Origin of the sequence: Streptomyces humidus, from assembly GCF_014649655.1 — a bacterium.
GTDB lineage: Bacteria > Actinomycetota > Actinomycetes > Streptomycetales > Streptomycetaceae > Streptomyces > Streptomyces humidus.
In genome coordinates this window covers 57,221-261,531 of sequence record NZ_BMTL01000011.1, presented here as the reverse complement: position 1 = coordinate 261,531, position 204,311 = coordinate 57,221, and the positions used below count along the sequence as shown (strand labels likewise).

At 71.6% G+C, this 204,311-nt stretch carries 168 protein-coding genes, 1 tRNA gene, 8 pseudogenes and 1 riboswitch (1 of these 178 cut by a window edge); of the genes and pseudogenes, 96 read left to right on the top strand and 81 right to left on the bottom strand.

Going from position 1 to position 204,311, the window contains the following annotated elements; all coding sequences use genetic code 11:
• Positions 1 to 396: 396 nt before the first annotated feature.
• The 6 genes from IE239_RS15780 to IE239_RS15755 all read right to left on the bottom strand — a co-directional run bounded on the left by IE239_RS15780 (position 397) and on the right by IE239_RS15755 (position 10,910).
• The gene (locus IE239_RS15780) at positions 397 to 4,092 is read right to left on the bottom strand and encodes an RICIN domain-containing protein (protein ID WP_190149934.1); all 3,696 of its coding nucleotides are present in this window, start codon (positions 4,090 to 4,092) and stop codon (positions 397 to 399) included.
• Positions 4,093 to 4,201: 109 nt separating this feature from the next.
• Positions 4,202 to 4,624 (bottom strand): hypothetical protein, encoded by a 423-nt coding sequence (locus IE239_RS15775; protein ID WP_190149933.1) that lies wholly within the window; start codon positions 4,622 to 4,624, stop codon positions 4,202 to 4,204.
• Positions 4,625 to 4,850: 226 nt separating this feature from the next.
• Positions 4,851 to 8,057 carry an ATP-binding protein gene (locus IE239_RS15770; RefSeq protein ID WP_229878105.1) on the bottom strand — a complete coding sequence of 1,069 codons (3,207 nt, stop codon included), beginning with the start codon at positions 8,055 to 8,057 and terminating at the stop codon, positions 4,851 to 4,853.
• Between the two features lie 99 nt (positions 8,058 to 8,156).
• On the bottom strand, positions 8,157 to 8,303 hold the full coding sequence (locus IE239_RS15765) for a hypothetical protein (RefSeq protein WP_190149932.1): 147 nt from the start codon (positions 8,301 to 8,303) through the stop codon (positions 8,157 to 8,159).
• Positions 8,304 to 8,363: 60 nt separating this feature from the next.
• The gene (locus IE239_RS15760) at positions 8,364 to 9,017 is read right to left on the bottom strand and encodes a class I SAM-dependent methyltransferase (RefSeq protein WP_190149931.1); all 654 of its coding nucleotides are present in this window, start codon (positions 9,015 to 9,017) and stop codon (positions 8,364 to 8,366) included.
• A 150-nt stretch (positions 9,018 to 9,167) separates the two neighbouring features.
• Positions 9,168 to 10,910 carry an MFS transporter gene (locus IE239_RS15755; RefSeq protein ID WP_190149930.1) on the bottom strand — a complete coding sequence of 581 codons (1,743 nt, stop codon included), beginning with the start codon at positions 10,908 to 10,910 and terminating at the stop codon, positions 9,168 to 9,170.
• Positions 10,911 to 11,205: 295 nt separating this feature from the next.
• Between IE239_RS15755 and IE239_RS15750 the strand changes: the two genes are divergently transcribed.
• The 4 genes from IE239_RS15750 (at position 11,206) to IE239_RS15735 (ending at position 14,754) form a co-directional block, all read left to right on the top strand.
• A complete protein-coding gene (locus IE239_RS15750) occupies positions 11,206 to 12,225 on the top strand; it encodes an N-acetylmuramoyl-L-alanine amidase (RefSeq protein ID WP_373308104.1) in 1,020 nt (339 codons plus the stop codon).
• 173 nt (positions 12,226 to 12,398) lie between these two features.
• On the top strand, positions 12,399 to 13,217 hold the full coding sequence (locus IE239_RS15745; protein ID WP_190149929.1) for a DUF5336 domain-containing protein: 819 nt from the start codon (positions 12,399 to 12,401) through the stop codon (positions 13,215 to 13,217).
• 165 nt (positions 13,218 to 13,382) lie between these two features.
• Positions 13,383 to 14,393, top strand: a complete 1,011-nt coding sequence (locus IE239_RS15740) for an LLM class F420-dependent oxidoreductase (protein WP_190149928.1) — start codon at positions 13,383 to 13,385, stop codon at positions 14,391 to 14,393.
• 70 nt (positions 14,394 to 14,463) lie between these two features.
• Positions 14,464 to 14,754 carry a hypothetical protein gene (locus tag IE239_RS15735; RefSeq protein WP_190149927.1) on the top strand — a complete coding sequence of 97 codons (291 nt, stop codon included), beginning with the start codon at positions 14,464 to 14,466 and terminating at the stop codon, positions 14,752 to 14,754.
• 22 nt (positions 14,755 to 14,776) lie between these two features.
• Here the strand turns inward: IE239_RS15735 and IE239_RS15730 are convergent, their stop codons facing one another.
• From IE239_RS15730 to IE239_RS15720, 3 genes are read right to left on the bottom strand one after another with little or no spacing between them, the layout of a single operon-like run.
• Positions 14,777 to 15,847, bottom strand: coding sequence for a prenyltransferase/squalene oxidase repeat-containing protein (locus IE239_RS15730; RefSeq protein ID WP_190149926.1), 1,071 nt, complete (start codon positions 15,845 to 15,847; stop codon positions 14,777 to 14,779).
• Positions 15,844 to 16,587 (bottom strand): class I SAM-dependent methyltransferase, encoded by a 744-nt coding sequence (locus IE239_RS15725; protein WP_190149925.1) that lies wholly within the window; start codon positions 16,585 to 16,587, stop codon positions 15,844 to 15,846. Before IE239_RS15725 ends, IE239_RS15730 begins: the two co-directional genes overlap by 4 nt.
• Positions 16,581 to 18,155 carry a glycosyltransferase family 4 protein gene (locus IE239_RS15720; protein WP_190149924.1) on the bottom strand — a complete coding sequence of 525 codons (1,575 nt, stop codon included), beginning with the start codon at positions 18,153 to 18,155 and terminating at the stop codon, positions 16,581 to 16,583. Before IE239_RS15720 ends, IE239_RS15725 begins: the two co-directional genes overlap by 7 nt.
• Positions 18,156 to 18,385: 230 nt before the next feature.
• Here IE239_RS15720 and IE239_RS15715 point away from each other — a divergent pair, with 230 nt between their 5' ends.
• Positions 18,386 to 19,030, top strand: coding sequence for a TetR family transcriptional regulator (locus tag IE239_RS15715; protein ID WP_190149923.1), 645 nt, complete (start codon positions 18,386 to 18,388; stop codon positions 19,028 to 19,030).
• Between the two features lie 214 nt (positions 19,031 to 19,244).
• Here IE239_RS15715 and IE239_RS15710 read toward each other — a convergent pair whose 3' ends face one another.
• Both IE239_RS15710 and IE239_RS15705 read right to left on the bottom strand, forming a co-directional pair.
• On the bottom strand, positions 19,245 to 19,496 hold the full coding sequence (locus IE239_RS15710; protein ID WP_190149945.1) for a ferredoxin: 252 nt from the start codon (positions 19,494 to 19,496) through the stop codon (positions 19,245 to 19,247).
• 23 nt (positions 19,497 to 19,519) lie between these two features.
• Entirely contained in the window at positions 19,520 to 20,977 is a 1,458-nt protein-coding gene (locus IE239_RS15705) for an aldehyde dehydrogenase (protein ID WP_190149922.1), read from the bottom strand.
• Positions 20,978 to 21,063: 86 nt separating this feature from the next.
• Between IE239_RS15705 and IE239_RS15700 the strand changes: the two genes are divergently transcribed.
• From IE239_RS15700 to IE239_RS15665, 8 genes are all read left to right on the top strand, one after another.
• A complete protein-coding gene (locus IE239_RS15700; protein WP_190149921.1) occupies positions 21,064 to 22,089 on the top strand; it encodes a Strvi_7410 family MBL fold metallo-hydrolase in 1,026 nt (341 codons plus the stop codon).
• Positions 22,090 to 22,344: 255 nt separating this feature from the next.
• Positions 22,345 to 22,416, top strand: a riboswitch (adenosylcobalamin-variant (AdoCbl-variant) riboswitch).
• Positions 22,417 to 22,541: 125 nt separating this feature from the next.
• Positions 22,542 to 23,804: an SCO2321 family membrane protein gene (locus tag IE239_RS15695; RefSeq protein ID WP_190149920.1), complete on the top strand. Its 1,263-nt coding sequence runs from the start codon at positions 22,542 to 22,544 to the stop codon at positions 23,802 to 23,804.
• Between the two features lie 143 nt (positions 23,805 to 23,947).
• The gene (locus IE239_RS15690; protein WP_190149919.1) at positions 23,948 to 24,655 is read left to right on the top strand and encodes an SCO2322 family protein; all 708 of its coding nucleotides are present in this window, start codon (positions 23,948 to 23,950) and stop codon (positions 24,653 to 24,655) included.
• Complete coding sequence (locus IE239_RS15685; protein ID WP_190149918.1) at positions 24,648 to 25,721, top strand: energy-coupling factor transporter transmembrane component T; 1,074 nt, start codon at positions 24,648 to 24,650, stop codon at positions 25,719 to 25,721. Before IE239_RS15690 ends, IE239_RS15685 begins: the two co-directional genes overlap by 8 nt.
• Positions 25,718 to 27,343, top strand: a complete 1,626-nt coding sequence (locus IE239_RS15680) for an ABC transporter ATP-binding protein (RefSeq protein ID WP_190149917.1) — start codon at positions 25,718 to 25,720, stop codon at positions 27,341 to 27,343. Before IE239_RS15685 ends, IE239_RS15680 begins: the two co-directional genes overlap by 4 nt.
• Positions 27,340 to 28,200, top strand: a complete 861-nt coding sequence (locus tag IE239_RS15675; protein ID WP_190149916.1) for an ECF transporter S component — start codon at positions 27,340 to 27,342, stop codon at positions 28,198 to 28,200. The genes IE239_RS15680 and IE239_RS15675 overlap by 4 nt, the downstream gene beginning before the upstream one ends.
• Before the next feature lie 328 nt (positions 28,201 to 28,528).
• Positions 28,529 to 28,945, top strand: coding sequence for an aggregation-promoting factor C-terminal-like domain-containing protein (locus IE239_RS15670; RefSeq protein ID WP_190149915.1), 417 nt, complete (start codon positions 28,529 to 28,531; stop codon positions 28,943 to 28,945).
• Between the two features lie 156 nt (positions 28,946 to 29,101).
• Positions 29,102 to 29,803: a YoaK family protein gene (locus IE239_RS15665; RefSeq protein WP_190149914.1), complete on the top strand. Its 702-nt coding sequence runs from the start codon at positions 29,102 to 29,104 to the stop codon at positions 29,801 to 29,803.
• Positions 29,804 to 29,913: 110 nt separating this feature from the next.
• Here IE239_RS15665 and IE239_RS15660 read toward each other — a convergent pair whose 3' ends face one another.
• The gene (locus IE239_RS15660; protein WP_190149913.1) at positions 29,914 to 31,152 is read right to left on the bottom strand and encodes a cytochrome P450; all 1,239 of its coding nucleotides are present in this window, start codon (positions 31,150 to 31,152) and stop codon (positions 29,914 to 29,916) included.
• 174 nt (positions 31,153 to 31,326) lie between these two features.
• On the opposite strand from IE239_RS15660, the gene IE239_RS15655 reads away from it, so the two are divergent.
• Entirely contained in the window at positions 31,327 to 32,496 is a 1,170-nt protein-coding gene (locus IE239_RS15655) for a steroid 3-ketoacyl-CoA thiolase (protein WP_190149912.1), read from the top strand.
• Here IE239_RS15655 and IE239_RS15650 read toward each other — a convergent pair.
• The 5 genes and pseudogenes from IE239_RS15650 to IE239_RS15630 all read right to left on the bottom strand — a co-directional run bounded on the left by IE239_RS15650 (position 32,480) and on the right by IE239_RS15630 (position 34,636).
• Entirely contained in the window at positions 32,480 to 32,683 is a 204-nt protein-coding gene (locus IE239_RS15650; protein ID WP_190149911.1) for a DUF397 domain-containing protein, read from the bottom strand. The two genes, IE239_RS15655 and IE239_RS15650, sit on opposite strands and share 17 nt — an antisense overlap.
• Positions 32,643 to 33,491, bottom strand: coding sequence for a helix-turn-helix domain-containing protein (locus IE239_RS15645; protein ID WP_190149910.1), 849 nt, complete (start codon positions 33,489 to 33,491; stop codon positions 32,643 to 32,645). The genes IE239_RS15650 and IE239_RS15645 overlap by 41 nt, the downstream gene beginning before the upstream one ends.
• Positions 33,492 to 33,666: 175 nt before the next feature.
• Positions 33,667 to 33,882 (bottom strand): annotated as a pseudogene (locus tag IE239_RS15640) (helix-turn-helix domain-containing protein); the annotation flags it as partial.
• Positions 33,883 to 33,917: 35 nt separating this feature from the next.
• Complete coding sequence (locus tag IE239_RS15635; RefSeq protein ID WP_103815984.1) at positions 33,918 to 34,256, bottom strand: helix-turn-helix domain-containing protein; 339 nt, start codon at positions 34,254 to 34,256, stop codon at positions 33,918 to 33,920.
• Complete coding sequence (locus tag IE239_RS15630) at positions 34,253 to 34,636, bottom strand: type II toxin-antitoxin system RelE/ParE family toxin (protein WP_190149908.1); 384 nt, start codon at positions 34,634 to 34,636, stop codon at positions 34,253 to 34,255. The genes IE239_RS15635 and IE239_RS15630 overlap by 4 nt, the downstream gene beginning before the upstream one ends.
• Before the next feature lie 317 nt (positions 34,637 to 34,953).
• Here IE239_RS15630 and IE239_RS15625 point away from each other — a divergent pair.
• A pseudogene (locus IE239_RS15625) lies at positions 34,954 to 35,640 on the top strand (site-specific integrase); the annotation flags it as partial.
• Between the two features lie 147 nt (positions 35,641 to 35,787).
• On the opposite strand, the gene IE239_RS15620 reads toward IE239_RS15625, so the two are convergent.
• Positions 35,788 to 35,946, bottom strand: coding sequence for a hypothetical protein (locus tag IE239_RS15620; protein ID WP_190149907.1), 159 nt, complete (start codon positions 35,944 to 35,946; stop codon positions 35,788 to 35,790).
• 75 nt (positions 35,947 to 36,021) lie between these two features.
• On the bottom strand, positions 36,022 to 36,975 hold the full coding sequence (locus tag IE239_RS15615) for a polymorphic toxin-type HINT domain-containing protein (protein WP_190149906.1): 954 nt from the start codon (positions 36,973 to 36,975) through the stop codon (positions 36,022 to 36,024).
• A gap of 370 nt (positions 36,976 to 37,345) precedes the next feature.
• On the opposite strand from IE239_RS15615, the pseudogene IE239_RS15605 reads away from it, so the two are divergent.
• The 3 genes and pseudogenes from IE239_RS15605 (at position 37,346) to IE239_RS15595 (ending at position 40,245) form a co-directional block, all read left to right on the top strand.
• Positions 37,346 to 38,631, top strand: a pseudogene (locus tag IE239_RS15605) (IS256 family transposase).
• 75 nt (positions 38,632 to 38,706) lie between these two features.
• The gene (locus IE239_RS15600) at positions 38,707 to 39,033 is read left to right on the top strand and encodes an FG-GAP repeat protein (protein ID WP_190149905.1); all 327 of its coding nucleotides are present in this window, start codon (positions 38,707 to 38,709) and stop codon (positions 39,031 to 39,033) included.
• A gap of 84 nt (positions 39,034 to 39,117) precedes the next feature.
• A complete protein-coding gene (locus IE239_RS15595) occupies positions 39,118 to 40,245 on the top strand; it encodes an acyltransferase family protein (RefSeq protein ID WP_190149904.1) in 1,128 nt (375 codons plus the stop codon).
• A gap of 177 nt (positions 40,246 to 40,422) precedes the next feature.
• On the opposite strand, the gene IE239_RS15590 is transcribed toward IE239_RS15595, so the two are convergent.
• Positions 40,423 to 42,585: a bifunctional glycosyltransferase 87/phosphatase PAP2 family protein gene (locus IE239_RS15590; RefSeq protein ID WP_190149903.1), complete on the bottom strand. Its 2,163-nt coding sequence runs from the start codon at positions 42,583 to 42,585 to the stop codon at positions 40,423 to 40,425.
• Between the two features lie 471 nt (positions 42,586 to 43,056).
• On the opposite strand from IE239_RS15590, the gene IE239_RS15585 reads away from it, so the two are divergent.
• The gene (locus IE239_RS15585) at positions 43,057 to 43,728 is read left to right on the top strand and encodes an O-methyltransferase (protein WP_190149902.1); all 672 of its coding nucleotides are present in this window, start codon (positions 43,057 to 43,059) and stop codon (positions 43,726 to 43,728) included.
• Positions 43,729 to 43,801: 73 nt separating this feature from the next.
• Here the strand turns inward: IE239_RS15585 and IE239_RS15580 are convergent, their stop codons facing one another.
• On the bottom strand, positions 43,802 to 44,188 hold the full coding sequence (locus IE239_RS15580) for a hypothetical protein (RefSeq protein ID WP_190149901.1): 387 nt from the start codon (positions 44,186 to 44,188) through the stop codon (positions 43,802 to 43,804).
• A gap of 118 nt (positions 44,189 to 44,306) precedes the next feature.
• Here IE239_RS15580 and IE239_RS15575 point away from each other — a divergent pair, with 118 nt between their 5' ends.
• A complete protein-coding gene (locus IE239_RS15575) occupies positions 44,307 to 44,756 on the top strand; it encodes a DnaJ family domain-containing protein (RefSeq protein WP_190149900.1) in 450 nt (149 codons plus the stop codon).
• A gap of 70 nt (positions 44,757 to 44,826) precedes the next feature.
• On the opposite strand, the gene IE239_RS43255 is transcribed toward IE239_RS15575, so the two are convergent.
• On the bottom strand, positions 44,827 to 45,696 hold the full coding sequence (locus IE239_RS43255; RefSeq protein WP_190149899.1) for a hypothetical protein: 870 nt from the start codon (positions 45,694 to 45,696) through the stop codon (positions 44,827 to 44,829).
• A 14-nt stretch (positions 45,697 to 45,710) separates the two neighbouring features.
• Positions 45,711 to 46,436: a hypothetical protein gene (locus IE239_RS15565; RefSeq protein WP_190149898.1), complete on the bottom strand. Its 726-nt coding sequence runs from the start codon at positions 46,434 to 46,436 to the stop codon at positions 45,711 to 45,713.
• Positions 46,437 to 46,725: 289 nt separating this feature from the next.
• Here IE239_RS15565 and IE239_RS15560 point away from each other — a divergent pair, with 289 nt between their 5' ends.
• The gene (locus IE239_RS15560) at positions 46,726 to 47,217 is read left to right on the top strand and encodes a GNAT family N-acetyltransferase (RefSeq protein ID WP_190149897.1); all 492 of its coding nucleotides are present in this window, start codon (positions 46,726 to 46,728) and stop codon (positions 47,215 to 47,217) included.
• Positions 47,218 to 47,225: 8 nt separating this feature from the next.
• Here the strand turns inward: IE239_RS15560 and IE239_RS15555 are convergent, their stop codons facing one another.
• The gene (locus IE239_RS15555) at positions 47,226 to 49,271 is read right to left on the bottom strand and encodes an MDR family MFS transporter (RefSeq protein ID WP_190149896.1); all 2,046 of its coding nucleotides are present in this window, start codon (positions 49,269 to 49,271) and stop codon (positions 47,226 to 47,228) included.
• Between the two features lie 172 nt (positions 49,272 to 49,443).
• Between IE239_RS15555 and IE239_RS15550 the strand changes: the two genes are divergently transcribed.
• On the top strand, positions 49,444 to 50,697 hold the full coding sequence (locus tag IE239_RS15550) for a peptidoglycan-binding domain-containing protein (RefSeq protein ID WP_229878103.1): 1,254 nt from the start codon (positions 49,444 to 49,446) through the stop codon (positions 50,695 to 50,697).
• Between the two features lie 306 nt (positions 50,698 to 51,003).
• Here the strand turns inward: IE239_RS15550 and IE239_RS15545 are convergent, their stop codons facing one another.
• Together IE239_RS15545 and IE239_RS15540 are read right to left on the bottom strand one after the other, a co-directional pair.
• Positions 51,004 to 51,651, bottom strand: coding sequence for an HAD-IA family hydrolase (locus IE239_RS15545; RefSeq protein ID WP_190149894.1), 648 nt, complete (start codon positions 51,649 to 51,651; stop codon positions 51,004 to 51,006).
• A gap of 330 nt (positions 51,652 to 51,981) precedes the next feature.
• The gene (locus tag IE239_RS15540; RefSeq protein ID WP_190149893.1) at positions 51,982 to 52,563 is read right to left on the bottom strand and encodes a TMEM165/GDT1 family protein; all 582 of its coding nucleotides are present in this window, start codon (positions 52,561 to 52,563) and stop codon (positions 51,982 to 51,984) included.
• A gap of 398 nt (positions 52,564 to 52,961) precedes the next feature.
• On the opposite strand from IE239_RS15540, the gene IE239_RS15535 reads away from it, so the two are divergent.
• The 4 genes from IE239_RS15535 to IE239_RS15520 all read left to right on the top strand — a co-directional run bounded on the left by IE239_RS15535 (position 52,962) and on the right by IE239_RS15520 (position 57,146).
• Positions 52,962 to 53,606 carry an HNH endonuclease family protein gene (locus tag IE239_RS15535; protein ID WP_190149892.1) on the top strand — a complete coding sequence of 215 codons (645 nt, stop codon included), beginning with the start codon at positions 52,962 to 52,964 and terminating at the stop codon, positions 53,604 to 53,606.
• A 147-nt stretch (positions 53,607 to 53,753) separates the two neighbouring features.
• Positions 53,754 to 55,385, top strand: coding sequence for an alkaline phosphatase D family protein (locus IE239_RS15530; RefSeq protein ID WP_190149891.1), 1,632 nt, complete (start codon positions 53,754 to 53,756; stop codon positions 55,383 to 55,385).
• 355 nt (positions 55,386 to 55,740) lie between these two features.
• A complete protein-coding gene (locus tag IE239_RS15525; RefSeq protein WP_190149890.1) occupies positions 55,741 to 56,193 on the top strand; it encodes a DoxX family protein in 453 nt (150 codons plus the stop codon).
• Between the two features lie 341 nt (positions 56,194 to 56,534).
• On the top strand, positions 56,535 to 57,146 hold the full coding sequence (locus tag IE239_RS15520) for a DedA family protein (RefSeq protein ID WP_190149943.1): 612 nt from the start codon (positions 56,535 to 56,537) through the stop codon (positions 57,144 to 57,146).
• Positions 57,147 to 57,385: 239 nt separating this feature from the next.
• Here the strand turns inward: IE239_RS15520 and IE239_RS15515 are convergent, their stop codons facing one another.
• Entirely contained in the window at positions 57,386 to 57,616 is a 231-nt protein-coding gene (locus tag IE239_RS15515) for a DUF2277 domain-containing protein (RefSeq protein WP_190149889.1), read from the bottom strand.
• A 142-nt stretch (positions 57,617 to 57,758) separates the two neighbouring features.
• Positions 57,759 to 58,343 carry a GNAT family N-acetyltransferase gene (locus IE239_RS15510; protein WP_190149888.1) on the bottom strand — a complete coding sequence of 195 codons (585 nt, stop codon included), beginning with the start codon at positions 58,341 to 58,343 and terminating at the stop codon, positions 57,759 to 57,761.
• A 195-nt stretch (positions 58,344 to 58,538) separates the two neighbouring features.
• On the opposite strand from IE239_RS15510, the gene IE239_RS15505 reads away from it, so the two are divergent.
• The 3 genes from IE239_RS15505 to IE239_RS15495 all read left to right on the top strand — a co-directional run bounded on the left by IE239_RS15505 (position 58,539) and on the right by IE239_RS15495 (position 60,034).
• Positions 58,539 to 58,973 (top strand): thiol-disulfide oxidoreductase DCC family protein, encoded by a 435-nt coding sequence (locus IE239_RS15505; RefSeq protein WP_190149887.1) that lies wholly within the window; start codon positions 58,539 to 58,541, stop codon positions 58,971 to 58,973.
• Between the two features lie 78 nt (positions 58,974 to 59,051).
• The gene (locus IE239_RS15500) at positions 59,052 to 59,396 is read left to right on the top strand and encodes a DUF8825 domain-containing protein (protein ID WP_190149886.1); all 345 of its coding nucleotides are present in this window, start codon (positions 59,052 to 59,054) and stop codon (positions 59,394 to 59,396) included.
• A gap of 101 nt (positions 59,397 to 59,497) precedes the next feature.
• Entirely contained in the window at positions 59,498 to 60,034 is a 537-nt protein-coding gene (locus IE239_RS15495; RefSeq protein WP_190149885.1) for a hypothetical protein, read from the top strand.
• A gap of 133 nt (positions 60,035 to 60,167) precedes the next feature.
• On the opposite strand, the gene IE239_RS15490 is transcribed toward IE239_RS15495, so the two are convergent.
• A tRNA-Val gene (locus IE239_RS15490) sits at positions 60,168 to 60,239 on the bottom strand.
• Between the two features lie 157 nt (positions 60,240 to 60,396).
• Between IE239_RS15490 and IE239_RS15485 the strand changes: the two genes are divergently transcribed.
• From IE239_RS15485 to IE239_RS15475, 3 genes are all read left to right on the top strand, one after another.
• The gene (locus IE239_RS15485; protein WP_190149884.1) at positions 60,397 to 61,170 is read left to right on the top strand and encodes a DUF4097 family beta strand repeat-containing protein; all 774 of its coding nucleotides are present in this window, start codon (positions 60,397 to 60,399) and stop codon (positions 61,168 to 61,170) included.
• Between the two features lie 74 nt (positions 61,171 to 61,244).
• Positions 61,245 to 62,642, top strand: a complete 1,398-nt coding sequence (locus IE239_RS15480; protein WP_190149883.1) for a hypothetical protein — start codon at positions 61,245 to 61,247, stop codon at positions 62,640 to 62,642.
• Positions 62,643 to 62,843: 201 nt separating this feature from the next.
• Complete coding sequence (locus tag IE239_RS15475; protein ID WP_190149882.1) at positions 62,844 to 63,428, top strand: DUF4383 domain-containing protein; 585 nt, start codon at positions 62,844 to 62,846, stop codon at positions 63,426 to 63,428.
• On the opposite strand, the gene IE239_RS15470 is transcribed toward IE239_RS15475, so the two are convergent.
• The 3 genes from IE239_RS15470 to IE239_RS15460 all read right to left on the bottom strand — a co-directional run bounded on the left by IE239_RS15470 (position 63,416) and on the right by IE239_RS15460 (position 68,245).
• Entirely contained in the window at positions 63,416 to 64,585 is a 1,170-nt protein-coding gene (locus IE239_RS15470; protein WP_190149881.1) for an amidase domain-containing protein, read from the bottom strand. The two genes, IE239_RS15475 and IE239_RS15470, sit on opposite strands and share 13 nt — an antisense overlap.
• A gap of 122 nt (positions 64,586 to 64,707) precedes the next feature.
• Positions 64,708 to 65,991: a polysaccharide deacetylase family protein gene (locus IE239_RS15465; protein ID WP_190149880.1), complete on the bottom strand. Its 1,284-nt coding sequence runs from the start codon at positions 65,989 to 65,991 to the stop codon at positions 64,708 to 64,710.
• 49 nt (positions 65,992 to 66,040) lie between these two features.
• Entirely contained in the window at positions 66,041 to 68,245 is a 2,205-nt protein-coding gene (locus IE239_RS15460) for a transglycosylase domain-containing protein (RefSeq protein WP_229878108.1), read from the bottom strand.
• Between the two features lie 285 nt (positions 68,246 to 68,530).
• On the opposite strand from IE239_RS15460, the gene IE239_RS15455 reads away from it, so the two are divergent.
• Positions 68,531 to 68,755, top strand: a complete 225-nt coding sequence (locus IE239_RS15455) for an FmdB family zinc ribbon protein (protein WP_190149878.1) — start codon at positions 68,531 to 68,533, stop codon at positions 68,753 to 68,755.
• A 60-nt stretch (positions 68,756 to 68,815) separates the two neighbouring features.
• Here IE239_RS15455 and IE239_RS15450 read toward each other — a convergent pair whose 3' ends face one another.
• From IE239_RS15450 to IE239_RS15440, 3 genes are read right to left on the bottom strand one after another with little or no spacing between them, the layout of a single operon-like run.
• A complete protein-coding gene (locus IE239_RS15450; RefSeq protein ID WP_190149877.1) occupies positions 68,816 to 69,625 on the bottom strand; it encodes an HAD family hydrolase in 810 nt (269 codons plus the stop codon).
• Positions 69,625 to 72,210 carry a phosphoribosyltransferase gene (locus tag IE239_RS15445; RefSeq protein ID WP_190149876.1) on the bottom strand — a complete coding sequence of 862 codons (2,586 nt, stop codon included), beginning with the start codon at positions 72,208 to 72,210 and terminating at the stop codon, positions 69,625 to 69,627. The genes IE239_RS15450 and IE239_RS15445 overlap by 1 nt, the downstream gene beginning before the upstream one ends.
• 26 nt (positions 72,211 to 72,236) lie before the next feature.
• Positions 72,237 to 73,403 (bottom strand): HpcH/HpaI aldolase/citrate lyase family protein, encoded by a 1,167-nt coding sequence (locus IE239_RS15440; protein ID WP_190149875.1) that lies wholly within the window; start codon positions 73,401 to 73,403, stop codon positions 72,237 to 72,239.
• A 198-nt stretch (positions 73,404 to 73,601) separates the two neighbouring features.
• Between IE239_RS15440 and IE239_RS15435 the strand changes: the two genes are divergently transcribed.
• Entirely contained in the window at positions 73,602 to 74,357 is a 756-nt protein-coding gene (locus IE239_RS15435) for a TerD family protein (protein ID WP_190149874.1), read from the top strand.
• Positions 74,358 to 74,463: 106 nt separating this feature from the next.
• On the opposite strand, the gene IE239_RS15430 is transcribed toward IE239_RS15435, so the two are convergent.
• The 6 genes from IE239_RS15430 to IE239_RS15405 all read right to left on the bottom strand — a co-directional run bounded on the left by IE239_RS15430 (position 74,464) and on the right by IE239_RS15405 (position 79,124).
• On the bottom strand, positions 74,464 to 75,201 hold the full coding sequence (locus IE239_RS15430) for a TerD family protein (protein WP_190149873.1): 738 nt from the start codon (positions 75,199 to 75,201) through the stop codon (positions 74,464 to 74,466).
• A 117-nt stretch (positions 75,202 to 75,318) separates the two neighbouring features.
• Positions 75,319 to 76,467, bottom strand: a complete 1,149-nt coding sequence (locus IE239_RS15425; RefSeq protein ID WP_190149872.1) for a DUF475 domain-containing protein — start codon at positions 76,465 to 76,467, stop codon at positions 75,319 to 75,321.
• A 183-nt stretch (positions 76,468 to 76,650) separates the two neighbouring features.
• Positions 76,651 to 77,226 carry a TerD family protein gene (locus IE239_RS15420; protein WP_109001405.1) on the bottom strand — a complete coding sequence of 192 codons (576 nt, stop codon included), beginning with the start codon at positions 77,224 to 77,226 and terminating at the stop codon, positions 76,651 to 76,653.
• Positions 77,227 to 77,344: 118 nt separating this feature from the next.
• Positions 77,345 to 77,920 (bottom strand): calcium homeostasis/redox stress adaptation protein, encoded by a 576-nt coding sequence (locus IE239_RS15415; RefSeq protein WP_190149871.1) that lies wholly within the window; start codon positions 77,918 to 77,920, stop codon positions 77,345 to 77,347.
• A 172-nt stretch (positions 77,921 to 78,092) separates the two neighbouring features.
• A complete protein-coding gene (locus IE239_RS15410; RefSeq protein ID WP_190149870.1) occupies positions 78,093 to 78,551 on the bottom strand; it encodes a peroxiredoxin in 459 nt (152 codons plus the stop codon).
• A 135-nt stretch (positions 78,552 to 78,686) separates the two neighbouring features.
• Positions 78,687 to 79,124: a DUF3052 domain-containing protein gene (locus IE239_RS15405; protein WP_167467544.1), complete on the bottom strand. Its 438-nt coding sequence runs from the start codon at positions 79,122 to 79,124 to the stop codon at positions 78,687 to 78,689.
• A gap of 427 nt (positions 79,125 to 79,551) precedes the next feature.
• Between IE239_RS15405 and aceE the strand changes: the two genes are divergently transcribed.
• Together aceE and IE239_RS15395 are read left to right on the top strand one after the other, a co-directional pair.
• Positions 79,552 to 82,299, top strand: a complete 2,748-nt coding sequence (gene aceE / locus IE239_RS15400; protein ID WP_190149869.1) for a pyruvate dehydrogenase (acetyl-transferring), homodimeric type — start codon at positions 79,552 to 79,554, stop codon at positions 82,297 to 82,299.
• A gap of 74 nt (positions 82,300 to 82,373) precedes the next feature.
• Positions 82,374 to 83,150, top strand: coding sequence for a potassium channel family protein (locus IE239_RS15395; RefSeq protein WP_190149868.1), 777 nt, complete (start codon positions 82,374 to 82,376; stop codon positions 83,148 to 83,150).
• A 208-nt stretch (positions 83,151 to 83,358) separates the two neighbouring features.
• Here IE239_RS15395 and IE239_RS15390 read toward each other — a convergent pair whose 3' ends face one another.
• On the bottom strand, positions 83,359 to 83,664 hold the full coding sequence (locus IE239_RS15390; protein WP_190149867.1) for a small hydrophobic protein: 306 nt from the start codon (positions 83,662 to 83,664) through the stop codon (positions 83,359 to 83,361).
• A gap of 255 nt (positions 83,665 to 83,919) precedes the next feature.
• Positions 83,920 to 85,539, bottom strand: coding sequence for an MFS transporter (locus IE239_RS15385; protein ID WP_190149866.1), 1,620 nt, complete (start codon positions 85,537 to 85,539; stop codon positions 83,920 to 83,922).
• A gap of 66 nt (positions 85,540 to 85,605) precedes the next feature.
• Here IE239_RS15385 and IE239_RS15380 point away from each other — a divergent pair, with 66 nt between their 5' ends.
• The 3 genes from IE239_RS15380 to IE239_RS15370 all read left to right on the top strand — a co-directional run bounded on the left by IE239_RS15380 (position 85,606) and on the right by IE239_RS15370 (position 88,492).
• A complete protein-coding gene (locus IE239_RS15380; protein WP_190149865.1) occupies positions 85,606 to 86,268 on the top strand; it encodes a TetR family transcriptional regulator in 663 nt (220 codons plus the stop codon).
• A 92-nt stretch (positions 86,269 to 86,360) separates the two neighbouring features.
• A complete protein-coding gene (locus tag IE239_RS15375; protein WP_190149864.1) occupies positions 86,361 to 87,578 on the top strand; it encodes an alpha/beta hydrolase in 1,218 nt (405 codons plus the stop codon).
• A 68-nt stretch (positions 87,579 to 87,646) separates the two neighbouring features.
• A complete protein-coding gene (locus IE239_RS15370; protein WP_190149863.1) occupies positions 87,647 to 88,492 on the top strand; it encodes a DUF4429 domain-containing protein in 846 nt (281 codons plus the stop codon).
• Positions 88,493 to 88,565: 73 nt separating this feature from the next.
• On the opposite strand, the gene IE239_RS15365 is transcribed toward IE239_RS15370, so the two are convergent.
• Entirely contained in the window at positions 88,566 to 89,582 is a 1,017-nt protein-coding gene (locus IE239_RS15365) for an aldo/keto reductase (protein ID WP_190149862.1), read from the bottom strand.
• Complete coding sequence (locus tag IE239_RS15360; RefSeq protein WP_190149861.1) at positions 89,579 to 90,118, bottom strand: MerR family transcriptional regulator; 540 nt, start codon at positions 90,116 to 90,118, stop codon at positions 89,579 to 89,581. Before IE239_RS15360 ends, IE239_RS15365 begins: the two co-directional genes overlap by 4 nt.
• A 97-nt stretch (positions 90,119 to 90,215) precedes the next feature.
• Between IE239_RS15360 and IE239_RS15355 the strand changes: the two genes are divergently transcribed.
• From IE239_RS15355 to IE239_RS15340, 4 genes are all read left to right on the top strand, one after another.
• Positions 90,216 to 90,722, top strand: coding sequence for a GNAT family N-acetyltransferase (locus tag IE239_RS15355; protein ID WP_190149860.1), 507 nt, complete (start codon positions 90,216 to 90,218; stop codon positions 90,720 to 90,722).
• A gap of 33 nt (positions 90,723 to 90,755) precedes the next feature.
• Entirely contained in the window at positions 90,756 to 91,580 is an 825-nt protein-coding gene (locus IE239_RS15350; protein ID WP_190149859.1) for a serine hydrolase domain-containing protein, read from the top strand.
• 222 nt (positions 91,581 to 91,802) lie between these two features.
• Complete coding sequence (locus IE239_RS15345) at positions 91,803 to 92,252, top strand: helix-turn-helix domain-containing protein (protein ID WP_229878102.1); 450 nt, start codon at positions 91,803 to 91,805, stop codon at positions 92,250 to 92,252.
• Between the two features lie 104 nt (positions 92,253 to 92,356).
• On the top strand, positions 92,357 to 92,530 hold the full coding sequence (locus IE239_RS15340; protein WP_190149949.1) for a hypothetical protein: 174 nt from the start codon (positions 92,357 to 92,359) through the stop codon (positions 92,528 to 92,530).
• 37 nt (positions 92,531 to 92,567) lie between these two features.
• On the opposite strand, the gene IE239_RS15335 is transcribed toward IE239_RS15340, so the two are convergent.
• Positions 92,568 to 93,143 carry a TetR/AcrR family transcriptional regulator gene (locus IE239_RS15335; RefSeq protein WP_190149858.1) on the bottom strand — a complete coding sequence of 192 codons (576 nt, stop codon included), beginning with the start codon at positions 93,141 to 93,143 and terminating at the stop codon, positions 92,568 to 92,570.
• A 180-nt stretch (positions 93,144 to 93,323) separates the two neighbouring features.
• Here IE239_RS15335 and IE239_RS15330 point away from each other — a divergent pair, with 180 nt between their 5' ends.
• Positions 93,324 to 94,121, top strand: coding sequence for an SDR family NAD(P)-dependent oxidoreductase (locus IE239_RS15330; protein WP_190149857.1), 798 nt, complete (start codon positions 93,324 to 93,326; stop codon positions 94,119 to 94,121).
• A 249-nt stretch (positions 94,122 to 94,370) separates the two neighbouring features.
• Here the strand turns inward: IE239_RS15330 and IE239_RS42070 are convergent.
• Positions 94,371 to 94,469: pseudogene (locus IE239_RS42070) on the bottom strand (IS982 family transposase); the annotation flags it as partial.
• Between the two features lie 184 nt (positions 94,470 to 94,653).
• Positions 94,654 to 94,941, bottom strand: a pseudogene (locus tag IE239_RS15320) (helix-turn-helix domain-containing protein); the annotation flags it as partial.
• A gap of 8 nt (positions 94,942 to 94,949) precedes the next feature.
• Between IE239_RS15320 and IE239_RS15315 the strand changes: the two are divergent.
• Positions 94,950 to 95,375: pseudogene (locus tag IE239_RS15315) on the top strand (transposase); the annotation flags it as partial.
• 13 nt (positions 95,376 to 95,388) lie between these two features.
• On the opposite strand, the gene IE239_RS15310 reads toward IE239_RS15315, so the two are convergent.
• Positions 95,389 to 96,063, bottom strand: a complete 675-nt coding sequence (locus IE239_RS15310) for a pirin family protein (protein ID WP_190149855.1) — start codon at positions 96,061 to 96,063, stop codon at positions 95,389 to 95,391.
• A gap of 123 nt (positions 96,064 to 96,186) precedes the next feature.
• On the opposite strand from IE239_RS15310, the gene fasR reads away from it, so the two are divergent.
• The 5 genes from fasR (at position 96,187) to IE239_RS15285 (ending at position 101,092) form a co-directional block, all read left to right on the top strand.
• On the top strand, positions 96,187 to 97,389 hold the full coding sequence (gene fasR, locus IE239_RS15305) for a fatty acid biosynthesis transcriptional regulator FasR (RefSeq protein WP_190149854.1): 1,203 nt from the start codon (positions 96,187 to 96,189) through the stop codon (positions 97,387 to 97,389).
• An 89-nt stretch (positions 97,390 to 97,478) separates the two neighbouring features.
• Positions 97,479 to 98,396 (top strand): ACP S-malonyltransferase, encoded by a 918-nt coding sequence (locus IE239_RS15300; RefSeq protein ID WP_190149853.1) that lies wholly within the window; start codon positions 97,479 to 97,481, stop codon positions 98,394 to 98,396.
• Between the two features lie 9 nt (positions 98,397 to 98,405).
• Complete coding sequence (locus tag IE239_RS15295) at positions 98,406 to 99,401, top strand: ketoacyl-ACP synthase III (protein WP_190149852.1); 996 nt, start codon at positions 98,406 to 98,408, stop codon at positions 99,399 to 99,401.
• Positions 99,402 to 99,482: 81 nt separating this feature from the next.
• Positions 99,483 to 99,731 (top strand): acyl carrier protein, encoded by a 249-nt coding sequence (locus IE239_RS15290; RefSeq protein ID WP_019067091.1) that lies wholly within the window; start codon positions 99,483 to 99,485, stop codon positions 99,729 to 99,731.
• Between the two features lie 80 nt (positions 99,732 to 99,811).
• A complete protein-coding gene (locus IE239_RS15285; RefSeq protein ID WP_190149851.1) occupies positions 99,812 to 101,092 on the top strand; it encodes a beta-ketoacyl-[acyl-carrier-protein] synthase family protein in 1,281 nt (426 codons plus the stop codon).
• Between the two features lie 98 nt (positions 101,093 to 101,190).
• Here IE239_RS15285 and IE239_RS15280 read toward each other — a convergent pair whose 3' ends face one another.
• Positions 101,191 to 101,685, bottom strand: coding sequence for a DUF3145 domain-containing protein (locus IE239_RS15280; RefSeq protein WP_190149850.1), 495 nt, complete (start codon positions 101,683 to 101,685; stop codon positions 101,191 to 101,193).
• 266 nt (positions 101,686 to 101,951) lie between these two features.
• On the opposite strand from IE239_RS15280, the gene IE239_RS15275 reads away from it, so the two are divergent.
• Positions 101,952 to 102,854: an SGNH/GDSL hydrolase family protein gene (locus IE239_RS15275; RefSeq protein ID WP_190149849.1), complete on the top strand. Its 903-nt coding sequence runs from the start codon at positions 101,952 to 101,954 to the stop codon at positions 102,852 to 102,854.
• Between the two features lie 15 nt (positions 102,855 to 102,869).
• Positions 102,870 to 103,847: an aldose epimerase family protein gene (locus tag IE239_RS15270; RefSeq protein WP_190149848.1), complete on the top strand. Its 978-nt coding sequence runs from the start codon at positions 102,870 to 102,872 to the stop codon at positions 103,845 to 103,847.
• A gap of 126 nt (positions 103,848 to 103,973) precedes the next feature.
• Here IE239_RS15270 and IE239_RS15265 read toward each other — a convergent pair whose 3' ends face one another.
• A complete protein-coding gene (locus tag IE239_RS15265; RefSeq protein ID WP_229878101.1) occupies positions 103,974 to 106,634 on the bottom strand; it encodes a beta-glucosidase in 2,661 nt (886 codons plus the stop codon).
• Positions 106,635 to 106,739: 105 nt separating this feature from the next.
• Between IE239_RS15265 and IE239_RS15260 the strand changes: the two genes are divergently transcribed.
• Positions 106,740 to 107,321, top strand: coding sequence for a TetR/AcrR family transcriptional regulator (locus IE239_RS15260; RefSeq protein ID WP_190149847.1), 582 nt, complete (start codon positions 106,740 to 106,742; stop codon positions 107,319 to 107,321).
• A 3-nt stretch (positions 107,322 to 107,324) separates the two neighbouring features.
• Here the strand turns inward: IE239_RS15260 and IE239_RS15255 are convergent, their stop codons facing one another.
• Positions 107,325 to 107,642 (bottom strand): YrdB family protein, encoded by a 318-nt coding sequence (locus IE239_RS15255; protein ID WP_190149846.1) that lies wholly within the window; start codon positions 107,640 to 107,642, stop codon positions 107,325 to 107,327.
• Between IE239_RS15255 and IE239_RS15250 the strand changes: the two genes are divergently transcribed.
• Positions 107,629 to 107,850 (top strand): hypothetical protein, encoded by a 222-nt coding sequence (locus IE239_RS15250; RefSeq protein WP_190149845.1) that lies wholly within the window; start codon positions 107,629 to 107,631, stop codon positions 107,848 to 107,850. The genes IE239_RS15255 and IE239_RS15250 overlap by 14 nt on opposite strands.
• A gap of 134 nt (positions 107,851 to 107,984) precedes the next feature.
• Here the strand turns inward: IE239_RS15250 and IE239_RS15245 are convergent, their stop codons facing one another.
• A complete protein-coding gene (locus IE239_RS15245; protein WP_190149844.1) occupies positions 107,985 to 108,782 on the bottom strand; it encodes an EI24 domain-containing protein in 798 nt (265 codons plus the stop codon).
• Positions 108,783 to 109,217: 435 nt separating this feature from the next.
• On the opposite strand from IE239_RS15245, the gene IE239_RS15240 reads away from it, so the two are divergent.
• Positions 109,218 to 110,393, top strand: a complete 1,176-nt coding sequence (locus IE239_RS15240; protein ID WP_190149843.1) for a serine hydrolase domain-containing protein — start codon at positions 109,218 to 109,220, stop codon at positions 110,391 to 110,393.
• Positions 110,394 to 110,468: 75 nt separating this feature from the next.
• On the opposite strand, the gene IE239_RS15235 is transcribed toward IE239_RS15240, so the two are convergent.
• Positions 110,469 to 111,488 carry an NADP-dependent oxidoreductase gene (locus tag IE239_RS15235; protein WP_190149842.1) on the bottom strand — a complete coding sequence of 340 codons (1,020 nt, stop codon included), beginning with the start codon at positions 111,486 to 111,488 and terminating at the stop codon, positions 110,469 to 110,471.
• A gap of 99 nt (positions 111,489 to 111,587) precedes the next feature.
• Between IE239_RS15235 and IE239_RS15230 the strand changes: the two genes are divergently transcribed.
• Positions 111,588 to 112,073 carry a MarR family winged helix-turn-helix transcriptional regulator gene (locus IE239_RS15230; RefSeq protein WP_190149841.1) on the top strand — a complete coding sequence of 162 codons (486 nt, stop codon included), beginning with the start codon at positions 111,588 to 111,590 and terminating at the stop codon, positions 112,071 to 112,073.
• A 387-nt stretch (positions 112,074 to 112,460) separates the two neighbouring features.
• Here the strand turns inward: IE239_RS15230 and yjfF are convergent, their stop codons facing one another.
• The 6 genes from yjfF to IE239_RS15200 all read right to left on the bottom strand — a co-directional run bounded on the left by yjfF (position 112,461) and on the right by IE239_RS15200 (position 120,212).
• On the bottom strand, positions 112,461 to 113,489 hold the full coding sequence (gene yjfF, locus IE239_RS15225; protein ID WP_190149840.1) for a galactofuranose ABC transporter, permease protein YjfF: 1,029 nt from the start codon (positions 113,487 to 113,489) through the stop codon (positions 112,461 to 112,463).
• On the bottom strand, positions 113,489 to 114,610 hold the full coding sequence (locus IE239_RS15220) for an ABC transporter permease (protein ID WP_190149839.1): 1,122 nt from the start codon (positions 114,608 to 114,610) through the stop codon (positions 113,489 to 113,491). The genes yjfF and IE239_RS15220 overlap by 1 nt, the downstream gene beginning before the upstream one ends.
• Positions 114,607 to 116,139 (bottom strand): sugar ABC transporter ATP-binding protein, encoded by a 1,533-nt coding sequence (locus IE239_RS15215; protein ID WP_190149838.1) that lies wholly within the window; start codon positions 116,137 to 116,139, stop codon positions 114,607 to 114,609. The genes IE239_RS15220 and IE239_RS15215 overlap by 4 nt, the downstream gene beginning before the upstream one ends.
• A 238-nt stretch (positions 116,140 to 116,377) precedes the next feature.
• On the bottom strand, positions 116,378 to 117,385 hold the full coding sequence (locus tag IE239_RS15210) for an ABC transporter substrate-binding protein (protein WP_190149837.1): 1,008 nt from the start codon (positions 117,383 to 117,385) through the stop codon (positions 116,378 to 116,380).
• 134 nt (positions 117,386 to 117,519) lie between these two features.
• Complete coding sequence (locus tag IE239_RS15205; protein ID WP_190149836.1) at positions 117,520 to 118,566, bottom strand: LacI family DNA-binding transcriptional regulator; 1,047 nt, start codon at positions 118,564 to 118,566, stop codon at positions 117,520 to 117,522.
• Between the two features lie 722 nt (positions 118,567 to 119,288).
• The gene (locus tag IE239_RS15200; protein ID WP_190149835.1) at positions 119,289 to 120,212 is read right to left on the bottom strand and encodes an SCO2400 family protein; all 924 of its coding nucleotides are present in this window, start codon (positions 120,210 to 120,212) and stop codon (positions 119,289 to 119,291) included.
• Positions 120,213 to 120,466: 254 nt separating this feature from the next.
• Here IE239_RS15200 and IE239_RS15195 point away from each other — a divergent pair, with 254 nt between their 5' ends.
• The 11 genes from IE239_RS15195 to IE239_RS15145 all read left to right on the top strand — a co-directional run bounded on the left by IE239_RS15195 (position 120,467) and on the right by IE239_RS15145 (position 142,103).
• Complete coding sequence (locus IE239_RS15195) at positions 120,467 to 121,624, top strand: mandelate racemase/muconate lactonizing enzyme family protein (protein ID WP_190149834.1); 1,158 nt, start codon at positions 120,467 to 120,469, stop codon at positions 121,622 to 121,624.
• A complete protein-coding gene (locus IE239_RS15190; protein ID WP_190149833.1) occupies positions 121,621 to 122,625 on the top strand; it encodes a zinc-dependent alcohol dehydrogenase in 1,005 nt (334 codons plus the stop codon). Before IE239_RS15195 ends, IE239_RS15190 begins: the two co-directional genes overlap by 4 nt.
• A gap of 123 nt (positions 122,626 to 122,748) precedes the next feature.
• Positions 122,749 to 123,720 carry a hypothetical protein gene (locus IE239_RS15185; protein ID WP_190149832.1) on the top strand — a complete coding sequence of 324 codons (972 nt, stop codon included), beginning with the start codon at positions 122,749 to 122,751 and terminating at the stop codon, positions 123,718 to 123,720.
• Positions 123,721 to 123,862: 142 nt separating this feature from the next.
• On the top strand, positions 123,863 to 124,969 hold the full coding sequence (gene chvE / locus IE239_RS15180) for a multiple monosaccharide ABC transporter substrate-binding protein (protein WP_190149831.1): 1,107 nt from the start codon (positions 123,863 to 123,865) through the stop codon (positions 124,967 to 124,969).
• Positions 124,970 to 125,001: 32 nt separating this feature from the next.
• Entirely contained in the window at positions 125,002 to 126,552 is a 1,551-nt protein-coding gene (gene mmsA / locus IE239_RS15175) for a multiple monosaccharide ABC transporter ATP-binding protein (RefSeq protein ID WP_190149830.1), read from the top strand.
• On the top strand, positions 126,549 to 127,796 hold the full coding sequence (gene mmsB / locus IE239_RS15170; protein WP_190149829.1) for a multiple monosaccharide ABC transporter permease: 1,248 nt from the start codon (positions 126,549 to 126,551) through the stop codon (positions 127,794 to 127,796). Before mmsA ends, mmsB begins: the two co-directional genes overlap by 4 nt.
• 83 nt (positions 127,797 to 127,879) lie before the next feature.
• A complete protein-coding gene (locus IE239_RS15165; protein ID WP_190149828.1) occupies positions 127,880 to 128,926 on the top strand; it encodes an aldose epimerase family protein in 1,047 nt (348 codons plus the stop codon).
• Positions 128,927 to 129,108: 182 nt separating this feature from the next.
• Complete coding sequence (locus IE239_RS15160; protein WP_190149827.1) at positions 129,109 to 130,896, top strand: pyridoxal phosphate-dependent aminotransferase; 1,788 nt, start codon at positions 129,109 to 129,111, stop codon at positions 130,894 to 130,896.
• A 289-nt stretch (positions 130,897 to 131,185) separates the two neighbouring features.
• A complete protein-coding gene (locus tag IE239_RS15155; protein ID WP_190149826.1) occupies positions 131,186 to 134,878 on the top strand; it encodes a LamG domain-containing protein in 3,693 nt (1,230 codons plus the stop codon).
• A gap of 126 nt (positions 134,879 to 135,004) precedes the next feature.
• Positions 135,005 to 141,583, top strand: coding sequence for an RHS repeat-associated core domain-containing protein (locus IE239_RS15150; protein ID WP_373308103.1), 6,579 nt, complete (start codon positions 135,005 to 135,007; stop codon positions 141,581 to 141,583).
• A 109-nt stretch (positions 141,584 to 141,692) separates the two neighbouring features.
• Complete coding sequence (locus IE239_RS15145) at positions 141,693 to 142,103, top strand: hypothetical protein (protein ID WP_190149825.1); 411 nt, start codon at positions 141,693 to 141,695, stop codon at positions 142,101 to 142,103.
• 45 nt (positions 142,104 to 142,148) lie between these two features.
• Here the strand turns inward: IE239_RS15145 and IE239_RS15140 are convergent.
• Positions 142,149 to 142,623 (bottom strand): annotated as a pseudogene (locus IE239_RS15140) (integrase core domain-containing protein); the annotation flags it as partial.
• Between the two features lie 24 nt (positions 142,624 to 142,647).
• On the opposite strand from IE239_RS15140, the pseudogene IE239_RS15135 reads away from it, so the two are divergent.
• Positions 142,648 to 142,812, top strand: a pseudogene (locus IE239_RS15135) (IS110 family transposase); the annotation flags it as partial.
• Between the two features lie 223 nt (positions 142,813 to 143,035).
• On the opposite strand, the gene IE239_RS15130 reads toward IE239_RS15135, so the two are convergent.
• Together IE239_RS15130 and arfA are read right to left on the bottom strand one after the other, a co-directional pair.
• Positions 143,036 to 143,686: a DUF4360 domain-containing protein gene (locus IE239_RS15130; protein WP_190149824.1), complete on the bottom strand. Its 651-nt coding sequence runs from the start codon at positions 143,684 to 143,686 to the stop codon at positions 143,036 to 143,038.
• A 264-nt stretch (positions 143,687 to 143,950) separates the two neighbouring features.
• A complete protein-coding gene (gene arfA / locus IE239_RS15125; RefSeq protein WP_190149823.1) occupies positions 143,951 to 145,465 on the bottom strand; it encodes an arabinosylfuranosidase ArfA in 1,515 nt (504 codons plus the stop codon).
• 410 nt (positions 145,466 to 145,875) lie between these two features.
• Between arfA and IE239_RS15120 the strand changes: the two genes are divergently transcribed.
• Genes IE239_RS15120 through IE239_RS15110 form a run of 3 tightly spaced genes read left to right on the top strand, consistent with a single transcriptional unit; the run spans position 145,876 to position 149,304 of the window.
• Positions 145,876 to 146,514, top strand: a complete 639-nt coding sequence (locus IE239_RS15120; RefSeq protein WP_190149822.1) for a toxin-antitoxin system, toxin component family protein — start codon at positions 145,876 to 145,878, stop codon at positions 146,512 to 146,514.
• An 8-nt stretch (positions 146,515 to 146,522) separates the two neighbouring features.
• A complete protein-coding gene (locus tag IE239_RS15115; protein WP_190149941.1) occupies positions 146,523 to 147,866 on the top strand; it encodes an MAB_1171c family putative transporter in 1,344 nt (447 codons plus the stop codon).
• The gene (locus IE239_RS15110; RefSeq protein ID WP_190149821.1) at positions 147,859 to 149,304 is read left to right on the top strand and encodes an NAD(P)/FAD-dependent oxidoreductase; all 1,446 of its coding nucleotides are present in this window, start codon (positions 147,859 to 147,861) and stop codon (positions 149,302 to 149,304) included. Before IE239_RS15115 ends, IE239_RS15110 begins: the two co-directional genes overlap by 8 nt.
• Positions 149,305 to 149,329: 25 nt before the next feature.
• Here IE239_RS15110 and IE239_RS15105 read toward each other — a convergent pair whose 3' ends face one another.
• Together IE239_RS15105 and IE239_RS15100 are read right to left on the bottom strand one after the other, a co-directional pair.
• Positions 149,330 to 150,181 carry an SMP-30/gluconolactonase/LRE family protein gene (locus IE239_RS15105; protein ID WP_190149820.1) on the bottom strand — a complete coding sequence of 284 codons (852 nt, stop codon included), beginning with the start codon at positions 150,179 to 150,181 and terminating at the stop codon, positions 149,330 to 149,332.
• Entirely contained in the window at positions 150,178 to 150,951 is a 774-nt protein-coding gene (locus IE239_RS15100; RefSeq protein ID WP_190149819.1) for an IclR family transcriptional regulator, read from the bottom strand. Before IE239_RS15100 ends, IE239_RS15105 begins: the two co-directional genes overlap by 4 nt.
• A gap of 161 nt (positions 150,952 to 151,112) precedes the next feature.
• Here IE239_RS15100 and IE239_RS15095 point away from each other — a divergent pair, with 161 nt between their 5' ends.
• Positions 151,113 to 151,703, top strand: coding sequence for a hypothetical protein (locus tag IE239_RS15095; protein WP_190149818.1), 591 nt, complete (start codon positions 151,113 to 151,115; stop codon positions 151,701 to 151,703).
• Positions 151,704 to 151,850: 147 nt separating this feature from the next.
• On the opposite strand, the gene IE239_RS15090 is transcribed toward IE239_RS15095, so the two are convergent.
• Entirely contained in the window at positions 151,851 to 152,723 is an 873-nt protein-coding gene (locus IE239_RS15090; protein WP_190149817.1) for an ATP-grasp domain-containing protein, read from the bottom strand.
• A 157-nt stretch (positions 152,724 to 152,880) separates the two neighbouring features.
• On the opposite strand from IE239_RS15090, the gene IE239_RS15085 reads away from it, so the two are divergent.
• From IE239_RS15085 to IE239_RS15060, 6 genes are all read left to right on the top strand, one after another.
• Positions 152,881 to 154,356 (top strand): acyl-CoA synthetase, encoded by a 1,476-nt coding sequence (locus tag IE239_RS15085; RefSeq protein ID WP_190149816.1) that lies wholly within the window; start codon positions 152,881 to 152,883, stop codon positions 154,354 to 154,356.
• Entirely contained in the window at positions 154,353 to 156,029 is a 1,677-nt protein-coding gene (locus tag IE239_RS15080) for a carboxyl transferase domain-containing protein (protein WP_190149815.1), read from the top strand. Before IE239_RS15085 ends, IE239_RS15080 begins: the two co-directional genes overlap by 4 nt.
• Before the next feature lie 419 nt (positions 156,030 to 156,448).
• On the top strand, positions 156,449 to 157,927 hold the full coding sequence (locus tag IE239_RS15075; RefSeq protein ID WP_190149814.1) for an FAD-binding protein: 1,479 nt from the start codon (positions 156,449 to 156,451) through the stop codon (positions 157,925 to 157,927).
• 275 nt (positions 157,928 to 158,202) lie between these two features.
• Complete coding sequence (locus IE239_RS15070) at positions 158,203 to 159,240, top strand: rod shape-determining protein (RefSeq protein ID WP_190149813.1); 1,038 nt, start codon at positions 158,203 to 158,205, stop codon at positions 159,238 to 159,240.
• A gap of 236 nt (positions 159,241 to 159,476) precedes the next feature.
• Entirely contained in the window at positions 159,477 to 160,544 is a 1,068-nt protein-coding gene (locus IE239_RS15065) for a glycoside hydrolase family 5 protein (protein ID WP_190149812.1), read from the top strand.
• A 170-nt stretch (positions 160,545 to 160,714) separates the two neighbouring features.
• Positions 160,715 to 161,587, top strand: coding sequence for an LLM class flavin-dependent oxidoreductase (locus tag IE239_RS15060; protein ID WP_190149940.1), 873 nt, complete (start codon positions 160,715 to 160,717; stop codon positions 161,585 to 161,587).
• A 196-nt stretch (positions 161,588 to 161,783) separates the two neighbouring features.
• On the opposite strand, the gene IE239_RS15055 is transcribed toward IE239_RS15060, so the two are convergent.
• Positions 161,784 to 162,728: a LysR family transcriptional regulator gene (locus IE239_RS15055; RefSeq protein ID WP_190149811.1), complete on the bottom strand. Its 945-nt coding sequence runs from the start codon at positions 162,726 to 162,728 to the stop codon at positions 161,784 to 161,786.
• 214 nt (positions 162,729 to 162,942) lie between these two features.
• On the opposite strand from IE239_RS15055, the gene IE239_RS15050 reads away from it, so the two are divergent.
• The 7 genes from IE239_RS15050 (at position 162,943) to IE239_RS15020 (ending at position 172,363) form a co-directional block, all read left to right on the top strand.
• A complete protein-coding gene (locus IE239_RS15050; protein ID WP_190149810.1) occupies positions 162,943 to 164,199 on the top strand; it encodes an MFS transporter in 1,257 nt (418 codons plus the stop codon).
• Between the two features lie 135 nt (positions 164,200 to 164,334).
• Entirely contained in the window at positions 164,335 to 166,050 is a 1,716-nt protein-coding gene (locus IE239_RS15045; protein WP_190149809.1) for a trypsin-like peptidase domain-containing protein, read from the top strand.
• A gap of 7 nt (positions 166,051 to 166,057) precedes the next feature.
• A complete protein-coding gene (locus IE239_RS15040; RefSeq protein WP_190149808.1) occupies positions 166,058 to 168,202 on the top strand; it encodes a tetratricopeptide repeat protein in 2,145 nt (714 codons plus the stop codon).
• A 102-nt stretch (positions 168,203 to 168,304) separates the two neighbouring features.
• Positions 168,305 to 169,759, top strand: a complete 1,455-nt coding sequence (locus IE239_RS15035) for a vWA domain-containing protein (RefSeq protein ID WP_190149807.1) — start codon at positions 168,305 to 168,307, stop codon at positions 169,757 to 169,759.
• The gene (locus IE239_RS15030) at positions 169,756 to 170,613 is read left to right on the top strand and encodes a hypothetical protein (protein ID WP_190149806.1); all 858 of its coding nucleotides are present in this window, start codon (positions 169,756 to 169,758) and stop codon (positions 170,611 to 170,613) included. Before IE239_RS15035 ends, IE239_RS15030 begins: the two co-directional genes overlap by 4 nt.
• Entirely contained in the window at positions 170,610 to 171,935 is a 1,326-nt protein-coding gene (locus IE239_RS15025) for an ABC transporter substrate-binding protein (RefSeq protein WP_190149805.1), read from the top strand. The genes IE239_RS15030 and IE239_RS15025 overlap by 4 nt, the downstream gene beginning before the upstream one ends.
• Before the next feature lie 98 nt (positions 171,936 to 172,033).
• A complete protein-coding gene (locus IE239_RS15020; RefSeq protein ID WP_190149804.1) occupies positions 172,034 to 172,363 on the top strand; it encodes a CU044_2847 family protein in 330 nt (109 codons plus the stop codon).
• A 55-nt stretch (positions 172,364 to 172,418) separates the two neighbouring features.
• On the opposite strand, the gene IE239_RS15015 is transcribed toward IE239_RS15020, so the two are convergent.
• Positions 172,419 to 173,342, bottom strand: a complete 924-nt coding sequence (locus IE239_RS15015) for an SDR family oxidoreductase (protein ID WP_190149803.1) — start codon at positions 173,340 to 173,342, stop codon at positions 172,419 to 172,421.
• An 83-nt stretch (positions 173,343 to 173,425) separates the two neighbouring features.
• On the opposite strand from IE239_RS15015, the gene IE239_RS15010 reads away from it, so the two are divergent.
• Positions 173,426 to 174,067: a TetR/AcrR family transcriptional regulator gene (locus tag IE239_RS15010; protein ID WP_190149802.1), complete on the top strand. Its 642-nt coding sequence runs from the start codon at positions 173,426 to 173,428 to the stop codon at positions 174,065 to 174,067.
• A 135-nt stretch (positions 174,068 to 174,202) separates the two neighbouring features.
• Here IE239_RS15010 and IE239_RS15005 read toward each other — a convergent pair whose 3' ends face one another.
• The 3 genes from IE239_RS15005 to IE239_RS14995 form a co-directional block, all read right to left on the bottom strand.
• A complete protein-coding gene (locus IE239_RS15005) occupies positions 174,203 to 175,741 on the bottom strand; it encodes a DUF1254 domain-containing protein (protein WP_190149801.1) in 1,539 nt (512 codons plus the stop codon).
• A 234-nt stretch (positions 175,742 to 175,975) separates the two neighbouring features.
• Positions 175,976 to 177,631, bottom strand: coding sequence for a SulP family inorganic anion transporter (locus tag IE239_RS15000; protein ID WP_190149800.1), 1,656 nt, complete (start codon positions 177,629 to 177,631; stop codon positions 175,976 to 175,978).
• An 11-nt stretch (positions 177,632 to 177,642) separates the two neighbouring features.
• Positions 177,643 to 179,019, bottom strand: a complete 1,377-nt coding sequence (locus IE239_RS14995; protein WP_190149799.1) for a DUF1254 domain-containing protein — start codon at positions 179,017 to 179,019, stop codon at positions 177,643 to 177,645.
• A 472-nt stretch (positions 179,020 to 179,491) separates the two neighbouring features.
• Here IE239_RS14995 and IE239_RS14990 point away from each other — a divergent pair, with 472 nt between their 5' ends.
• The 3 genes from IE239_RS14990 (at position 179,492) to IE239_RS14980 (ending at position 183,826) form a co-directional block, all read left to right on the top strand.
• The gene (locus tag IE239_RS14990; protein WP_190149798.1) at positions 179,492 to 181,000 is read left to right on the top strand and encodes an MFS transporter; all 1,509 of its coding nucleotides are present in this window, start codon (positions 179,492 to 179,494) and stop codon (positions 180,998 to 181,000) included.
• Between the two features lie 147 nt (positions 181,001 to 181,147).
• Positions 181,148 to 181,579 carry an ester cyclase gene (locus IE239_RS14985; RefSeq protein ID WP_190149797.1) on the top strand — a complete coding sequence of 144 codons (432 nt, stop codon included), beginning with the start codon at positions 181,148 to 181,150 and terminating at the stop codon, positions 181,577 to 181,579.
• An 816-nt stretch (positions 181,580 to 182,395) separates the two neighbouring features.
• Positions 182,396 to 183,826, top strand: a complete 1,431-nt coding sequence (locus tag IE239_RS14980; RefSeq protein WP_190149796.1) for a glycoside hydrolase family 43 protein — start codon at positions 182,396 to 182,398, stop codon at positions 183,824 to 183,826.
• 106 nt (positions 183,827 to 183,932) lie between these two features.
• Here IE239_RS14980 and IE239_RS14975 read toward each other — a convergent pair whose 3' ends face one another.
• The 6 genes from IE239_RS14975 to IE239_RS14950 all read right to left on the bottom strand — a co-directional run bounded on the left by IE239_RS14975 (position 183,933) and on the right by IE239_RS14950 (position 191,634).
• Positions 183,933 to 184,760 carry an ABC transporter ATP-binding protein gene (locus IE239_RS14975; RefSeq protein WP_190149795.1) on the bottom strand — a complete coding sequence of 276 codons (828 nt, stop codon included), beginning with the start codon at positions 184,758 to 184,760 and terminating at the stop codon, positions 183,933 to 183,935.
• The gene (locus IE239_RS14970; protein WP_190149794.1) at positions 184,760 to 186,598 is read right to left on the bottom strand and encodes a dipeptide/oligopeptide/nickel ABC transporter permease/ATP-binding protein; all 1,839 of its coding nucleotides are present in this window, start codon (positions 186,596 to 186,598) and stop codon (positions 184,760 to 184,762) included. Before IE239_RS14970 ends, IE239_RS14975 begins: the two co-directional genes overlap by 1 nt.
• Positions 186,588 to 187,619 (bottom strand): ABC transporter permease, encoded by a 1,032-nt coding sequence (locus IE239_RS14965; RefSeq protein WP_190149793.1) that lies wholly within the window; start codon positions 187,617 to 187,619, stop codon positions 186,588 to 186,590. The genes IE239_RS14970 and IE239_RS14965 overlap by 11 nt, the downstream gene beginning before the upstream one ends.
• Positions 187,616 to 189,043, bottom strand: a complete 1,428-nt coding sequence (locus IE239_RS14960) for an amidase (protein WP_190149792.1) — start codon at positions 189,041 to 189,043, stop codon at positions 187,616 to 187,618. Before IE239_RS14960 ends, IE239_RS14965 begins: the two co-directional genes overlap by 4 nt.
• 118 nt (positions 189,044 to 189,161) lie before the next feature.
• The gene (locus tag IE239_RS14955) at positions 189,162 to 190,742 is read right to left on the bottom strand and encodes an ABC transporter substrate-binding protein (RefSeq protein WP_190149791.1); all 1,581 of its coding nucleotides are present in this window, start codon (positions 190,740 to 190,742) and stop codon (positions 189,162 to 189,164) included.
• A gap of 208 nt (positions 190,743 to 190,950) precedes the next feature.
• Positions 190,951 to 191,634, bottom strand: coding sequence for a TetR/AcrR family transcriptional regulator (locus tag IE239_RS14950; RefSeq protein ID WP_229878100.1), 684 nt, complete (start codon positions 191,632 to 191,634; stop codon positions 190,951 to 190,953).
• A gap of 225 nt (positions 191,635 to 191,859) precedes the next feature.
• Here IE239_RS14950 and IE239_RS14945 point away from each other — a divergent pair, with 225 nt between their 5' ends.
• Positions 191,860 to 192,141, top strand: coding sequence for a hypothetical protein (locus tag IE239_RS14945; protein ID WP_190149790.1), 282 nt, complete (start codon positions 191,860 to 191,862; stop codon positions 192,139 to 192,141).
• 360 nt (positions 192,142 to 192,501) lie between these two features.
• Here IE239_RS14945 and IE239_RS14940 read toward each other — a convergent pair whose 3' ends face one another.
• On the bottom strand, positions 192,502 to 193,068 hold the full coding sequence (locus IE239_RS14940; RefSeq protein ID WP_190149789.1) for a class I SAM-dependent methyltransferase: 567 nt from the start codon (positions 193,066 to 193,068) through the stop codon (positions 192,502 to 192,504).
• Positions 193,069 to 193,200: 132 nt separating this feature from the next.
• On the opposite strand from IE239_RS14940, the gene IE239_RS14935 reads away from it, so the two are divergent.
• Entirely contained in the window at positions 193,201 to 194,478 is a 1,278-nt protein-coding gene (locus IE239_RS14935) for a sensor histidine kinase (protein WP_190149788.1), read from the top strand.
• Complete coding sequence (locus IE239_RS14930) at positions 194,475 to 195,161, top strand: response regulator (RefSeq protein ID WP_190149787.1); 687 nt, start codon at positions 194,475 to 194,477, stop codon at positions 195,159 to 195,161. Before IE239_RS14935 ends, IE239_RS14930 begins: the two co-directional genes overlap by 4 nt.
• Here IE239_RS14930 and IE239_RS14925 read toward each other — a convergent pair.
• A complete protein-coding gene (locus tag IE239_RS14925; RefSeq protein ID WP_190149786.1) occupies positions 195,128 to 195,631 on the bottom strand; it encodes a hypothetical protein in 504 nt (167 codons plus the stop codon). The genes IE239_RS14930 and IE239_RS14925 overlap by 34 nt on opposite strands.
• Before the next feature lie 248 nt (positions 195,632 to 195,879).
• Between IE239_RS14925 and IE239_RS14920 the strand changes: the two genes are divergently transcribed.
• The 3 genes from IE239_RS14920 to IE239_RS14910 all read left to right on the top strand — a co-directional run bounded on the left by IE239_RS14920 (position 195,880) and on the right by IE239_RS14910 (position 199,938).
• Positions 195,880 to 197,907: an ATP-binding protein gene (locus IE239_RS14920; RefSeq protein WP_190149785.1), complete on the top strand. Its 2,028-nt coding sequence runs from the start codon at positions 195,880 to 195,882 to the stop codon at positions 197,905 to 197,907.
• Positions 197,892 to 198,551 carry a response regulator gene (locus IE239_RS14915; RefSeq protein WP_190149784.1) on the top strand — a complete coding sequence of 220 codons (660 nt, stop codon included), beginning with the start codon at positions 197,892 to 197,894 and terminating at the stop codon, positions 198,549 to 198,551. Before IE239_RS14920 ends, IE239_RS14915 begins: the two co-directional genes overlap by 16 nt.
• A 121-nt stretch (positions 198,552 to 198,672) precedes the next feature.
• Positions 198,673 to 199,938 (top strand): alpha/beta fold hydrolase, encoded by a 1,266-nt coding sequence (locus tag IE239_RS14910; RefSeq protein ID WP_190149783.1) that lies wholly within the window; start codon positions 198,673 to 198,675, stop codon positions 199,936 to 199,938.
• A gap of 165 nt (positions 199,939 to 200,103) precedes the next feature.
• On the opposite strand, the gene IE239_RS14905 is transcribed toward IE239_RS14910, so the two are convergent.
• Positions 200,104 to 201,567, bottom strand: a complete 1,464-nt coding sequence (locus tag IE239_RS14905) for an aldehyde dehydrogenase family protein (protein WP_190149782.1) — start codon at positions 201,565 to 201,567, stop codon at positions 200,104 to 200,106.
• Positions 201,568 to 201,703: 136 nt separating this feature from the next.
• Here IE239_RS14905 and IE239_RS14900 point away from each other — a divergent pair, with 136 nt between their 5' ends.
• Positions 201,704 to 204,196, top strand: coding sequence for a SpoIIE family protein phosphatase (locus IE239_RS14900; protein ID WP_190149781.1), 2,493 nt, complete (start codon positions 201,704 to 201,706; stop codon positions 204,194 to 204,196).
• Positions 204,197 to 204,263: 67 nt separating this feature from the next.
• Here the strand turns inward: IE239_RS14900 and IE239_RS14895 are convergent, their stop codons facing one another.
• On the bottom strand, positions 204,264 to 204,311 hold the 3' portion of the coding sequence (locus tag IE239_RS14895; RefSeq protein ID WP_190149780.1) for an amidase. Its footprint extends 1,386 nt past the window's final position; the window shows 48 of its 1,434 coding nt (coding positions 1,387–1,434); the start codon falls outside the window, past its right edge — the gene reads right to left on this strand; the stop codon is at positions 204,264 to 204,266.

Here is a 204,311-nt window from a genome sequence, read left to right as displayed (position 1 = left end):
CTGGGACAACCCGGTTGGACCCGATTTATCCGCTTGAGCGGTGCGACCTCGTGTCGCACCCTGAAGGCGTACCGGAGCTGCATGACGATCACACTAGGCAAGTCGAACCCACGTCGTCACCGGGAACATGTGGACGATCCGTCACCGTCACGAAGCAGGGTCCGGCTCCGCCGGAACGAGACCGCGACGCTCCGCGTCGCAGCCACAAGATTCGCTTCACCCCCGGCCTGAAGGCCGGAGCACTGCGAATGATGTCCGGTAGCGTTCCGCAGCCGCCGCACGCGCAGGAGGCCCCGTGGTGGACGGCCCGGCACCGGCGGCCGACCCGCTACGGGCCGGGCCGGGTCGGCCGCTGGAGCACGTGCCGACGGCGAACCGGCACGGGGTGCGCACGAGTCACCCGGTCGGTGTGAGTTCCCACAGGGGCACGGGGATACCGGGGGTGAGCGCTTCGACGGTCGCCGGGCCTCCCTCCTCGCCGGTCGTGAGGTACACGAACCCGTCATCGATGGTCGGGTTGCCCAGGAAGACCCCGTCCGTGCCGTGCGGCGCGGCACACCACAGGTAGCCGTCGTCGCCGGGCCGGAACGGGTCAAGGGTGACCCGGCTGCCGTCCCGGGGCTCGTAGGGGTGTTCCGACGTCGAGTTGACGTACCTCCCGCCGTAGGACAGGTAGTAACACTGGTCTCCGCCGATCCGGCCCGCGGGGATCGTGACGAACCGCTGGTCCGGGTCGTCGACGTCCAGTCGCGTACTGACCTGGCGGCCGTCTCCCGCCGGGTCGTGGTCACGGCCGAGCACCAGGGAGTCCGCCGTCGAGGACCGCAGGGCGACCTCGTCGACTCTCAGCGCCTCCTGCGGGCTCTGGAGGAACCAGCGCTGGCCGGCCGAGCCGTCGTAGTCGCGGGCGACGAGCGTCTGTCCGCCGCCGACGTCCGTGAGGTACTGCTGCGTGAAGTTGTTCCGCAGGATCCAGGTGCCGTCGCCCTGATCGACCGGTGCCCAGAGCTGGTCGGGTGACTGGTCGGGCCACAGCACGACACGCGCGTCACGACGGCCGCCCTCCTGGCCCAGGTAGCGGCGGTCCGCCTCGTGCAGCACGCGGTAGTAGTCGGGGTACTCGGGATCGCGTGCCAGCGCGAAGGTCTGCCCCGGCAGATTCGCCTGGTTGACCGGCTGGTCGCCGACCGTGGTGCTGCCGGAGGAGCCGGAAGGACCGGCCCCGTTGGTGGTGCCGGCGTTGCGCAGCACCCGCGAACCCACCAGGTCGTCGTCCACCGTCGACTGCGGAAGCGTCGGGGCCTGGGGCAGCTGGCCGAGGTTGACGGCCACCGGATAGTGGTCGGACGCCGTGACGCCGTCGATCCGGTCGACGTTCTCGAACGTGATGGCCTGGTTGGCCGGCGCGACCGCGTAGTCGAGTACGTGCGGTGTCGTGCCGCCCGTGGTCGGATGTGTGGGCCGGGTCGGTGGCGGGGCCCAAACGTGGAACCGGTTCGGGTAGTTCATCTGCAGCGCGGCGTTGAGGTTGCCCGGCAGCGGGTTGTTCGGGGCACGGTTGTAGTCGCCCAGCGCGACCCACGGCAGTTGCGCGGCGTTCATCCTGGTCCGGATGTTCTCCAACAGCCTGGGGTCGTCGTTGCCGCTCCCCGAGAGGCCGTGCAGAGTGAAGTAGACGACGCCGTCGACGTTCACGCCGAGTGCGGGCCGGGAGTTCCAGATGCCGGTTTGATCGTCGTAGAAGGCGGGATCGACGACGTGTACGTCCCGCGTGTCCGCTATGCGGTTGCGAGTCCAGATGGCCAGGTTCACCCTGCCGAGCGTCGCGTTGCCGGTGTACTCGGTCTGCAGCCAGTAGAGCCATCCCCCTGACCGGTTCGTACCCACGCGGTATTCGTAGATGTCGGGCCGCACCCCGTCGCGGAGCCAGAAGTCGGTCTGCGGGATGCGTCTCATGAGCGTGCCGGCCGGCGGGGCGCCGGCCTCCTGAAGGAGGACGACATCGGCCCTGGTGGGACTGGTGGCGGGCTGCACCATCTGGGGCAGGACGACGCTGTACTTGTTGTCGCCCCCGCTGTTGGCACCCTGCATGTTCCACGTGATCACCTTGCGGCGGTGGTTCTGCCGTGGGTCGAGTCCGCCGCCGGTGTCGCGCAGGAACAGCGAGGGCCGCTTGCCGACGTCGGTGCGCACCACTCCCTGCCCCGCGAAGTCCAGGGTCTCCCGGCCGGTCCAGTCCGAGATCGCCTGGCCGCCCTGGCTCAGCGGCCGGAACAGCTGCGGGGTCTCGTCGTCGGAGCCGAACTGGAAGGCGGTGCCGGCCTTCGAGCCGGCGCTGCCCGTCGAGTACGGGGCGTACGGCGTGAAGGACCCGCCCGGCGTGGTCTGCTTGATCAGGGTGTTGTCGTGGAAGACGTTCTGCGGGCCTGAGGACCCGGACCATTTCGCCGCCTTGGGACCGGCCGCCCACCAGATCGGGTACCAGGTCCCGTCGTCGATCTCGCCGCCCTCACCGCCGCAGTTGCTCTGGCAGTTGCCCGAGCGGTGCTCGTAGGGAACCCGCACCGTGTTCTGCTCGAACAGGTTGTGATGCTCCCAACCACCGTGCAGGTTCAGGTCCGAGTCGAGGTCGTTGCGGAAGGCCACGTTGCCGCTCGCCGACCACTGGAAGGTGAAGTGACGCAGGTTGCGGCTGAGGTTGTAGGCCCACAGCGAGTCCCACACCCGGCTGCCCCTCAGGTAGCCGTTGCCGCCCTTGCCCTTGTTCCAGGCGCCGTCGAAGCTGTTACGTTCGATCTGCAGGTTGCGGGCGTTCTCCGTGACGACGGGGTGTGAACCGGTCATCGTCGCCCTGAGACCGCGCACCCAGCTGTTGGCGGCCCACTTGAAGACGATGCCGTGCATCGCGTACTCGGGCGCCATGTTGCCGTAGTTGTTTCTGGCCTGCTCGGGAGTCAGCCGGTACGTCCCGCCGCCCGGCTTGGGCAGCCCGTCCATGTCCTGGGTGTAGGCGAAGTCCTCGAACCCGACGCCTTCGACGACCTTCAGCGGAGTGACCTTGCTGGCGTACGACGTGGCGCCGAGCGCGGCGGAGCCGTCCGAGGTCGAGTCGACCGGCAGGTCCCACTCCAGCGGGCGGTCCAGCGTGAGCGTCTTGGCGGCGGTGTCGAGCCTGCTGACCCGGAACATCTGCTGGCGCATGTGGAGGTTCTCCATCATGCTCCGGTCGGTGACGCCCTGCTTCTCGTAGAAGGCGACGCTGTTGGCCGCGCCCACCCATACGTAGCCACTGGCCGCGAACTTCGACATGTCGGCGTTCGACGCCAGCCGGACGACGTTGTCCCCCTGCCGGGCCGAGAACCCGGGGTCGTCGCCGCGTGCGGACAGCTTGATGCCGGAGACCCAGTGCTGGTTGACGCTGCCCTCGAACAGGTCCTTGCGGTTGGCCGGGGCCGCCGCGCGGTCGTCCACGTAACGGTCCGCCACCTCCCGGGTCTGCACCCGGAACATCCCCCGCCCGGGCCAGATCCAGCCGCCCGAGCCGATGTCGTTCCCGCTGCCCGCCTTCATGCTGTCCTGGTCCCAGCGGCCGTTGACCAGCGTGTCGTAACGGGTGTCGGCGTCCGGCCGGAACACCAGCCGCGTTCCGCCGTCGCCCGAACCCTGTCCGCGCAGGACCAGGAAGCCGGTGTCGACGGAGATCTGCCGGGTCACGTCGATACGCCCCGACGGCAGCGAGATGAGCGAGAGCCTGTCGAAGCCGGCGCTCGGCGAGCACCGGCTCCTGATGGCGTCGATCGCCTTCTGCAGCCCGGTGGTGTCGTCGGCGCCGTCGTCCGCGACGACCCCGAACTCTGCGGCGAGCCGTGCCGGGGCGATCCGACAGGAGGTGTCGCCGGTCAGGCTTCCGTCGCCGGGCAGGGGCGCGCCTCCCCGAAATCCCACGCGCGACCAGTCCGGCATGCCGGGGGGTGGGCCCGTACGGTTGGTGTAGCCGAGTTCCGGGCCGTCCGCCCCCGGACCGGCCGCCACCGAGGTGACCGGCGTCGAGACGACCGGCGTCGTGCCGGCTGCCCGTCCCTCCGAGTGCAACGCCGGCACGGAAAGTGCAAGCAACAGGCTGGCCAGAACGGCCGCTGGTCGAACCCGTCTCACGTGGTCCTCTCCTTTTTCAGCGTCAGGTGATGGCGGAGACGGCGGCTCAGTACCTGTAATAGTGAGCGGCCAGACCGTGGGACTCGGTGGTGCCCTCGGCGGCGAACCCGATTCCCTTGCCGTTGTAGAACGTCTCGTACTTGCGGTCCGGACCGATGACGGCGAACGTTCCGCCGGAGGTGTTGAAATGCCCCACCATGTCGATCAGCGCGTATTGCACGCCGGCCGGCATCGGGCCCCACCAGCAGTCGTCGCCCGGATTGAGAACCGGGGTGAGCTGCTGCGGCAGTCCGGTGACATCGTAAGTGAGGTGCACCCGGTAATTTCCCCAGGGGCAGAGTTGAATCCAGCCGTCCTTGATGGTGGACGCCGACGCGGGCGTCGCGGTGAGAGTGGAAATTCCGGCGACCAGAGCGAACGCGGCGAAAGGAGCCGCAATCCTCTTCGATATTTCCCTGACGTTGAACACGAGTACCTCGCTTCTCGGAAACGCTTCTTCTGCGATCCGCTTTCCTCGGATCCCGACTTCGACAGGTTACGGAGATCGAGTTGAAGACAAGTGAGAAACGTGTGCAACATCGATCAGCCGCGGGCCGAGAAGCAGGCGGACGCACTTGACGGCGAGTGGACACCCGCTGAACGCGTCACCGGCCGGCCGAGGACGGCCGTGGCGCGCTCCCCGGCCGGCGCACTCCTCAGAGCTCCGCGAGGAACTCTTCGGCGCGGCACGCGAACAGATGGGCCTCGCGCTCCAAGGAGAGCTCCCGGGCCTTCTCGGCGGCGGCCCGGACAACGGCGACCGGTTCCCCGCGGGCCTGCATGAGCCGCGCCCGCAACAGCAGGATCAGGCCCTCCGCGTAGCGCTGGCCGGAGGAGTCGAGGAACGAGTCGGCCCGGTCGAGCGCGTCGGCTGCCTCTCTCGTCGCCCCGCCCGCCAGCCACATCTCGCCGAGCAGTCCGTGCCACGTGGCGACACACGAACGGGACGGGTCGGTGAGGTTCGCCGTGACGAGCTGCTGCGCCTCCACCGCGGCGCCTGCCGGATCGTCGCCGGTCACGGCCCTCGCCCAGCACCGGGCCAGCCGCTGGTAGGTGCCGAGGAAGACGAAGGAGAAGCCGGGGGCCACGGTGATCCCCCGTTCCGCGCCGCGCAGCGCCTGGACCGGGTCGCCGATCATCGACGCGGTCCTCGCCGCGAACGTGGCCCACACGGTGATCATGTAGGGGTCCTCGCCCGCCACGTCCTCGAGCACGTCGAGCAGAGCCCGCGCCGCCGGGACGTCACCGTGCAGCGCGGTCACCTCCGCGAGCATCCCGGTCATCAGCAGCTGCAGGTCGTGCCGGACCGGACTGACCTCACGCCGGGGCAGGTCGAGGACCGTTGCCCTGGACCGGGCGAGGTACCGGAACGCGCCCCCGATGTTGCCGAGGTCCCACTGGTGGATGCCCCAGGCCTGCAGGCCGCACGCGCGGACGAACGGGTCGCGGGACATCTCGCCCTGCTGCAGCAGCCGGTGCGCGAGCGGACCGCTGCGCTCGAGCTCGACGGCCTGGGCGTGGGCGGCCCAGCGGGAGTAGAGGAAACCGGCGGCCTCCACCTCCCGGCCGAGGCCGCGGGCCAGGTGCTCGGCGCGTTCCAGCAGGTCGAGCGACGAGAAACCGTACATGGACCGCATCCCGACGACCGCGGTGAGCTGCGACAGCGCCGTCAGCTCCAGTTCCGCGAGGCCCGCTGTCCGCGCCAGGCGCGCGGCCGACCGCAGTTGGCGCTCGGCGTCGTCGAGCGCGGTCTTGCCCGCGGCACGGCGGCCGGCGCGCACCAGGGCGGCCGCGGTGCGGGCCGGGTCCGCCAGCGGGCCGGCGGACCACAGATGGTGGGCGAGACGCTCGGCGACCGACTCGTCGTCGGCGGCGGTGGCCTCCAGGGCGTCCGCGACGCGCAGATGCAACCGGCGCGCCGGCGATGGCAGCGTTGTCAGGGAGACGGACTCGCGGACCAGGTCGTGCGCGAACCGGAGGGAGAACGGGTCCCCCGGCGTCGGCTCGAGCATGCCGAGGGCTTCCACCGGCTCCAGACGTTCGAGGCAACGGTCGACGTCGAGACCTGCGACCCGGGCGAGCAGACCGAGCTCCACGTCACGGCCGAGGAGAGCGGCGATCTGCAGCAGAGCCCTGGCGTCGCCGTCGAGGCCGGCCATCCGGTCGAGCACGACGTCCCGCACGGTGGTCGGCACCCCGGCGCCGTCCGAGGCGTCGTCGGTGAGCGCGCCGCCGTCGGCGAACAGCCGGGACAGTTCCCGGACGAAGAAGGGGTTGCCGGCGGTACGCGTGTGGATGCGACGGGCAGTGCCGGGACCCGGTTCCCGGCCGGTTTCGCAGCGGACCAGTTCGGTCACGTCGTCCAGGTCGAGCGGACCGAGACGGAACCGGCGGTGCCCGGGCATCCGGCTGAGCGCGGCGAGCGCGCGGGACAGTTCCGTGCCGGGCGCCGGCGCACGGTCGCGCAGCGCGCCCAGCAGCACGGCGTGGGCCGGGAGTCGGGCCGCGACGTGCTCGAACAACCGCAGCGAGGCGCCGTCCGCCCACTGGAGATCGTCCATCACCAGCACCAACGGCCGCTGGGCCGCGGCCTGGTCGATGAGGGCGGCGACCTGCTCGAACAGGCGAAACCCCAATCCGCTGTCCGGCAGCACCGGGGCGGAGAGAACGTCACCGCGCGGCTGGACGAGACGTCCGAGCTCGCCGGCGAGCCACTTCTCCCGGGAGAGAGGGGACAGCCCGTCGAGGACGGCGTCGACGGCCTGCACCCACGGCCACATCGAGGGTGTCCCGTCACCTTCCGGGCAGCGGCCCCAGATGACGAGCGCCCCGCGCCGTTCCGCCCGCGCGGCGGTCTCCTCCAGCAGGCGGGTCTTGCCCACGCCCGGCTCGCCCTCGACGACGCCGATCGCCGTGCCGCCGGTGAGCGCCGCTCGAACGGTCTGCCACAGCACGGAGAGCTCCTCAGCCCTGCCGACCAGGCTGTCGGGCCCGCCGGCCCGGGTGCCGCCGCCCTGGCCGTCCGTGTCCGTCACCCTCGTCGACGGCGGTCCCTGAACCAGCACCCACTGGTGCGCGGCCTGCAACGCGGGGCCGGGATCGATACCGAGGTCTTCGGCGAGGAGGCGGCGGACCGAATCGAACACCGACAGTGCCTCGGCCTGCTGCCCGGCAGCGGCGAGGGCGCGGACGAGGTGGGCCTGGACGGTCTCGTGCAGAGGCGCCGTCGACGCGGCAAGACGCAACGCCGGGAGGACCGGCTCCGGTCGGCCCAGCGACATCGCGAGTTCGGCAGCGGCGGCGCATGCGTGGTGGAACTCGGCGTCCAGAGCGGCGAAGACCGGGACAGCGGCGGTTGCGTGGGGCAGGCCGCCGTTCGCGGGGCCGTGCCAGAGACCGAGCGCCTCCGCATAGTGGTCGAGTGCCGCTTCGTGACGCCCCTGCGCGAGGGCGGTTCCGGCCGTCGCCACACGTTCACGGAAGACCGCCAGGTCGAGCATCCCGGCTCCTGCGGTGAACAGGTAGCCGTCCCCGCGGCGATGGAGGTATGCCCCGGTGCGACGGGCGGGGAGTCCGGGTTCGAGAAGGCGGCGTAAGGCGCCGACGTACTTGTGGATGACGTTCACAGCGCTGGTGGGGGCGTCGTCGTCCCACATCAGGCGGACCAGTTCGGTGACGCTGACCGGCTGTCCCTCGCGGGCGAGGAGCAGGGAGAGCAGACGGGCCTGTTGCCGGGGACCCGCGACCAGTTCGACATCGTCCCGCCAGAGGCGCAGCGGACCGAGGATCCGCAGACGCAGGGCGGCGCCCTCAGCCGGCGGATCGTCACGACGCCACGGAACGGGACGACTTGGCACGGACACTTCACAGCTCCCGAGCGCCGGAACGGGTTGCTCGCTGCGCCGAGCATGGGCGCTCGCGGCATGCGCGCGTCACATTTTACACGCGTCAGTGACGGCCCGTCAGTCGTCGGCCCCCAGGCCCGGCGAGGTCTCGTGGTCCGGGACTTCCGGTCCGGTCCGGCCGGACTCGACGTCCGCTGGTGCGGCGCCGTCCTCTGCCGAGCCGTCCCAGGAGGGCCGGCTCTGCCCGGCTGCCGTCGTCGGCATGACGTCTTGCAAGGCGTCATGCAAGGCGTCGGGACGCCCGCCCGGCCGGGCGCCCGCCGGTCACCCGCGTCGCAGCACGCGCAGCGAGCCGGTGTCCGAGACCTCCTTGAAGGCCCCGGACTCCAGGGCGCGCAGGTAGACGCGGTAGGGGGCCTGGCCGGTGAACTCGTCGACCGGGTCCGGGAACACGTCGTGGATGACGAGGAGCCCGCCCTCGGCCACGTGCGGGGCCCAGCCCTCGTAGTCGGCGCTCGCGTGCTCGTCGGTGTGGCCGCCGTCCACGAAGACGAGCCCGAGGGGCGACTTCCAGAACGCGGCGATCTGCGGCGACCGCCCGACGAGCGCGACCACGTGCTCCTCCAGGCCCGCCCGGTGCAGCGTCCGGCGGAAGGTCGGCAGCGTGTCCATCAGGCCGGTCTCCGGGTCGACCGTCTCCGGGTCGTGGTAGTCCCAGCCCGGCTGCTGCTCCTCGCTCCCGCGGTGGTGGTCGAGGGTGAGGGCGCTCACCCCGGCCCGGCGGGCGGCGTCCGCGAGCAGGATCGTGGACCGTCCGCAGTAGGTGCCGACCTCCAGCAGCGGCAGCCCTAGCGCGCCCGCCTCGACGGCGGCCGCGTACAGCGCGAGCCCCTCGTCCAGGGGCATGAATCCCTTCGCCGCCTCGAACGCGGCCAGGATCTCGGGCGTGGGCGCCGCGGTCGTCGGGGTCGCGGTCATGGAAGTCCTTCCGGTGGTGCGCGGTGTGTGCGCACAAGCTGCCGCGCGCGGTCTGTGCGCACATGCTGCCGCACCCCCCGTCGGCGTCGCGACGGGGGGTGCGGACAGGGGTGCGCGGGGTGCGCGGGCCGGTCAGGCGGTGACCGTCGGTCAGGCGGTGACCGTCTCGCCGGGGAGTGCCAGGTCCAGGTCGACCGGTCGCTCGTCGCCCGCGTGGGTCGCGGAACTCGCGAGCGGCCCGTGACCGGCGGCCTTGGCGGCGAGGACGTACGCGCCCCGGGCCGGGACGACGAGGGCGTAACTGCCGTCCTCCTGCGACAGGGTGGCGCCGGCCTGGCGGCCGCGGCGGTCGATGAGGGTGACCTTGGCGCGGGCGACCGGCGCGCCGCCGGCGTCCAGGACCCTGCCGCGGAAGCCCCTCAGGACCTCCTCGGCGCGCGCCAGGTTGGCGTCCTCCTCGCTGCTGGCGCGCAGCTGCGGGCCGGTGGCCGGACGCTGCTGCCGGGGCAGGAAGAGGGCGAGGACCAGGCCCACCGCGACGGCGGCCGTGGCGATCAGGAACGACACGCGGAAGCCGTGCATGGTCGGGACGGCGACGCCGCCGACGTCGTTCGCGGTGTTGGCCAGCACCATGCCGATGACGGCGCTGGACACCGACGTGCCGATGGACCGCATCAGGGTGTTGAGGCCGTTGGCCGCGCCGGTCTCGGAGGCCGGGACCGCGCCCACGATCAGCGCGGGCAGCGAGGAGTAGGCGAGGCCGATGCCCGCGCCCAGGACGACCGCGATGACGAGGCTCTGCCAGGCCGCGCTCATCAGGCCGAGGCCCGCGCCGTACCCGATCGCGATGATCAGCATGCCCAGGATCAGGGTGAACTTGGGGCCGTACTTGGCGGACAGCCGGGCGTAGACGGGGGCGGTGACCATCATCGTCAGGCCGAGCGGCGCGACGAGCAGACCGGCGACGACCATCGACTGGCCGAGGCCGTAGCCGGTGGCCTTCGGGAGCTGGAGCAGCTGCGGCAGGACCAGGGAGACGACGTAGAAGGAGACGCCGACCATGATCGAGGCCAGGTTGGTGAAGAGGACGGCCGGGCGGGCCGTGGTGCGCAGGTCGACCAGCGGGGCCTTCACGCGCAGCTCCATCACGCCCCACAGGACGAGGACGACCGCGGCGGCGGCGAAGAGGCCGAGGGTGGTGCCGGAGGTCCAGCCCCAGTCGCTGCCCTTGGTGATCGGCAGCAGGAAGAGGACGAGACCGGTGGACAGGCCGATCGCGCCCAGGACGTCGAAGGTGCCCTCGGCGCGCGCGGGCGACTCCGGGACGACGAGAAGGGTGAGGACGATGGCGAGCGCGCCGAGGCCGGCCGCGCCGTAGAAGAGGGCGTGCCAGTCGGCGTGCTGGGCGATCAGGGCCGCGAGCGGCAGGGCGAGGCCGCCGCCGACGCCGATCGAGGAGCTCATCAGGGCCATCGCCGAGCCGAGCTTCTCGCGGGGCAGCATGTCCCGCATCAGGCCGATGCCGAGCGGGATCGCGCCCATGGCGAAGCCCTGGAGGGCACGGCCGGCGATCATGGTGAGCAGGTCGCTGGTGAGCGCGCTGACCAGGGCGCCGACCACCATCACGGCGAGGCTGGCTATCAGCATGCGGCGCTTGCCGAACAGGTCGCCGAGACGGCCCATGATCGGGGTGGCCACGGCTCCCGACAGCAGGGTCGAGGTCAGGACCCAGGTGGCGTTGCTGGGCGCGGTGCCCAGGAGCTGCGGGAGGTCCTTGATGACCGGGACGAGCAGGGTCTGCATCACCGCGACCACGATGCCCGCGAAGGCGAGGACCGGGACCACGGCTCCGCTCGCCTCGCGGGTGGGCCGGTCGGTGGTCGTGTGCGTCATGAGGGGGTGCCTCCGGGCGGTGGTTCGGTGATTACTGGGACCTGAACCTGTATGCACGGGCAACTATTCCGATGCTTCGGCGTACTAACGATTTCTTTGTCTTCTCTTGACGCAAACGGCGGTGCGCGGCCCCGGCGCTCCGCGGCGGCTCCCCTCCGGCCAGCCGACGAGCGACGCGCATCCGATGCCCGGCGGCGGCCCGCCCACCCGGCCTCCCGGCCACCCGGCCGCCGGGTACGTGTCGGCGGAGGTGACACGCCGGGGCCCGGCGGGGCCGCCCGTTAGGGTGGCAGGCGTGTCGTACTCAGGCCCGCACTCCGACCCGTTCGACCCGTTCGATCCCTTCGGTCCCTCCGATCCCCGCCGGCCGTCCGACTCGTCCGACGCCTGGGGCTCGGACCGGCCCCGCCGGTCCCGGCTGCGCCGTCCGCTGACCGTGGCGCTGGCCGCGCTCGTGCCCGGCGCGCTGCTGGGCTGGCTGGCGTACGAGGCGCTGGGCGGGACCGGGAGCGGCGGGAACGGCGGAGCGGGCGGGGCCCGGGCGGGGGCGGGCGTCTCCGCGAGCGCGCCGGGGACCGCCCCGGCCGGCGGCGACGACCGGCCGGGCACCCTCTCCGCCCCGCCGAGCGGGGCCGTCGCTCCGCTCACGGGCAAGGTCGTCGTCATCGACCCGGGGCACAACCCCGCCAACGTCCGGCACACCGCCGAGATCGGCCGCCAGGTGGACATCGGCACCAACCGCAAGGAGTGCGACACCACGGGAACGTCCACGAACTCCGGTTACAGCGAGGCGGAGTTCACGCTGGACGTGGCGCACCGGCTGCGCACGCTGCTGGAGGGGCAGGGCGCCACGGTGAAGCTGACGCAGGACGGGGACCGGCCGTTCGGGCCGTGCGTCGACGAGCGCGCCCGCATCGGGAACGCGGCGCACGCCGACGCGGTCGTCTCGATCCACGCCGACGGTTCGGCGGAAGGCGACCGCGGCTTCCACGTGATCCTGCCGGCCGCGGTGCACGCGGGCGCCGCGGACACCCGGGCCGTCGTCGGCCCGTCGAAGGAGCTCGGGAAGCTGATCGCGAACGACTTCGCCCGCTCCACGGGCACTTCGCCGTCCAACTACGTCGGAGACGGCACCGGTCTCGTCACGCGGCGGGACCTCGGCGGTCTCAATCTGTCAACGGTTCCCAAGGTGTTCATCGAGTGCGGCAACATGCGCGATAGCAATGACGCGGCGCTGCTGACCAGTGGCGCCTGGCGGCAGAAGGCGGCGCAAGGGATGTCCGAGGGAATCGTGAGTTTCCTGCACGGGTCGTGATCAGCGCGCGGATCCCGGCGGACAGCGCGATCGTACGGACGATAGTGTCGTCCGTACGATGAGGGGCCACCCCCGCGCTCACACCGGGCCCGACGGCGACACGGCGCCGGCGACGCCTCTTCCGACGCGTGTATGCGTGTGCCGATGACGAGACGACTGACGAAGGACCTGAAGTGAATATCCGCTCCCTCACTCGAGGCGACGGCGTGGTGATCGGAGCAGCGGTGTTGCTGTTCGTCGCGTCGTTCTTCGACAACTACTCGATCGACGGGATCCCTGACGGCTACGACCTGCCGAACCTCTGGAACAGCGGGCCCGTGCTGTTCGGCGTCGTCCTCGCGGGGATCGTCGGCGCCGCACTCGTGGTCGTCAGCCGGGGGCTGCCGCAGACGCCCAAGGTCGTCGGGCTCGACCTCGGTCAGTTCGGCGTGGCCTTCACGGTCTTCGCCGCGTGGAGCGCGCTCGGCAACGTCTTCGACCCGTCCGGCGGCTACGACAACGTCAGGGACAGCTCGAACGCGCCCGACGCCGGGGCGGGCCTGATCCTCGCCTTCATCGCCACGCTGCTGCTGGCCGGCGCCGCCGTGGCCACCCCGCTCGTCCCCGCCCTCCAGGCCGGTCTCGTCCCGGCGCCCAAGCCGCAGACTCCGCAGCCCTACGGCGCGCAGCCGCCCGCCGGTTACGGCTACCCGGGCGCGCCGCAGCCGTCGGCGTTCGGCGCTCAGCCGCAGCAGGGCCAGCCTGGCGGGCAGCCGTTCGGCGGTCAGCCGGGTCCGGCGCAGGCAGCGGCCGCGGACTTCTCGCCGTTCTGGTTCGCCGTGCCCGTGCCGCGTCCGCTGTTCGCGGAGGACGGCGCTCCGACGCCGATCGCCGAGCTGGCTCCGGGCACCTGGTACCTGGCAGTCGAGCAGGGCGCCCAGGGTCTGGTCGCACAGACCCAGGACGGCCGGCGCGGCGTCCTGCGGGACACCTCCGGCATCCAGCGCGGCTGATATGCAGCGCGGCTGATCGTCCGCCCGTAGGCGTCGTCAGCGTCGCACGGCGTCACTGGGCGGCAACGTTCCGAGCAGCGGCAAGCAGGCCCCTCGCCCTTCCGGGCGGGGGGCCGTTGTCGTACAGTCGCAGCCCCTGAACTGACGGACCGTCAGGAGGCTGTCATGCGGCTCGGTCTCGCGCTCGGCTACTGGGGTCGCGGCCCCTCCCCGGACCAGGTGGAGCTGGCCCGGGAGGCGGAGCGGCTCGGATACGACTCGGTGTGGACGGCGGAGTCCTGGGGGTCGGACGCCTTCACCCCGCTCACCTGGATCGCCGCAAGGACGTCGACGATCGGACTGGGCACGGCGGTCGCCCAGATGGCGGCCCGCTCCCCCACCACGACCGCGATGCACGCCCTCACCCTGGACCATCTCTCCGGGGGACGGATGATGCTCGGGCTCGGCCTGTCCGGACCGCAGGTCGTCGAGGGCTGGTACGGTCGTCCCTTCCCCGCGTCGCCGCTGACCGCGACCCGCGAGTACGTGGACGTCGTCCGGCAGGTGCTGCGGCGCGAGGCGCCGGTCGAGACGGACGGCCGGTTCCACCCCATCCCCTACCGGGGCCCCGACGGAACCGGCCTGGGCCGGGCGCTGAAGTCCATCACCCATCCCCTGCGGCCGGATCTGCCGGTGCTGCTCGGCGCCGAGGGCCCGAGGAACGTGGCGCAGACCGTGCGGATCGCCGACGGCTGGCTGCCGCTGTACTGGTCGCCGAGCCGGCCCGACGCGTACGGCCCCGGGGTCGCGGAGCTGCCGGAGGGCTTCCGGGTGGCTCCGATGGCACGGGTCAAGGTGTGCGACGACGTCTCCGAGGGGCTGCTGTCGGTCAAGGCCATGCTCGGCTTCTACATCGGCGGCATGGGCCACGCGACCCGCAACTTCCACGCCGACCTGATGGGGCGCATGGGCTACGCGGAGGAGGCCCGGCACATCCAGCGACTGTTCCTGGCGGGCCGTCGTGAGGAGGCCGTCCTCGCCGTGCCGGACGCCTTCGCCGACGAGATCTCCCTCGTCGGCCCCCGCGAACGCATCGCGGAGCGGCTGGAGTCGTGGCGCAAGGGCCCGGTGACGGACCTGCTGGCGGTGGCGCCGGACCGGACCTCGCTGCGGGTGCTGGCGGAGCTCAACTCCTGACCGGGCACTATGCCCAACCGGCCCTCCACGCCCGAGGTTTCATCCGGAATCGAACGGCAATCCGGAGGACATGTCTCGATATCGCAGTGGTTCCAACTCGGCAGGAACGGTCATAGCGGTCGTCGCGGACGTCATGGCCGTCATCCTCGGGCTCTGGATTCTCATGTATCTGCTGGACGCCAACCGGGGCAACGACCTGGTCCAGTTCGTCCAGCACGCGGCCGACTGGCTGGCCGGCTGGTCCCGTGACCTCTTCACCTTCGACGAGGCATGGGCCCGGGTCGTGGCCGGCTACGGCCTGGCCGCGGTGGTGTACCTGTTCATCGGTCACGCCATCGCGAACAGGGTCCACCGCCACTGACGCAGGCGACGTCCCCGGGCCGTCAGGCGCAGCAGTCCGCCTCCAGCCCGGAGGGCAGTTGCTCCCCGCCGAAGACGGCGCAGGTGGCCTCGTGACCGCCGAGCGCCGCGACGGCGAGGAGCAGCGAGCCCGCCGTCCAGGTGGTCAGCTCACGGGGCCAGATCGCCTCGTCCTCGAACACGAACCCGGTCCAGTACAGCCCCGACTCCGCGTCCCGGAGGTGCTGGATCGCCTGAAGGATCTCCAGCGCCCGGTCGGACTCCCCCATCGCCCACAGGGCCAGGGCGAGTTCGGCCGACTCGCCGCCCGTCACCCACGGGTTGGGCGCCACGCAGCGCACGCCCAGCCCCGGGACGACGAACCGCTCCCAGTCCGACTCGATGCGGGACTTGGCCTCCGCTCCGGTCAACGCGCCGCCCAGGACGGGGTAGTACCAGTCCATCGAGTAGCGGCCCTTGTCGAGGAACCGCTCCGGATGCCGCCGTATGGCGTGCCTCAGGGCACCGGCCGCCAACTCCCAGTCGGGCTGCGGCTCTTCGCGCTGTTCGGCGACGGCCAGCGCGCAGCGCAGCGCCTGGTGGATCGACGAGGAGCCGGTGAGCAGCGCGTCGGCGGTCGGCGTGCCGTCGTCCTCGCGGCGCCAGCCGATCTGCCCGCCCGGCTGCTGCAGCCGCAGCACGTACTCGACCGCGGCGTGGACGGTCGGCCACATACGGTCGAGGAAGGTGTCGTCGCCGGTGGACAGGTAGTGGTGCCAGACGCCGACGGCCACGTACGCGACGAAGTTCGTCTCGCGTCCCCGGTCGGTGACGGCGTCGAAGTCGCCGTCCTGGTAGGCCGCGAACCAGGAGCCGTCCTCGTTCTGGTGGCGGGCCAGCCAGTCGTAGGCGCGCTCGGCGGCCTCGTGCTCGCCGGCCGCGTCGAGCGCCATGGCGGCCTCGGTGTGGTCCCACGGATCGAGGTGGTGACCGCGGAACCACGGGACCGCGCCGTCCTCGCGCTGCACGGCGAGGATGCCGGCGACGGTCGCGGCGGCCTGCCCGGCGGTGAGGACCCCGGTCAGGACGAGGTGTTCCGTCCGGGGCGTCGTCACTTGGCGGCCGCCTCGGACATCGCGGGCAGGTGGGGTTTGGTCGCGTAGGCCACGAAGCTTTTGCCGATGAGCGGGTTCAGCGCCTGCTCGGCGACCCGGGTGGCCAGCGGCTTCTTCATGATGTCCCAGACCAGCAGCTTGTGGTAGGCGCGCACCGGCAGCGCCTTGTCGTTGTCGACGCCGAACGCGCACTTCAGCCACCAGTACGGCGAGTGCAGCGCGTGGGCGTGGTGGGTGCCGTACGGCTTCAGGCCGGCCTCACGGATCTTGCCGAGCAGTTCGTCCGCCCGGTAGATGCGGATGTGGCCGCCCTCGACCTCGTGGTAGGCGTCGGAGAGGGTCCAGCAGACCTTCTCGGGACCGTAACGCGGGACGGTGATCGCGATGCGGCCGCCCGGCTTCAGCACGCGCACCATCTCCGCGAGGACGCCCTTGTCGTCAGGTATGTGCTCCATGACCTCGGAGATGATGACGACGTCGAAGGACTCGTCGGGGAAGGGCAGGGCGAGCGCGTCGCCCTCCATGGCGGTCGCGGTCGCGGTCGCGGGGGCCTCCCCCGCCTCCTTCATCGCAGCGAACCACTTGGCGACCTCGCGGATCTCCTCGGCGTTCTGGTCGAGGGCCACGACCTGCGCGCCGCGCCGGTAGCACTCGAAGGCGTGCCGGCCGGCCCCGCAGCCGAGATCCAGGACCCGGTCGCCCGGAGCGAGCGGAAACCGGGAGAAGTCGACGGTCAGCACGTGGCCCTGCTTTCGCGATCGGATGCTTCGGATACGTCGGCGGCGGGAGCGCCGCCGGTGGCCCGGGCGTCGACGGCCTCGGGAGCGGAGGGGGCGGAGGGAGCGGAGGGAGCGGAGGGAGCGGAGGGAGCGGCGAGGGCCGCGGGCGCCGTGCGGGCAGCGGGGACCGTCGAGGCGGCCGTCGTCCCGGCAGGGGCCGTCGAGGCCGCCGTCGCCCCGGCGGAGGCCGTGCGCGGCGGGGAGTCCTCGGGGGCGCGGGTGCGGCCGGCGTCGGCCATCGCCTCCCGGTAGCGGGCCACGGTCCCCTCGGCGGCCCGCGCCCAGGTGAACCGTTCCAGCACGCGCTGCCGTCCGGCCGCTCCGAGCCGGGCCCGCAGTCCGGGGTCGCCGAGCAGCCGGTTCAGGCCCGCGGCGAGCGCGCCCGCGTCGCCGGGCGGCACGGCCAGGCAGGTCTCCCCGTCGCGCCCGGCGACCTCGGGGATCGCCCCGCCGGTCGTCGCGAGCAGCGGGGTGCCGGTGGCCATGGCCTCGGCGGCCGGCAGGGAGAAGCCCTCGTACAGCGACGGCACGCAGGCGACCTCCGCCGAGCGCACCAGGTCGACCAGTTCGGCGTCGGAGATGCCCTTGACGAACTCGACGGCCCCTTCGAGGCCGTACCGCTCGATCGACTGGGCGACCGGCCCCTCCTGCGGGCGCTTGCCGACGACGACCAGGTGCGCGTGGGGGTGCTCGGTGCGCGTCTTCGCCAGCGCTTCGACGAGGTGGACCAGGCCCTTGAGCGGAACGTCCGCGCTGGACGTCGTCACGATCCGGCCGGGTATCTGCGCCACGGCGGGATTCGGCGAGAACAGGTCGGTGTCGGCCCCGATGTGGACGACGTGGATGCGGTCGTCGCGGACGCCGAGGTGGTCGACGATCTCCTGTCGGGAGGTGCCGGAGACGGTGAGCACCGAAGGCAGCCGACGGGCGACGCGCTTCTGCATGGCGGTGAAGGCGTACCAGCGGCGCACGGAGTACCGCCGCCGCCGTCCCTCGGCGGCGTCCAGCTCCAACTGCCGGTCGACGGTGATGGGGTGGTGGATGGTGGTGACCAGGGGCGCGCCGACATCCCCCAACAGGCCGTAGCCCAGGGTCTGGTTGTCGTGCACGACGTCGAACTCACCGCGGCGGGCGCGCAGATGACGGCGGGCGCGCAGCGAGAAGGTCAGCGGCTCGGGGAACCCGCCGGTCCACATCGTCGCCACTTCGAGGGCGTCGATCCAGTCGCGGTACTCGCCCCGGCCGGGGGTGCGGAAAGGATCCGGCTGGCGGTAGAGGTCGAGGCTGGGCAGCTCGGTGAGGGAGAGCCGGTCCTCGTGCCCCGGGTCGAGCACCGGGTAGGGCTGCGAGCCGATGACCTCCACCCGGTGGCCCAGCCGGGCCAGTTCGCGGGAGAGATGCCGTACGTAGACGCCCTGGCCCCCGCAGAACGGGTTTCCCTTATAGGTGAGGAGCGCGATCTTGAGCGGTCGCCCGCCGTCAGCGGCAAGGTCATGCCGAGACCCTGCCTGGCCGGCCTCAGCGGTCACCCCGGGCCCCCTTCTGCCTGCATTGTCCCGCGAGACTACGTCGGGACGCTAATGTAGAACAAGTTTCAGACTTGATCGTTCGGGAGGCTCTGAATCTACCGGCAGGTACGCGCGCTGTGAGCGGTGGATCAGGTGATTCACGCCACCACCGATCACCCGTCGCGCCGTATGATCACCGCCCCTCACCGACTGTCACCACGACTGCCACGGAACGGACCGGAACGGGACCCATGCCTGCGGAAGCCAACCCCCAGCGCCCCGCGCACTCCGCCCTCACCGAGCGGCAGGAGGCGCGCCGCCGCCGCATCCTGCACGCGAGCGCGCAGTTGGCCAGCCGGGGCGGCTTCGACGCGGTGCAGATGCGGGAGGTCGCGGAGTCCTCGCAGGTCGCCCTCGGCACGCTGTACCGCTACTTCCCCTCCAAGGTGCATCTCCTGGTGGCCACCATGCAGGACCAGTTGGAGCACATGCACGGCACGCTGCGGAAGAAGCCGCCGACCGGCGAACGGGCGGCGGAGCGCGTCGCCGAGACCCTGATGCGCGCGTTCCGCGCCCTGCAGCGCGAGCCGCACCTGGCCGACGCGATGGTCCGCGCGCTGACCTTCGCCGACCGCAGCGTCTCGCCGGAGGTCGACCAGGTGTCCCGTCAGACGACGGCGATCATCCTGGACTCGATGGGCCTGAGCGACCCCACCCCCGAGCAGCTCTCCGCGGTCCGCGTCATCGAGCACACCTGGCACTCGGCGCTCATCACCTGGCTGTCGGGCCGCGCGTCCATCGCGCAGGTGCGGATCGACATCGAGACGGTGTGCCGGCTGATCGACGTGACCGACCCCGGGACCCCCGGGACGGGCGCGCCCCGCACGCACGCGTGAGACCTACGGGACGACGAGGGTAGTTCCGCCGGGTCCGGTCATCGCGACCCCGCGGTCCCTCGCTACGTCCGTCGACGTCGGCCTCGGCGGATGCCCTGACACTCGGCGTCTCGCAGAAGTCGGCTACTCCGGTCGCACTCCCTACAGTCGCCCCGTAGGCCACTTCCAGGATAGAACATCCAAACCTGGAGACAATACCCTAATCGGAAATTTCTCACTCATCGGGCGGGAAGACCGCCTCACCGCTCCCCGCCAGCGTGATCATGATCGCTTCCACCGGGCAGCTCTCCGCGGCCGTCAGCACCCGCTCGTTGGCGTCCGGGTCCGGGTCGGCCGGGTGGGACTGGCGGGCGGAGTCGAGCCGGAATCCGGCGGGGGCGTGGTGCACGCACTGGGCGGAGCCGATGCACAGGGACCGGTCGACCTCGACGTGCCACCGGTCCCCCGCGCCCGCGCGCTCCCGCACGCCGGACACGTCCGCCTCCTCCCTCACCCCTCCCACCCCGCGGGCAGATGGATCATCTTGTGCTCCAGGTACTCGCCGAAGCCCTCGGGCCCGAACTCCCGCCCCAGCCCCGAGTTCTTGTAGCCGCCGAACGGGCCGAGCATGTCCAGGCTGAAGGTGTTCACCGAGTACGTCCCCGTACGGACCTGCCGCGCGATGTCGATGCCGTGCCCGACGTCGGCCGTCCACACGCTGCCGCTGAGCCCGTAGTCCGAGTCGTTCGCGATCTTCACCGCCTCGGCCTCGTCGCCGTAGGGCAGCAGGCAGATCACCGGGCCGAAGATCTCCTCGCGGGCGATCCGCATGGAGTTGTCGACGTCGCCGAAGAGGGTCGGCTCCACGTACCAGCCGCGGTCCAGCCCCGCCGGACGGCCGCCGCCGGTCAGGATCTTCGCGCCCTCCTCCTGCCCGATGCGGATGTAGTCGAGGTTGCGGCGCTGCTGCCGCTCGGCCACCAGCGGACCGATCTGGGTCGCCGGGTCCAGCGGGTCGCCGACCACCAGCGCGTCCGCCGCCGCCGCGAAGGCGTCCGCGAACTCGTCGTAGCGGGAGCGCGGGACGAGGATCCGGGTCTGGGCGACGCAGGCCTGACCGTTGTTCATCCAGGCGGCCGAGGCGATCCCGGGGACGGCGGTGGCGAGGTCCGCGTCCGGCAGGACGACCGCCGCCGACTTCCCGCCCAGCTCCAGGGTCACCCGGGTGAGGTTGCGGGACGCCACCTCCATGACCCGCCTGCCGGCCGCGACCGAGCCCGTGAACGAGACCTTGTCCACGCCCGGGTGCCCGACCAGGTACTCGCTCACCTCGCGGTCCGCCGGCAGGATCGACAGCACGCCCTCCGGCAGCCCCGCCTCCCGCACGATGTCGGCGAGGACGTAGGCGTCCAGCGGCGACTCCGGGGACGGCTTGAGGATCACCGTGCAGCCGGCGAGCAGCGCGGGGGCGAGCTTGGCGGCGGCGACGAACTGCGGGACGTTCCAGGGGACGACCGCCGCGACCACCCCGACCGGCTCGCGCCGCACGAGGATCCTGCCGAGCGCACCGTCGCGCCGCTCCTCGTAGGTGAAGCCCCGGGCGACGGTGATCGCCGCGTCCCACACCATCATCGCGCCGAGGGCCTGCGCGAGGACGCTCCAGGAGTACGGGGAGCCGTTCTCGGAGGAGATCACCCGGGCGAGCTCCTCGTGACGAGCGAGGATCCCGTCCTTGATCCGGCCGACGACCTCGATCCGCTCTTCGAGCGCAAGGCGGGGCCAGGGCCCCTCGTCGAAGGCCCGCCGCGCCACGGCGACGGCCCGGTCGACATCGGCCGGCGAGGCGTGCGGCACCCGCCCGATGACCTCCTCGGTGTGCGGCGAGATCACCTCGATGACGTCGTCGCCCAACGGGTCGGTCAACTCTCCGCCGATGAACAGCTTTCCGTGTTCCACGAACTCTGCCATGGCCACTGCCTTCATTTTCTGACGGTGTTTCAGAAACTGATACCAGTTCTAGTTATAGTGGGCAATGGCCGTGGGACGGAGGGCAGATGACGAAGGTGTTCGATCATGGCGGGGGTGTGCGGTCCCTACGGGTGCCCATCCCTGACAACCCGCTCGGCCACACGCTCGTCTACGTCGTCGACACCGACCGCGGACCGGTGCTGGTCGACACCGGCTGGGACGACCCCGCCTCCTGGGACGCGCTCGTGGCGGGCCTCACGGACTGCGGAACGTCGGTCGCCGCGCTCCACGGCGTCGTCATCACCCACCACCACCCCGACCACCACGGCCTGTCCGCCCAGGTGCGGGAGGCGTCCGGGGCGTGGGTGGCGATGCACGCGGCGGACGCGTCGATCGTGCGGCGGACCCGGGAGACCCGGCCCGAGCGCTGGTACACGTACATGGCCGAGAAGCTGACCGCCGCGGGAGCCCCCGACGCGCACCTCGCCCCGCTGCGCTCGTCGCGCCGCCGCGCGCTGCCCGGCCTCTCCCCCGCCCTGCCCGACCGTGAGATCGTCCCCGGCGAGCTCCTCGACCTGCCCGGCCGCAGGCTGCGCGCCATCTGGACCCCGGGGCACACCCCCGGCCATGTCTGCCTGCATCTGGAGGAGGACCACCCGGCCGGACTGCCGGGCCGCGGCCGTCTGTTCTCCGGCGACCACGTGCTTCCCGGCATCACCCCGCACATCGGCCTCTACGAGGACCCCGACGACGCGACGGTGACCGACCCGCTGGGCGACTACCTCGCCTCTCTCGAACGCGTCGGCCGTCTCGCTCCCGCCGAGGTCCTCCCGGCCCACCAGCACGCCTTCACCGACGCCCCGTCCCGGGTACGGGAGTTGCTCGCTCACCACGAGGAGCGCCTCACCGGCCTCCTCTCCCTCCTCGCCTCCCCCCTCACCCCCTGGCAGCTCGCCGAGCGCATGGAGTGGAACCGGCCCTGGGAGGAGATCCCCTACGGGTCGAGGAACATCGCGGTCTCCGAGGCCGAGGCGCACCTGCGGCGCCTGGTGAAGCTGGGCCGGGCGGAGGCGGTGCCGGGAAGCGATCCGGTGACGTACGCGGCGGTGTGATCCCGGGGCGCCTCGCCGCGGCCCGGTGATCCGGTCACGTCCGGATGATCCGGTCGCGTCCCGGCGGCACTCGCCAGACCCGCACGTCCCCGCTTCCCTCGCGGCCCCGGCCGCGGCTCGGCAGCGTCCGGTCGACGTCCCGCCAGCGTCCCCGTCGGCCGCCCGCCCGGCTTCCGGCGCGGCGCCCACGCGCCGCCCAACCACCCCTCGGGCGCCGAATCGGCTGCCGGTAGAGTGACGCGGGTCGTCATCACGCCCGTACAGGGAGAAGCCGGTGCAAATCCGGCGCTGACCCGCAACCGTGACAGCCGGATCGCCCGGTACGGACCGTGACCGGCTCACGTGCGTCGGCAGGTCGGCCGGCGCACGGCACCGTCGAGGCATACGGAGCCGAGCCGCCGGGGTCGCCCCGTGCTGCCCGGCTCCCTCACAGGGAGAGGCACCCGCCCATCATGAACGTCCGCCGTAGCGCCGCGGCCCTGGCCGCCGCCACCGTCGTGCTGGGCGCCGCCGTCCCCGCCGTCGCCGCCACACCCTCCCCCACCCCCTCGACGGCGGTGCCGGACGGGTTGTACGGGACGGCCGACCCGACGTACGACGGTGTCTGGCGGCAGTCGCTGGCCCTGCTCGCGCAGCACACCGCGGGTGTCACCCCGGCCGCGAAGGCCGTGGCCTGGCTGGCCGGGCAGCAGTGCGCGAACGGCGCCTTCGCCGCGTTCCGCGCCGACACCGCCGAGCCGTGCGACGCGAAGCTGATGGTGGACACCAACAGCACGGCGGCGGCCGTCCAGGCGCTGGCGGCGCTGGGCGGTCACGGGACCGGGGCGCAGAAGGGGGTCGGCTGGCTGAAGTCCGTCCAGAACGCCGACGGCGGCTGGGGTTACTCCCCCGGCGGGGCCACTGACGCCAACTCGACGTCCGTCGTCGCGGGCGCGCTGGCGGCCGCCGGGCAGCGGCCCGCGGACGTGCGGAAGGCCGGGAAGTCGGCGTACGACGCCCTGGTGAAGCTCTCCCTGCCGTGCGGCAAGTCCGGCGGCGGCGCGTTCGCGTACCAGCCGGACAAGAAGGGCGACCTCGCGGCCAACGCGGACGCGACGGCGGCGGGCGTCCTGGGCGCGCTCGGCAAGGGGTTCGTGACGACGGCCGGCAAGGCGTCGCAGGGCGACCGCGCCTGCGGTGGCTCCTCCGCCCCGCCCACCCCGGACGAGCTCGCCCGCAACGGCGCGGCCTACCTCGCCGGAGCGGTCGCCCACGACGGCTTCCTGAAGTCCGTCCTGCCCGGCGCCGCGAACCAGCCCGACTACGGCAACACGGCCGACGCGGTGGTCGCCCTCGCCGCCCTCGGGTGGACCGAGCAGGCCGGCAAGCCCCTGGCCTGGCTGGAGCGCAACGCCGCGGGCTGGGCGAAGCAGAGCGGTCCCGCCGCTTACGCCCAGTTGGTCTTCGCGGCTCACTCGACGGGCGCCGATCCGCGCGCCTTCGGCGGCACGGACCTGGTGGCACAGCTCAACGCGACGGGTCCGGCCCCGCAGTCCGCCGCGAAGTCGGGCGGCTCGGCCGCCTCGGCGGCGGACGCGAAGAACACGGACGACTCCGCCGACTCCGGCAGCTCCGGCCCGAGTTACAGCCTCTGGCTGGTCATCGGGGTGTTCCTCGTGGTCGGCATCGGCATCGGCTTCCTGGTCAGCCGCCGTGGCGGGAAGCGGCAGCAGTGACACACCGGTCCGCCGCCGCCCGTACCCCCGCGCGCGTCCGCGGCCATGCCCCTGCCCCTACCTACGGCAGTGTCCGCACCCACGGTCGCGCCCAGGGCCGTATACGTGCCCGCACAGGTGCCCGCCCACGGGGCCGTCTCCGGATGCTTGCCGCGGTCGTCCTCGCCGCATCGGCGGTGGTGGCGACCGGCGCGGCGGGCCCGGCCCAGGCCGCCGGCTATCGCTACTGGTCCTTCTGGGACCGCACCGGCGACCACTGGACCTACGCCACCCAGGGCCCTTCCACCGCCCGCCCCGCCGACGGCGACGTCCAGGGGTTCCGGTTCGCGGTGAGCGCCGACTCGCAGGACGCGACGCGGCCTCGCGGCGCCGCCTCCTTCGCGGCGATCTGCGCCAGGACGCCCGCGCGGGACGGCACGAAGCGGGTGGCCCTGGTCATCGACTTCGGCACGGCGGCGGACGCCCCGGGCGGCGAGGCCCCGCCGTCGCCTTCCCCGCGCACCGCGTGCGCCCGGGTTCCCTCCGACGCGACGACGGCCGAGGCGCTCGCCGCGGTCGCGGGGCCGCTGCGCTACGACGCCAACGCCCTGCTGTGCGCGATCGCCGGCTATCCGGGGGCGGGGTGCGGCGAGCAGGTGTCGACGGACGGGAGGCGCGCCGGGCAGCCGACGGCGGCCGAGGAGACCGGAGGCGGCGACGGCAGCCGGAAGGCCGACAGCGACGGCAACGGGGCCGGACCCGGCGGCGGGAAGGGCGGGGGCCCGTCGGTGGGCCTGTTCGCGGGGGCGGGGGCGGTGGCCGTGCTGGGCGCGGCCGCGGTGTGGCAGGCGCGGCGGCGCCGGAATGGCTGACCGCCGCTCCCAGCCGCAACTGCACCCCGGCGCCTGGTGGTTGTGGGCCCTCGGACTCGGCGCCGCCGCCACCCGCACCACCAACCCGCTCCTGCTCGGCCTGCTGCTCACCGTCTCCGCGTACGTCGTCACCGTGTGCCGCCCCGACACCCCCTGGTCCCGTTCCTACTCCGCGTTCCTCAAGCTGGCCCTCGCCGTCCTCGTCGTCCGTCTCGTCTTCGTGGTCGTGCTCGGCTCGCCGATCCCCGGCACGCATGTGCTGGTCACGTTGCCCGAAGTCCCGCTGCCGCACTGGGCGCAGGGCATCCGGCTGGGCGGCGCGGTCACGGCGGAGGGCCTGCTCTTCGCGCTCTACGACGGTCTGCGGCTGGCCACGCTCCTCGTCTGCGTCGGCGCCGCGAACGCGCTGGCCTCCCCGTCGCGCCTGCTGAAGGCTCTCCCGGGCGCCCTGTACGAGACCGGGGTGGCGGTGGTCGTGGCGCTCACCTTCGCCCCGAACCTCATCGCGGACGTCCACCGGCTGCGCGCCGCCCGACGTCTGCGGGGCCGTCCGGACCGGGGGCTGCGCGGCCTGCTCCAGGTGGGCCTGCCGGTGCTGGAGGGCGCGTTGGAGCGTTCCGTCGCCCTGGCCGCCGCGATGGACGCGCGCGGCTACGGCCGCACCGCCGACGTGCCCGCTCCCGTCCGCCGCACGACCGCCGTCCTCACGCTGGGCGGCCTGCTCGGGGTCTGCGCGGGAACGTACGGCCTGCTCACCGCGGCCGGCGGCACGTACGGCCTGCCGGTGCTGCTCGCCGGGGCGGTCGCGGCCCTGGCCGGGCTGCGGCTGGGCGGCCGCCGCTCCGCGCGCACCCGCTACCGCCCGGACCGCTGGACCCCGCGGGCCTGTCTGACCGCCGCCTCCGGCGTCGCGGTCGCGGCCCTGCTCATCATGGCCGCGACCGCCGACCCGGCGGCCCTGAACCCCGGGGTGGTCCCGCTGACCGCGCCCGCCCTCCCGCTGTGGCCCGCGGCGGCCGTACTCGTCGCCCTGCTGCCCGCGTTCGTGCACAAGGAGCCGTCGTGATCCGCTTCGAGAACGTCTCGGTGACGTACGACGGCGTAGCCGAACCCACCCTCAGGGACGTCGACTTCACCGTCCCCGAGGGTGAACTCGTCCTGCTGGCGGGCCCGTCGGGGGTGGGCAAGTCGACGTTGCTCGGCGCGGTGAGCGGTCTCGTCCCGCACTTCACCGGCGGCGTCCTGCGCGGCCGCGTCACGGTCGCCGGCCGTGACACCCGCACCCACAAGCCGCGTGAACTGGCCGACGTCGTGGGGACGGTGGGCCAGGACCCCCTCTCGCACTTCGTGACGGACACGGTCGAGGACGAACTCGCCTACGGCATGGAGTCGTTGGGCCTGCCGCCGGCGGTGATGCGCCGCCGCGTCGAGGAGACCCTCGACCTGCTCGGCCTGGCCGGCCTGCGCGACCGCCCCCTGGCCACCCTCTCGGGCGGCCAGCAGCAGCGGGTCGCGATCGGCTCGGTCCTCACGCCGCATCCCCGGGTGCTCGTCCTGGACGAGCCGACGTCCGCGCTCGACCCGGCGGCCGCCGAGGAGGTCCTCGCCGTCCTCCTGCGGCTCGTCCACGACCTCGGCACGACGGTGCTGCTGGCCGAGCACCGTCTCGAACGCGTCCTGCAGTACGCCGACCAGGTCGCCCTGCTGCCCGCCGCCGGGGCGGCCCCGCTCCTCGGCGCGCCGGCGGACGTCATGGCCGTCTCCCCGGTGTTCCCGCCGGTGGTGGACCTGGGCCGGCTGGCGGGCTGGTCCCCGCTGCCGCTGACGGTCCGCGACGCCCGCCGACGGGCCGCCGACCTGCGAGAACGCCTGGCCGCGGTGGCCTCCTCCCCCTCTTCCCCCTCTGCCCCCTCTGCTTCCTCAGCGGCCTCCTCCGCATCGCCCGCCGAGGCCCGGTCGCTCGGCGTTCGCCGAGGCGGCGTCCAGGCACTGCGTGACGTCAGCCTCACCGTCGCGCCCGGCGAGACCATCGCCCTCATGGGCCGCAACGGCGCCGGGAAGTCGACGCTGCTCAACGCGTTCGTCGGCCTGGTCGTGCCGTCCGCCGGGACGGTGCGCGTCGGCGGCGCGGTCCCGCACCGCACCTCCCCCCGCGACCTGGTCCGCCGCGTGGGCCTGGTCCCGCAGGAGCCGCGCGACCTGCTCTACGCCGACACGGTCGCCGCCGAGTGCGCGGCCGCCGACCGGGACGCGCGGGCCACGCCCGGTGCCTGCCGCGCCCTGGTCTCGGAGCTCCTCCCCGGCATCGCGGACGACACCCACCCCCGCGATCTGTCCGAGGGCCAGCGGCTCACGCTCGCGCTGGCGGTCGTCCTCGCCGCCCGGCCGCCGCTCCTGCTGCTCGACGAGCCCACCCGCGGCCTGGACTACGCGGCGAAGGCCCGCCTGGTCGCCGTCCTGCGCGGGCTGGCCGCGGCCGGTCACGCGATCGTGCTGGCCACACACGACGTGGAACTGGCCGCGGAACTGGCCCACCGGGTGGTGCTGCTCGCGGAGGGCGAGGTGATCGCCGACGGTCCCACGGCGGAGGTGGTGGTCTCGTCCCCGTCCTTCGCCCCGCAGGTGACCAAGATCCTCGCACCGCAGGAGTGGCTCACGGTCGCGCAGGTGAGGCGGGCGCTGCGATGACGACACCCCGGCGGAGCCCCCGCCCCGTGCGGCTGGGCCCGCGCTCCCTGGTCGCGTTGACGCTGGTCAGCGCAGTGGGCGTGATCGCGTTCGGCTGGCCCTTCCTGGCCCCGCCGGGCTCCGCCCTGACCGCGCACGCGCAGGACGCGCCCTGGTTGTTCGCGGGCCTGCTGGTGCTGCTGGTCGCGGTCGTGGCGGCGACGATCTCGGAGTCCGGGCTGGGCGCGAAGGCGGTGGCGATGCTCGGCGTGCTGGCGGCGACGGGCGCGGCGCTGCGCCCGGTCGGCGCGGGGACGGCGGGCATCGAGCCCATGTTCTTCCTGATGGTGCTGAGCGGCCGGGTCCTGGGCCCGGGTTTCGGCTTCGTCCTCGGCTCGGTCACGATGTTCGCGTCCGCCCTGCTCACGGGCGGGGTGGGGCCGTGGATGCCGTTCCAGATGCTGGCGATGGGCTGGTTCACGACGGGGGCGGGCCTGCTGCCGGGACCGGAGCGGCTGCGCGGCCGGGCGGAGCTGGTGCTGCTGGCGGGTTACGGCTTCCTCGCCGCCTTCGCGTACGGCACGGCGATGAACATGGCGGGCTGGCCGTTCATGGGCGCGCTGGCGTCGGGGGTGGCCTTCGACCCGGACGGGACGGTCCCGGCGAACCTGGCCCGGTTCGCCGCTTACTGCGTGGCGACGTCGCTCGGCTGGGACCTGGGGCGGGCACTGGTGACGGTGCTGCTCACGCTCACCCTCGGTCCGGCCGTGCTCAAGGCGCTACGCAGAGCCACCCGAAGGGCGGCCTTCGAGACCGCGGTCACATTCGAGCCCCCCGGAGAGCCTTCGAGAGCGGCCCCGAAGGCCGTTGACCGGTGAACCACCCCACATGACCCACATCACCTACTACTTGCCCTAGTCGGGCAAATAGGACGCCATGCCCATGCCATTACGCACTCTGACCTGCACGTTGAGAGCCAGGTCACACCGGCGACCTTCACCCGGAGTACGGCCACAACTAGCAAAAGGGGTCTTTGCGGACAGCCCCGGATCCTGCTTCTCTGGATGACGTCGCAGGGCGCCGACGAGCCTCACGGCCTCGGCCCACGGCATGCAGCCACCCACCGCACCTCACGCGGTGCGGCCCACGCACCGCGTGACTCCGGCATGCAGGCGACCACCACGTCCCCGAAGGAAAAGGTTCTCCGTGTCCGTCTCCGTCATCCGTCGCATCGCTTCCCCGAAGAAGGCCCTCACCGGCATCGCCGTGGCCGCCGCCACCGCGGGCATGGCGCTGTCCGCCGCCCCCGCCCACGCCGCGACGGCCCCCTCCGCCTCCCAGGCCCAGGCGATCGCGCACAAGATGATCCCGAACGCGGCTCAGTACCAGGCCTTCTCCAACATCGTGAAGCACGAGAGCGGCTGGAACGTCAGCGCCACCAACGCCTCCTCCGGCGCCTACGGCCTCGTCCAGGCCCTGCCCGGCTCCAAGATGGCCTCGGCCGGCTCCGACTGGAAGAGCAACGCCAGGACCCAGATCAAGTGGGGTCTGGACTACATGAACTCCCGCTACGGCAGCCCGGTCGCCGCCTGGAACTTCTGGCAGGCGAACGGCTGGTACTGAGCCACCCCACCGCGCTGGACAAGCGCCCCCGTACCGTCGAAGGCGGCGGCCCCCGATCCCCGGGGCCGTCGCCTTCGGCGTCTCCACCCCAACGCCTGCGCCTCCCGAGACTTACCGTCCCCGGCGTCTCTCACCTTCGCGTGATCCACTGACCCGGTGACGACCGAGCCCACGCAGGACGCAGAGCCCACCAAGGACGCCGAATCGCGGGGCGTCCCGCTGGTCCCCGTCCTGCTCGCGCTGACGGTGGTCAGCGGCCTCATCGACGCGATCAGCTACCTGGGCCTCGGCCACGTCTTCACCGCCAACATGACCGGCAACGTCGTCGTGCTGGGCTTCGCGGCGGCCGGCGCCCCGGGCTTCTCGGTCCCGCACACGGCGACCTCGCTGGGCTGCTTCCTGGTGGGCGCGGCGGTGGGCGGTCGGGTCGCCCGCCGTGTCGGAACCGGCTCACGCCGCAGGTGGACGAGGATGACCCTGGCGGTGGAGGCCGCGCTGGTGGGCGTCTCGGCCGCCGTGGCCTTCGCCGCCCCGGACGACGCCCCCGTCACCGTCTACTCGGTCATCGCCCTGACCGCCTTCGCGATGGGCCTGCGCAACGCGACCGTACGCAAACTCGGCGTGGCCGACCTCACCACCACGGTCCTGACGATGACCCTCACCGGCCTGGCCTCCGACTCCCGGGCGGGCGGCGGCCCAGGCACCCACTCCCCACGGCGTACGGCGTCCGTGATCGCCATGGTCGTCGGCGCGGCACTCGGCGCCTGGCTGGTGCTCCACCACGGCATCGCCGTGCCGCTGCTGGTCGGGGCGGTGATCGTGGCGGTGCTGGCACTGACGGCGTCCGGCCGGGAGTGACGGAACGCGCGAAGGAGGCGGCGGCCCACGTCCTCCGGGGCCGCCGCACCTTTCACCCCGACCCGCTTCAGCGATTCAGGTCGAGCACGGGCACACCACGCCCTTCGTACTCATTCCTCGCTGACTCTCAGCTCCTTCACCCCGTTGATCCAGGCGGACCGCAGCCGGCGCGGGTCCTCGACCAGCCGCAGGTCGGGCATGGCGTCGGCGATGGCGTTGAAGATGAGGTTGATCTCCAGCACCGCGAGGGACTTGCCGAGGCAGAAGTGCGGACCGCCGCCGCCGAACCCGAGGTGCGGATTGGGATCGCGGGTGACGTCGAAGGAGTCCGGGGCGTCGAACACCTCGGGGTCACGGTTGGCGGAGGCGTAGAAGATCCCGACCCGGTCCCCCTTCCTGATCAGCTTGCCGCCGAGCTCGGTGTCCTGGGTGGCGGTCCGCTGGAAGGCGACGACGGGCGTGGCCCAGCGCACGATCTCCTCGGCGGCCGTGGCGGGCCGCTCACGTTTGTACAGCTCCCACTGCTCGGGATGGGTGAGGAAGGCGTGCATCCCGTGGGTGGTGGCGTTGCGGGTCGTCTCGTTCCCCGCGACGGCGAGCATCAGCACGAAGAACCCGAACTCGTCGGAGTTGAGGTTGCCCTCGTCCTCCGCGGCCACGAGCGTGGAGACGATGTCGTGGGCGGGACACCGCTTGCGCTCCGCGGCCATGTTCATCGCGTACGCGATCACCTCGGCGGCCGACTGCTGGCCCACCTCGGCGGTGATGGCGTACTCGGGGTCGTCGTACGCGATCATCTTGTTGGACCACTCGAAGATCTTCGCGCGGTCGTCCTGGGGTACGCCGATCAGCTCGGCGATGGCCTGCAGCGGCAGCTCCGAGGCGACGGACGTGACGAAGTCGAAGGAATCCCCGCCCTGCTCACGGGCGGCCGCGACGATGGCGGTGGCCCGCGCCCGCAGCCGCTCCTCGAGCCCGCGGATGGCCCGGGGCGTGAACCCGCGCTGCACGATCTGCCGTACGCGGGTGTGCTCGGGCGGGTCCATGTTGAGCAGGATGAACCGCTGGGCGTCGATCGAGGCGCGTTCGATGTGCTCGTTGAACCGGATGATCGCGGTGTTGAGGTAGGAGGAGAAGATCTCGGGGTGCGTGGACACGTATCGCACGTCCGCGTGCCGGGTCACGGCCCAGTATCCGTCGTCCTGGAAGCCGGCGGCATTGCCCGCCTGCGGGATCCAGCGGACCGGTTCGGCCTGTCGCAACGCGGCGAACTCCGGCAGGGGCACATGGTGTTGCAGCAGGTCGGGGTCGGTGAAGTCGAACCCGTCGGGAAGCGCTGGACAGGGCATCGGCGGCTCCAGCCATCTGGCTACGCGATCTGACGGTTCATCAGAAATAGATTGCCGTGAAGGTAGTTCAGGACCCTCGAGGCTGCAAGACCCTTGCGGTGACGCACGTCACGTAAGCAGACTGCACACAGCGAAGAACTAGAACACGTACTAGTTCCGAAGGGATCCGCACCCATGGCCGCCGAACCCGTGATCGTGGAAGCAGTCCGCACTCCCATCGGCAAGCGCGGCGGCGCGCTCGCCAACCTGCACCCCGCCTACCTCCTGGGCGAGACCTACCGCGAACTCCTCGGCCGCACCGGCATCCCCGCCGACGCGGTCGAACAGATCGTCGGCGGCACGGTGACCCACGCCGGCGAACAGTCCATGAACCCCGCCAGGACGGCCTGGCTGACGATGGGCCTCCCCTACGAGACGGCGGCGACGACGGTCGACTGCCAGTGCGGCTCCTCGCAGCAGGCCTCGCACATGACGGCCAACATGATCGCGGCAGGCGTGATCGACGTCGGCATCAGCTGCGGCGTCGAGGCGATGAGCCGTGTCCCCCTCGGCTCGGGCTCCAAGCACGGCCCGGGCAAACCGTTCCCGGACGAGTGGAACGTCGACCTCCCCAACCAGTTCGAGGCGGCGGAACGCATCGCCCGCAAGCGGGGGCTGAGCCGCGAGGACGTGGACGGACTGGGCCTGACGTCCCAGGAACGCGCGGCGACGGCCTGGGCGGAAGAGCGCTTCAAGCGCGAGACGTTCGCGGTCCAGGTCCCCACGACGGAGGACGAGCAGGCGGCGGGCCAGGGCATGTGGCGCCTGGTCGACCACGACGAGGGCCTGCGCGACACGTCCCTGGAAGCCCTGTCGGGCCTCAAGCCCGTGATGCCGACGGCGATCCACACGGCCGGCAACTCCTCGCAGATCAGCGACGGCGCGGCGGCGATCATGTGGGCGTCGAAACGGATGGCGAAGGCCCTGAAGCTGAGGCCGAGGGCGAGGATCGTGGCCCAGGCCCTGGTGGGAGCCGACCCGCACTTCCACCTGGACGGCCCCGTCGACGCGACGAAGGCCGTCCTGGGCAAGGCGGGCATGACCCTGAAGGACATCGACCTCGTCGAGATCAACGAGGCGTTCGCGTCGGTGGTGCTGAGCTGGGCGAAGGTCTTCGAGACGGACCTGTCCAAGGTCAACGTCAACGGCGGCGCGATCGCCCTCGGCCACCCGGTCGGCGCGACGGGGGCCCGCCTGATCACCACGGCCCTGCACGAACTGGAGCGCACCGACAAGGAGTTCGCCCTGATCACCATGTGCGCGGGCGGCGCACTGGCGACGGGGACGATCATTCAGCGGCTGTAGTCCAGTCCAGGAACCGGGAGAACGCGGCGGGCTCGATCCTGAGGATCGGGCCCGCCGGGGTCTTGGAGTCGCGGACGGCTACGGTGGCGGTGAGGGTCTCAGCGATCTCAACACAATCACCGCCCTGGTCACCGCTGTAGCTGGACTTACGCCACCGGATCCCCGTCAGAGTCACGTTGTTCCCCATAGCGTTCCTCCATCACTCGCCGGATCAGCTCTGCCGAATCCTTGAGGGAGAGAGCGGCAGCCCGGAGATGATCGTAACGGAGTGAACAGTCCTTGACGGTGTCCGGATTCGCGCTCGGATACCCGATGCCGTACCCCTCGGTATAGACGATGGCCGGGTCGCTGGCGAAGCGGTAGAGGTTGAACGAGCCTTGCGTCCCCGGGTGCGCCCCGGCGGAGAACGGCAGCACCTGGATGTTGATCCGAGGATTGCCCTCGAACGACAACAGGTGAGCGAGTTGTTCACGCATGACGACCCGCCCGCCGATCTCCTGCCACAGCGCCGCTTCACTCAGCACCAGCCAGAAGACGGGCGGCTCACCCTTCTCGAAGATGCGCTGGCGAGCGAGCCGGACGGCGGTGCGGTCGTCGAGGTTGTTCCGATCGAGCACGCCGAGCACGGCACGCGCGTAAGCGGGGGTCTGAAGCAGGCCATGCACCAGGTGGGTCTGAAAGGTGCAGATCTCGACGGCCCGCGCCTCCAGCTCGGCAACCTCCCTGAACCAGGACGGAAGTTGACTGCGCAGCACCAGTACGACGAGCCGCGAGAACAGCCCGCCGGTCCCCAGGGCGGCATCGACCCTCTCACTGAACTCGACGGTGGGCACCTTGCGGGCGGTCTCGACCTGTCCCACCAGCGAGCCGGTGTAATTGAGGATGTCCCCGAACTGCCGCTGCGTGAGCCCGGCGGCCTCCCGCATGCGCCGCAGCTCGAACCCGTAGTAGTCGAGCGGGGAGGCTCCGGGGTCAAGGATGTTCACATGGGTCACGCAGGGCACCTCTCTCACACACGGCCACTCTTTGCATTCGACCTGTAGCCCAGAGTAGTTGCATGAGGTCACCCTCATAGCGTGAACGGATACTTCCCCTCGATCTACGCCTCCCCCGTCCCCACGCTTCAGTGGTCTACACCGCCTGGGGAATTCCAGGAATTCCGAATGCGTGTCAAGCGGCTTTGTCGTGCGGGGTGAGGCTGATGGACAGATCGGCGCCGAGAGCCTGAGCCAGGCGGCGCAGGAGGGGAAGCGTGGGCACGGTCCCGCCGCCTTCGAAGCGGGAGATCTGCGGCTGCTTCATCCCGCACCGCTCGGCCAGCTCGGCCTGGGACAGCCCGAGCTCGATGCGCCGGTCGTGGACGAGTTGCCCGAGCTCACGGGCGAGCGCGGAAGGCGGGTCCTGCATGGTTCCTCCCCGCCTCAGGCCGCTGGGGCGACGATGGTGACGGTGGGCTCGTCTCCGCCGGCGAGGTGCACGTCCACCGTGAGGTCCAGTGCGCGGGCCAGGCGCATGATGACCGCGATGGGCGGCAGCTCGGTGGCCGTCTCGATGCCTTCGATGTCATCGACGTCGACGTGCATGCGCTCGGCGAGATCTGCCTCGCTCAGACCCAGCTGCTTACGCCGGTCGTAGACGGCCTTGCCCAACGTCATGGCGAGGCCGGCCTCTTCGTAGACCCGGTCGTACTCGGGGTCGGCGTCCAGGTGTTCGCCCAGCAGCTGGCGGTGGCGACGGGTCCTCCATTCGCTGTGGTTCATCGGTTCTCCTTGAGGTTGCGGCTGTAGAGGTCGTGCTCAGCGGCGGCTTCATGCTCTGCCTCGCACAATCGCTGTGCGGCGTGGGCGCGGTCCACTTCGGCCTGCTCGCGCATCTTGGTCTTGCGGAACACGGTGAGCAGCACGACACGTCGGCCGGGCGCCAGCCAGTAGGTGATCCGCTGATGGGCATCGCCCAGGCGGAAGCGCAGCTCGCGGAGCTTGCCGCCCAGGTGGCGGGAGTGCGGTTCGTCGAGCGTGGTGGGCTGCTCGGCGAGCAGGTCGGCGACGCGTTCGGCCTGCTTGTAGTGATGGGCGGGAAGGTTCTCCAGCCACAGCCGCACCTCCGGCTCGAGCTCGATCGAGTACCGCCCGCTGTCCATATCGCCGATGATATATGGCACGGGGTGCGAGAGCGCGACTTCGTAGCTCAGGTCGTGTGCCGTCGCCCCGATCGCAGCCACTCCAGCGTCGCACCCCCAATACTCCCCCCTTCGCCCTGATGCCACGGCGCCGCCCGCAAACCCGCGGCAACCTGCCGAGGCGGTGCAGGATCGGCTTCTTTCGGCAGGATCAGGCCCGAGCGGGAGAGGCAGCGCACGGCCGGGCTGGTGCATCGCCCACTCTGGCGGCGCGGGGCCGGGGCGGGAGTACCCGCATCCAGCTCGGCCGCTCGGCCGTCTACGACCTGCTCCGCTCACGCAACGTCGCCCGCAACGTCCACACCGGCACCCCACGGCCCCGACGTTTTGAACCCCTCACCGCCGACGAAGCCCAAGCCCGCCTGTTCCTCGCGGCCACCCGCGAACACCGGCTGCACGCGCTGTTTGAACTCGCCCTCCACACCGGACTCCGCAAGGGCGAACTCCTCGGCCTCCGCTGGGAAGACCTCGACCTCGACGCGGGCACCGCCGCGATCCGCCGAACCTTGCAGCGCACCAGCACAGGCGGGCTCACCACGTTGCCCACCAAGACCCGGGCCTCCGAACGCCGCATCGCCCTCCCCACCCGCTGTCTCCAGTCGCTGAAGCGTCACGACGAGCAGCAGCAGCGCGAGCGTGAGGCCGTAGGCACCACGTGGCAGCACAGCAGGCACGTACTCACCACCGCGCAAGGCGGACCAATCGACCCAACTACTCTCACCCACACCTTCACCACGCTCCTCCGCAAGGCTGATATTCGCCGCATCCGCTTCCACGACCTCCGCCACTCGACCGCCACCCTGCTCCTGGAACAGGGCGTCGAACTCGTCGTAATCAAGGAACTCCTCGGCCACGCCCACGTCCGACTCCGACTCCAGCGGGACGCCATCGATGCCCTGAGCCACGCTCTCGGCGGCCAGGACGACGACCCTGACAACCCACCAGCAGCAGCCGTCATCCGCTGACTTTGCCGTCAGTGTTGCCGTCAAACGACACAGAAGCCCCACCGGAATTTCTCGCGGTGAGGCTTCTGATATATCCAAGGACATTCCGCCTTGCACTTGCAGAAACAGACGGATCAGAGCAGAGCTCTATCCATCAGCCCAGTTGATTCAGTTCAGCACGGATTCTTTCTGCTTCGGCGCGGACAGCGGCCGCTTCGGCGGCAGCCCTCTGGCGATCTTCATGATAGATGAGAACGCCAGCCAGTAAATCCAAAGCGTCTGCAATCCTTTCCCGCCACGCGGCAAAAGATTCAGTTTCACGCTCACCCGGAGGTCTTTCGGATCGCACTTCTCTCAATCTTTGAAGTGCGGCGCGCAACTCTGGAGAGATGGGCATGAGACTCACCCACGTCCACCGATTAGAGGCAAGAACCGCTGACAGGCAAGGCATGGTGCGATCAGCTCGCCATGATTCTCAATTGGGAACGAATTTCCTCTACCGCCACCACCGATCATGACGGACTGGAATGTCGACCCTTCCAGCGGGATTTCAGCATTCTCAAACTGGATGACACACCCAACTTCCCCACATCCGCCATGGTGTCCAGAGTTGGCTACTGCCCTCGCTGTCTGCGGAGGCATTGTACCGCTACGCGTATCCATCGCATAGGCGAAACGGACATGCTCTCCATCCGCAGAAGTAATCTTCGTCGCAACATTGGGTCGCGATTCCGGGCTCATATTCAGCGCCTCGTCTGCAAAGTCGAGCAAGTCATCAGCGGCCTCACCACAGTTGTGAACGAGTACCGGCGTGGCCCCCGCCAGCACATAGTACGCGTGGATGTCCTCGATGGTGAGGTCGTGGGTGCGCTGGTGCTTCGTATAGTGACTGAGCGCGGTGATCTGGACGCGGGTGCCGGCACTCGTACGGAGCGTCTGGCCGAGTTGGAGGTCGCTAGCCTGCACCCACTTCTTCAGTTCGGGCACCCAGAACGGGTGGGGGTCCGTGGCCACGATGCTTGAGTACGCACCGTCCACGGCGATCGAGATTTCGGTGAAGTCCTTGTCGTCCTCCGTGGTAATCGTCTCAACAACCGGCTTCTCCGTCGTTTCGCCAGTTTCTGGGTCGGTCGTGATTACTACGTCGCCGACTTCTACGTCCTCAATGGCCTTCCTCGTACCATCGGCTAGGAGTACTCCTGTCCCCGGAAGGAAGCTGTGGCATTTAGCCAGTATTTTCGCGCCGACTTTTCCGAGGCCGTATCCCACCGCACCTGAAGCAGCACCCCAGATTGCCCCCTCCCCCATATCACTGAGCTGTCCCGAGATGCTGTGATCAGCGTCGTCCGACAGCATGTTCCCCACTGCGGAACTCGCGGCCCCGGCGACAGCCCCACAGCCCGCCGCGGCAGCGAAGCCGACACCCCCGGTTGCGAAACCTGCCCCCACCGCCGTGCCGACACACAACCCGCCGACCACAACTTCGGTAGCCACTTGGGCGATAACGACCTTGTGCTCTGAAACCCAACTCTTTGTGTCGCCCCAAGCCTTGCTCAACCCGCAGCCGGTGTACCACGAACAGCCACCTCCGCCGCCACCCCCGCTGCCTCCTCCTCCACCACCACTGCCGCCGCCGCTGCTCCCACCACCACCGCCGGAGCTCTTCTTCTTCGGGGCCGGGTCTGTACGGTGAGTGGTGTAACTCCCGAGCTGGAAGCGACAGTTGATGACTGACGTGACGAGTGACACCGAGGCCCTGCAAGCCCCTGTGAGTGGGACGAGCGCCGTGGATGACGGGCTGGTCGCCGAGTTGGTTGACCGGGCCCAGGCCGGTGGCGTGAAACTCACCGGGGAGGGCGGCCTGCTGCAGCAGCTGACCAAGCGGGTGCTGGAGTCCGCCCTGGAGGGCGAGCTCACTGATCATCTGGGGCACCAGCCTGGCGAGCGGGCCGAGGGCGGTCGGGACAACTACCGCAACGGGCACCGGTCCAAGACCGTGATCACCGAGTCGGGGCCGGTCGAGATCGCGGTGCCGCGGGACCGGGCCGGGTCCTTCGAGCCCCAGCTGGTCAAGAAGCGGCAGCGGCGTCTGGGCGGGGTGGATGAGATGGTCCTGTCGCTGTCGGCGAAAGGGCTGACGCATGGGGAGATCTCCGCGCATCTCGCCGAGGTGTATGGCACGGAAATCTCCAAGTCCACGATCTCCACGATCACCGACAGTGTGATGGCCGGCATGACGGAATGGCAGAACCGCCCGCTGGACAGCGTCTACCCGGTCGTCTTCATCGACTGTGTGAACGTAAAGGTCAGGGACGGGCAGGTCGCCAACCGGCCCGTCTACATGGCGGTGGCGGTCACCGCCGAGGGACACCGGGACATCCTGGGCCTGTGGATCGGCGACGGCGGGGGGGCGCAAAGTACTGGCTCCAGGTCCTGACCGAGATCAAGAACCGCGGCGCGGCCGATGTCCTGATGCTGGTCTGTGACGGCCTGACCGGCCTCCCGGACGCCGTGAATACCGTCTGGCCTGCGACGATCGTCCAGACCTGCGTCGTTCACCTGCTGCGGAACAGCTTCCGTTACGCGGCCCGGCAGGACTGGGAGAAGATCGCGAAGGCGCTCAGGCCCGTCTGCACCGCGCCGACCGAGGAGGCCGCGCTGGAGCGGTTCGTGGAGTTCACCGACGCCTGGGGCGGGAAGTATCCGGCGGTCGTCCGGCTCTGGGAAGCGGCCTGGGCGGAGTTCGTGCCCTTCCTCCAGTTCGACGTGGAGATCCGCAAGATCATCTGCACCACCAACGCAATCGAGAGCATCAACGCGCGGATCCGCAAGGCCGTCCGGGCCCGGGGGCACTTCCCCACCGACCAGGCCGCCCTCAAGTGCGTCTACTTGGCCGTCATGAGCCTGGACCCGACCGGGACCGGACGCAAACGCTGGACCATGCGCTGGAAGGCAGCACTCCAGGCTTTCGACATCACCTTCGACGGCCGGCTCACCGCCGTACGCCGCTGAACAAAACCGACCGAGTTCCACCGTTCGCTACACAGACCCGCTGGTGACTTCAACGGCGACGGACGCGACGACATCATGATCTGGTACGACTACGACGACGGCAGCGACCGTGTCTCCACCATGTTCGCCGAGTCCCTCAAGGACCAGTTCGGCTCCGCCAAGGTCACCCTGGACGGCAAGAAGAGCTGGGACATCAAGGCGACCCAGCTCGCCACCGGCGACTTCAACGGCGACGGATACGACGACCTGGCAGCCCTGCGCAAGCAGGACACCAGCATCCAGACCTGGACCTGGAACTGGTCCGGCGCGGACGCGGCCTTCAAGGGCGGCGTCGCGGGCTGGACCGCTCCCACCAGCACCTATCCCTACGAGCCCATGAAGCTCGTCACTCCCTACAACTGACCCTCGCCTGACCCGTGCGGGGCACGCGGCAGTGCCGCGTGCCCCGTACGCTGTCCCGAATGCCCTGACCACGAAGGGTCCGCCTTGCCCCCCATACCCGCCCCCCGCCGTGACCGCCTGCCCTCGCTCACCGGGTTGCGATTCTGGGCGGCGCTGCTTGTCGTGCTGTATCACCTGTCCCGGCAGGTGGGGACCGTGCCGTGGGTCAGTGACGCCGTCTGGTACGGGCGGAGCGGGGTCACGTTCTTCTTCGTGTTGTCGGGCGTCGTGCTCGCCTGGACCTACGACGGCGCGGGCGTGTCCGCGCGGGTGTTCCTGTGGCGGCGGTTCGCGCGGATCTGGCCGATGCTCGCCGTCAGTGTCGGGGTGTCCGTCGGGGTGTGGTGGGCGCTCATGGACCGGGCCGTGTCGGTCAGGGCGGTCGCGGCGACCCTGCTGCTCGTGCACGCGTGGTTCCCGCAGCCCGTCATCTTCACCGGGGGGAATCCCGCCGCCTGGTCGCTCAGTGACGAGGCCTGGTTCTACCTGACCTTCCCCGTGCTGCTGGCCGCGCTGGCGGGACGGCGGGGCAGGGTGTGGGCCTGGACGGCGGTCGGCGTCAGCTGCGCGGCGCTGCTGCTGTGGCCCGCCCTCGCCGGGGTGTCGCCCACCACCCGTACCTGGGCGCTGGACTATCTGCCGGCGACCCGGTTGCTCCAGTTCGTGCTGGGCGTGGCGGCCGGGCTGGCGCTCAGGCGCGGGTGGCGGCCTCCCGTGTCGCTGCCCGCGGCCGCGGGGCTGGTCGTCGCCTGGCATCTCGTACTGATCCCCTGGTCGAACGCGGTCCCGGACGCCGTCTGGTACAGCCCCTACTCCGCCTCCCAGTTGCTCTCCGCGCCGCTCTTCGCCGCCCTGATCTGCGCCGCCGCCCGTGCCGACCTCGACGGGCGGCGGACCGGGCTGGGCGGGGCCTGGATGATCCGGCTGGGGCACTGGTCGTTCGCCTGGTACCTCCTGCACGAGATCGTGATCCGGGTGGCCGTGTTCGCGTGGGGCAAACCCGCGCCCGGGAGCGCGACGTTCGCGTTCTGGGCGGGCGTGCTGGTCGTCAGCCAGGCTCTCGCCGCCATCGCCTACCACCGCGTCGAGCGTCCGGCCGAACGCCGGCTGCGGGGCCTGGTGGTCGCGCGCCCCGTGGACGGCTCGGTTCAGCGGAGCCGGACGGTCCTCTGAGCGGGCGCGGTGACGCTCGCGGTACCTGGCGAGCGTCACCGCGAGAACGAGGACCAGTCAGGTCACGCCGGTGATCAGGGAACCCGCGGCAAGGAATGCGAGAAGGACCAGTGCGGGGTTGAGCCTGGCGCCCCTCGCCCCTCCGCCTTGGTCTTCCGTCCTGGGATCCCCTTCCCGTCATTCTCTCTGCGAGCGGACCGGCTCGTCGATCAACTCGTCGAGCTGGGATGGAGGTTCGGGGTGTCGGCCTCTTACGGGCGACCGCTGCTCCGCCGTGGTCGCGGTGGCCGTCGGCTTCGGCGTCGGGGTCCGGGTCGTCCGCATCCGCGTCGGCGTCACCTTCGCCTGCGTGGTGGACCGCGCTCTCGGGCCCATCAGGACGTACGACAGCCCGAAGCCCGCGCAGACCACCGCCGCGCCGCCGGCCGCGTCCAGGACCCAGTGGTTGCCCGTGGCCACGATGGCCGAGAGCGTGAAGAGGGGGTGCAGCAGGCCCAGGGACTTCGTCCACCGGCTGCGCGCGACGATCGCGATGACCAGGCCGCACCACAGGGACCAGCCGAAGTGCAGCGACGGCATCGCCGCGTACTGGTTGGTCAGCGAGGTGAGCGTGCCGTAGTCCGGCCTGGAGAAGTCCTGGACGCCGTGGACCGTGTCGATGACGCCCAGGCCCGGCAGCAGGCGCGGCGGGGCCAGCGGGTAGAGCCAGAAGCCGACCAGCGCGAGCAGGGTCGCGAAGCCCAGGGACGAGCGGGCCCAGCGGTAGTCGGCCGGGCGGCGCCAGAACAGGACGCCGAGGATGGTCAGCGGGACCACGAAGTGGAGGGAGCTGTAGTAGAAGTCGAAGAAGTTCCTCAGCCGGGTGATTCCGGCCACCCAGTGGTTGACGGTGCGCTCGACGTCGATGTGCAGGAGGCGCTCGAGGCCGAGGACTTCATGGCCGTGCGCCTCAGCCCGGGCCCGTCCGCCGGAGTTGGTGCCGCCCGTCGCCGCCAGCCGCACCTCCTGGTACGCCGCGTACGTCACGCGCAGCAGCAGCAGCTCCAGCAGCAGGTTCGGGCGGGCCGGCACGCGCTTGAGGAACGGCAGCAGCGGGACGTGCCTCCAGCGCGCGGGGGCGGGCTCGGCGCGCGGCGGCGGGACCGGCGTCCGGTGGTGGGGGGACGTCCGCGGCAGGAACGGCACGGCGGTCGCCGCGGCGATGGCGAGGAGCAGCAGCGCGTTGTCGCGCAGCGGGTGGAGGAACGCCACGTTCGGCAGCAGCATCGTGGCGGGGAGGGTCGTCACCAGGATGACCGTCACCGGCCAGACGTAGCGGTCGGACGCGCGCTTGCCGACCCTGCCGACGACCGTCGGCAGGACCCACAGCAGCTGGTGCTGCCAGGTCGTGGGCGAGACGGCGATCGCCGCGCAGCCGGTCAGGGCGACCGCGAGCAGCAGTTGGCCGTCCCGGGCGTGACGGACGGCCCGGTTGACGCCGAGGGCGGCGACGGCCGCACCCAGCGACAGGAACAGGCCGGTCTCCAGCGGGCCGGAGAGGCCCAGGCGGAGCAGGGCGCCGTGCAGGGACTGGTTGGCGAGAGCGTCGGCCTCACCGCCGAGCCCGGCGCCCGCCAGGTGCTGCACCCAGTAGATGTACGAGTCGTGCGGCATCGCCGCCCAGGCCAGCGCCGTGGCGCCGACGAAGGTCGCGGCGGCGGCCGCCGCCGTCCGGCGGCGGCCGGTGAACCACAGCAGCGCGGTGAAGAGGAGCACCGTGGGCTGAAGGGCGGCGGCCACCCCGATCAGCACACCGGCGGCCCGCCGCTCCCGCACGACGAAGCAGCCGAGGAGCACGAGGAGGACGGGGATGATGCTGGTCTGGCCGAGCCAGAGTGTGTTGCGCACCGGCAGCGAGAGCATCAGCAGGCTGCTCGCGACGGGTGCCGCCAGCAGCGACGTCCGTCTGCCGACCGGTTGCGGCAGGGCGCGGGCCATGACCACGGCCAGGACGGCCACCAGTGACAGGGTGCCGAAGGTCCAGGCCCAGCCGAGGGCCTGTTCGGCCGCCCGGGTGAGGGGTTTGAGGAGCAGCCCGGTGAAGGGGGTGCCGGTGAACCGGGTCGACTCGTAGAGCGAACCGTTGACGTGCAGGACGCCGTCGGGCCCGGTCCAGGTGCCCAGGGCCGTCAGCCGTGCCGCGCGCGGGGTGCCGAGGACGACGGCCATCTGTCGGACGGCGAGGGCCGCCGCCACGAGCCAGAGGCCGAAGCGGGCCGCCAGCAGGCGCGCTCTCGTCGTGTCGACCGCCGTCTCCCCGAAGGTCTCCGCCACCCGCCCGCTGTGCTCCGCATTCGCCACGCCTCGTCGGCCTCCGCCCCGTTCGTGCCACGTCCGCCCCTCCATTTGTCCGGAAGACCATAGTCCGCACCGAGAGGGCCTCCTTGCCCGAAGGGCGGGATCTGCCCCACCACGCGAACGGAATTCGCCCCGCCGTCGCCCGCGCCGTCGCCGACGACCTGGACACCTCCCGCGCCGCCGGGACCGCCCTCTCCTCTTCCGGATCCGCCACGCCCGCTGGGCCGACCGGGTGAATTCCGCCCATGGAGACCGTGCCGTAGGACGGGAAGGAACTCGTGCGCCACGCGCGTCGTTGACGTGACTAGTTAGCATCCCTAACGAGAGAGGTCGGCAGGGGCGACGCCGGGCACGCCGGGCACGCCGGCACGACAGAGCCGATGAAACCGATGAGGCCCATCAGACCGATGAGGCTGATGAGCCGATGAGATCGATGAGATCGATGAGATCGACAGGACACGAGAGGCAGAGCACATGAGCGAGTCGCAGGCGTGGGACGCCGTCGACGCCTACTTCACCGACCACCTGGCCCCGGACGACGAGATCACGGCCGCCGCTCTGCGGGAGAGTGACGCCGCCGGGCTGCCGCGGATCAGCGTCACGGCGAACCAGGGCAAGCTGCTCCAGCTGCTCGCCGAGATCCAGGGGGCCCGGTCGATCCTGGAGATCGGCACGCTCGGCGGTTACAGCACCATCTGGCTGGCCCGCGCGCTGCCGGCCGACGGTCGTCTCGTCTCGCTGGAGTACGACCCCCGGCACGCGGAGGTCGCCACCCGCAACATCGCCCGCGCGGGTCTCGACAAGACGGTCGAGGTGCGGGTCGGCGCGGCCCTGGAGTCGCTTCCGCTGCTGGCCGACGAGAACCCGCCCCCGTTCGACCTCGTCTTCATCGACGCCGACAAGGCCAACAACGCCGCCTACCTGGAGTGGGCGCTGAAGCTCACGAGCGGGGGCAGTCTGATCGTCCTCGACAACGTCGTGCGGGGCGGCCGGGTGGTGGACGCGGACAGCGACGCGGAGGACGTGCTCGGCACCCGCGCCGCGATCGAGCTGATCGGCGCCCACCCGAGGCTGAGCGGCACCGCGATCCAGACCGTGGGGTCGAAGGGCTACGACGGTTTCGCGCTGGCGCGCGTCCTCGCGTAGCCCCGCCTCCGGATGTGTCCCGCCTCCGGCTGTGTCCGGCCGCTCAGGCTCCCCCGCGGGCCGCTCAGGGCGCTCAGGCCTCGAGGTAGAAGCCCACGTTGACGCTGCGCGGCCCGGTGCGGTCGTACACGATGATCTCGCCGGAGCCCGCCAGCGGCAGCGTCCCGCCGTACACGAGCGGCTGGGTGTACTGCCCGATCACCAGCCGCACCTCGGAGGACGGCTCGTCCTGCGAGCCGCGCAGCCACGAGACCTGCCAGGCGCCGTCGGGCCCGCACAGGAACTCCAGGTGCACGCGCGAGACGAACAGCCAGTCCTCGGGGGTGGCGAGACGGCACACGGACTTGTCCCTGCCCACCCGCAGCACGGCGCCCGGGTCGCTGGGCGAGTCGGCCATGAGCATGCCGGCCGTGGCGCCCTCTTCCGTCCCGGAGACGGTGGCCATGGTCAGTTCGAGCACGTGCGCTCCCCTTGAGGTTTCTTCGACATGCCTGTCGGCGTCCTGGGTCCCGAATGTGTTTTGTGCAGCGGCCGCATGATAAATCGCCCGGGCACATCACGTCCGGCACAATGAACGCATGACCGAGCGAAAGCCACCGGGCGTTCCGTTCGAATCCTGGGTCGACAAGCAGATCCGGGACGCGGAGCGGCGCGGCGAGTTCGATCAACTGCCCGGTGCGGGACGGCCGTTGCCTGCGGACATGGAAACGCCGTACGACGAACTGTGGTGGGTCAAGCGGAAGCTGGTCCGTGAGGGTCTGTCGGTCCTGCCCCCGACGCTCGCCCTGCGCAAAGAGGCGGAGGACGCGCTCGCGGCGGCGTACGCGGCGCCCTCGGAGCGCATCGTCCGGAAGATCGTCACGGACGTCAACGTCAAGCTGCGCGACATGATGTTCAAGCCGCCGCCCGGGCCCCCGCTGGGCATGAAGCCGTACGACGTGGAAGCGGTCGTACAGGAGTGGCGGGAGCGCCGGGCTGCGGCTGAGGGGAAGACGGCCGGGGAGAGGACCGACCGCGCCGACCCCTGAGGGCGGCGTCGAGGTCACGCCCGGCCGGCCGGAGGGCCGGGCTGCCAGAGGGCCGGACTGCCCGAAGGCTTCAGAGGTGCAGAAGGCGCTCCGTCAGTTCGCGGTAGTCCCGCAGGGCCAGGCGGAGCTGCTCGGTGTCGACGCCGGTCGCGGCCGACGCGGACCGGTCCTTCCCGCCCTCCTGCTGATGCCAGGACCCTCGCAGGCTGCGGCGGCGACGGTCCACGGCGTCGGTGAGGCGTGCGGCGAGTTCCTCCAGCACCTCGTCCGCCTCCGCCACCGCGTCCCGGGGCCCGTCGACGAACCCGACGACGGCGTGCCGCATACGCGCGGAGATCCGGTCGCACTCGTCCTCCGGGAGCAGGGACACGCCGAGCTCGCCCGCGCTGGAAGACACGGAGGCGGAGGACCCGGAGGCGGAGGACGCGGTGGGAGCGGCGGGCGTGATGGACGTGGCGGAGGCAGTCGGGGAGGACGGTCCGGTGGTGGGCGCGGTGATCGGGGGGACCGGGGACCCGGAGGCGGACGTCCTGGTCGGCTCAGGGCCCCTGGCGCCCACCGCGCCGGTGCCCGCACCCGCACCCATGCCCGCGCCGGTGACCGTGTCGGGGGTGAGCGGCCTGGGCTTCACACCGGACGGGCCGGACGCACCCTTCGTACCCGTCGCACCCGTCGCACCCGTCGCACCCGTCGCACCCGTCGCACCCGTCGCACCGACAGTGCCGGCGTCGCCGACGTTGCCGGCCGTGCTCCCGGCGCCCGCGGAATGATCGGCGGACGGCCGGTCCTTGCCGATCGGCAGAACGACCTCTCCGGGCAGGACGGCTCGGCCGGACCGGGCGGCCTTGGCGCGGTCGTCCGTCGGGCGGCGGTCGTCCGTCGGGCGGCGGTCGTCCGTCGGGCGGCGGTCGTCCCCGCTCACGCCCTTGTCAGGTGTCATGTCCGACATGGTGGTCAGCCCTCCTTCGTCTGGTGACGCTGGAATCCCAGCTGCGGGCGGTGGCCGGTGCGGCCCCGGGTCGCCGGCTCCTGCACACGGTGGCGGTCGGAGCCGCGGCCGTCCGGAGCGATCAGGTCGTCGAAGAGGGCGCGCGCCTCGACCATGGCGGACCGCATGTCCTCCGTGTCGGGCGTGCCGCCGTCGAGCCCGGAGGCACGGCCCCGGTCCGTGCCGTGGGCGTCGGACGCGCCCGCGTGCCGCGTGCCGAAGCCGCCGGCAGAGGTCTGGGCGACGCGGTGGACGCGCCGGTAGCCGTGGACGTGGTTCGCGTGGTGGACGGAGAGCGCGGCGAGCTGCTCCTCGTACTGGTCGCCGGCCGGGAAGCCGCGGGCGCCGGCCACCTCGGCGAGCAGGCGGTCCGCCTCGGTGACCGCCTCACGGGGCGAGTCGACGAACCGCTCCTGCGCGGCCGTCCAGCGGGCCTCGAACCGCTCGCGCTCGGCGGGCTCCAGCGGCCGCTCGCGCAGTCCTCCGTGCCGCTCGACAAGGGCGTCGAGCTCACGCTCGGCGGCCTTGACGTCTCCGTCGTGGCGGGCCACGGCCCGGTCGTACTCGGGTCCGAAGCGGCGCTTCAGACCGCGTCCGCCGTGTGAGCCGCGGGCCCTCGCGGCCAGGACGGCCGCGACGGCGACGATGGCCGCCACGACCACGATCAGAGCGATGATCACTCCTGTGGACATGCCTTGCCTTCCGGTGTGTCGGCCCCACGGGCCGGTTCCTCTGTCGGGTTGCCCGGACCTCCTCTCATAAACGGCGGGTGCGACGGCCCGTCAGAAGGCGTGCGGCCGGGGGGCCGGCAGCCCGGGAACGGGGGCGGCCGGCAGCCCGGGGCCGGGATGCGCGCCCGCCCGGAAGACAGCCGGGGAGGGGAGGCGGACGGGGCGGGGAGGCGGCCAGGGCCTGAGGGCTCGACGGACGTCGCGCATATTCTGTTGCGCGCCGGACATGCCGTCGCCGCAGAATGAGCGGATGAGCTGGACCGTCGCCCCGGAACCCTTCGACTCGCCCGTCGCCGCGGCGCTCTGGCGGGCCTACTACACCGAAGTCAGCGACCGCTGGTATCTGCTCCACGAGGGGCGCCGGACCGGTCCGGACGAGCTCGAGCGGGAGATCGCCGCCCAGACCTGGAACGAACTCGCTCCGCCCCGAGGGCAGTTGCTTCTGGGGTGGTACGACGGTGAGCCGGGCGGCTGCGTGGGCGTACGGCTGCTGTCCGCCGGGACCGCCGAACTGAAGCGGGTGTTCGTGCGGGAGGAGCTGCGCGGCAAGGGCGGCGGGGCGCTCCTCGTCCGGGCCGCCGAGGAGGCCGCCCGCGCGCTCGGCGCCACGCGGATGATCCTCGACACCCGCGGCGACCTGGTCGAGGCCCGTGCCCTGTACGCCCGGCTCGGCTATGCGGAGACCGGCGCGCACAACGACGACCCGTACGCGGACCACTGGTTCCGGAAGGATCTCGGCTGACGGGGTGTTCAGGGGAGCCGGTGGTCGGGCAGCACCCGCCCGCCGTACGGCTGCTCCCGCTCCGAGCCGCACAGCTCGGCGTTGAGTTCCTTGACCAGCTGGACGAGGTCGGTGGGCCGGTCCGGGCCCCACCAGTCGCCGAGCAGTTCGGTCAGTGACTCCTCGCGGGCCTCGCCGAGCCGCTCGGCGACCTCGCGGCCCTCGCCGGTCAGGACCATGTCGAGTCCGTCGCGCACGGCGAGCCGGCGCTCCTCGATCTGCCGCGCCGCGTCCATGATCGCCGGCAGTGGGACGGTGCTGCGCTCGGCCAGCGCCGACGGCTCGACGCTGCCGTACCGCCTGATCCGCAGCAGCAGCCAGCTCGCGGCCGGGTGGAGGTCGTAGCCGGCCCGCGCGGTGATCGTCCGGTAGATCTCGCGGCGGCCCTCGTGGGTGCCGAGGACCGACAGCGCCCGGCACACCTCGTCCAACGAGGAGCGCTCGACGGGGTTGCTGGCGAGGGTCTCGGTCACGTCGGGCGCGGTGACCGAGCCGCGCAGCGGGTCCTCCCGCAGGAACCAGGCCAGGACGAAGCCCAGGAGCGCGACGGGCGCCGCGTACAGGAAGACGTCGGTGATGGACGAGGCGTACGCATGCAGGACACGCGGGCGCAGATCGGACGGCAGGGCGGCGATGCCCCGCGGATCGGACTCCAGCGCGCCCGCCGAGACGCCGGGCGGGAGCCGGACGCCCCGGAAGGCGTCCGCGAGCTTGTCGCCGAGACGGCTCGCGAAGACGGTGCCGAAGACGGCGACGCCGAAAGAAGCCCCGATGGAGCGGAAGAACGTCGCGCCGGAGGTGGCGACGCCGAGGTCCTCGTACGCGACGGCGTTCTGCACGATGAGCACGAGCACCTGCATCACCAGGCCGAGGCCGAGGCCGAAGACGAAGAAGCAGAGGCTCATCTCGGCGGTGGAGCTGTGCTCGTCGAGCCGGTGCAGCAGGAGCAGGCCGGCGGTGGTGACGGCGGTGCCCGTGACCGGGAACACCTTCCAGCGGCCGGTGCGGCTGACGATCTGCCCGGAGCCCGTGGACGACAGCAGCATGCCCACCACCATGGGCAGCATGTGCACGCCGGACATGGTCGGCGAGACGCCCTGCACCACCTGGAGGAAGGTCGGCAGGTAGGTCATCGCCCCGAACATCGCGAAGCCGACGATGAAGCTGATGACGGCGGAGAGCGTGAAGGTGCGGATGCCGAACAGCTTGAGCGGGAGGACCGGTTCGGCAGCCCGCCGTTCGACGGCGACGAACGCCACGGCCAGCAGCACCCCGAGGACCGTCAGGCCGACGATCTGCGGCGAGCCCCAGTCCCAGGTGGTGCCGCCGAGGGAGGCCACCAGCACGAGGCAGGTGGCGACGGACGCGATGAGGAGGGTGCCGAGGTAGTCGATGACGTGCCTGGTCGCCCTGCGCGGGATGTGGAGCACGGCCGCGATGACGATGAGCGCGACGACGCCGACGGGCAGGTTGACGTAGAACACCCAACGCCAGCTCAGGTGTTCGGTGAACAGGCCGCCCAGCAGCGGGCCGAGGACGCTGGTGGCGCCGAACACCGCGCCGAACAGGCCCTGGTAGCGGCCTCGGTCGCGTGGCGGGACGATGTCGCCGACGATCGCCATCGACAGCACCATCAACCCGCCGCCGCCCAGGCCCTGGACGGCCCGGAAGCCGATCAGCTGCGGCATGTTCTGCGCCGTTCCGCACAGCGCCGAACCGATGAGGAAGAGGACGATCGCGATCTGGAAGAGCCTCTTGCGTCCGTACTGGTCGCCCAGTTTGCCCCACAGCGGGGTCGCGGCCGTCGACGCCAGCATGTACGCGGTGACCACCCAGGACAGATGCTCCATACCGCCGAGGTCGCTGACGATCGTCGGCAGGGCGGTCGACACGATCGTCTGGTCGAGGGCGGCGAGGAGCATGCCGAGCAGCAGGGCGCCGATAGAGACGAGAACGTTTCCGGACACGTGCTCCTGACGTGGATCCGCCGTCCTGCTGTGCGCGTCCAAGGCCATGGATGCCTCCTGGGGCTCTGGTGACCCTCTCCATCGTGATCGGTGTGACCCGTTATGGCCTCTTGTAGCCCTGTCGGATTCTGGCGGAATCCGGCATTCCGGGGGCCGCGGGCGATCGTTCGTGGAGAGGATCTGCATAATCTCTGGAGTTTGGATGGGGAGGGGCGAACGCGTGATCTATCCGACGGGGCGGCAGGGGCCGGCGGGGCGGCGGGGGCTGCCGTGCCCGGAGTGCGGAGCGCTCCGCGCGGCCGACAACACCCCCTCCTGCGCCTGCGCCCAGCGCGTCTCCGAGGCCCTGCGCGACACGCGCACGGCGGAGGCGGCAGCCGCGGAGGACTTCGATCCGTTGCGGATACGGCCGTACGTGGAACTGGAGGACTCCGGCACCAGCACCCGCACTCGCAGCGGCGCCGGCTCGGGCCAGGGGCCGGGCATCGGTGCGGCGGGCGCGGAAAGCGCGGCGGGCGGCGGGGCCGGCAGCCGAGGGGGCGGCGGGAGCAGGAGCGGGGCGGGGGCCGCCTTCGCCGCCGACGCGACCATGCCGCTGCGGGCGGTCCCCGGCGACGCGACCATGCCGCTGCGCGCCGTGGCCCACGGCGGTCCCGCACCGGACGCGACGACGGCGTCGCCCGCACCGCCGACCGCGCCCGTGTCCGAGCCCGAATCCGACGCCCGCGCCGGCGCCGGCGCCGGCGACCTGAGCCTGTTCGAGACGGTGGCCGTCCGGGCCCCGCACCACGACATCGACATCGACGGAGACAGAAGCGGAAAAGGAGACGGAGACAGAGACGGCGAGGAACCGCGCGGCTCACACCGTCGCCGCACGCTGCTGATCGCGACGACCGCGGCCGCCGTGGCCGTGGTGGCGGCGGCCGGGTTCGCGTCCGGACTGTTCTCCTACGACAAGCCGGCGCGCGACCGGGCCGCCCCGGAGGACGTGCGGGCCGCCGTGCCCGCCCCCTCCACCGACCCGACGTCCGGCTCGCCGACGGCGAGCCGCTCCGCCTCCCCGTCGGCCTCCGAGGCCTCGCCGTCCGCCTCCGAGAGCACAAGCCCGTCGCCCTCCCCGTCGGCGTCGAGCGCGTCGCCCTCCCCATCGGCGTCGGCCGAGTCGCCCCGCCCCACACCGACCGCTCGGGCGAGCGCCTCGCTGGCGCCCGGCAACGGAGCCGACGGCGGCCAGGGGGCACCGGCCGACGCGGTCATCCTGCGGCGCGGCGACAAGGGCGCCGAGGTGACCGAACTCCAGCTGCGACTGCAGCAGTTGTACTTCTATAGCGGCCAGGCCGACGGCACGTTCAGCACCGAGGTCGAGAACGCCGTGCGCAACTACCAGTGGTCCCGGGCGACGACCGCGGACGGCCTCGGCGTCTACGGCCCGGCCACCCGCACGGCCTTGGAGTCCGAGACGAGGAAACCATGACCCACCCCCCGCGGCCGGCCTCGGCCACGCCCGGGGAACCGGAACGGGGGGACTGACACACCGGACGCACCCGCCCCGCACCGCCGGAACGGCAGCCTCGGCGTCAGAGGCCGAGCGTCGAGGCCCGTTACCGGAAGCGGGAGCGGGTTCGGTGCGCAGCCGGGCTCGGAGTCGAGGCCCGGGAGCGAGAGCGAGTTCCAGGCGCAGCCGGGCTCGGAGTCGAGGCCCGGGCCTGATGCCCAGGGCCCGGAGGCCGGGCTCGGTGTCAGGGCTCGGTGTCCGAGCCGGGAGGCCGGGCCTCGGGGATCAGGGCGTGTGGATCCGGACGCCGTCCGGCAGGGTCTCCACGCGTACCTCGCGCAGATCGCGCACCAGCACGTCAGGAGCGTGCGCCGCGGCGCGCGGGCCGACTCCCACCACGCGCATTCCGGCGGCGCGGCCGGCCGCGATGCCCGCCCCCGAGTCCTCGAACACCACGCACTCCGCCGGGGCGGTCCCCAGCTCGGCGGCGCCCTTGAGGAAGCCCTCGGGGTCCGGCTTGCTCGCGCCGACCGACTCAGCGGTGACCCGCACGTCGGGCAGCGCGAGCCCGGCCGCGACCATCCGTGCCGTGGACAGCGGGACGTCCGCCGAGGTGACCAGCGCGTGCGGGACGCCCCGCAGCGAGGCGAGGAACTCCGGCGCGCCGGGCACCGGCACGACGCCCTCCATGTCGGCGGTCTCCTCGGCCAGCATCCGCGCGTTGTCCGCGTGGTTCAGGCGCACGGGGCGGCCGGGCAGCAGGACCGCCATCGAGGCGTGGCCCTGCCGGCCGTGGACGACCTGCATGACCTCGTCGCCGTCGAGCCCGTGCGCTTCGGCCCAGCGCCGCCAGATCCGTTCGACGACGGCGTCGGAGTTCACGAGCGTGCCGTCCATGTCGAGCAGGAGGGCGCGGGCGGTCAGGGCCGGCATCAGCAGCTCCAGATGCGTAGGGACGGGCTCCGGGTGCGCGGGGACAAGCTCCAGGTCCGTACATAGAGACCGCGTACGTAGAGACCGCGTACGTAGAGACCGCGTACGTAGAGACCGCGTACGTAGGGACCCTGTACGTAGGGACCCTGTACGTAGGGACCCTGTACGTAGGGACCGCATACTCAGGGAACAAGGCGGCCCCGCCCGCCGGTCAGGGAAAACGGGCGGGAGCCACTTTGTTTGCTCACGGTACAAAACAATGCGGTCCCGCCGCCACCCCCGCCGGCAGGACGCGGGAAAGGTCCGGGAGGCGTTCACCCGCCGTTCAGCTCAGCCGGCGATCGCCTCCCACAGGCTCCACACCCCGAGCGCCAGCATCAGCAGCGCCGCGATCCGCGTGATCAGCTTCAGCGGCACCCGCTTCATCAGCGCCTTTCCGCCGACGATGCCGAGTCCGGCCACCGCCCACAGCGCCAGCACCGCGCCGAGGCCGACGGAGAGCGGGTCGTCGTAGCGGGCGGCGAGGTTCGCCGTCATGATCTGGGTGAGATCGCCGAACTCGGCGACCAGGATCAGCATGAAGCCCGCGCCCGCGACCTTCCAGAACGACTGGCCCTCGGGCCCCCGGATCTCCTCCTCGCCGTCGTCCTTCTTCAGCAGCAGTACGGCCGCGCCGCCCAGGAAGAGGACGCCCGTCAGGGCGTGCACGAGTTGCTGCGGCAGCAGCGTGAGCACGCTGCCGGCCGCGACGGCGAGCGTGACGTGCAGCGCGAAGGCCGCGGCGACCCCGGCGAAGACGTACGAGGCGCGGTAGCGGGTGCCCAGGACGAGGCCGGCCAGGGCGGTCTTGTCCGGCAGCTCGGCCAGGAAGACGACGCCGAAGACGACCGCCGTCACGGTGATGCTGATCAAGGTTCCTCAATCGGTCGGGGGCCGCCCCGCCGAGAGTCCGCGCACTTCGAACCAGACACCTCGGCACGGCAGCGCACACGTCACCCGTGCCGTGCGGCACGGGTGTGCACTGCTTGCCGAAGGTCTCGCCGGCCGACCCGTACGACGGGCCTGCCTCCGGGCGCCGGCTCAGACGAGCTGAGCAGTATGTCGACGGTCCGGCGAAGAGCTACTCCCCTTCTGCGCTCCCCATTGTACGAGACGGCTCGCACAGCCGTTCGCGGAGATCGTTCCGCCGCACATCTTGTCATGTCATGTTCGCGTCATTAGCTTCTCATCCGGCGCACATCTCCCCGCAATGCGCGAGCGCGAGCATTCCCCCGCCCGCACTCCCACCCCGCCTCCCCGACGGAGTCCGCATGTCGAAGTTCTACGCGCGTGGACGGCTGAGCGTACTCGCCGCCCTCACCTGCCTCATAGCCTCGGTCGGACTGTTCACCTCCCCGACCGCCTCCGCAGCCCTGCCCACCCCGGTCAGCGCCGCCACCGCCCGGACCTACCTGGCCTCCCTCAGCGTGCAGACCGAGAACCGCACCGGCTACAGCCGCGACCTCTTCCCCACCTGGATCACCATCAGCGGCACCTGCAACACGCGCGAGTACGTCCTCAAGCGGGACGGCTCGAACGTCGTCACCAACTCCGCCTGCACCGCCACCAGCGGCTCCTGGTACTCCCCCTACGACGGAGCCACCTGGACCGCCGCCTCCGACCTCGACATCGACCACTTGGTCCCGCTCGCCGAGGCCTGGGACTCCGGGGCGAGCGCATGGACCACCGCCCGGCGGCAGGCCTTCGCCAACGACGTGACCCGCCCGCAGCTCCTGGCCGTCACGGACAACGTGAACCAGTCCAAGAGCGACCAGGACCCGGCCGAGTGGATGCCGTCCCTCACCTCGTACCGCTGCACCTACGTCCGCGCCTGGGTGCAGGTGAAGTACTACTACGACCTCTCGGTCGACTCCGCCGAGAAGAGCGCGCTGACGAGCCACCTCGCCAACTGCTGACCGGTCCCGGCCGAGCCCTGCCCGACCCGAATCAGCCCGACCGAACCCGAGCGAACATGAGCGAACCAGACCGAACCTGACTACCGGGATCTCCCCGCGGACCTCCGTCGTTCCGTACCGTACGGGGCGACGGAGGAGGGTGATCGCATGGCCGAACTGCGGCTGGGACCACTGCTGAGATACGCCGACGGCGCGACGGCGACCGTCTGGGTCGAGGCGAGCCGCCCGTGCACCGCCGAGGTGCGCTGCCCCGACGGCGCCGGCGGCACGGCCCCGACCTTCCAGGTGGCGGGCCACCACTACGCCCTGATCGAGGTCGGCGGCCTGACCCCGGGCACGGCGACGGCGTACGAGGTGCTCCTCGACGACGCCCCGGTCTGGCCGCCGCCCGGCTCCCGCTTCCCGCCCTCCCAGATCCGCACCCTCGCCGACGACGCCGCAGAGGTGCGCGTCGCGTTCGGCTCCTGCCGCTGGGCGGCGCCCCCCGCCGGGGGCAAGGACCCCGTCGGCCCCGACGCCCTGGACAGCCTGGCCACCCGGCTCGCCGCCGACCCGACGGCCGAACGGCCCGACGTGCTGCTGCTGTTGGGCGACCAGGTGTACGCCGACGAGGTCTCCGACGCGACCAAGGAGAAGATCGCCGCCCGCCGGGGCCTCGAGGACGCGCCCGGAGCCGAGGTCGCCGACTTCGAGGAGTACACCTGGCTCTATTACGAGTCCTGGCTCGACCCCGAGGTGCGCTGGCTGCTGTCCACCGTGCCCACCTGCATGGTCTTCGACGACCACGACGTCATCGACGACTGGAACACCTCCGCCTCCTGGCTGGCCGACATGCGGGCCACGCCCTGGTGGCACGAGCGGCTGCTGAGCGGCCTGATGTCGTACTGGGTGCACCAGCACCTCGGCAACCTCACCCCGGCCGAGCTGGCCGCCGACGCGCTCTACACGGCCGTGCGCGAGGCCGCCGACGGCACCGACCTCCTGCGTGACTTCGCCGGCCGCGCCGACACCGACCCCGCGTCCGTGCGGTGGAGCTACCGGCGCGACTTCGGGCGGGTGCGGCTGCTGATGGTCGACAGCCGGGCCGCCCGGGTGCTGGACGAGGACGAGCGCTCGATGCTCGACCCGGGCGAGCGGACCTGGCTGCGCGAACAGGCCCTGGACGACACCGGCTCCTACGACCACCTTTTGATCGGAACCTCCCTGCCCTGGCTGCTGCCGCACCTGGTGCACGACGCCGAGGAATGGGACGCGGCCCTGTGCCGGGGCGAGCGCGGCGAGCGCTGGGCCCGGTTCGGGGAGAAGCTGCGACGCGGGGCGGACCTGGAGCACTGGGCGGCCTTTCCGGAGTCGTTCACGGCGCTCGCGGACCTGATCGCCGAGGTCGGCACGGGGACACGGGCGCCGGCGAGCGTGCTGGTGCTGTCGGGAGACGTCCACCACGCGTACGCGGCGGAACCCCGCTGGCCCGACGGGACGGGCCCTGACGCGCGGGTGCTCCAGCTCACCTGCTCCCCCGTGCACAACTCCGTCCCACAGTCGATCCGGGTGGGCTTCCGTTTCGGGTGGAGCGGGGTGGCCCGTGCGCTCGGCCGCAGGCTCCGCCGGCACGGCCGCTGCCCCCGCCCGCCGGTCAGCTGGCGCAGGACGGGCGGACCGTGGTTCGGCAACCAGCTCATGTCCCTCACGCTGCGCGGCCGTTCGGCCCGGCTACGGCTGGAGCGGGCGCGCGGGGACGGACGTCTGGTGACCGTGACGGACTCCGACCTCACTGCGTGACGCGACGCCACCGGCCACCGAGAACTGAGCAAACGTCAGAAACACTTCCCGGCAAGGAGGTTGAACCAGAGGAGCTCGGGAGGGTGCGCACCGGACGACCGTCGTGCGCGCTCTCCCAGAGTTGGATTCGGTCACACTTTCGGACGTGGACGCAGGGGGCGAGAGGCACCCAACGTGCGGCGACCAGGAGATGAAGGCTTCCGACGAACCCCAGGTCATGGCCCAAAGTTGAACTTGTAAGCATCGTTCAGGCCCCCTTACCGTGAGTCGCTGATTCGGTACCGCCACCCCCACCGACCGGTCCTCTCCCCGCTCTCGGACCGGCCCGACCGACACCGAAGGAGCACTCCCCGCCATGTCCGCTCGCCTCAACTCCGCACAGCCGTACGTGGTCGGCCTCTTCCGCATCGTCGTGGGCCTGCTCTTCGCCTGCCATGGCGCCGCGGCCCTGTTCGGCGTCCTCGGCGGCGCCGCCGGCAAAGGCGGCACCGTCGATGCCGGCACCTGGCCCGGCTGGTACGCGGCCGTGATCCAGCTCGTCTGCGGCACCCTGGTCATGCTGGGCCTCGGCACCCGGGCCGCGGCGTTCCTGGCCTCGGGCTCCATGGCCTACGCCTACTTCGACGTGCACCAGCGCCACGCCCTGTGGCCGATGCAGAACGGCGGCGAGCCCTCCGCGATGTTCTGCTGGGCCTTCCTGCTGCTGGTCTTCACCGGTTCCGGCGCCCTCGGCCTGGACCGTTTCCTCCCGCGCCGTACGAGCCCGGAGCGGGAGCCGGCGACGCGGAAGGCCGCCGTCTCCGCCTGATCCGCAACCGGACACGCTTTCCGCGGCCCGGCCACCCCGGCCGCGACGCGCGCCACCCGGGCCCCTCGACGCCCGGGTGGCCGTGTGCGCGGGTTGCTGCGCGCGGACCGTCATGTGCGGGCCATCGCACGCGGACCGTCAAGTGCGGGCCGTCATGCAGGCGCTCGGTGGGACGGACGCCCCGCACGTGAACGTGCTGTGCCGAACACACGCGCCCCCGGTGAATCCGCTGTCACACTCCACGCGTACGCTGTATGGCTGTCATTGGCCGCATCTGCCGCTCCCCCGCGACACAGCGGCATGTCGGGTCGTCACGGGGGAGACACGGGGAGTACGCGGTGGTGTCGGAGAGTGTGGGGGCGCTGCTGGGCAGCCCATGGATCTACGCGTTGGTGGGCCTGTCGGTCCTCCTCGACGTGTTCCTTCCGGTACTGCCCAGCGGGGTGCTCGTCATCACGGCGGCGACGGCCGCGGCGGCGGGCTCGGGAGCGGCGACCGGCCAGGTCCCGCACGGGGTCCCGGACATCATGGTGCTGATCCTCTCCGCGACGACCGCCTCGGTGGCGGGCGACCTGGTCGCCTACCGGCTTGCCTGGCGCGGCGGTGAGCGCCTGGACCGTGCGATCGCACGCTCCCGCCGGCTGACCACCGCGCAGGAACGTCTCGGCGACGCGCTGGCCCGGGGCGGCGGCGCACTGGTCGTCCTGGCCCGGTTCGCCCCGGCCGGCCGCTCCGTCGTCTCCCTCATCGCGGGCGCCGCCCATCGTCGCCCGCGCGACTTCCTCCCCTGGTCCGCCCTCGCCGGTCTCTCCTGGGCTGGCTACAGCGTCGCCCTCGGCTACTTCGGCGCCCACTGGCTGGGCGCCACCTGGGTGGCCACGGGGGTCTCGGTGCTCGCCCTGTTCGGCGCGGGCGCGGGCGCGGCCTTCGTGATGCGCCGCCGGCCGGCGTGACGGACCGCCCCGACGAACGTCACCCCACTACGACCAACACCACGATCCCCGCGATCGCTGCGGTCCCCGTGCTCCCCGTGATCCGCGCGGAGACGCTCCCCGCCGACACGGGCACGGCGCTGCACCGCGGAAGCCGTATGCGGCGCCGCGCCTCTCGGGCACGCGGCAACGGGACGGGATCCCGAAGGCCGGTGGCCGACGGCGGGAAGCGGCGGGGGGCCGACAGCGGGAAGGAGCCGTCAGGCGGCCGTCGGGCGGTGCGACCCGCGCACTTCCAGCCCGTCCAGCAGATCCGCCGTGGCCGCGGCGACGGCCTCTACCGCTGTGTCGAACACCTCCCGGTTGTGCTCGGCCGGCGCCCGGAACCCGGACACCTTGCGCACGTACTGCAGGGCCGCGGCGCGGATCTCGTCCTCGGTCGCCTCCTCGGGCAACGCGGGCGGACGCAGCGTCTTGATACTCCGGCACATACTCCGAGTCTCCCTCCTGAACGCCTCGACCGCGCTCCCGTCACCGCGCGGGCGACGCGAGGCCCGGCCGAGGCTCACCCCTGGATCCGGCCGTCCTGACCGGTCGTCCCCAGCCGGTCATGGTCATCCCGGCCGGTCATGGTCATCCCGGCCGGTCGTGGTCGTCCTGGCCGGTCGTGGAATCCGTCGCGGAACCCGGGGTGGATCCCGTCACGGAACCGGTGCGCAGATCGACGAACCAGTCGTTGGATCTGATCCAGTTCCCCTTCGGGTACTCGAGGTCCGCCTGTCCGAGCAGCGTGAACCCCGCCTTGCGGCACACCCCGTTGGACGCGGGATGGTCCACGGCGGGGAACGCGTGCAACGCGTCGTGCCCGCCCGCCTGCCGGACGACGTCCACCAGCACCCGGGCCGCCGTGGCGGCGAGGCCTCTACCCTGGAACTCGGGCAGGATGCCCCAGCCCGTCTCCCACACCGTCCCGCCCCGCCACTCGCGCTCCCAGTAACCGATCGAGCCGACGCTCTCCCCGCCGTCCGCGAGCGTGATCCGGTACATGCGGCCGGCGAACGGTTCGACGTATCGCCGTTGCCGGTCGGCGAGCTTCTGCTCGCTCTCCGGTCCGCCCAGGTGCTCGGTCATCTCGGGGCTGTTGGCCCGCCGCAGCAGCCAGAAGTCGCCCTCCGACCAGGGGTTCAACCGCACCCGTTCCACACCCGATCCGTCCATGTCCCCACCCTAGGGCCAGGGTCTGACAGCGGCGTTCGACCGCAGTACGATCGCCGCCGAACGCACCGAGGCCGCCGTCGGGCGCCGCCCCGTCCCGGTCCTCGGCCGTGCGGGACGACGGCGCAGGGAGAACCCGTGGACGGACGAGACGTGAGCGGGCGAACCGTGGACGGGCGAGACGTGGACGGGCGAACCGTGAATGAACGGCGAGCCACCGCACCGGAGCCGGGCTCCGCGCCTCCCGTGCTCGCCTATGACGGGGACTGCGGCTTCTGCCAGTCCTCCGTCGACCGCGTCCGGTCCGTGGCCGCACCGACGCTGGAAGCGGTTCCGTGGCAGTTTCTGCCCGAGGAGTCGACCGCGCCGCATCGCGCGCGGCTGGACCGGGAGGTTCTGTTGCTGCGCGGCGCCACGGTCCTCGCGGGCGGGCCGGACGCCCTGGCCCGCTGGCTGGGCTCCTCGCCGTCCGCCGGGTACCGCGCGGTGTCGGCCGTCCTGCGGCTGCCCGGCGTCCGCGGCTGCGCCCGCATCGTCTACCGCTGGGTGTCCCGCAACCGTCACCGGCTGCCCGGCGGGACCCCCGCCTGCGCCGCGCCCCCGGCCGCCAGGCTCCCCGCGCTCGACGACTGACCTTCGATCGAACAGACGTTCACGCGAACACCCCGAAGAAGCTCGCGACTCAAATTCGAACAGGCGTACCATTGTCGTGTGGCTACGACCTATGACTTTCCCAGCGACCTGCGCGCCGGTCAGGAGGAGCTGCATCAGGTCCGGGCCGAGCTGTCGGCCCTGCTGAAGCGGCTCCCCTGGTCGGTCGAGCCCCTGGACGGTTTCAGCGACGCCGGGGGCTGGCGCAAGGCGGAGCGCCCCGCCTCCCCCGGCTGGACGGCCGACGAACAGGCCGAGGTGGAGAAGCTGCGCCGCCGGGAGCACGAGCTGGCGGTGTTCGTGACGTGCCACCGTTTCTGGTCCGAGGTCACCGTCGCCGACCGGGTCGACGCCCGGATGAACCTCAAGCACGCCCACGAGGCCCCGCTCCCGGACCACGGCTGACGTCGGGCACCCCGATCGGGTGAATGCCGCCCCCAGCGGCAACCGAGCGGCTCCTTCGCCCTGTTATTCACCTGGAAGTCACGTTCACCCCAGGGGGCACCATGAGCCAGCAGTACCCGCCGCAGCCACAGCCGCCGTACCCGCCCCAGGAGCCCAGGAAGCGAAGCGTCGGCAAGATCGCCGGTCTCGGGTGCGCCGGCATTCTGGTCCTCTTCGTCGTCATCGTCATCGCCGTGGCGGCGAGCGGAGGCGGCGGTTCGACCGACGACAGCAAGAAGGAGAAGGCCGTCGCCGGCGCGGAGAAAGGCTCTGCGAACGAAAGCTCCGCGCGGGAGAAGTCACCGGCCGAGCGCTCCCGGACCCGGGCCGAGGAGTTCCAGGCCTGCGTCGCCAAGAGCGGAACGCCCACCGAGAAGGCCGCGGTCAAGCACGTCACCAAGGTCACCGGCGCGGAGCAGCGGAACGACATCCTCGATGCTCCGGAGGTGTTCACGGACTTCTCCGGCGGACTGACGGGCCCTCATCAGGGCGAGGGCAAACTGATCGCCTCCGCGTTCGCCTCGTGCTACGAGTCCGACAACGGCCTGGTGACCGTCTACGGCAAGGACGGCGAGATCCTCGCCAACGCCAACTACTGACCGCCGGGCCGTCGGTGCAACCGTGCGGCCGCGCTCGGTGCGGCCGTGCCAGGTGCGAGTAGACGACCGCGGCCCTCCGGAGGATTCCGGAGGGCCGCGGTCGACGACGCCTGGCGTCGGGCGTCTTCCTCGGTGGGCGCGGACGGTTTCGAACCGCCGACATCCTGCTTGTAAGGCAGGCGCTCTACCCCTGAGCTACGCACCCGAGACGAGTCGACAGCCTACATCGCCCTGGGCGGTGCCCCGCAAACGCATGTGGGGGGTTAACCCCACCCCACGTCCGGGAGCGTGCCGGATCGTCCGGCGCGCCCGGTCTCCCTAGGGTCGTGAGCGCATCGTCACCAGCCCAGGGGGAGACCGCCATGGCCCGTACGACCCTTTCCGCCCGCGCGTTCCTCGTCCCCGCGGTCGTCGTGGCCCTCGCCGCCGGCGTCACCGGCTGCGGCGCCTCCGCCGACGATGACGAACACCCCGACCACCGTTCCTTCGCCCTGAAGGGCCCCACCCTGACGATCGACTCGGACGACTCGGCGCTGGAGATCGTCGCGTCGGACGCGGCGAAGACGGGCGCGGTCGCGGTCACCCGGTGGTTCGAGGGGTCCGTCACCGTCGGCGAGGGCCCGAAGGTGACCTGGTCGATGAAGGACGACCGGCTGACGCTGCGGGTGCACTGTTCGGGCGTGATCGCCGACTGCTCCGCCAAGCACCGCGTGGAGGTGCCCCGGGGCGTCGCCGTCAGGGTCGAGGACGACGACGGCAGCGTCCGCGCGCGGGGTTTCCGGGAGGCGCTGAGCGTGCACGCCCGGGACGGCGCCGTGCACGTCAGCGACTCCAGCGGGCCGCTGGACCTGCGCACCGAGGACGGCTCCGTGCGCGCCGAGGTCTCCTCGCGCTCGGTGCTCACGCGCACCGAGGACGGCTCGGTGCGTCTTGCCCTGAGCACCGTGCCGGACCGGGTGGACTCCGTCAGCAAGGACGGATCCGTGACGATCGCCCTGCCCGCGGCCGCCTACCGGGTGACCACGAAGACCGACGACGGCGGAGTGGACGTGTCCGTCCCCCGCGACGCCTCCAGCGCGCACGTGGTGAGCGCCCGCACCACCGACGGCAAAGTCACGGTGACGAAAGCGAACTGAAGGGCCCGTGTGTTCGTCTTCACCGGGTGGGAGAATGACACCTGGCAGGGCGGATCACAGCACGGGAGAGGGATGTGACGGCGACACCAGCGCAGCCGTATTCGCCGTCGAAGCCGCGCGCCCATGCCCGCGACCGTGCCCATGCCCCTGCCCGTGCTCTGGCAGATTCCCTGGCCCTCGTCGCCCTCCCCCTCGCGCTCGCCCTCGTGCTGCCCGCCGCGTTCGCCGGCGGCGGCACCCGGCGCTGGTTCGGCGGGCGGGCGGAGGGACAGCGGGCGGAGGCCCAGGCCGCGAAGGACGCGGCGGCGACCGCGTTCTACGAGCTGGACAGCGCCCAGCGCGACCTGCGGATCTCGATCGAGACGATCAGGGCGGTGGACGACACCCCGGCCGCCCGCCGCGCGGTGTCCGGCTTCGAGGCCGTCGGCAGGCGCATCGACGAGGCCAGCAGCCAGTACATCGACGCCGTCGACGCCGTCGATCTCGACCGGGACGACCTGGAGGCCGCCGCGGCCTCCCGGGCGCGCACCGAGCTGACCCGCGCCAAGGACGAGCTGGTGCGCGTCAAGCAGGAGCTGGACCGGTTCGCCGAGGGTCTGGGCCCGCTGCTCGGCAAGGCGGAGACCCAGCTGGCCCGCCTCGCGCCCGCCGTGGAGCGGGCCCGGCAGGCGTTGCTGGCGGCGTCGAACGCGCTGGACACCGCGCGGGAGAGCGGACTGCGGGCGGACGATCTCGCGGCGCGGCTGGCGGCGCTGGCGCCCGAGCTGACGAAACTGAACCAGGGTGCGGGCCGGCACGGGGTGCCGCTCACGCTGGAGCGGGCGGAGCGGGTCTCGCGGGAGGCCGAGGCGGTCCGGGCGGAGGCCCAGCGGCTGCCGGAACGGGCAGCCGAGACCGACCACCGGCTGGTCTCGCTGCGTACCCGCGCGCAGGCGCTGACGACCCGCTCGGAGCAGGTGGAGCCGATCCTGAGCGAGCTGCGGCGGCGCTTCTCGGCCGCGTGCTGGCAGGACCTCCAGCACGTGCCCGACCAGGCCGGGGAGCACATCCGGCAGGCCGAGGCCAGGCTGAGGGAGGCGCAGGCGGCACGCGACGCGCAGCGCTGGCCGGACGCCACGGCGCTGTTGTCGACGGCGCGGGCCCTGCTGAACACCACGGACGAGGCGGTCTCGGCCGCCGGGGACAGGCTGACCAGGCTGAACGCCGTCCAGAAGGATCCGCAGGCGGAGATCGACCGGACCAGGTTCGCGATCCGGGACGCCCAGCGGCTGGCCATGACGGGTCGCAGCACTCCCGACCCGCGGCACGCGCGTCCGCTGGACGACGCGGTGGCCCGGCTGGAGCGGGCGGTCGTCACGCTGGAGGGCCGGCACCCCGACTACTGGCACTTCCTGACCGAGACGGAGGCCGTCCGGCGGGCGGTGGCCGACGTGGTGGCCCGCATCCGCGAGGAGCGCGGCGCCGGGCGCTGACGCCCGGCCGAGGCCCTGCGTTGCCCGCGGCGCGGGGCGGGCGGATATTGAGATGGGCAGGACCCCACCGGCACGTCCCACGTCGGTACGCCGACGTCGTCGTGCCCGACGTCGGCGTGCCCCGCGTCGTGAAGCACCACGTCGGTTTGTTCCACGCCGGCTGGACCCACGCCGGCATGTCTCACCCTGCGGGAGGCGGAGATGGCCACACACTCGGTGCGATCCGAGTCCAGGCGGCGTGTCAGGTTCGACGACCATCTGCCGCTCGACCACCGGCTGAACCTGGTCTACCGGATCGGCGCCGGGCTCATGGGCCTGGGGCTGCTCGTGTTCGGGATCTTCGGTGTCATCGACAAGATCGGCTTCTTCGACACCGGCGGGGACCAGGTGTGGAGCCTCAACACCAACGGCGCGCTCAGCTGGCTGTCGGTGGGCGTGGGCCTGCTGCTCTTCGTGGGCATGGTGATCGGCGGGAACTTCGCGTCCACGCTGAACATGATCCTCGGCGTCCTGTTCATCCTCAGCGGGTTCCTGAACATGGCCCTGCTGGAGACGGACTACAACTTCCTGGCCTTCCGGATCCAGAACTGCATGCTCAGCTTCGTGATCGGGATCCTGCTGATGGTCTTCGGGATGTACGGCAGGGTGGGATCCGCCCTGCCGCACGACAACCCCTACTGGCGGTCCCGCCACCCCGACCTCGCGGAGGATGAGCAGGTCCGCCGACGGGAGCTCGGGGAGAACGGGCCTCCCTCGTCGCCCCCGTCGTCCGATCAGGTGCGGTAGGCGTAGAAGTACGCGGTCGGGTAGGACGAGACGAGGCTCGCCACCGACCTGCGCAGGGTGTTGTTCGAGTGGTACGTCACGTACGGGACGCCGTTGCTCTTGGCGGTGACGATCATCGTGTGGTCCTTGGACCCGTCGCGGTCGAAGTCCATCTGGAGGACGTCGCCGACCTCCAGCTGGTACACGTTGGCGAGCGGGGTGGTGCGCTTGGAGTTCTGCGCGAACCAGGACCACTCGTTGACGCCGATGAACGAGTCCGACTGGATGTCGGCGTTGCCGAACCACTTGGTGTAGTCGTACACGTAGCCCGGGACGTGCTTCCAGCCGCCGGCCTTCAGGGACTGGCTGACGAAGTTGGTGCAGTCGCCGCCCGCGGTGTGGTTGTTGAAGTCCGGGTAGTCCTTGTTGTAGGAGTACACGTACTTCTCGGCGTAGGCCGCCATCGCCTTGTAGTCGTAGGCGGTGCCGGTCTTCGGGACGGCGGGCGGGTTCCAGCTGGTCGCCGCGCGCTGGGCGTTCGGCATGGTGTCGTCGGCCTTGGCCGTCTTCACGGAGACCGGCTTCGACAGCGTGTTCACCGCGAGGCCACCCTGGTCGGTGTCCTTGATGGTGGTGAGCTGCCAGTTGCCCTGCCGGTCGGCCTTGAACGTCAGCTCGTGCTTGGCCTGGAACCCGGTGCTCTTCGGCGCGTTGCCGCGGGCCTGCGCGTAGGTCAGGGTCGTGGTCTCGGTGACGTCCGCCTTGGCCGTGCGGCCCGTCACGCGGGTGGCGTTCAGGGTGACGGTGGTGGTGGCCTTGCTGTACTTCTCGCCGGCCTTCGCCAGCTTGTCCTTGCGCTGCCCGAGGGAGGACAGCGTGGCGTCCTCGGTGCGGGCCGTGGCGGAGGACAGCTTGACGCCGCCGGAGAAGCCGTTGGTCAGCGGCTTGGCGCGGTCGCCCTGCGCGCCGGTGACCAGCGCGTCCGTGCGGTCGGTGAAGACCGCGTCGGCGAGCTGCTGGAAGGTGGCCTTGGTCCGCGCGTCGACCGTGGGGTCGTCGATGACCGCGGCGCCCGCGGACCAGTTGGGCAGCAGTGCGACTCCGGCGACGACCGAGGTCGCGGCTGCCCCGAGTATCGTGACGCGGCGGCGCGTGCCGCTCAATTTCCTTGACTTCACTGATGTTTCCCCTCTTGCCCCGGCGGTGGGATGCCGGGAGGGCATCCTTGCACGGAGTGTGTGGCTCTTGTGAAGGGGGGCGTGGTTGAGGTTTGGTTACGTCAACACCGCCCCCCGGCCGGTCACTTCACGACTGTCGACCAGTCGGGATTCTGGGCCGGATCCAGGCTGCGCAGCCGCTCCAGCGTCGCGGGGGACTGGACGTCCATCCAGTCGGACAGTTCCTTGAAGGACACGCACTTGACGCCCTTCTTGGTGCACACGTTCTTGATGACCTCGTCGACGGCCCTCATGTAGATGCCGCCGTTCCACTCCTCGAAGTGGTTGCCGATGAACAGCGGGGCCCGGCTGCCGTAGTAGACCCGGTTGAAGCCCGCCATGTAGGCGTCGAGCGTCTGCTGCTCCCACTGCGGGTACTTGGCGGGGTCGCCCTCGGGCTCGCCGTCGGACTGGTTGGCCAGGAAGTTGAAGTCCATGGACAGGCCCTGGTACTTGCCGCCGTCGTACGGGAGCGCCTGGAGCGGGAAGTCCCACAGGCCGTTCTTCTTCGCGGGCCAGATCTGGAAGTCGCCCGAGGAGCTGGCGTCATAGCGCCAGCCGTAGGTCTTGGCGGCCTTCAGGAGGTTGGCCTGGCCCTCCAGGCAGGGCGCCCGGCCGCCGGCGACCTCCTTCTTGAAGTCGAAGGGCAGCGGCGGGATGTCCGTGTAGCCGGTGTTGGTCTTCCAGTGCTCCACGAACTTGTAGAACTGGTCGATCTCGGACTTCCACTCGTCGACGCTCCAGAAGCCGCCGCCCTTGGCTCCGCAGAAGTGGCCGTTGAAGTGGGTGCCGATCTCGTTGCCTTCTTTCCACGCCTCGCCGAGCTGCTCCAGCGTGGTGCGGATGTGTTCGTCGGTCGGGAAGCTGATCGCGGACGACCCGACGGGGTGCTGCGGCGGGGAGTACAGGTCCTTCTTGCTCTTGGGCAGCAGGTAGATGCCCGTGAGGAAGAAGGTCATGTTCGCGTTGTACTCCTCGCCGAGCTTGCGGTAGTGCTCGAAGAGACCGTCGTCGCCCTGCAGTGCGCCGTCCCAGGAGAACACCACGAACTGCGGGGGCTTCTCGCCGGGCTTGAGCCGGACCGGCTTCAGCCGCCCCGTCTGCGGCCCGGTGTACGAGGTGGAACCGTCCCCGAGGACATGGGTCTTGCCGTCCCACGCCGGCTCCTTGGCGGCGTCCGCGGACGCCTTCTTGCTGTCCCCCGCGGACGCGGTCGGCTGGGTGTTGGAAGTCCGGTCGAGCACCAGGTAGCCGGCCACGAGGGACGCGACGACGAGGAGCGCGGCCAGCGTCAGGAACCCGGGATGGGTGGCAGCGGGGCGGTGCGTTGCCACGGCCTTGCGGCGGCGGCCCGACGGTGACTTCATGTGCGGATCATTCTCCGGGGTTCGGGGGCGCGGGTGCCCGGTTCGGTGGTCAGCCGAGCGGGCTCATGGCACCTGACCAGATGCGGTACGGAACGCTGTCGTCCGCCGTGCCGGCGATGCCCTTCAGGGGAAGCGGTTCGAGGCTCTTGCCGAGGTCGATGCGGTAGACGACGACCGCCGTGGACACGGTCTTGGCCGTGCCGACGTACCAGGCGGCGGTGTCGTTCTGGGTAGTGCCCGCCTTACCGGTGACCTGGCCGAGCGATCCGGTCCGGGAGGACTGCGCCTGCGAGGCGGGCACGTCGCCCGGGTGGGCGCTGCGGAAGGAGTCCGCGAGCGCGGAGTTGACCTCCTCGGCCACCTCGGCGCCGAACGCCCGGTTCGCGGTCGGCGTCTCCAGGGCGATCTTGGTGCCGTTCTTGGTGATCAGGCGCACCGAGTAGGGCTCGGTGTGCTTGCCGCCCGCGGCGAAGGTGGAGTAGCCGCTCGCCATGCGGATCGCGCTGGGCGTGACGCTGCCCGTGGACAGCGCGGGCACCTGGGCCCCGAAGCTGGAGGGCAGCAGCCCGGACCGCTCGGCGGTGGAGCGCACGACGTCCAGTCCGGTGTCCATGCCGAGCTGCATGAACGGCGTGTTCACCGACAGTTCCAGCGCGCGGTGCAGGGAGATCTGCCCGTAGGACTTGCCGCCGTCGTTCTTGGCGGCCGCCTTCTTGCCGCTGCGGTCCCAGTAGGGGCCCTCGGGCGTCGTGACGGGCACCAGGTTGTCGCCGTCGTACAGCGACTGCCCGGTGACCGTCTCGGTGTCCCCGCCGCGGGTCTTGTGGACGCCGTGCTCCAGACCGGCCGCGTACACGAACGGCTGGAAGGCCGATCCGGCGGGGACGGTCGTGGCGTTGGACTCGTTGTAGCCCTGCGTACGGTGGTCGGGGCCGCCGTAGACGGCGAGGATCCGTCCGTCGGAGGCCACCGAGGAGGCGCCGAAGTGCGCGTTCTCGGCGTTCTTCGGGTCGTCCTTCAGGGCCTTCTTGCGGGCCTTGGTGACGGCGTCGGTGAGCTGGGTCTCACGGTTCTTGTCGAACGTCGTGTAGATCTGGTAGCCGCCGAGGTCGTAGTCCTTGTCGGAGATGTTGCCGGCCTTCTTGGCGTACTGGGAGGCCAGCTCCACCAGGTAGTCGCTCTGCTCACCGGTGTCGTACAGCGGGTTGGACTTGAGCGGCTCGGGGAACTTGGTGTACTTCGCGCGCTCGGCCTTCGACAGCTTGCCGATGTCGACCATCCGGTCCAGGGTCCACGACCAGCGCTCGACGGCGCGGGCGCGGTTGGCCGGGCCGAGGGTGGGGTCGTAGAGGCCGGCTCCCTTGAGCAGGGAGGCGAGGAAGGCGGCCTCGCTGGCGTTGAGCTCGCTGACGTCCTTGCCGTAGTAGGCCTGGGCGGCGCGCTGGATGCCGTAGGTGCCGCGGCCGAACCAGCTGGTGTTGAGGTAGCCCTCGAGGATGTCGTCCTTGCTCATCTGGTTGTCGAGCTTGAGGGCGATCATCGCCTCGGTGAACTTGCGGCTGACCGTCTGGTTCTGGTTCAGGTAGACGTTCTTGACGTACTGCTGGGTGATCGTCGAGCCGCCCTGGGTGTCGCCCTGGCCGATGGTGCGGAACAGGGCGCGGCTGATGCCCTTGAAGGAGATGCCGGGGTCGCTGTAGAAGCTGGCGTTCTCGGCGGCGAGCACCGCCCAGCGGACGTCCTCGGGGATGTCCTTCAGCGGCATCGCCTGGCGCTGGACCCATCCGGTGCGGGCCATCGGCGTGCCGTCGGCCCAGAAGTACACGTTGTCCTGCTGGGTGGCGTAGGAGTTGAGGTTGTCCGGTATGTCGGTGGCCGCGTAGGCCACGACCAGGAGCATGCTGCTCAGTCCTATGGACGCGAGGACGCCGCCGAGCCACTGCCGCCAGGAGGGTATCCAGCGCCGCCAGTCGGTTCGGCCGGGGCGCGGATACAGCGGACGCAGCCTGCGGGCGTACGGCGTGACACGAGCCACATACGGCGTCAGAACAGCAAGGAGCGGAGCCAGCCGCGGGCCTATAGCGGCCCAGACGCGGACAAAGGGCGAGAGACGGGGCGCCTTTCGCCTGTTCTTCGAAGAACGCGCTTTCCCGTCGGCCTCCTCATCGGACATGTCCGGAACCGCCGGTATATCGGATACCCGCAGTTGCATGGTCTCGTCCGCCCTGAAAGAGGCGGGGACCTTCAACTGCATGGTCTCGTCCGGCTTTTGGGGCTCCTCCCCCTGCCCCGCCTGTGTCACGACGCGTCTCCCTCCGCATTCCGTATTGCTCGCGGGCAGACGTACAGACTGACGAGGGCCTGACATGGTTGCCGTTGACGCGGCCGCGATCCTCGAACCCGCACGACCTCGGGGTTGAACACGGCGCTCTCAAATTACCAGCGCTCTTCGCAAATTCTCCACACACGAGATCGACAGAAGTGAACAGGGGTCGAATTGCTGACGCCGCCACCGAGCATAGGGCCTTAGTCTGACGGCATGCCTCGCTACGAGTACCGCTGCCGGACCTGCGGCGACACCTTCGAACTGAGCCGTCCCATGGCGCAGTCCGCCGACCCCGCCGGCTGCCCCGCCGGCCACGACGACACAGTGAAGCTTCTCTCAACGGTCGCCGTGGGCGGCACGAAGTCCGCCCCCGCGCCCGGGTCCGGCGGCGGGGGCGGAGGCGGGGGCGGCTGCTGCGGCGGCGGCTGCTGCGGCTGACCGCGCCGACGGCACGCGGGCGCGCGGGCGCACCGGCCGGATCGGACAGCGCCCGGCCCGCTATCCGATCCGCGAGCCCTTCAGGAACTCCCGCAGGATGCGCTCGCCGGCCAGCACGCCCCGCTCTGGCAGGGCGGTGATCTGCGGGGCCGTCCAGGCCGCGTCGGCCAGTTCGCCGTGCCCCGGCCGCCAGCCCCGGTCCGCGGCCAGCAGCAGGTCGGCGTCGAGCAGCGAGTCGCCCGCCGCCAGCGTCAGGTCGGCGCCGGTGCGGCGGGCCACCTCGCGCACGGCCGCGCTCTTCGTCAGCGGCTTGGGCACGGCGTAGATCTTGCGGCCCTGCAAGGACACCGTCCAGCCGCGGTTCTCGGCCCAGACCGCGAGTTCCTTCACCCACTCCTCTGACAGCAGCTCACGCTCGACGACCAGGTAGGCGAAGAGGTCCTCGGCGATGCGCTGCTTGCGCAGCCAGAGCGGGTCGGCCGTCCTCGTCAGGTGGTCCTGCACCTCCGCGAGCGGCGCGCACTCCGCGCCCAGCCGGGCGAGCACGGACGCGTGCCAGTCCTGGTCGGTCGCCCCGTCGACGAGGAGGTGGCCGCCGTTGGCGCAGATCGCGTACTTCGGCGGCGGGCCCGGCAGGTTGATGCGCTGGTACTGCTTGCGCGTGCGGGTGGTCGTCGGCACGAAGACGGCCGTGTCGCCGAGGTCGGTCAGCAGCTGCGCGGACGTCTCCGTCATGAACGACAGCGGCCTCGCCTCGTGGACCTCCACGCACAGCAGCCGCGGCGCCCGGGCGTCCGGCATGGTCAGCGCCAGGGCGGCCGCCGAGTAGATGAGCGTCCGGTCGAGGTCGCTCGCCACCAGAACCGGCATCAGACCGCCACCGCCTTGCCGTCGGCGCCGGTCGCGCCGCGGGTGTACTGCGGGTGGATGAGCCCCACACAGGTGTACGGGAGGTCGCCGACCTCCTCGACGGGCACTCCTCGCTGCTCCGCGAGCAGGCGCACGTGGTCCAGGTCGGCGCCCGCCCCGGCCCGCGCCAGGATCTTCCACGGCACCCGGCGCAACAGCACCCGGGTGGTCTCGCCGACGCCCGGCTTGACCAGGTTCACGTCGTGGATGCCGTACTCCTCGCTGATCCGCTCGACCGCCGCCCAGCCCTCCCAGCTCGGGGTGCGGTCGCCGGCCAGCAGCTCCTTCACCGCGCCGTCGACCGCGTCGGCGACCTCCGGGAAGCGGGCGGCGATCGCGTCCAGGAAGGCCACCGAGACGTCCGTGCCGGCGAGCTCGCGGTAGAACTTCGCGCCGTGGAAGTCGTCCGGCCCGACCAGGTCGGCCCGCAGCACGGTCCGCGAGACGAGCCCCGACACGGTCGAGTTGAGGCAGGCGGACGGGATGAGGAAGTCGTCGCGGGTGCCGTACGTGCGCACGCACGAGCCCGGGTCGGCCAGCACCGCGATCTCCGCGTCGAAGCCGGCCGCGCCGCCGCCCGCCTCGAAGTCCTCGATCGCCGCGGCCAGTTCCCGGGTGATCGCACCCTTGCCGGTCCAGCCGTCCACGAAGACGACGTCCCGCGGGTCGTGATGCGCGGCCAGCCAGCGCAGCGCGTTGGCGTCGATGCCCCGGCCGCGCACGATCGACACGGCGTAGTGCGGCAGGTCGAGTCCGTGCCGGAACTGCGCCCAGCGGCGCATCAGCACGCCGACGGGGGTGCCGGCCCGGGCCAGCGAGACCAGGACGGGCCTCGGCGACCGCTCCGCGATCACAGCGTCCGTGACGACGCCCACGGCCTGCGCGATCCGCGCCGCCGAGGTCTCCAGGGCGGCGTGGAACAGCTCCTGGTACTGCTCGCTGGGCTGGTACTCGACGGGCAGCGACTCGGCGTAGTGCGCGCCGCCGCTCTGGATGGCCTCCTCCCGCTCCTCGGTCGGCGCCTCCAGCGTCACGTCCGAGAGGTCCTGGAGCAGCCAGCCGACCTCCTCGGGCGCGTACGAGGAGAAGGCGGGGCCGCGGAGGGGGTCGGGCAGCATGGCGGGTCTCTCTTCAGGCAGGGCGGCTGCGTACAGCGGCTCGGGGACGTACGAGGGGACGACCGCGAGGACCACGTGCGGCGTGTGCGCGGCGAGCCGGGACAGGAGGCCGTCCGGGGCGTGCAGCTCCCGGGTGTCGGCCACGGAGTCCACGACGGCGACGACGGCGTCGAAGCCCGCGCCGGCGACGTTGTAGGCATAGCGCTCGCCGGGGCCGTCGGCCGGGTCGTCGTGGGCCGGGAAGACGAGGCGGCTGCGTATCGCGTATCCCGGGTCGTCGACCGCGAGGACGGGCGAGCGGGTGGTGGTCGAGTAGCGGACGTCGGCGGCGACGGTCCGCTCCAGTTGCTGAGCGAGACGCAGGGGCGCGTACATCAGCTCCTCGAACCCGAGCACGAGGACGCGGGCGGCGTTCTCGGGTATCGCCTCGGCGAGGCGGGACGCCATGGCGGGGAGGGCCGCCTCCAGCCGGTCCCGGTGCGCCGGGGTGAACCCGTGCCGGCCGCCGTCGGGCAGCCCCCGGGGCCAGCCCACGTCCACGCGGGTCAGGTGGGACCGGGGGCCCGTCCGCGGGGTGCGGTCGCCGTCCGGGAGCGGGTGCGCCGGGGCCGGGGGCGTCGCCGCGGCGGAGCCGCGTGGGTCACCGCCCGAGGTCCGGGAGGAGGCGGCCCCGGAGCCGGCTCCGAGGTCGGCGCCCCCGGCCTCGTACCGCGCCACCAGCTCCTGCCCCTTGTGCAGCACTCCCTCGGGGAGCCGCACCGTGCCGGAGGCGGTGGCGACCAGGTCCACCCGGGCCCCGATCTCGCGGGCGAAATCCGACAGCCGGCCCGCGTCGGCCGCCGTGCGCATGTCGACGAGGGCGACGACGACGTAGCGCCGACGCGGATACCGCTCGTGCAGGGCCCGGATCGTGTTCAGGACCGTGTTGCCGGTGGAGAACTCGTCGTCGACCAGGACCAGCGGGCCGTCCCCGACCAGCAGCGACGGGTCCTCCGGGAGCAGCAGATGGGAGGTGGCGTGGGAGTGGGACTCCTCGAACCCGCCCGCCGTGACGACGCCCGCCACGGGGCGGCGGGTGGAGTGCAGGTAGGGGGCGGCGCCGAGACCGTCGGCGACGCAGTGGCCGAGGCCGGTGGCGGTCTCCGCGTAGCCTAGGACCACCGCGCGGGCCGCCTCCTCGGCGCCGAGGAGTTCGCGCACCCGGCGGCCGAGCGCGAAGCCGTGCCCGTGCACGACGGACGGGGACTGCGGGATGTGCTTGCCCAGCACGTGGGAGACCAGCAGATGGGCCCGCTTGGGATTGCGCCGCAGCGCCAGCCCCAGCAGGTCCGTCAGCGTGTCGTCGCCGACGAGCTCGACGCCGAGCCGCTCCGCGACCCAGGTCCCGGACCAGATCGCGTCGTGCCCGTTGTTCACTGCGTTGTTCATGCGTCCCTTGTGGATGAGGTGGGTGTTCAGCCGGGTATGCCGGCGGCGAGCAGGTCGACGAAGCTGACGTCCTCGTGGGCGACGCCGAAGACCTCCGCGCGGAGCATGGTGCGCTCGGCCCAGGCGCGGTGCGGTTTCACCTCGTTCATCTTGTTCGTGTACTGCGACCGCAGTACACCCCCACCGCCGCGTTCCGGCCGCAGGATGTCCGCCGCGTCGCTGTACTCCTCGTGACTGACCACGGACAGCGCGTGCACGGCCGGCACGTGCGAGGGATGGATGCAGGTCTTGCCGAGCAGACCGTTGGCGTGGTCGAGGGAGATCTCGCGCAGCAGCCCGTCCATCGCGTGCTCGATCAGTCTCTCGCGCAGCTCCACGGCCTGCCCTTCCAGGAAGGGGCTGTGCCGCAGCATCGGCTTGAACATGCGCTCGGGCACCCGGAAGTACTCCCAGACCGGACCGGTCACCGTGAACCCGGTCCCGTCGGCGCGGCCCAGCATGTTCACGACGTCGGCGATCACGGAGGCGACGATCTGGACGTCGTAGGCGGTCATGTCGGGCGCTCTGCGCAGCCCGTACGACGAGCAGAAGTCGGTCACGCCCAGGCGCAGCGCGAGGACCCGGCTGCGGTACTTGTCGACGGCGCGGGCGATGCCCTCCAGGGCCTCCACCCGCGACTCGCGGTACATCAGCTCGGGCGTCTCCAGCACGGGCATGCCGAACAGCCGGCGGCCGCTCGCCGCCTCGGCGCCCGCCAGAGCCTCCAGGAAGGGGATGCCCCGCTCCTCGGTGAACTTGGGGAACACGAACCCGCTGAGCAGCTCGGCGGTGGCTCCCAGGCGCCGTACCAGGTCCGGGATCTGCTCGGGGGTGCGCACCCGGATGAACAGCAGCGGCAGATCCAGGCCGGGCCGGGCGGCGAGGTCGGCGAACTGCCGGACGAGGTTCTCCTCGCCGGCCACGACGTCCTCGTCGCCGATGGAGTCCTCCAGGCACAGCACCATCGACACGACGCCGCGCTCGGTCTGCTTGACGACGTCGTCCGCCAGCCGGGGCCGGGTGGCCGGGCTGTAGAGCGTGGCGCCCAGGGCGGCGGAGAGCAGCCTGGCCGGGGAGCCGGCGTCGAAGACGCACGGCTCCCGGTGGAAGAGGCGGTGCCGCACCTCAGGGGCGAGGTGCCCGAAATGACGCATAAGTCTCCCCCGTGATGCAAGGTAAGGCGGTGGATTCGGCAAGAGGTGGCCGGTAATAGTACGTAGGGATCCATGTCCGGAGTTCCCACCGGTCATGAATTTCAGGTAACCCGGACCCGGACAGTCCCGCGCGGCGTGTGCGGGGCACCCGGGTACCCCGCATTGTCGTGAGCAGGCCCGAGAAGGCAGGATGACCGCATGACGCACGCGATGCTGAAGGGGTCGAACGTCCCGCTGAAGGCCACCACGGTGCGCGCCGTGCTGCGCTGGACCCCCGGTCAGGGGGTCCCGGACGTCGACGCCTCGGCGCTGCTCCTCGGTCTCGACGGCCGCGTGCGCTCCGACGAGGACTTCGTCTTCTACAACCAGCCCCGGCATCCTTCGGGAAAGGTGTGGCGGCTCGGCAAGAAGCGCGTCGCCGAGGGCCTCACCGACACCATCCAGGCGGATCTCTCCGGCGTCGAGTCCGGCGTCGGCCAGATCCTGCTGGTCGCCTCGGCGGACGGCGTCACGTTCGACCGCGTACGTTCCCTCAGCATCCTGCTGTACGACGCGACGGCCGACGGCGAGCCCCTGGCCACCTTCGACATCCGCCCCGAGACGGGCGAGGAGACGGCCCTGATCTGCGGCGAGCTGTACCGGCGCGGCGAGAGCTGGAAGTTCCGCGCCCTGGGCGAGGGCTACGTCAACGGCCTCAAGGGCCTGGCCACCGACTTCGGCATCTCGGTGGACGAGTCGGAGGAGGCCTCCGCCGACCCGGCGGCGGTCCAGGCGCCGCAGACCCCGCAGACCGCGGGCCCGGCCCAGCCGCTGCCGCCGGAGCAGCCGACGTCGCCCGTCCCCCGGCAGCAGCCGGCCTACGGCTATCCGGCGAACCTGCCGACGTACGGCTACGGATACCCGGACGGCGCCTTCCGCCTGCCGCCCCAGGGTCCTCAGTTCATCGGACGGTGAGGCGCGGCCGGACGGGAACGGGCGGCCGGACCTGTCAGGGCCGTCGGACCGGTACGGCCGGTGGCGGTGAGGCCGGTACGGGCGGTCGCGTGGACGCCCCGCGGTGCTACTTCTCGGCCTTCGCCTTGTAGCCCCGGCCCCACTGCAGCCCCCACCCGTAGAGCCGGTCCAGCTCGGCCTGGAAGCCGTAGACGAAGCGCACCTCCCGCCGCACGATCAGCTCCTCCTTGACGTTCTCGATCATCACCACGGCGCACGAGCGGGCCTGCGGGTGCCGCTCGTCGAGGCCTATCTCGATCCGCGGCCCGTTGCTCGGGTACAGCGTGACGATGGCGTGCGTACGGTCGAAGGCCGGCGTCTGGTCGTAGATGTAGACGAAGACGAGCAGCCGCTTGATCTGCTCGCGGTGGTCGAGGTTGACGTACATCGTCTCACCGGACGCCGACCCGAACCGGTCGTCCCCGCTCAGCTTCACGTACGGCGCCGCGTTCACGTCGCCCAGCAGCCCGCCCAGCGGCTGGACGACTCCCTTCGACCCGTCGGCCAGCTCCCACAGGCAGCCGAGGTCGAGGTCGACGTTGACCATGCTCTGGCTGTGCCCGACGACCTCCGGAGGCCGCAGCGCCTTGAGGGGATGGCGCAGCAGGCTCTCCCGCTGCGGCCCGCCGATGTCGGAGGTGCGCATCCGCCAGGCCAGGTTCACCCGCAGGTTGCCGGTCGCGGCGCCCTGTTTGGTGAGGGACACCGTGTGATGCCGTTTGGTCAGTTCGATCGCGTTGGTGGCCGCGCTGCCCGAGTCGAAGTCGGCCGCCCTGCTGCCCAGGATCCCGTCGAAGAAGCCCATTCCCGCCCCCACCTCCACGTCCACGGCGTTCGCCGGGACAGACCAGCGGGGCGGCCGTGTCCAGGACAATGTCCGCACCGGCCGCCCCGTTCAGAGCGTTCCTCACTCAGCGAGTGGTCACACCCCGGACGAGACCTCAGTCTTCTCGTCCGAGTCCTGCGCTTTTCCCTCTGCCGCTGCCAGCGCCCGGTTGCGGCGCACCGAGGACCAGAAGGACCAGGCGATCAGGACGACGCCGACGAGACCGGTGATGACCTCGTTGATCTGGTACTGGATGGTGACCATCAGGATCACGGCGAGGGCGCCGATCGCGTAGTGGGCGCCGTGCTCCAGGTAGACGTAGTCGTCGAGGGTGCCCTGGCGGACCAGGTACACGGTCAGCGAACGGACATACATCGCGCCGATGCCCAGACCCAGGGCCATGAGCACGATGTCGTTGGTGATGGCGAACGCGCCGATCACGCCGTCGAAGGAGAAGGACGCGTCGAGGACCTCGAGGTAGAGGAACATGAAGAACGCGGCCTTGCCCGCGAGGGCGACGGCCGAGCGCTTCTTGCCGGTGCGCGCGGCCTCTTCCTCCTCCTCGTGCTCGCGTTCCTCGTCCTCCTCGAGTTTGTCCTCGAAGTAGCCGGAGAGACCGCCGACGACCATGTACGTGATCAGGCCGGCGATGCCGGAGACCAGCACCGTCTGCGCCTTGTCGACGTGACCGCCGCCGTGCTGGTGGGCGTGGACGGCGAAGGTGAAGGAGGTGATCAGCAGGACGATCAGGGCGATGCAGACCGACAGCATGTCGACCTTGCCGAGCTTGGCCAGCGGTCGCTCGATCCAGCGCAGCCACTGGATGTCGCGGTCCTCGAAGATGAAGTCGAGGAAGATCATCAGCAGGAACATGCCACCGAAGGCGGCGATCGACGGGTGCGCGTCGGTCACGAGTTCCTGGTAGCGGTCCTTGTTGTTGAGGGCGAGGTCGACGGCCTCGACCGGACCCATCTTGGCGCTGACGGCGACGATGACGACGGGGAAGACCAGCCGCATGCCGAAGACGGCGATGAGCACGCCGATCGTGAGGAAGATCTTCTGCCAGAAGGCATTCATCTTCTTCAGGATCCCGGCGTTGACCACCGCGTTGTCGAAGGACAGCGAGATCTCGAGGACGGTGAGGATCGCCACGATGCCGAGAGCCTCCCACCCCCCGTAGAAGACCGCTGCGACCAGGCCGAGCGCGGTGACCGCGAACGACCAGCCGAAGGTTTTCAGAAGCACTGGCTACCCAATCCCTGTATTGGGGGACTTCCCAGACGAAGTCTGAGGGAGGGTCTCCCCCGCGCCGTACTCGGCTTTACGAAAAGTTGACTATCAGTCGCAGAGTCTAAGGGTCGACCGCTGCGTGCGGTAAGGGCGGCCCCATACCAGCCGGTAGCCGGGTTGCCGAGGAGTCCGGGGCGGCTAGGAGACGTTCACCCCGAAGTCCAGGGCGATGCCCCGCAGCCCGGACGCGTACCCCTGTCCCACGGCCCTGAACTTCCATTCGCCCTGATACCGGTAGAGCTCGCCGAAGATCATGGCGGTCTCCGTGCTCGCGTCCTCGCTGAGGTCGTAGCGGGCGAGTTCCTGGCCGTCGGCCTGGTTGACGACACGGATGAACGCGTTGGCCACCTGTCCGAAGGTCTGGCCGCGCTCGTCGGCCATGTGGATGGAGACCGGGAAGACGATCTTGTCGCAGTGCGGCGGCACCTTGGGAAGGTTCACCAGCAGCGACTCGTCGTCGCCCTCGCCCTCACCGGTGAGGTTGTCGCCGGTGTGCTCGACCGAGCCGTCCGGGCTCGTGAGCTGGTTGTAGAAGACGAACCACTCGTCCCCCATGACGCGCCCGTTGGTGCACAGCAGTGCGCTGGCGTCCAGGTCGAAGGGGGCTCCGGTGGTGGAGCGCGCGTCCCAGCCTAGTCCGACCATCACCTGAGTGAGGTTCGGCGCGGCCTTGGACAGGGAGACGTTGCCTCCCTTGGCGAGCGTGACGCCCATGTTGCTGGTCCTCCCCTAGGTGGTGCGCGGTGCTGCCTCTTGGTTGTCCTGCGCGTCCGGCGCCGACCGTGAACGGTGCGGCGCCGGACGGACGTTCGGGTGACTCGCCCCCCGCGGCTCAGACGTTGACGCCGAAGTCCTGCGCGATGCCGCGCAGGCCCGACGCGTAGCCCTGGCCGATGGCGCGGAACTTCCACTCCGCGCCGTGCCGGTAGAGCTCGCCGAAGACCATGGCGGTCTCGGTCGACGCGTCCTCGCTCAGGTCGTAGCGGGCGATCTCGGCGCCGCCGGCCTGGTTCACGACGCGGATGAACGCGTTGCGCACCTGGCCGAAGGACTGCTGGCGGTTCTCCGCGTCGTAGATCGAGACCGGGAAGACGATCTTCTCGATGTCGGCCGGGACCGCGGCGAGGTTCACCTTGATCGCCTCGTCGTCGCCCTCGCCCTCACCGGTGGTGTTGTCACCGGTGTGCTCGACCGAGCCGTCGGGGCTCTTGAGGTTGTTGAAGAAGACGAAGTTGGCGTCGCTGCCGACCTTGCCCGAGTTGTTCAGGAGCAGTGCGCTGGCGTCCAGGTCGAAGTCGGTGCCGGTCGTGGTGCGCACGTCCCACCCCAGACCGACGATGACCGCGGTCAGGCCCGGGGCCTCCTTGGTCAGCGAAACGTTGCCGCCCTTGCTGAGGCTGACTCCCACGAGTCCTCCATTGGTGTCCGGGGGCGGGGAGCCCCGTCGTGCGTTGGATATCGGATCAACGAGTCGATCCTAGTGACGGGTTCCCGACCTGCGCAGGCCCCGCACCCGAAGAATCACAGGTGTCGGGATCCGGGCGCCGGGATCCGGGTGTCCGGATCCCGGCCCGGCGGGATCAGAGGGTGTCGAGCGCCTTGACGTACGCGCCGAGGTCACGGGCGTCCGGCAGCGCGTTGACGACCGTCCAGCGCACGACGCCCTCCTTGTCGATGACGAAGGTGCCGCGCACCGCGCAGCCCTTGTCCTCGGCGAAGACGCCATAGGCACGGGAGACCTCGCCGTGCGGCCAGAAGTCGCTGAGCAGCGGGTACTCCAGGCCCTCCTGCTCGGCGAAGACCCGCAGGGTGTGGATGGAGTCGTTGGAGACGGCGAGCACCTGGGTCTCGCGGTCGGCGAACTTCGGGAGGTTGTCGCGCACCTCGCACAGCTCGCCCGTGCACACGCCGGTGAAGGCGAAGGGGTAGAAGAGCAGAACGACGTTCTTGTCGCCCCGGAAGTCGGAGAGCTTCACTTCCCGGCCGTGGTTGTCCTTGAGCTCGAAGTCGGGGGCCTTGTCGCCGACCTGGATCGCCATCGCCTGGTTGTCCCTTCGTGGGCCGTCTGGGTGGGACCAGCCTACGCAGCGATCACCGGGAACGGCGGACGGGCCGGGTCGCGGGGACCCGGCCCGTCCGGACTCGATCACTTCTGGGACGTCACTCCTCGGACGTCACTTCCTGGACTTGGCCGCCTTGGGCGTCACCAGCCGGCTGCCGCTCCAGTCCTTGCCCACACTGACGCTCTTGCTGGCCGACAGACCCGCAGTCGTCGCGGCTTCGGAGATGTCGCTCGGCTCCACGTATCCCGTACGGCCGGTCTTCGGCGTCAGGAGGAGGATCGAACCGCCTTCTTCGATGTACGTGGTGGCGTCCACCAGCGCATCCGTCAGGTCTCCGTCATCGTCGCGGAACCAGAGCACTACGGCGTCGGCGACGTCGTCGTAGTCCTCGTCCACCAGATCGCTGCCGATGACTTCCTCGATGGACTCGCGGAGCTCCTGGTCGACGTCGTCGTCGTAGCCGATCTCCTGGACCACCTGCTCGGGCTGGAAACCCAGCCTGACGGCAGGGCTGGTCCGCTCCTCCGCGTGGTCCGCGGTCGCGCTCACGGGTTGCCTCCTGATCATGATTCGGATGGGGGTACCCCCGGGCCCGTCCAGGGCGTGGGGGAATCTCAGCCACGCGCGTGCGCGAAGCATTGGCCGTAGTCCACACGGGCGGGACGGATCGCGCAAGTACCCGGCGGTTCGGACCGCCGAAACGGTGACGATCCTGGCCGTGTCGACGCAACTCCAGGCAGCCGATGCGGACGAATGGTGACGCACACCACACCTATCTGCCCTGTTTGCGTATTTGAGAACCATCCAAGGGTACGAGATTCGAACGGGTGCCGGTTACCTAGGGGTAGAGATGACGTTTGCGGCCCCTAGGTACACGATGGGGGCGGTGCAGCTACTGGAGAAGCAGCTCGGTACCGGTGAGAAACCCAGCGAGAGAAAACAGCCCCACACAGCCCTCTGACAGGTAAGGACCAGCGTGGCTTCCGGATCCGATCGCAACCCGATCATCATTGGCGGCCTTCCGAGTCAGGTTCCTGACTTCGATCCCGAGGAAACCCAGGAGTGGCTCGACTCCCTCGACGCCGCGATCGACGAGCGCGGCCGGGAGCGGGCCCGCTATCTGATGCTGCGCCTGATCGAGCGGGCCCGCGAGAAGCGCGTGGCCGTGCCCGAGATGCGCAGCTCGGACTACGTCAACACCATCCCCACCAGGGCCGAGCCGTTCTTCCCGGGCAACGAGGAGATCGAGCGCAAGATCCTCAACGCGACCCGCTGGAACGCGGCCGTGATGGTGTCCAGGGCCCAGCGCCCGGGCATCGGCGTGGGCGGTCACATCGCCACCTTCGCCTCCTCCGCGTCCCTCTACGACGTCGGCTTCAACCACTTCTTCCGCGGCAAGGACGAGGGCGACGGCGGCGACCAGGTCTTCTTCCAGGGCCACGCCTCGCCGGGCATCTACGCCCGCGCCTTCCTGCTCGACCGGCTCAGCGAGGACAACCTCGACGCGTTCCGCCAGGAGAAGTCGAAGGCGCCGTACGGGCTGTCCTCGTACCCCCACCCGCGGCTGATGCCGGACTTCTGGGAGTTCCCGACGGTGTCGATGGGCCTCGGCCCGATCGGCGCGATCTACCAGGCGCGGATGAACCGCTACATGCACGCGCGCGGGATCGCCGACACGTCGAAGTCGCACGTGTGGGCGTTCCTCGGCGACGGCGAGATGGACGAGCCGGAGTCGCTCGGCCAGCTGACCATCGCCGCCCGCGAGGGCCTGGACAACCTGACCTTCGTCGTCAACTGCAACCTGCAGCGGCTCGACGGCCCCGTGCGCGGCAACGGCAAGGTGATCCAGGAACTGGAGTCGGTCTTCCGCGGCGCCGGCTGGAACGTGATCAAGCTGATCTGGGACCGGTCCTGGGACCCGCTGCTCGCGCAGGACCGCGACGGCATCCTCGTCAACCGGATGAACACCACGCCGGACGGCCAGTTCCAGACCTACGCCACCGAGTCCGGCTCCTACATCCGCGATCACTTCTTCGGCGACGACCAGCGGCTGCGCGCGATGGTCGAGGGCATGACCGACGACCAGATCCTGCACCTGGGCCGCGGCGGTCACGACCACAAGAAGATCTACGCGGCCTTCAAGGCGGCCGTGGAGCACACCGGCCAGCCGACGGTCATCCTGGCCAAGACGGTCAAGGGCTGGACGCTGGGCCCGAACTTCGAGGGCCGCAACGCCACGCACCAGATGAAGAAGCTGACGGTCGCCGACCTGAAGGGCTTCCGCGACCGGCTGCACCTGCCGATCTCGGACAAGGAGCTGGAGAGCGGCCTTCCGCCGTACTTCCACCCGGGCCGGGACTCGGAAGAGATCCAGTACATGCACGACCGCCGCAAGGGCCTCGGCGGCTATGTGCCGACCCGCGTGGTGCGCTCGAAGCCGCTCGCCCTGCCGGACGACAAGACGTACGCGACCGTGAAGAAGGGCTCGGGCCAGCAGTCGATCGCCACGACCATGGCGTTCGTGCGGCTGCTCAAGGACCTCATGCGGGACAAGGAACTCGGCAAGCGGTTCGTACTGATCGCGCCGGACGAGTACCGCACCTTCGGCATGGACTCCTTCTTCCCGAGTGCGAAGATCTACAACCCGCTCGGCCAGCAGTACGAGTCGGTCGACCGTGAGCTGCTGCTCGCGTACAAGGAGTCCCCGACCGGGCAGATGCTGCACGACGGCATCTCGGAGGCCGGCTGCACGGCGTCCCTGATCGCCGCGGGTTCGGCCTACGCCACGCACGGCGAGCCGCTGATCCCGGTCTACGTCTTCTACTCGATGTTCGGTTTCCAGCGCACCGGCGACCAGTTCTGGCAGATGGCGGACCAGCTGGCGCGCGGTTTCGTGCTCGGCGCGACCGCCGGCCGTACGACGCTGACCGGTGAGGGCCTGCAGCACGCGGACGGCCACTCGCAGCTGCTCGCCTCGACGAACCCGGGCTGCGTCGCCTACGACCCGGCGTACGGCTTCGAGATCGCGCACATCGTGCAGGACGGGCTCAGGAGGATGTACGGGAGCTCCCCCGAGCACCCGCACGGCGAGGACGTCTTCTACTACCTCACCCTCTACAACGAGCCCATCCAGCACCCGGCCGAGCCGGCGAACGTGGACGCCGAGGGCATCGTCAAGGGCATCCACCGGTTCAGCGAGGGCACGTCGGGTTCGATCCCGGCGCAGATCATCGCCTCGGGGGTGGCCGTCCCGTGGGCGGTCGAGGCGCAGCGGATCCTCGCCGAGGAGTGGAACGTCCGGGCGGACGTCTGGTCGGCGACCTCCTGGAACGAGCTGCGGCGCGAGGCCGTCGAGGTCGAGCGGCACAACCTGCTGCACCCGGAGGAGGAGCAGCGGGTGCCGTACGTGACGCGGAAGCTGACCGGGGCCGAGGGGCCGTTCGTGGCCGTCTCGGACTGGATGCGGTCGGTGCCGGACCAGATCGCCCGCTGGGTGCCGGGCACGTACCAGTCGCTGGGCGCGGACGGCTTCGGCTTCGCCGACACCCGCGGCGCGGCTCGCCGGTTCTTCCACATCGACGCCCAGTCGGTGGTCGTGGGGGTGCTGACCGAGCTGGCCAAGGAGGGCAAGGTCGACCGGTCGGTGCTGAAGCAGGCCATCGACCGGTACCAGCTGCTGGACGCGTCGGCGGCTGACCCGGGGGCCGCCGGGGGCGACGCGTAACGGTCGGCCGCGGGCGAGGGGCGGTGGGGGCTTGCGGCTCCCACCGCCCCTTACTCGTTCTTTACTATGCGGACATGCAACGAGGAGCGGCGCGGGACCGGCAGGACCGGTGGGAGCAGTGGACCCAGCGGCCGCTGCTGGCCCTCACCGTGGTGTTCGCCCTCGCCTACGCGGTGCCGATCGTGGACACCTCCGCCGGCCGTTCCCTGACGGTGGCGTGCACCTCGGTGGAGTGGGCGGTGTGGGGGACGTTCGCCGCGGACTACGTGGTCCGGCTGGCGCTGACGCCCGATCGGCGGCGGTTCATGCGGACGCACTGGCTGGACCTGTGCGCGGTGGTGCTGCCCCTGTTGCAGCCGCTGCGGCTGCTGCGGCTCGTCTCCACGCTGCTGCTGGTGGGGCGGCGGGCGCGGATGGCCTCGCAGATCCGGATGACGACCTACGTCGTGGGCGCGGTCGTGGGGCTGCTGATGTTCGGTTCGCTCGCCGTGCTGTCGGTCGAGCGGGAGTCACCGGAGGGGAACATCCGCACGCTGGGTGACGCCCTGTGGTGGTCGTTCACGACGATGACGACCGTGGGGTACGGGGACCACTCGCCGACCACCGGGCTGGGCCGGATCATCGCCGTCGGGCTGATGCTCTCCGGGATCGCGCTGCTCGGTGTGGTGACCGCGAACATCGCGGCCTGGTTCATCGAGCGGTTCGAGAAGGACGACGTCGAGGAACGCGCCCAGACGGAGGCGATCCTGGCGCTGACGGAGGAGGTACGGGCGCTGCGCCGTGAGGTCGCGGCCCTGCGGGACGGCGACCGCGAGACCTCGCCGCCGGCCGTCCGAGGGCCGTCCCGGTAGCGAGCGGCCGGGACGGCCCTCGGAGAGCCGGGAAGCGGAGACGGCCGGGAAGCCGGGCACGGCTCGGAGTCAGGCGGTGGCCGCGGAGCGGGCCGCCCGCCCCCCGGGCCGCTCGAAACGGCGCGCCGGAGCCGTCCGTCAGATCGGAGCGGCCCGTCGGAGCGGCCCGTCACAGCGGTCCGTCAGAGCAGTCCGTCACAGCAGTCCGTCAGAGCAGTCCGTTGCCCGGGCCTGTCGCGCCCGCCAGCCAGATGATCGCCAGCAGGGTGTCGATCGCGCCGAGAGCGACGGCGACCAGGGCCGGCACCGGGCGGGAGCCCGCCCAGCTACGGCCCATGGCCAGCCAGCCGCAGACGATCGCCGCGGGGCCGAGGATGATCCCCAGCGTGAAGAAGCCGGCGACCGCGCAGACGAGGCCGATGATGCCGAGCGTCGCGCGATCCGGCCCGGCCTGTGACCCCGTGCGGCCACTCGAACGGGGGTGCCTGCGGGCGCCGTTTCCGAAACCGGCCATCGTCAACTCCCTGGTTTCCGGGGCTGTCAGATGGTCGGGTACCCGCGACACGCGGACTATGCGCCGCAGTTGCCGGGCAGCCGGCGCGCTGTCCCCCTCCGGCAGCGCGCCGCGGCCCGGGCCGCCCTGCCGTCCGGAGGGCTCGGCCAACTGTGACCTGCGGCGCGTGCCGGGTGCGAGGAACCTTTAGCGTTGTCACCCTGACGGGGGAAACTCCTTGACATTCCGTCAGGTGCGACCGTCGGCGCGAGTGCCTCAGATGTGGCCCAGCCCGGCGCCCGCGTCCGCGTTCTCCCCGCGCTTGGTGAACAGCGCGACGACGACGGCGACGACCGCGACCCCGGACGCCACCAGGGACGCCAGGCTCATGCCGGAGATGAACGTGTCGTGGGCGACGTCGGCGATCTTCGCGGCGATCGCCGCGGGCGTGCCCTCGGGAACCGGGGCCGCGCCGACCTGAACCGCTTCCGACGCCTGGTCCAGCTGGGCGGGGGTGAGCTGGGGCAGACCCGCGTCCTTCCAGTTGACCGGCAGGTCGCTGTCGACCTTGGAGGCCATCACGGCGCCCAGCACGGCCGTGCCGAGGCTGCCGCCGATCTGCATGGCCGCCTGCTGGAGGCCGCCCGCGACGCCGGACAGCTCCATGGGCGCGTTGCCCACGATGACCTCCGTCGCGCCGACCATGACCGGCGCGAGACCGAGGCCCAACAGGGCGAACCAGACCGACATGACACCGCTGCCGGTGTCCGTCTCCAGCGTGGACATGCCGTACATGGCGATCGCGGTGGCCGCCATGCCGCCGGCCAGCGGGATGCGGGGGCCGAGCTTGGTGATCAGCGCGCCCGCGAGCGGGGAGCCGACGATCATCATGCCGGTGAGCGGGAGGAGGTGCAGGCCCGCGTCGATGGGGCTCATGCCGTGCACGTTCTGGAGGTAGAACGTCACGAAGAACAGACCGCCCAGGAAGGCGACGGCCATCAGGACCATGAGGACCACGCCCGCGGACAGCGGGACCGAGCGGAACAGCGCCAGCGGGATCAGCGGTTCCCGGACCTTCGTCTCCCAGTAGGCGAAGGCGGCGAAGAGCGCTGCGGAGCCGAGCACGAACGCCCAGGTCCCGCCGTCGCCCCAGCCCCAGGCCGGCGCCTTGATGAGGGCCCAGACCAGGCAGAACATCGCGCTCGAGAGCAGGGCGATGCCGAGGAGGTCGAAGGAGCGCGGAGCGTTCTCGGCACGGTGGTCGAGCAGGATCAGCACGCCCAGCACCAGGGCGAGGGCGCCGACCGGCACGTTGATGAAGAACACGGACTGCCAGTTGACGTGCTCGACGAGGACGCCGCCGAGGATCGGCCCGCCCGCGGTGGACGCGCCGATGACCATGCCCCACAGGCCGATGGCCATGTTGAGCTTCTCCGCCGGGAAGGTCGCGCGCAGCAGACCGAGCGCGGCCGGCATCAGCAGGGCGCCGAACAGGCCCTGGAAGACTCGGAAGACGACGACCAGCGCGATGCTGTCGGAGAGGCCGATCGCGCCGGAGGCGGCGGCGAAGCCGACGACGCCTATGAGGAACGTCTGGCGGTGGCCGAAGCGGTCACCGAGCTTGCCCGCGGTGATCAGGGAGACCGCGAGGGCCAGGAAGTAGGCGTTGGTGATCCACTGCACCTCGGCGAAGGTGGCGCCCAGGTCGCTGGCGATGGCGGGGTTGGCGATGGCCACGATGGTGCCGTCGAGGGCCACCATCATGACGCCGACGGCGACGGTGAGCAGGGTGAACCACGGGTGGCCGCGCAGCCCCTCGGCGGGCGGTCCCTCCGACGGGTCCGCCGGCGTCCTGCCCGCCGGCCCCGTCGAGTCGATGGTGGTCTGACTAGTCATACGCTCGAGGCTAGTGACAGCCGCTGACAATTGACAAACGAGTTCACAAGTCGGTAACTGACACTCATGCACACACTGCGCGAACGCAAGAAGCAGCGCACCCGTGACGCGCTGCTGCGAGCCGCCGTGGAGCTGTTCACGTCCCAGGGATACGACAGGACGACCGTCGACGAGATCGCCGACGCCGTCGACGTCTCCCAGCGCACCTTCTTCCGCTACTTCGCCGGCAAGGACGAGGCCGCGCTCGGCCTGGTGGAGATGACGGTGGCCCGGTTCGTCGAGGCGGTCCGCGCCCGGCCGCCGCAGGAGGCGCCGCTGGAGGCGCTGCGCCGGGCCGTCGTGGACGGCTGGTACTCGGTCAACGAGGTCGTCGAGTCCGTCGTCCCGGTGGAGCTGTACCTGCGCATGTACCGGGTGATCGAGGAGACGCCCGTGCTGCTCGCCGCGCATCTGCGGCGCTCGGCGGAGGCCGAGGAGGACCTGGCGCGGGTGATCGCCGAGCGCGAGGGGCTCGACGTGGACGCCGATCCGCGGCCGCGCCTGGCGGTGGCCGTGTTCAGCGGGGTGATGCGGGCGGCGGAGCGCCAGTGGTCCACGGGCGAGGACGTCGGCCCGGAGGGGATCCGGCTGCTCACGGCCCGGTGTCTCGACGGGCTGGGACCCGCGCTGCTGGGCGACTGGCGTGAGCCCGGCACGGGCCGCGGCGTCCGGGGTCCCGCACAGGCCTGAAGGCCAGCATGACCATTCTCACGCCGGTTGAAACGTGATCCCCATCACTCGCGTCACCCGAGACCCTCTCGTTCTCCTAGTGTGTCCTGACAGTGACTTCCTTCGACACCTCCCCCCAGCTCAACGTCTGGCGCGCGCTGGCCGCCCTGGCCGTGGTGTTCGTGATGCTGACGACCACCGGCTGGACCGCCCTGCACCAGCACCGGGGCGCCACCGCCCTGCAGGACTCGCGCACTGCGTGGGAGCACGGCCGGGTCGACGGCCGGCGGCTGCCGGACCTCGACTCCGCTCCCGCCCGGCTCGCCCGCTTCTTCGCCGCGCTGACCGCGCCGCAGCGCTCCGCGCTCGCGCACGACTACGCGCTCGCCGTGGGCAACATGAACGGCGCGCCCGTCGAGCTGCGCTATCGCGCCAACCGCGTCGCCCTGCGCCAGCAGATCCGGCTGGAACGCAGACGTCTGCACGACAGCCGGCTCACGCCGGCCGGGCAGCAGCTGGCCGGCCGGCGCATGCACCGCTACGAGGCGATGAGCACCGCGGACCGGCAGATCCTCGCCTTCGACCCGGAGGGCTCCGGCCGGGCCGCCGAGGTGTTCGGCAGGCTCGACGGCGCCGAGCGGATCTCCGTGGTCGTCCCCGGCGTCGACACCGACCTGCTCACCTTCCAGCGCACGAACCGCAGGTACTCGGCGCCCGTCGGCATGGCCCAGGCCCTCTACGCGGCCGAACACGAGGCGAGCCCCTCGACGCGCACGGCCGTGATCGCCTGGGCCGACTACACCTCGCCCGGCGGTCTGGGCATCGACTCGGCCACCGCGATGCGCGCCAGGAACGGCGCGGTCCGGCTGAACGCCCTGCTCGACGCCCTGCCGGGCCGCGCGCCGGTGTCGATGTTCTGCCACAGCTACGGCTCCGTGGTGTGCGGGGTCGCCGCGCGCTCCATGCCGGACCGGGTGACCGACATCGCGGTGGCCGGCAGCCCGGGGATGCGCGTGGACAACGCGGCCCAGCTGGGCACCGGGGCCCGGGTGTGGGCGATGCGGGACGCCGACGACTGGATCCAGGACGTGCCGCACCTGGAGGTGGGCGGTCTCGGGCACGGCGAGGACCCCATGTCCCGGGAGTTCGGCGCCCGCGTGCTGTCCGCCCGCGAGGCCAAGGGCCACGGAGGGTACTTCGAGCCGGGCACGGACAGCCTGCGCAACTTCGCCGAGATCGGCACCGGCGCGTTCCGTTCGGTGGAGTGCGCCCACGATGATGACGCCTGCACGGTGGGTTTGTCCGACACGACAGAGGCTGGACGCGCGTAGAGACGCAGGAACTGCGGGTGCGCGCGGGGAGGGGACGAAGAATGGGTGTCCCGCATACGATGAGCCGCATGGGTGACGTACTGGCCGGATTTCATGCCGCCTGGGAGTTCGAGTCCGACTCCGTCCTCATCCGTTACCAGCGCGGGCTTCGCACGCCCAAGCTGCTCTCGGCGCTCGGGCAGCGCCGGATCCCGCTGTCGGCCATCGCCGGCGTGACGCTGGCGCCCGGCAGGCGGGGGACGGTCGTCCTGCGCGCGGAGCCCCGGCCGGGAGCCGATCCGCTGATGGAGGCGGCCGCCGGCCAGCTCAAGGAGGGCAGCGACCCCTACCGGCTGGTGCTGCCCGCCGAGCGCGAGACGCTCGCCGAGTACTACGCCGACGAGCTGCGGTCGCGGCTGACCGGGTCCGGACCGGCCGAACGGTTCCTGGTGGACGCCCCCGAGGCGCCGCTGTCGTTCAAGGCGTACGACGGCAAGGCCTCGTTCGACGGGCGGACCGTGCGCTTCCGGTGGTTCTGGACGGGGGCGTCGTCCGCGAAGTGGAAGGCCGGCGACCAGAGCTTCGCCGTCTCCGAGCTCAGCGGGATCGAGTGGCGCTCGCCGGAGGTGTTCGAGGGACACCTGCGGCTGATCGACGGGCAGGACACGACGGTCCAGCCCGACCAGGACCCGGCGACCGTGGTCTTCGGGCTCGGCTACGGGCCCGTGCACGAGTCGCTGCCGTTCGCGGCGGCGGTGCTGGCGGCCGTCCGCGGGCGCGGGGCCTCGACGGCCGTCCCGGCCGCGGCCGTGCCGCGCCGGGACCCGGCCGACATCGCCGACCGGATCCGGCACCTCGGGGAGCTGCATCAGGCCGGACTGGTGACCGACGAGGAGTTCACCGTCAAGAAGGCCGAGCTGCTGGCCGAGCTCTAGTGCCGTGACAGGGTGCTGGGCGGCCTGCGCCCGGCCGTCGCGGCGGCTGTCGCCCCGGGTGAGGGCGGGCGGGTCACTCGCGTCCGGCGGAGGTGAACCTCATGTCCGCGTACCGGTCGCCGGCCACCTTCGCCGAGATCGGCTCCAGCAGGGCCAGCTCCTCGTCGCTCAGCACGATCGCGGTCGCCGCCGTGTTCTCCTCCACCCGGCCCGGCTTGCGGGTGCCCGGGATCGGGATCACCGGCAGGCCGTGCACCGCGCTCCGCTGCTGGACCCAGGCCAGGGCGATCTGCCCGAGCGAGGCGCCGTGGGCCTCGGCCACCGTGCGGACGGGCTCCAGCAGGGCCGCGTTGGCGGCCGCGTTCTCGCCGTTGTAGCGGGGCTGCTGACGGCGGAAGTCGTCGGCGGTGAGGTCCGTCGCGGCGTCGGCGAAGGAGCCGGTGAGGAAGCCCCGGCCGAGCGGAGAGTAGGGGACCAGGCTCACGCCGAGCTCGCGGGCCGCCGGCACCACCTGCGCCTCGATGTCCCGGCTGAACAGCGACCACTCCGACTGCACGGCGGCGATGGGGTGGACCCCCTGCGCCGCGCGCAGCTCGGCGGCCGTCACCTCGCTCAGGCCCAGCTGCCTGACCTTGCCCTCGCGCACCAGCTCGGCCATCACGCCGACGGTGTCCTCGATCGGCACGTTCACATCACGCCGGTGCATGTAGTAGAGGTCGATGACATCGACGTCCAGCCGCTTCAGGCTCGCCTCGACGGACTCACGGACGTACGGCGCGTCGTTGCGGATGATCCGCCGCGTCGGGTCGTCCGGCGGGACCGCCAGGGCGAACTTGGTGGCGATCACGACCTCGTCCCGGTGTGCCTTGAAGAACGGGGAGAGGAACGTCTCGTTCTCGCCCGCGCCGTACGCGTCGGCCGTGTCGTAGAGCGTGACGCCCAGCTCCAGAGCCCGTTCCAGAGCGGCGCGGGACTCGTCGGCGTCGGTGGGACCGTACGCGAAGCTCATGCCCATGCAGCCGAGGCCCTGGACGCCGACCTCGGGTCCGTTCTCGCCGAGTCGTGCCGTCGGGATCGTGCTGTAGGTCATCGGGCGGTCCTTTCCGCTTCGTGGTGCAGGGGTTCGTGGTGCTGGGGTTCGGGCCGGCGGCCTTCGTGGGCCTGGGCGCGGGTGGCGTCCCCGTAGAACGTGATCTTCCGGTCCAGCACGGCGAGGGTGTCCTGGAGTTCGGCGATCCGGGCCCGCACGTCGCGGCGGGTGTTCTCCAGCAGTTCGTACCGCTCGCCGAACGTGTGGTCGCCCGCGCGGACCAGCTCGGCGTACCGCACCATGTCGGCGACCGGCATGCCGGTCAGCCGCAGCTTCCCGACGAGGTCGAGCCAGTCCAGGTCACGGTTGCTGTAACGGCGCTGGCCGGTGTGCGAGCGGTCGATGTGGGACATCAGCCCGATGCGTTCGTACCAGCGCAGGGTGTGGGCCGTCAGGCCGGTGAAGGCGACCACCTCGCTGATCGTGTAGCTGTCCTGCCCGTCGGGGCGAGGGTGCCGCGGCGGGGGCGCGGAGCAGACGTCTGCGGGGGTGGGGTTCTGCTCGATGGTCACGGGCGTGGTCTGCAACACCGTCATGACCATTACGCTATGGCGTTCGAGTGCGCTCCAAGCAAGCGGATGCGGTAAGAAAACCGGGGGACGCGGCTCGATCACGCCGGTTAACGTGCGGGGCATGAGTGTCGTGCGCCGTGCCCTGCCCGAGGACGCCGCGGAAGTGCTGCGGCTGCGCCAGGTGATGATCGATTCGCTGGTCCGCGCCGACGGATCCGGGGGCGGGCCGGGAGGCGGGTCCGGGGGCGGGTCCGTCGACTGGCACGCCGAGTCGCTGCCCACGCTGCACCGGCGGCTGTCCGAGCCCGACGGCGACTTCGCCGCCTTCGTCGTCGAGCGCCCCGAGCGGCCGGGGTCGCTGGCGGCGCTGGTCGCCGGGACGGTCGAGTACCGGATCGGGCGGGCCGGCAACCCGCACGGGACCGTCGGTCACGTCTTCTCCGTCGCCACCGACCCCGACGCGCGCCGCCGGGGTTACGCGCGCGCCTGCATGGACGCGCTGCTCGCGTGGTTCCGGGCGCGGGGGGCGGTGCAGGTGCACCTCACCGCGTCCGCGGACGCGGCGCCGCTCTACGCCTCCCTCGGCTTCCGGCCCAAGCCGGACCCCTTGATGGAGCTGCTGCTGTGAGGCGCGCGGAACGGACGGCATAGGCTCGTCGGCATGTCGCTGAAGAGTCTCGCGCTGATCGAGAACTGGCCGGTTCCCTCCGCCGCCGCGGGCGTCGTGCGGGCCGACGGCACGGTGCTGGGCGCCCACGGTCCCGTCGGCCGGCGCTTCCCGCTGGCCTCGGTCACCAAGCCGCTCACCGCGTACGCCGCCCTCGTCGCCTACGAGGAGGGGGCGGTGGAGCTGGACGAGCCCGCCGGGCCGCCCGGGTCCACGGTCCGTCATCTCCTCGCGCACACGTCGGGGCTGGCCTTCGACGAGCACCGCACGACCGCGGCGCCGGGCGAGCGCCGGCTGTACTCCAACGCCGGGTTCGAGCAGCTCGGCGACCACATCGCGAAGGCGACGGACATCCCGTTCGCGGAGTACCTGCGGCAGGCGGTGCTGGAGCCGCTGGGGATGACGGCGACGTCCCTCGACGGCTCCCCCGCCAAGGACGGCGTCTCGACGGTCGAGGACCTGCTGCGGTTCGCGGCCGAGGTCCAGGCGCCCCGGCTGCTGGACCCGCGGACGGTGGCGGCCGCCATGTCCGTGCAGTACCCCGGGACGAAGGGCGTCCTGCCCGGCTACGGGCACCAGAACCCCAACGACTGGGGGCTGGGCTTCGAGATCCGCGACGCCAAGTCGCCGCACTGGACGGGGAGTTCGTCGTCGCCGCGCACGTTCGGCCACTTCGGCCAGTCCGGCACGTTCCTGTGGGTCGACCCCGACGCGGGTACGGCCGCGGTCGCGCTGACGGACCGGGCGTTCGGGCCCTGGGCGGCCGAGGCCTGGCCCGCTTTCACGGACGCGGTGCTGGCGGAGATCCGCCGGCCGTGAACCGCCGGCCTTCTAGTAGTGCCTGGTCAGGTCCGTATGGGGGTGGGTATGTCGTGATGGCAAGTGGGGCAGGCGCCGGTCCAGAGGGCGAGGAGTGTCTGCAGTTCGCGGACGACTTGGTAGAGGCTCAGGCCGGCGCCGCGTCTTTAGCCCTACTAGTGTCCTGCACTTAAGTTCGATGAATATTTGCAGGCTGTCCGTGTGGCGCGTAGAGGACGGCCGGTGGCCGAGGTGACGTTGACCGACGACGAGCGCGAGACGCTGGTGCGTTGGTCACGGCGGGCGACGTCCGCGCAAGCGCTGGCCCAGCGGTGCCGGATCGTGCTGGGCTGCGCGGAGGGAAAGCCGAACCAGCAGGTGGCCGCCGAACTCGGCATCTGGCCGCAGACGGTGGGCAAGTGGCGTCGCCGTTTCCCGGAGTCCCGCCTGGACGGGCTGGGCGAGGAACCGCGCCCCGGCGCTCCCCGGAAGATCTCCGACGAGCAGGTGGAAGCGGTCGTCGTCGCCACCTTGGAACGCACCCCGAAGGACGCCACGCACTGGTCACGCGCATCGATGGCGGCCGAGAGCGGACTCATCTGGGGCCGTGGTGGGGAGAGGCGGACTGCGAGGCGTGGGAGGCGGCCGGCGTCACCAGCTGGAACTGGTCCCGTTTTCTGGGACCTTCACTGACATTGTGCGGCATGCCATAGACGCCACCGCGTTCCACGACAGTGACGGCCGCCGGCCGGCCGAGGCCGCGGGGCCGCCGGACGATCGTCGTTCTGCTGCCGTGCGTGTCCACGGGACTGGTCACCGGCAGCATGTACGAGAAGATCCGGCACGAGCGCGACACCATCCAGCAGCGCATCACCGAGCTGACCGCGGCGCGTGACAAGCTCGACGGCGTCATCGAGCACGTCCTGCGCGTCGGGATCCACGAAGACCCGGCACCACAAACCGCCGGGTGACGATCACGCCGCTCGCCGCGCCCGACGAACGGGGTGTTCAGGCCTGGATTCGTCCGTCGGCGATGATGGCGACGAGGGTGTCTACGAGCTCGTCGGCGGAGGTGCGCCACGTCCCAGTGTCGAAGTGGCCGCTCAGTTCCGCGGCGATGATGCCGCTGACACCGGTGAAAAGCAGAGCCCCGTATCGGTGGAGGTCGCGTTCGCCGACGAGTTCGGAAACGATCGCCAGAAATTCCTCCTGCGTGCGGCAGGAGGCGCGGATCATCCTCCCGGGCTCTTCGCCGGCCGGGGGCCCGAACATCTGCCGGTAGCGATGAGGGTGGTGGCGGCCAATCATGACGAGCGCGGCGAGGGCACCTCGGAGCCTCTCGGCCGGGGTGCCGCGCTGGGCTGCGATCTCGTCACTGAGACGCTCCCAGCTCTCTGCGGCGACGGCCGCGAGCAGGCTCTCCTTGTCGGCGAAGTGGCCGTAGGGAGCGCCGCGGCTCACACCTGCCCGTGCGCCCACGTCCCGCAGGGTCACCGCCTCGGGGCCGCCCTCGTCGAGCAGCGCGGCGGCCGAGTCGAGGAGGGCGCGGCGGGTGGAGGCGGCGGACTCAGCGCGACTGACCATGCCCACATATTACAGATGACAGCGTCATGTCATTAAGTTGACACTGTCACATGAAGGTCCTAGCCTCACTCATGTGACATCGTCACACGAATGTGGGCGCAGGGCTGCACGGCGCCTTCTGACCTCCGGCTTCCCACCGGGCTGCCGAGCATTTCTTCGCACGACAGGGAGTAAGCCGCCATGGATCTGCAACTCGCCGACAAGCGCGTGCTCGTGACCGGCGCCAGCAAAGGCATCGGCCTCGCGATCGTACGAGCCTTCCTTGCCGAGGGGGCATCGGTCACCGCCGTGTCCCGGCGCAGCACGCCCGAACTCGAGGAGACAGGGGCGACCTTCGTAGCGGCCGACCTGTCCGAGGCCGACGTACCCAGCCGCGTGATCGAGACGGTCCTCGCGGCTGATCCGCGTCTGGACATCCTGGTCAACAACGTCGGAGGGGGTGACCTGCCCGAGGGATCACTCGGCGACACCCTCGACGGCGGGGACAGCGTCTGGCAGTACGCCCTCAACCTGAATTTCAGCACGCCCGTGCGGGTCACCCGGGCCGCGCTCCCCGCGCTGGCCGAGGCCCGGGGCACGATCGTCACCATCAGCTCCGACAGCGCCCGGCGCGTCGGCGCTCCCGGCAGCGACCCGATGCCGTACGCGGTGGCCAAGGCGGCGCTGACCAAGTTCTCCCGAGAGTTGGCCGAGCGGGTGGCACCGCAGGGAATACGGGTCAACACCGTCTCTCCCGGCGTGACGAGGACCAACTCGATCGCGGGCAAGGACGGATACATGTCCCAGGTGGCACGGGCGATCGGCGTCGACCACGCCGACCTGCTGCAGAACCTTCCGACGGACCGCGGCCTGCTCACCAACAGCCTGGTCGAGCCGGACGAAGTCGCCCGCGCGGTGCTGCTGCTGGCCTCTCCGACCATGCCCAGCACGACCGGGGGGAACTGGGCAATCGACGCCGGCTCCGTCAAGGTCGTGTAAGGCCCGTTACGGCACGGTCGGAGCCAACGTACTCGCTCACAGGCGGAAACCCATGTCCCAAGCCATCATCATGAGCGGCGCAAAGCGAGGGCTCGGCCGTGCGGCGGTCGAGCGCATCCTCACCGGCAGCCCTCAAACTCACCTCATGCTCCTGACCCGTGACACCGCGGGAGCGGAACTCGCCACCGACCTCAGCCGGACGAGGCACTCCGTGACGTCGATCCCGACGGATCTGCTGTCGCTGGGCAGCACGGTCGGCCGCCATGGTGCCAGATGTGAAGACAACTTCAGCATGTCATCGGTTCTCACATAGAGTGCGGTCGCGAGAGTGTCCAACTCTGTCTTCACACTGATGTCGGACGCCCTTGCCTCGTGCGTGCGGCCAGTCCGTCCGAAGAGATCAGTTGTTGACAGGTCACGGGGCGTCGAGAACTCCATGATCTTGGGGGCCGTGCCTGTTCCGCTCTCTGCGGCGGATCAACCTGGCAGACCGTCATGAACCGGATGCCCGGCGACTACGCCGAAGCCCTGGGTAGAGGCCCACGATGTCGCGGACCTTGTCGATGAACTGGGTGTCATTGGACAGCTTGAAGGTGTCCACCTGGTGTGGCTGAGGCCGAAGGTGCGCCAGATCCGCCCCACGGTGGACCCAGATCAGTCCGCTCTCGGCCGCCATCGATGCGCGTGACCAGTGCGTGGCGTCCTTCGGGGTGCGTTCCAAGGTGGCGACGACGACCGCTTCCACCTGCTCGTCGGAGATCTTCCGGGGAGCGCCGGGGCGCGGTTCCTCGCCCAGCCCGTCCAGGCGGGACTCCAGGAAACAGCCTACGCGGCTGCCGTCGCGTTCAGGCACTGTCCCGGCGGACCCGGACCGACTGGGCCGGCCAGGTCAAGCAGTTGCTGAGCGTGGACTACCCCGACGCCGAGACCGTGGTGCTGGTGATGGACAACCTCAACACCCATAGCGTCGCCTCGTTGTACGAGGCGTTCGCACCAGAAGAGGCATTCGCCCTGGCCCAGCGCCTCGAGATCCACCACACGCCCAAGCACGGGTCATGGCTCAACATCGCCGAGATCGAACTCTCCGTACTGACCCGGCAATGCCTCGACCGCCGGATCAGCGACCTCGACATCCTCAACACCGAACTCTCGGCCTGGCAGAACGCCGCCAACACCGACCAGCGTCAGGTGAACTGGCAGTTCACCACCCACGACGCACGCATCAAACTGCGCCACCTCTATCGAAAAAATTAGCCGCGACAGTCTACTAGCCGGCCCGATCCGGGCCGGTCAGCTCCCACAGCAGGACCTCCGCCGCCGCCGTCGTCCCCTCCGCCTCCAGGTCCTTCGCGTCCGTGACGCGTGCCGCGTCGCCCGGCCCCAGCACCTCGCCGTCCAGGCGGACTTCGCCGCGCACGACGTGGACGTAGACGAGGGGGGCGTCCGGCACCGCCGTGCGCTCCCCCGCGTCCAGCCGCCGGACGTGCAGCATCGCGCCCGCCTGCGGGACGGCGTACGGGGTGGAGTCGGCGATGCCGCGGACGATCTCGTAGGACGGTTCGCCGCCGGGGGCCGACGGGGCCAGCCACATCTGGACGAAGGTCAGGGGCGTGCCGGCGTCGTTGCGTTCCACGTGCCGGACGCCGCCGGCCGAGCTGAGCCGCTGCACGTCGCCGGGGCGCACCCGGGTCTCGTGACCGGCCGAGTCGCGGTGGGTCAGCTCGCCCTCGACGACCCAGGTCACGATCTCCGTGTGGCTGTGGGGGTGCTCGTCGAACCCGGCGCCCGGGGCGAGGCGCTCCTCGTTGCAGGCGAGCAGCGGCCCGAAGCGGAGGTTGCCGGGGTCGTAGTGGGGGCCGAAGGAGAACGCGTGCCACGACTCGATGCCCGCGGCCGGGTCTCCGCCTCGGTAGCGCTCGCCGGCGCGCCGTACGTCCGTCACGGGACCCACCGTAGACCCGTCCCTGCCGTGCGCGGGGGCCACGACGCGGCGGGGCCCGGCACCGGCGGGACCGGAACGACCCACCGGCACGAGCACGTGCGGCGATAAGGCAGTCTTGTCCATGTGCCCGAACCAGAAACGAGTCGCCCTCAGCCCGCGGTCGCCCTCCACTCCCACCCCGCCACGCTGAAGCGGCTGGAGAAGTCCTCCGGAAGTCTCGCCGCCCAGGCCATCGCGCGGATGGACGAGACACTGCCGTGGTACCGGGCGATGCCCCCGGAGAACCGTTCCTGGATCGGACTGGTCGCCCAGGCGGGCATCGCGGCCTTCACCGAGTGGTTCCGGCGCCCGGACGCCCCGCAGGCCATCTCCACCGACGTGTTCGGCACGGCGCCGCGCGAGCTGACGCGGGCCATCACGCTGCGGCAGACCGTCGAGATGGTGCGGACGACCATCGAGGTCATGGAGTCCGCGATCGACGAGGTCGCCGCGCCCGGCGACGAGAACGTGCTGCGCGAGGCGCTCCTGGTGTACGCCCGGGAGATCGCCTTCGCCACCGCCCAGGTCTACGCCCAGGCCGCCGAGGCACGCGGCGCCTGGGACGCCCGGCTGGAGTCGCTCGTCGTAAACGCCGTGCTGAGCGGCGAGGCCGACGAGGGCGCCGTCAGCCGGGCCGCCGCACTGGGCTGGAACTCGCCGGAGCACGTGTGCGTGGTCCTGGGCACCGCCCCGGACGGCGACTCGGAGCTGACCGTGGAGGCCATCCGGCGTGCCTCGCGGCACTCCAAGCTCCAGGTGCTGACCGGGGTCCTCGGCACCCGGCTGGTGGTGATCGCCGGCGGCAGCGACAACCCGCTCGCCGTCGCCAAGTCGTTGATCGGGCCGTTCGCGTCCGGACCCGTCGTGGCCGGACCCGTCGTCCCCGACCTGCTGGCCGCGACCCGGTCCGCACAGGCCGCCGCGGCCGGTCTCAAGGCCTGTTCCGCCTGGCAGGACGCACCCCGGCCGGTGCTGGCGGACGATCTGCTGCCGGAGCGCGCCATCGCCGGAGATCCCGGTGCGCGCGAGCAGTTGGTGGAGGAGATCTACAGACCACTGGAGGAGGCGGGGTCCGCGCTCCTGGAGACGCTCTCCGTATACCTCGAACAGGCGTCCAGCCTCGAAGGGGCCGCCCGGATGCTCTTCGTCCACCCGAACACCGTGCGCTACCGGCTCCGACGTGTGACTGACGTCACCGGCTGGTCGCCTTCGGATGTACGCTCCGCGTTCACGCTCCGGATCGCGCTGATCCTGGGGCGTCTGGTCGACGGAGATCCTCAGACCTAGCCTTTTGTCGGGGCTCCACAAAACCCCCTGCCGTTCTTCGTCCCTGTCCCCACGGGCGGCTTCGGCCGTCCCCAAGAGAGAGTGTGAGAGTGCTCGTACTCGTCGCTCCCGGCCAGGGCGCCCAGACGCCCGGCTTCCTGACTCCCTGGCTCGAACTGCCCGGCGCCGCCGCCCGCGTCGCCGCGTGGTCGGACGCCGTCGGCCTGGATCTCGCCCACTACGGCACGCAGGCCGACGCGGACGAGATCCGCGACACCGCGGTGGCCCAGCCGCTGCTGGTCGCCGCCGGACTCCTGTCCGCCACGGCGCTCGGCGACGCGTCTCCCGCCGCGGTCGCGGGCCACAGCGTCGGCGAGTTCACCGCCGCCGTACTGGCCGGCGTCCTCGACGACACCGTCGCGCTGGGCCTCGTGCGCAAGCGCGGCCTGGCCATGGCCGAGGCCGCCGCCGTCACCGAGACCGGCATGTCCGCGCTGCTCGGCGGGGATCCCGAGGTCTCCCTGGCGCATCTGGAGAAGCTGGGGCTCACCCCGGCCAACATCAACGGCGCGGGCCAGATCGTCGCCGCGGGCACGCTGGATCAGCTCGCCGCGCTGGCCGAGGACAAGCCCGAGGGCGTCCGCAAAGTCGTCCCGCTGAAGGTCGCCGGCGCGTTCCACACCCGGCACATGGCGCCCGCCGTCGAGACCCTGGCCAAGGCGGCGGCGGAACTCGTCCCGGCCGACCCCACGGTCCGCTACGTCTCCAACAAGGACGGGCAGGCCGTCGCCACCGGGGCCGAGATCCTGGACCGGCTGGTCGGCCAGGTCGCCAACCCGGTCCGCTGGGACCTGTGCATGGAGACCTTCAGGGAGCTCGGCGTGACCGCGCTCGTCGAGGTCTCCCCCGGCGGCACCCTGGTCGGCCTCGCCAAGCGTGCCCTGCCCGGCGTGAAGACGCTGGCGCTGAAGACCCCCGACGACCTCGACGCCGCTCGCGAGCTCATCGCCGAGCACGGCGTCGCCTGAGGAGCCCTGATGGCGAAGATCCGGCCCAGCAAGGGCTCCCCGTACGCACGCATCCTCGGGGTCGGCGGCTACCGGCCCACCCGGGTCGTGCCCAACGAGGTCATCCTGGAGACGATCGACTCGTCCGACGAGTGGATCCGTTCCCGCTCCGGCATCGAGACCCGGCACTGGGCGAACGACGAGGAGACCGTCGCCGCCATGTCGGTCGAGGCGTCCGGCAAGGCGATCGCCGACGCCGGGATCACCGCCGCGCAGATCGGCGCGGTGGTCGTCTCGACCGTCTCGCACTTCAAGCAGACCCCGGCCGTGGCCACCGAGATCGCCGACAAGCTCGGCACGGACAAGGCCGCCGCCTTCGACATCTCGGCCGGCTGCGCGGGCTTCGGCTACGGCCTGACCCTCGCCAAGGGCATGATCGTCGAGGGTTCCGCGAAGTACGTGCTCGTCATCGGCGTCGAGCGGCTGTCCGACCTGACCGACCTGGAGGACCGCGCGACGGCCTTCCTGTTCGGCGACGGCGCGGGCGCGGTCGTGGTCGGCCCCTCCGAGGAGCCGGCGATCGGCCCGACGGTCTGGGGCTCCGAGGGCGACAAGTCGGAGACCATCAAGCAGACCGTGCCGTGGACGGAGTACGACAGCTCCGGCAAGTTCCCCGCGATCACGCAGGAGGGCCAGGCGGTCTTCCGCTGGGCCGTGTTCGAGATGGCGAAGGTCGCCAAGGAGGCGCTGGACGCCGCCGGCATCACCGCCGACGAACTCGACGTCTTCATCCCACACCAGGCCAACGAACGCATCATCGACTCGATGGTGAAGACCCTCAGGCTGCCGGAGTCCGTCACGGTCGCCCGTGACGTGCGCACCACCGGCAACACCTCGGCCGCCTCGATCCCGCTCGCGATGGAGCGGCTTCTGGCGACCGGTGAGGCGAAGAGCGGCGACACGGCGCTCGTCATCGGATTCGGGGCGGGTCTCGTCTACGCCGCGACTGTCGTTACCCTCCCCTAGGCACTCCGTGCCGGATCATCCGTTCCGGTGCGGGAAACACCCACTGCCACACCCTCTGGAATATCGAAGAAGGAGCGCCACATGGCCGCCACTCAGGAAGAGATCGTCGCCGGTCTCGCCGACATCGTGAACGAGATCGCCGGCATCCCGGTTGAGGACGTCCAGCTGGACAAGTCCTTCACCGACGACCTGGACGTCGACTCGCTGTCCATGGTCGAGGTCGTCGTCGCCGCCGAAGAGCGCTTCGACGTCAAGATCCCGGACGAGGACGTCAAGAACCTCAAGACGGTCGGCGACGCGACCGACTACATCCTCAAGAACCAGGGCTGATCGACCGGTCCCCTGGACCGCACTGCCCCGCCACCCGGCGGTGGCGCCGCTGAATCCTCGTAACGTTGGAGAAAGAATCCGTGATCCCGACCAATCGCACCGTGGTCGTCACCGGTATCGGCGCAACTACACCGCTGGGTGGCGACGCAGCCTCTACCTGGGAGGGTCTCGTCGCCGGCAAGTCCGGCGTCCGGGCCCTGGAAGAGGAGTGGGCGTCCGACCAGGCCGTCCGTATCGCGGCCCGTGTCGCCGTGGAGCCTCTTGAGGTCATCCCGCGGCCGCAGGCCCGCAAGCTGGACCGTTCGGCGCAGTTCGCGCTGATCGCGGCCCAGGAGGCCTGGAAGGACGCCGGCTTCTCCGGCAAGGCAGGCGAGGAGGGCAGCGAGGGCGACGTCGAGCCCGACCGCCTGGGCGCGGTCATCGCCTCCGGCATCGGCGGCGTGACCACCCTCCTCGACCAGTACGACGTGCTGAAGGACAAGGGCGTGCGCCGGGTCTCCCCGCACACCGTCCCCATGCTGATGCCCAACAGCCCCTCCGCCAACGTGGGCCTGCTGGTGGGCGCCCGCGCGGGTGTGCACACCCCGGTCTCGGCATGCGCGTCGGGCGCGGAGGCCATCGGCTACGCCATCGAGATGATCCGCACCGGCCGCGCCGACGTGGTCGTCGCCGGCGGCACGGAGGCGGCGATCCACCCGCTGCCCATCGCCGCGTTCGGCAACATGATGGCGATGTCCAAGAACAACGAGGACCCGCAGGGCGCGTCGCGTCCCTACGACGTGGCCCGCGACGGCTTCGTCATGGGCGAGGGCGCCGGCGTGATCGTCCTGGAGTCCGCCGAGCACGCCGCGCGGCGCGGCGCCCGGGTGTACGCGGAGGCGGTCGGCCAGGGCATCTCCTCCGACGCCCACGACATCGTGCAGCCGGAGCCCGAGGGCCGCGGCATCTCGCACGCCCTGCAGAACCTGCTGGACAGCACCGACCTGGAACCGGCCGAGATCGTGCACGTCAACGCGCACGCGACCTCGACGCCGGCCGGTGACATCGCGGAACTGAAGGCGCTGCGCAAGGTCTTCGGCGACGACACCGACCACATGGCGGTCTCGGCGACCAAGTCGATGACCGGCCATCTGCTGGGCGGCGCGGGCGGCGTCGAGTCCGTCGCGACGGTCCTCGCGCTGTACCACCGGATCGCTCCCCCGACCATCAACGTCGAGAACATCGACCCCGAGGCCGAGGCGAACGCGGACGTGGTCCGCGGCGAGGCGCGCAAGCTGCCCGTCGAGGGCCGTATCGCCGCCCTGAACGACTCGTTCGGGTTCGGCGGGCACAACGTGGTCCTGGCGTTCCGCACGGTCTGAGACCCGCCCGTACGCGCTCGCGCACACGGCTGAAGGGGCCCCGCCGGAAGGCGGGGCCCCTTCGTGCTTCCCGGTCCGCGAACCCGCTCGGAGCGGTCTCAGACCACCTGGTGCAGCCAGCGCACCGGGGCGCCCTCGCCCGCGTGGCGGAAGGTCTCCAGTTCGTCGTCCCACGGCTTGCCCAGGAGCCTGGAGATCTCGCCCTCCAGCTCCGTCTCGCCGCGGCGGCTGCGCAGCAGCGCGGCCCGCAGGCGGTCCTCCGGGATCAGGATGTCGCCGTGGATGCCGGTGACGGCGTGGAAGATGCCGAGTTCGGGGGTGCAGCTGTAGCGCTCGCCCTCCGCGGTCGCGCAGGGCTCGGCGGTGACCTCGAAGCGCAGCATCTGCCAGCCTCTCAGCGCCGACGCCAGCTTGGACGCGGTGCCGGGCTCGCCCCGCCAGGAGAACTCCGAGCGCCAGGTGCCGGGCGCGGCGGGCTGCCGGATCCAGTCGAGGCTGACGCGCGTGCCGAGCACCCCGGCGACGGCCCACTCGACGTGCGGGCACAGCGCGCGCGGCGCGGAGTGCACGTACAGAACTCCACGTGTCGTCACCGGGACCTCCGGGCAGAGCGGGACAGTCTTGCAGGCTGGCAGTGGCGGCATCGGCGGGCAGCCGCGCTGATGGCGAGGCTACCGTGCGGCGGCGCAAGGAGTGTGACGTACCGTCGGTCCTCGTGCCCTTAAACCTCCGCCATTCACCCGGCAGGACGCCTGTACGGGTGGGGGGCGTTCCCTCTTGTGGGTGTGATTCGCCCGGGAACTCCCGCGCGTTGTCCTAGGGGGGAGCGTTGTTCGAAGAGCGAGGGGAACACCAGCGGATGCGGAAGCGGAACCGGCACACGCGGGCCGTGCTCGCGGGCACGACGGCGGCCGTCCTGGGCCTGGCGGGCTGTGCCGCCCTCGGCGGCGGTGACGGCTCGGGGCCGTCGGGGACGGGGGCGCGCCATGCGAAGCCCTCCGCGTCGGCGGCTCCGCTGTGGGACGCCAGCCCGTCCTCGGTCGCGGCGGTGGGCGACTCCATCACGCGTGGCTTCGACGCCTGCGCGGTGCTCGCGGACTGCCCGGAGGTGTCCTGGGCGACCGGCGACAGCGCCGACGTGAAGAGTCTCGCGGTACGGCTGCTGGGGCCGGCCAAGGCGGCCACGCACAGCTGGAACCACGCGGCGACCGGCGCGCGGATGGCGGACGTCCCGGCCCAGATGACGCAGGCGGTCCGGGACAGGCCGCAGCTGGTGACGGTGATGGCGGGGGCGAACGACGCGTGCCGCGCGTCCACGGCGGCGATGACCCCGGTGGCCGACTTCCGCGCGCAGTTCGGGGACGCGCTGCGCACGCTGCGCCGGGCGCTGCCGAAGACGCAGGTGTACGTGTCGAGCGTGCCGAACCTGAAGCGGCTGTGGTCGCAGGGGCGGACGAACGCGCTGGGCAAGCAGGTCTGGAAGCTGGGGCTCTGCCCGTCGATGCTGGGCGACGCGGACGCGCTGGACCCGGCGGCGACCCTGCGCCGGGACACCGTGCAGAAGCGGGTGCAGGACTACAACGCGGCGCTGAAGGAGGTCTGCGCGAAGGACGTGCGGTGCCGGTTCGACGGCGGCGCGGTGTACGACTTCCGGTTCGGCACCGGCCAGCTGAGCCCCTGGGACTGGTTCCATCCCAGCAAGAACGGTCAGGCGCGGCTCGCGGAGCTGGCTTATCGAGGAGTCACCGGGAGGACCCCGTGACTTAGGGTTTCGCTCATGAGCGAACACTTCGGAACACTTTCCGACGGCACCCCCGTGCACCGCTGGACCCTGGAGCGGGCGGGCACGCGGGTGCGAGTTCTGTCGTACGGCGGGATCGTGCAGTCCGTCGAGGTCCCCGACCGGGACGGACACACGGCGGACGTGGTGCTCGGTTTCGCGGATCTGGACGGTTATCTCGCCCATCCGGAGCCCTATCTCGGCGCGCTGGTCGGGCGCTACGCGAACCGGATCGCGCACGCCCGCTTCCCGCTGGACGGGGTCACCTACGCGCTGGAGCCCAACGCCGGGCCCAACTCGCTGCACGGCGGGCCGGGCGGGTTCGACAAGCGGGTGTGGGAGGTGGAGCCGGTCGAGCACGGGCTGCGGCTCAGCCGGGTCGGCGCACACGGCGAGGAGGGCTTCCCGGGGCGGCTGGAGGTCTCGGCCACGTACACCCTGGACGCGTCGGGGGCGCTGCGGTTCGCCTACCGGGCCGTCACCGACGCGCCCACGGTGGTGAACCTGACCCATCACGGCTACTTCGCCCTGGGCGGGCCGGGCAGCGGCGGTGCGGCCGACCACGAACTGCGGCTGGCCGCCTCCCGGTACACGCCGGTGGACGCGGACCTGATCCCGACGGGCGAGCTCGCACAGGTGGCCGGCAGCCGATTCGACTTCCGTGCGGCCCGCAAGATCGGCGCCGGCTACGACCACAACTTCGTCCTCGACAAGGGCGTCACGGACGTGCCGGCCGAGGTCGCCGAGCTGCACGATCCCGCGTCCGGGCGGGTGCTGACGGTGTCGACGACCGAACCGGGGCTCCAGCTGTACACCGCCGACCATCTGGGCGAGCCGTTCGTGCCCGGCCAGGGCGTGGCGCTGGAGACCCAGCACTTCCCGGACTCGCCGAACCGGCCGGAGTTCCCGAGCACGGTGCTTCGACCGGGCGAGGTCTACCGGTCGGAGACGGTGTACGCCTTCTCGGTCCGCTAGAGATCCGCCGGGCTGCGGGCTGCGGGCTGCGGGCTGCGGGGAGATGTTGCCCCGACCCGGGGGTCAGGTCCCGGGCCGGGGCTGTTCACGGGGCGCCGGCGCGCCCCGTCGGGCGGCCGTGCCGGGTCAAACGGTAATCGTCGCGGTGATCCGGCGGTCGGCGATCGAGCGGCCCACCTGGATTTCGTACGAACCTTTCACAAAGGACCACCGGTGGTCCGTCTCGTCCCACACCTCGAAGGCGCGGTCGGGGAGGTCCACGGCGACCTCGGCGCTCTCCCCCGGTCCCGCCTCCACGGCCGCGAAGCCGGCCAGCCATCGGACGGGGCGCTCGGGCGCCGGCGCTGTGCCGGTGGGAGACAGGTAGACCTGGACGACCTCCCGGCCGGCCCGCTCGCCGCTGTTGCGGATCCGCACCCGGACCGTGGAACCCGTGACGTCGGCGGACTCGTACGTCCAGTCGGTGTACCCGAGGCCGTGGCCGAAGGGATAGGCCGGGGTGCGGTTCTCCTTCTCCCAGGCTCGGTAGCCGATGAAGACGCCCTCGCGGTAGGAGAGCGCGCCGTCGGTGGGGACGACCTCGGTGACGGGGGCGTCGGCGAGGGAGCCCCAGGTGGTGGGCAGGCGGCCGCCGGGCTCGTGGGCGCCCGTGAGGACGTCCGCCAGCGCCGCGCCGCCCTCCTGGCCGGGGAACCAGCTGAGCAGGACGGCCGCGACCTCCTCCCGCCAGGGCAGTTCCACCGGGGAGCCGGCGTTGACGACGACGACGGTGTTCGGGTTGGCGGCGGCGACCGCGCGCACGAGGTCGTCCTGGCGGCCGGGGAGGCGGAGGTCCTTGCGGTCGTAGCCCTCGGACTCCACGCGTTCGGTGGTGGCGACCACGACGACGGCCGTGTCGGCGGCCCGCGCCGCCTCGACCGCCTCGGCGATCAGCTCGTCGGGGTCGCGCACCGGCTCCTGGTGGCACAGCGCGAAGCTGACGGCCTTGAAGGGGACGCCCTCGGGAAGCGCGAAGACCTGGGTGAGGGAGACCTCGACCGGTTCGCCGGCGGTCAGCTCCACCCGGGCGCGGGGCTCGGGGGAGCCGAAGAACGCCTCGAAGGGGTCGCCGTCGGGGAGTCGGACGTCGTCGTAGTACGTCGTCCCGGCGACGGCGAGGGTGAACGCGCCGATGCCCTTGGTGCCGAAGGTGTGCCGGCCGCTCACCCGCGGGGTGAAGGTCCCGGTCAGCTCGACGGTGTGGAGGCCGGCGGGGGGCTCCCCGCTCGAGCGGGGCGCGGCGTCGGGGAGGGTGACGCCCTCGGGGAGGTCCGAGCCCATCCACTGGATCTGGCCGTTCGGCGCGGAGCGGGTGCCGATGACGTTGCCGGCGGCGTCGCGGCAGACCGCCCGGAGCACGAAACCCTTCTCGGCGACGGAGAGTTCGGTGGCGGGGTCGGCGCCGACGGCGTAGTGCAGAGCGCCCTCGGGGAGGGCGGCGGTCAGGCCGTCGAGCGGGGAGACGGTGTGGGCGGGGAAGACCGTCGCGGAGCCGCCGCCGAGGATGCGGGCGTCGCGGGCGGCCGCGCCGCTGAGGGCGACCGCGCCCGGCCGGAGCGGCAGCGCGTCGCCCTCGTTGCGGAGCAGGACGAAGGAGCGGCGGGCCAGTTCGCGGGCCAGGGCCTCGCCGTCGACCGGGGCGGGCGGCTCGGTGACGGCCGGTTCGACGCCCGCGAGGACGCCGACGCGGGCGGCCAGGCGCAGGACGCGGCGGACCGCCTCGTCGACCTCGGACTCGGCGAGGCGTTCCTCGCGCACCGCGGCGGCGAGGGCCTCGCCGTAGACGGTCTGCGGGCCGGGCATGGCCACGTCGAGACCGCCCCGGAGGGCGCCGACGGTGTCGCGGGCGGCCGTCCAGTCGGAGACGTTGAAGCCGTCGAAGCCCCACTCGCCGCGCAGGACCTCGTTCACGAGCTGGTGGTGCTCGGTCATCGTCGTGCCGTTGACCGTGTTGTAGGCGGTCATGACGCCCCAGGGGCGCGCCTCGGCGACGATGGCCTCGAAGGGTGCCAGGTACAGCTCGCGCAGGGCGCGTTCGCCGACCAGGTTGTCCACGGTGAAGCGGTCGGTCTCGGCGTCGTTGGCCACGAAGTGCTTGACGGTGGTGCCGACGCCGCCGGACTGGACGCCGTTCACATAGGCCGCGCCGATCACGCCCGTCAGGTACGGGTCCTCGCTGTAGGCCTCGAAGTGCCGTCCGCCGAGGGGCGACCGGTGCAGGTTGACCGTGGGGGCGAGCAGCACGTGGACGCCCTTGCGCCGGGCCTCCTGGGCCAGGAGCGCACCGGCGCGGCGGGCGAGGCCGGGGTCCCAGGCGGCGGCGAGCGCGGTCGGCGAGGGCAGTGCGACGGAGGGGTCGTCGGCCGTCCAGCGCACGCCGCGCACGCCGACCGGGCCGTCGGACATCACGAGCGACCGCAGGCCGATCTCCGGCAACGCGGGCAGCGACCAGGCGTCCTGACCGGCCAGCAGCCGGGTCTTGGCGTCCAGGCCGAGCCTGGCGAGGGCCCGCTCGACGGCCCGCTCGACGGCGGTCCCGGTCGCCGTGATCGTCCCGGTCGCCGTGGTCGTCCCGGTCGCCGTGGTCGTCCCGGTCGCCGTGGTCGTCCCGGTCCCTGTCGAGGCCTCCGTCCCGGCCGCCGTCTCCGTTCCGGTCGCCGTGGTCGTCCCGGTCCCTGTCGAGGCCTCCGTCCCGGCCGCCGTCTCCGTTCCGGTCGCCGTCTGCGTTGCCGCCTCGGTTCCCGCCATGCGGTGCCTCCTCGTCGAGCGTCTGCACGTACCGTGCCTCCATCGTGCACGGCCACCTGTTGAACGGTAGGTTTCGTTACCCTGTCGTTATACCCAGAGGGGGGTATGGCGTACCGTGACGGCATGACTGCCAGGGCCAGAACCGAGGAGCGGCGGGCCGAGATCGTGCGGGCGGCCCTGGCGGTGATCGCCGAGCGCGGCTACCGCGGGGCGAGCATGGCGGCGGTGGCCGAGCGGGTCGGCCTGACCCAGCAGGGGCTGCTGCACCACTTCCCGACGAAGGACGCGCTGCTGGTGGCGGTGCTCCGGGAACGCGACCAGTGGGACGCCCTGCCCGACACCCGGTGGCGCGTCGACCTGCTGGCCTCGCTCGTCGAGTACAACGCGATGCGGCCCGGCGTCGTCCAGACGTTCTCGGCGCTGCTCGGCGAGAGCGTCACGGAGGGGCACCCCGCCCGGGAGTACTTCACCGAGCGGTACACACGGGTGCGGGCGAGCATGGCGGCCGCGCTGCGCGCCGAGTACGGCGACCGGCTGCCCAACGGCCTCACTCCGGAACGCACGGCCCCGCTGCTGGTCGCGGTGATGGACGGACTGCAGTACCAGTGGCTGCTCGACCCCGAGTCGGTGGACATGCCCGGGGCGTTCCGGGACTTCCTGCGGCTGCTGGGCGAACCGGCCGGCTGAGGGTCACTGGCGCCACCTGAGCGCCAGCCCCTTGCTCACCGCGCACACGAGCGCGAAGGCGAGCGCCCAGCCGTGCGCACCGGCCGCGTACAGCGCGCAGACTCCCGCCCCGAACCAGGCCAGTTCGAAGCCGGCCCGGCCCGCGCCCCGCGTCCTGAACCGGGCGCGCGGCGAGCCGAACAGCGCCCAGGCCGCGATCAGCACGGCCGGGGCTGCCGGTCCGAACAGCCAGGGCCACGAGGTCGACGCGCCCCACCAGGCGGCCGCGGCGACGGCGACCAGCTCGATCAGGAAGAGAACGCCCAGGTTGGCTGCCTTCATACGCGGCAGTATCGCCCTGCTGCCGGCAGCGCGGCCACCCGGTCGGCCGGCGCTGCACGACAGCCTGCCGGACGGCCATGTGCACACACAGGTAAGGCAGTTCACGGCCGTCGACGCGGGCCCGGCGACCGGCAGGGCGACCGGTCCGCGGTCCGTGCGCGACCGGCCGGGCGTCGTCGCCCGGGTGCGGGCGATCCCGACGTCCTGACGGCGGCGCCGGGGGCGACGGAGCGGGCGCGGTGCCGACGCCGGTCCGCGAGGACCGGGCCCGCGGCCCCGTCGAGCCCTTCCCGTCTGCCCGCCGCCGGCCGCGGACCTCCGGCATCCGGCCTCCGGCCTCCGTCAGGAGACTGCGTTCTTCTCCTGCGCCTCCTCGGCCGCGTCGCCCTCGGAGATCTCCTCGCCGAGGAGCTCACGGGCCAGCAGGGTGGCGCCCGCGACTGCGCCGGGCATCAGGAACACCGCGACGAAGGGCACCAGGAAGGCCAGGCCCAGGGGGGTGCCGAAGCCCCACACCAGCAACCGGCGGCCGCGCAGCAGGGCGAGCCGGGCGCGCAGGTCGACGTCGCGGCGCTGGAGGGCGACGGCGACGAGCTCCTCGGTGAGGAAGAAGCCGGTGACGAAGAAGCCGATCACCGGGACGACCGTCTGGCCGACGACCGGGATGAACCCGAGGGCGAACAGCAGCACCGCCCAGACCAGGGCGCGCAGGAGGACGCGCAGGCTGTCGCGGGCGGAGACCCACAACTCGCGCCAGAGCGGCAGCCCCGACTCGGGGGCCGTGCCGTCGGGCGAGACGTCCCGGTCGACCTTCTCGGAGAGGTTCTCGTAGAAGGGCTGCCCGATGAGCAGGGTGACCGCGGTGAAGGTGAGCACGGCGAGCAGGAGGCCGAGGGCGAACAGCACGGCGGTGAGGAAGCCGCGGAAGAGGCCGAGCCAGGGGCTCGACCAGTCGTCGGCGAACGGCGTCGCCCATCCCACGAAGTCCTCGCCCCACACCGCGAGCGCCACCAGGGCCGCCGCGTAGAGGACGAACGTGAGCAGCCCGGGAACGAGCCCGAACCCGTACTGCCTGCCGTGCCGGGCCACCCATCGCTGGCCCTTCAGGAGGTACTTGAACCCCACCCCGAGATCGCGCATGGCCGAACTCTATCGGTCGTGCACACTTCACGGCCGCCGCCCCGTGCGGGCCCCGCCACCGCCACGACCGCCACAGCCACAGCCGCAGTCGCAGTCGCAGTCGCAGTCGCAGTCGCAGTCGGCGGCCCCGTAGGCCATCCGGGGCATCGATGACACCGACGCGCTCTTCTCGCAGTTGAGTCGAACAGGCACACCTCGCCGTACCGATCTCCGGAAGCAACGATCCAGACAAGTCCAGGAGGCAGACGTGCGCACATCGGGCGCCTGCCCGGCCCGACCTGTTCTGATCACCGCCCGCGCCGCCGCCGGTCGTACACCCGCGCACGACCGGCGGCGCGGATCGCGGTTTCGTCCACACGCCGGGGCCCCGGCGCAGATCGGTCAGGCGTTGATCACCATGGCACACGCAGGCAGCGGGCTGGTTGAGGAGAGCGGATGACTCGTTCGGCTCGGACGACGCAGGAGATCCACGGCACGGTCGCCGATGGATACGAGGCGGTAAGGGAGGAGTTCGCCGCGTTCGCGGCGGAGGAACAGCCCGACTACGAGGGCCAGTTGTGCGCTTATGTGCACGGCAGGCGGGTCGTCGACCTGTGGGCGCCCGGCGAAGGCGCCGGCCCCGACTCCCTCTACGGCGTGTACTCCTCGACCAAGGGCGCCGCACATCTCGTGGTCGCGCTCCTCGTCCAGGAGGGCACGCTGGAACTGGACCGCAAGGTGACCTACTACTGGCCGGAGTTCGCCGCCGAGGGCAAGGGCGCGCTGACCCTGCGGGAGCTGCTGGCCCACCGGGCCGGCGTGGTCGGCACGGACGGCGGGTTCTCTCCGCAGGAGCTGGCCGACGACCGGCAGCTCGCCGAACGCCTCGCCGACCAACGGCCGTTCTGGCGGCCGGGCAGCGCGTTCGGCTACCACGCGCTGGTGATCGGGGCGCTCACCGGTGAGGTGGTACGGCGGGCCACGGGCCGCACGCTCCAGGAGGTCTACGAGGAGCGGGTGCGGCTCCCCTGCGGGCTGGACTTCTTCCTGGGGCTGCCGGCGCCGCACGAGCCGCGCTTCCGCACCGCGCAGCGGATGGCCCCGACGGCCGAGCAGCGGGCGCTGCTGGACTCCCTGCCGGGCGGGCCGCACACCCTGGCCGCCGTGGCCTTCAACCGCCACACCGCCGAGCCGACCGACCTGGAACTCCTGCCGAACGACCCGCTGATCCGGGCCAAGGGACCGGCCTCCGTGGGCGGGGTCGCCTCGGCCCGCGGGCTGGCCGGGCTGTACGCGGCGGCGATCAGCGAGACCGACGGGAAGGCGCCGCTGCTGAAGGAGGACACGGCCGCGGAGTTCGGGCAACTGCACTCGGTGGGCTACGACGTGGTGGCACGGTCGCACCGGTCGTACGGACTGGGCTTCCAGGCCACCGCGGACACCTGGCACCCGTTCCTGGGCGCCGGGGCGTTCGGGCACAGCGGGGCGGGCGGCTGCCAGGCCTTCGCCGACCCGCGCAGCGGGCTGGCCTACGGCTACACGCGGCGCCGTTGCGCCTTCCCGGGCGGGGCGGCCCCGGAGAACGACCGACTGGCGGGGGCCGTGCACCGCGCGGCGCTGGCCGCCGGCTGACGGACGGCGAAGGCCGCACCTATGGAAACCGTCGGCGGGACGTTTCCGGGTGCGGCCTTCGGCGAGGTCCGGCGGTCAGAGCTTGACGATCATCTTTCCGGTGTTGTCGCCGCGCAGGACCCCGAGGAACGCCTCCAGGTTGTTCTCGATGCCCTCGACGACCGTCTCGCGGTACTTGAGCTCACCGGAGCGCACCCAGGCGCCGACCTCCTGGACGAACTGCGGCTGAAGGTCGTAGTGGTCGCCGACCAGGAGACCCTCGATGCGGCCGCGGGTCTGGATGATGCGGGCGAGGTTCTTCGGACCGGGGGCGGGCTCGGTGTTGTTGTAAACCGAGATCATGCCGCAGACCGCGATCCGGCCCTTCATGTTGAGAGAGCCGATCGCGGCCTCCAGGTGGTCGCCGCCGACGTTGTCGAAGTAGACGTCGATGCCGTCGGGGGCCGCCGCGCGCAGCTGCTCGGCCACGGGGCCGTTCTTGTAGTTGAAGGCCGCGTCGAAGCCGTACTCCTCGACGAGGAGCTTGACCTTGTCGTCGGAGCCGGCCGAGCCGATGACCCGGGAGGCGCCCTTGAGCCTGGCGATCTGGCCGACCTGGCTGCCGACGGCGCCGGCCGCGCCCGACACGAAGACGGAGTCGCCCTCCTTGAAGGCGGCCGTGCGCAGGAGACCCGCGTAGGCGGTGAGGCCGGTCATGCCGAGGACGCCGAGATAGGTGGAGAGCGGCGCGGCCTCGGGGTCCACCTTGACGGCCTGCCCCGCGTCGAAGGTGGCGTACTCGCGCCAGCCGCCGAAGTGCAGGACGTGGTCGCCGGCCGAGATTCCCTCGGCCTCGGACGCGACGACCTCGCCGACCGCTCCGCCCTGCATGGCCTTGCCCAGCTCGAAGGGGGCGACGTAGGACTTGGCGCTGCTCATGCGGCCCCGCATGTAGGGGTCGACGGAGACGTACGCGTTGCGCACCAGCACCTCACCCGGGCCCGGGCGGCGGATCTCCGCCTCGGCGAGCTCGAAGTCCTCGGGCTTCGGCCAGCCGACGGGGCGGCTGAGCAGACGCCATTCGCGGCTGGTGGTGGGGAGGGCCGAGTCAGTCATGGGAGGGGCTGCCTTTCACACGCTCGAAATGCTTCACTACCTGAAACAACCATGCGCCTGGATATTTCAGTATGTCAAGTAAACGGGTACCCTGGATCCATGCCCACCTCACATCCGATCCCGCGCGCGGCCTCACGGCCGACCGGTCCGACCACGCTCCCCGACGCCCTGACCCTCGAGGTCGTCGAGCTGATCGGCGAGGTCGTGGCCCGTTTCTACGAGGATTACGAGGACGCCGCCGCCGGCCACTCGCTCACCGGCGCGCAGGCCCGGCTGCTGAGCCTGCTCTCGCTGGAGCCGCTGCCGATGCGCAGGCTGGCGCAGAAGCTGAAGTGCGAGCCGTCGAACGTGACGGGCATCGTCGACCGGCTGGAGTCGCGCGGCCTGGTGGAGCGGCGCCCCGACCCGGCCGACCGTCGGGTGAAGCTGGCGGCGGCCACGGACGAGGGTCGGCAGATCGCCCGAGGGCTGCGCGAGTCGCTGCGGTTCGCCCGCGAGCCGCTGGCGGGGCTGGCCGAGGAGGAGCGACTGGCGCTGCGGGGACTGCTGCACCGCATGCTCACGACCGACGGCGACCGGACCTGACCGGACGGGCCTGACCGCCCGGACTGACCGGACGGGTGGGGCGCGTCCGAGTCGGGCGTCGCGGGTCGGGCGTGGCGCTCAGGCGGCCGAAACCTGCTGTCGGCTTCCGTGGCCGGCGCCGTGCGCCCGGCGGACGGGTCCGCCCGCGGCGAAGGCCGCGACGGCGACGGCGCGTACCCGGAGCGGGCCACCGGGCACCGCCCACCGGACGCGGACGCGGGCGCGGCCGCCGAGGCCAGGACGAGAATCCCGGCGAGGGCGGCCACCGATCACGCCTCTTCCCTGCTTCCTCCTGCCCTCTTCCCGTCCTTCCTGCCGCCGGCAGTCCTGCAGTTCTTCGGGCAGTCCTTCCGGCAGCGCTTCCCGCGGTGCTTCCGCGGTGAGGGCTCAGGCCTTCTTGCGGGTCGTCATGAAGCGCTGGACCAGGATGAACGTGCACAGCAGCACACCGGTGGCGATCTTCGTCCACCAGGAGCTGAGCGTGCCCTCGAACTGGATGATGCTCTTGATCAGACCCAGCACGAGGACGCCGAACAGGGTGCCGAGCACGTAGCCGGAGCCGCCCGTCAGCAGCGTGCCGCCGATGACGACCGCGGCGATCGCGTCGAGTTCCATGCCGGTCGCGTGCAGCGGGTCGCCGGACTGGATGTAGAGCGTGAAGAGGAGACCGGCGAGCGCCGAGCAGAATCCGCTCACCGTGTACACGGCGATCTTGGTGCCGCCCTGCGGGAGACCCATCAGCATGGCCGACTGCTCGTTGCCGCCGATGGCGTACACCCGGCGGCCGAAGCGGGTGTAGTGCAGGACGTAGAACGCCACGGCGAGGACGACGAGGGAGACGATCGCGCCGATCGACAGGAAGCCCGCCCCCAGCGAGGCCTGCGCCTGGGCCAGGCTGCTCACCGTGGAGTCGCTGATGGAGATCGACTCCTTGCTGATGACCAGGCACAGACCGCGGAAGAGGAAGAGGCCGGCGAGGGTCACGATGAAGGGCTGGATCTCAAAGTTGTGGATCACGTAGCCCATCAGGAAGCCGCCGAGGGCGCCCACGGCCAGCGCCATGGGGACCACGACGAGGAGGGGCAGGCCCTGGCGCTCCACCAGCCAGGCCGTGAACATCGTCGTGAAGCCGATCATCGAGCCGACGGAGAGGTCGATGCCGCCGGACAGGATGACGAAGGTGACGCCGACCGCGGCGACCAGCAGATATCCGTTGTCGATGAACAGGTTCAGGAAGACCTGCGGTTCGGCGAAGCCGTAGTACTGGTACCGGGCCAGGCCCCCGCCGTACATCAGCAGGAAGAGCAGGGCCGTCACCGCGACGGGCAGCCGCCGGTCGCCGAGCAGACGGGCGGCCCTGGACGGGGACGGGGTACGGCTGTCGGAGGCCGTGGGGCTCTGGGTGGTCGCGCTCATCACGACACCTCCATCTTGGGAGCGGCCTCGGTCGCCGCGGCGGGGTCGGCCGCGGCCGCGGCCGGCTTGGCGCCGCCCTTCGCCGCGAACCGGGCGGCGAACTTCGCACCGAAGACCTTGGCGCGGAACTTCGGGGACTGCAGCAGGCAGACGACGATGACTACGGCGGCCTTGAAGACCAGGTTGGTCTGGGTCGGGACGCCGATGGTGTAGATCGTGGTGGTCAGGGTCTGGATGACGAGGGCGCCCACCACCGTGCCGCCGATGGAGAACCGGCCGCCCAGCAGCGAGGTGCCGCCGATCACCACGGCGAGGATCGCGTCGAGTTCGATCCACAGACCGGCGTTGTTGCCGTCGGCGGCCGAGGTGTTGGAGCTGATCATCAGTCCGGCGATGCCCGCGCACAGGGCGCAGAACATGTAGACCATGATCTTGATGCGCCGGGACCTGATGCCGACCAGCCGGCTGGCCTCGGCGTTGCCGCCGACCGCCTCGACCAGCAGGCCGAGCGCCGTGCGCCGGGTCAGCGCCACGGTGACGGCCACCACGGCGGCCACCACGAAGATGGAGAACGGCAGGGTCAGCCAGTAGCCGCCGCCGATCAGCTTGTACGGCTCGCTGTTGATGGTGATGATCTGGCCGTCGGTGATCAGCTGGGCGACGCCGCGGCCGGCGACCATGATGATCAGGGTCGCGATGATCGGCTGGATGCCCATGCGGGCCACCAGGAAGCCGTTCCACAGCCCGCAGACGACCGCGGCCAGCAGACCGAGGCCCATCGCGAGCAGCACTCCGGACAGCGCGCCCTGATCGTTCTGGTCGCTGATGTACGAGCAGGCCAGCGCGCCGGTGATGGCGACGACGGCGCCGACGGAGAGGTCGATGCCGCCGGTGGCGATGACCAGGGTCATGCCGACCGCCACCAGGATGAGGGGCGAGCCGAACAGCACGATCGAGACGAGGCTGCCGTAGAGGTGGCCGTCCGCCATCCGCACCGAGAAGAAGTCGGGCGTGAAGGGGACGTTGACGAGGAGCAGCAGGATGAGCACCGCCACCGGCCAGAACAGGTGGTGGCGGGTCAGCGCCCGCCACCGGGAAGGGGTGGTCGAGGACGTGGTCACTGGTGCTCTCCGCTCGCGATGGTCTCCAGGATCCGGCTCGGGGTGATCTCGGGCCCGTTGGCGATCTGCGCCACCAGCCGGCGGTCGCGCAGCACTCCGATGGTGTGGCTGAGCCGGAGCACCTCCTCCAGTTCGGCCGCGATGTACAGCACGGACATGCCCTCCTCGGAGAGCGAGACGACGAGCTTCTGGATCTCCGCCTTGGCGCCGATGTCGATGCCGCGCGTCGGCTCGTCGAGGATCAGCAGCTTCGGCTGGGTGATCAGCCAGCGGGCCAGCAGCACCTTCTGCTGGTTGCCGCCGCTGAGCTGGCCCACCCTGGCCTCGGGGTTGGCCGGGCGGATGTCGAGCGCCTTGATGTACTTGGCGACGAGCTCGTCGCGCTGGGCGACCGGGATGGGCCGGGTCCAGCCGCGCGAGGCCTGCAGGGCCAGGATGATGTTCTCCCGCACCGTGAGGTCGGGCACCAGGCCCTCGCTCTTGCGGTTCTCGGAGCAGAACGCGACGCCCGCGCCGATGGCGTCGTTGGGGGCGCTCATGGAGACCGGCCGGCCGTCGATCGTCACCTTGCCGGTGTCCGGCTGGTCGGCGCCGAAGAGCAGCCGGGCGAGTTCGGTGCGGCCCGATCCGAGCAGGCCGGCGAGCCCGATCACCTCGCCCTCCTTGATCTCCAGGTCGAACGGCGCGATGCCGCCCGTCCTGCCGAGGCCCTCGGCCTGGACGAGGGTGTCGCCCGCGTCGGAGCGCAGCTGGTGTTCGTGGAGCTCGTCCAGCTGGCCCATGGCCTTGCCGAGCATGAGCTGGACGAGGCCGACCTGGTCGAGGTCGCTCACCATGTGCTCGCCGACCAGGGTGCCGTTGCGCAGTACGGTCATCCGGTCGCAGACCTCGTAGATCTGGTCGAGGAAGTGCGAGACGAACAGGATCGCGACGCCCTCGTCCTTCAACCGCCGCATCAGGGAGAACAGTTGGAGGACCTCGTCCCGGTCGAGGCTGGAGGTCGGCTCGTCGAGGATCAGCACCTTGGTGCCCGGTCCCTCGCCGCCGCCGGTGTTCAACGAGCGCACGATGGCGACCAGTTGCTGGACGGCCAGCGGGTAGGAGGACAGCGGCGCGCCGACGTCGATGTCCAGTCCGAGCCGGTCCACCAGCTCCGCCGCCTCGCGGCGCAGCCTCTTCCACTGGATGCGGCCCAGGCGGGTCGGCTCACGCCCGATGAAGATGTTCTCCGCCACCGACAGGTTCGGGCAGAGGTTGACCTCCTGGTAGACCGTGCTGATGCCGGCCTGCTGGGCCTGCAGCGGGCTGGCGATCCGCACGGACCGGCCGTCCAAGGTGATCGTGCCGCCGTCCAGGGTGTAGACGCCGGTGAGCACCTTGATGAGGGTGGACTTGCCCGCCCCGTTCTCGCCCATCAGGGCGTGGATCTCGCCGGGGAAGAGCCGGAAGTCGACGTCCGACAGAGCCCGTACCCCCGGGAACTCCTTGACTATGCCCGCCATTTCCAGGACGGGCCGCGGCTCTGCCATACCTCTCCTCATGAGGATCACCGGCTTTCGCCCGGTGGGGAATTCATTCCGTACCGCCCTGACCACGTCCCGCGACGGGCCGGGTCGGGGCTGGACCGCAGCGTTCGGGCCGGAAGCCCCGGACCCGGGGCTTCCGTCACGGCAGCGCTCCTTCTGGGATCGGGCTGCCGGGGTCCGCCGGGCCCGGCCGACCGGGACATCGGTCGGCCGGAGGCTTCCTGCCGGTGGGTCGCGTCGGTCAGTACTTGCGGCTCGGGAGCGCGGCCTTGGCCTGGTCCTGCATGAAGTCGCCCTCCTTGGTCTTGATCCAGCGCTCGACCGTCTCGCCGGCCTTGACCTTCTTCACGGTGTCCATCAACTGCGGGCCGAGGAGCGGGTTGCACTCGACGATGGCGTTGATCTTGCCCTCGGACATGGCCACGAAGCCGTCCTTCACGCCGTCGATCGAGACGATCAGGATGTCCTTGCCGGGCTTCTTGCCGGCCGCCTCGATGGACTGGATGGCGCCGATGGCCATGTCGTCGTTGTGCGCGAACAGGACGTTGATGTCCGGGTTGGACTGCAGGAAGGCCGCCATGACCTGCTTGCCGCCGGCGCGGGTGAAGTCACCGGTCTGGCTGACGACGATCTTCCAGTCGGCCTTGTGGTCGGCGTCCATGACCTCCTTGAAGCCCTTGGCGCGCTCGATCGCCGGGGCGGCGCCGGTGGTGCCCTCCAGCTGGGCGATCTTCACCGGGCCCTTGTGGCCGGCCTTCTCGAGCACCTTCTCCAGGATCTTGCCGGCGCGGCGGCCCTCGTCGGTGAAGTCGGAGCCGACCAGCGTGACGTACAGGGAGTCGTCGGAGGTCTCCACCGAGCGGTCGGTGAGGACGACCGGGATCTTCGCGGCCTTGGCCTCCTTGAGGACCGCGTCCCAGCCGGTGACGACGACCGGCGAGAAGGCGATGACGTCGACCTTCTGCGAGATGTAGCTGCGGATCGCGGAGATCTGGTTCTCCTGCTTCTGCTGGGCGTCGGAGAACTGCAGCTTGTAACCCGCCTCCTTGGCCGCGTCCTTGACCGAGGTGGTGTTGGCGCTGCGCCAGCCGCTCTCCGAGCCGACCTGGGAGAAGCCCAGCGTGATCGTCTTGCTGCCGCCCGAGGAGCCCGAGTCGCCGGAGCTGTCGTCCTTCTTGGCACAGGCCGCCAGACCGCCCGCCGCCGCCACGCCGACCGCCGCGGTGAGGAAGTTTCTTCTGTTGAGCATGTTCTTCTCCTTTGAAGAGCCGGCCCTGGGGCGGACCTGCTGGTACTTGACAGGACCGGCCGCACTGCGTCCAGCCTGTCGATCACTGTTCGGGATTTCGGCCACACTGCCGTAGCAGGTCGTCCGAGGGTTCGTCAGAGGGGTGTGCCGTCCGGCTGGGCGGCGTAGGGGAAGGTGCTGGCGCGGACGACGAGTTGGGGTTCGATCTCCACCCGGGGGGCGGTGGCGGGCGGCCGGCCCTCGATCAGGTCCAGGAGCAACGCGATCCCCCGCTTGCCCACCGCCGAGAAATCCTGCCGGACGGTGGTCAGCGGCGGCGCGAAGAACTCCGCCTCCGGGATGTCGTCGAAGCCGACCACCGCGACGTCCTGGGGAGTTCGCACCCCCGCCTCGCGCAGGGCCCTCAACACCCCCAGCGCCATCTGGTCGTTGGCGACGAAGACCGCGGTCAGCCCCCGGCCTACCCAGCCGGCCAGTTCCTGGCCCGCACGATAGCCCGACAGCGGACTCCAGTCACCGCGCAGCAGCATGGGCGGCTCGACGCCCGCGGCCTCGAGGGTGTCCCGCCAGCCGGCGGCCCGGTCGGCCGCCTCCTGCCAGTCCTCGGGCCCGGCGAGATGCCAGACCGTGCGATGGCCTGCGGCCAGCAGATGGCCGGTGGCCAGCCGCGCGCCCAGATGCTGGTCGACGCCGACGCAGGTGATGTCCACACCCGGCCCGCCGCCCACGATCACCACGGGAAACGGGTGCCGCAGTTCGGCGAGGGCGTCCACCGCCGACCGCTGCGGAGCGATGGCGACCACTCCCTCGACCCCGCCCTCGCTGAGGTGGTCCAGGGCCTCGGAGAGACTCTCCATGGTCAGTTTGCGCAGACTGACCGTCGAGACGAGGTACCCCTTCGCGCGTGCCGCCTCCTCCAGCGCGAACAGCGTGCTGGCCGGGCCGTACAGGGTGGTGTCGGAGGCGACCACGCCCAGCGTCCGGGTCCGCCGGGTCGCCAGTGCCCGCGCGGAGAAGTTGCGGCGATAGCCCATCTCCTCGATCGCGCGCAGCACCCGGGCCCGTGTCGCGTCCCGCACGTTGGGGTGGTCGCCCAGCACGCGGGACACGGTCTGGTGGGACACGCCGGCCTGGCGTGCCACGTCGGCCATGGTGGGCGGCCGAAGCCGGGTGTGTGCCACGGGCGCCCCTCCTTGACTCTCGTTCGTCGACACGGCCTGCGCTGCGGGCGGACGGTTCCCCGCCGCCGTCACTCCGGGATCCCGGAGAGCCCAACGGACCTGGCGGAAAAGGCGAGTCGAGGCGATGTGAGCACGACGCTCGTTCCTCCCCCGCCGAGTTGGGCGTTGACTGGTGAATGCGGAGGTCATTGTGAGCGCTAACAATTCGCGGCGGTCAAGAGGGCTGCAGCCAAACGTCGTCACGGTTCCATAACGCGTCGTAGCACCACAGCACATCACCCCTGGTCAGAGCCGTTATGGCGGGTTATGGCGCCGACGCCGGGCGACACCCCCACGACGACCCGCGCGCCCGGCGCGACACGGGATCCGGACACGCGCGAGCCGAAGTCCGGCCACCGGGACGACCGAAACGGCGTCCTGGACGAACCGTCCACACAGACCGGCGTCCGCCCGACCACATCGACACATAGCCCCCACCCCGAAGCCCCCGGCATCCGGCGCGGGGGAACGACCCCGCCCCCGGGAGCGCCGCCGCCACCCGGCGCGGCACGGGATCCGGACACGCGCGAGCCGAAATCCGGCCGCCCGGACGGCGCACACACCGCCCTGGACGAACCGTCCACACAGACCGGCGTCCGCCCGACGGCACCGACGCCAGGCGCCGACGCGAAAGCACCGCGCCGGGAACGCGGCCGGCGTCCGGCCCGGGGACCGGCTCGCCCCTAGGAGCACCACCACAGGAAGCGCGTACACGTCTCCGAGGGCGAGGGCTGCGGGGAGGCGCCCGACGCCGTCGGCCGGGGGGTCGGAGCGGAGCCCGAGCCGCCGGCCGGGTCCGAGGGGGCCGCCGTGCCGGAGGCCGTCCCGGAGGAGCCGGGGAGGCTGCCCGACTGGGCCTGCCTGCCGGGCGACGGTGAGGCCGTCCCGCCCGTCGGGGAGGCCGACGCCGACGCCGAGAGCGACGCGGAGGCGTCCGGGGACGGCGAGGCCGACCCCGCGCCGGCGCCCGTCCCCTCGCCCGGCGACCGCTCGGACGCGCTCGGCTCGGGCGTCGAACCGTCGAGCTCGGACGACTCGCCCCCGGCCGCCGCCGGGTTGGCCGGCGAGGAGAACCCCGGTGCGTCCACGCCGAGTTCGGCCAGGCTGAGACCGCCCGCCGCGAGGGCGAAGCCGACGCCGATCAGCACCACGCGCTTGCGGCGGCGGCGGTGGACGGAGGCCTTGCGGTCACGCCGGCTCGCGTCCGGCGCGGCCGGGGCCCCGCCGGGTCCCCTTCGGCCGCCGCGCCCCTGGTCGCGGCGGCGGGCTGCCCGCCCCTGCGGCTCATCGCCCTCGGCTTCGCCGCCGTCGGGGCCGTCCTCGCCGTCACGGGCGTCGAGCGCGTCGTGGCCGAGGCGGGCGTCGCGGGGGTCGCGTCCGTCGCGGGGGTCGTGTTCGTCCGCCGGATCGCCGGGACCGGGCGGGTACCGTTCGGGGTCGTACGGTTCGGGCTCGTACGACTGCGACTGCGACTGCGGGTCGTACGGCTGCGGCTCCGGCTCGTACGTGCTCGGCGGATGCGCGTGCAGCTGTTCAGCGGGTGCGCCGCACCCCGGGCAAGCGAGGGCGCCGTTGAGGTGCCGTCGGCACGGGTGGCAGTAGTCCATGACGCGGAGAGACTAAGTTCCCGGACGACCCGCTTCCCGGGTCGGCCTGTGAAGGTTGTGTGGGAACCGGCCATACGGCGCGTCAAATCCAGTGACCTGCCCCACACTGCGGCGTCCCAAAAGTCGAAAGGGTCAGCGAAACTATCGAAACCGTTACCTGTTCGACCCATTGACACTCCACTCACGCCGTCTTTACTGTCTGGTCAGCATTTCGAACGTGTGACGAAATCTCGAACAGCCGAAGGGTAACTTCCGTGCGCATCACCGGAATCAGCACGCACGTCGTCGGGACGCCGTGGCGGAACCTGACGTACGTGCTGGTGCACACCGACGAGGGCATCACGGGTGTCGGAGAGACCCGCATGCTGGGCCACACCGACGCGCTGATCGGGTACCTGAAGGAGGCGGAGGCCAACCACATTCTCGGGTCCGACCCGTTCGCTGTCGAGGACCTCGCCCGCCGGATGAAGTACGGCGACTACGGGCGCGCCGGCGAGATCGTGATGTCGGGCATCGCCGTCGTCGAGATGGCCTGCTGGGACATCAAGGGCAAGGCCCTGGGCGTGCCGGTCTGGCAGCTCCTCGGCGGCAAGGTCACCGACAAGGTCAAGGCCTACGCCAACGGCTGGTACACCACCGAGCGGACCCCGGAGGCCTACCACAAGGCCGCCAAGGGCGTCATGGAGCGCGGCTACAAGGCGCTCAAGATCGACCCCTTCGGCACCGGGCACTTCGAGCTCGACCACCAGCAGTCCCTGTACGCCGTCTCCCTGATCGAAGCCGTGCGCGACGCCATCGGGCCGGACGCCGAGCTGATGCTGGAGATGCACGGCCGCTTCTCCCCCGCCACCGCCGTGCGGCTGGCCAACGAGCTCGCGCCCTTCAAGCCCGCGTGGCTGGAGGAGCCCTGCCCGCCGGAGAACCTGAAGGCCCTGGAGAAGGTCGCCGCCAAGGTCGACATCCCGGTCGCCACCGGTGAGCGCATCCACGACCGCATCGAGTTCCGCGAGCTGTTCGAGAGCCAGGCCGTCGACATCATCCAGCCGGACGTCGGCCACATCGGCGGCATCTGGGAGACGCGCAAGCTGGCCGCGACCGCCGAGACCCACTACATGCTCGTGGCCCCGCACAACGTGGGCGGCCCGGTCCTCACCGCGGCGTCGCTCCAGGTCGGCTTCACCGCCCCGAACTTCAAGATCCTCGAGCACTTCAACGACTTCGCGGACGCGGAGATCAAGAAGGTCGTCAAGGGCGCGCCCGAGGTGATCGACGGCTACTTCCACCTCTCCGACAAGCCCGGCCTCGGCGTCGAGCTGGACGTGGACGCCGCCGCCGAATTCCCGCAGCAGCAGGCCCGTTTCGACCTGTGGGCCGAGGGCTGGGAGCAGCGCAAGCCGAAGGCCGGCAAGTGAGCACCGCCGTCGTCGTCGACGGGCCGGGCGAGCATCGCCTCGTCCCGCACGAGCCGCGCCGTCCGGAGGCGGGCGAGGCGCTGGTGCGTGTCCACGCCACCGGCATCTGCGGCAGCGACCGCGAGGTGTACCAGGGCAACCGGCCCGAGGGGTACGTCCGATACCCGCTGACCCCCGGCCACGAGTGGTCCGGGACGGTCGAGGCGGTCGGCGCCGGGGTCCCCGCGTCGCTCGTCGGCCGCAAGGTGGTGGGTGAGGGCTTCCGCAACTGCCAGGTCTGCGACCGCTGCCACGCGGGCGAGACGACGCTGTGCACGGACGGTTACGAGGAGACCGGCTTCACCCAGCCGGGGGCCATGGCCGCCACCCTCACCCTTCCGGCCCGGCTGCTGCACGCCCTCCCGGACGACGCCGACCTCACCGCCGCCGCCCTGCTGGAGCCCGCCGCGTGCATCGCGGCCGCCGCCATCAAGGCGCACGCCCTGCCGGGCGAGAAGGTGGCCGTCGTCGGCACCGGGACGCTGGGCATGTTCGCCGTGCAGTTCCTGAAGGCGGGCTCGCCCGCCGAGCTGCTGGTGGTGGGCACGCGCAACGACCGGGAGGCTCTGTCCCGGCGGTTCGGGGCCACCGACTTCCGCACCAGGGACCAGGAGCTCCCGGACGACTTCGACGTCGTCATCGAGACCGCCGGTTCCGCCTCCGCCGCGCAGACCGCCGCGTCGCTGCTCAGGCGCGGCGGCCGGCTGGTCCTGACCGGCATCCCGGCGCCGGGCGCCGCCGGGCTCGACCCGACGGACCTGGTCGTCCGGCAGCTGGAGGTGCACACCGTCTTCGGCGCTCCGCCGGACGCCTGGTCGCACACCGTCCGGGTGTTCGGGGCGGGACTGCTGGATCCGCTGCCGCTGGTCACGCACGAGCTTCCGCTGGCCGAATTCTCCGAGGCCATCGACCTCGTGGGATCCGGCGACCCGAAGGTGGGCAAGGTGCTGCTCAGGCCGTAGGCCTCACCGAGCCGTACTCCGGCACGGGGACGACCTGACGGTCCCCCGTGCCGGAGTACACCCGAGCCCCGCACGACCCGAGCCGCGAACCTTGACCGAAATATCGAACACGAAGGACGGCATGTGACCACCGACGCTTCCACCACGGCAGCCCGCCGACCCGGTGAGCAGGCGCTCACCACCCTCGGCCTGGGCGCGCCCGCCCTCGACCCCGACGACGCCTCTCCCCATGCTTTTCCGGGCGGCGGCCGCTGGCGCACCGAGGTCCCTTCGTGCGAGGGTCCCGAAGCGCTGGCGGTCATCCTGAAGGAAGCCTCGCGCCTCGACGTGCCGATCCACCGGATCAGCCAGGGCAGCGGCGTCTGGATGCTGACCGACGCCGAGATCACCGAGATGGTCGAGGCCACCGGTGAACGCGACATCGAGCTCTGCCTGTTCACCGGGCCGCGCGGCACCTGGGACATCGGCGGCTCGACCCGGACCGACTCGCGGGGCGGCGGACTGCGCGCCCGCGGGCACGACGCCGTCGCCGGGTGCGTCGAAGACGCGGTGCGGGCAACGGAGTTGGGCGTCAAGTGCCTGCTCGTCGCCGACGAGGGGGTCCTGTGGACGCTGCACCGCGCCCGTGCGGCGGGGATCATCCCGGCCGACACGACGCTGAAGGTGTCGGCGCTCATCGGCCCCGTCAACCCGGCGGCTTACGCGGTCTACGAGCGGCTCGGCGCGGACTCCGTCAACGTGCCCAGCGACCTGACGCTCGATCACCTCACCGAGATCCGGCGGGTGTCGGGCGCTCCCATGGACATGTACATCGAGGCCCCCGACGACCTCGGCGGGTACATCCGGATGTACGAGGTCGCCGAGCTGATCCGGCGCGGCGCTCCGCTCTATCTCAAGTTCGGCCTGTCCAAGGCCCCGGGGATCTATCCTTACGGGCACCACATGCGCGACCTGGCGCTCTCCACCGCTCGTGAGCGGGTACGTCGCGGACGTCTCGCGCTCGACCTGCTCGCGCGCCACGGAGCCGACGGCGACATGGCCCCGCTCGGCTCCCGACTGCCCGGCGAACTGCACAGGTTCGACATGACGTCATAACGTTCCGGAAACCTCGCTTCACACAAGCCGACACAGGCGCGCAGAATCCCACACATCGCTTCTCGGTCTTCCCGGCACTCGCTCCGGGGGCGTCCTTCGCATCGCGAGACCGATCACTGCACACACATCAAGGATGATGATCATGCGTAACCGCAGAGCCGCCCTCGCCGCCATAGCCGGAGCCGCCTCCCTCGCCCTCACCCTGACCGCCTGCGGGCAGTCCGGCGAGGGCGGCAGTGAGGAGAAGGCGGGCGACGCCAAGGGCGGGACGATCGGCATCGCGATGCCGACCAAGTCCTCCGAGCGCTGGATCACCGACGGCGCGAACGTCGAGAAGGACCTGAAGGCCAAGGGCTACAAGACCAAGCTGGTCTTCGGCGAGGACGACCCCGACCAGCAGGTCTCGCAGATCGAGAACCTGATCACCCAGGGCGTCAAGGCCCTGATCATCGCGGCCATCGACAACAAGTCGCTGAACAACGTCCTCCAGCAGGCCGCCGACGCCAAGATCCCGGTCATCTCCTACGACCGCCTGATCCTCGGCACGAAGAACGTCGACTACTACGCGTCCTTCGACAACGAGAAGGTCGGCAAGCTCCAGGCCACCTACCTCGCGGACAAGCTCGGCCTGGCGTCCGGCAAGGGCCCCTTCAACATCGAGCTGTTCGCCGGCTCCAACGACGACAACAACACCAAGTACTTCTTCAACGGCGCGATGAGCGTGCTCCAGCCGTACATCGACAGCAAGAAGCTCGTCGTCAAGTCCGGCCAGACCAAGATGACCCAGGTCACGACCCTCCGCTGGGACGGCGCCACCGCCCAGAGGCGCATGGAGGACATCCTCACCTCGTCGTACAAGAGCGGCAAGGTCGACGCCGTCCTCTCGCCCTACGACGGCATCTCCATCGGCATCATCGCCGCGCTGAAGTCGGACGGCTACGGCACCGCCGCCAAGCCCCTGCCGGTCATCAGCGGTCAGGACGCCGAGCTGGCGTCGGTGAAGTCGATCATCGCGGGTCAGCAGTCGATGACCGTCTACAAGGACCTGCGCAAGCTGGCCCAGGTCGCGACGGACATGGTCGACGCCACGCTGAACGGCAAGAAGCCCGAGATCAACGACACCAAGTCGTACGACAACGGCACCAAGGTCGTCCCCGCCTACCTGCTCCAGCCGGTGAGCGTCGACAAGACGAACTACCAGAAGGAGCTCGTCGACGGCGGTTACTACACGGCGGACCAGCTCAAGTAAGCGTCGAACCTTACGGATTGGAAGGCACGACCATGGCGGGACCCGTCCTGGAAATGCGCTCGATCGTCAAGACCTTTCCCGGCGTCAAAGCGCTGTCGGACGTCACACTGACTGTCCGTCAGGGCGAGGTCCATGCCATCTGCGGTGAGAACGGCGCCGGGAAGTCCACCTTGATGAAGGTGCTCTCCGGCGTTCATCCCCACGGCAGCTACGAGGGCGACATCCTCTTCGAGGGAGAGGTCGTCCAGTTCAAGGACATCCGGGCGAGCGAGCAGCGCGGCATCGTCATCATCCACCAGGAGCTGGCGCTGTCGCCGTACCTCTCCCTGGCGGAGAACATCTTCCTCGGCAACGAACACGCCAAGGGCGGGTTCATCGACTGGCGCGAGACCCTGCGGCACGCCACCGAGCTGCTGCGCCGGGTCGGTCTCGACGACCACCCGGAGACCCGCGTCACCGACATCGGCGTGGGCAAGCAGCAGCTCGTGGAGATCGCCAAGGCGCTGTCGAAGAAGGTGAAGCTGCTCATCCTGGATGAGCCGACGGCGGCCCTGAACGACGAGGACAGCGGCAAACTCCTGGATCTCATCCTGGAGTTGAAGAAGCAGGGCATCACCTCGATCATCATCTCCCACAAGCTCAACGAGATCCGCAAGGTCGCGGACTCGGTGACGATCATCCGCGACGGGCACTCCATCGAGACGCTCGACGTGAAGTCGGCGGAGACGACCGAGGACCGCATCATCAGCGGCATGGTCGGCCGCGACCTCGACCACCGCTTCCCCGAGCGCACCCCGCACGAGGCGGAGAAGGGCGCGGCTCCGGCCCTGGAGATCCGCGACTGGACGGTGCACCACCCGATCGACCAGCAGCGCAAGGTGGTCGACGACGTGTCGATCCAGGTGCGCCGCGGGGAGATCGTCGGCATCGCCGGCCTCATGGGCGCGGGCCGCACCGAACTGGCCATGAGCGTCTTCGGGCGCAGCTACGGCCGGCACGCGGGCGGCACGGTCCTCAAGGACGGCAAGGAGATCCGCACGAAGACGGTCGCCGAGGCGATCGGCCACGGGATCGCCTACGTCACCGAGGACCGCAAGCACTACGGCCTCAACCTCATCGACACGATCAACCGCAACATCTCGCTGACGGCCCTCGCCAAGGTCGCCAAGCGTGGCGTGGTCGACGAGCAGGAGGAGCGGCAGGTCTCCGAGGGCTACCGCAAGTCCATGAACATCAAGGCCCCGACCGTCTTCGAGCCGGTGGGCAAACTGTCCGGCGGCAACCAGCAGAAGGTCGTCCTCAGCAAGTGGATCTTCGCGGGTCCCGACGTGCTGATCCTGGACGAGCCCACGCGCGGTATCGACGTCGGCGCCAAGTTCGAGATCTACACGGTCATCGACCAGCTGGCCGCCCAGGGCAAGGCGGTCGTCTTCATCTCCTCCGAGCTGCCCGAACTGCTCGGCATGTGCGACCGCATCTACACGATGGCCGCCGGCCGGCTCACGGGTGAGTTCCCGCGGGCCGAGGCCACGCAGGAAGTGCTGATGCGTCAGATGACGAAGGACAAAGAGGTAACGCGATGAGCACGGACGTGACCGACAAGAGCCCGGCGGCGGCGCCGCCCGGGAAGGGCGGGGGCTCCGCCTCCGGCGGCGGGCTGCTGCAGCTGGTGCTGGACGGCCTGCGGCGCAACATGCGCCAGTACGGCATGCTGATCGCGCTCGGCCTGCTCGTGATCCTGTTCCAGGTGTGGACCGGCGGCGACCTGCTGCTGCCGCGCAACGTCTCCAACCTGGTCCTGCAGAACAGCTACATCCTGATCCTCGCGATCGGCATGATGCTGGTGATCATCGCGGGTCACATCGACCTGTCGGTCGGTTCGCTGACGGCGTTCGTGGGCGGCTTCGCCGCCGTCCTCACGGTGCAGCACGACGTGGCGTGGCCCGTCGCGCTGGTGCTGTGCCTGATCGTGGGCGCGGTGGCCGGCGCGGCGCAGGGCTTCCTGATCGCCTACTTCGGCATACCCTCCTTCATCGTCACCCTCGCGGGCATGCTGATCTTCCGCGGTCTGACGGAGATCTTCCTGGAGGGCCAGACCCTCGGCCCGTTCCCCGACGGTATGCAGAAGATGGGCAACGGCTTCCTGCCGGAGGCCGGCCCGCACACCAACTACCACAACCTCACCCTGCTGCTGGGCTTCGCCGTGCTGGCCTTCGTGGTCCTCCAGGAGGTCCGGGACCGCAAGCGTCAGCAGGAGTTCTCGCTGGAAGTGGTGCCCAGGAACCTGTTCCTGCTCAAGCTGGTCGCGATCGCCGCCGCGGTCCTCACCGTGACGATGCTGCTCGCCAGCTACCGGGGCGCGCCGATCATCCTGATCATCCTCGGCGCGCTGGTCGTGGGCTACGGCTACATCATGCGCAACGCCGTCTTCGGCCGTCACATCTACGCCATCGGCGGCAACCTGCCTGCGGCGAAGCTGTCCGGCGTCAAGGACAAGAAGGTCACCTTCCTCGTCTTCCTGAACATGGGCGTGCTCGCGGCCCTGGCGGGTCTGGTGGTCGCCGCCCGGCTGAACGCGGCCTCTCCGAAGGCCGGCCTCAGCTTCGAACTCGAGGCGATCGCCTCGTCGTTCATCGGCGGCGCGTCCATGAGCGGCGGCGTCGGCACCGTGCTCGGCGCGATCATCGGCGGTCTCGTCCTCGGTGTGCTGAACAACGGCATGAACCTGCTCAGCGTCGGCACCGACTGGCAGCAGGTCATCAAGGGCGCCGCCCTGCTGATCGCGGTCGGGTTCGACGTGTGGAACAAGCGCAAGTCCGGTTCCTGAACCGGTAGCGGGCCCCGCCGGAAGGCGGGGCCCGCTCTGTTTTCAGGGGCGGGCGGCAACGGGAAGCGGAAGGCGGAACAGCAGTGAAGTCGTACTTCGGCACGCTGGCCGACGGCGCCGAGGTCTCCAGCTGGTCGCTGGAGAACGGCGGGACCCGGCTGACGGTCCTCGACTACGGCGGGATCGTGCAGTCCCTGGAGATCCCCGACCGGCACGGCCGGTACGCGAACGTCTCCCTCGGGTTCGGCTCCGTCGAGGAGTACGTCGCCGGCAGCCCGTACTTCGGGGCGCTGATCGGCCGGTTCGGCAACCGCATCGCCGACGGCCGCTTCACCCTGGACGGCGAGAGCCATCAGCTGCCCCGCAACGACGGAGCGCACAGTCTGCACGGCGGCCCCGAGGGCTTCGACCGGCGCCTCTGGCAGGTCGAGCCCTTCACCGAGGGTCCGGACGTCGGTCTGCGCCTGCGGCTGACCAGCCCCGACGGCGACATGGGCTACCCGGGCACGCTCCAGGTGCGGGTGACGTACACCCTGACCGGGGGCGGCGACTGGCGCATCGACTACGAGGCCACCACCGACCGGGCCACCGTCGTCAACCTGACGAGCCACGTCTACTGGAACCTCGCGGGCGAGGGCAGCGGCTCGGTGCACGACCACGAGCTGGAGATCGCCGCCTCCCGCTACCTGCCCGTGGACGCGGGGCTCATCCCCGTCGGCGAGCCGGCCGACGTCGCCGGCACCCCCTTCGACTTCCGCACGGCCAAGCCGGTCGGCCGGGACCTGCGGGTCGCCCACGAGCAGTCGCTGCACAGCAAGGGCGTCGACCACAACTACGTCCTCGACAAGGGCCTCACCGCCCGGCCCGAGCCCGCCGCCGTCCTGCGGGACCCCGCCTCCGGCCGCACGCTGACGATCGCGACCACCGAGCCGGGACTGCAGTTCTACTCGGGCAACTTCCTCGACGGCAGCCTCGTCGGCGCCGGCGGCCGCACCTACCGCCAGGGCGACGCGCTCTGCCTGGAGACCCAGCACTACCCGGACTCCCCGAACCGGCCGGAGTTCCCCTCCACGGTGCTGCGACCCGGGCAGACCTACCGCACGACGACGGTCCACTCGTTCGGCGTCTGACCCGCCTCCGCCGCCGACGAGCCGTCTTCACCGTCACACCACGATTTCTTACCGATTCCTCAGCGGTTGAACAGCACCGTCGACACCTTCGTATGTAAGAGCGGCCCGCGCTCCCCCGCGCGGGCCACCCCATGACGACGGGCCCGGTCGTCCCCGCCGGGCCCGCCCCATACGGAGGTTCCATGGCCGACAACGTCTCCTCGTTGTTCCGCAACAGCGCGGCGCACAGCCCGTCCATGGCGGCGCTGACACGCGAGGGCGGCGAGGGAGTCGGCCCGGTGGACTTCTGCATCCCGTGCAACCCGTACTTCCCCACCCCGGCCATGCTGGACACCATGGCCGCCCGGCTGCGGGACATCATCACGTACTACCCGAGCAGCGCCGACACGATCACCGCCGAGCTGTGCAACCTGCTCCAACTCCCGCCGCAGGCCGTGGCGATGGGCAACGGCTCGACCGAACTGATCACCTGGATCGACCATCTGCTGGTCCGGGAGTCCCTCGCCGTGCCCGTCCCCACCTTCGGCCGCTGGACCGACCAGCCCATGGAGACCGGCAAGCGGGTCGACATGTTCCCGCTCCAGGAGTCCAGCGGCTTCGCCCTGGACCTCGCGCAGTACGCCGAGTTCATCCGGACGCGGGGCACGCGGGCCGCCGTCATCTGCAACCCGAACAACCCCGACGGCGGATTCCTGCACAAGCACGCGATCGTGCAGTTCATGGACGCGATGGCCGACCTGGACCTCATCATCATCGACGAGTCGTTCCTGGAGTTCGCGGACGCCGAGCAGGAGCCCAGCGTCGTGCAGGAGGCGATGGTCCGGCCGAACGTCATCGTGCTGCGCAGCCTGGGCAAGAACTTCGGCCTGCACGGCATCCGTTTCGGCTACATGGTCGCCAACCCGGCGCTGGCCGGGCGGGTCCGCTCGATGCTGCCGAAGTGGAACCTCAACGCCTTCGCCGAGTACGTGGTGTTCATGCTGAAGGAGCACGGCCCCGAGTACGCGCAGAGCCTGCTGCAGGTGCGCCGGGACCGTCTCGACATGGCGAGCCAGCTCTCCGCGCTGCCGGGCCTGACCGTCTACCCCTCCCAGGGGAACTTCCTGTTCGTGCGCCTTCCCGTGGGCGCCGAGGGCACCGTGGTGCGCGACCGGATGCTCGCCGAGCACCGCATCCTGGTCCGCGAGTGCGGCAACAAGATCGGTTCGTCGAGCCGCTTCCTGCGGCTCGTGGTGCGCCCCCAGGTCGACGTGCGTCGCCTGGTGTCCGGCCTGGAACAGGTGCTCTACGGGACCAGGAGGGGAGCCGTGGTGCCCGAGCTGAGCAGCGGGACCGGCTACAGCTCCGGCACGGCGGCGGTTGACCGGCTGGTCACCAACGGGGCGGGTATGCCGGGTCTGGCCGCTCAGGCCATGGCGGCCGGAGCGCCCGGGCCGGTCGCGGCCGCCCCGGCCGCCGTCGCCGCGGCGATGCCCGCCCCCGCGACGCCCCCGGCTATGCCTCAGCCCGTGCCGTCCGACGGCGCCGGGATGCCGATGCCGGCCGCAGCGCAGGTCTTCCCCCAGTCCGTGCCCGCCCCGGCCCCCACCCCACCGCCCGCTCCCACCCCTCCCCCCACGCCGTTCCCCACTCCCCTTCCCACGCCCGCTCCCGTTCCCGCCCCCGCCCCGCCGATGTCACCGGCGGCGATGGCCCCCGCCGCGATGACCCCGGCCCCGATGGCCCCGGCGGCCATGGCTCCCCCGATGTCGCCGGCCGCGATGGCCCCTCCGATGTCCCCCGCCATGTCTCCCCCCATGACCCCGGCGACGGCGCCGCCGATGGGCCCGACCCCGCCCGGCGTCCCGGCCCGCGGAGGCCTCACCGCCGCCCAGGTCCGGGGCACCAACGGCCTCTCCCCGGCTCCGGCCACCGGCTGGCCCAACGCCCAGAGCTGGCCGAACGCGGCGGGGATGGGCCAGGCGGGTTAGCTAGCCAGTAGGACTTGAGCGCATCACATGACCCCGGGCCGGGACGTCGATGGAGTTGGTGCGGGATGCCGAAGCTGTGGGCCGTTGAGGCGTTCATCAGCGGTAGCGGCTTGACCAATAGGCCTCTAATCAAGCCAAAAAAACACGGTGTGACGTGGGACACCGTTGACCCGCAAGTTTGATCACCACATGATCTTCACGACTGTGTAGTGAAAAACTAAAGACGGGTGGGGGCGTGGTTTCACAAAGACGGGGGCACGGTTGGCGTCGTGCGCTCCAGAGTTACGCGATGGCCGTCGCGCTTCTGGGGGGTGTCGTGGGGGCGGCTGGAGCGGGGACATCACCTGCGTTCGCCGATAGTGGGGCGGCACCGGTTGCGGCGGACCAGACGCCGGAATCGAAGGCAAGCGCCCGTGCAGCCGAAGCCGGTGAGCAGGTGGCGGTAGTGGGGGCGACCACGGGTTCGTCGCAGGTCTTCGCCAATCCGGATGGCACCTTCACGCAGGAGATGAACGCGGCACCGGTTCGCGCGCGCAAGGTGGACGGCACCTGGGCCCAGATCGACACCAGCCTGATACGCGCTGCGGACGGTTCCGCGCGGACGAAGAACACGACGGCTCGTGTCTCCTTCTCGGGTGGCGGCAGCGGCAGCGGGCTGGTCACTCTCGAAGACGGCGAGCACCAGTTACGGCTCGGTTGGCCTACTGCGCTCCCCGAGCCGCGGCTTGAGGGTTCTACTGCCACGTACGCCGAGGTTCTGCCTGATGTTGATCTGAAGCTGACCGCGTTGAGCTCCGGGTACACCTCGGTGATTGTGGTCAAGACGGCGCAGGCGGCGAAGAATCCGGAGCTCGCGACGATCAAGATGACGGTCGCCGGCGGCGGGCTGGACATCGCTCCGACTGCTGATGGCGGTTTCGTCGCGCGTGACAGTGATGGCTCTCCGGTTTTCGAGAGTCCGACCGGGCGGATGTGGGACTCCGCCGGCGACGCCCCGGCAACGACTGGTGCCTCCGCGCAGCTCCTGCGTACTGCAGCCACGGCACAAACTGAGGGCGAGCCCGGGGCGCGAGAGACGACCCCGCTGCCGGCCGCCGGGGGCGAGCCCGCTCCCATCGAGGGGCCTGGCAGCGGTGATGCGGCGGCTGAGCTGCCGCTGAAGGTGACCGGGAGCACCCTGGAGATCACGCCTGATCCGGGCCTGCTGCATGGTGAGGACACGGTTTTCCCGCTCTACATCGACCCGCCCACGAAGGGCATCGCGCTGGGCGACTGGACGGCTCTGGCCTCCAACGGCACCAAGTACTGGGAGTTTGACGGCGACAAAGGGGTGGGGCGCTGCTCCAACTATGCCGGCTACCTCTGCGCGAGCACGCCGTACACCCAGCGCATGTATTTCGAGTACCCGTTGTCGTCGATCCACGGCAAGAAGATCCTGGACGCGACGATAGAGGTCTACCAGCTGTGGACGTTCAGCTGTGAGCCGCACTGGTACGACCTGACCCGTGTGGACAAGGGCATCTCTTCCAGCACCACCTGGTCGACCAGGCCTTCCGGGGTGGACCTGATGGGCGACCGGGAAGTGGCCTACGGACGGGGCGCGTTGTGCAGTCCGTCGCAGCCGGCGAACTGGGTGCGCTTCAGTGACAACGTCGCCGGCGGGGAGACGAATGAGAATCTGACGACCGCCCTCGCCTCGTATGCCGCGAGCAAGCAGGCTGCGATCACGTTCTCGCTGACCGCGCACGACGAGTCCGATGCGGGCGCCTGGGCGCGGTTCCGCAATGACGCGAAGCTGTCGGTCACTTACGTCTCTTACCCTTCCGCGCCGACCGAGGCCAAGGTGCAGGACGGTACGAGTGGCAAGGCGTGTGGGACTTCCGCCGTCCCACAGGTCACCAGCGACACCACGCCGAAGACGTACGGCACGGTGCAGTCGGTGGACGGATCTCAGGCTCAGTTGCGTGCGGCGTTCGAGATCTGGAAGGCGGACGGCACCAGCCGGGCCTGGACGGCGAATTCTCCGAGCAGTGCGTGGGTGGCGGACAATGCGGTGCGCGACGCCACGTCCTCTGTGCTGACCCCGCAGACGGACTACCGGCTGCGGGTGAAGACGCAGGCGTACTACATGACCGACCGTGGCGTGACGGGCGTTCTCGACTCACCCTGGTCTGCTTGGTGCTACTTCCGGGTCGACACCGATTCTCCGCCGGCTCCGGTGGTGTCCAGCTCGGACGGCCGCTACCAGCCTGCTGACACGACGCTGACCGCAGACGGAGTGGGTGTGACGGGCGCATTCGTCTTTACGCCGGCTGACGCGGATCCCGCCGCTGCCGGCGTGCAGTCGGACGTCGTCAGTTACAAGTGGCGGCTGAACAGCGGACCGGTGTCGGCGCCGATCAGCGTTGCGAAGGGCGCAGTCGGCCGGGTGAACATCACGCCCGACCAGGTCGGTGAGAACACCATCCAGGTCTGGGGCTTCGACGCGGCCGGCCACAGCTCCCACACCGGCTACTACAAGTTCCTCGTCAACCCCGGCGCGAAGCCCTCGGGTGTGTGGCACTTCGACGGCGACGGCAGCGACTCCACGACAACCGCCGCACCGCACGCACTGTCCACGGGCACAGGAGCCGCTTACGCCGGCCCTGGCCGTGCGGGAACGGCTTCGCTGAAACTCGATGGCACCGCCGGATACGCCCAGTCGTCGGGGCCGGTGGTGGACACGACCAAGTCGTTCAGCCTCTCCACGTGGGTCCGGCTCGCGGACATCTCCCGCAGCCAGACCTTCGTCTCACAGCAGGCCACCACCCTGTCTGGCTTCGCACTGCACTACTCGGCCACCAGCAAGCGGTTCGTCTTCTCCCGCTACGCCAGCGACGTCGCCGCCCCGGCGGCGAGCCGCTCCACCTCGCTCGCCGCCCCGGCGGCAGGCGTGTGGAGCCACCTCACCGGCGTGTACGACGCTGCGGCCCAGACGGTGCAGCTCTATGTGAACGGCCGCCCCCAAGGGGCACCCGTGGCCTTCACCACGCCATGGGCGGCTACCGGCCCCCTGCAGATCGGCAGGTTCCACAACAGCACCGGCTACGTGGAGTACTTCAACGGCCTCATCGACGAGGTACATGTCTGGTCTCGCGTCCTCGCCGATGCAGAGGTCGTCCAGGACGCCCGCTTGGAGGACGAGGACATCAGTGACGGCGACGCAGGCGCTCCAAAGCCGGCGCTCGTCGCCAAGTGGAACGCCACGGACACGGTGAACGCGACCGGCGCCACGGTCAAGGACACCAGCGGCTTCGGCCGCACTCTGGGTCTCAGCGGGGCGACACTGGGCCAGATCACGACCGGCGCGGACCCGGACACCGGTGAGCCCGGCACGACCCGGCAGACGATGCAGCTGAACGGCACCAGCGCCTACGCTTCGGCGGCCGGCCCGATCGTGGACGACACCGGCTCCTTCACGGCGACGGCCTGGGTCTCGCTGGATCCCACCAAGTTCACCGACACCACGAAGTCGTACGCCGTACAGGCGTTCGGGCAGGCTGGCACGTCACAGTCGTCGTGGGGCGTCTGGTACGAGCAGCCTGCAGGCAGCAGCCAGGGACGCTGGAGCTTCGGCCGCCCTGACAAGGACAGCACCGACGCGCTCTGGTCGAAAACCCAGTCCGACGCCGTCGGCGCTGCCGGACTCAACGGTGCTCCCGTCATGCTGACAGTCGTCTACGACGCCCAGACGACAGTGGACACCGCCGCCGGCCCGAAGCTCGGCTCCCTCATCCTCTACGTCAACAATGCGCGGATGGGCAACGCAGACGATGTGTCCTTCCCCGCTCCGTGGCAGGGGACGGGGGCGTTCGAGGTCGGCCGGGCGGAGATCGACAGCGCTGCCGCGCGCTACTTCCCCGGAACGGTCGACAGCGTCCGTGTCTGGTCCGGAGCGACGTCCACCGCTGTGATCGCCGATCGCTTCAACACCGAGCAGTAGTCCCTCCGGGTGGCCGGGCGGCAGCCCGGCCACCCGAGCTGTCCGCATCGCTCAGTAGTGCGCTCCGGTATCAGTGCTGCCTCCGGAGCTCCTGCCCGTTTTCGCATCGACCGCAGGGGAATCACCGTGTCTTCAAGACCCTTCCGCACCCGCGTGCCAGGGGCGGTGGTGCGCCGCTGGCTCGGCCATGGCGCGCTCGTGGCCGCTTTCTCCGTCCTACCGCAAGTCGTGGTCCCTTCCGGCTATGACTTCACCGCTCAGGCTCAAGCCTCGGCAGCGCGTAAGCAGCTGGAGGGCCCGGCCCACGCGAAGATGGACAAGGTGGGCGTGCTCAAGCCCGGCGCGTCCAATTCCCCCAAGGACAAAGCTGCCCCCGCCTCGCAGAAGACCCGCGAACGCGTGGAGAAGACTGCCTGGCCCAGGCCGGGCAAGGTCAAGGCAGCGGTCGCGGCGACCGGCAAGGCCACGGTCACCGTCGGCGGGCTCGGCATGGAGCTGGCTCAGGAGCCCGCCGCCCCGGCTGCCAAGTCGGCTAGAAGCAAGGCGAAGGCCACCGGTCCGGCCGAGGAGGTGGCGCTCAGCGTCCATTCCCGGCTCGCCGCCCAGAAGGCCGGCGTCAACGGCGTATTGCTCACCGTCGACCCGGCGGGAGCCGGCGCCCCCCGCTCCGCCGGGGCAGCTGTCGGTGACAGCGACACGCTCCGCGTCTCTTTGGACTACTCCTCCTTCAGCGACGTGTACGGCGGCAACTTCGGCCCCCGCCTCAAACTGGTGAGCCTCCCGGCGTGTGCATTGACCACTCCGGAGAAGGCCTCCTGCCGCATCCAGAGCCCGGTGACGGGAGCGGACAACGACCCGAAATCACGGACCTTGACGGGCAGCGTCTCAGCACGAGCCCTCTCGAGCGGCACGCCTATGCTGCTGGCGGCGGCAGCCGGCAGTTCGGGCGGCGGCAGCGACTTCAGCGCCACCTCGCTGTCCCCCACCGCGACCTGGGAGGGCGGCGGCAGTACCGGTGACTTCACCTGGAACTACCCGCTGCGAGTGCCCCCGGCCACGGCCGGCCCGTCACCGAACCTGTCCATCTCCTACGACTCCGCCTCGGTGGACGGCCGCACGGCCGGGGAGAACAACCAGACCTCGGTGATCGGCGAAGGCTTCTCCATCACCGAGTCCTACATCGAACGCAAGTACGCCTCCTGCAAGGACGACGGTCAGTCCGGCAAGGGCGACCTGTGCTGGAAGTACGCCAACGCCACGCTCGTCCTCAACGGCAAGGCCGTCGAACTCGTCAACACTTGCGCCGACAAGACGGCCTGTGACACCGCTGCCCTGTCCGAAGCGACCGGCGGCTCGTGGAAGGTCAAGAACGAAGACGGCACCCGCGTCGAGCACCTCACCGGTGCCACCGGCAACGGCGACAACAACACCGAATACTGGAAAGTGACGGACGCATCCGGCATCCAGTACTTCTTCGGCAAGCAGCGCCTGCCCGGCTGGAGCGACAAGGGCACCACCTCCACCACCGACGACGACCCCGTCACCAACTCCGTGTGGACCGTCCCCGTCTTCGGCGACGACTCCGGCGAGCCCTGCTACAAGTCCACCGGCTTCGCCAACTCCTCCTGCAACCAGGCCTGGCGCTGGAACCTGGACTACGTCGTGGACCCCCACGACAACGCCTCCGCCTACTGGTACACCCCGGAGACGAACTACTACTCCAAGAACGCCGACACCACCGTCAACGGCACCGCCTACACCCGCGGCGGCTACCTCGACCGCATCGACTACGGCCTGCGCAGCGACCTGATCTACACCAAGCCCGCAGCCCAGCAGATCCGCTACACCTACGCCGAACGCTGCGTCACCTCAGGCGGCTGCACCAGCCTGACGAAGGACACCAAGGCCAACTGGCCCGACGTGCCCTTCGACATGATCTGTGCCTCCGGCACCAAGTGCACCACCCAGATCGGCCCGTCCTTCTTCACTCGCAAGCGCCTCACCGACGTCACCACCTCGGTGTGGACGGGTACCGGCACAACCCGGCGCGACGTGGACGCCTGGCACCTGGACCAGAGCTTCCCCGACACCGGCGACGCCTCCTCGGCCAGCCTGTGGCTGAAGTCCATCCAGAACACCGGCAAGGCCAACACCACCGCCGCCGCCCTGCCGCCGGTCGTCTTCGGCGGCATCCAGATGCCCAACCACGTCGAAGGCAGCGGCCCGGACACCCTGCGCTACATCAAGTGGCGCGTGCGCACCATCAAGTCCGAGACCGGCTCCACCCTCACCGCCAACTACTCCGACCCCGACTGCATCTGGGGCACCAGCATGCCCTCGGCGGTCGACAAGAACACCCGCCGCTGCTTCCCCGTCAAATGGTCCCAGTCCGGAGCGACCCCGGTCACCGACTGGTTCCACAAGTACGTGGTCACCTCCGTCTTCCAGGACGACCCCTACGGCCACGGCGACACCGGCGAGACCTACTACGACTACCAGAGCGGCGCCGGCTGGGCCTACTCCGACGACGAAGGCCTGACCAAGACCTCCAACCGCACCTGGTCGCAGTGGCGCGGCTACGGCAAGGTCGTGCAGACCTCCGGCGACTCCGAAGGCCCACGCTCCAAGAAGTCCACCCTCTACATGCGCGGCCTGAACGGCGAGAAGGAACTCGACGGCACACCCCGCGTGGAGAAGGTCACCGACTCCACCGGTGCCGCCATCGACGATGCCCGCCAGTACGCCGGCTTCGTCCGCGAAACCATCATCTACAACGGTGCCGACGAGGACAGCGGCACCATCAACACCCCCTGGTCCTACAAGACCAGCAGCCACGCCTACAGCTGGGGCACCACCGAAGCCTGGATCGTCCAGGCCGGCGAGACCGCCACCCGCACCAATATTTCCACCGGCATCCGCACGGTCAAGCAGAAAACCACATACGACACCACGTACGGCATGCCGATCACCGTGGAAGACACCGGCGACATCACCAAGACCGGCGACGAGTCATGCGTACGGACCAGCTACGCCCGCAACACCTCGGCCTGGCTTGTGAACACCGTCTCGCGCACCGAGACCTACGCGGTCGGCTGCGCCACGACTCCCGTAATACCCGACGACGTCGTCTCCGACGTTGCGACGGCCTACGACGGCCAGGCAGTCGGGGCAGCCCCGACCAAGGGTGAGATCACCGCCTCCTACCGGATCGCCAGTTACAACCCGGTCGACAAGGCCCCGGTCTACCAGAAGGTGTCCAGCGCCACCTACGACAAGCTGGGCCGCCCCTCCACCGCAACCAACGCTCTCAACCAGACAGTCAAGACCACCTACATCCCTGACGACACCGGCTACGGCCCGCTGACCTCCAAAACCACCACCGATCCCAAGCTCTACACCACCACCGCCGTGGTGGACCCGGCCTGGGGCACGGCGACTAAATCGACGGACGCCAACGGCAACGTCACCGAATGGGCCTTCGACGCCCTCGGCCGCCTGGTCTCGGTCTGGAAGCCCAACCGCTCCCGCACGCTCGGCGACGCCGCCAGCATCGTCTACGCGTACAACGTCAACAACGACAAAGAGACCTGGGTTCGCACCGACGCCCTCAAGAACGACGGCAAGACCTACAACAGCGCGTACGAGATCTTCGACGGCCTGCTGCGCTCCCGCCAAAAGCAGGTCCCCGCGCCGACCGGCGGCAGGGTGATCTCCGAAACCCTCTACGACGACCGCGGCCTGGCCTACATATCCAACAGCCAGGTCCACGACGACGTCGCGCCCTCGGGCACCCTGGCCAACACCTACCCCGGCTCCGTCCCCGCCTCCAGCGAAACCATCTTCGACGCCGCCGGACGCGCCACGGATTCCGTCTTCCGGGTCTATGGCCAGGAGAAGTGGCGCACCAAGACCGACGAACTGGGCGACCGAACCGCCGTCACCGCCGCCGAGGGCGGCACCGGCATCATGACGATCGCCGACGCCCGCGGCCGGACGACCGAACGCCGCGAGTACGGCGGCCCCGTCCCAATCGGCAACGACTACACCCGCACCCTGTATGAATACACCCCCGGCGGCCAGCTCAAGAAAATGACCGGCCCGGACGGGGCGGTGTGGACCTACGGCTACGACCTGCGCGGCCGCAAGACCACCTCCACCGACCCGGACAAGGGCACTGTCACCACCACCTACAACGACGCCGATCAGCCGCTGACGGCCACGACCACCCGTGACGGCACCGAGCGCACCCTGATCACCGATTACGACGAACTCGGCCGTGAAACCGGTACCTGGGACGGAGTGCAGGACAGCACCCACCAGCTGACCAAGTTCACCTACGACTCCCTGGCCAAGGGACAGCCGACCGCCGCGATTCGGTATGTCGGCGGCACCACCGGCAAGATCTACTCCCAGGTCGTCACCGGCTACGACTCCCTCGGCCGCGCCAAGGGGACCAAGACCGTCCTTGCGGCCAGCGACCCCCTCGTCGTCGCCGGAGCAGCGCAGACCTTCACCACCTCCACCGTCTACAACCGGGACGGCACCGTCCAGTCCACCTCGGTCCCGGCGGTGGCCGGCCTGCCCGCCGAGACCGTGGTCAACACCTACAACGACCTCGGCATGCTGACCGGCACCGCAGGCATGACCGGCTACGTCCAGAACATCGGCTACTCCCCCTACGGCGAGATCGAAGAAACCCGCCTGGGCACCTCCACCAGCGCCAAGCTGTTCCAGATCCTCAACCGCTACCAAGACGGCACCCGTCGCCTGTCCAACACTCACACCGTCGACCAGACCAACACCGGCTACGCCAGCGACGTCGACTACGCCTACGACACCTCCGGCAACATCCTGTCGCTCACCGACCAGGCCAACGGCAAGGACACCCAGTGCTTCGCCTACGACGGCTACCGCCGCCTGACCGAAGCCTGGACCCCCTCCTCCAACGACTGCGCCACCGCCCGCTCGGCGTCCGCACTCGGCGGTCCGGCACCGTACTGGACCAGCTGGGCCTACAAGCCCGGCGGCCTGCGCGACACCCAGGTCGAGCACAAAGCCTCCGGTGACACCACAACCACCTACGCCTACCCCGCCGTCAACGCCACCGGCGAAGGCCAACCCCACACCCTGACCTCCGTCGACGGCGGAGCCGCCAGAGCGTACGTCTACGACGAACAGGGCAACACCACCAAGCGCTATGGCCCCACCGGTGCTGTACAAGACCTCGTCTGGGACATCGAAGGAGAACTCACCCGCCTCACCGAAGGCGCCAAGACCACCGACTACCTCTACGACGCAGGCGGCGAACTCCTGATCCGCCGCAGCCCAGACAAGACCGTCCTCTACCTGGCCGGCCAGGAACTCCACTACGACACGGCGGCCAACAAGTTCACCGCCCAGCGCTACTACCCGTCCGGTGACGCCACCGCCGTCCGCACCGAGACGGGTCTGTCCTGGATGGTCGACGACCACCACGGCACCGCCTCCATGACGGTGGACGCCACCACCCAGACCGTCACCCGCCGCTACACCAAGCCCTTCGGCGAGGCACGCGGCTCCACCCCTCCGGCCTGGCCCGACGACAAGGGCTTCCTCGGCAAAACCGCCGACGCCGACACCGGACTCACCCACATCGGCGCCCGCGAGTACGACCCGACCACAGGACGCTTCCTCTCCGTCGACCCCGTCCTCGCCCCCGACGACCACGAATCCCTCAACGGCTACGCCTACGCCAGCAACACCCCTGTCACCCAGTCCGACCCCTCCGGCCTACGGCCGATCGTCGGTTGCGAACAGGGATGCAGCGACGGCAAGGGCGGCACTTACCGGTCCTGGGCAACGACCGGCCCCGGCGGTGGATGGACCTACCACTCCACCCACACCTACACCCAGAGCTTCAACTACCAGTCGGCCGGCGGAGGCACGGGACACGGCACCATGACCGTCACCGTCAGCTCGGACGGTGGCCACACAGCGGCGAAGGTCGTCTTCAAAAAGGGGCCTGACCCGAAGCCCGAGCGCCGAGACGGATCGTGCCGGTCCTGTTACGCCATGGGCACGAACCCTTACTACGACTCGAGCGCCAACGATCTGCCTGACAAACCGAAGCTCGCGACTTGGCAGAAAGTCGTGTTGGGCGTTGTCACAGCTGTGACGGTGGCCGTGGTGGCGGCTCCCGTTATCCTGGCCGCAGGCGAGGGATGCCTGGCCACCGCCCCGGTGTGCGCCGCTGAAATAGCCGAAATGGCCACCGGCGGCGCATCCGGCGGGAGCCTGCCTGCGGGTGCGGCGGCTACCGGAGTCTCCTTCACCTGGGCCGGCAGCAAGGTCCGGTACAGCGGAACAGCCACGGCCATCGGTGACGACGCCAACACGATCCAGAACCTCATGCGGTCGACCGGTGCCAAGGGTCACGACGTCATCGTTCACGGCGATGAGGCGGGCAACTTCCGGGTGGACGGACTCATCACTCACCCGGAGCAGATCGCCCAGCTCGTCCGGGAGAATCCGAATTACAAGGGAGGCCCCATTCAGATCGTCTCCTGCCATTCCGCCTGCGGTTCCGCCGAGGAGCTCGCGGAGGCCCTGGGCGTGAAGGTCACCGGCGCGAGCAAGCACCAGGTCGACCTGGACCCCAGAATGGGAACCGTCCGTGAGTGGCCGAACGGTTCCCAGGGAGATGCCGTCCCGTGGGGGATGCGATGACCAGTAGAATGCGACCGGAAGTGTTCTGATACCGCTCCACCCTGTGGTGAGAATACGGCCCCTTCGTCTTCCCACCACAGGATGGCGCCTACTGTCTGGAAAACCTCGCATGGCAAACATCTCCCCCCTTGGAATATTCGGAACGATCGCAAGCCAGTCCGCCTTCGCGGATAACGCCGACGAGCTTCGGCGACAAGTCGGCGAGATTCCCGAAGAGGAGCGGAAAAAGATCACAGATTATCTCCGCTCCGGCACTCCGATCATTGCACTGATGGGATTTTCTGAGGACATTCTGGGAAATAAGTTCTCCCGCTCCGGCGGCACCGCCATCATGAGCGACGGCCGCTTCTTCTGGCGCCTCGACGCGGCCGACTACGTGGAGCACTACGGGATCGGGCTCCCGGAGGAGTTCATCGCCCACGCCACCGTCCGTCAGTGGGTCGTCCCGAACCTCTCCCGCGACGAGGTCATCGAGGTCGACGACTGCCTCGGCGAGTTGAGGCGAGCCGGCGCTCTGTGACCTGAGCGCGCCAACCGGCGCCAAGACCCCAGTCCATGGATCTAGCTAGGTGTATTGACCCGCAGCATTGTTCACACGGCTGATCGGCGGCTGGCCGCCGAGTGCGCTGTGTCCGCGGTGGTGGTTGCAGGTGCGCAGGAAGTCTGCCAGGGCCGCGGTCCGCTCGTCGTTGCTGGTGTAGGGCTCGAGTGAGGCGCACTCCTCGAGCAGGGTGCGGTTGAAGCGTTCGACCTTGCCGTTGGTCTGCGGCCGGTAGGCGGGGGTGAGCTTGCGGCTCGCGCCGAGGTCGGCGAGCGCCTGCTGCCAGGCGAAGCTCTTGCGGTAAGGCCAAGCGTTGTCGGTCAGGAGCCGCTCGATGCGGTCGATGCCCGACGCGGTGAAGAAGGTCGCGGCCCGGCGCAGGTGTCGCCTTCTCGTCGCCGTGGATCTCGCTGTAGGCCAGGCGGGTGTGGTCGTCGACGGCGGAGTGGACGTAGTCGAAGCCCATGGAGCTGCGGGTGGCGCGGCCGGCCTGGCGGCCGCCTTCGGCTGCATGAACGCCAACTCCGCCTCCCGCACCTACTACGACCACCAGCGAGCACGCGGCAAGACCCACACCCAGGCCCTCCTCCGACTCGCCCGTCAACGCATCAGCGTCCTGTTCGCCATGCTCCGCGACGGCACCTTCTACGAATCCCGGACACCGAAAGGCGTCGAGCTCGCCGCGTAACCTCAACAACCCCGAACCACCCCAAACCCGACAGGGGTGCCTTGACGGAAGACATAGAGGCCCCCCGAGGTCCTGACCACCTCCACGGCCCTGGGCGGGCCGATCTCGTCCGGACACGTGGGGACGCTGACGCCCGGCCTCGAGCGCCGGTCCCGCGCGCATGGCCGCGCCCGGCCCTTCCGGTGCGCCGGAGGGACCGGGCGGATTCAGGGCCGGGGCCCGCTCACTTGCCCGGGCACTCCTTCCAGGCCATGTGGTAGATGGTGCTGATGTCGCCGTCCGTCGAGTCCATGGTCATGAAGCTGACCTTGGACGCGGAGGACGTGCCCGCGTTGACCCGCAGCTCGGTGTTGATGTTGAAGTTGCGCTGGACTCCGCACGGCGCGTAGACGAGGTTGGCCCAGTCGGTGGTGTCCGTCGCCTGCCAGTTGTCGTTGAGCGCGCCGTTGAAGGTGTGGTTCTTGAACACCGTCTGCGACGAGCCCTGGAAGTAGTACGAGGCCCGCTGCACGCCGTTGGCCCCGGACTGGAGCGAGGCGAAGCCCCGGTAGTCCGCGCTGGCGATGGCGTACGTGAAGCCGGAGGGGACGTGGACGACCAGGCTCAGCTGGCAGTTCTTGCGGAACGCGGTCGGGTCGGAGTTCCCGCCGACCTGCGCGAGGTACTCGCTGTACGTCACGGTGAAGGCCGTGTTGTCCTCGGAGACCGCGACGGCTGCCGAACCCGGGCGGCAGCCCGAGCCGTTCACCGTCGCCACATTGATGACGATCTTGTCCGGGGGCGGGTCGACGAATCCCGAGGACGGGTTGTGCGCGGGTATGGCGGCGGTGACGAGCGCGGCGACCGCGCCGCCCAGGAGCAGCCCACTGGCCATGGTCTCTCCCCTTCCTTTCGATCGGTGGGGGGTGGATGCGGCCGGCTCCGCACAGCAACTCTGTGAAGGGTCAATGAAGTTGCTGTGAAGGACCGGGGCGATCGCATCGTAGGGAGACCGCTGGGGCGTGCCCAGGTAGAACTCAGGCCATTCACCCCGGCCCGTTCACACCCCGTGGTTCCGCGGTCACCGGCGCCCCCGCCCCCGTCACGGATCCGGCACCCGGGCGGCCCCGCCGCGAGCCCGGCGACTCGGCGGCACCCCCTAGGCCAGCCTGATCACGTTCCAGGACAGCGGCTCCAGCGTCGCCGTCAGCGTGCCGTCCGTCAGCGTCGTGCCCTCCGCCTGGTGCGGCGCGACCCGCTCGGGATCGGCGAGGGTGTTGCGGGCGTCCGGGTCGGCGTCGGCGAGCACGCTGTGCTCCACCACCGACGTCAGGCCGAGGCTGTTCAGGCGGACCTCGAGGGGGAGCGCCTGGTTGCGTCCGCGGTTGACGGCGAACACGGTGACCGAGCCGTCCTCGGCACGGACCGCCGTCGCGTGCAGGAGGTCGGCCTCGCCGTGCTTGCGCGTCAGGTACGTCGGCGAGTCCACCCGGACGTCGAGGACCTGGCCGCGGCCGTGGCGGGCGGCCTGGGCGAACGGGAAGAACGTCGTCTGCCGCCAGGCCGGGCCGCCGGGCTCGGTCATGATCGGCGCGATGACGTTGACGAGCTGGGCGAGACAGGCGACGGCGACCCGGTCGGCGTGCCGCAGCAGCGCGATGAGCAGGGAGCCGAAGACGACGGCGTCGGTGACGCTGTAGCAGTCCTCCAGCAGACGCGGGGCCTGCGGCCAGTCGCCCTGGTCGATGCCCTTGGAGTACTTCTCCCACTCGGGCAGGTACCAGACGTTCCACTCGTCGAAGGAGAGGTTGATCCGCTTCTTCGACTTCAGCCGCGCTCCCACGTGGTCGGCGGTCGCCACCACGTTCTCGATGAACGACTCCATGTCGACGGCGGAGGCCAGGAAGGAGTCGACGTCGCCGTCCTCCGGCCAGTAGTAGGCGTGCAGCGAGATGTAGTCGACGAGTTCGTACGTCTCCTCGAGGACCTTCGCCTCCCACGCGGCGAACGTCGGCATGGACTGGCTGGAGGAACCGCAGGCGACCAGCTCCACTCCGGGGTCGAGCTGACGCATGGCCCGGGCGGTCTCGGCGGCGAGACGGCCGTACTCCTCGGCCGTCTTGTGGCCGGTCTGCCAGGGGCCGTCCATCTCGTTGCCCAGACACCACAGCCTGATCCCGAACGGGTCCTTGTCGCCGTGGCTCACCCGGAGGTCGGAGAGGGCGGTGCCCTCGGCGTGGTTGGCGTACTCCTGGAGCTGGAGGGCCTCGGCGACTCCGCGCGTGCCGAGGTTGACGGCCATCATGGGCTCGGCCTGCGGGCCGACCTTGCGGAGGAAGTCGATGTACTCCGAGAGGCCGAAACGGTTCGTCTCGGTGGAGTGCCAGGCCAGGTCGAGGCGGCGGGGACGGTCCGCCACGGGGCCGACCGAGTCCTCCCACCGGTAGCCGGAGACGAAGTTGCCGCCCGGGTAGCGGACGGCCGTGACGCCGAGTTCCCGCACGAGGTCCAGGACGTCCGTGCGGAGGCCTTCGGCGTCGGCCGCGGGGTGTCCGGGCTCGAAGACGCCCGTGTAGACGCAGCGGCCCAGGTGTTCGACGAAGGAGCCGAAGAGACGGGGGTTCACCTCGCCGACGGAGAAGTCGGGGTCGAGGGTGAAGCGGGCGGTGCTCATCGTGGCCTCTCGGGTCTCGGTTTCCGCCGCGGGTTCCCCTGCGGGCGCGGCGCGTGGTCTGCGGTGCCCGGTCGCGCGGGTCCGCGCGCCCTTTCCGTGGTCCCGCCGCTCCCGTTCCCGTCCCGCGGTTCGCGGTTCGCGAGTGGCGGCTGGGGACCGGTGGCCGGTGGGCGGTGGCCGGCTGCTCGGGGCGGTGGGTCGTGACCGGTGGTTCAGTGGTTCGGTATTTCGGATCATGCTCGTGACTTCGGACGGAACGTAAAATTCGATGCGCCCGCCCGTCAATGGTTTCGACGCGATCTCTGACAGCGCTTTCCATCGGCGGTCCCGTGGAAACTTCTCGTGACGTGAGCACAACCGGCCGCGTAGGCTCGGACGGGTGCCGCCGGGCGGTGGAGAAGGGGGAGCGGATGGACATCGCGGGCGCGCGCGGAAGGGCGGCCCGGATCGCCTCGGCGCTGCGGCGCACGCGGACCGGACCGGCCATGCGCGAGCTGACCGGCGATCTCTCCGCCGCGCTGCGGGCGCGCCCCCGTCGCCCGTGCGGGGTGCGGGACGTGTGCCGGGCGCTGTGCGAGGCGATGTCCGCTCGGCGCGGCGGCCGTCCCGTCGAAGTGCGGTTCGAGCGGTTCCCCGACGCGTTCGGCGTCACCGGCCTGTGGGTGGAGTTCCAGGAGTTCGACCTGGTGATCGTGGAGGAACGGGCCGAGGCGGTGCAGCAGTTGGTCATCCTCGGACATGAGCTCTGGCATCTGCACGCCGGGCACCGCCATCACCATCACGGCGTCGGCACGGTGGCGGCGGGCGTGCTGGCCGGCCGGTCCGGCTGGGACTCCGTCGCGCTGACCGTCGCCGCCCGCAACGGCTCCCGCGAGGACGACGAGGCCGAGGCCGACGACTTCGGCCACCGCCTCGCGGCCCGCTTCCGGCGCTATCTGTCCGACCCGGGGCCGGACGGCCCGGGACCGTCCGCCTCCGGGCCCGGCGCGGAGACGGCCGCGGTCCAGCGGACGCTGGGCTACCGGGGACGCCGGGGTACCGCGCGGTGAACCACGGGATGTACATCTCCTTCTGGCTGCCCACCGCGGTGCTCGGCGCGGCCCTCGCCATCAAACTGCCCAGCATCCTCAAACTCTGGCGGGACCCGCTGCTGCGCGCCGTCGGCGGCCTGCTGGTGTTCGCCTGCGCGGTGTTCGTGTTCGCCGCCCCGAAGACCATCGCCTGGACCAACCGGGTCACCGGAGTGCCGAACATCGCCGCGCCCTGGGTGTACTCCCTGCTCACCGCGCTGTCCGCGTCCTGGCTGCTGCTGATCATCGCCTGGCGCAACGGCCGTACCGAGCGCTCGGCCCAGACCCGGCGCGCGACGCGCTGGGTGGTCTCCGTCTACGCGGGCGTGGTGGTCGCCCTGTGGGTGCTCTTCGCGCTGGCCGACGTGCCCGTGGAGCGGATCCGCGACCTCGACACGTACTACGCCAACACGCCGTACATGCGCGAGGAGATCCTGCTCTACCTGCTCGCGCACACGGTGGCGTGCTCGGTCACCGCACGGCTGGTGTGGAACTGGAGCCGCACCGAGGGCCTCGACGCCTGGCTGCGCTGGGGGCTGCGCTTCCTGGGGGCCGGCTATGTCACCAACCTGCTGTTCAGCGCGGCCAAACTGACGGCTGTCGCGGCCCGTTGGACCGGTCACGACCTGGACTGGCTGAACACGAGCATCGCGCCGTCGGCGGCCTGCATCGCCGCCACGCTGGTCGCGATCGGCTTCATCGTGCCGCACGCCGGCCAGTATCTGCAGGAGCGCTGGCGGGTGCGCCGCCGGCACCGGAGCCTGCAGCCGCTGTCCCGGCTGATGCGGACCGTCACCGGCGGGCGCGAGCCGTTCGACCTGCGCGCCACCCCCGAACTGCGGCTGATCCGCCGCGAGACGTTCATCCGCGACGCCCTGCTGCAACTGGCCCGTCATCTGGACGACGACCTGCGCGCCCGGTCCTACGACGCCGCCGTCGCCCTCGGCTTCGAGCGCGGCCGGGCGCAGGCCCTGGCCGCGGGCGTCGCGCTGCTGGACGCCGTGCAGACGAGGGAGCGGTCGCAGCGCGGTGCGGGGACGCCCGAAGCTGCGGAGTCCGCGCGGACCGGCGTCCGGACCGCGTCCCCCGCATCCCCCGTGGCCGGCGGCTCCCCCGCCACCGGCGCCTCGCGCACCTCCTCTGCGCCCGCCTCACCGGGGCCTTCCTCCTCCGGGCCTTCCTCCTCGGGGCCTTCCTCCTCCGGGCCGGACACCACCTATCTCCTGCGCGAGATCCAGGCCGTGTCCCGCGCCCTTCGCCGCCCCCTCGACCTCCAGGCGGTCCGCGCCCACGCGGCCGCCCCGGCAGAGAGCATGTCCACGCATGAGTGAGCCCTCCAACCCCGCCAGAACCGCCGTAGTGCTGGGGGGATCCCACGCTGGCATGCTCGCCGCACGCGCCCTGAGCGGCTTCGCCGACCGGGTCGTCGTGATCGAGCGGGACGTCCTGCCCGACGGCCCCGCGCCCCGCAGGGGCCTGCCCCAGGCGCGCCACGCCCACATGCTGTGGTCGGGCGGGGTGCGGGCGGTGGAGGAACTGCTGCCGGGCGTCACCGGGGCCCTGCGGGACGCGGGTGCGCGCCGGTCGCCGGTCACGACGGACATGGTCGTCCTGGGCCCGCGGGGCTGGTTCCGCCGCTGGCCGGAGTCCCACCACGTGATCCTCGCCGGACGCGACCTGCTCGACGCGACGATCCGCGCCCGGGTCCTCGCCGACGAGCGGATCGAACTGCTCGCCGGGACCGAGGCGACGGGCCTGGTCGGGGACGCCGGGGCCGTCACGGGAGTGCGGGTGCGCACGCGGGGCGGGACGGACGGGCGGGACGGCTCGGCGTCCGGTCCGGAACGGACCGTCCCCGCCGCCCTGGTCGTCGACACGACCGGGCGGGGTTCGCGGGCGGCCGGGTGGCTCCAGGCCCTCGGTCTGCCCGCGGTGGAGCGGCGCGAGGTCGACCCGGGGCTCGCCTACGCGAGCCGGCTCTATCTGGCGCCCGAGCAGGCCCGGTCCGGGTATCCGATCGTCAACGTGCAGCCCGACCCGCGGGACGGCCGTCCGGGCCGGGCGGGGTTCCTGCTGCCCATCGAGGACGGCCGCTGGATCGTGACCCTCAACGGCACACGGGGCGGCGAACCGACCGCGGAGAACGACGACTTCGTCCGCTTCGCCCGCGAGGAGCTGCGCCACCCGGTCATCGGGGAACTGCTGGAGCGGGCCGAGCCGCTCTCGGATGTGTCGTACACGCGGGCCACCGTCAACCGCCGCAGCTACTACGAGCGGATGGCGGCCTGGCCGGAGAACTTCGCCGTCCTCGGCGACGCGCTGGCCGCGTACAACCCGCTCTACGGCCACGGTCTCTCGGTCGCCGCCCAGAGCGCGGTGGCGTTGCGGGACGCCGTCCGGCGGCACGGCTGGGGCTCGGCCGGGCTGTCCCGTCGCGTCCAGCGGGCGGTGGCCCGCCCGGCGGGCGGCGCCTGGGACCTCGCCGTCGGCCAGGACGTGTTCTATCCGGGCGCCACGGAGAACGGCCCCACGCTCCGCGACCGGCTCCTGGCCGCGTACGTGGGCCGTCTGATGCTCACGGCCACCGGCAGCGGCCGGATCGCCCGCCGGGTGACCGACGTGACGTCGCTGGAGCGGGGCCCGCAGGTCCTGCTGACCCCGACGGTCCTGCTGGCAGCCACCGCCGGGCCCCTCAGGCGGCCGCTGCCCGGCCCGCCGCTGACCCCGTCCGAGCGCGAACGGGCGGGCCTGCGAGCGGGCCTGGAGTAGTGGCCGGGGGCGGCCGGCCCGGCCGTCAGCCGGCGAAGGCGGGCTGGGGCAGGCCCTTTCCGGCGTCCGCGATCACCAGCAGCGACCCCGCCACCGGGTGCGGCTGCGTCAGACCGACGCGGGCCGTGGTGACGTAGAGGTCGGTCAGGCCGGCGCCGCCGAAGGCGCACGCGGTGACCCTCGGGGTGGGCAGGGAGATCACCCGGTCCAGTTCGCCGGCCGGGGTGTAACGGCGTACCGCTCCCCCGTCCCACAGGGCCACCCACACACAGCCGTCGGCGTCGACGGTGAGGCCGTCGGGGAAACCGGCGCCGTCCTCGACGGAGACGAAGGTGCGGCGGCCGCTCACCCTGCCGTCCGCCCCGAAGTCGAAGACGTCGACACGGCGCGTCGGGGAGTCGATGTAGTACATCAGCGTGCCGTCCGGGCTCCAGCCCGTGCCGTTGCTGACCGCGACGTCGTCGAGGATCAGCTCGGCCGAGCCGTCGCCGGCGAGCCGGGACAGCGTGCCGCCGCCGGGCGCCTCGTCGTAGCGCATGGTGCCGGCCCAGAGGGAGCCGTCGGGCGCCACCGCGGCGTCGTTGGCGCGACGGCCGGGGACCGGCTCGTGCCGCAGCCAGCGGAAGCTGCCGTCGGGGTCGAGCAGGCCCACGCCGTCCCGGAGGTTGAGGACGAGGCCGCCGCCCGTGCGGGGCTTGGCCGCGCCCACGTGCTGGTCGGTCGCCCGGACCGTGCGGCGGCCGGTGGCGGGGTCGTAGGCGTGCAGGCGCGAGCCGAGGATGTCGAGCCAGAGCAGCCGGCCGGTGGCCGGGTCCCAGGTCGGTCCTTCGCCGAGGGTCGCCTCGGCCCGCACGGCCACCTCGTACGACGTCGTCATGCCACGCTCCGGTATCCCAGCAGTTCGGACAGTTCGGCCGCGCCCTTCGCGGCGAGGTGCTCCAGCTCCCCGCGCCGCTCGTCGCTCCAGCGGATCATCGGCACCGAGATGGACAGCGCGGCGACCACCCGGCCCGTGCGGTCGCGCACCGGAGCCGCGACGCAGCTGACGTCCGGGTTGGACTCGCGGTTCTCGACCGCCACGCCCCGCTCCCGGATCTCGGCGAGGGCCTCGCGCAGCGCGTCGGGCTCGGTGATGCTGTTCGGGGTCATCCGCACGAGGTCCGCGTCGTCGGGGATGCGCGCGCTGAGCTCCGACTCGGGCAGCGAGGCCAGCAGCATCTTGCCGACGGAGGTGCAGTGGGCCGGGAGACGCCGGCCCGCGGCCGAGACCATCCGGACCGCGTGCGTGGAGTCGACCTTGGCGATGTAGATGACGTCCGTGCCCTCCAGGATCGCCACGTGGACCGTCTCGTCGCACGTCTCGGCGACCGTGCGGGCGACCTGCTGCCCCTCGGCGGCGAGGTCGAGCTGCTCGGCATAACGGCTGCCGAGCTGGTACGGACGCACGCCGAGGCGGTACCGTCCGGGTTGTCCGGGGACGGGCACGATGTACGACCTCGCGGAGAGCGTGGTCACCAGTTCGTGCACGGTGGTGCGCGGAAGCTGGAGCTTGCGCACGATGTCGGGGGCGGAGAGCGAACCGTCCCCGTCGAGGAAGAGCTCGAGGATGTCGAGAGCTCGGGTCACGGCAGGTACGAGGCGTCCCACGACCGGCCCCCTCCCTTAGTCGGTGGTCAGTGCCTGTGTTCGAGATATCAACAGGCGATCGGCATGACGAACACAGGCTGTCATACGCCGTTGCGCCGGGCAATGGCCGGGAAACGCAGGGTGGCCCCGAACGGCACTGCCGGTGCGCCAGGATGGGACGCATGCCGACCCAGAAACGCCTCGCCGGCTCGTTCACGGCCCTCGATTTCCAGTTGGTCCTGCTGCGCCGCATGGCCGACCACAACCCGGATCTGGTGGAGGACGCCCGTCACGGCCTGGGAGTCTCCCTGACGCAGATGCGAGAAGCCAACAAACGTTGGCAGGCCATGGTCCACTCCCCGCACACCAGGGGCGCGCTCGCCCGCTACCGCTCGGTCCTCGGCGAACCCGAGTCGAGAACGGCCCGCCGGGTCGGCGACCTCGACTGCGAGGCCTGGCAGTGGCCGGTCTCCCTCTGGCCCGGGCTGCGCTTCGAGGTGCTGCTCGCCCCGACCGGCGCTGTCTGGAACGAGTGGCTGGTGCGCGCACCGGGGGCCCGGCCGCCGTCCCTGAAGAGCCTGGACGACCTCGCCCCCTGGTCCTGCACGGTCGACGAGGCCGCCCTCGCCTTCGCCCCGGCCCGCCCCCTGGAGGGCACGGCCCCAGGTCGCTGGGGACTGGCCTTCACCGCACCGGACGGACGGGGCGTGCGCCGGGAGGTCGTCGCCGAGTTCACCTGGGGCCTGCTCCAGCGGACGTCGGTCCAGGGGTAGCCCGACGCACACCGGCCGACGGACGCCGGGCCGACGCCGGACAGAGCACCGGGCAGAGCACCGGACCAGCGGGCCACGGCCGGCCCGCGGTCGGCGGTCGGTCAGCTGTCCGCGGCCGGTCAGCGGTCAGCGGTCAGCGGTCAGCGGTCAGCGGTCAGCTGCCGCCAGGATCGCCGTCACGACCTTCGGCGTCGACTGCGGGTGCAGGAACAGGAAGAGGTTCGGCTCGACCAGTTCCAGCTCCATCACCCGCGGTCGCCCGTCGTCGCCGTCCACGAGGTCGACCCGGGCGTAGAGCAGCTCGGGCGCTTCGGGCACGGCGGCCAAAGCGCTTTCGGCGACGGCGAGTTCGGCCGGGGTCGGCGTCCACGGCTCCAGCCCGGGATGGGCGACCTTCTCCGCGTCGAAGGCGGTGCCCGGGGCCAGCACGGCCCGCTTGCGGCTGGCGTGCAGGAGGCGTCCGCCGAAGAACTGCAGGGCCCGCTCACCGCCGGTGTCGATGCCGCGCACATACGGCTGCACCATCGCCGTCAGCCCCTCGGCGTGCATCCGCGCGAGATGGCGTACGGCCGTCTCGTGGCCGTCGGGGGTGTAGCGGGCGGCGTAGCGGGCGCCGGCACCCGAGGCGGGCTTGACGACGTACTCGCCGCCGTCGGGCAGCTCGGCCTGCTCGCCGGGCGCGAAGTAGCGCGTCGGCACGGTCGGCACCCCGGCCGCCGCCAGCTCGCCCAGGTACCGCTTGTCGGCGTTCCAGCGCACCACCGCGGCCGGGTTGGCCAGCCGGGTGACGGCGGCGACCTTCTGCGCCCAGGCCGTGAACTCGTCCGCACGCCAGCTGTAGTCCCAGGTGGAACGGATGACGACGAGGTCGTACGAGGCCCACTCCACGTCGACGTCGTCCCAGAAGACCCGGTCCGCCTCCGCGCCGGCCTCACGCAGCGCCTCCGCCAGCACCGGCAGATCGACGTCCCTGCCGGCCTGCGGCCGGGGGTCGTAGGTGACGAGCGCGACACGGGCCACGACGGACTCCCTCTTCGTACGACTGTCCGATCAGCGGAAGGCTAACAAGGCGGGTCCGCGAAGTGAGCGGGATCAAACGCCCGCCCGGCCCGATCGCACGCGCCGCGGGGTAGGAAGGTCCTGTCGTCCTCGTTCGCCGCCCGCAAGGAGTACTCGCGTGACCTCTCTCTTCCCGGCCCTGTCGGACGATCCGTCCTCGCGCCCCGCCCTGCGGTTCGGCGAGCGCTCGCTGTCGTACGCGGAACTCGCGGCGGCGGCCGGCGTCGTCGCCGGGCGGGTGCGGGGGGCGGGGAGGGTCGCGGTGTGGGCCGCCCCGTCGCTGGAGACCGCCGTAGGCGTCGTGGGCGTGCTGCTCGCCGGGGCCGCCGCGGTGCCGCTGAATCCGAAGTCGGGCGAGAAGGAGCTCGGGCACATCCTGTCCGACAGCGCGCCCGCCCTGGTGCTGGCGGCGCCTGGCGTGGAACTGCCCGCCCCGTTGCGCGCTCTGCGGCGGATCGACGTCGACGTCGATGCCGACGTCGATGCCGATGTCGACGTGCGCGGGGGTTCGGGGGCGGCGGCCGGTGAGGCCGTCGGCGCGGAGGACCCCGCCCTCGTCGTCTACACCTCGGGCACCACCGGGCCGCCCAAGGGCGCGGTCATCCCGCGTCGGGCGATCGCCGCCACCCTGGACGCGCTCGCCGACGCCTGGCAGTGGACCGAGGAGGACGTCCTCGTGCACGGGCTGCCGCTGTTCCATGTCCACGGGCTGGTCCTGGGCGTCCTCGGGCCGCTGCGCCGGGGCGGGTCCGTACGGCATCTCGGGCGGTTCGACACGCAGGGCGTGACACGGGAGCTGAGCGGCGGCGCGACCATGCTGTTCGGGGTGCCGACGATGTACCACCGGATCGCCGAGGCGCTGCCCGCCGACCCGGAGCTGGCCAAGGCCCTCGCGGGGGCCCGGCTGCTGGTGTCGGGGTCGGCCGCGCTGCCCGTGCACGACCACGAGCGGATCGCGGCGGCGACCGGACGGCGGGTCGTCGAGCGCTACGGCATGACGGAGACGTTGATGAACACCTCCGTGCGGGCGGACGGAGAGGCCAGGGCCGGAACCGTCGGGGTGCCGCTGCCGGGCGTGGAACTGCGGCTCGTCGAGGACGACGGGGCGCCGGTCCGCGCCGACGACGGGGAGGGCGTCGGGGAGATCCAGGTGCGCGGTCCGAACCTGTTCACCGAGTACCTCAACCGCCCGGACGCGACCGCAGCCGCCTTCACCGCCGACGGCTGGTTCCGCACCGGCGACGTGGCCGTGCGCGACCCCGACGGCTATGTCCGCATCGTGGGGCGCAAGGCCACCGACCTGATCAAGAGCGGCGGGTACAAGATCGGGGCCGGGGAGATCGAGAACGCGCTGCTGGAGCATCCGGGGGTGCGCGAGGCCGCCGTCACCGGCGAGCCGGACGCCGACCTCGGGGAGCGGATCGTCGCGTGGGTCGTGCCCGCGGACCCCCGGAAGCCGCCGCAGGAAGGCGAGTTGGCCGACCACGTGGCCCGCCGGCTCGCACCGCACAAGCGGCCCCGCGTGGTGCGGTACCTCGACGCGCTGCCCCGCAACGACATGGGCAAGATCATGAAGCGGGCGCTGCCGTCATGACGACGGGACGTACGAGCGCACGCGAGGTCATCGCCCTCGTCGCAGACGACTTCGTCCGGCTCCCGCACGAGGAGCGGCCGTCCGCCCCCGACGGCCCCCTGGGCTGGCCCGGCTACGACGCCGCCCGCGCCCGCGCGGCCGAGCGCACCGGCGAGTCGGAGTCGGTCGTGTGCGGCACGGCGACCGTCGGTGGCGCCCGAGCCGTCCTGATCGCCTTCGAGTTCGACTTCCTGGGCGGCTCGCTGGGCGAGCGCACCGGCGACCTGCTGGTCGGGGCGTACACGTACGCCCGTGAACACCGGCTCCCGGTCGTGCCGTTGGTGGCCACCGGCGGCAGCCGCATGCAGGAGGGCATGCTCGCGCTCACCCAACTCCAGCGGGTGGCAAGGCAGTCCGCGCTCACGAGGGAGGCGGGCCTGCCGCAGGTGGCGGTCCTGCGGGACCCCACGACCGGCGGCGGCTGGGCCACCCTGGGGGCCGGCGCCGACGTGGTGCTGGCGCTGCCGGGCGCTCAAGTCGGCTTCGCCGGCTCACGAGTGCGCCCTCCGGACGCGGACCCGGCCGCCTACACGGCGGAGGCACAGGTCGCCGCGGGCGCGGCGGACGCGGTGGTGCCCGTGGCGGAACTGCGGGACGTGCTCGCCCTCTGGCTGCGCCTCCTGACCGACGGCGCCCCGTCGACGGCCGTCGCCTCCGCAGCGGCCTCCGGCCCACCGACATCGACACCGGAACCCGCACATGCACCGACACCCGCACAGGCACAGGCACAGGCACAGGCACCGGCACCGGCACCGGCACCGGCACCGGCACCGGCACTGACGAACGAGCAGCCCGATGCGCCCGCCCCGCCGGTCGGCTCCGGCGGACGGACAGCGTGTGCCGTCCCCGCGGCCGGGAACGCCCCGGGGGTCCCGGGGGCCGGGAACGCCTCAGGCCCTGAGGACAGCTCGTGGGCCGGGGGCGGCCGGGAGGCCGGGGGCGTCGTCGCGGCGGCGCCCGTTCCTGGGGCTCTCGGGGAGTGCGGGCTGCCCGCCACCGGCTGGGACGCCGTGCGGCGGGCCCGCTCGGCGGGGCGGCCGCGCGCGGGGGCCTATCTGGACGCCTACTTCACGCACCGGCTCGCGATCTCCGGCGACCGGTGCGGCGGCGTCGACCCCGACGGGATGCTGTGCGGCTTCGGCGTCCACCAGGGCCGCACCGTCGCGTACGCCGCCCAGACGGGGGCGGCCACCCGGCCCGCCGGCTACCGCACGGCAGTCCGGCTGATCCGGCTCGCCGAGCGGCTCGGCATCCCGGTGCTCACCCTGGTGGACACCCCGGGCGCGGCCAACGACGCCGAGGCGGAACGCCAGGGCGCGGGCGCGGCGATCGCTGAGCTGTTCGGCGTGGTCGCCGCCGCGCGCACGCCGATCACCACGCTCGTGATCGGTGAGGGCGGCTCGGGCGGCGCGCTGGCCCTGGCGGCGCCGGGCCGCACCTGGGCGACGCCGGACAGCTACTTCTCCGTCATCGCGCCGGAGTCGGCGGCCGCGATCCTCAAGCGGTCCCCCGCACAGACGGAGGCAACGGCCGAGCAACTGCGCATTCGGCCACAGGACTTGGTCGAGCTGGGGGTGATCCGGGCCACGAACGCGCAGCGAACGCGAGACAAGGGCGGCGAGCACCGTCCGTGACGACGGGCCCGCGCCTCGTCGGTCTCGCGCGTGATCCCACCGCGGTCCGGGGCCGGGCCCCAGCGGGCCCCGACGTCACGGGCCCGTCCCTCACCCCGGTCCTCGAAGGAGCCCGCGCCCGGTCCTGGAAGAGGCACCCGCACGGTCCTGGGAGGGGCACCCGCACGGTCCTGGAAGGGCCCGCGCACGGTCCTGGGAGGGGCACCCGCACGGTCCTGGAAGGGCCCGCGCACGCGTAACGCGCCTGCACGCGGGACGGCGCCGCGAGCCTCCCCGCACCCCCTCGCCCGTCCCACCCCCTCGCCCGGGCCGTCGTCGCGGCCCGCGTCCACCGGCGAAAGGCGCACAAGGCAGGCGGGAACTGGCTTAGGCTGACGCGTATTTGAAGATTTCGTGGAGATCGATAGGTGGAATCGCGCATGCCTAGCACACCGTCAAGACGCACCGTCCTGCGCGGACTCACGGTCACCGGAGCAACGGTGGTCGGCTTCGACACCGCCGCCCGAAGCTGGGCCGCGTCCGCGGCGGAGCCGGGCGCGGACCTGGCCCGGGTCCCCCGCCTGGACGGAACGCTCGTCACGGACGACGCCTCGCTCACCGCTGCGGCCGACGACTACGGGCACATCGTGCACCGCCGTCCCTCGGCGGTCCTGCGTCCGGGCTCGGTCCGTGACGTCGTCACCATGGTCCGGTTCTGCAACGACCAGCGGCTGCCGGTCGCACCGCGCGGCCAGGGCCACGCCCCGTTCGGCCAGGCACAGGTGCGGGGCGGCCTGGTCGTCGAGACCGCGGCCCTCGCGGACATCGGCGCCGTGGACACGGCCGGCCGGACGGTCACCGTCGGGGCCGGCGCCAAGTGGAGCGCGGTCGCCAGGGCCACCCTCGCCCACGGGCTCACCCCGCCCGTCTTCACCGACTACCTGGAACTCTCCGTGGGCGGCACCCTGTCGGTGGGCGGTCTGGGCGGCCAGGCCCACCGGGTCGGCGCCCAGGTCGACAACGTCACCGAACTGCGGGTCGTCACCGGAGCGGGCGAGCTCGTGCGCTGCTCGCCCACCCGGCGCGCCGACCTGTTCCACGCCGTCCTGGCCGGCCTCGGCCAGTGCGCCGTCATCGTCGAGGCGACCCTGCGCCTGGTGCCCGCGCCACAGACCGTGCGCCGCTACCAGCTGGCCTACGGCGACCTGGAGACCTTCCTCGACGACCAGCGCGTGCTCGTCCAGGAGGGCCGCTTCGACTACGTCGAGGGCCAGGTCCACGCGGACGCGGCCGGCACGTTCGGCGTCCACGTCATGGAGGCCGTGGCCTACGGCCCGCCGGTCGGGCCCGCCCCGGACGACGCGGCCCTGCTGCGCGGTCTGCGCCACGACCCGGCCTCCGCGCAGATCGTCGACCAGCCCTACTACGACTTCCTGGACCGGCTGGCCCCCGTCATCGCGGCCATGAAGGAGGCCGGGATCTGGACGTTCGCCCACCCCTGGCTCAACCTCATGCTGCCCGGCCGCTCCGCCGCCGCCCTCGGCGCGCAGGTGCTGAGCGGCCTCACCCCGGCCGAGGCGGGCCCCGGCGCGGTCATCCTGTTCTACCCGCTGCTGCGCGACCGTCTCACCGCCCCGCTGCTGCGCACCTCCGACGACGACGTGTCGTACCTCTTCGACGTCCTGAGCGCCGCCCCGGCGGACGACACCGCCGCCGTCGAGCGCCTGCTGGACTTCAACCGCTCCGCCTACGAGGCCACGGCCGCGGCCGGCGGCACCCACTACCCCGTCGGCAGCATCCGCCTCACAGCGGCCGACTGGCGTGCGCACTTCGGGCCGGCCTGGGCGGCCCTGGCCTCGGCGAAGTGCACCTACGACCCCCGGGGCATCCTGGTCCCGGGCCAGGGCGTCTTCGGCTGACGGACCGGCGGACGGGGACGGCGGACGGGGGGACGGCGGACCGACCGGCACACGGGGGGACGGCGGACCGACCGGCACACAGGGGACGACGGACTGCGGACGACGGGACTGCGGACTGCGGACTGCGGACTGCGGACCGGACGGGAAGAACCACCCGTTCGGCCGCACCCCGCCCGGCCCACCAGAAGAGGCGGGTCCCCCCGCGCCCCCGCACGATGCGTAGGAGGCCGACCGCCCGGCGGCCGCCACGGTCTGTGCTCTCGGGAGGACCCGCCATGACCGCCAGTCTGGAGCAGCTGCGCCGCTGCCACTTCGCCGTCGACCTGGGAGCGGCGCGGACGCGGGTGTACGTGAAGGGCGCCGGGCTCGTCGTCGACCAGCCGTCGGCCGCCGCCGTGAACACCCGTACCGGCGCGCTGATCGCGGTGGGCGAGTTCGCCGAGAGGATGACCGGGCGCACCCCGCACTACATCCGCGTGGTGCGCCCGGTCTCCGGCGGCACGGTCGTGGACATCGAGATGGCGCAGCGCATGCTGCGCCATCTCATCGGTGACAAGATCCGCCGCCAGCTGCGCCGCAAGCCGTTCCTGCGCGCGGCCGCGTGCACCCCGCACGACGCCGACCCGCTCGCCCAGCGCGCCGCGATCGAGACCCTGGTGGGGCTCGGCTCCCGGCGCGTGGAACTCGTCGACACCCTGATCGCGGCCGCCGTCGGCTGCGGGCTGCCCGTCGAGCGCCCCGAAGCCACGATGATCATGGTGTGCGGGGCGGCCGCGACCCAGGTCGCCGTCCTCTCCCTCGGCTCGATCGTGACCGCCGAACGGATCCCGGTGGGCGGTGAGGCGGTGGACCACGCGATCGTCCAGCACCTGCGCCACGAGCATGAGTTGATGCTGCCCAGCCAGTCCGTGCGGCCCCTGCAGCTCGCCCTGTCCGGCAACGGGCTCACCGCGCAGGGGCCCGCGTGCACGGAGATCCACGGGCGGGACGTCGCCACCGGCCTGGCCCGCACCGTGCAGGTCGACACCGCGGCCGTCCGCGACGCCATCGAGACCCCGCTGACGGCCGTGCTCGACGGCATCGGCCGGGTGCTGCGCGAGTGCCCGCCCGACCTGGTCGCCGACCTCGCCGACCGCGGGATCATGATGGTCGGCGGTTCCGCCCTGCTGCCCGGCTTCGACCAGATGCTGCGTCAGGCCACCGGCATGCCGGTGCACATCGCCGAGCGCCCGGACATCTGCGCGGCCCAGGGCCTGGGAGCCATGCTGGAGGGCAAGATCCAGCCGCTGACGCTGGACCCGCTGGGCGCCTGAGGCGATCCGGGGCCGCCCCGCCGCTCACAGGGGCCGATCCGTTCCGAACGGCTGCCTCCGGGCGCCCGGCCGCCCGCCCCCGCCTCCGCCTCACGGCTTTACTCGCGTAACACGCTCGACACCTTGACGATCACCTGGCCGGGTGCCACGATTCCGGCGCCGCCATGTTTACGTAAACATCAGCCATCCGCGGAGCTGGATGTTTACGCAAACATCAGAGCCGAAAGGGCAAGTCGATGCGCAAGTCCCCCGCCAGAGCCTCCCTGTCCCCCCACGTGCGCTCCGCTCTCGTCGCGGTCGCCCTCGCCGCGGTCAGCGGCGCCTCCCTCGCCGCCGCCCCGGCGTCCGCCGCCGCGCCGGCCACCGACACGACCCAGTTCAGGGGCGTGAACTGGGCCGACCCACGCGACAACTTCGCCGACGACTACCTCCAGCTGTCCGGCCTGAAGACCACCGACAGCTACCGGCAGACCTACGCCAAGGCCCACCGGATCATCGCGGCGTTCCGGGCGAACCTCGGCGCCAACACCGTGCGGCTGCCCATCAACCCCTACACGGTCAACGGCGCCTACTGGAAGTCCTACCGCGCAGTGATCGACGCGGCGTCCGACCAGGGCTTCAAGGTCATCGTCTCCTACTGGGAGGGCACCGGCGCGCAGAAGGACGGCTTCATCGACGACGAGGCCGCGTACTGGCCGATGTGGAACACCGTCGTCAAGACGTACAAGAACGACAGGCGCGTCTACTTCGAGCCGATGAACGAGCCGCACGGCTATACGGACGCCCAGTGGGCCGACATCGCCGCGAAGTGGCTGTCGACGTACTCCAAGGTGCCCCGCAACCGCGTGTTCGTCAGCGGCGCCGGCTACAACGACCACGTCACCACGGTCTGCGCCGACCCGCGCCTGAAGGGCACCTACCTCTCCCTGCACCACTACGGGTTCTGGAAGGACTACGCGACCTACGACCAGTGGGTGGCCGACCTGAAGGTGCGCATCGGCGACTGCGCCGGCCGCACCGTCGCGGACGAGTTCGGCGCGCCGATGACCACCGGCCTGAACTACGACGTGAAGCCCGCGCCCGGCCACGACGACAACTTCGTCAACTACGTCCAGGCCGTCACCGACACCTTCCGCGAGCTGAAGATGGGCTCCGTGTACTGGCCGGGCCTGCGCACCGACGACACGTACTCCCTCCAGAAGCTCGTCGGCCCCGCCGACCGCCCCTGGCTGGCCACCACCAACCAGTCGGGCGCCGACCGCCTCGCCTGGGGCTGGGGCCGCGGCAAGCCGGTCAAGAACTGACACCTCCCTCCCCCTTCCCCCCACCCCGCCCGCGGGCCCGCCGCCCCTGAACCCGGCGGGCCCGCGCGCTCGGCTCCCGACCCCGGTATCCCGTTGATCGTCTCGCCGTTCGCCGCGTAGGTTCCGACCCGTGAACGGCGGAGCATCCACGGAGGAACTCGATGACGAACGTGGCGAATGTACGGATCGGTGTCATGTACGACCGCGACTGGGCGCCGGAGGGCCTGCCCGGGTTCGCCCGGCGGGCCGAGGCGCTCGGGGTGGACGACCTCTGGGTGGTCGAGGATCTCGGATGGAACGGCGGGGTGTCGGCGGCGGCCGTGGCGCTGGGAGCCACCCGGCGTCTCAGGGTCGGCATCGGCATCGCACCCGCCCCGCTGCGCAGTCCGGCACTGCTCGCGATGGAACTGGCCACCCTGGCAAGGGTGTTCCCCGGGCGGCTGGTGGCCGGGATCGGGCACGGGGTACGGGAGTGGATGGAGTCCGTGGGCGTCGCGCCCCGCTCACCGCTTTCCCTCCTGGAGGAGACGGTCACCTCCGTGCGCGCGCTGCTGCGCGGTGAGCGGGTCGAGCTGGACGGACGGGAAGTGCGCCTGGACGGCGTGCAGTTGGTGCATCCGCCGACGGAGGTACCGCCGGTGGTCGCGGGCGTCGTCCGGCCCCGCTCGCTCGAACTGGCCGGACGGGTCGCGGACGGCACGCTGGTGGCCGAGGGCCACGGGCCGAGCGACCTGGAGAACATCAGGGCCCTGACCCGCAAGGGCGGCGCCGGCCCCGAGCACACCCTGACCGTCCTGTCCTTCACCTGCGTGGGCGACGACCCGGACGAGGTCGCCCGCACGCTGCACCCGCACACCGAGGGGCACGGCGCGTGGCTCGGCCGTCCGCAGGACGAGGTGTTCACCGTGTCCGGCACCGCGGCCCGCGCCGCCGACGACATCCGCGCCCTCCGGGACTCCGGCGCCGACACCGTCGTCCTGCGCATCGTCGGCCCCGAGCCGCTCGGCCAGCTCGAAGCGCTGCTGGCCCAGGTCAAGGGCTAGCCGGCCAGGGACGGCCCGGGACGGCAGAACCGCGGGCCGCCGTCCGGACGCCGCCCTGCGGTGCGCCGCGGGCGCAAGGCCCGTGCGCGGGCCGCACGGCCGCGGCCGCCTGCGCCCCATGCCGGCCGCCGGTGCCCCCGTGCCGGTCGTCGACGCGACCGGGCTGCCCGACGGCGCCGCCTCGCGCCCCCGGCCCTCACGGCATCGTCGTCCGGTCCGGCCGGTCGGGCGGCCAGGTCGTGTCGCCGGGGGCGTCGGGGCGGGTGGAGTCGAGGTGGGCGCGGAGAGCGGCGAGGGCGGGATGGGGGTTGTCGAGGCGCCAGACCAGTGAGTGCGGGTAGACCGGCGTCGGGTCGCGCACGACGATCCGTCGCAGGTCGTAGTGGGCGGGCCAGACGAGCCGGTCGTGTTCGCCGACGAAGGTCGCCAGCGTGGAGGAACCTGCGATCGACTCCAGGAGGGCGTCGGAACCGAAGTTGGGGCCGGTCGCATCGATGATCAGTCCGAACTCGGCGGCGAGTCGGTCGTAGTAGGCGGTCCACTCGGTTCCGTCGGCGTTGCCGGGCATCCAGATCCTCTGCCCGGCGAGTTCGGCGAGGGTGATCGCGCCGGCTCCGGCGAGCTCGTGGCCCCGTCCGGTCAGGAGGCGGAGGGGGTCGTCGAGGACGCGGGCCGTCCCGATGTCGTCGGGGAGCTGCCGCGGGGCCGGGGCGACGGCCCGGAAGGACGCGTCGATCGTGCCCGCCCGGACGGCCGCGACGGCCGTGCCGGCGTCGAAGAGCGTCACGACGTCGAGTTCCGTCCCGGGATGCGCGGCGTGGAAGCCGCGCAGCAGGGCCGCCGGTGCGATCCGCCGGTTGATCACGTCGACGCGCAGGGCGCGGCGGCGGGGGCGTACGGAGTCGGCCGCCCGCTCTTCGGCCCGCAGGAGGTCGCGGGCGTGGGGCAGGAACGCCTGGCCGTCGGCGGTGAGCCGGGCTCCGCGCGCCGTGCGGGTGAACAGCCGCACGGCGAGGTCCTTCTCCAATGCGGCGATGCGCTTGGAGACGGCCTGCTGGGTGATCGACAGGTCGGCGGCGGCTTCCTGGAACCGGCCCGCGTCCGCGACGGCCACGAAGGTGCGTACGGCTTCGAGATCCACGCCGACGCACCCTAGTTCACAACGCGTGGTTGTGCCCTGCGGGCGCCGCGGTTGTTTGACCTGCGGTTGTGCCGCTCGCTTAGCTCTCCCCCACGGGTCGGCGCCGGTTCGGCTCCGGTCGATGCCGGTCGATGCCGGTGGCCGCCGACCGGTGCCGACGGTGCCGAACCGGCGCCGGGGTCGTTCGGACGGGACATCGAGGAGCGCGCTGAGCATGGGGGGCAGGAGGCCGTTGGGCCGGCGGTTCGGGTGGCTGTGGGCGGCGTACGCGGTCAGCGCCTTCGGCACGCGGCTCGCGTTCGACGCGTTCGCCCTGATCGCGATCCTGGTGCTGCACGCCGGGCCGGCCGAGGTGTCGGCGCTCGCCGCCACCGGGCTCGCGGTGGGGGCCGCCGTGGCGGTGCCGCTCGGCCCGTGGGTGGAGTTCCGCCGCAAGCGTCCGGTGATGATCGCGATGGACCTGACCCGGTGCGCGGCGCTGCTGACCGTGCCCGCCGCCCACGCGGCCGGTCTGCTGACCTTCGCCCAGCTCCTGGTGGTGTCCGTCGTCGTCGGGGCGGCCGACATCGCGTTCAACGCGGCGAGCGGCGCGTATCTGAAGGCGCTCGTGCGACCGGAGGACCTGGTCGTCGCGAACGGCCGGTTCGAGTCCACCGACTGGACCGCGACCGTGCTCGGACCGCCGGTCGGCACGGCCGCGATGGGGCTGTTCGGCCCGGTGACGACCGTCGTGGCCGACGCGGTCAGCTATCTGCTGTCGGCCGCGGGGATCCGCGCGATCGGCGGCGGCGAGCCGCGTCCCGTGCGCGCCGGCGGGCCCGGCGCGCGGCTCCGCCCCGGCGATCTGCTCGAAGGGTGGCGGTTCATCCTGGCCCACCCGGCCCTGCGGCCCCTGTTCTTCAACACGGTCCTGGTCAACGGTCTGATCCTGGCGACCGCGCCGCTGCTCGCCGTCCTCATGCTCGGCGAGCTCGGCTTCGCCCCCTGGCAGTACGGTCTGGCCTTCGGGCTGCCGTGCCTCGGCGGCATCCTCGGCTCACGCCTGGCCCGCCCGCTCGTGTCCCGGTTCGGACGGCACAGGGTGATGCTCACCGCCGGGGCGCTGCGCGCGTGCTGGTCCCTCGGGCCGGCCTTCGTCCGGCCCGGCGTGCCCGGGCTCGTGCTGATCGTCGCGGTCGAGTTCGGGCTGATCGCCTGCATGGGCGTGTTCACCCCGGTGTTCGCCGCCTTCCGGCTCGACCGCACGCCGACGGACCGTGTCGCCCGCACCCTGTCGGCGTGGTCGGTCACCAGCAAGGCGACCATCGCGGCCATGACAGCCCTGTGGGGTCTGCTGGCGGGTGTCGTCGGCCCCCGCGCCGCGATCGCCGTCGCCGGTGTCCTCATGCTGATCACCCCGCTCCTGCTCCCCCGGCACGACCTCGCCCCGCGGCAGGACGCCGAGCGGGATCCGGCCCCCAGCCGGGCCTGACACACCCACACCGGGCCGCGCCCCATGGCGTCACCCGCCCCCCGCTGCCCCGGCCCTGACCCCGGCCCCCGGCCGGAATCGATCCCGTCTCGACAACCCCCGGCAATATGAGGCCGGTTGCCATACCTTGGGCGTATGGCGCTGCATCACCACAGTGACCGTCCGTGGCGCGTGAGGGTGGACGACGCAGAAGGCGCGCCCTGTGGCGCGGGCGTGCTGCTCGACGACCGGCATGTGCTGACCTGCGCCCACGTGCTCCGGCACGCCGGAGCCGCGCCCGGCGCCGCGCCCCGGGGCACGGCCGGCCCGGGGGTGCGGGTCAGCAGTGTGGCGTGCCGTCCGGAGTGGAGCCGCACCGCGCACGTGGCCCCGGGCACCTGGGTCCACGACCACGACACGCAGCGCGGCGACGTGGCGCTGCTCGAACTCGACGAACCGGCCGACTGCCGCGTCCGGACCACCCTGTGGAAGGCCCCCCTCTCCGGCGGCACCGTCCAGGTGTACGGCTTCCCCCAGGACGAGCCGTTCGGCATGGGGGCGGACGCGCGGCTGGCGGGATCCGGCCACCGGCAGGGCGAGTGGGGCCTGTTGAAGCGGATGCGCGAGGGCGACCCGTGGATCGAGCGGGGCTACTCGGGCGCCGGGGCGATGGCGGTGGGCGGCGAGTTCGACGGCCGCGTCATCGGCATCGTGGTGGCCGACTACGTCAACGGCGACGCGAAGGCGGCCTGGATGCTGCCGACGGAGACGATCCTGACGTACCTGCCGCGCATCGAGGAGTTCACCGGCGGTGACCGCAACGACGAACTGGGGCCCTCGCGGGGCGAGTTGCCCGGCGACGTGCTGGGCGACCCGCTGCGGCTCGCGCTGACGCAGGAGCTCACACGGCTGCTGGACAGCGGCTGGTGCGGCACCGTGATCGTCGGGACCGGCGGCACGACCGCGGTGGGCGACTCCTGGCTCGTCCGCCTGGTGCGCACGGCGGATCCGGCGGCCCGGGCCACCGTCAGCGACGCCGAGCTGACCGGCGCACCCGGCGACACCGTCCTCGGGCTCGGCACCATCGACGCGGCCTACGACGCGCGCGGCCGGTCGGTCGCCGACCTCGGCGGATACCTCACGCGCCGGTTCGGGCTCCCCGGCGGGGACCCCCACGAGGTGGCGCGGCAACTGCTGCGCCGCAGGCCGCCCGCGTGTCTGGTGGTGGGCGGCGTCGACCGCGCCCAGGACCCGGAGGCGCTGCTCGGGGAGCTGCTGGGGCCGCTGGCCGCCCGGGCCCGGTCGCGCGGCGTCCGCCTGGTCCTCGGCTTCGAGGGCGTGACGCCGGCCGGTCTGGCCCACGACGTGTGTCTCGACCCCGAACCGCTGCGCGGCAACGCCACCCGGAACGTGACCGCCGCGGCCGTCCGCACGGTCGTGGCACAGCTCGCGGCGGCGGAGGACGCGGCGGCGGCGCTGCACCAGGAGCGGGGCGTGCGGTTCTTCGCCGCGCCCCGGCTGCCGCCCCGCGCCGCGCCCCGGCTCCGGGTCCGGCTGGCCGTGGCCCGGACGACGCAGCCCAACCCCGAACTCGCCGTGATCCACGAGCGGGCCGACGACGCCCGCGCCGAACTGGCCCGGTTCGATCACGACCTGCGCCGGCTGCTCGCGGCGCACGAGGACCTCACCGCCCTCCTGGAGCTGCACCGTGTGCGGGCCGCGCGCCACTTCGGCGAGGAGGACCGGCTCCTCGCCGACCGGCACGCCCCGGCCTTCCGCGCGCTGAATACCGAGCCGATCGACCTCGGGGCCGCCCGCACCCTGGTCAGGCGCTACATCGACGAGGTCGGCCGACGGTTGGAGGAAAGGTGACCGCTGGATGAGCCCTCCCCTGTGCAACCGCCCCGACTGCGGGCGCGGCCCGATCGACGACCAGGGCTTCTGCCCGGTCTGCGACCGGCTGCCGCTGCCGCAGGACGACGTCGCGTCGCCGGGACCCGGCCGCGAGCCGGATCCGCCGGCGCGGGTCGTGGCGGGCGTCGGCGTGGCGCACGTACGGCCGGACCCCTGGTACGGCCTCGGCCTGGTCGACTCCGACCAGCCCCCGGACATGCCGCCGAGCCCGCCGAGCCCGCCGAGCCCGTCGGGCCCGGTCGCCGAGGAGCACCGGTTCTGCCCGCACCCCTCCTGCGGGCTGCCCGTCGGGCGCGGTCAGGGCGGCGAGCCGGGCCGGATCGAGGGTTTCTGCACGGCCTGCGGCAACCACTACGACTTCGCCCAGCCCAACGGCCTGGTCATCGCCGCCCGTTACGAGGTCGAGCGCGTCCTCGGCTCCGGGGCGTACGGCGCCGCCTATCTGGCCCATGACCGCAATCTCGCCACCCGGGTGGTCCTCAAGGCCCTGCACAAGTCGGTGGCCAAGACCGCCCGGCACGAACGGGACGTCCTGGTCGGGCTCCGGCACGACAGCATCGTCCGCATCCTGGGCTACGAGCACGAAGGGCCGCACCTCGTCCTCGAGTACGTGCCAGGCGAACCGCTCTCGGCCCGCGACGGCGACCGCCTCGAGACCCTCCTCGCGCACGGCGTCCGCGTCCTCCAGGCGCTCGACTACCTGCATGCCCGGGGCCTGCTGCACTGCGACGTCAAGCCGCTGAACATCATCCGCTTCCGGGAGGAGGGCCCGGCGGGCGCGCTCGACCGGGTGCGGCTCATCGACTTCGGCGCGGTGCGCAGCCAGACGAAGGACACCGGGAAGGTCGTGGCGTACACGGAGCCGTTCGCGCCGCCCGAGTCCGACCCGGAGCATCTGCTGCCCACCCCCGGCTTCGACCTGTTCGGACTGGGGATGACCCTGCGCGAGATATGCCGCTCCCGCTGGGCGGACCGCTCCGCACCGGGCGTCGACTCGCTGCACCTGCTGCTGGAGCGGGCCACGGACCCCGAGCGGCCGTGGTGGCGGTTCGTGTCGGCCCGGCAGTTCGCGGAGCAGCTCAGCGGTGTCATCCGGCAGGTCGTGGCGGCTCCGCCGACGCGCCGTCAGGTGGCGCGCCCGTCGGCCCTGTTCGGGTCGATGGCCGGCTCGCTGCACGGTGGGCTGGGCTCGGCCCGGCCGCTGGCCCACTGGGTCGGGGCGCAGCCGGACGGGAGGGGGCTGCTGAGGATGCCCGCGCCGTTCTCCTCGCCGGATCCCGGCGACATCGCGGCCGCCCTCCCGGCGCCGCTGTCCGACCCCGACGACCCGGCGGTCACCGGGTCGGCCGGCGCCACGCTGGCGGAGATCCGGCTCGCCCTGCGCGGAAAGGACGCCACGGCGGCCGCGGCCCACCTGCGGGCGGCGGGCCTGCCCGACTGGCACTGGCTGCACGACTGGTACTGCGGCCTGATCGCGCTGGCCGACGGCCGTCCGAGGCGGGCCGCCGTCGTGCTCGGCCAGGTGCGCAGGGCGCTTCCCGGTGAGCTGATACCGCCCCTCGGGCTCGGGCTGTGCGCCGAGCTGCGCGGGGACCGCGCACTGGCCCGCTCGCACTACGGGATGGTCTTCGACACCACCCCCGCGCTCGGCGCGGCCGGCTTCGGCCTGGCCCGGGTCCTGCTGTCGGCCGGTGAGCGCGCGAAGGCGGTGGCCGTCGCCGAACAGCTGGCCGAGGAGTTCCGCTACGAGCGCGAGGCGCGCGTGGCGGCCGTGCGCCTGCACGTCATGGTCGTCCCGGAGAGCGGCCTCGCGGCGCCGGCCGAGGAGGACGTGGCGCGGGCCCGGGCGGCCCTGTCCGGCCTCGACGTTGACGACGCGGCGGCGGCCTCCCTCCGGGCCGAGATCCAGTACGCGGAGTTCCTGCGCACCCGCGACCGGCTGAAGCTCTCCGACGCGATCCGCGCACTCCGCCACCACGCGCCGACCGAGCGCGAGTACGTCGCACTGGTGGACCTGGCCAACCAGCTGCGTCCGGCGCTGACTTGGGGACGGCGCGGAAAGCATGCAGAACGGGTCATTCCCGTTTCGGAGCAACGTCCGGCAGGCTAAGCTCAGTTGCACGTTCCGTCGAGAACGCCTGCACGCTCCGTGAGGGACACGCGACGCGCACAGCGACATGATCGGATGATGCCGGTGGGGGACAGGTCGCCGTTGGGGCTCAGTTTCGCCCTGGAAGTGGACGCGCCCTCGGATCTGGCCTACGACGAGCGACGTGCGGACGCTCTGATCACCGTCACGGCGGACTCCGCCGCGGGCTCGTCCGCGCAGAGCCCGAGCGCCGAGATCCTCATCATGGACCGCTCGTTGTCGATGACGGGCCACAAGCTGGACGAGGCGAAGCGCGCGATGTGGGCGGCCATCGACACGCTGCGGGACGGAACGCTGCTGGCCGTCGTCGCGGGCAACCACGAGGCCGACGTGATCTTCCCGGCGTCGGGCGGCCTGGCCCGGGTCGACGCCCGCACCCGGGAGGACGCCAAGCTCCGGGTGGCCGGTCAACTCCCGGAGGGCGGAACGGCGATCGGGACGTGGCTGGCGCGCGCCCGCGGCCTCTTCGACTCGGTGGAGTCCCCCGGCACGGTGCGTCACGCGGTGCTGTACACCGACGGCAAGGACGAGCACGAGACGCCCGAGCAGCTCGGCGAGATCCTCGCGTCCTGCACCGACCGTTTCGTCTGCGACGCCAGGGGCCTGGGCGACGACTGGCGCTACACCGAACTCCTGCGCGTCACCGAGGCGCTGCACGGTTCCGCCGAGGCCGTCGTCACGCTCTCCGACCTCGCCGGGGACTTCACCCGCCTGATGCGCGAGGCGCAGCGGATCGTCGTGCCCCGGGTGTATCTGGGCCTGCGTCTCAACAGCCGCTTCGAGCTCGCGTTCGTCCGGCAGACCCGCCCCGTCGAAGCGGAGTTGACGGCACGTCAGCAGAGGGGCGAGGAGACGCACGTCCCTCTCGGCTCCTGGCCCCCGGAGAGCCGCCAGTACCAGATCTCCCTGCGCGTCGACCCCCACAGCCTGGCGGTGGACGAGACCCTGCGCGCCGCCCGCATCACCCTGCACGCCGAGTTCCCCGACGGGACCCGCGGGCCCTGCGCCGAGAGCGCGGCCATGGTCGTGCGCCGTCGCTCGACGCCCGGCTTCGGCATCGCCCGCTCCCCCGACCTGACCCGGGTCGAGAACGAACGCGAACTCGGCATGGCCATGCGCGCCTGTGCGGACGCCCATCTGCGCGGCGACCTCGAACGCGCCGACCGTGAACTGCGCCTCGCACTCGGCCTCGCGGAATCCCTCCGGGACTCCGCGCGCCTGGGCTCGCTGCGCGCGGTCGCCGTCGACGGACCCGACGGCCGGCCGCAGGTGCGGCGGGACGTCGCCCGGGGCCGGATCCTGGGGATCGGCGTCGACTCGACCAAGACGGCGAGACGGCTCGCCGAGCCGCACGACCTGCCGCCCCAGGACGCCGGGTCTCCCCGGAACGCCGGGTCTCCCCGCGTGTGCCCGCGGTGCCGTACGACGTCCACGTCGCCGACGGCCAAGTACTGCGAGGAGTGCGGGCACCGGTTCGGGGACGCGGGCACGGCCGACGAACCGATGGACGCCCTGTGACCGGGCGAGGGCTGCGCGATTCCCATCCGGTCGTGGTGCTGCGCCGGCTCAGGGCGGGGGTGCTGGGCGTGCTGGCCGTGACGACGCTGCTGTGCCTGGTGGCGGCGGACCGGGCCGAAGCGCAGATCGCCGCGTCCGAACGCACGCAGGAGGCGGTGGACGACATCCGGCAGGCGCACGAGCAGGCCACAAGAGCGAGGGCCGCGCTCGAAGCCGTCTCCCGGATCGACGACCCCGTGTCGATCTCCCTGACCGGCGTCGGCGCCGACTTCGCCAACGCCGCGGCCCGCATCAGCTCCCATCTCACCTCGGCGACGGAGGGCAACGGGGCCGGGAAGCGGGGACTGAGCCATATCCAGTTCGTCCAGGGCCAGTTGGCCACCAGCGTGCAGCTGGCCGACGCGGCGGTTCTCGACGGGGCCCCGGCCGTCGGCAAGGTCGGCGAGGCGCTGCACGCCGCACGAGAACACCAGGGGAGACAGGACGTCCCGTTCACCGGCGGCCTCGAACAGTCGCTCCTGGACCTCCAGCGGGTGGAGAGCGACGCCAAGCGGGTCCAGCTCGAGTCGGACTGGCGCGACCGCCGTCTGCTGTGGCCGCTGTTCATGGCGCCGTCGGCGGTCATGCTGCTGCTGGTCTGCGCGACCTGCCGCATCGTCGCCCGGCGCTTCCGGCGCTATCCCAGCCCGGCGCTCGTCCTCGCCCTGCTGGCCACCGCGTCGGTCTGCGTCCTGATGTGCGTGCTCCGCCCGCTCGACGTGGCGATCACCCTGCCCGTCCTCGCCGCCGCCGGCGCGCTGACGTATCTGGCCTACCGTCCCCGTCTCGCGGAATACAGGTTCCCCCGCTCATGAGAATTCCGACGGCCCCCCTCGTACGCTGCACCCTGGTCCTCGGGCTGCTCCTGGGGCCCGCCGCGTGCGGCGAACCGACGGACAGCAAGGTGACGATCATGGTCCCCTGGTCCGGCGCCGAGTTCCAGGCGTTCTACGCGGTCGTCCAGGCCTTCGAGCGCAGTCACCCCGGCATCGACGTCGAGCCCCAGGTCACCCGCGCCCTGACCCAGCAGCTCGACGCGGCGGTGGCCGCGGACGCCGAACCCGACCTGGCGGTGCTGCCCAGCGTGGGGGCGATCGCCAAGTACCAGCAGGAAGGGGCGCTGCGGAAACTCGACGTCGACACCGCCGACTACGCGCAGCCGTTCCGCGGCCTCGGCATGCACAGAACGAACCACACCACGAAGGACGCGAAGGACGGCCAGGGCACGAAGGAGACGACGGAGACACAGGGGTCGCAGGGGTCGCAGAAGGGGGACGGGGGCGGGGACGGAGAGAGCACGGACGACGTGTACGCCATTCCCGTCAAAGCCGACGTCAAGAGCCTCGTCTGGTACGACGCCACCGCCACCCCGAAGCCGCCCGCGGACTGGGCCGCTCTCCGGTCCCGCCACTACACCTGGTGCCTCGGGCTCGAGTCCGGCCCGACCTCCGGCTGGCCGGGCGCCGACTGGATAGCGGACCTCCTGCTCGCCGAGAAGGGCGTACAGGCCTACACGGCATGGGCGTCGGGAAACGCGCACTGGGACAAGGGACCCGTCCACGGGGCGTGGACCATGTGGGGGGACCTCGTCGCGGGCGCCCGCGGGGACGCGGCCAAGACCGGCTTCAGGGCCGCCGTCAAGAACATGCCCGCGTGCTCCCTGAGCCACGGCACCCTCTCCGCGATGGGCTTCGACGCGGCCCAGGTGAAGAAGCGCCGGTACCTGTACGTGTCGCCTCCTGGCAATACCCTTCAGGTCTCGGCGGACTTCGTCGGCAAGTTCACCGGGAACGCGAGCGCCGACGAGTTCATCGCGTACCTGGCGAGCACCCCGGCCCAGCGGATGTGGGTGAACCGGCCCGGCTTCGCGCTCTCCGCCGACCGGCAGGTGGCGGTGGAGGACTACGACGACGCCGTCCAGGGCGAGATCGCCGGGATGCTCCACACCTCTGCGTACACCCTCTGCTTCAGCGCCGCCGACGCGATGGACCCGGACGTCTCCGCCGCCTTCTACCGAGCGGTCCTGGAGTACGCGGACGGCGCGGCGGAGGGTCCGCTGCTGAAGGCACTCGACAAGGTCCAGGCCGCGCTCGGCAGCGCACGCTCCACGTCACCGCCCCTGTGCGGCACGCCCTGAACCACCCCCGCCCCGACCCGTCGCGACCCGACTCGATCCCATGCGTTCCCACGCGTTCACCCCTTCCCGTTCCGATCCGGATCACCCAGGAGCCCGCCATGCCGGACGCCGTCCAGTTCACCCTCGACGACGGCACCGTCGTCCTCGTCGCCCCGCCCACCCGCACCGGCACCGGCGCCGTGGGCCTGGGCTCCCGCCTGGAGAGCGCGGCGACCGGCCTCAGGGAGGCCCTGGCGCCGATCACCTCCGCGGCCTCCGAGGTGATCGGCCAGTTCCGCAGCGCCGCGCAACGGCCCGACGAGGTGGAGGTCACCTTCGGCGTCGTCCTGGACGCCAAGCTCGGTGCGATCCTGACGAGCGCGAGCGCCAGCGCGCACCTCGACGTCACCCTCCGCTGGAGCGGCGCCGAACCGACTCCGCCGAACTGAAGCCGGGCGCCCCCCGGGCTCGCGTGGGGCCGCCGGGCGGACGGCGCCCCGGCCCTCAGGAGGTGGCGTCGGGGAGGGAGAAGTAGTGGCCCTTGTCGAGGTCCTCGATGAGGCCGGGGTGGACCGGCCGCCAGTCCAGCAGCTCGCGGGTCAGGGTGTTCGAGACCGGGACGTCGACGCCCAGGAGACCGCCGAGCCAGGCGAAGTGCCCGGCTGCGGCCTCAGGGGCCACGGAGGCCGACGGCACGTCGAGGTGGCGGCCGATCACCTCGGCGATGTCGCGGATCGCGACGCCCTCCTCCGCGACCCCGTGCAGCACCGTTCCCGCGGGGGCCCGCTCGACCGCCAGGCGGAACAGGCGTGCGGCGTCGAGGCGGTGGACGGCCGGCCAGCGGTTGGCGCCGTCGCCGATGTAGCCGGAGACCCCTTTGGCCCGGGCGACGGCGACCAGCATCGCCATGAAGCCGGCGTCTCCTTCGCCGTGACAGGTCGGGGAGAGCCGCACCACCGACGAGCGCACGCCCCGCGAGGCGAGTGCGAGGACCGCCAGGGCGGTCTCCGAGCGGGCGGACACCGGCGAGCCGTCGGTCAGGGGCATGTCCCGCTCGGTCGACACCCGCCCCGGCTGGAGACCGGCCACGCCGGAGGCGAGGACGAAGGGGCGGTCGGTGCCCGCCAGCACGTCGCCGAGCGCGTCGACGGCGCGGCGGTCGGCCTCGGCAGCGCCCTGGAAGTCGCCGCCGAAGGCGAGGTCGTGCTTGAAGGCGAGGTGGACCACGCCGTCCGACGCGGCAGCGGCGCCGCCCAGGGTGTCGAGGTCGTCCAAGGTGCCACGGACCACATCCGCCCCCGCGGCGGCGAGGGCGGCGGCGGAGGCCTCCGAGCGGGCGAGCCCGACGACCTGGTGCCCCGCCTCGACGAGTTCGGGAACGAGGGCGGAGCCGATCCAGCCGGACGCGCCGGTCACGAAGATGCGCATGAGAATCCCCAGACTATTGATGTCAGTGACTGCCATCAACATACACTCTGATGTCAGGCACTGTCATCACGTAGGATCTGCTCATGGGCAGATGGGAGCCGAACACGCGCGAACGTCTGGCGACGGCGGCGTTGGAGCTCTACGGCGAACGCGGCTACGAACAGACCACGGTGGCGGAGATCGCCAGACGGGCCGGCCTCACCGAGCGGACCTTCTTCCGGCACTACGCCGACAAGCGCGAGGTGTTGTTCGACGGCGCGGGCACGCTTCAGGAGCTGTTCGTGAACGCGGTCGCCGAGGCCCCGGAATCCGCGGCGCCGATCGATGCCGCGGCGGCGGGACTCGAGGCGGTCGCCACGGTGTTCACTGGCCGCCGCGAGCACGCCCGGCAGCGGCATGCCGTCATCGCGGCGAACGCGGAGCTCCTGGAACGTGAGCTGATCAAGCTCGCCTCGCTGTCGGCCGCGGTCGCCGACGCCCTGCGCCGACGCGGCGTCGCCGAGCCGGCCGCGAGCCTGACCGCCGAGGCGGGGGTAGCCGTCTTCAAGGTCGGCTTCGAGCTGTGGATCGCGGCGTCCGAGGAACGCGAACTGTCGCAGTCGATGCGGGAGTCGCTGGACGAGCTCAGGGCCGTGATCGCGAGCGGCGGAACGGACGGCCCCACCCCCCGGCCCCGCCGCCGCTCCTCAGGACGCACGCCAGGGGGCACGTCGGCGGGATTCTGACCCTCACCGGCCCGCACGACTCGGGGCTGTTCGTCGGACGCCGGTGCGGAACGGACGGGCGGCAGCGGAGCGGACAGGGACGGGCCGACCCGGGCAGTACATCCGGGCCGGACAGCCCGGATGTACTGTGCTCCGTCAGCCGACGCGGTTGATCGGCGGGCAGTGCCACCGCGCGTCGATGACCTCGGGGCGCGGGAGGTACATGCGCAGCGCGACGTACCAGATGCCCTGTTGCGGTGTGGGCAGCCAGTTGGACTCCCGCTCGGGCCCGGGCGAGTCCGGCCGCAGGTAGAGGGTCAGCCCTCCGTCGTCGTCTCTGACCAGCCCCTGGGTGCGGTCTCCGACGGAGTACCGGTCGATCGGGTTCGGGATCAGGTTCCGGTCCTCGTCGTAGGCGGTCAGCGACCAGAACGCGTCGACCGGGGGCAGCGTCCCCGCGTCGAAGCGCAGTTGGTAGCGGCCGGTGGTCAGCGTCTCGCCGTCGCCGTCGGTGAAGGCCACCAGGTAGACCGCCTCCTCGGGATCGTTGACGGCGATGCCCACCAGGGACTGCTCCGCGGCCCGCCTGAGGAAGTCGTCCCCGTAGTGCCCGACCTCCCCCGCAGGGTAGCGCCAGCCGTTGATCAGCTCGGCCCACTGGCCGCTGAACAACTGCTGTTCGAGCATGGGCATGGCGGTGGCGGCGGCCCGGATCAGCCCCTCCTTCACCGGCTCGGGCTGTGCCTCGACGTCCAGCCCCGGGCCGATGCCGATCTCCGCGAACTGCCGCAGCAGGACTTCGTGGTGCGGCGGCAGAGGGTTCTCGGCCAGCATCGCGTTGAGCGTCTTCCACGGACCGAGCGGATCCTCGGCGGGGTCGACCGGCACCGGTACGTCGCGGCGTTCCGGGAGCGTGACGCCCTCCTTGCCGAACAGGTGAAGCGGCGTCAGCCGGTACTGCTGCTGGATCGCGTGGACGGCGGGGAGGTCCTCCTCGCCCTCGACGAGGGTCCGTCCGACCACCAGGACCCACGGCGTCGGCGCGGTCGCCGTGCGGCGCACGCCCTCCGGGAGGTCGCCGCTCCAGCCCGGGCCGATCAGGGCGAAGTCACCGGCCTGCGACCCGGTCGCCCGCATGCCCACGTAGTCGTAGTTGTCGGAGGTGAAGGAGACCAGTTCGAAGGTGAAGTAGCGGTCGCCCATCTCGGGGTGCGAGAGGATGACGGGCTCCGTGCTCAGGTCCACCCACGCCCACGAGTACAGCGTGTCGTTGTTGGGGGACACACCCTCCGCGTCCGAGGCGTCCCAGAGCCTGGTCCCGTGCCAGAAGTGGTTGACGGCCGCATAGGGCGTCGTCTCGCTCTCGGGCTTCTGGGTCACCCAGCGGTGGCGCAGCTCGGCGTTGTAGATGTAGGGGAAGCCGTAGACGAAGGCCTGCTCTCCCAGGGTGTACGCGTACTCGCGGCGCCAGTCGTCCACCCGGCCGGTCAGCACCGGCTTCGCCGACTGCCAGGCCACGGGCAGGGCCCGCGTCATCTTCCTGGCGCGGTCGATGGTGTCCCCCGGGTGACGTACGGCGGCCGCGGTGGCCTTTCCGGTGGAGGCCGCCGCCTGGCCGAGGCCGGCTGCCGCCGCGGCGAGATCCTGGCGCAGACGTCGTCCGGGATGGTTGCTGTTGGCTGAGGATGCCATCATCGCGTTCCTCTCCTGAGGCTGAACAGCACGGCGTGCAGCCACCTCGCGGACCGGTGCACGCGAACGGGGGAAGCCGGCGGCCGGCGAGCGTCGACGACGCGTCCCGGCTCTCCCGGTGCGCCACGCGACGGCGGCCGCGCCATGCTGGGTGGGGTTACCGGGCCGGGTGCTCCCCCACGCACCCCTCCTTCGAGTAGATCACCGCGTCACCGCACCGGCAACCGGGCTCGCAGTTCACGACGGCCCCCGTCCGTCACGCAGCGCGTTCACCGCGTCGGTCACCGTGGGGTGGAGGCGATCCGGGCTGAGGGTCGCGTGCAGGGGATGCCGGGACAGCGCGCGCGTGGGTCCGGCCCGGACCCGGGCCAGGTGGAGTTCGACTCCCTGGTGGTCGAGGTCCGCGGCGAGGTCCGCCAGGGTGTCCAGGACGGGCAGACCGAGCCGGTAGCTCGCCGTCAGGTCCACGACGACGGCGCGGGGCGGGTCCTCGGACGCCGCCACCAGGTCCTTCACGGCGGTGCGGACGCGGGCGGCGTTGCCGAAGAAGAGCGTCCCGTCCGGCCGGGCCACGAGAACTCCCGGTGCGGGCACGGCGCGTGGGTGCTCCCGCAGGTCGCCCCACACGCCGGTGCCGGGCAGCAGCCCGAGGACCGCCACACGCGGGGCGCTGGAGTAGGCGATGAACAGCAGCAGCGACATCAGTACCGCGAGCAGCAGACCGGGCAGCAGGTCGAAGACCAGGACACCGGTCAGGGCGGTCAGGGCGACCCAGAGGCTGGGGCGGTCGTGGGCGGCGTAGCGGCGCAGTTCCCCGACGCGCAGGAAACCCCTCACGGCCACGATCACGATCGCCCCGAGCACCGCCTCCGGCAGGGGCGTGAACAGGGAGGTGAGGAAGGCCCCGGTGAGCAGCACCAGCCCCGCCGCGACCAGGGAGACCATCGGGCTGCGGCCGCCCGCGCCCTCGGCGGCGGCGCTGCGCGAGGCGCTGCCGGAGACCGCGAAGCCGCGGAAGAGGCCCGCCGCGAGGTTCGCCGCGCCCACCGCGACCATCTCGCGGTCGGCCTTGACCTCGTCGCCGTGGAGGCGGGCGAAGCGGCCGGCGATGCTGTACGACTCGGCGAAGGCGACCAGCGCCACCCCGAGGGAGCCGCCGGCGAGTTCGGCCCAGTCGGCGGACGAGATACCGGGCAGGTGGGGGACCGGGACGGCCGCCGGGACACTGCCGACCGTGGCCACCCCGTGCGCACGCAGGTCCAGGGCCTGGGAGAGGATCAGGCCGGCGGCCAGCACGATCAACGAGGCCGGCAGCCGCGGCAGCACGTGCTCCAGCAGCAGCAGCGAGACCATCGCGGCCACGCCGACGGCGATGGTGGTCCACGACCAGTCGCCCGCCCGGCTCAGCAGCTTCGCCAGGCGCTGGAAGAAGTCGCCCTCCCCGCTGGAGACGCCGACGATCTTCCCCGCCTGCCGCACCATGATCGTCAACGCCATGCCGAAGAGGAAGCCGACCAGGGCGGGCTCGGCCAGGAAGTTGGTCAGGAACCCCAGCCGGGCCGCTCCGGCAGCCATCAGCACTCCGCCCACGAGCACGGCCAGCGCCGCCGACAGCCCGACGACGGCGCCCGGATCACCGCTGACACCGTTGACGGTGGACGCCGACAGCACGGCCGCGGCGGACGTCGCCCCCACGACCAGAAACCGCGAACCCCCGAGCAACGCGTAGGCCGCGAGAGCGACCGGAGCGGCGTAGAAAGCGTTCTGCGGAGGGACTCCGGCGATCTCCGCGTACGCCACCGACTCCGGCACGATCAACGCCCACACCGTCAGCCCGGCCAGGACGTCACCGCGCAGCAGCCCCCGCCGGTAGCCGCGAATCCAGCCGGCCACCGGCCAGGCGGTCAAGACGCGTCGGCGGGTCGGTGGACGCGGTTGACCGGCGGGCACTGCCAGCGCGCGTCGACGACTTCGGGGTGGGGGAGATACATGCGCAGCGTGACGAACCAGATGCCCTCGTGCGGGGTGGGCAGCCAGTTGCTCTCCCGGCCGGCGCCCGGTGAGCCGGGCTGCAGATGGAGGATCAGACTGCCGTCCGGCTCGGTGACCAGTCCGCGGGTGCGGTCACCGACGGAGTACCGGTCGATCGGGTTGGGGATCAGGTTCTTGGACTCGTCATAGGCGGTCAGCGACCAGAAGGCGTCCACGGGGGGCAGCGAACCGGCCGCGAAACGTATCTCGTAACGGCCCGTCGACAGCTTCTCGCCCTCCGCGTCGTCGAAGGCGACGAGGTACACCGTCTCCTCCAGGTCGTTCGCGGCGATACCGAACAGGGCCTGCTCCGCGGCCCGTTTGACGAAGTCGTCGCCGAAATGCCCCATCTCCCGAGGCGGGTAGCGCCAGCCGTTGATCAGTTTCGCCCAGTCCCCGCTGAGCAATTGCTCCCGCAGCATGGGCAGACCGGCGGCGGCCGCGGCGATCAGGCCCTGCCGGACGGATTCGGGCTGCTCCTGCACGTCGAGGCCGGGGCCCACGCCGATCTCCGCGAACTGCCTGAGCAGGATCTCGTGACGCTCCGGAGGAGGGTTCTCGGCCAGCATCGCGTTGAGCGTCTTCCACGGCGCGAGCGGATCGCGCGCCGGATCGGCGGGCGTCAGGACGTCGCGGCGCTCCGGCACGGTGGCGCCCGGCTTTCCGAACAGGTGGAGCGGTGTCAGCCGGTACCGGTCCTGCAGCGCGTGGACGGCGGGCAGATCGTGCTCCCCGTCGACCAGGGTGCGGCCGGCCACCAGGATCCACGGGCTGGGAGCGGTCGCCGTACGGGACACCCCCGCCGGGAGTTCTCCCTCCCACCCCGGGCCCACGAGGGCGAAGTCGCCGGCGTGCGGCCCCGTGGCACGCCGGCCGACGTAGCCGTAGTTGTCCGAGGTGATGCCGACCAGTTCGAAGGTGAAGTAGCGGTCGCCCATCTCCGGGTGCGAGAGGATGACGGGCTCCGTGCTCAGGTCGACCCAGGCGCACGAGTAGAGGGTGTCATTGTTGGGTGTCAGGCCTTCCCGGTCGGAGGCGTCGAAGAGCGTCCGGGCATGCCAGAAGTGGTCGACGGCGGAGTGCATCGCCATCTTCGGATCGGCCGGCTCGGTCACCCACCCGTGGCGCAGCTCGGCGTTGTAGATGTAGGGGAAGCCGTAGACGAAGGCCTGCTCCCCCAGGGTGTAGGCGTATTCGCGGCGCCAGTCGCCGACTGTCTGCGGCGCGGGGCTCGTGCCAGCGGAAGCCATCACCGCGCTCCTCTCCTGGGATTCGGCGGCACGCGATACGGCCTCCCGCGGGGCCGGGCCGCCGACGCGGCGCCTCTGCCTCTCCGTGGGGGACGGCCGCTCTCACCCGCCGTGCCGCATCGGATGACGAGGCAGGCCGTTTCCTGCGAGTCGGGCCTCCTTCGAGTAGATCACCGCAGCCACGGCCCGGCAACAGCACGTCGGCGCAACCGGATCCGGCCGCGTCGCACGGCTCCGCGCAGACCCCTCGCCTCCTCCGTCACGAAGGGCACGGGGCGCCGAGGCATCCGCGCGACGCCGGTCCTCCTGGTCCGAACAGGTGTCGGGCCGCGTGCGTCGGAGCGGGGAGGCAGGGCGGGAAACGGTGGCCCCGTTACGGTCAGCGGGCGGTCGGCAAGCGCGCCGACCGCCTGGGTAGGGCCGGATCAGGGCAAGAGGGAGGGCTGCTGTGCCGACTGCGGAGCCGCGATCCATGCTCTCGCTCCTCCCGATCATCTCGGGACTGGCCATCGCGTTCACGATCACGGCCATCGACCCGCTGGTCCTCAGCCTGAACATGCCGCAGGTCAGCCGGGCGCTCCATGTGCCGCCCGACGTCGTCGGGTTCCTGGGCGGCGCGGCGACGCTGGTCATGGCCGCCGCCGTGCTCGCCGTGGGCAGTCTCGGGGACGCCTTCGGGCTCAAGCGGCTGCTGATGCTGGGGCTGGTCGGCGACATCATCGCCAACCTGCTCTCCGCGGTCTCCCCCGGCTATGCGTTCCTGCTGGTGACGCGGCTCCTCGACGGCCTGGCGCTGGCCGCGGTCCTGGGCGTGGCGATGGCCCTGCTCAAGGTGTCGGTGCCGCCGGAGAGACGGCCGGCGTCCATCGGCGTCTTCATGGCCATGGACATGGTGCTGTGCGGGGTGACGCCCGCCCTCGGGGGCTGGGTGGTGGAGGCCGTCGGCTGGCGGTGGCTGTTCCTGCTCGCCCCCCTGCTGTCGCTGATCGCGCTGGGGCTGACGGCCCGGTACGTCACCGAGGCCCCCGTCCTCGAACGCCACCGGGTCGACGTCGTGGGCGTCACCCTGGTCGGCATCACCCTGCTGACCCTCGTCCACGGCGTCGCCGAGGCGGAGAACGGGATCACCCAGCGCCAGGCCTGGCTGCCCCTGGCGATCAGCGCGGTCGCCGGCGTGCTCTTCGTGCTCCGCGAACGCCGCACCCCGGAACCGGTCCTGGACCTGTCGCTGTTCCGCAGCGGTCCGTTCGCCGTGGCCGCGCTGGCCAGCCTGACGCTCAACTTCCTCGTCGCCGGGTTCAGTTTCGCCCTCGGGCAGTTCGGCAGTGTGATCCTCGCGCTGCCCCCGCGCACCATCGGCCTGCTGTTCCTGCCCGGCACCGCGGCGATCGCCGTCGCCGTGATCTACGCGGGGCGCCTGATCGGGAAGTACACCCCCCGGCCGGTCCTCATCGCCGGCCTGCTGGTGATGGCCGCGGCCGGGCTGCTGATGGCGGTCACCGCCACGCCCACGATGGCGCTGTGGATCGTCGTGCTGGCCACCTGGCTCACCAACCTCGGTTCGCTGGTGACCTCCTCCGCGGTGGCCGAGACCATCCTGTCGCACGCCCCGCCCGGGAAGTCCGGCGCCGTCGCCGCCGTCCAGCCGGCGTTCGGAATGACCGGATACGCGCTCGGCCCCGCCGTCTACCTGCTGCTTCTCAACCTCTTCTTCCAGCGGCGGTGGCTCGACGACGCCCATGCGCGCGGCATCTCGGTGTCCGAGGCCTCTCAGGCCGTGGACGCGACGCGAAGCGCGATGGCGCACAGCCCGGGCACCGCCGGATACGACCCGAACCTGCTCCGGCAGTCCGGACTGGACCTCGGTCTGGACTTCACCGACGGTCTGCGGCTGACCATGCTGGTCGTGAGCCTTCTGCCGCTCGCCCTGGCCGTGGCGGCGTACCTGCTCATGCCCCGTCGGCCCCGGCCCGCACCGTAGGAGCCGTACGGGTCACCGTGCGCGAGACCGGCAGGCGGCGGCCTGTGCACGCGTTGACGTCCCGGTCCGCACCGGCCGCGAGGATGCCCGGTCGGGCAGGGCGGGTCAGCATGGAAAGCAGGGGATGTCACCCGAGTGGAGGTTTCCATGACTGACAACGAGACGTTCGTCCGCGATCTCTTCCGGGCGTGGAACGACCGGGACTACGAAGCGATCGCCGGGTCCGTCGCTGCGGACTGCACCCTCGTCGAGGAGGGCAGCGGAAGGACCCTGCGGGGTCCGGAGGGCTTCACCCAGCTCGCGAAGGCGATGTTCGACGCGATGCCCGACGGCAAGTTCACCCTCGACCACCTCACGTCGCAGGGGGACACGGTCGTCGTCGAGTACACGGGCAGCGGGACCCAGACCTCGGACCTCGTCCTGCACGCGGGCACGGTGCCCGCCACGGGGCGTCACGTCACGGTGCACGCGTGCGACATCTACGAGGTCAAGGACAACAAGATCAAGGAGGGCCGCGCGTATCTGGACACCGGCGCCATCATGAGCCAGCTGGGCCTGACCGAACAGCTGCGGGGCTGACCGGAGGACCGGAGGAAGACCCGACGGCGCCCGCACCGGGCGGGCGTCGGCGAAACGACCATCCGCGAGTCGGCGACGGCGGGCCGGGGGCGGCTCGGCGATCCCGTGACGCCGTACCAGGCCGCGACGGCAGCCACCAGCGTGACGGCGCCCGCGGCCGCCGTCGCGGCGGGCTCCGCGGCGGGCTCGGCGATCGTCCGCGCCGTACGGCTCGCACCGCTCGCCGTGCGCGCGCCCTCGCCGACGGCCGCCCCGGCCGAGTCCGCCCCCGGCGTCCTGGCCAGCACCAGGGCGGCCAGGCCGACCGGCGCCGGCACCGGCGCGAGGCCGGCCGGCAGCCCCTCCGCCGGGATCAGCTCGGACGAGCGCGACACAGGGTCGCCCTCCACGCCACCGGTCACGGATCTGGCGCACGGTGACGGCGACGAGCCAGGATCGGAACCGGTCCGGCAGGACGGACGGAAGACGGGCGGAGGACCGTCGGAGTCAACTCCGCTTCTCTGCTTCCCTCTTGACACCCGCACTCGCCTCCCTCTAACTTTTCGCAGAATTTACGAACAAGGTACGACATTTCGAACAAGGTGACCGTCACCGGAAACCTCTCGGCCGGCTCCCGCCTTCGCCCGCACCCCGCACCTCCACACCTCCGCACCCCCCAACCCCCATACCCGGGGCGAAGAACAAGGACGCACCTGTCATGAGCATTACTCCCACATCCGCGGGCGAGGAGCGGCTCGTCCGACGGCTTCAGCGGTCGGACGCCTGACTCTCCGCCTCCCACCCGTCCCGGCATCCGCACAGAGACAGGAAACGCACATGTCAAGGGTCCTCACCCGGCTCGCGGCGATACTCGTCGCCGTCGGTCTCTTCTTCACCTCACAAACCCTGACCACACCTCAGAAGGCGGCCGCCGCCGACTCCGGCTACCTGATGGTGCACTTCACCGGGGAGGGGGCGGAAAGTCAGCAGCTGTACCTCTCGCACAGCAGCGACGGCCTGCACTGGAACGACCTCGACGGCGGCGGCATGGTCCTGCGCTCCCCCGTCGGCACGAAAGGCGTGCGCGACCCCGCGTTCGTGAGGTCCCCCGACGGCAGCAAGTACTGGATCATCGCGACCGACCTGTGCATCGGCTGCGGGCAGGACTGGAACGCCGCCATCAACAACGGCAGCCGCAACCTGGTGTTGTGGGAGTCCACCGACCTGGTCACCTGGTCGCAGCCGTGGCTGCTCGACGTCGCCGGCGCGATCCCCGACGGACGCAACGCCTGGGCGCCCGAGGCGATCTGGAACCCCGCGACCAACGACTACGTCCTGTACTGGGCGACGAACGTGCCGCTCAACGGCGCAACGAAGCACCGCATCTTCTACGCCCGCACCAGCGACTTCCGCACCATCACCACCCCGCAGGCCTACATCGTCCGCCCCGGCGCCCAGGAGATCATCGACACCCAGATCATCGAGGTGCCCTCCGGAGTGGGCGACTACCGCTACGTAAGGGCCTCCGGCGACGGGCAGATCACCCTCGAGGGCAGCAACTCGATCCTCGGGACCTGGACCAGCCTGGGCAACCTCTCCGGCATCGGCCTGACGGGCTCCCAGGTCGAGGGTCCGATGTGGATGAAGTTCAACGGCACCGGCAAGTGGGCGCTCTACCTCGACCAGTACGCCACCAGCGGCGGCTACATGCCGGTCGTGACGACCGACCCGTCCGATCCCGCGGCCTACCGGAAGCCGGCGTCGAGCAGCTACCACATGGGCGGCACCAAGAAGCGCCACGGCTGGATCCTGAACCTGACGGCAGCCGAGGAGAGCCGCGTGCTGGCGCGCTGGCCCGGCACCGCGGCCAACCGGCTCCAGTCGTACAACTTCCAGGACCGGTACGTACGGCACACCGACTTCGACGTGCGCATCGACCAGAACATCACCGGAGCGGACGCGCAGTTCCGGCTACGGCCCGGCCTGGCGGGCTCCGGCAGCGTCTCCTTCGAGTCGGTGAACTACCCCGGATACTTCCTGCGGCACGCCGACTACGACTTCCGGCTGGTCCGCAACGACGGAAGCAGCCAGTTCGCCGCGGACGCGACCTTCCTGAAGGTCGCCGGTCTCGCCGACCCGGCCTGGTCGTCGTTCCGTTCCTACAACCACCCCGACCGGTACATCCGCCACTACGCCTACTACCTGAAGCTCGACCCGGTCACCACCGCGACAGCTCGCGGCGACGCCACCTTCCGCGTGACGAGCTGACCCAGGACGAGAGAGGCCGGCCGCCGACCGGCACGGACCGCCGACCGGACCGCCGAAGGGCACGGGCCGGTCGGCGGGCCGAGAGCCGCACCCTCGTCCGGTCCCCTCACGCCGTGGCCGGCCCGTCGTCGAGGCGGAACCTCGGGTCTCCCGGGACGGACGCGAGGAGTTGAGCGGTGTACGGGTGGTTCGGCGCGGCGAAGGTGGCCGCGGTCGGGCCGAACTCGACGAGGTCCCCGTGCAGCAGGACCGCGACCGTGTCGCTCACGTGCCGCACGACGGCCAGGTCGTGCGAGATGAACAGCATCGTCAGCGAGAGCCGGCGGCGCAGATCGGCGAGCAGGTTGAGGATCTCCGCCTGGGTCGTCAGGTCGAGGGCCGAGGTGATCTCGTCGGCGATGACGAACCGGGGACCCGGCGCGAGGGCCCGTGCGATCGCCAGCCGCTGCCGTTGGCCGCCGGAGAACTCGTGCGGGTAGCGGTCCATGGCGTCCGGGTCGAGGCTCACCTGGCCGAGCAGCTCGGCGATCCGGGTCCGGACCGGTTTCACCCGGGCCCGGACCGGATCGAGCGCCTCGGCGAGCGACTGGGCGACGGTGCGCCGGGGGTCGAACGAGGAGTACGGGTCCTGCGGGATCATCTGGACCGTCCCGGCTCCCGCCCGTCCGCGCGAGGTGCGCAGCGGGGCGTCGTCCACGAGGATCCGGCCGCTCGACGGCCGGTAGACGCCGACGAGCGTCCGCGCGAGCGTCGTCTTGCCCGAACCGGACTCTCCGACGAGTGCGAGAGTGCTGCCCCGGGGGATGTCGAAGGAGACCCCCTTGAGCACCCTGCGGGCCGCGGCGCCGTGGCCGAGCTCGACGGTCAGGTCCTCGACCCGCAGCAGCGCAGTGGCCGCCTGCGGGTCCGGTGTGGTGGTGGCGGTGACGGACATCAGCGGCTCCTTTCCGCGGCCGGGGGGCGGTCCGCGGCTTTGTCGGAAAGGTCGTCCGACGGCGCCCCGCTCGGCTGCGCCGCATGCGCGTCGGCCGTCCACCGGACCGCGCTGAGGGTTCCACCGGCCTCGACGGCGGCGGGCGTCGCCGCGAGCAGAGCGCGGGTGTAGGGGTGGGTGACCGTCCCCCGGCGCAGGTCGGCGCCCGTCGTCCGGTCGACGACCCGGCCGCCGTGGAGCACCAGGACGGTGTCACAGAGCACGCCGACCACACCGATGTCGTGCGAGATGAACAGCATGGCCGTGCCGTGCTCGCGGTTGATGCGCCGGAACTGCCGCAGCACCTCCGCCTGGACGGTGACGTCGAGGGCCGTCGTCGGTTCGTCGGCGATGAGCAGCCGCGGGTTCGTCGTCATCGCGGAGGCGATCGAGGCGCGCTGGAGCATGCCGCCGCTCAGCTCGTGCGGGTGCTGGCGCAGTCGCCGGTCCGGCTCCGTGACGTGGATGTCGGCCAGTGCCCGGACCATGTCCTTCGCGGCCTGCCGCCGGGACGTCCCCAGATGCACCCTGGCCACCTCGGTGAGCTGGGTGCCGAGCCTCAGCGCGGGGTTGAACGTGCCGATCGGGTCCTGGTAGACGATGCCGATCTCGGTCGCGAGGCGTCGCTCCGGCGGTGTGCCGAGCAGGTCGAGGTCGCCGAGGGCAAGGCGCGAGGCGTTCGCCCGCACGCCCTCGGGGAGCAGGCCCGCGACCGCCATGGCGATGGTGGACTTGCCCGAGCCCGACTCCCCGACGAGGCCGACGATCTGACCGGCCCCGATGGTGAACGACACGTCGTCGACGAGTGTCCGGTCGCCGGCCCGCACGGTCAGCCCGTCGACGGTCAGCAGTCCGTCCTGCTCCGTCCCGGCCGCCGCCCCGTCGGACGCCTGAGGCGCCCGCGCCGTGTCGTCCTGTGCCGGTGCGGCCGGTCCCGCCGGGCCGGCCTTGGCCGGTGCGAGCGCCGCGCCGCGGGTTCGCGGGTCGACGAGCGAGGCCACGCCGTCTCCGAGGAGCATGGCGCCCACGCCGGTGACGATGAGCATGATCGACGGAGCGATCACGAGCGACGGCTGGGCGAAGATCGACGGCAGTGCCTCGTTGAGCAGCCGGCCCCAGTCGTACTGCGGGCTCTGCACGCCGAGGCCGACGAACGACAGACTGCTGATGTCGAGCAGGGACAGGGTGAAGCTGGAACTGAGGAGCACCAGCAGAGGGCCGCTGATGTTGGGCAGGACGTGCCGGCCCAGGATGCGCAGGCCCGGAACGCCGAGCAGGCGCGCGGTGAGCACGTAGTCCTTGTCCGCGACGGTCGCGGCGAGATTCGCCGTCAGCCGTGCGAACCCGGGGACGCCGGCGACGGCGATCGCGACGATCGCGGACCCCATACCCGGTCCGAGCACCGCCGCGATGACGAGGGCCAGCACGAGCGAGGGGAAGGCCACCGCCGAGTCGATGAGCCGCAGGCAGGTCTCGCGCAGCCACCCGGGGGCCAGGTGGACCAGCGCGCCGATCGCGACGCCGACGACGAACGACACAGCGGTGGCGGCGGCGGCCATGAGCAGGGTGAGCCGGGTCGCGACGAGCGCCCGGGCGAGGACGTCACGGCCGAACGCGTCGGTGCCCAGCAGATGGCCGGCTCCCGCCCCGAGCCGGGTGTCGTCGGTGAGGGTCTCGGCGGAGCCGCTCAGCAGCAGCGGGGCCACCAGGGCGACGAGGACGAGCAGTCCGAGGATCACGGCGCCCGACAGCAGTGACGGGTTGCGGTGCCATCGGCGCGCGGTCGGTTCAGTGGCCACGACGACCTCCCTCGAGAGTGCGGGGGTCGACGATCCCGAGGACGACGTCGACCAGGAGGTTGACGAGCAGGGCGAGCATGCCGACGACGAGGATGATGCCCTGGATCACCGGATAGTCCTTGTAGATGATCGCCTGGACGACCTCGGTGCCGAGCCCGGGATAGGTGAAGACGTTCTCCAGGATGATCGTCCCGCCGAGCAGGGACGTGAGGACGAGACCGCTCAGGGTGAGGACGCTCGTCACGAGGTTGGGCAGAGCGTGGCGCATGTGCAGACGCACGGATCCCAGACGGTGGCCGCGAGCGGTCCTCATGTAGTCCTGGGCGAGCACCGAGGCCGTCTCCTGGCGGACGACCCGGGCGATGGCGAAGGCCGGGCCGATGCAGAGCGCGGCGATCGGCAGGATGAGCGCGCTCGGCGTCGTGGCGCCGCCGGACGGCAGCAGCCCGAGGCTGATCGAGAACAGGACGATGAGGAGGGTCGCGACGACGTAGACCGGCGCCGACGCGAGGAGCCCGGCGACCGTGCCGAATCCGACGCCGAGCCTGCGGCGGCGTCCGTCACGGGTGAGGACGCCGACGGTCATGCCCAGCGGAACGGCGATCAGCAGGGAGATCAGGACGGCCGGGATGACGAGCTGGACGGTGTACGGCATCCGGGTCGCGACGATGTCCGCGACCGGGGTGTCGAAGCGGAACGAGGTGCCGAGCCGTCCGGAGGCGATGTCGCCCACATAGTGGACGAACCGCGTCGCCAGCGGCTCGTCGAGGCCCAGCCGGCCGCGTATCGCCGCGAGCGTGGCCGGGGACGAGTTGGTGCCGGCGATCGCCCGCGCCGGGTCCCCGGGCAGCAGGGGCACGATGAGGAACGTCACGAGGACGAGCAGCAGCATGGACATCAGCAGCCCGCCCGCCCGGCGGACGGCGAACCCGACCCAGCCGCCCCCCAGCCGCAGCCGGGGAGCGAGCCGGACGGTTGCGGCCGGCAGCGGCCCGGTCGGGACCGCTGATCCGGCGCTCACACCGCCCCCGCGAGTGCCGCGTCGTCCGGGTGCCGCTCGTGCCAGCGGAACCGCGGCTCGAGCTGGGCCGAGAGCCGCAGCAGCGTCGCCTCGTCGTAGGGCGCGCCGATGAGTTGCGCGCCGACCGGCAGTCCGTCCGCGGTCGTGTGGACGGGCAGCGAGATGGCGGGCAGCCCGGCGATGTTGACGAACGCGGTGAACGAGACCATCCGGGTCTCGGTGAGCCGCGGGCCGTCCGGGTCGGAGTTCGCCTCGTCGTACACGGGGCCGACCGGCGGCGCGACCACGGCCGTGGTCGGGGTGAGGAGAACGTCGAAGTCCCTGCCCCACTGGGCGACCACGTCGCGTGACTCGGCCTGCAGGCGCGCCGCCGTCCGGGCGTATTCGCCCGCGGTGACCTCGAGGGCGGTCTCCCTGCGGCGCCGGATGTAGGGGTCCACCGCGTCGGGGTCGTCGACCTCGATGGCGTAGGTGGAGGCACTGATGATCGTCCAGGTGAAGCCCATGATCGCCTCGTGCGAGAACATCCTGGGACTGACCTCGACGACCTCGTGCCCCAGGTCGCGCAGTGCCTGCGCGGCCGTCAGCGCCGCCGTGCGGCACTCCTCGTCGACCGGCAGCCCGGTCGGCGCGTCGAGGAGCAGGCCGATCCGCAGCCGTCCGGGATCGGCGCCGACCTCCTGGATGAACGGTCGGCGCGGATCGGGCGCGCTGTACCAGCCGAGCCGGTCGGCACGGCCCATCACGTCGAGCATGAGGGCCGCGTCGTGCACGGTACGGGTGATCGCGCCTTCGGTCGTCGAGTGCTCCCAGCCCCGGACGAACGCGGGCACGCGTCCCCGGCTCGGCTTGAGGCCCACGAGGCCGGTGACGGACGCCGGGACCCGGATCGATCCGCCGCCGTCGGAGGCGTGTGCCACCGGGGCGAGCCCGGCCGCGACGGCCGCCGACGCGCCGCCGCTCGACCCGCCGGAGGTGTGCGCCGGGTTCCACGGGTTGCGCGTCTTGCCGTGCCGGGAGTTCTCGGAGACGGTCAGGGCACCGAACTCCGGCGAGTTGGTGCGGCCGAGGGGGATCGCGCCGGCGTCGAGGAGGAGCTGGATGTCGGGGTCCGTGACCGTCTGCGGGGTGTCCCGGACCGCCAGCGACGACATCGTGTTGGGCTGTCCCGCAACGGAGTTGAGGTCCTTGATGGGGATGGGGACGCCGTGCAGCGGGCCGAGCGGGTCACCCCGCAGCACCGCCTGCTCGGCCCGGGCGGCCGCCGCGCGCACGGCGTCGGCGTCGAGCCAGACGACGGCGTTGACGGCCGGGTTGATCCGCTCGATGCGGTCGAGGTAGGTCTCGGCCACCTCCACCGGGCTGACCTCTTTCGTGCGCACGAGGTCGGCGATCTGCTGGGCGGTGCTGAATGGGTCGATCACCAGGGGACTCCTGTCGGGAAAGCGCAAGGGCTCGGTGCGGGGCTCCGCGCGGGGGTTCTCCGTGCCGGACGGTTCGGTCCGGCCGGGTGGTGTCCGCCGCGTGCGGGCGGCCTGTCCGTCAGCCGGTGACGCGCAGGATGGGGTCGTCGAGCGAGCCGCCGAGCATCTTCGCGCTGAACCCCTTGCGCAGCGCGTAGATGTACGGGTCGTTGACCATCGGCACCCCGTCCACCTGCGAGATCAGGCCCTTGATGGCCGTCTGGTAGGCGGTGCAGCGGGCTTCTTCGGTCGCCGCCTCGGTGCCCTGGGCGAAGGCCTTGTTCACCACGGGGTTCTTCACCGCGCCGAGGTTGCCGCCGCCTTCGGAGACGGTCGGGCCCACGAAGTGGCCGAGCGGGTTGGCGAGGCTGCCGAGGAAGTTGAGGTCGGCGAAGATCGTGAGGTCCCAGGCGTCGGGCTTGCCGAACACGGTCCCGACCCAGGTCCCGAGGTCGACGTTGGAGAGGGTGACGTCCGCGCCCGCGGCCCGCAGCGCCTCCTGGACGTACTGGTTGCCTGCGCCGGCGGGCCCGACGACCTGGGGGCCGACGAGGCGGATCTTCTTGCCCTTGAGCACGGTCGCCGCGGCGGCTTTGTCCGTCGGCACGAGGAACGAGGAGCCCGGGTCGTTGCAGGGGACGCCCTTCTGCACGAACATCGTCGACGGCTCGCCGGTGTCCTTCGAGACGACCTTGGTGAAGGCGGCGCGGTCGACGGCCTGGGCGACGGCCCGGCGGGCGGCGACGTCCGCGAAGACCATGCCGGGCCGTTCGTTGAAGAGCAGGTAGAAGTCGGAGAACCGGCTGACGCTCACGCTCTGGCCGTTCACGCCGTCGAAGCGCGGGACGGCCGAGGCGTCGATCTTGCCGATGTCGAGCTGGCCGCTGGTCACGAGGTTGCCGGTCGCCGTCGGGTCGGGCGAGACCATGTACTCCAGCGTCTTGGCGACCTTGCCGGGGATCTTCGTGCGCCAGGCCGGCCATGCCTTGTACTCCGGGCGGAGCGTGTACGAGTACGAGACGCCGGACTGGGACTTCTGGAGTATGTACGGGCCGGACTGCGAGCCCTGGGCCTTACCGGCCGCAAGGGCCTTGAGGTCCTTGAGGCCCGCCGGGCAGACGATGCCCGTGCTCGCGACCGACAGGCCGGTGACCATGTCGCCCCACGGCCTGGCGAGCGTGATCTTCACCGTCCGCGCCGCGTCGTCGGCGGTCACCTTCACCGTGTTGCCGGGGCCGAAGACCGTGGGGACGTCGGGCGCCGCCGTCTTCGGGTCGATGTAGCGGTCCAGGGAGCCCTTGACGACCGTCGGCGTGATGGGCGTCCCGTCGGCGCAGGTCGCGTCGGTGCGCAGGGTGAACGTGGCCGAGGTCGGCGTGTTCTTCCACTGGGTGGCGAGCCCGCCGACGAGCCCCCCGTCGTCCTTGCGCACCAGGGTGTCGTAACTGTCCCGGGCGAGCTGGTAGTCCGGCAGGGACAGAGCCTTGGCCGGGTCGAAGCTGGCCGGCACGTCGATCGTCGTCCGGATCTTCGTCGCCGTGGCGGCGTCCGCGCCGCCCTGGTCCGCCGACGTCGATCCGGTGGTGGTACAGCCGGCGAGTACTGCCGTCATGGCGACGGCCGCGGTGACAGGGACCGCAAGGGTACGGGTCTGGCGCATGAGTGCTCCTGGAGGAGGGTGGAGGCGGTGCGCGTGGCGCTCGGCGGACGCCGCTGGGGAGCGAGCCGTGGAGCACTGGGTGTGGAGAGAATGCAGGCAAGTGAATGGCGTAGTCAATAGCGTTAACTATCTTTGTGTGAACGCACCCCTTGCGACAGGTTTCGGCCACGAGAACGCCGCGGGGCGGTGACGCGAAGAGTGACGCGTGTCAGTCGCGCGGGAGCGTCGCCGATTCCGCCTCGAGCGCCGCCAGGAGTATGTCCGTCTGGCGGTGGAAGACGGCGGTCATGTCGACGGTGCGCAGGTACTCCTTCGCCGCCTCGGCGTAGGGGTACGCGTCAGGATCCGCCGACTGGTATTCCTGCACCCAGTTCACCTCGGCGCCGAACCGCTGGTTGACCAGTCGCCAGGCGTTGTTGCTCGCGGCGGCGAGGACGAAGTTCGAGTACGCCTGGTAGTGCAGGACCGCCGCCCGGCCGCGCCAGCCGCCGCGGTGGAACGCTTCCAGGACGGCGTCGACGGCGCGCAGCTCGTGGGCGCCCCGGGTGACCCTCCCCATGCAGAGCGCGGCGGCCGCCGGGTGGTCCAGCGCGGTGTTCCAGGCACGGATCGCCAGGTCCCGCAGCGACTCGGTCCACGACTCGTGCCGCTCGTACCCCTCCAGGGAGATCCTGTCGAGCTCGTCCGCGACGGCGACCATGAGGTGGTCCCGGCTCGCGAAGTACCGGTAGACGGCGGTCGCGGAGGAGGACAGCTCCTTGCCGAGCCGCTGGAAAGTCAGCGCGTCCGGCCCGTCCTCGTCGAGGATCCGCATCGCGGTCCCCACGATGAGCCCCTGGGAAAGAGTTCCCCGCTGGAGCCGCTTCGTCGGCCGGCCTCCGGCAACTGCCACGCGCACGCCTCCCTCGGACGGACGGCGGGCGAACGCCGCCGCAACCTGCGCCTCCGCATCGGCGACAAGGAAACCAGCCTAAGCGACCGATGCCCAGCACAGTGCCCTGCCCCCGGAGCCCGCGATGGCCACGGCCCCGTACACCCCACCGGTCACAGTCTCCACCAAGGAGGGGAGACTCAGCGCACGAGCCGGACGTTCGCCGGCGCCTGCCGACAGGCGGGCGTGACCCAGAGCACGCGCCCCGTAGGCAGTTCGGCGGCCGACGTGCTCGCGGAGTCCTTCGACGCGACCTGCGAACGGGAGACTCTCCAGGGCCGCAGGGCATGGGCCGGCGAACGCGAAGCCGGCCTCGGCCTGTTCCGTCGGCTGCACCGCCACAACACCCGACGCCGCGACTCCGGCCTCGGACGACGCGGTCCCGTCGCAGCCGTCCCGGAGGCCGCCGACCACGTTGATCACCTGCATCAGGACCGGACCGGAGCGCACCCCTCGATGGACGACTGATCAGGTGTACGGATATACATTCCCGCACATACAGGGAGTCGCCGTGAGCCGGACCGTCATCGACGGCTGAAGGCCGCACTCGACGCCCCCCACGTGTGCCGCCTCCTGCCGGACGGCATCCAACGCCGCTCCCGCGCGGCCCGGGAGCACCTCACCGCGCAGGACGAACACCGCAGCGCCGGCCCGGTCGGCCTCCTCCTCGCGGCCGCCGCCGAAGAAGCGGGCCGGCGATCCCTCTCCACACGGGTGGGACTCGAAGCCACGGCCGACGGATCATGAGTCCCGTGAGGGTCTTGGCTGCCCTGCCGATCACACTGCCCCTCCCGGTCGGGGGCCTCGTTCTCGCGGGTCTGCTCGCGGTCACGGGCGCCGGGTGGCCCGGTGCACGAAAGCGGGCGGCAGGTTCGCCCACACGGTCTTCGAGCGTTCCAACCGGTCGAAACGGCAGGCCAGTTCGGCGGTGAAGTGACGGGCGGGCGGGGTCCAGGCCGCGTGCAGGTAGGCGAAGGTGGTGAACCGGCCACCGGGCGCGAGGACTTCGGTCACGGCATCCAGGATGCGCCCGCGCCGGTCCTGCGGCATGACCGTCCACGGCAGCCCGGAGACCACCGCGTCGACCGGTTCGCCGGCCACGACGGCCGGGTCGGCCGCCGAACCACGCACCACGGTCAGGCGTGTGTCGCGCCGGGTGGCCGACAGCCGGGCGGCGAGCACCGGGTTGAGCTCGACGGCGACAAGCCGTGCGTCGCAGGCGAGCCGGGCGAGGATCGCGTCCGTGAACACCCCGGTCCCCGGACCGAGTTCGACAACGGTACGGGCCTGCTCCAGGCCGATGCCCTCGGTCATCGCGTACGCCAGTCGTCGTGAACTGGCCGCCACGGCACCGGTCATGAGGGGCCGCCTGAAAAACTCGGTGGTGATCGACATGGAGGCCATGGTGGAAACGCCCCGGGTGGCCGCACGTCGTACCCCCGGCCGGTGTCCGTACGACTGCGGGAGGACCCCGTGACGCCCGCCAGGACGATGCCGGGGAGCGGGCCCCGGACGTAGCGTGAGGCGGTGCAACGGCTGATCGAGACCCTGCCCCGCATGCGGCGCGGACATCCGTGGCTGACGGACCTGCTGCTGGTCGTACTGGTTGCCGTGCCCCCGGTGATCCGCACCCAACCGGGCTGGCGCCCCGTCTGGGTGCAGGCGGGCGTGTACGCCGCCCTGGTGCTGCCCCTGCTGTGGCGCCGCCGTCGGCCGGTGCTCGTCGCGGCCCTGGTGACGGCCGCGTTCTGGGCGCAGTATCTCGGGCAGGTGTGGGGACAGGAACCGGGACGCGGCGCCGTCGCCCTGGCCGCGGTCCTCGCCACCCTCACGGTGCGTGGCCGGCGCCGGGCCGCCGCGGCGACGGTGATCTGTGCCGCCGGCTGCGTTGTTCTGTGGATTCCCGCCTGGCAGCGGGACTACGGGGGCCCGGGCGCCCACGGTGCCTGGCTCACCCCGCTCGCGGTGGGGCTGCTGCTGGCCGGAGCCTGGGTGTTCGGCGAGTACGTCCGGGCCCGGCGCGCCTATATCGCCGAGTTCGAGCGGCGGGCCGCGCTCGCCGAGTCGGAGCGCGTCGCCCTGACCCGGGTCGCCGTCGCCGAGGAGCGGGCTCGCATCGCGCGCGAGATCCACGACCTCCTCGCACACAGCGTGAGCGTGATGGTGCTGAACGCCGAGGGCGGCAGGCTGATGCGGCACGACCCCACGGTCGTCGAGCGCACCCTCGGTGTCATCAGCGCGACCGGCCGCGAGGCCCTGGACGAACTGCGCCGGCTGCTGGAAGTGCTGCGCACCCCCGACGCGGACGCCCCGTCCGGCGCCCCGGGACCAGGACCCGGACCCGGCGACAGTGGGGCCGGCGAGTCCCTCTCGGCCGATCTGCGGCGGCTGGTCGGGCGCCTCGACACGAACGGCACGCGCGCCCGGCTGGACCTGCGCGGAGATCCAGCCGGCCTCGCGGCGGATCTCACCGTCCAGACCTACCGCATCGTGCAGGAGGCGCTCACCAACGTCGTCAAGCACGCGGCGCCCAACGCCACGATCCGCGTACGGGTCGACACCGGTACCGAGGGGCCCGGACGGGTGGTCCGCGTCAGGGTGGAGAACTCGGCCGGAGCCGACGGGGGAGCCGTCCCGGAGCACCCCGCCCGACTGCCCTCCTGCGGTCACGGCCTCACCGGCATGCGCGAGCGCGCCGCTCTGTACGGCGGGAGCGTCGACGCCGGGCCCACCCCCGACGGGGGCTACCGGGTCACCGCCTCCCTGCACCCCACCGAGCCCGAGCCCACCACGGTGATCCCATGACCGGTCCGATCCCCACCCCGTCACCGTCCCGGGTGCTGATCTGCGACGACCAGGAACTGATCCGGATGGGACTGCGCATGGTCATCGACAGCCAGCCCGACCTCACCGTGGTGGGCGAGGCCGCCGACGGCGACGCGGCGATCGCGGGCGTGGCCGCCCTGGAGCCGGACCTCGTCCTGATGGACGTACGCATGCCCGGTCTGGACGGGCTCGCCGCGACCGAACACCTCTGCGCGCAGCCCCACGGGCCCCGCATCGTCGTCGTCACCACCTTCGACCTCGACGAGTACGCCTACGCGGCCCTGCGCGCCGGCGCGAACGGCTTCCTCGTCAAGGACGCCCCCGCCGAGGAGATCCTGGTGACCGTCCGGGCAGTGCTGCGGGGCGAGGTCATGGTGGCGCCCTCACTCACCCGGCGCCTGGTCGAACGCTTCGTCCTGCAAGCCCCCACGTCCGCGCCCGCCCAGCGCAGCCGCCTGGCCGCGCTCACCGGGCGGGAACGGGAAGTCCTCGCCCTGGTCGCCCGGGGACTGGCCAACGGCGAGATCGCCGACCGCCTCTTCGTCGGGGAGACGACCGTCAAGACCCACCTCGGCCGCATCCTGACCAAACTCGGCCTCCGCGACCGTGTCCACGCAGTGATCTTCGCCTACGAGAGCGGGCTGATACGGGCCGGGGACTGAACAGCGCCGGGGTCCAGCAGCCGGCGGATGCGCTCGTACTCGGCGGCCGTCTCCGGTGTGGCGAGGAAGTCGCCGAGATCCGCGGACACCTCGTGGTCGACGTCCTCGATGGAACGGATGGCGAGTTCGTAGAGCTCGCCGCGCCGGTTCTGCTCCAGGTAGCTCTGCCAGTGCGCCAACGCGCTGACGGCGGTGAGGACTCCGGGGTCCAGATCGTCGTCGACCAGGATGCCGTCATAGATCGTCGCAAGCTTGTCGTGCAGCTCGGCGGCGCTGATCGTCAGGACGTTCAGGCAGGCGGAGGTGAGTGCCGCACGGGCCTCTTCGGTGAGTTCGTCCTCGGCCGCACCGCGCAGCAGTTCCGGCCGCACCAGACGGGTGACCGTCTCCTCGCCGAAGGCACGGACATCGGCCTCGGTGGCCCCGACGATCAACCGGAGGACGTCCGCCTCGAGTTCGCTGTAATCCACGCCCGCAGCTTAAGCCGGTGCGGTCCCGAGATCCGCTCCGAAGGAGTAACTGCACTACGGCACAAGGGGTGTTCTCCTGGAGAAGCGGCTCCACCGATTCCCCCAGCAGCCTGAGCGGTGCGAACACCCCGCCCACGCACCGGTCGACGGTCGACGGTCGACGACGTCTCATCACCCCGACCGGGAAAGCCGGGTTAGTCTGCCGGAGTGGAGAGCGTCGAGCGGTCGCCCGCCGTCGGCGTGGTGCGATGAACGGCTTCGCGGGGCACGTGGGGGTGCTCTTCCTCGTCGCGGCGGTCTGCGCGCTGGTCACGGTCCATCTGCTGGCCGTCCGCAGGACCGCGGGTTCCTCCCTCACGGCAGCCGTCGTGCTCACGCTGGCCGTCGCCGCGATCCCCGCCGTACGCGGTCGGCCGCCCCACTTCGTGGCGGGGGTCGCGCTGACGGCCGGTGGGGTGGTGGCGGTCGTCCGGGCGACGGGCCGCTCACGTCGGCACCGGTCGGCCCGCCGGTCCGCGCTGGCGGACTACGAGGCCGGCACGGCGGCGGTCCCGCTGTTCGCGGCGCTGGCGGAACGGGACCGGCTGGCGGCGGAGCTGCACGACGTGGCGGCGCATCGGCTGACCGGGATCGTGGTGTCCGCGGGCGCCGCGCTCAGGCTCGCCGACCGGGAACGGACCGGTGACGCGCTGCGCCACGCCGGCGAGGCGGGCCGGGAGGCCGTCCGCGAACTGGAGCGCCTCACCGGGCTGGACGCGACCGCGGCCGGCTTCGCCGAGGTCGACGCGCTGGCCGCCGCGCACGCGGTGGACTACCGGCGCACCGTCGACAAGGCGCCGGCGAGCAGTGCGGAAGCGACGTACCGGGTCGTCCGGGAGGCGTTGACCAACGCGGCCCGGTACGCCGACGGCGCGACCGTGCGCGTCCGGATCGAGCCGACGGACGACCGGGACAAGGCCGTACGGGCCGGCGGCGATCGCCTGTTCGTCGTCACCGTCACGGACGACGGCGGTACGGCGGTCGAACCGGGCCTCGGGACCGGGCGCGGTCTCGCGGGGCTGGCTGCCACGGTCACGGCGACGGGCGGGACGTTCCGCGCGGGACCCGTGGGACCCGTGGGGCAAGGCGGTCGAGAGGGCTGGAGCGTGCGGGCCTCGCTGCCTGCGGCGACGGTTCTTCCCCTCCGTCGGCGGCCCGCCTGGCGCGGGACGACCGCGCTCGACTACGCGCTGGTGGCCCTGGCGATCGCGCTGTCGCTCGGTGCGAGCCTGCTGTCGGCCGACGTCCCGGCCCCGTTCGGCGGCCTGCTGCCCGCGCTGGTGACCGTCGTGGTGTCGGGCCTGCACGCCGTGCCGCTGGCCTGGCGCTCACGGGCGCCCGGCCGCGCGCTCGCGGCGGTGCTGTCGGCGCTGCTGCTGTGGTGGGCCTGCGACCGGACCGGCTGGACCCAGCCGCCGGTGAGCGACGTCTTCCTGGTGTACGGCTGGGTCGAGCTGACGCTCGTCCACAGCGTCGGAGTGCGTCTGCCGTGGCGCCGAGGCCTGTTCGCGCCGCTCGCCGTGGCCGCCGTGGGCGGGCTCGCGCTGGCGAGCGGCAGCGGCATCACCGGCAGCCGTACGGCGGCCTGGGCCGTACTGGCGGGCGTGCTGGCCCTGCCCGCCCTCGCCGTCTGGTCGTGGGGGCGCCGGACCGCCCGGCGGCATGAGCGGCTGGGGGCCGCGGACGCCCGGCGGCGGGTCCTGCTCGACGGGGACGCCGACGCGGCGGCGTCCGCGCAGCGTCTGCTGTTCGCCACCGGGCTGCGGGACACGGCGCTCCGGCACACGCGGGCGGTCGTCGCCGCGGCGGAGGAGAGGGACCTGCGGGCCGTGCGGGAAGAGGCCCGCGCCGGACTGACCGCTCTGCGGGACGTGCTGTCCGGGCTGCGCGCGGGGGACGCCGACGACGACGCTCCTCCGCCCACCGTGTCCGGGATCACCGCGCTGGCCGCGCGCCACGGCGCCGTCGTCCGGTACGTCGGAGCCCGCCGTCCGCTGCCCGCCGCCGTGGAGGTCTTCGCGTACCGGACCGCCTCCGCGCTCATGGCCGTGGGCGCCACTCTCACCGTGCGCACGCTCCCCGACGGCGTGGAGGTCTCCGGTCCGGTGCCCGCCGTTCCCGCGGTGGAGCGGCGGCTGCGCGCTCTCGCGGACGTCGCCGGCGGTACCCTCTCGACGACCGACCACGGTGCGGTACACGTGTGGCTCCCGCAGGCGTTCCCATGGCGATCAGAGTGACCGTCGCGGACGACCAGGCGGTCGTACGGGCCGGGATCGCGGCGATCCTCGACGCGGAACCCGACCTGTGCGTCGTCGGGCAGGCGGCGGACGGCGACACGGCGGTCGAACTCGCGCTGTCGGCGCGGCCGGACGTCGCGCTGATGGATGTCCGCATGCCGGGGATCGGCGGGCTCGCGGCGACCGCCGCGATCACCGAACGCAGCCCCGCGACCCGTGTTCTGGTGCTCACCACCTTCGGTCTCGACGAGTACCTGTTCGCCGCGCTGCGCGCCGGGGCCGCCGGTTTCCTGCTCAAGGACGCCGAGCCGGAGCGGGTGATCGACGCGGTACGGGTGGTCCACGGGGGCGCCGCGCTGCTCGATCCGGCGGTGACGCGCAGGCTGATCGACCGGTTCACGGACGGGCCCGGTCCGCTCGACACGGCCCGCCTCGACCTGCTCACCCCGCGCGAGACGGAGGTGCTGCGGCAGGTCGCGCGGGGGCTGTCCAACGCGGAGATCGCGGCGGTGCTGGGGGTGAGTCCGCCCACCGTGAAGGACCACGTCTCCGTGCTCCTCGGCAAGCTCGGCGTACGCGACCGGGTGCAGGCGACGATCGCCGCGTACGAGACGGGGCTGATCCGGCCCGGCAGCGGGCCGTGAGGTGGGTCGGCGCCCCGCCGTGAGGTGGGGGTGACACCCCGCCGCAGGGCGGCCCTCGCACGCGGCGGGACCGTCCCTGAGCCGGACGGATCGCCCGCGTCGGCTTCCTAGCCTCGAAGGCATGTCACGCATACTTCTGCACCGTGTCGTCGGTGGGGTCCTGTTGGTCCTGGCGCTCTTGCTGACCCCCGCCGTGGCGGTGGCCGGTTTCCTCGCCGCGGCGTTCGTCGCCGCGAGCGTGCCGGTCCTGGTCATCGCCGGTCTCGTCTGCGGCGCCCTGGCCGGCGGGCTGCTGGGCCGGGCGGCGTTCGCCCTGTTCGGCCTCGACCGCCGCCCGGCCCTGCGGGCCTCCGCGTTCCTCACGGCCGGCCTGACCGCGGCCGTCGCCGTCCTCGCCGCCGTCACCGTCCTGCATCCGATGCCCACCACGACGGCCGCCCCCGCCCCGCCCGGCGTCCGGTTCTGGGATCTGCCGACCGGTTCACGCATCGCCTACGTCCACGTCCCCGCCGCGGTCAAGGCCGGACCGACCCCGGTGATCTTCCTGCACGGCGGTCCCGGCACCCCCGGCGAGGGCGTCCCCACCGGGGGGCGTGAACTCGCGGCGGACGGCTTCGACGTCTACTCCTACGACCAGCTGGGCGCCGGCCGCTCCACCCGGCTGCGGGACGTCACCGGATACACCGTCGCCCGCCAGGTCGCCGACCTGGAAGCGATCCGGCGCACACTCGGCGCCGACCGGATCATCCTCGTCGGCCAGTCCTGGGGCGGATCGCTCGCCGCCCAGTACCTGGCCGCCCATGGCGAGCACGTCGCCAAAGCGGTCTTCACCTCGCCGGGCGCGCTGTGGGGCCGTCAATACCCCGGCTCCAGCGCCGGGGAACCCTGGAACCGCCTCTCCCCCGCGCAGAAGGCCCGCCTCGACCGGCTGAACAGCGCACCCCGCATCATCGCGGCGAGCCTGCTCCTCCAGATCAACCCCGGCGCCGCGCACGCGCTGGTCGGCGACCGCGAGGTCGACCACTGGATGCACGAAGTCGCCCTCCAGGGAAAAGACAGCACCTCGTGCGAGGGCGCTCCGCCCACCACGGCGCACGACAACCCTCAGGGCTTCTACAGCAACCAGATGACCGTCAGGGACTTCGAGCGGCTTCCCGACCCCCGGCCCCGTCTGCGCACCCTGCGCGTCCCCTCTCTGATCATGCGAGGGGAGTGCGACTTCATCAAGCCCGCCGTGACCGCCGAGTACCAGCACACCCTCGCAGGATCCGAGGCGGTGACCGTCAAGGGAGCCGGACACTCCATCTCGGGCGAGCAGCCCGGCCGCTACACCGCGGTGCTGCGGGCCTTCCTCCTGGACGAACCGCTGCCGACGGGCGCCGGCTGAGTCCGGAACGGGCGGTCGGGTCAGGTCTGGTCGGGTCGGGTCTGGTCGGGGGCTTGCCTCCCGAACGCGCCCCGGCACCGCCCCTGCACCGCCCCTGCACCGCCCCGGGCAGCCGGATACGCCCGGGCTGCCGGCACTCGCCGGTTGCGTCGATCGTCCCCGCGGTCACACGGAACCCAGGACCGTCATCCAGCGCCACTGGGTGAACTGCTCCAGGTCCGCGGTGCCGCCGATGCGGGAGCCGTTGCCCGACGCTCCCATCCCACCGAAGGGGGCGTTCGCGGCATTCTTGGCGGAGACGTCGTTGAGGTGCACCATGCCGGTGCGCAACTGCTCGGCGACGACCGCGGCCCTCGACGTCGAACCGGAGTGCACAGCCGCCGTCAGGCCGTACGCGGTGTCGTTGGCGATCTCGACGGCCTCGTCGTCGGTACGGAACGCGACGACGGGAGCGACCGGCCCGAAGATCTCCTCGGTGAAGGCGGGCATGGTCCGCTCGACGCGGTCCACCACGGTGGGCGGGTAGAACAGCCCGTCGCGGCGTCCGCCGGCCAGCACCCGTGCACCGGCGGCCACGCTCTCGTCCACGATGCGTTCGATCCTCGCGGCCTGGCGCTCGCTGATCACCGGACCGAGGGCCACGCCCTCCTCGCGCGGGTCGCCGACCCGCAGCTCATCGGCCTGCCTGATCAGCGCCTGCGTGTAGGGCTCCACGACGTCGGCGTGCACCAGATGACGTCCGGCGGCGACGCAGGCCTGCCCCTGATAGGCGAAGGAGCTCATCGCCCCGGCTGCCGCGGCGGAGTCGATGTCCGCGTCGTCGAGCACGACGATCGAGTTCTTGCCGCCCAGTTCCAGGGCCACCCGCTTGAGCCCGTCGCCCGCGGCGCGGGCGACCGCCCGTCCCGCCTCGGTGGAGCCGGTGAAAACGATCATGGCGACGTGGGGATCGGCCACGACCGCCTCACCGGTGCCGGAGCCTCCGGGCAGGACGTGGAGCAGCCCCCCGGGCAGCCCGGCCTCCTCGAACAGCCGCGCCACGACGACACCGCCGGACACCGGTGTGTGGGGATCGGGCTTGAGGAGAACGGCGTTACCCAGCACGAGTGCGGGCGCCAGGGCCCGCACGGCGAACAGCAGGGGGGCGTTCCAGGGGTTGATGACGCCGACCACCCCCAGGGGTACCCGCCACGCGTAACTGGTCTCGGCGGGCGCCGACGGGCTGAGTATCTCGCCGCGGGGCAGCGACGCGAGACCGGCGGCCTGCGCAAGCTGGGCGATCGCGGCCGCGATCTCGTAGTCACCCTTCGCCGGAACGCCTCCGGACTCCCTGACGATCCACTCGCGAATCGCTCCGCGGTGGTCGCGCAGCACCCGGGCGGCGCGGTGCAGGACCTCGGCGCGCTCCTGGGGCGCCGTCCCGGCCCAGGCCCGCTGGGCTCGGGCGGCCTGGGCCCCGGCCCGGGCGACATCCGCGGGCGCGGCCACACCCACCTCGGCCAGCCGCTCCCCCGTGGCGGGTTCGTTCACCGGCTGAACGCCGCCCTCGGACTGCCGCCAGCCGCCGCTGTAGATCTTCCCGGTCCATTCGGCCGCGTCCGGCCACGTCCCCTCGTCGGTGACGGTCATGGCACGACCTCCAGCCCCGATGCGTCGGTCCATCTTTTACACTTATGTCATTTTCGAGGATATATGTTCGACTGTCTCCCCTAGGTTGCTCGTGGCCGGGCCGGGCCGCACGGTGGAAAGACCGAAGTGAGGGCGGATGAACGCGATGACGGGTTCTGACACCGCCGGCGACGACCGGGCGGCGTGGCGGCCGGACGACCCCATCGACGAGTCGGCCACGGCCGGAGCCGGCGTGGACGCGAACGGCATCGTGACCGGGTGGAGCGAGGGAGCACGGCGGCTGCTCGGCTACCGGCCCACGGACGTCGTCGGCCGGCCCGCGGCATCACTGCTCGCGGGGGAGCCGCCGGCCGAGACGCTTCGCTCCCTGAAGACGCTGCCGAGGTGGAACGGGACGGCGACTCTCCTGCACCGGGACGGCCACCACCTCGCCGTGAACCTGCTGGCCCACCGCCGGGAGCCCGCCGGCGGGGAGGAAGGAGGCTGGGAGTGGCTCCTGGTCTCCCCCCTGGCCCGGCCGGCGTCGCCGCTCCACGACGACACGCTGGTGATGTGGGCGTTCACCCGGTCCCCGTTCACGACGGCGCTCTACGACACCGGCCTGCGGCTGCGGCGGGCGAACGCGGACATGGAGCGGGTGATCGGACTGCCCGAAGCGGCGATGCAGGGGCTGCGCATATCGGAGATCGTCGTCGACCCGGAGAGCGACCGGACGGAACGGTGCATGCGGCGGGCGCTGGAGACCGGCGAACAGCAGCACCTGCAGCAGTCCCTGCACCTGGCGGGCCATGAGAGCAAGAGCGTCTGGACGACGTTGCTCACCCCCGTGCGGGACGCCGAGGGAACGATACGGGGAGTGCTCCTCTCCGCGTACGACGTGACCGAGGAGCACCTGGCCCGAGGGCGCCTGGCCCTGCTCAACGAGGCCAGCATCCGCATCGGCAGCACCCTGGACCTCGCCCGGACCGCGCAGGAACTCGCCGACGTGGCCATCCCCCGACTCGCGGACTTCGTCACCGTCGACCTGCTTCCCGCCATCGAGGGCGGCGACGACCCGCGCGCCGGCTCACCGCCCAGCCCCGTCATGCTGCGCCGTGTCGCCTACCAGTCCGTCCTGGAGGGCTGCCCCGAGGTCGTGGTGAAGCGCGGAACAGTGGCCGCGTACCCGGACGAGTCGACCGCGGCCAGGTGCCTGACCACCGGCCGGCCGCTGATCGAGAACGTGACGGCTTCCGCGATGGACCGGGTGGCGAGCCAGACCCCGGACCGGGCCGAGCGGATGCGGCACTACGGCTTCCACTCCGTGCTGGCCGTCCCGATGCGCGCCCGCGGCATCACCCTCGGCGTGGCCACGTTCTCCCGCCACCGGCACCCGGAACCCTTCGAGCAGGACGACCTGCTCCTGGGCGAGGAGATCACCGCCAGGGCCGCCGTCTGCATCGACAACGCCCGCCGTTACAGCCGCGAGCGCCGGACCTCCCTCACTCTTCAGAGCAGTCTCCTGCCGCAGCGGCTGCCCCCGCAGGCCGCCGTCGACGTCGCCTCCCGCTACCTCCCCGCCGGCACGCAAGCCGGCGTCGGCGGCGACTGGTTCGACGTGATCCCGCTGTCCGGCGCCCGGGTCGCGCTCGTCGTCGGCGACGTGGTCGGCCACGGCGTCCAGGCCTCGGCCGCCATGGGACGGCTGCGTACCGCCGTGCGCACCCTTGCCGATGTCGACCTTCCGCCCGACGAGCTGCTGACCCACCTGGACGACATGGTCATCCACCTGTCCGCCGAGGCCGAAAGCGCGGCCGGCATCGTCGGCGACATCGGCGCGACCTGCCTGTACGCCGTCTACGACCCGGTCTCCCGGCGCTGCGCCATGGCTCGCGCGGGCCACCCCGTACCCGCGCTGGCGACCCCGGACGGCGCCGTCGTGTTCCCCGACATACCTGCGGGCCCGCCACTGGGGCTGGGCGGCCTGCCCTTCGAAGTCACCGAGATCGAGCTGCCCGAAGGAAGCATCCTCGCGCTGTACACCGACGGCCTCATCGAGGCCCGCGGCCGCGACATCGACGAAGGTCTCGACGCACTGCGCAAGGTGCTGGCCCGGCCGGCCCCGTCCTTGGAGAGCACCTGCGACACCATGCTCCAGACGCTTCTCCCGGACCACCCCGCCGACGACGTGGCGCTGTTGGTAGCCCGCACCCGCGCCCTGGACGCGGCCCATGTCGCCACCTGGGACGTGCCGCCCGATCCCTCAGCGGTCGCCCGGACCCGCAGGGACGCCACCCGGCAGCTGACCGCCTGGGGCCTGGACGAGGCCGCCTTCGTCACCGAACTGGTCGTCAGCGAACTCGTCACCAACGCCATCCGTTACGGCGGCGCCCCCATTCAGCTCCGGCTCATCCGCGACCGCAACCTCATCTGCGAGGTCTCCGACGCCAGCAACACCACCCCTCATCTGCGCCGCGCGCGCACCTTCGACGAAGGCGGCCGCGGCCTGCTCCTCGTCGCTCAGCTCACCCAGGGCTGGGGCACCCGCCAGACGTACACCGGCAAGACGATCTGGGCCGAACAGACCCTGTCCCCCGAAACCTTCACCGTCGCCGAAGACGGCCGGGACGACGACGGTCTGACGGGCTGACGAACTGACGGACCGACGGACCGACGGACTCAGGGACTCAGGGACTGACGGATGCCGAGATGGCGGCTCAGCCATGGTGCCCCAGGTTCGGCCGCCGGTCCGGGTCGCTCCAGAG

What these genes read in the sequence shown, in the direction of transcription:
- IE239_RS15420 (WP_109001405.1), bottom strand. Translation starts at nt 77,226, where the DNA reads ATGGGCGTCACGCTCGCCAAGGGAGGCAACGTCTCCCTGTCCAAGGCC.
- IE239_RS15635 (WP_103815984.1), bottom strand. Translation starts at nt 34,256, where the DNA reads ATGAACCACAGCGAATGGAGGACCCGTCGCCACCGCCAGCTGCTGGGC.
- IE239_RS14930 (WP_190149787.1), top strand. Translation starts at nt 194,475, where the DNA reads ATGACCGGTCCGATCCCCACCCCGTCACCGTCCCGGGTGCTGATCTGC.
- IE239_RS15295 (WP_190149852.1), top strand. Translation starts at nt 98,406, where the DNA reads ATGGCGAAGATCCGGCCCAGCAAGGGCTCCCCGTACGCACGCATCCTC.
- IE239_RS15760 (WP_190149931.1), bottom strand. Translation starts at nt 9,017, where the DNA reads ATGACCGCGACCCCGACGACCGCGGCGCCCACGCCCGAGATCCTGGCC.
- IE239_RS15575 (WP_190149900.1), top strand. Translation starts at nt 44,307, where the DNA reads ATGACCGAGCGAAAGCCACCGGGCGTTCCGTTCGAATCCTGGGTCGAC.
- IE239_RS15015 (WP_190149803.1), bottom strand. Translation starts at nt 173,342, where the DNA reads ATGCGCATCTTCGTGACCGGCGCGTCCGGCTGGATCGGCTCCGCCCTC.
- IE239_RS15435 (WP_190149874.1), top strand. Translation starts at nt 73,602, where the DNA reads ATGACGCACGCGATGCTGAAGGGGTCGAACGTCCCGCTGAAGGCCACC.
- IE239_RS15290 (WP_019067091.1), top strand. Translation starts at nt 99,483, where the DNA reads ATGGCCGCCACTCAGGAAGAGATCGTCGCCGGTCTCGCCGACATCGTG.
- IE239_RS15270 (WP_190149848.1), top strand. Translation starts at nt 102,870, where the DNA reads ATGAGCGAACACTTCGGAACACTTTCCGACGGCACCCCCGTGCACCGC.
- IE239_RS15690 (WP_190149919.1), top strand. Translation starts at nt 23,948, where the DNA reads ATGCTTGCCGCGGTCGTCCTCGCCGCATCGGCGGTGGTGGCGACCGGC.
- IE239_RS15200 (WP_190149835.1), bottom strand. Translation starts at nt 120,212, where the DNA reads ATGGACTACTGCCACCCGTGCCGACGGCACCTCAACGGCGCCCTCGCT.
- IE239_RS15485 (WP_190149884.1), top strand. Translation starts at nt 60,397, where the DNA reads ATGGCCCGTACGACCCTTTCCGCCCGCGCGTTCCTCGTCCCCGCGGTC.
- IE239_RS15545 (WP_190149894.1), bottom strand. Translation starts at nt 51,651, where the DNA reads ATGCCGGCCCTGACCGCCCGCGCCCTCCTGCTCGACATGGACGGCACG.
- IE239_RS15380 (WP_190149865.1), top strand. Translation starts at nt 85,606, where the DNA reads ATGCACACACTGCGCGAACGCAAGAAGCAGCGCACCCGTGACGCGCTG.
- IE239_RS15650 (WP_190149911.1), bottom strand. Translation starts at nt 32,683, where the DNA reads ATGGGGAACAACGTGACTCTGACGGGGATCCGGTGGCGTAAGTCCAGC.
- IE239_RS15240 (WP_190149843.1), top strand. Translation starts at nt 109,218, where the DNA reads ATGACTCGTTCGGCTCGGACGACGCAGGAGATCCACGGCACGGTCGCC.
- IE239_RS14995 (WP_190149799.1), bottom strand. Translation starts at nt 179,019, where the DNA reads ATGGCTTCCGCTGGCACGAGCCCCGCGCCGCAGACAGTCGGCGACTGG.
- IE239_RS15210 (WP_190149837.1), bottom strand. Translation starts at nt 117,385, where the DNA reads ATGCTCAACAGAAGAAACTTCCTCACCGCGGCGGTCGGCGTGGCGGCG.
- IE239_RS15675 (WP_190149916.1), top strand. Translation starts at nt 27,340, where the DNA reads ATGACGACACCCCGGCGGAGCCCCCGCCCCGTGCGGCTGGGCCCGCGC.
- IE239_RS15335 (WP_190149858.1), bottom strand. Translation starts at nt 93,143, where the DNA reads ATGGTCAGTCGCGCTGAGTCCGCCGCCTCCACCCGCCGCGCCCTCCTC.
- IE239_RS15465 (WP_190149880.1), bottom strand. Translation starts at nt 65,991, where the DNA reads ATGAAGTCACCGTCGGGCCGCCGCCGCAAGGCCGTGGCAACGCACCGC.
- IE239_RS15260 (WP_190149847.1), top strand. Translation starts at nt 106,740, where the DNA reads ATGGCGTACCGTGACGGCATGACTGCCAGGGCCAGAACCGAGGAGCGG.
- IE239_RS15265 (WP_229878101.1), bottom strand. Translation starts at nt 106,634, where the DNA reads ATGGCGGGAACCGAGGCGGCAACGCAGACGGCGACCGGAACGGAGACG.
- IE239_RS15065 (WP_190149812.1), top strand. Translation starts at nt 159,477, where the DNA reads ATGCGCAAGTCCCCCGCCAGAGCCTCCCTGTCCCCCCACGTGCGCTCC.
- IE239_RS15360 (WP_190149861.1), bottom strand. Translation starts at nt 90,118, where the DNA reads ATGACGGTGTTGCAGACCACGCCCGTGACCATCGAGCAGAACCCCACC.
- IE239_RS15145 (WP_190149825.1), top strand. Translation starts at nt 141,693, where the DNA reads ATGGCAAACATCTCCCCCCTTGGAATATTCGGAACGATCGCAAGCCAG.
- IE239_RS15715 (WP_190149923.1), top strand. Translation starts at nt 18,386, where the DNA reads ATGCCTGCGGAAGCCAACCCCCAGCGCCCCGCGCACTCCGCCCTCACC.
- IE239_RS15365 (WP_190149862.1), bottom strand. Translation starts at nt 89,582, where the DNA reads ATGACCTACAGCACGATCCCGACGGCACGACTCGGCGAGAACGGACCC.
- IE239_RS15740 (WP_190149928.1), top strand. Translation starts at nt 13,383, where the DNA reads ATGCGGCTCGGTCTCGCGCTCGGCTACTGGGGTCGCGGCCCCTCCCCG.
- IE239_RS15105 (WP_190149820.1), bottom strand. Translation starts at nt 150,181, where the DNA reads ATGACGACGTCGTACGAGGTGGCCGTGCGGGCCGAGGCGACCCTCGGC.
- IE239_RS15410 (WP_190149870.1), bottom strand. Translation starts at nt 78,551, where the DNA reads ATGGCGATCCAGGTCGGCGACAAGGCCCCCGACTTCGAGCTCAAGGAC.
- chvE (WP_190149831.1), top strand. Translation starts at nt 123,863, where the DNA reads ATGCGTAACCGCAGAGCCGCCCTCGCCGCCATAGCCGGAGCCGCCTCC.
- IE239_RS15555 (WP_190149896.1), bottom strand. Translation starts at nt 49,271, where the DNA reads ATGGCCTTGGACGCGCACAGCAGGACGGCGGATCCACGTCAGGAGCAC.
- IE239_RS14905 (WP_190149782.1), bottom strand. Translation starts at nt 201,567, where the DNA reads ATGACCGTCACCGACGAGGGGACGTGGCCGGACGCGGCCGAATGGACC.
- IE239_RS15390 (WP_190149867.1), bottom strand. Translation starts at nt 83,664, where the DNA reads ATGGCCGGTTTCGGAAACGGCGCCCGCAGGCACCCCCGTTCGAGTGGC.
- IE239_RS15455 (WP_190149878.1), top strand. Translation starts at nt 68,531, where the DNA reads ATGCCTCGCTACGAGTACCGCTGCCGGACCTGCGGCGACACCTTCGAA.
- IE239_RS15515 (WP_190149889.1), bottom strand. Translation starts at nt 57,616, where the DNA reads ATGTGCCGGAGTATCAAGACGCTGCGTCCGCCCGCGTTGCCCGAGGAG.
- IE239_RS15235 (WP_190149842.1), bottom strand. Translation starts at nt 111,488, where the DNA reads ATGACTGACTCGGCCCTCCCCACCACCAGCCGCGAATGGCGTCTGCTC.
- IE239_RS15005 (WP_190149801.1), bottom strand. Translation starts at nt 175,741, where the DNA reads ATGATGGCATCCTCAGCCAACAGCAACCATCCCGGACGACGTCTGCGC.
- IE239_RS15495 (WP_190149885.1), top strand. Translation starts at nt 59,498, where the DNA reads ATGAGCCAGCAGTACCCGCCGCAGCCACAGCCGCCGTACCCGCCCCAG.
- IE239_RS15370 (WP_190149863.1), top strand. Translation starts at nt 87,647, where the DNA reads ATGGGTGACGTACTGGCCGGATTTCATGCCGCCTGGGAGTTCGAGTCC.
- arfA (WP_190149823.1), bottom strand. Translation starts at nt 145,465, where the DNA reads ATGAGCACCGCCCGCTTCACCCTCGACCCCGACTTCTCCGTCGGCGAG.
- IE239_RS14940 (WP_190149789.1), bottom strand. Translation starts at nt 193,068, where the DNA reads ATGTCGATCACCACCGAGTTTTTCAGGCGGCCCCTCATGACCGGTGCC.
- IE239_RS15615 (WP_190149906.1), bottom strand. Translation starts at nt 36,975, where the DNA reads ATGCTGTCGGACGACGCTGATCACAGCATCTCGGGACAGCTCAGTGAT.
- IE239_RS15215 (WP_190149838.1), bottom strand. Translation starts at nt 116,139, where the DNA reads ATGGCAGAGCCGCGGCCCGTCCTGGAAATGGCGGGCATAGTCAAGGAG.
- IE239_RS14990 (WP_190149798.1), top strand. Translation starts at nt 179,492, where the DNA reads ATGCTCTCGCTCCTCCCGATCATCTCGGGACTGGCCATCGCGTTCACG.
- IE239_RS15525 (WP_190149890.1), top strand. Translation starts at nt 55,741, where the DNA reads ATGTCCGCTCGCCTCAACTCCGCACAGCCGTACGTGGTCGGCCTCTTC.
- IE239_RS15230 (WP_190149841.1), top strand. Translation starts at nt 111,588, where the DNA reads ATGCCCACCTCACATCCGATCCCGCGCGCGGCCTCACGGCCGACCGGT.
- IE239_RS15330 (WP_190149857.1), top strand. Translation starts at nt 93,324, where the DNA reads ATGGATCTGCAACTCGCCGACAAGCGCGTGCTCGTGACCGGCGCCAGC.
- IE239_RS14920 (WP_190149785.1), top strand. Translation starts at nt 195,880, where the DNA reads ATGAACGGCTTCGCGGGGCACGTGGGGGTGCTCTTCCTCGTCGCGGCG.
- IE239_RS15355 (WP_190149860.1), top strand. Translation starts at nt 90,216, where the DNA reads ATGAGTGTCGTGCGCCGTGCCCTGCCCGAGGACGCCGCGGAAGTGCTG.
- yjfF (WP_190149840.1), bottom strand. Translation starts at nt 113,489, where the DNA reads ATGAGCGCGACCACCCAGAGCCCCACGGCCTCCGACAGCCGTACCCCG.
- IE239_RS15160 (WP_190149827.1), top strand. Translation starts at nt 129,109, where the DNA reads ATGGCCGACAACGTCTCCTCGTTGTTCCGCAACAGCGCGGCGCACAGC.
- IE239_RS15630 (WP_190149908.1), bottom strand. Translation starts at nt 34,636, where the DNA reads ATGGACAGCGGGCGGTACTCGATCGAGCTCGAGCCGGAGGTGCGGCTG.
- IE239_RS14910 (WP_190149783.1), top strand. Translation starts at nt 198,673, where the DNA reads ATGTCACGCATACTTCTGCACCGTGTCGTCGGTGGGGTCCTGTTGGTC.
- IE239_RS15450 (WP_190149877.1), bottom strand. Translation starts at nt 69,625, where the DNA reads ATGCCGGTTCTGGTGGCGAGCGACCTCGACCGGACGCTCATCTACTCG.
- IE239_RS15080 (WP_190149815.1), top strand. Translation starts at nt 154,353, where the DNA reads ATGACGACGGGACGTACGAGCGCACGCGAGGTCATCGCCCTCGTCGCA.
- IE239_RS15755 (WP_190149930.1), bottom strand. Translation starts at nt 10,910, where the DNA reads ATGACGCACACGACCACCGACCGGCCCACCCGCGAGGCGAGCGGAGCC.
- IE239_RS15385 (WP_190149866.1), bottom strand. Translation starts at nt 85,539, where the DNA reads ATGACTAGTCAGACCACCATCGACTCGACGGGGCCGGCGGGCAGGACG.
- IE239_RS15115 (WP_190149941.1), top strand. Translation starts at nt 146,523, where the DNA reads ATGTACATCTCCTTCTGGCTGCCCACCGCGGTGCTCGGCGCGGCCCTC.
- IE239_RS15535 (WP_190149892.1), top strand. Translation starts at nt 52,962, where the DNA reads ATGTCGAAGTTCTACGCGCGTGGACGGCTGAGCGTACTCGCCGCCCTC.
- IE239_RS15430 (WP_190149873.1), bottom strand. Translation starts at nt 75,201, where the DNA reads ATGGGCTTCTTCGACGGGATCCTGGGCAGCAGGGCGGCCGACTTCGAC.
- IE239_RS15010 (WP_190149802.1), top strand. Translation starts at nt 173,426, where the DNA reads ATGGGCAGATGGGAGCCGAACACGCGCGAACGTCTGGCGACGGCGGCG.
- IE239_RS14915 (WP_190149784.1), top strand. Translation starts at nt 197,892, where the DNA reads ATGGCGATCAGAGTGACCGTCGCGGACGACCAGGCGGTCGTACGGGCC.
- IE239_RS15130 (WP_190149824.1), bottom strand. Translation starts at nt 143,686, where the DNA reads ATGGCCAGTGGGCTGCTCCTGGGCGGCGCGGTCGCCGCGCTCGTCACC.
- IE239_RS15020 (WP_190149804.1), top strand. Translation starts at nt 172,034, where the DNA reads ATGCCGGACGCCGTCCAGTTCACCCTCGACGACGGCACCGTCGTCCTC.
- IE239_RS15475 (WP_190149882.1), top strand. Translation starts at nt 62,844, where the DNA reads ATGGCCACACACTCGGTGCGATCCGAGTCCAGGCGGCGTGTCAGGTTC.
- IE239_RS43255 (WP_190149899.1), bottom strand. Translation starts at nt 45,696, where the DNA reads ATGACACCTGACAAGGGCGTGAGCGGGGACGACCGCCGCCCGACGGAC.
- IE239_RS15110 (WP_190149821.1), top strand. Translation starts at nt 147,859, where the DNA reads ATGAGTGAGCCCTCCAACCCCGCCAGAACCGCCGTAGTGCTGGGGGGA.
- IE239_RS15045 (WP_190149809.1), top strand. Translation starts at nt 164,335, where the DNA reads ATGGCGCTGCATCACCACAGTGACCGTCCGTGGCGCGTGAGGGTGGAC.
- IE239_RS15460 (WP_229878108.1), bottom strand. Translation starts at nt 68,245, where the DNA reads ATGCAGTTGAAGGTCCCCGCCTCTTTCAGGGCGGACGAGACCATGCAA.
- IE239_RS15700 (WP_190149921.1), top strand. Translation starts at nt 21,064, where the DNA reads ATGACGAAGGTGTTCGATCATGGCGGGGGTGTGCGGTCCCTACGGGTG.
- IE239_RS15245 (WP_190149844.1), bottom strand. Translation starts at nt 108,782, where the DNA reads ATGCGCGATCTCGGGGTGGGGTTCAAGTACCTCCTGAAGGGCCAGCGA.
- IE239_RS15565 (WP_190149898.1), bottom strand. Translation starts at nt 46,436, where the DNA reads ATGTCCACAGGAGTGATCATCGCTCTGATCGTGGTCGTGGCGGCCATC.
- IE239_RS15040 (WP_190149808.1), top strand. Translation starts at nt 166,058, where the DNA reads ATGAGCCCTCCCCTGTGCAACCGCCCCGACTGCGGGCGCGGCCCGATC.
- IE239_RS15655 (WP_190149912.1), top strand. Translation starts at nt 31,327, where the DNA reads ATGGCCGCCGAACCCGTGATCGTGGAAGCAGTCCGCACTCCCATCGGC.
- IE239_RS15685 (WP_190149918.1), top strand. Translation starts at nt 24,648, where the DNA reads ATGGCTGACCGCCGCTCCCAGCCGCAACTGCACCCCGGCGCCTGGTGG.
- IE239_RS15050 (WP_190149810.1), top strand. Translation starts at nt 162,943, where the DNA reads ATGGGGGGCAGGAGGCCGTTGGGCCGGCGGTTCGGGTGGCTGTGGGCG.
- IE239_RS15765 (WP_190149932.1), bottom strand. Translation starts at nt 8,303, where the DNA reads ATGCCGACGACGGCAGCCGGGCAGAGCCGGCCCTCCTGGGACGGCTCG.
- IE239_RS15585 (WP_190149902.1), top strand. Translation starts at nt 43,057, where the DNA reads ATGAGCGAGTCGCAGGCGTGGGACGCCGTCGACGCCTACTTCACCGAC.
- IE239_RS15530 (WP_190149891.1), top strand. Translation starts at nt 53,754, where the DNA reads ATGGCCGAACTGCGGCTGGGACCACTGCTGAGATACGCCGACGGCGCG.
- IE239_RS15735 (WP_190149927.1), top strand. Translation starts at nt 14,464, where the DNA reads ATGTCTCGATATCGCAGTGGTTCCAACTCGGCAGGAACGGTCATAGCG.
- IE239_RS14985 (WP_190149797.1), top strand. Translation starts at nt 181,148, where the DNA reads ATGACTGACAACGAGACGTTCGTCCGCGATCTCTTCCGGGCGTGGAAC.
- IE239_RS15120 (WP_190149822.1), top strand. Translation starts at nt 145,876, where the DNA reads ATGGACATCGCGGGCGCGCGCGGAAGGGCGGCCCGGATCGCCTCGGCG.
- IE239_RS14955 (WP_190149791.1), bottom strand. Translation starts at nt 190,742, where the DNA reads ATGCGCCAGACCCGTACCCTTGCGGTCCCTGTCACCGCGGCCGTCGCC.
- IE239_RS15395 (WP_190149868.1), top strand. Translation starts at nt 82,374, where the DNA reads ATGCAACGAGGAGCGGCGCGGGACCGGCAGGACCGGTGGGAGCAGTGG.
- IE239_RS15705 (WP_190149922.1), bottom strand. Translation starts at nt 20,977, where the DNA reads ATGGCAGAGTTCGTGGAACACGGAAAGCTGTTCATCGGCGGAGAGTTG.
- IE239_RS15275 (WP_190149849.1), top strand. Translation starts at nt 101,952, where the DNA reads ATGCGGAAGCGGAACCGGCACACGCGGGCCGTGCTCGCGGGCACGACG.
- IE239_RS15075 (WP_190149814.1), top strand. Translation starts at nt 156,449, where the DNA reads ATGCCTAGCACACCGTCAAGACGCACCGTCCTGCGCGGACTCACGGTC.
- IE239_RS15440 (WP_190149875.1), bottom strand. Translation starts at nt 73,403, where the DNA reads ATGCGTCATTTCGGGCACCTCGCCCCTGAGGTGCGGCACCGCCTCTTC.
- IE239_RS14900 (WP_190149781.1), top strand. Translation starts at nt 201,704, where the DNA reads ATGAACGCGATGACGGGTTCTGACACCGCCGGCGACGACCGGGCGGCG.
- IE239_RS15510 (WP_190149888.1), bottom strand. Translation starts at nt 58,343, where the DNA reads ATGGACGGATCGGGTGTGGAACGGGTGCGGTTGAACCCCTGGTCGGAG.
- IE239_RS15155 (WP_190149826.1), top strand. Translation starts at nt 131,186, where the DNA reads ATGGCCGTCGCGCTTCTGGGGGGTGTCGTGGGGGCGGCTGGAGCGGGG.
- IE239_RS15350 (WP_190149859.1), top strand. Translation starts at nt 90,756, where the DNA reads ATGTCGCTGAAGAGTCTCGCGCTGATCGAGAACTGGCCGGTTCCCTCC.
- IE239_RS14980 (WP_190149796.1), top strand. Translation starts at nt 182,396, where the DNA reads ATGTCAAGGGTCCTCACCCGGCTCGCGGCGATACTCGTCGCCGTCGGT.
- IE239_RS15600 (WP_190149905.1), top strand. Translation starts at nt 38,707, where the DNA reads ATGATCTGGTACGACTACGACGACGGCAGCGACCGTGTCTCCACCATG.
- IE239_RS15695 (WP_190149920.1), top strand. Translation starts at nt 22,542, where the DNA reads ATGAACGTCCGCCGTAGCGCCGCGGCCCTGGCCGCCGCCACCGTCGTG.
- IE239_RS15255 (WP_190149846.1), bottom strand. Translation starts at nt 107,642, where the DNA reads ATGAAGGCAGCCAACCTGGGCGTTCTCTTCCTGATCGAGCTGGTCGCC.
- IE239_RS15095 (WP_190149818.1), top strand. Translation starts at nt 151,113, where the DNA reads ATGCCGACCCAGAAACGCCTCGCCGGCTCGTTCACGGCCCTCGATTTC.
- mmsB (WP_190149829.1), top strand. Translation starts at nt 126,549, where the DNA reads ATGAGCACGGACGTGACCGACAAGAGCCCGGCGGCGGCGCCGCCCGGG.
- IE239_RS15660 (WP_190149913.1), bottom strand. Translation starts at nt 31,152, where the DNA reads ATGCCCTGTCCAGCGCTTCCCGACGGGTTCGACTTCACCGACCCCGAC.
- IE239_RS15445 (WP_190149876.1), bottom strand. Translation starts at nt 72,210, where the DNA reads ATGAACAACGCAGTGAACAACGGGCACGACGCGATCTGGTCCGGGACC.
- mmsA (WP_190149830.1), top strand. Translation starts at nt 125,002, where the DNA reads ATGGCGGGACCCGTCCTGGAAATGCGCTCGATCGTCAAGACCTTTCCC.
- IE239_RS15560 (WP_190149897.1), top strand. Translation starts at nt 46,726, where the DNA reads ATGAGCTGGACCGTCGCCCCGGAACCCTTCGACTCGCCCGTCGCCGCG.
- IE239_RS15025 (WP_190149805.1), top strand. Translation starts at nt 170,610, where the DNA reads ATGAGAATTCCGACGGCCCCCCTCGTACGCTGCACCCTGGTCCTCGGG.
- IE239_RS15070 (WP_190149813.1), top strand. Translation starts at nt 158,203, where the DNA reads ATGACCGCCAGTCTGGAGCAGCTGCGCCGCTGCCACTTCGCCGTCGAC.
- IE239_RS14975 (WP_190149795.1), bottom strand. Translation starts at nt 184,760, where the DNA reads ATGTCCGTCACCGCCACCACCACACCGGACCCGCAGGCGGCCACTGCG.